General features: G+C 57.4%; 222 protein-coding genes and 12 pseudogenes (2 of these 234 cut by a window edge). 106 read left to right on the forward strand and 128 right to left on the reverse strand.

Annotated features, from left to right (window positions below; all coding sequences use genetic code 11):
* Positions 1–1,182: the 5' portion of an ammonium transporter gene (locus RVM26_RS14780; protein ID WP_498939446.1), read on the reverse strand. 66 nt of this gene lie to the left of the window's left edge; the window shows 1,182 of its 1,248 coding nt (coding positions 1–1,182); the start codon lies at positions 1,180–1,182; its stop codon lies off the left edge, out of view.
* A gap of 61 nt (positions 1,183–1,243) precedes the next feature.
* Complete coding sequence (locus RVM26_RS14785; RefSeq protein ID WP_007112359.1) at positions 1,244–1,582, reverse strand: P-II family nitrogen regulator; 339 nt, start codon at positions 1,580–1,582, stop codon at positions 1,244–1,246.
* A 350-nt stretch (positions 1,583–1,932) separates the two neighbouring features.
* Between RVM26_RS14785 and RVM26_RS14790 the strand changes: the two genes are divergently transcribed.
* The 3 genes and pseudogenes from RVM26_RS14790 to RVM26_RS14800 all read left to right on the forward strand — a co-directional run.
* Entirely contained in the window at positions 1,933–2,274 is a 342-nt protein-coding gene (locus RVM26_RS14790; protein ID WP_039178731.1) for an accessory factor UbiK family protein, read from the forward strand.
* Positions 2,275–2,514: 240 nt separating this feature from the next.
* A complete protein-coding gene (locus RVM26_RS14795) occupies positions 2,515–3,384 on the forward strand; it encodes an ABC transporter substrate-binding protein (RefSeq protein WP_039178734.1) in 870 nt (289 codons plus the stop codon).
* Between the two features lie 115 nt (positions 3,385–3,499).
* Positions 3,500–4,273 (forward strand): annotated as a pseudogene (locus RVM26_RS14800) (YifB family Mg chelatase-like AAA ATPase); the annotation flags it as partial.
* Between the two features lie 95 nt (positions 4,274–4,368).
* On the opposite strand, the pseudogene RVM26_RS14805 reads toward RVM26_RS14800, so the two are convergent.
* The 3 genes and pseudogenes from RVM26_RS14805 to RVM26_RS14815 form a co-directional block, all read right to left on the reverse strand.
* Positions 4,369–5,392, reverse strand: a pseudogene (locus RVM26_RS14805) (IS3 family transposase); the annotation flags it as partial.
* Between the two features lie 138 nt (positions 5,393–5,530).
* Positions 5,531–6,787, reverse strand: coding sequence for an efflux RND transporter periplasmic adaptor subunit (locus tag RVM26_RS14810; protein ID WP_498939448.1), 1,257 nt, complete (start codon positions 6,785–6,787; stop codon positions 5,531–5,533).
* Complete coding sequence (locus RVM26_RS14815; RefSeq protein ID WP_498939450.1) at positions 6,780–8,372, reverse strand: TolC family protein; 1,593 nt, start codon at positions 8,370–8,372, stop codon at positions 6,780–6,782. The genes RVM26_RS14810 and RVM26_RS14815 overlap by 8 nt, the downstream gene beginning before the upstream one ends.
* Between RVM26_RS14815 and RVM26_RS14820 the strand changes: the two are divergent.
* Positions 8,359–9,282 (forward strand): annotated as a pseudogene (locus RVM26_RS14820) (IS1380 family transposase); the annotation flags it as partial. The gene RVM26_RS14815 and the pseudogene RVM26_RS14820 sit on opposite strands and share 14 nt — an antisense overlap.
* 28 nt (positions 9,283–9,310) lie before the next feature.
* Here the strand turns inward: RVM26_RS14820 and RVM26_RS14825 are convergent.
* Positions 9,311–10,866, reverse strand: a protein-coding gene (locus RVM26_RS14825; RefSeq protein WP_498939451.1) for an IS3 family transposase whose coding sequence is annotated in 2 segments (ribosomal slippage) — positions 9,311–10,404 and positions 10,404–10,866 — 1,557 coding nt in all. Because the reading frame shifts where the segments join, the coding sequence is not laid out codon by codon here.
* 65 nt (positions 10,867–10,931) lie between these two features.
* On the opposite strand from RVM26_RS14825, the pseudogene RVM26_RS14830 reads away from it, so the two are divergent.
* Positions 10,932–11,396 (forward strand): annotated as a pseudogene (locus RVM26_RS14830) (transposase); the annotation flags it as partial.
* Positions 11,397–12,035: 639 nt separating this feature from the next.
* Here RVM26_RS14830 and RVM26_RS14835 read toward each other — a convergent pair.
* Positions 12,036–12,956, reverse strand: a complete 921-nt coding sequence (locus tag RVM26_RS14835; protein WP_498939453.1) for a hypothetical protein — start codon at positions 12,954–12,956, stop codon at positions 12,036–12,038.
* A gap of 11 nt (positions 12,957–12,967) precedes the next feature.
* Positions 12,968–13,453 (reverse strand): hypothetical protein, encoded by a 486-nt coding sequence (locus tag RVM26_RS14840; protein WP_498939455.1) that lies wholly within the window; start codon positions 13,451–13,453, stop codon positions 12,968–12,970.
* A gap of 137 nt (positions 13,454–13,590) precedes the next feature.
* Here RVM26_RS14840 and RVM26_RS14845 point away from each other — a divergent pair, with 137 nt between their 5' ends.
* From RVM26_RS14845 to RVM26_RS14855, 3 genes and pseudogenes are all read left to right on the forward strand, one after another.
* Positions 13,591–14,937, forward strand: a complete 1,347-nt coding sequence (locus RVM26_RS14845; protein ID WP_498939457.1) for an IS1380 family transposase — start codon at positions 13,591–13,593, stop codon at positions 14,935–14,937.
* Positions 14,938–15,451: 514 nt separating this feature from the next.
* A pseudogene (locus RVM26_RS14850) lies at positions 15,452–15,559 on the forward strand (integrase core domain-containing protein); the annotation flags it as partial.
* Positions 15,560–15,758: 199 nt separating this feature from the next.
* Positions 15,759–17,267 carry a YifB family Mg chelatase-like AAA ATPase gene (locus RVM26_RS14855; RefSeq protein ID WP_287807084.1) on the forward strand — a complete coding sequence of 503 codons (1,509 nt, stop codon included), beginning with the start codon at positions 15,759–15,761 and terminating at the stop codon, positions 17,265–17,267.
* On the opposite strand, the gene RVM26_RS14860 is transcribed toward RVM26_RS14855, so the two are convergent.
* Positions 17,264–18,232 carry an alpha/beta hydrolase gene (locus RVM26_RS14860; RefSeq protein WP_498939459.1) on the reverse strand — a complete coding sequence of 323 codons (969 nt, stop codon included), beginning with the start codon at positions 18,230–18,232 and terminating at the stop codon, positions 17,264–17,266. The genes RVM26_RS14855 and RVM26_RS14860 overlap by 4 nt on opposite strands.
* 219 nt (positions 18,233–18,451) lie before the next feature.
* Between RVM26_RS14860 and RVM26_RS14865 the strand changes: the two genes are divergently transcribed.
* The 3 genes from RVM26_RS14865 (at position 18,452) to RVM26_RS14875 (ending at position 21,483) form a co-directional block, all read left to right on the forward strand.
* Entirely contained in the window at positions 18,452–20,626 is a 2,175-nt protein-coding gene (locus tag RVM26_RS14865; RefSeq protein ID WP_498939461.1) for a malate synthase G, read from the forward strand.
* 94 nt (positions 20,627–20,720) lie between these two features.
* The gene (locus tag RVM26_RS14870) at positions 20,721–21,137 is read left to right on the forward strand and encodes a PaaI family thioesterase (protein ID WP_498939462.1); all 417 of its coding nucleotides are present in this window, start codon (positions 20,721–20,723) and stop codon (positions 21,135–21,137) included.
* Between the two features lie 184 nt (positions 21,138–21,321).
* Entirely contained in the window at positions 21,322–21,483 is a 162-nt protein-coding gene (locus RVM26_RS14875; RefSeq protein ID WP_498941776.1) for an EAL domain-containing protein, read from the forward strand.
* Here RVM26_RS14875 and RVM26_RS14880 read toward each other — a convergent pair.
* Entirely contained in the window at positions 21,470–21,910 is a 441-nt protein-coding gene (locus tag RVM26_RS14880; protein WP_498939464.1) for a DUF411 domain-containing protein, read from the reverse strand. The two genes, RVM26_RS14875 and RVM26_RS14880, sit on opposite strands and share 14 nt — an antisense overlap.
* Positions 21,911–22,072: 162 nt before the next feature.
* Between RVM26_RS14880 and RVM26_RS14885 the strand changes: the two genes are divergently transcribed.
* Positions 22,073–22,828: a glutaredoxin gene (locus tag RVM26_RS14885; RefSeq protein WP_498939466.1), complete on the forward strand. Its 756-nt coding sequence runs from the start codon at positions 22,073–22,075 to the stop codon at positions 22,826–22,828.
* A 6-nt stretch (positions 22,829–22,834) separates the two neighbouring features.
* Here the strand turns inward: RVM26_RS14885 and RVM26_RS14890 are convergent, their stop codons facing one another.
* Entirely contained in the window at positions 22,835–23,215 is a 381-nt protein-coding gene (locus RVM26_RS14890) for a DUF423 domain-containing protein (protein WP_193461324.1), read from the reverse strand.
* Between the two features lie 142 nt (positions 23,216–23,357).
* Here RVM26_RS14890 and thiS point away from each other — a divergent pair, with 142 nt between their 5' ends.
* From thiS to trmB, 3 genes are read left to right on the forward strand one after another with little or no spacing between them, the layout of a single operon-like run.
* On the forward strand, positions 23,358–23,579 hold the full coding sequence (thiS, locus tag RVM26_RS14895; RefSeq protein ID WP_193461325.1) for a sulfur carrier protein ThiS: 222 nt from the start codon (positions 23,358–23,360) through the stop codon (positions 23,577–23,579).
* Positions 23,580–23,606: 27 nt separating this feature from the next.
* Positions 23,607–24,401: a thiazole synthase gene (locus RVM26_RS14900; protein WP_287807074.1), complete on the forward strand. Its 795-nt coding sequence runs from the start codon at positions 23,607–23,609 to the stop codon at positions 24,399–24,401.
* Between the two features lie 12 nt (positions 24,402–24,413).
* The gene (gene trmB / locus RVM26_RS14905; RefSeq protein WP_144981413.1) at positions 24,414–25,163 is read left to right on the forward strand and encodes a tRNA (guanosine(46)-N7)-methyltransferase TrmB; all 750 of its coding nucleotides are present in this window, start codon (positions 24,414–24,416) and stop codon (positions 25,161–25,163) included.
* A 210-nt stretch (positions 25,164–25,373) separates the two neighbouring features.
* Here the strand turns inward: trmB and RVM26_RS14910 are convergent, their stop codons facing one another.
* The gene (locus RVM26_RS14910) at positions 25,374–26,291 is read right to left on the reverse strand and encodes an AEC family transporter (RefSeq protein ID WP_287807071.1); all 918 of its coding nucleotides are present in this window, start codon (positions 26,289–26,291) and stop codon (positions 25,374–25,376) included.
* A gap of 60 nt (positions 26,292–26,351) precedes the next feature.
* Here RVM26_RS14910 and RVM26_RS14915 point away from each other — a divergent pair, with 60 nt between their 5' ends.
* Positions 26,352–26,903 carry a hypothetical protein gene (locus tag RVM26_RS14915; RefSeq protein WP_240525289.1) on the forward strand — a complete coding sequence of 184 codons (552 nt, stop codon included), beginning with the start codon at positions 26,352–26,354 and terminating at the stop codon, positions 26,901–26,903.
* 4 nt (positions 26,904–26,907) lie between these two features.
* Positions 26,908–27,513: an SCO family protein gene (locus RVM26_RS14920; protein WP_016915439.1), complete on the forward strand. Its 606-nt coding sequence runs from the start codon at positions 26,908–26,910 to the stop codon at positions 27,511–27,513.
* Here RVM26_RS14920 and RVM26_RS14925 read toward each other — a convergent pair.
* From RVM26_RS14925 to RVM26_RS14955, 7 genes are all read right to left on the reverse strand, one after another.
* The gene (locus tag RVM26_RS14925) at positions 27,510–28,592 is read right to left on the reverse strand and encodes an alpha/beta hydrolase family protein (RefSeq protein ID WP_498939469.1); all 1,083 of its coding nucleotides are present in this window, start codon (positions 28,590–28,592) and stop codon (positions 27,510–27,512) included. The genes RVM26_RS14920 and RVM26_RS14925 overlap by 4 nt on opposite strands.
* A 3-nt stretch (positions 28,593–28,595) precedes the next feature.
* The gene (gene bamJ, locus RVM26_RS14930; protein ID WP_498274608.1) at positions 28,596–29,276 is read right to left on the reverse strand and encodes a peptidylprolyl isomerase; all 681 of its coding nucleotides are present in this window, start codon (positions 29,274–29,276) and stop codon (positions 28,596–28,598) included.
* Between the two features lie 141 nt (positions 29,277–29,417).
* A complete protein-coding gene (locus RVM26_RS14935) occupies positions 29,418–29,861 on the reverse strand; it encodes a universal stress protein (protein WP_016915442.1) in 444 nt (147 codons plus the stop codon).
* A 15-nt stretch (positions 29,862–29,876) separates the two neighbouring features.
* Positions 29,877–31,160 carry a TRAP transporter large permease gene (locus tag RVM26_RS14940; protein ID WP_039178791.1) on the reverse strand — a complete coding sequence of 428 codons (1,284 nt, stop codon included), beginning with the start codon at positions 31,158–31,160 and terminating at the stop codon, positions 29,877–29,879.
* A gap of 17 nt (positions 31,161–31,177) precedes the next feature.
* The gene (locus RVM26_RS14945; protein ID WP_096921809.1) at positions 31,178–31,765 is read right to left on the reverse strand and encodes a TRAP transporter small permease; all 588 of its coding nucleotides are present in this window, start codon (positions 31,763–31,765) and stop codon (positions 31,178–31,180) included.
* A gap of 228 nt (positions 31,766–31,993) precedes the next feature.
* Complete coding sequence (locus RVM26_RS14950) at positions 31,994–33,040, reverse strand: TRAP transporter substrate-binding protein (protein ID WP_287807061.1); 1,047 nt, start codon at positions 33,038–33,040, stop codon at positions 31,994–31,996.
* Between the two features lie 185 nt (positions 33,041–33,225).
* Complete coding sequence (locus RVM26_RS14955; RefSeq protein ID WP_287807058.1) at positions 33,226–33,807, reverse strand: TIGR02444 family protein; 582 nt, start codon at positions 33,805–33,807, stop codon at positions 33,226–33,228.
* Between the two features lie 29 nt (positions 33,808–33,836).
* Between RVM26_RS14955 and RVM26_RS14960 the strand changes: the two genes are divergently transcribed.
* Entirely contained in the window at positions 33,837–35,783 is a 1,947-nt protein-coding gene (locus tag RVM26_RS14960) for an ABC-F family ATP-binding cassette domain-containing protein (protein WP_498939473.1), read from the forward strand.
* Between the two features lie 10 nt (positions 35,784–35,793).
* Here RVM26_RS14960 and dtd read toward each other — a convergent pair whose 3' ends face one another.
* The 10 genes from dtd to RVM26_RS15010 all read right to left on the reverse strand — a co-directional run bounded on the left by dtd (position 35,794) and on the right by RVM26_RS15010 (position 42,944).
* Entirely contained in the window at positions 35,794–36,231 is a 438-nt protein-coding gene (dtd, locus tag RVM26_RS14965; protein ID WP_039178806.1) for a D-aminoacyl-tRNA deacylase, read from the reverse strand.
* A gap of 55 nt (positions 36,232–36,286) precedes the next feature.
* The gene (locus RVM26_RS14970) at positions 36,287–36,619 is read right to left on the reverse strand and encodes a chalcone isomerase family protein (protein ID WP_287807054.1); all 333 of its coding nucleotides are present in this window, start codon (positions 36,617–36,619) and stop codon (positions 36,287–36,289) included.
* Positions 36,570–36,716 (reverse strand): hypothetical protein, encoded by a 147-nt coding sequence (locus tag RVM26_RS14975; protein WP_498939475.1) that lies wholly within the window; start codon positions 36,714–36,716, stop codon positions 36,570–36,572. Before RVM26_RS14975 ends, RVM26_RS14970 begins: the two co-directional genes overlap by 50 nt.
* 95 nt (positions 36,717–36,811) lie before the next feature.
* Positions 36,812–37,657, reverse strand: coding sequence for a universal stress protein (locus RVM26_RS14980; protein WP_189463835.1), 846 nt, complete (start codon positions 37,655–37,657; stop codon positions 36,812–36,814).
* Between the two features lie 133 nt (positions 37,658–37,790).
* Positions 37,791–38,606 carry a bifunctional hydroxymethylpyrimidine kinase/phosphomethylpyrimidine kinase gene (gene thiD, locus RVM26_RS14985; protein ID WP_498939478.1) on the reverse strand — a complete coding sequence of 272 codons (816 nt, stop codon included), beginning with the start codon at positions 38,604–38,606 and terminating at the stop codon, positions 37,791–37,793.
* Between the two features lie 15 nt (positions 38,607–38,621).
* Positions 38,622–40,037 (reverse strand): TRAP transporter large permease, encoded by a 1,416-nt coding sequence (locus tag RVM26_RS14990; RefSeq protein ID WP_287807049.1) that lies wholly within the window; start codon positions 40,035–40,037, stop codon positions 38,622–38,624.
* A complete protein-coding gene (locus RVM26_RS14995; protein ID WP_039178819.1) occupies positions 40,037–40,585 on the reverse strand; it encodes a TRAP transporter small permease subunit in 549 nt (182 codons plus the stop codon). The genes RVM26_RS14990 and RVM26_RS14995 overlap by 1 nt, the downstream gene beginning before the upstream one ends.
* Positions 40,586–40,700: 115 nt before the next feature.
* Positions 40,701–41,564, reverse strand: a complete 864-nt coding sequence (locus tag RVM26_RS15000) for an endonuclease/exonuclease/phosphatase family protein (protein WP_287807046.1) — start codon at positions 41,562–41,564, stop codon at positions 40,701–40,703.
* A 2-nt stretch (positions 41,565–41,566) separates the two neighbouring features.
* A complete protein-coding gene (locus RVM26_RS15005; protein ID WP_287807045.1) occupies positions 41,567–42,199 on the reverse strand; it encodes a thiol:disulfide interchange protein DsbA/DsbL in 633 nt (210 codons plus the stop codon).
* 115 nt (positions 42,200–42,314) lie between these two features.
* On the reverse strand, positions 42,315–42,944 hold the full coding sequence (locus RVM26_RS15010; protein WP_039178828.1) for a c-type cytochrome: 630 nt from the start codon (positions 42,942–42,944) through the stop codon (positions 42,315–42,317).
* 305 nt (positions 42,945–43,249) lie between these two features.
* On the opposite strand from RVM26_RS15010, the gene yihA reads away from it, so the two are divergent.
* Complete coding sequence (gene yihA, locus RVM26_RS15015) at positions 43,250–43,894, forward strand: ribosome biogenesis GTP-binding protein YihA/YsxC (RefSeq protein ID WP_287807043.1); 645 nt, start codon at positions 43,250–43,252, stop codon at positions 43,892–43,894.
* A 10-nt stretch (positions 43,895–43,904) separates the two neighbouring features.
* On the opposite strand, the gene RVM26_RS15020 is transcribed toward yihA, so the two are convergent.
* The 8 genes from RVM26_RS15020 to RVM26_RS15055 all read right to left on the reverse strand — a co-directional run bounded on the left by RVM26_RS15020 (position 43,905) and on the right by RVM26_RS15055 (position 52,484).
* Entirely contained in the window at positions 43,905–44,642 is a 738-nt protein-coding gene (locus RVM26_RS15020; protein WP_054644908.1) for an HAD family hydrolase, read from the reverse strand.
* Between the two features lie 2 nt (positions 44,643–44,644).
* Positions 44,645–45,553: a tyrosine recombinase XerC gene (locus RVM26_RS15025; RefSeq protein ID WP_287807040.1), complete on the reverse strand. Its 909-nt coding sequence runs from the start codon at positions 45,551–45,553 to the stop codon at positions 44,645–44,647.
* On the reverse strand, positions 45,543–46,271 hold the full coding sequence (locus tag RVM26_RS15030; RefSeq protein ID WP_287807038.1) for a DUF484 family protein: 729 nt from the start codon (positions 46,269–46,271) through the stop codon (positions 45,543–45,545). Before RVM26_RS15030 ends, RVM26_RS15025 begins: the two co-directional genes overlap by 11 nt.
* Positions 46,272–46,287: 16 nt before the next feature.
* Positions 46,288–47,121, reverse strand: a complete 834-nt coding sequence (gene dapF, locus RVM26_RS15035; protein ID WP_089675438.1) for a diaminopimelate epimerase — start codon at positions 47,119–47,121, stop codon at positions 46,288–46,290.
* Entirely contained in the window at positions 47,121–48,392 is a 1,272-nt protein-coding gene (gene lysA / locus RVM26_RS15040) for a diaminopimelate decarboxylase (RefSeq protein WP_144981446.1), read from the reverse strand. The genes dapF and lysA overlap by 1 nt, the downstream gene beginning before the upstream one ends.
* Positions 48,392–48,517, reverse strand: a complete 126-nt coding sequence (lptM, locus tag RVM26_RS15045; RefSeq protein ID WP_016915462.1) for an LPS translocon maturation chaperone LptM — start codon at positions 48,515–48,517, stop codon at positions 48,392–48,394. The genes lysA and lptM overlap by 1 nt, the downstream gene beginning before the upstream one ends.
* The gene (gene argH, locus RVM26_RS15050) at positions 48,517–49,920 is read right to left on the reverse strand and encodes an argininosuccinate lyase (RefSeq protein ID WP_498939483.1); all 1,404 of its coding nucleotides are present in this window, start codon (positions 49,918–49,920) and stop codon (positions 48,517–48,519) included. Before argH ends, lptM begins: the two co-directional genes overlap by 1 nt.
* 119 nt (positions 49,921–50,039) lie before the next feature.
* Positions 50,040–52,484, reverse strand: coding sequence for a sensor domain-containing protein (locus RVM26_RS15055; RefSeq protein WP_498939485.1), 2,445 nt, complete (start codon positions 52,482–52,484; stop codon positions 50,040–50,042).
* A gap of 135 nt (positions 52,485–52,619) precedes the next feature.
* On the opposite strand from RVM26_RS15055, the gene hemC reads away from it, so the two are divergent.
* Genes hemC through RVM26_RS15075 form a run of 4 tightly spaced genes read left to right on the forward strand, consistent with a single transcriptional unit; the run spans position 52,620 to position 57,004 of the window.
* Complete coding sequence (hemC, locus tag RVM26_RS15060; RefSeq protein ID WP_498939487.1) at positions 52,620–53,564, forward strand: hydroxymethylbilane synthase; 945 nt, start codon at positions 52,620–52,622, stop codon at positions 53,562–53,564.
* A complete protein-coding gene (locus tag RVM26_RS15065; RefSeq protein WP_498939489.1) occupies positions 53,561–54,313 on the forward strand; it encodes a uroporphyrinogen-III synthase in 753 nt (250 codons plus the stop codon). Before hemC ends, RVM26_RS15065 begins: the two co-directional genes overlap by 4 nt.
* Before the next feature lie 43 nt (positions 54,314–54,356).
* Positions 54,357–55,745 (forward strand): uroporphyrinogen-III C-methyltransferase, encoded by a 1,389-nt coding sequence (locus tag RVM26_RS15070; protein WP_498939491.1) that lies wholly within the window; start codon positions 54,357–54,359, stop codon positions 55,743–55,745.
* A complete protein-coding gene (locus tag RVM26_RS15075; RefSeq protein WP_498939493.1) occupies positions 55,742–57,004 on the forward strand; it encodes a heme biosynthesis HemY N-terminal domain-containing protein in 1,263 nt (420 codons plus the stop codon). Before RVM26_RS15070 ends, RVM26_RS15075 begins: the two co-directional genes overlap by 4 nt.
* A gap of 82 nt (positions 57,005–57,086) precedes the next feature.
* On the opposite strand, the gene aroQ is transcribed toward RVM26_RS15075, so the two are convergent.
* The gene (gene aroQ, locus RVM26_RS15080) at positions 57,087–57,524 is read right to left on the reverse strand and encodes a type II 3-dehydroquinate dehydratase (RefSeq protein ID WP_227407339.1); all 438 of its coding nucleotides are present in this window, start codon (positions 57,522–57,524) and stop codon (positions 57,087–57,089) included.
* A gap of 126 nt (positions 57,525–57,650) precedes the next feature.
* Here aroQ and RVM26_RS15085 point away from each other — a divergent pair, with 126 nt between their 5' ends.
* Together RVM26_RS15085 and RVM26_RS15090 are read left to right on the forward strand one after the other, a co-directional pair.
* Positions 57,651–58,520, forward strand: coding sequence for a DUF72 domain-containing protein (locus RVM26_RS15085; RefSeq protein ID WP_498939495.1), 870 nt, complete (start codon positions 57,651–57,653; stop codon positions 58,518–58,520).
* A 153-nt stretch (positions 58,521–58,673) separates the two neighbouring features.
* On the forward strand, positions 58,674–60,017 hold the full coding sequence (locus tag RVM26_RS15090) for a sodium-dependent transporter (protein ID WP_039178859.1): 1,344 nt from the start codon (positions 58,674–58,676) through the stop codon (positions 60,015–60,017).
* 94 nt (positions 60,018–60,111) lie between these two features.
* Here RVM26_RS15090 and RVM26_RS15095 read toward each other — a convergent pair whose 3' ends face one another.
* Entirely contained in the window at positions 60,112–60,330 is a 219-nt protein-coding gene (locus RVM26_RS15095; protein ID WP_016915471.1) for a PA3496 family putative envelope integrity protein, read from the reverse strand.
* A gap of 311 nt (positions 60,331–60,641) precedes the next feature.
* On the opposite strand from RVM26_RS15095, the gene hexR reads away from it, so the two are divergent.
* From hexR to RVM26_RS15110, 3 genes are all read left to right on the forward strand, one after another.
* Positions 60,642–61,496, forward strand: a complete 855-nt coding sequence (hexR, locus tag RVM26_RS15100; protein WP_287807016.1) for a transcriptional regulator HexR — start codon at positions 60,642–60,644, stop codon at positions 61,494–61,496.
* A 115-nt stretch (positions 61,497–61,611) separates the two neighbouring features.
* Positions 61,612–63,810, forward strand: coding sequence for a DNA helicase II (gene uvrD / locus RVM26_RS15105; protein ID WP_227407341.1), 2,199 nt, complete (start codon positions 61,612–61,614; stop codon positions 63,808–63,810).
* Positions 63,811–63,935: 125 nt separating this feature from the next.
* Complete coding sequence (locus tag RVM26_RS15110; RefSeq protein WP_498939497.1) at positions 63,936–65,024, forward strand: TRAP transporter substrate-binding protein; 1,089 nt, start codon at positions 63,936–63,938, stop codon at positions 65,022–65,024.
* A 78-nt stretch (positions 65,025–65,102) separates the two neighbouring features.
* Here RVM26_RS15110 and RVM26_RS15115 read toward each other — a convergent pair whose 3' ends face one another.
* Positions 65,103–65,516 (reverse strand): acyl-CoA thioesterase, encoded by a 414-nt coding sequence (locus tag RVM26_RS15115; RefSeq protein ID WP_039178866.1) that lies wholly within the window; start codon positions 65,514–65,516, stop codon positions 65,103–65,105.
* A gap of 101 nt (positions 65,517–65,617) precedes the next feature.
* Here RVM26_RS15115 and RVM26_RS15120 point away from each other — a divergent pair, with 101 nt between their 5' ends.
* The 6 genes from RVM26_RS15120 to cysZ all read left to right on the forward strand — a co-directional run bounded on the left by RVM26_RS15120 (position 65,618) and on the right by cysZ (position 71,566).
* Positions 65,618–66,565 (forward strand): PstS family phosphate ABC transporter substrate-binding protein, encoded by a 948-nt coding sequence (locus RVM26_RS15120; RefSeq protein WP_498939499.1) that lies wholly within the window; start codon positions 65,618–65,620, stop codon positions 66,563–66,565.
* Positions 66,566–66,660: 95 nt separating this feature from the next.
* Complete coding sequence (locus RVM26_RS15125) at positions 66,661–67,779, forward strand: ABC transporter permease family protein (protein WP_498939501.1); 1,119 nt, start codon at positions 66,661–66,663, stop codon at positions 67,777–67,779.
* Positions 67,779–69,188, forward strand: coding sequence for a PstA family ABC transporter permease (gene pstA / locus RVM26_RS15130; protein ID WP_498939503.1), 1,410 nt, complete (start codon positions 67,779–67,781; stop codon positions 69,186–69,188). Before RVM26_RS15125 ends, pstA begins: the two co-directional genes overlap by 1 nt.
* Entirely contained in the window at positions 69,182–69,994 is an 813-nt protein-coding gene (gene pstB / locus RVM26_RS15135; protein ID WP_016915479.1) for a phosphate ABC transporter ATP-binding protein PstB, read from the forward strand. Before pstA ends, pstB begins: the two co-directional genes overlap by 7 nt.
* 30 nt (positions 69,995–70,024) lie before the next feature.
* Positions 70,025–70,750 carry a phosphate signaling complex protein PhoU gene (phoU, locus tag RVM26_RS15140; protein WP_039178877.1) on the forward strand — a complete coding sequence of 242 codons (726 nt, stop codon included), beginning with the start codon at positions 70,025–70,027 and terminating at the stop codon, positions 70,748–70,750.
* 69 nt (positions 70,751–70,819) lie between these two features.
* Entirely contained in the window at positions 70,820–71,566 is a 747-nt protein-coding gene (cysZ, locus tag RVM26_RS15145) for a sulfate transporter CysZ (protein ID WP_498939506.1), read from the forward strand.
* Positions 71,567–71,843: 277 nt separating this feature from the next.
* On the opposite strand, the gene RVM26_RS15150 is transcribed toward cysZ, so the two are convergent.
* The 5 genes from RVM26_RS15150 to RVM26_RS15170 all read right to left on the reverse strand — a co-directional run bounded on the left by RVM26_RS15150 (position 71,844) and on the right by RVM26_RS15170 (position 76,067).
* Positions 71,844–72,155 carry a hypothetical protein gene (locus tag RVM26_RS15150; RefSeq protein WP_039178882.1) on the reverse strand — a complete coding sequence of 104 codons (312 nt, stop codon included), beginning with the start codon at positions 72,153–72,155 and terminating at the stop codon, positions 71,844–71,846.
* Positions 72,156–72,482: 327 nt separating this feature from the next.
* A complete protein-coding gene (gene phoR / locus RVM26_RS15155) occupies positions 72,483–73,778 on the reverse strand; it encodes a phosphate regulon sensor histidine kinase PhoR (protein ID WP_218314052.1) in 1,296 nt (431 codons plus the stop codon).
* Between the two features lie 2 nt (positions 73,779–73,780).
* Positions 73,781–74,470, reverse strand: coding sequence for a phosphate regulon transcriptional regulator PhoB (phoB, locus tag RVM26_RS15160; RefSeq protein ID WP_016915484.1), 690 nt, complete (start codon positions 74,468–74,470; stop codon positions 73,781–73,783).
* Positions 74,471–74,566: 96 nt separating this feature from the next.
* On the reverse strand, positions 74,567–75,457 hold the full coding sequence (gene ubiA / locus RVM26_RS15165; RefSeq protein WP_081138642.1) for a 4-hydroxybenzoate octaprenyltransferase: 891 nt from the start codon (positions 75,455–75,457) through the stop codon (positions 74,567–74,569).
* Between the two features lie 37 nt (positions 75,458–75,494).
* Entirely contained in the window at positions 75,495–76,067 is a 573-nt protein-coding gene (locus RVM26_RS15170) for a chorismate--pyruvate lyase family protein (RefSeq protein ID WP_218314053.1), read from the reverse strand.
* A gap of 87 nt (positions 76,068–76,154) precedes the next feature.
* On the opposite strand from RVM26_RS15170, the gene RVM26_RS15175 reads away from it, so the two are divergent.
* The 4 genes from RVM26_RS15175 (at position 76,155) to RVM26_RS15190 (ending at position 79,045) form a co-directional block, all read left to right on the forward strand.
* Complete coding sequence (locus tag RVM26_RS15175; protein ID WP_498939509.1) at positions 76,155–77,339, forward strand: NAD(P)/FAD-dependent oxidoreductase; 1,185 nt, start codon at positions 76,155–76,157, stop codon at positions 77,337–77,339.
* 92 nt (positions 77,340–77,431) lie between these two features.
* Complete coding sequence (locus tag RVM26_RS15180; RefSeq protein WP_016915488.1) at positions 77,432–77,704, forward strand: HU family DNA-binding protein; 273 nt, start codon at positions 77,432–77,434, stop codon at positions 77,702–77,704.
* Positions 77,704–78,060 carry a hypothetical protein gene (locus tag RVM26_RS15185; RefSeq protein ID WP_081194959.1) on the forward strand — a complete coding sequence of 119 codons (357 nt, stop codon included), beginning with the start codon at positions 77,704–77,706 and terminating at the stop codon, positions 78,058–78,060. The genes RVM26_RS15180 and RVM26_RS15185 overlap by 1 nt, the downstream gene beginning before the upstream one ends.
* Before the next feature lie 46 nt (positions 78,061–78,106).
* The gene (locus tag RVM26_RS15190; protein ID WP_193461344.1) at positions 78,107–79,045 is read left to right on the forward strand and encodes a LysR family transcriptional regulator; all 939 of its coding nucleotides are present in this window, start codon (positions 78,107–78,109) and stop codon (positions 79,043–79,045) included.
* On the opposite strand, the gene RVM26_RS15195 is transcribed toward RVM26_RS15190, so the two are convergent.
* Positions 79,024–79,404 carry an aldehyde dehydrogenase family protein gene (locus RVM26_RS15195; protein WP_498939512.1) on the reverse strand — a complete coding sequence of 127 codons (381 nt, stop codon included), beginning with the start codon at positions 79,402–79,404 and terminating at the stop codon, positions 79,024–79,026. The genes RVM26_RS15190 and RVM26_RS15195 overlap by 22 nt on opposite strands.
* 394 nt (positions 79,405–79,798) lie before the next feature.
* Here RVM26_RS15195 and RVM26_RS15200 point away from each other — a divergent pair, with 394 nt between their 5' ends.
* Genes RVM26_RS15200 through RVM26_RS15220 form a run of 5 tightly spaced genes read left to right on the forward strand, consistent with a single transcriptional unit; the run spans position 79,799 to position 83,891 of the window.
* Positions 79,799–80,890: an alpha-hydroxy acid oxidase gene (locus RVM26_RS15200; protein WP_096921788.1), complete on the forward strand. Its 1,092-nt coding sequence runs from the start codon at positions 79,799–79,801 to the stop codon at positions 80,888–80,890.
* A gap of 23 nt (positions 80,891–80,913) precedes the next feature.
* Entirely contained in the window at positions 80,914–81,234 is a 321-nt protein-coding gene (locus RVM26_RS15205; protein WP_498939514.1) for a VOC family protein, read from the forward strand.
* 29 nt (positions 81,235–81,263) lie between these two features.
* On the forward strand, positions 81,264–82,625 hold the full coding sequence (locus RVM26_RS15210; RefSeq protein WP_498939516.1) for an IS1380 family transposase: 1,362 nt from the start codon (positions 81,264–81,266) through the stop codon (positions 82,623–82,625).
* Positions 82,619–83,113 carry a hypothetical protein gene (locus RVM26_RS15215; protein ID WP_498939518.1) on the forward strand — a complete coding sequence of 165 codons (495 nt, stop codon included), beginning with the start codon at positions 82,619–82,621 and terminating at the stop codon, positions 83,111–83,113. The genes RVM26_RS15210 and RVM26_RS15215 overlap by 7 nt, the downstream gene beginning before the upstream one ends.
* Positions 83,040–83,891 carry a phytanoyl-CoA dioxygenase family protein gene (locus RVM26_RS15220; RefSeq protein WP_498939520.1) on the forward strand — a complete coding sequence of 284 codons (852 nt, stop codon included), beginning with the start codon at positions 83,040–83,042 and terminating at the stop codon, positions 83,889–83,891. Before RVM26_RS15215 ends, RVM26_RS15220 begins: the two co-directional genes overlap by 74 nt.
* 171 nt (positions 83,892–84,062) lie before the next feature.
* Here RVM26_RS15220 and RVM26_RS15225 read toward each other — a convergent pair whose 3' ends face one another.
* Positions 84,063–85,424, reverse strand: coding sequence for an IS1380 family transposase (locus RVM26_RS15225; RefSeq protein WP_498939522.1), 1,362 nt, complete (start codon positions 85,422–85,424; stop codon positions 84,063–84,065).
* A gap of 100 nt (positions 85,425–85,524) precedes the next feature.
* On the opposite strand from RVM26_RS15225, the gene RVM26_RS15230 reads away from it, so the two are divergent.
* The 4 genes from RVM26_RS15230 to RVM26_RS15245 are packed head-to-tail and all read left to right on the forward strand — an operon-like array spanning position 85,525 to position 88,257.
* Positions 85,525–85,776: a hypothetical protein gene (locus tag RVM26_RS15230; protein ID WP_498939524.1), complete on the forward strand. Its 252-nt coding sequence runs from the start codon at positions 85,525–85,527 to the stop codon at positions 85,774–85,776.
* Positions 85,777–85,779: 3 nt separating this feature from the next.
* Positions 85,780–87,117: an aminotransferase-like domain-containing protein gene (locus RVM26_RS15235; protein WP_189464222.1), complete on the forward strand. Its 1,338-nt coding sequence runs from the start codon at positions 85,780–85,782 to the stop codon at positions 87,115–87,117.
* The gene (locus tag RVM26_RS15240; protein WP_096921784.1) at positions 87,114–88,016 is read left to right on the forward strand and encodes a DMT family transporter; all 903 of its coding nucleotides are present in this window, start codon (positions 87,114–87,116) and stop codon (positions 88,014–88,016) included. Before RVM26_RS15235 ends, RVM26_RS15240 begins: the two co-directional genes overlap by 4 nt.
* A 40-nt stretch (positions 88,017–88,056) precedes the next feature.
* Positions 88,057–88,257: a tautomerase family protein gene (locus tag RVM26_RS15245; protein WP_096921783.1), complete on the forward strand. Its 201-nt coding sequence runs from the start codon at positions 88,057–88,059 to the stop codon at positions 88,255–88,257.
* A 90-nt stretch (positions 88,258–88,347) separates the two neighbouring features.
* Here RVM26_RS15245 and RVM26_RS15250 read toward each other — a convergent pair.
* A pseudogene (locus tag RVM26_RS15250) lies at positions 88,348–88,596 on the reverse strand (IS30 family transposase); the annotation flags it as partial.
* A gap of 100 nt (positions 88,597–88,696) precedes the next feature.
* Between RVM26_RS15250 and RVM26_RS15255 the strand changes: the two are divergent.
* Positions 88,697–89,950: an IS256 family transposase gene (locus RVM26_RS15255; RefSeq protein WP_498939527.1), complete on the forward strand. Its 1,254-nt coding sequence runs from the start codon at positions 88,697–88,699 to the stop codon at positions 89,948–89,950.
* 29 nt (positions 89,951–89,979) lie between these two features.
* Here the strand turns inward: RVM26_RS15255 and RVM26_RS15260 are convergent.
* Positions 89,980–90,732 (reverse strand): annotated as a pseudogene (locus RVM26_RS15260) (IS30 family transposase); the annotation flags it as partial.
* A gap of 253 nt (positions 90,733–90,985) precedes the next feature.
* Here RVM26_RS15260 and RVM26_RS15265 point away from each other — a divergent pair.
* On the forward strand, positions 90,986–91,777 hold the full coding sequence (locus RVM26_RS15265) for a LysR substrate-binding domain-containing protein (RefSeq protein WP_227407346.1): 792 nt from the start codon (positions 90,986–90,988) through the stop codon (positions 91,775–91,777).
* On the opposite strand, the gene RVM26_RS15270 is transcribed toward RVM26_RS15265, so the two are convergent.
* The 5 genes from RVM26_RS15270 to RVM26_RS15290 all read right to left on the reverse strand — a co-directional run bounded on the left by RVM26_RS15270 (position 91,756) and on the right by RVM26_RS15290 (position 96,773).
* Entirely contained in the window at positions 91,756–93,306 is a 1,551-nt protein-coding gene (locus RVM26_RS15270; RefSeq protein WP_287806999.1) for an aldehyde dehydrogenase family protein, read from the reverse strand. The two genes, RVM26_RS15265 and RVM26_RS15270, sit on opposite strands and share 22 nt — an antisense overlap.
* Entirely contained in the window at positions 93,303–94,208 is a 906-nt protein-coding gene (locus RVM26_RS15275; protein WP_016915492.1) for an NAD(P)-dependent oxidoreductase, read from the reverse strand. Before RVM26_RS15275 ends, RVM26_RS15270 begins: the two co-directional genes overlap by 4 nt.
* 97 nt (positions 94,209–94,305) lie before the next feature.
* Positions 94,306–95,463, reverse strand: a complete 1,158-nt coding sequence (locus RVM26_RS15280; protein ID WP_058577671.1) for a M20 aminoacylase family protein — start codon at positions 95,461–95,463, stop codon at positions 94,306–94,308.
* Positions 95,464–95,473: 10 nt separating this feature from the next.
* Positions 95,474–95,968, reverse strand: a complete 495-nt coding sequence (locus RVM26_RS15285; RefSeq protein WP_084123778.1) for a hypothetical protein — start codon at positions 95,966–95,968, stop codon at positions 95,474–95,476.
* On the reverse strand, positions 95,958–96,773 hold the full coding sequence (locus RVM26_RS15290; RefSeq protein WP_039178913.1) for a DUF3100 domain-containing protein: 816 nt from the start codon (positions 96,771–96,773) through the stop codon (positions 95,958–95,960). Before RVM26_RS15290 ends, RVM26_RS15285 begins: the two co-directional genes overlap by 11 nt.
* Positions 96,774–97,011: 238 nt before the next feature.
* Here RVM26_RS15290 and yccS point away from each other — a divergent pair, with 238 nt between their 5' ends.
* A complete protein-coding gene (gene yccS / locus RVM26_RS15295; RefSeq protein WP_498939531.1) occupies positions 97,012–99,219 on the forward strand; it encodes a YccS family putative transporter in 2,208 nt (735 codons plus the stop codon).
* Between the two features lie 44 nt (positions 99,220–99,263).
* Here the strand turns inward: yccS and recG are convergent, their stop codons facing one another.
* Positions 99,264–101,342 carry an ATP-dependent DNA helicase RecG gene (gene recG / locus RVM26_RS15300; protein ID WP_498939533.1) on the reverse strand — a complete coding sequence of 693 codons (2,079 nt, stop codon included), beginning with the start codon at positions 101,340–101,342 and terminating at the stop codon, positions 99,264–99,266.
* Positions 101,339–102,268 carry a hydrogen peroxide-inducible genes activator gene (locus RVM26_RS15305; protein ID WP_498939535.1) on the reverse strand — a complete coding sequence of 310 codons (930 nt, stop codon included), beginning with the start codon at positions 102,266–102,268 and terminating at the stop codon, positions 101,339–101,341. The genes recG and RVM26_RS15305 overlap by 4 nt, the downstream gene beginning before the upstream one ends.
* Positions 102,269–102,418: 150 nt before the next feature.
* On the opposite strand from RVM26_RS15305, the gene RVM26_RS15310 reads away from it, so the two are divergent.
* A complete protein-coding gene (locus RVM26_RS15310; protein ID WP_463004104.1) occupies positions 102,419–103,300 on the forward strand; it encodes an SDR family oxidoreductase in 882 nt (293 codons plus the stop codon).
* A 100-nt stretch (positions 103,301–103,400) separates the two neighbouring features.
* On the opposite strand, the gene RVM26_RS15315 is transcribed toward RVM26_RS15310, so the two are convergent.
* The 4 genes from RVM26_RS15315 to gmk all read right to left on the reverse strand — a co-directional run bounded on the left by RVM26_RS15315 (position 103,401) and on the right by gmk (position 107,025).
* Entirely contained in the window at positions 103,401–103,790 is a 390-nt protein-coding gene (locus RVM26_RS15315; RefSeq protein WP_016915500.1) for a RidA family protein, read from the reverse strand.
* 95 nt (positions 103,791–103,885) lie between these two features.
* The gene (locus RVM26_RS15320; protein ID WP_100732170.1) at positions 103,886–106,018 is read right to left on the reverse strand and encodes a RelA/SpoT family protein; all 2,133 of its coding nucleotides are present in this window, start codon (positions 106,016–106,018) and stop codon (positions 103,886–103,888) included.
* A gap of 26 nt (positions 106,019–106,044) precedes the next feature.
* A complete protein-coding gene (rpoZ, locus tag RVM26_RS15325) occupies positions 106,045–106,305 on the reverse strand; it encodes a DNA-directed RNA polymerase subunit omega (RefSeq protein WP_016915502.1) in 261 nt (86 codons plus the stop codon).
* Between the two features lie 87 nt (positions 106,306–106,392).
* The gene (gene gmk / locus RVM26_RS15330) at positions 106,393–107,025 is read right to left on the reverse strand and encodes a guanylate kinase (RefSeq protein ID WP_096921775.1); all 633 of its coding nucleotides are present in this window, start codon (positions 107,023–107,025) and stop codon (positions 106,393–106,395) included.
* A gap of 105 nt (positions 107,026–107,130) precedes the next feature.
* Between gmk and RVM26_RS15335 the strand changes: the two are divergent.
* A pseudogene (locus tag RVM26_RS15335) lies at positions 107,131–107,310 on the forward strand (extensin family protein); the annotation flags it as partial.
* A 15-nt stretch (positions 107,311–107,325) separates the two neighbouring features.
* On the opposite strand, the gene RVM26_RS15340 reads toward RVM26_RS15335, so the two are convergent.
* The 4 genes from RVM26_RS15340 to RVM26_RS15355 form a co-directional block, all read right to left on the reverse strand.
* Positions 107,326–107,577, reverse strand: a complete 252-nt coding sequence (locus RVM26_RS15340) for a YMGG-like glycine zipper-containing protein (protein ID WP_463004105.1) — start codon at positions 107,575–107,577, stop codon at positions 107,326–107,328.
* Positions 107,578–107,669: 92 nt separating this feature from the next.
* Positions 107,670–108,881 carry an MFS transporter gene (locus tag RVM26_RS15345; protein ID WP_039178944.1) on the reverse strand — a complete coding sequence of 404 codons (1,212 nt, stop codon included), beginning with the start codon at positions 108,879–108,881 and terminating at the stop codon, positions 107,670–107,672.
* A gap of 150 nt (positions 108,882–109,031) precedes the next feature.
* Positions 109,032–109,352 carry a helix-turn-helix transcriptional regulator gene (locus RVM26_RS15350; protein ID WP_039178947.1) on the reverse strand — a complete coding sequence of 107 codons (321 nt, stop codon included), beginning with the start codon at positions 109,350–109,352 and terminating at the stop codon, positions 109,032–109,034.
* A complete protein-coding gene (locus RVM26_RS15355; protein ID WP_498941778.1) occupies positions 109,349–110,692 on the reverse strand; it encodes a type II toxin-antitoxin system HipA family toxin in 1,344 nt (447 codons plus the stop codon). The genes RVM26_RS15350 and RVM26_RS15355 overlap by 4 nt, the downstream gene beginning before the upstream one ends.
* Positions 110,693–110,839: 147 nt before the next feature.
* Here RVM26_RS15355 and RVM26_RS15360 point away from each other — a divergent pair, with 147 nt between their 5' ends.
* The gene (locus RVM26_RS15360; protein WP_498939539.1) at positions 110,840–111,466 is read left to right on the forward strand and encodes a DNA-3-methyladenine glycosylase family protein; all 627 of its coding nucleotides are present in this window, start codon (positions 110,840–110,842) and stop codon (positions 111,464–111,466) included.
* Between the two features lie 8 nt (positions 111,467–111,474).
* Here RVM26_RS15360 and RVM26_RS15365 read toward each other — a convergent pair whose 3' ends face one another.
* Both RVM26_RS15365 and RVM26_RS15370 read right to left on the reverse strand, forming a co-directional pair.
* Positions 111,475–112,350, reverse strand: coding sequence for a pirin family protein (locus tag RVM26_RS15365; RefSeq protein ID WP_498939541.1), 876 nt, complete (start codon positions 112,348–112,350; stop codon positions 111,475–111,477).
* 233 nt (positions 112,351–112,583) lie between these two features.
* Positions 112,584–113,261: an FMN-dependent NADH-azoreductase gene (locus RVM26_RS15370; protein WP_226249065.1), complete on the reverse strand. Its 678-nt coding sequence runs from the start codon at positions 113,259–113,261 to the stop codon at positions 112,584–112,586.
* Between the two features lie 144 nt (positions 113,262–113,405).
* Here RVM26_RS15370 and RVM26_RS15375 point away from each other — a divergent pair, with 144 nt between their 5' ends.
* Positions 113,406–114,329, forward strand: a complete 924-nt coding sequence (locus RVM26_RS15375; protein WP_498939543.1) for a LysR family transcriptional regulator — start codon at positions 113,406–113,408, stop codon at positions 114,327–114,329.
* 201 nt (positions 114,330–114,530) lie between these two features.
* Here the strand turns inward: RVM26_RS15375 and RVM26_RS15380 are convergent, their stop codons facing one another.
* Positions 114,531–115,571 (reverse strand): zinc-dependent alcohol dehydrogenase family protein, encoded by a 1,041-nt coding sequence (locus RVM26_RS15380; RefSeq protein ID WP_498939545.1) that lies wholly within the window; start codon positions 115,569–115,571, stop codon positions 114,531–114,533.
* Between the two features lie 135 nt (positions 115,572–115,706).
* Here RVM26_RS15380 and RVM26_RS15385 point away from each other — a divergent pair, with 135 nt between their 5' ends.
* On the forward strand, positions 115,707–116,186 hold the full coding sequence (locus RVM26_RS15385; RefSeq protein WP_498939547.1) for an Lrp/AsnC family transcriptional regulator: 480 nt from the start codon (positions 115,707–115,709) through the stop codon (positions 116,184–116,186).
* A 69-nt stretch (positions 116,187–116,255) separates the two neighbouring features.
* On the opposite strand, the gene RVM26_RS15390 is transcribed toward RVM26_RS15385, so the two are convergent.
* On the reverse strand, positions 116,256–117,134 hold the full coding sequence (locus RVM26_RS15390; RefSeq protein WP_498939549.1) for a YicC family protein: 879 nt from the start codon (positions 117,132–117,134) through the stop codon (positions 116,256–116,258).
* A 150-nt stretch (positions 117,135–117,284) separates the two neighbouring features.
* Between RVM26_RS15390 and rph the strand changes: the two genes are divergently transcribed.
* Positions 117,285–118,022, forward strand: a complete 738-nt coding sequence (gene rph / locus RVM26_RS15395; RefSeq protein WP_498939551.1) for a ribonuclease PH — start codon at positions 117,285–117,287, stop codon at positions 118,020–118,022.
* A 71-nt stretch (positions 118,023–118,093) separates the two neighbouring features.
* Here rph and RVM26_RS15400 read toward each other — a convergent pair whose 3' ends face one another.
* Entirely contained in the window at positions 118,094–118,861 is a 768-nt protein-coding gene (locus RVM26_RS15400) for an exodeoxyribonuclease III (RefSeq protein WP_016915559.1), read from the reverse strand.
* Positions 118,862–119,012: 151 nt separating this feature from the next.
* Here RVM26_RS15400 and pyrE point away from each other — a divergent pair, with 151 nt between their 5' ends.
* Positions 119,013–119,678, forward strand: a complete 666-nt coding sequence (gene pyrE, locus RVM26_RS15405) for an orotate phosphoribosyltransferase (protein WP_498941780.1) — start codon at positions 119,013–119,015, stop codon at positions 119,676–119,678.
* Here pyrE and RVM26_RS15410 read toward each other — a convergent pair.
* Positions 119,675–120,157: a tRNA (cytidine(34)-2'-O)-methyltransferase gene (locus RVM26_RS15410; protein WP_287804643.1), complete on the reverse strand. Its 483-nt coding sequence runs from the start codon at positions 120,155–120,157 to the stop codon at positions 119,675–119,677. The two genes, pyrE and RVM26_RS15410, sit on opposite strands and share 4 nt — an antisense overlap.
* A gap of 94 nt (positions 120,158–120,251) precedes the next feature.
* Here RVM26_RS15410 and rep point away from each other — a divergent pair, with 94 nt between their 5' ends.
* Positions 120,252–122,321 (forward strand): DNA helicase Rep, encoded by a 2,070-nt coding sequence (gene rep / locus RVM26_RS15415; RefSeq protein WP_287804641.1) that lies wholly within the window; start codon positions 120,252–120,254, stop codon positions 122,319–122,321.
* Positions 122,322–122,421: 100 nt separating this feature from the next.
* Here the strand turns inward: rep and RVM26_RS15420 are convergent, their stop codons facing one another.
* Positions 122,422–123,234, reverse strand: a complete 813-nt coding sequence (locus RVM26_RS15420) for a c-type cytochrome (protein ID WP_498939554.1) — start codon at positions 123,232–123,234, stop codon at positions 122,422–122,424.
* Positions 123,235–123,444: 210 nt separating this feature from the next.
* On the reverse strand, positions 123,445–124,374 hold the full coding sequence (locus RVM26_RS15425) for a GNAT family N-acetyltransferase (RefSeq protein ID WP_498939556.1): 930 nt from the start codon (positions 124,372–124,374) through the stop codon (positions 123,445–123,447).
* A gap of 56 nt (positions 124,375–124,430) precedes the next feature.
* Here RVM26_RS15425 and RVM26_RS15430 point away from each other — a divergent pair, with 56 nt between their 5' ends.
* The 3 genes from RVM26_RS15430 (at position 124,431) to RVM26_RS15440 (ending at position 127,240) form a co-directional block, all read left to right on the forward strand.
* Positions 124,431–125,102 carry a response regulator transcription factor gene (locus RVM26_RS15430; RefSeq protein ID WP_016915565.1) on the forward strand — a complete coding sequence of 224 codons (672 nt, stop codon included), beginning with the start codon at positions 124,431–124,433 and terminating at the stop codon, positions 125,100–125,102.
* Positions 125,102–126,505, forward strand: coding sequence for a sensor histidine kinase family protein (locus tag RVM26_RS15435; protein ID WP_498939558.1), 1,404 nt, complete (start codon positions 125,102–125,104; stop codon positions 126,503–126,505). Before RVM26_RS15430 ends, RVM26_RS15435 begins: the two co-directional genes overlap by 1 nt.
* 117 nt (positions 126,506–126,622) lie before the next feature.
* Positions 126,623–127,240, forward strand: a complete 618-nt coding sequence (locus RVM26_RS15440) for a CBS domain-containing protein (RefSeq protein ID WP_287804634.1) — start codon at positions 126,623–126,625, stop codon at positions 127,238–127,240.
* Positions 127,241–127,336: 96 nt separating this feature from the next.
* Here the strand turns inward: RVM26_RS15440 and nhaD are convergent, their stop codons facing one another.
* A complete protein-coding gene (nhaD, locus tag RVM26_RS15445) occupies positions 127,337–128,800 on the reverse strand; it encodes a sodium:proton antiporter NhaD (protein ID WP_498939560.1) in 1,464 nt (487 codons plus the stop codon).
* Positions 128,801–128,988: 188 nt separating this feature from the next.
* Positions 128,989–129,405 carry an IS200/IS605 family transposase gene (gene tnpA, locus RVM26_RS15450; protein ID WP_498939562.1) on the reverse strand — a complete coding sequence of 139 codons (417 nt, stop codon included), beginning with the start codon at positions 129,403–129,405 and terminating at the stop codon, positions 128,989–128,991.
* 21 nt (positions 129,406–129,426) lie between these two features.
* Between tnpA and RVM26_RS15455 the strand changes: the two genes are divergently transcribed.
* Positions 129,427–130,488, forward strand: a complete 1,062-nt coding sequence (locus RVM26_RS15455) for an RNA-guided endonuclease InsQ/TnpB family protein (RefSeq protein WP_016914375.1) — start codon at positions 129,427–129,429, stop codon at positions 130,486–130,488.
* A 127-nt stretch (positions 130,489–130,615) separates the two neighbouring features.
* Here the strand turns inward: RVM26_RS15455 and RVM26_RS15460 are convergent, their stop codons facing one another.
* The 5 genes from RVM26_RS15460 to RVM26_RS15480 form a co-directional block, all read right to left on the reverse strand.
* Positions 130,616–132,559 carry an RNA/DNA-binding domain-containing protein gene (locus RVM26_RS15460; protein ID WP_193462075.1) on the reverse strand — a complete coding sequence of 648 codons (1,944 nt, stop codon included), beginning with the start codon at positions 132,557–132,559 and terminating at the stop codon, positions 130,616–130,618.
* 130 nt (positions 132,560–132,689) lie between these two features.
* Positions 132,690–134,516, reverse strand: a complete 1,827-nt coding sequence (glmS, locus tag RVM26_RS15465; RefSeq protein WP_498939564.1) for a glutamine--fructose-6-phosphate aminotransferase — start codon at positions 134,514–134,516, stop codon at positions 132,690–132,692.
* Between the two features lie 43 nt (positions 134,517–134,559).
* The gene (gene glmU / locus RVM26_RS15470) at positions 134,560–135,927 is read right to left on the reverse strand and encodes a bifunctional UDP-N-acetylglucosamine diphosphorylase/glucosamine-1-phosphate N-acetyltransferase GlmU (protein ID WP_498939566.1); all 1,368 of its coding nucleotides are present in this window, start codon (positions 135,925–135,927) and stop codon (positions 134,560–134,562) included.
* 15 nt (positions 135,928–135,942) lie between these two features.
* Positions 135,943–137,040 carry an FAD:protein FMN transferase gene (locus tag RVM26_RS15475; RefSeq protein ID WP_498939568.1) on the reverse strand — a complete coding sequence of 366 codons (1,098 nt, stop codon included), beginning with the start codon at positions 137,038–137,040 and terminating at the stop codon, positions 135,943–135,945.
* A 27-nt stretch (positions 137,041–137,067) separates the two neighbouring features.
* The gene (locus RVM26_RS15480) at positions 137,068–137,868 is read right to left on the reverse strand and encodes an undecaprenyl-diphosphate phosphatase (RefSeq protein WP_039179009.1); all 801 of its coding nucleotides are present in this window, start codon (positions 137,866–137,868) and stop codon (positions 137,068–137,070) included.
* Between the two features lie 180 nt (positions 137,869–138,048).
* Between RVM26_RS15480 and RVM26_RS15485 the strand changes: the two genes are divergently transcribed.
* The gene (locus RVM26_RS15485; protein ID WP_498939570.1) at positions 138,049–139,242 is read left to right on the forward strand and encodes a cation diffusion facilitator family transporter; all 1,194 of its coding nucleotides are present in this window, start codon (positions 138,049–138,051) and stop codon (positions 139,240–139,242) included.
* On the opposite strand, the gene mgtE is transcribed toward RVM26_RS15485, so the two are convergent.
* From mgtE to argC, 19 genes are all read right to left on the reverse strand, one after another.
* Entirely contained in the window at positions 139,239–140,621 is a 1,383-nt protein-coding gene (gene mgtE / locus RVM26_RS15490; RefSeq protein WP_498939572.1) for a magnesium transporter, read from the reverse strand. The genes RVM26_RS15485 and mgtE overlap by 4 nt on opposite strands.
* A 118-nt stretch (positions 140,622–140,739) precedes the next feature.
* A complete protein-coding gene (locus RVM26_RS15495; RefSeq protein WP_498939574.1) occupies positions 140,740–141,168 on the reverse strand; it encodes a F0F1 ATP synthase subunit epsilon in 429 nt (142 codons plus the stop codon).
* A 24-nt stretch (positions 141,169–141,192) separates the two neighbouring features.
* On the reverse strand, positions 141,193–142,572 hold the full coding sequence (gene atpD, locus RVM26_RS15500; RefSeq protein WP_016915577.1) for a F0F1 ATP synthase subunit beta: 1,380 nt from the start codon (positions 142,570–142,572) through the stop codon (positions 141,193–141,195).
* Between the two features lie 76 nt (positions 142,573–142,648).
* Entirely contained in the window at positions 142,649–143,539 is an 891-nt protein-coding gene (gene atpG, locus RVM26_RS15505; protein ID WP_016915578.1) for a F0F1 ATP synthase subunit gamma, read from the reverse strand.
* Positions 143,540–143,604: 65 nt separating this feature from the next.
* Positions 143,605–145,149, reverse strand: a complete 1,545-nt coding sequence (gene atpA / locus RVM26_RS15510; protein WP_498939576.1) for a F0F1 ATP synthase subunit alpha — start codon at positions 145,147–145,149, stop codon at positions 143,605–143,607.
* 16 nt (positions 145,150–145,165) lie between these two features.
* Positions 145,166–145,702 (reverse strand): F0F1 ATP synthase subunit delta, encoded by a 537-nt coding sequence (locus RVM26_RS15515; protein WP_016915580.1) that lies wholly within the window; start codon positions 145,700–145,702, stop codon positions 145,166–145,168.
* A gap of 11 nt (positions 145,703–145,713) precedes the next feature.
* Positions 145,714–146,184, reverse strand: coding sequence for a F0F1 ATP synthase subunit B (locus RVM26_RS15520; protein WP_016915581.1), 471 nt, complete (start codon positions 146,182–146,184; stop codon positions 145,714–145,716).
* A 76-nt stretch (positions 146,185–146,260) separates the two neighbouring features.
* A complete protein-coding gene (atpE, locus tag RVM26_RS15525) occupies positions 146,261–146,488 on the reverse strand; it encodes a F0F1 ATP synthase subunit C (protein WP_016915582.1) in 228 nt (75 codons plus the stop codon).
* 71 nt (positions 146,489–146,559) lie between these two features.
* The gene (gene atpB, locus RVM26_RS15530) at positions 146,560–147,387 is read right to left on the reverse strand and encodes a F0F1 ATP synthase subunit A (RefSeq protein ID WP_081195030.1); all 828 of its coding nucleotides are present in this window, start codon (positions 147,385–147,387) and stop codon (positions 146,560–146,562) included.
* Positions 147,388–147,402: 15 nt separating this feature from the next.
* Positions 147,403–147,810, reverse strand: a complete 408-nt coding sequence (locus RVM26_RS15535; protein ID WP_287804615.1) for an ATP synthase subunit I — start codon at positions 147,808–147,810, stop codon at positions 147,403–147,405.
* A 192-nt stretch (positions 147,811–148,002) separates the two neighbouring features.
* Positions 148,003–148,947, reverse strand: a complete 945-nt coding sequence (locus tag RVM26_RS15540) for a ParB/RepB/Spo0J family partition protein (protein ID WP_287804613.1) — start codon at positions 148,945–148,947, stop codon at positions 148,003–148,005.
* A 66-nt stretch (positions 148,948–149,013) separates the two neighbouring features.
* Positions 149,014–149,781 carry a ParA family protein gene (locus RVM26_RS15545; RefSeq protein WP_039179044.1) on the reverse strand — a complete coding sequence of 256 codons (768 nt, stop codon included), beginning with the start codon at positions 149,779–149,781 and terminating at the stop codon, positions 149,014–149,016.
* A complete protein-coding gene (gene rsmG / locus RVM26_RS15550) occupies positions 149,781–150,446 on the reverse strand; it encodes a 16S rRNA (guanine(527)-N(7))-methyltransferase RsmG (protein WP_498939580.1) in 666 nt (221 codons plus the stop codon). The genes RVM26_RS15545 and rsmG overlap by 1 nt, the downstream gene beginning before the upstream one ends.
* On the reverse strand, positions 150,443–152,347 hold the full coding sequence (mnmG, locus tag RVM26_RS15555) for a tRNA uridine-5-carboxymethylaminomethyl modification enzyme MnmG/GidA (protein ID WP_498939582.1): 1,905 nt from the start codon (positions 152,345–152,347) through the stop codon (positions 150,443–150,445). Before mnmG ends, rsmG begins: the two co-directional genes overlap by 4 nt.
* Before the next feature lie 542 nt (positions 152,348–152,889).
* Positions 152,890–153,648, reverse strand: coding sequence for an amino acid ABC transporter ATP-binding protein (locus tag RVM26_RS15560; RefSeq protein ID WP_016915589.1), 759 nt, complete (start codon positions 153,646–153,648; stop codon positions 152,890–152,892).
* Positions 153,649–153,658: 10 nt separating this feature from the next.
* A complete protein-coding gene (locus RVM26_RS15565) occupies positions 153,659–154,330 on the reverse strand; it encodes an amino acid ABC transporter permease (protein ID WP_016915590.1) in 672 nt (223 codons plus the stop codon).
* A gap of 98 nt (positions 154,331–154,428) precedes the next feature.
* Positions 154,429–155,196 (reverse strand): type 2 periplasmic-binding domain-containing protein, encoded by a 768-nt coding sequence (locus RVM26_RS15570; protein WP_498939585.1) that lies wholly within the window; start codon positions 155,194–155,196, stop codon positions 154,429–154,431.
* A 149-nt stretch (positions 155,197–155,345) separates the two neighbouring features.
* Positions 155,346–155,699 (reverse strand): iron-sulfur cluster insertion protein ErpA, encoded by a 354-nt coding sequence (gene erpA, locus RVM26_RS15575; RefSeq protein ID WP_026001913.1) that lies wholly within the window; start codon positions 155,697–155,699, stop codon positions 155,346–155,348.
* Between the two features lie 98 nt (positions 155,700–155,797).
* Positions 155,798–156,832 carry an N-acetyl-gamma-glutamyl-phosphate reductase gene (gene argC / locus RVM26_RS15580; protein WP_081138476.1) on the reverse strand — a complete coding sequence of 345 codons (1,035 nt, stop codon included), beginning with the start codon at positions 156,830–156,832 and terminating at the stop codon, positions 155,798–155,800.
* A gap of 163 nt (positions 156,833–156,995) precedes the next feature.
* On the opposite strand from argC, the pseudogene RVM26_RS15585 reads away from it, so the two are divergent.
* Positions 156,996–157,871, forward strand: a pseudogene (locus RVM26_RS15585) (chloride channel protein); the annotation flags it as partial.
* A 58-nt stretch (positions 157,872–157,929) separates the two neighbouring features.
* Here the strand turns inward: RVM26_RS15585 and RVM26_RS15590 are convergent.
* Both RVM26_RS15590 and RVM26_RS15595 read right to left on the reverse strand, forming a co-directional pair.
* Positions 157,930–159,207, reverse strand: coding sequence for an ISL3 family transposase (locus tag RVM26_RS15590; RefSeq protein WP_498939587.1), 1,278 nt, complete (start codon positions 159,205–159,207; stop codon positions 157,930–157,932).
* A 12-nt stretch (positions 159,208–159,219) separates the two neighbouring features.
* Positions 159,220–160,254, reverse strand: coding sequence for a permease (locus RVM26_RS15595; protein ID WP_498939589.1), 1,035 nt, complete (start codon positions 160,252–160,254; stop codon positions 159,220–159,222).
* A gap of 111 nt (positions 160,255–160,365) precedes the next feature.
* Here RVM26_RS15595 and RVM26_RS15600 point away from each other — a divergent pair, with 111 nt between their 5' ends.
* The 6 genes from RVM26_RS15600 to RVM26_RS15625 all read left to right on the forward strand — a co-directional run bounded on the left by RVM26_RS15600 (position 160,366) and on the right by RVM26_RS15625 (position 164,829).
* Positions 160,366–160,680, forward strand: coding sequence for an ArsR/SmtB family transcription factor (locus RVM26_RS15600; protein ID WP_020742476.1), 315 nt, complete (start codon positions 160,366–160,368; stop codon positions 160,678–160,680).
* 115 nt (positions 160,681–160,795) lie between these two features.
* The gene (locus RVM26_RS15605; RefSeq protein ID WP_498941783.1) at positions 160,796–161,794 is read left to right on the forward strand and encodes a chloride channel protein; all 999 of its coding nucleotides are present in this window, start codon (positions 160,796–160,798) and stop codon (positions 161,792–161,794) included.
* Positions 161,795–161,816: 22 nt separating this feature from the next.
* Positions 161,817–162,248: a protoporphyrinogen oxidase HemJ gene (hemJ, locus tag RVM26_RS15610; RefSeq protein ID WP_016915595.1), complete on the forward strand. Its 432-nt coding sequence runs from the start codon at positions 161,817–161,819 to the stop codon at positions 162,246–162,248.
* On the forward strand, positions 162,248–163,057 hold the full coding sequence (thiD, locus tag RVM26_RS15615; protein WP_463004594.1) for a bifunctional hydroxymethylpyrimidine kinase/phosphomethylpyrimidine kinase: 810 nt from the start codon (positions 162,248–162,250) through the stop codon (positions 163,055–163,057). Before hemJ ends, thiD (RVM26_RS15615) begins: the two co-directional genes overlap by 1 nt.
* 37 nt (positions 163,058–163,094) lie before the next feature.
* Positions 163,095–164,375 carry a glutamate-1-semialdehyde 2,1-aminomutase gene (hemL, locus tag RVM26_RS15620; RefSeq protein ID WP_498939592.1) on the forward strand — a complete coding sequence of 427 codons (1,281 nt, stop codon included), beginning with the start codon at positions 163,095–163,097 and terminating at the stop codon, positions 164,373–164,375.
* A gap of 184 nt (positions 164,376–164,559) precedes the next feature.
* Positions 164,560–164,829, forward strand: a complete 270-nt coding sequence (locus RVM26_RS15625; protein WP_287804595.1) for a hypothetical protein — start codon at positions 164,560–164,562, stop codon at positions 164,827–164,829.
* 52 nt (positions 164,830–164,881) lie between these two features.
* Here the strand turns inward: RVM26_RS15625 and RVM26_RS15630 are convergent, their stop codons facing one another.
* The 6 genes from RVM26_RS15630 to RVM26_RS15655 form a co-directional block, all read right to left on the reverse strand.
* A complete protein-coding gene (locus RVM26_RS15630) occupies positions 164,882–166,147 on the reverse strand; it encodes a hypothetical protein (RefSeq protein WP_498939594.1) in 1,266 nt (421 codons plus the stop codon).
* Positions 166,148–166,208: 61 nt separating this feature from the next.
* Entirely contained in the window at positions 166,209–166,751 is a 543-nt protein-coding gene (locus tag RVM26_RS15635; protein ID WP_287804591.1) for a hypothetical protein, read from the reverse strand.
* 254 nt (positions 166,752–167,005) lie between these two features.
* Complete coding sequence (locus tag RVM26_RS15640) at positions 167,006–167,836, reverse strand: CsgG/HfaB family protein (RefSeq protein ID WP_062372266.1); 831 nt, start codon at positions 167,834–167,836, stop codon at positions 167,006–167,008.
* 55 nt (positions 167,837–167,891) lie between these two features.
* Positions 167,892–168,308 carry a curli production assembly/transport component CsgF gene (locus RVM26_RS15645; RefSeq protein ID WP_498939596.1) on the reverse strand — a complete coding sequence of 139 codons (417 nt, stop codon included), beginning with the start codon at positions 168,306–168,308 and terminating at the stop codon, positions 167,892–167,894.
* On the reverse strand, positions 168,308–168,823 hold the full coding sequence (locus tag RVM26_RS15650; protein WP_498939598.1) for a CsgE family curli-type amyloid fiber assembly protein: 516 nt from the start codon (positions 168,821–168,823) through the stop codon (positions 168,308–168,310). The genes RVM26_RS15645 and RVM26_RS15650 overlap by 1 nt, the downstream gene beginning before the upstream one ends.
* Positions 168,824–168,840: 17 nt before the next feature.
* On the reverse strand, positions 168,841–169,533 hold the full coding sequence (locus tag RVM26_RS15655; RefSeq protein ID WP_039179084.1) for a LuxR C-terminal-related transcriptional regulator: 693 nt from the start codon (positions 169,531–169,533) through the stop codon (positions 168,841–168,843).
* Between the two features lie 282 nt (positions 169,534–169,815).
* On the opposite strand from RVM26_RS15655, the gene rdgB reads away from it, so the two are divergent.
* The 7 genes from rdgB (at position 169,816) to RVM26_RS15690 (ending at position 174,731) form a co-directional block, all read left to right on the forward strand.
* A complete protein-coding gene (gene rdgB, locus RVM26_RS15660; RefSeq protein WP_287804581.1) occupies positions 169,816–170,424 on the forward strand; it encodes an RdgB/HAM1 family non-canonical purine NTP pyrophosphatase in 609 nt (202 codons plus the stop codon).
* Positions 170,417–171,586, forward strand: coding sequence for a coproporphyrinogen-III oxidase family protein (hemW, locus tag RVM26_RS15665; protein ID WP_498939600.1), 1,170 nt, complete (start codon positions 170,417–170,419; stop codon positions 171,584–171,586). Before rdgB ends, hemW begins: the two co-directional genes overlap by 8 nt.
* 44 nt (positions 171,587–171,630) lie before the next feature.
* Positions 171,631–172,302 (forward strand): OmpA family protein, encoded by a 672-nt coding sequence (locus RVM26_RS15670; protein ID WP_287804578.1) that lies wholly within the window; start codon positions 171,631–171,633, stop codon positions 172,300–172,302.
* Between the two features lie 76 nt (positions 172,303–172,378).
* Positions 172,379–173,224 carry a 23S rRNA (adenine(2030)-N(6))-methyltransferase RlmJ gene (locus RVM26_RS15675; RefSeq protein WP_498939602.1) on the forward strand — a complete coding sequence of 282 codons (846 nt, stop codon included), beginning with the start codon at positions 172,379–172,381 and terminating at the stop codon, positions 173,222–173,224.
* Positions 173,225–173,587: 363 nt separating this feature from the next.
* Positions 173,588–173,881 carry a type II toxin-antitoxin system RelE/ParE family toxin gene (locus RVM26_RS15680; protein WP_287804575.1) on the forward strand — a complete coding sequence of 98 codons (294 nt, stop codon included), beginning with the start codon at positions 173,588–173,590 and terminating at the stop codon, positions 173,879–173,881.
* A 14-nt stretch (positions 173,882–173,895) separates the two neighbouring features.
* Positions 173,896–174,219: a HigA family addiction module antitoxin gene (locus RVM26_RS15685; protein ID WP_081195053.1), complete on the forward strand. Its 324-nt coding sequence runs from the start codon at positions 173,896–173,898 to the stop codon at positions 174,217–174,219.
* 194 nt (positions 174,220–174,413) lie between these two features.
* Positions 174,414–174,731: a transposase gene (locus tag RVM26_RS15690; protein WP_287804571.1), complete on the forward strand. Its 318-nt coding sequence runs from the start codon at positions 174,414–174,416 to the stop codon at positions 174,729–174,731.
* A 17-nt stretch (positions 174,732–174,748) separates the two neighbouring features.
* On the opposite strand, the gene RVM26_RS15695 is transcribed toward RVM26_RS15690, so the two are convergent.
* A protein-coding gene (locus RVM26_RS15695; protein WP_498939451.1) for an IS3 family transposase occupies positions 174,749–176,304 on the reverse strand; the annotation gives its coding sequence in 2 pieces (ribosomal slippage) (positions 174,749–175,842 and positions 175,842–176,304; 1,557 coding nt in all).
* Between the two features lie 10 nt (positions 176,305–176,314).
* Here RVM26_RS15695 and RVM26_RS15700 point away from each other — a divergent pair.
* The 8 genes and pseudogenes from RVM26_RS15700 to RVM26_RS15735 all read left to right on the forward strand — a co-directional run.
* The gene (locus tag RVM26_RS15700) at positions 176,315–176,569 is read left to right on the forward strand and encodes a hypothetical protein (RefSeq protein ID WP_498939605.1); all 255 of its coding nucleotides are present in this window, start codon (positions 176,315–176,317) and stop codon (positions 176,567–176,569) included.
* Positions 176,566–177,081 (forward strand): transposase family protein, encoded by a 516-nt coding sequence (locus RVM26_RS15705; RefSeq protein ID WP_498941807.1) that lies wholly within the window; start codon positions 176,566–176,568, stop codon positions 177,079–177,081. Before RVM26_RS15700 ends, RVM26_RS15705 begins: the two co-directional genes overlap by 4 nt.
* Positions 176,969–177,217: pseudogene (locus tag RVM26_RS15710) on the forward strand (DDE-type integrase/transposase/recombinase); the annotation flags it as partial. The gene RVM26_RS15705 and the pseudogene RVM26_RS15710, both read left to right, overlap by 113 nt.
* 6 nt (positions 177,218–177,223) lie before the next feature.
* Entirely contained in the window at positions 177,224–177,631 is a 408-nt protein-coding gene (locus RVM26_RS15715) for an integrase core domain-containing protein (RefSeq protein ID WP_498941785.1), read from the forward strand.
* Positions 177,632–177,655: 24 nt separating this feature from the next.
* Positions 177,656–178,785, forward strand: a protein-coding gene (locus RVM26_RS15720) for an IS3 family transposase (protein ID WP_498939607.1) whose coding sequence is annotated in 2 segments (ribosomal slippage) — positions 177,656–177,878 and positions 177,878–178,785 — 1,131 coding nt in all. Because the reading frame shifts where the segments join, the coding sequence is not laid out codon by codon here.
* 329 nt (positions 178,786–179,114) lie between these two features.
* The gene (istA, locus tag RVM26_RS15725) at positions 179,115–180,659 is read left to right on the forward strand and encodes an IS21 family transposase (RefSeq protein ID WP_498939609.1); all 1,545 of its coding nucleotides are present in this window, start codon (positions 179,115–179,117) and stop codon (positions 180,657–180,659) included.
* 14 nt (positions 180,660–180,673) lie between these two features.
* Positions 180,674–181,429, forward strand: a complete 756-nt coding sequence (istB, locus tag RVM26_RS15730) for an IS21-like element helper ATPase IstB (protein WP_427390083.1) — start codon at positions 180,674–180,676, stop codon at positions 181,427–181,429.
* A 98-nt stretch (positions 181,430–181,527) separates the two neighbouring features.
* Positions 181,528–182,001, forward strand: a pseudogene (locus RVM26_RS15735) (TRAP transporter large permease subunit); the annotation flags it as partial.
* A 261-nt stretch (positions 182,002–182,262) separates the two neighbouring features.
* Here RVM26_RS15735 and RVM26_RS15740 read toward each other — a convergent pair.
* From RVM26_RS15740 to RVM26_RS15790, 11 genes are all read right to left on the reverse strand, one after another.
* Positions 182,263–183,225, reverse strand: coding sequence for a porin (locus RVM26_RS15740; protein ID WP_498939612.1), 963 nt, complete (start codon positions 183,223–183,225; stop codon positions 182,263–182,265).
* A gap of 246 nt (positions 183,226–183,471) precedes the next feature.
* Positions 183,472–184,086, reverse strand: coding sequence for an ATP-binding cassette domain-containing protein (locus RVM26_RS15745; protein WP_016239123.1), 615 nt, complete (start codon positions 184,084–184,086; stop codon positions 183,472–183,474).
* A complete protein-coding gene (locus RVM26_RS15750; protein WP_016239122.1) occupies positions 184,086–184,850 on the reverse strand; it encodes an ATP-binding cassette domain-containing protein in 765 nt (254 codons plus the stop codon). Before RVM26_RS15750 ends, RVM26_RS15745 begins: the two co-directional genes overlap by 1 nt.
* On the reverse strand, positions 184,843–185,655 hold the full coding sequence (locus RVM26_RS15755; protein ID WP_048766754.1) for an alpha-D-ribose 1-methylphosphonate 5-phosphate C-P-lyase PhnJ: 813 nt from the start codon (positions 185,653–185,655) through the stop codon (positions 184,843–184,845). The genes RVM26_RS15750 and RVM26_RS15755 overlap by 8 nt, the downstream gene beginning before the upstream one ends.
* Complete coding sequence (locus RVM26_RS15760; protein ID WP_498939614.1) at positions 185,652–186,665, reverse strand: carbon-phosphorus lyase complex subunit PhnI; 1,014 nt, start codon at positions 186,663–186,665, stop codon at positions 185,652–185,654. Before RVM26_RS15760 ends, RVM26_RS15755 begins: the two co-directional genes overlap by 4 nt.
* The gene (phnH, locus tag RVM26_RS15765; protein ID WP_048766753.1) at positions 186,665–187,222 is read right to left on the reverse strand and encodes a phosphonate C-P lyase system protein PhnH; all 558 of its coding nucleotides are present in this window, start codon (positions 187,220–187,222) and stop codon (positions 186,665–186,667) included. Before phnH ends, RVM26_RS15760 begins: the two co-directional genes overlap by 1 nt.
* A 4-nt stretch (positions 187,223–187,226) precedes the next feature.
* Positions 187,227–187,652, reverse strand: a complete 426-nt coding sequence (gene phnG, locus RVM26_RS15770; RefSeq protein ID WP_081194694.1) for a phosphonate C-P lyase system protein PhnG — start codon at positions 187,650–187,652, stop codon at positions 187,227–187,229.
* 12 nt (positions 187,653–187,664) lie between these two features.
* The gene (locus RVM26_RS15775) at positions 187,665–188,180 is read right to left on the reverse strand and encodes a hypothetical protein (protein ID WP_019282989.1); all 516 of its coding nucleotides are present in this window, start codon (positions 188,178–188,180) and stop codon (positions 187,665–187,667) included.
* On the reverse strand, positions 188,173–188,997 hold the full coding sequence (locus RVM26_RS15780) for an ABC transporter ATP-binding protein (RefSeq protein WP_016239116.1): 825 nt from the start codon (positions 188,995–188,997) through the stop codon (positions 188,173–188,175). The genes RVM26_RS15775 and RVM26_RS15780 overlap by 8 nt, the downstream gene beginning before the upstream one ends.
* A gap of 2 nt (positions 188,998–188,999) precedes the next feature.
* The gene (locus tag RVM26_RS15785) at positions 189,000–190,061 is read right to left on the reverse strand and encodes a FecCD family ABC transporter permease (RefSeq protein WP_498939618.1); all 1,062 of its coding nucleotides are present in this window, start codon (positions 190,059–190,061) and stop codon (positions 189,000–189,002) included.
* Entirely contained in the window at positions 190,058–191,152 is a 1,095-nt protein-coding gene (locus RVM26_RS15790; protein ID WP_498939620.1) for a TroA family protein, read from the reverse strand. Before RVM26_RS15790 ends, RVM26_RS15785 begins: the two co-directional genes overlap by 4 nt.
* Before the next feature lie 615 nt (positions 191,153–191,767).
* Between RVM26_RS15790 and ltrA the strand changes: the two genes are divergently transcribed.
* The gene (gene ltrA, locus RVM26_RS15795) at positions 191,768–193,033 is read left to right on the forward strand and encodes a group II intron reverse transcriptase/maturase (protein WP_498939622.1); all 1,266 of its coding nucleotides are present in this window, start codon (positions 191,768–191,770) and stop codon (positions 193,031–193,033) included.
* Between the two features lie 90 nt (positions 193,034–193,123).
* On the opposite strand, the gene RVM26_RS15800 is transcribed toward ltrA, so the two are convergent.
* Positions 193,124–193,849, reverse strand: coding sequence for a transposase (locus tag RVM26_RS15800; protein ID WP_498939624.1), 726 nt, complete (start codon positions 193,847–193,849; stop codon positions 193,124–193,126).
* A 226-nt stretch (positions 193,850–194,075) separates the two neighbouring features.
* Between RVM26_RS15800 and RVM26_RS15805 the strand changes: the two genes are divergently transcribed.
* Positions 194,076–194,654: a PIN domain-containing protein gene (locus tag RVM26_RS15805; RefSeq protein ID WP_498939626.1), complete on the forward strand. Its 579-nt coding sequence runs from the start codon at positions 194,076–194,078 to the stop codon at positions 194,652–194,654.
* 34 nt (positions 194,655–194,688) lie between these two features.
* A complete protein-coding gene (locus RVM26_RS15810) occupies positions 194,689–195,726 on the forward strand; it encodes an IS630 family transposase (protein ID WP_287804249.1) in 1,038 nt (345 codons plus the stop codon).
* 393 nt (positions 195,727–196,119) lie between these two features.
* Here RVM26_RS15810 and RVM26_RS15815 read toward each other — a convergent pair whose 3' ends face one another.
* Complete coding sequence (locus RVM26_RS15815) at positions 196,120–197,088, reverse strand: chromate resistance protein ChrB domain-containing protein (protein ID WP_498939628.1); 969 nt, start codon at positions 197,086–197,088, stop codon at positions 196,120–196,122.
* A gap of 80 nt (positions 197,089–197,168) precedes the next feature.
* Between RVM26_RS15815 and chrA the strand changes: the two genes are divergently transcribed.
* Complete coding sequence (chrA, locus tag RVM26_RS15820) at positions 197,169–198,545, forward strand: chromate efflux transporter (protein WP_081137407.1); 1,377 nt, start codon at positions 197,169–197,171, stop codon at positions 198,543–198,545.
* Between the two features lie 67 nt (positions 198,546–198,612).
* On the opposite strand, the gene RVM26_RS15825 is transcribed toward chrA, so the two are convergent.
* On the reverse strand, positions 198,613–199,983 hold the full coding sequence (locus tag RVM26_RS15825) for an MFS transporter (RefSeq protein WP_081195076.1): 1,371 nt from the start codon (positions 199,981–199,983) through the stop codon (positions 198,613–198,615).
* Positions 199,984–200,018: 35 nt separating this feature from the next.
* Entirely contained in the window at positions 200,019–200,294 is a 276-nt protein-coding gene (locus tag RVM26_RS15830) for a metal-sensing transcriptional repressor (RefSeq protein WP_081195078.1), read from the reverse strand.
* A gap of 128 nt (positions 200,295–200,422) precedes the next feature.
* On the opposite strand from RVM26_RS15830, the gene RVM26_RS15835 reads away from it, so the two are divergent.
* Genes RVM26_RS15835 through RVM26_RS15845 form a run of 3 tightly spaced genes read left to right on the forward strand, consistent with a single transcriptional unit; the run spans position 200,423 to position 202,409 of the window.
* Positions 200,423–200,788, forward strand: a complete 366-nt coding sequence (locus tag RVM26_RS15835; protein WP_498939631.1) for a hypothetical protein — start codon at positions 200,423–200,425, stop codon at positions 200,786–200,788.
* 55 nt (positions 200,789–200,843) lie between these two features.
* The gene (locus tag RVM26_RS15840) at positions 200,844–201,578 is read left to right on the forward strand and encodes a HupE/UreJ family protein (protein ID WP_218314074.1); all 735 of its coding nucleotides are present in this window, start codon (positions 200,844–200,846) and stop codon (positions 201,576–201,578) included.
* 15 nt (positions 201,579–201,593) lie between these two features.
* Complete coding sequence (locus RVM26_RS15845; RefSeq protein ID WP_218314073.1) at positions 201,594–202,409, forward strand: hypothetical protein; 816 nt, start codon at positions 201,594–201,596, stop codon at positions 202,407–202,409.
* A gap of 34 nt (positions 202,410–202,443) precedes the next feature.
* On the opposite strand, the gene RVM26_RS15850 is transcribed toward RVM26_RS15845, so the two are convergent.
* The 3 genes and pseudogenes from RVM26_RS15850 to RVM26_RS15860 all read right to left on the reverse strand — a co-directional run bounded on the left by RVM26_RS15850 (position 202,444) and on the right by RVM26_RS15860 (position 205,628).
* The gene (locus RVM26_RS15850) at positions 202,444–203,697 is read right to left on the reverse strand and encodes an IS256 family transposase (protein ID WP_498939527.1); all 1,254 of its coding nucleotides are present in this window, start codon (positions 203,695–203,697) and stop codon (positions 202,444–202,446) included.
* Between the two features lie 282 nt (positions 203,698–203,979).
* Positions 203,980–204,249 (reverse strand): annotated as a pseudogene (locus tag RVM26_RS15855) (JAB domain-containing protein); the annotation flags it as partial.
* Positions 204,250–204,482: 233 nt separating this feature from the next.
* Entirely contained in the window at positions 204,483–205,628 is a 1,146-nt protein-coding gene (locus RVM26_RS15860; RefSeq protein ID WP_498939633.1) for a transposase, read from the reverse strand.
* Between the two features lie 190 nt (positions 205,629–205,818).
* Between RVM26_RS15860 and RVM26_RS15865 the strand changes: the two genes are divergently transcribed.
* From RVM26_RS15865 to RVM26_RS15880, 4 genes are all read left to right on the forward strand, one after another.
* The gene (locus RVM26_RS15865; protein WP_287805875.1) at positions 205,819–206,304 is read left to right on the forward strand and encodes a hypothetical protein; all 486 of its coding nucleotides are present in this window, start codon (positions 205,819–205,821) and stop codon (positions 206,302–206,304) included.
* Between the two features lie 10 nt (positions 206,305–206,314).
* Positions 206,315–207,661: a PDDEXK-like family protein gene (locus RVM26_RS15870; protein ID WP_498939635.1), complete on the forward strand. Its 1,347-nt coding sequence runs from the start codon at positions 206,315–206,317 to the stop codon at positions 207,659–207,661.
* Complete coding sequence (locus tag RVM26_RS15875) at positions 207,658–207,993, forward strand: hypothetical protein (protein ID WP_287805872.1); 336 nt, start codon at positions 207,658–207,660, stop codon at positions 207,991–207,993. The genes RVM26_RS15870 and RVM26_RS15875 overlap by 4 nt, the downstream gene beginning before the upstream one ends.
* 75 nt (positions 207,994–208,068) lie before the next feature.
* Positions 208,069–208,218 carry an ATP-binding protein gene (locus tag RVM26_RS15880; protein WP_287805878.1) on the forward strand — a complete coding sequence of 50 codons (150 nt, stop codon included), beginning with the start codon at positions 208,069–208,071 and terminating at the stop codon, positions 208,216–208,218.
* 217 nt (positions 208,219–208,435) lie between these two features.
* Here RVM26_RS15880 and RVM26_RS15885 read toward each other — a convergent pair whose 3' ends face one another.
* Complete coding sequence (locus RVM26_RS15885) at positions 208,436–210,637, reverse strand: AAA family ATPase (RefSeq protein ID WP_490391051.1); 2,202 nt, start codon at positions 210,635–210,637, stop codon at positions 208,436–208,438.
* Positions 210,638–210,956: 319 nt separating this feature from the next.
* On the opposite strand from RVM26_RS15885, the gene RVM26_RS15890 reads away from it, so the two are divergent.
* From RVM26_RS15890 to RVM26_RS15925, 8 genes are all read left to right on the forward strand, one after another.
* On the forward strand, positions 210,957–211,541 hold the full coding sequence (locus RVM26_RS15890; protein WP_068811905.1) for a recombinase family protein: 585 nt from the start codon (positions 210,957–210,959) through the stop codon (positions 211,539–211,541).
* Complete coding sequence (locus RVM26_RS15895) at positions 211,538–213,367, forward strand: HsdM family class I SAM-dependent methyltransferase (protein ID WP_490391052.1); 1,830 nt, start codon at positions 211,538–211,540, stop codon at positions 213,365–213,367. Before RVM26_RS15890 ends, RVM26_RS15895 begins: the two co-directional genes overlap by 4 nt.
* Positions 213,327–214,409: a BsuBI/PstI family type II restriction endonuclease gene (locus tag RVM26_RS15900; RefSeq protein ID WP_490391053.1), complete on the forward strand. Its 1,083-nt coding sequence runs from the start codon at positions 213,327–213,329 to the stop codon at positions 214,407–214,409. The genes RVM26_RS15895 and RVM26_RS15900 overlap by 41 nt, the downstream gene beginning before the upstream one ends.
* A gap of 196 nt (positions 214,410–214,605) precedes the next feature.
* Positions 214,606–215,871: a hypothetical protein gene (locus tag RVM26_RS15905; RefSeq protein ID WP_490391054.1), complete on the forward strand. Its 1,266-nt coding sequence runs from the start codon at positions 214,606–214,608 to the stop codon at positions 215,869–215,871.
* Positions 215,872–216,931: 1,060 nt separating this feature from the next.
* Positions 216,932–217,897 carry a site-specific integrase gene (locus RVM26_RS15910; protein ID WP_498939638.1) on the forward strand — a complete coding sequence of 322 codons (966 nt, stop codon included), beginning with the start codon at positions 216,932–216,934 and terminating at the stop codon, positions 217,895–217,897.
* A 1,170-nt stretch (positions 217,898–219,067) separates the two neighbouring features.
* Complete coding sequence (locus RVM26_RS15915) at positions 219,068–219,334, forward strand: hypothetical protein (protein ID WP_068811900.1); 267 nt, start codon at positions 219,068–219,070, stop codon at positions 219,332–219,334.
* A 54-nt stretch (positions 219,335–219,388) separates the two neighbouring features.
* Positions 219,389–219,580 (forward strand): DUF7706 family protein, encoded by a 192-nt coding sequence (locus tag RVM26_RS15920; RefSeq protein ID WP_076723594.1) that lies wholly within the window; start codon positions 219,389–219,391, stop codon positions 219,578–219,580.
* Between the two features lie 107 nt (positions 219,581–219,687).
* Positions 219,688–220,041 (forward strand): hypothetical protein, encoded by a 354-nt coding sequence (locus RVM26_RS15925; protein WP_126841010.1) that lies wholly within the window; start codon positions 219,688–219,690, stop codon positions 220,039–220,041.
* Between the two features lie 34 nt (positions 220,042–220,075).
* On the opposite strand, the gene RVM26_RS15930 is transcribed toward RVM26_RS15925, so the two are convergent.
* Together RVM26_RS15930 and RVM26_RS15935 are read right to left on the reverse strand one after the other, a co-directional pair.
* A complete protein-coding gene (locus RVM26_RS15930; RefSeq protein WP_490391126.1) occupies positions 220,076–220,234 on the reverse strand; it encodes a hypothetical protein in 159 nt (52 codons plus the stop codon).
* Positions 220,235–220,314: 80 nt separating this feature from the next.
* Positions 220,315–221,199 carry a hypothetical protein gene (locus RVM26_RS15935; protein ID WP_292048502.1) on the reverse strand — a complete coding sequence of 295 codons (885 nt, stop codon included), beginning with the start codon at positions 221,197–221,199 and terminating at the stop codon, positions 220,315–220,317.
* A gap of 213 nt (positions 221,200–221,412) precedes the next feature.
* Between RVM26_RS15935 and RVM26_RS15940 the strand changes: the two genes are divergently transcribed.
* Both RVM26_RS15940 and RVM26_RS15945 read left to right on the forward strand, forming a co-directional pair.
* Positions 221,413–224,826, forward strand: coding sequence for a conjugal transfer protein TraG N-terminal domain-containing protein (locus RVM26_RS15940; protein WP_490391125.1), 3,414 nt, complete (start codon positions 221,413–221,415; stop codon positions 224,824–224,826).
* An 11-nt stretch (positions 224,827–224,837) separates the two neighbouring features.
* Positions 224,838–225,048, forward strand: partial view of a hypothetical protein gene (locus RVM26_RS15945; protein WP_490391124.1) — the 5' portion only. 77 nt of this gene lie beyond the right edge of the window; only the first 211 of its 288 coding nucleotides appear in the window; it begins with the start codon at positions 224,838–224,840; the stop codon falls past the right edge of the window.

Here is a 225,048-nt window from a genome sequence, read left to right on the forward strand (position 1 = left end):
CTCTTCTTCTTCGCTAACGCGGATACCCATGACCGCTTTCAGCACCAGCCATACCACTAAGCTTGCGATGAAGACCCAGCCAAAGATGCCGACGATACCGATCAGCTGTGCACCGAAGGACGCATCGCCATTGTTCAGCGGCACGGCCAGCACACCCCAGATACCCACGACACCGTGAACCGAGATAGCACCCACAGGGTCATCCAGCTTCAGCTTGTCCAGCGTGATGATGGCAGCGACCACGATCAGGCCACCGATGGCACCAATCAAGGCGGCGCCCAGCGCAGAAGGTGACAGCGGGTCTGCGGTAATGGCGACCAGGCCTGCCAGCGCACCGTTCAGCGCCATGGTCAGGTCCGCCTTGCGGAACCACAGTTTGGCCAGCACCAGGGCTGCAATCACGCCACCCGCCGCCGCCGCATTGGTATTCACGAACACTTGAGCAACGTTGTTGGCCGACACGGCATCCGACAGTTTCAGCTCGGAACCACCGTTGAAACCGAACCAGCCCATCCACAGGATGAAGGTACCCAGCGTGGCCAGTGGCATGTTGGCGCCCGGAATCGCGTGGATAGAACCGTCCTTGCCATACTTGCCCTTACGGGGGCCCAGTACCAGCACACCCGCCAACGCTGCTGCTGCACCGGCCATGTGGACGATACCCGAGCCCGCATAGTCAGAGTAGCCAACACCATCCAGCCAGCCACCGCCCCAGGTCCAGTAGCCAGACACCGGGTAGATGAAGGCGGTCATGACCACCGCGAAGGCCAGGAAGGCCCACAGCTTCATACGCTCGGCCACGGCACCCGACACGATCGACATCGCCGTTGCGACGAACACGACCTGGAAGAAGAAGTCCGAACGCATGGAGTAGTAAGGCGCATCTTCACCACCGGCCAGCACCGCATCGACGCTGTTCTCGGTACCGATCAGGAACCCAAGGCTAGGCAGGAAACCGCCTTCGCCGCTGGAGTACATGATGTAGTAGCCCACCAGCAGGTACATGGTGCAGGCAATGGCAAACAGCGCAATGTTCTTGGTCAGAATTTCAGCGGTGTTCTTGGAACGTACCATCCCGGCCTCGAGCATCGAGAAGCCGGCGGCCATCCACATGACCAGTACGCCGCAAATCAGGAAGTAAAACGTATCGAGCGCATAGCTCAATTCTGTAAGCTCGTTCATCAGGTGTTCCCCGTGATCCAAGAGAAGTTATACGTAGTGGGTCGTCGTTGTGTGGGCAGGCCTATACCGCGTCGGCGCCACGCTCTCCGGTACGAATACGAATGACATCTTCCAGCGGCGTCACGAACACTTTGCCGTCACCGATCTTGCCGCTGTTGGCAGCGCTGCAGATGGCATCCAGCACGCTCTCCAGACGCGCATCGTCCACGGCCACTTCCACTTTCACCTTGGGCAGAAAGTCCACTACGTACTCGGCACCGCGATACAGCTCGGTGTGGCCTTTCTGGCGACCAAATCCCTTGACCTCAGTAACCGTAATCCCCTGCACGCCGTTGTCGGCGAGTGCTTCACGAACGTCGTCAAGCTTGAAAGGCTTGATGATAGCGGTGATGAGTTTCATCCCGGATCTCCCCTGCTGGTTCAGTCCCACTCGGTGGAGAGCGGCGTGGCCGCCCGAATTTAGTGCTTGCCCTGCTAATGCTCATACCGTGCCACTGGATTTTTTATCATTGAAATTCATACCCTTAAGGTTTCAAAAGTGCGCTTTACAGCCACTGGCAAGGCGACTACGCATCCATTCACACCCACCCATGCACTAAAAACGATCACCAATAAAAGCGGCACGCTCTTTTTTGATGCATGCGCACACTGCAGGAGAAAACGCACGCGGGGCATGCGGTTTGGCAAAGGGTTGCGTATCCTTACAGGTAAGCAATCCACATTTATGCGCCACCGTTTGAGGAGAGAGCCATGACGCCCCAGGATCGCATCAGCCGTTTAGCCCAGCAGATAGGCGACCGTTTACAGAATGCTTCCCAGGCCCCGGAAGACATTCAGAAAGGCGTGCAGCAAGTGGTACGAGGCGCCTTCGACCGCCTGGAGCTGGTATCACGAGAAGACTTTGATATCTTGATGGATGTGCTTCAGCGCACGCGCGCGCGTGTCGAAGCGCTGGAGCGTCAGGTGGCCAGCCTGGAAGCCACGGTGGAAGCGGCCAGCGCCGCGCAGTCCACCCCCATGGAAGCCGAAGTACCGCCAGCCCCCGTAGAGCCTGCCGAGCAAGGCAAGCCCACCCCCGGCAACCCAAGCTGAGGCAACGCTGGGTGGCCTTGGATAGGCACCCAGCGCGCTTATCCGCCTGACCCCTTACGGCTCACTTTGTGACGCATCAAACGAGCGAAAGCATGGCGAAAGCCACCTCATGCACCATGTTGGAGCAGTTACGCCCCTGGGGGGTCTCGCGCTGACGACTTGTGCGACCTCCGCTGTTTCCATTTGCAATTGATAAACAGAATCGTTTAAATAAAGCGCTTATTGTCAGGTGCCCACTTCATGCGCTGCATCCCCCGACTCCCGACCCTGGCCCGCAGCTGCTTGCTCGCGGCAGCCTTGCTGTTCAGCACTGCCAGCCACGCCCAGTGGGCCACCATCGACTGGACCATCGCCGAAACGCTGCTGGCGATTGGCGCTCCGGTCAGCGGTATCGCGCAACAGCCGGGATATCACGATTGGGTAGGCGAGCCGCGTATCCCGGAGCACGTCAGCGACCTTGGCCTACGCACCCAGCCCAACTTCGAGCTGCTGGCCCAATCGCCCCCTGAGCAAACCCTGCTCTCGCCCATGTTTACCGGGCTGATTCCTCGGTTGGAGCGCATCGCGCCGGTGGGCACTTTCGCCCTTTACTCGCCAGGCACCGATACGTGGCAGGAAATGCAGACACTCACCCGCCAGTTGGGCGAGTTGACCGGACGCAACGCAGAAGCCGACGCGCTGATCGAGAACACCCAGCAGCTGATGCGCGAGCTGCGCTACCCGCCCGGCAACGCATCTCCATTGCTGATGGTGCAGTTCATGGATGCTCGGCATGTGCGGGTATTTGGCGAGAACAGCCTCTACAACGCCGTATTGGAACAGCTGGCGCTGCCCAACGCCTGGGATGAGCCCACCAACGCCTGGGGCTTCGCCTTGGTCGGTATCGAAGCGCTGGCACGCTACCCCGACGCCACCCTGGTCATCGTTGACCCGCTCCCCGCAGGGGTGGAAGCGCAGTTGGAAAAGAGCGGCCTGTGGCAGCAATTGCCGAGCGTTCAACATGGCCATCTGCTGCGCCTGCCGCCAGTCTGGAGCTTTGGCGCCCTGCCCTCCGCCCAGCGCTTTGCCCGCGAACTGACCAGCGCATTGAACGCCCAGGGGGCACATTAACGCTTTACTCGCTGGCCGCTCAGTAGCGCTCAACGCTTGAAATAAAGTAGGCTTAGCCAACGAGCAGGCTCATTAAACTGAGTGAGCCGATTGAGAGACGTTGCGAGGGAGCGCCATGACATTAGCGATTGTGGCCACGCGGGCGGGCGTGGGGTTGGAAGCACCTGCGGTGCATGTCGAGGTACACCTGGCAAATGGCTTGCCGGGCCTGACACTGGTGGGCCTGCCGGAAACCGCCGTAAAGGAGAGCCGCGAACGGGTGCGCAGCGCCTTGATCAACGCGGGCTTCGATTTCCCCAACACCAAGCGCATTACCCTCAACCTCGCCCCGGCGGACCTGCCCAAAGAGGGTGGCCGTTTCGATTTGCCGATTGCGCTGGGTATTCTCGCGGCGTCGGGCCAAATCCCGGTGGATGCGCTGGAAGGCATGGAGTGCGCAGGCGAGCTGGCCCTGGATGGCAAGCTGCGGGCGGTACCCGGCGTGCTGCCCTTTGCCCTGGCCACTCGCCGTACCAACAAGGCGTTGATCGTGCCCCGCGCCTGCGCCGATGAAGCTGCCCTGGCGGGCGATCTACCGGTGCTGCCCGCCGACTCTCTCTGGCAAGTCGTCGCCCACCTGCTAGGCCAGGAAAAGATCCCACCCCACCAGCTCTCGGCATCGGCCAAATCGACCACACCCATGGCCGACCTGGCCGATGTGCGCGGCCAGCACCAGGCCCGCCGGGCGCTGGAAGTGGCCGCTGCCGGGGGCCACAACCTGCTGTTTGCAGGCCCGCCCGGCACCGGCAAGACCATGCTGGCCAGCCGCTTGCCCGGCATTCTGCCGCCGCTTTCCGAGGACGACGCCCTGGAGGTGGCGGCGGTGCGCTCGGTATGCGGCTTGGCGCTGGTTGGCGGCGGCTGTCATTTTCAGTAAATGTTGCGACATTTTAGTAATAGCTGCGATAATGCCCCATTTTCAGAGGTCTGCAAAAGTAGACTTCTGGCCATCATGGCCAACTTCTGTTGAAGAGTGTTTCCTCCGATTCCCATATTGGGTCGTTCATGATTGTAGTGCCAGAGCCAGCGGGTAGCATAATCCTGGATTTCTTCGATGCTGTCGAACAGATAATGTGAAGATCATCGTAACGCACCGTGCGGTTGTAGCATTCGATATAGGCGTTCTGCTAGGGTTTGCCGAGCTGGATACACGCCAGCACAATGTCTTGGTTTTTCGCCCAGTTCGCCAGCTTGCCGCTGATATATTCAAGGCCGTTGTCACATCGAATAGAGCGCGGTTTGCCCGCCACTCAATAATCTGCTCCAATGATCGGATAACACGCTCTGCCGGAAATGCGAAGTCCACTTCGATACCAATGCCTTCGCGGTTAAAGTCATCTATCACATTCAGCAGCCAGTAACTGCGACCATCGTTGAGCTGGTCGTGCATGAAGTCCATCGACCAACTGTCATTGATCATTTCCGGCACGGCCAATGGCTCCGGCTTTTCACGAACCAGGCGTTTCTTGGGCTTTATACGCAGGTTCAGTTCCAGCTCCAGATAAATTCGGTAAACCCGTTTATGATTCCAGCCACAACCTTTGACGTTTCTCAGGTGCAAAGCACAGACCGAAGCCCCAATTGCGCTGATTATGGGTCAACAGGATTAGTCAGTCGGCGATCTCGGCCTTCTCGATGCTGAGCTTGGCCCGATAGCGATAGCAGGTCTCGCTGATGCTGAACATTCAGCAACATTGACGGCTTTTTGCGCCATCTCACGGCATCGAGACGGCTACACCTCTTTTTCGATGGCTTCCTTTAGGATGCCCGCTTTCAATCGTTACTCAGCGTACATCTTCTTGATCCGCCGGTTCTCATTCTCTAGCACTTTCAGCCGGTCCATCATGGACGCATCCATGCCACCGAATTTAGCTAGCCACCGGGAGAAAGTCTCCCTGCTCATGCCATGCTAAAGACACACTTATGGAACCGGTGCGCCGCCTCCGGCTTGTTTGAGAGTTGACAGCATTTGGCTATCGGAAAACGTGGTTTTTTCATGCAGAATCTCCTTGCGCTTAGCTTACAGAAACTTTACTTTTGGGCACTCTGGTTTTTCGGGGGGGTACCATTGAACTACACCTGGAGCGCCTATAACTAAAGATAACTATCACAGTCTAACAAAGCCTGGCGGTAGTCCGAATACCTCAATGCCTGTTGGTGTAATTTGGCCGATACTAATATTGATGCGTCGAGGCTTCTCCTGTATTGAGGCTCGATGCATCACATAGGTGGAGTTCTCATCATTAAGGATTGCCTCAGGAGGTACCACCATTGCATTCTCATTACTGTAGGTAGTGATGTGTAAATGGGCACTCATGCCAAGACGTATATACCGCTGCTCCTCAGGTGAGAGGGGAGGCATGATCACCGTAAGAGGATAACTGGCACCACTAATATTGTTTCGTGACTCCATGCTATGTGCGCCAATAGAAGCTAGAGTCCCTACTAACTCAATTTCCGCAAAGGCATCTCCTGTAACAGTAACTGTCTGGCCAGTATCAAGCATATTGATATCCACTTCTTCCACCTTTGCATCAACATGTATTCGATCAGTGCTGGCCAGGGTAAACAGCGGCTGTCCCTCGGCGACACGAGCACCATTCTGTACTGGTTCGCTCTCAATCTCACCACTGATGCTGACCGGAGGCATAATTATCCCGGAGAAGGGCGCCTTCAGAATTCGTCCTTCGCGTTGTAATAACAATTCTTCATATCGAGCCGTAGCATTTTCAAGTTCTATCTCAGCGATTTGTCTGTGATCCCAACTTCCTTGATCAAGAGTAGAGACCAGCTCTGCTTCGGCAGCTTCAAGATCAAACCGCTGCATAGTGACTTGCTGCTGAATAGCCTCTAACTCCATTCTGGGTACAATGCCTTTCTCATGGAGCGTACGGATCTCAATTAATCGTCGCTCAGTATCATTAAGATTAAGGCGTGCTGTAGATAACATTCGCCGAGCCCGCGCCACTTCATGCCCACTATCCCAGGACTGCAATTTGCTAAATGCGTTCTGCGCTTTTAAACGCTGGGCTAGCGCCTCTCTCAATTGAATATCTATATGAGATGTGGTAAGACGCAACAAAGGATCACCTTCTTCTACTTTACTTCCCTCTGATACCAAAAATTCATCAACATTGCCTTCGAAGGGCGAATTCACTAGGCGAAGTTCAGCAGGAGCAATGCGACCTACTATTCCGACTTGCTGTACGAGCGATTGCGGTTCAATCAATATCCAAGAGCTTTCCTCGTCTAGCACGGGCTGAATATTTTGCTGAGATAAAAACCATATTGTTCCGAATGAAACAATCATTATGGCTGGCAATAACCATAACCACAGTTTTTTATTAAAAATACGGTTACTCATCGTTGAGGACAATATTCCAGCTCTCCAAAGTCATACCCAACCGTAGATCAAGCTGTGCTTGGGAGTTGAGATAAGAAATAATTGAATTTAGCCTGGCGTACTCAGCATTGCGTAGGTCCGCTTCTTGATTCAATATCTGAAAATTACTGGAGCGACCTACCGAGAGCTTATCACGCTCGACATCTAGGGCTCGTTGAGAAATTTCAATAGAGCGCTGAGCGAGCTGATACTGACGCCATTGAGCTTCCATGCTACGCACAGCATTCTCAATATCTCTGACTAAATTTTGTTCAGTTTCTACTAGACCTAAAGCTTGCTCATAGACGTTAACTCGTGCTTGAACTTCATCACGTCGCTGCCCTGAATTACTGATAGGAATATTCACCTGCACACCAGCATATACATCCCAGCTTCTACTATTAATATACTCGTTATTGCCAAATCGGTTTTGTAACTGGCTGGTACCGCCCACCAGTGAAACATCCCATAGGCGCTGGTTATAAGCTACATTTCTTAGAATGTTCGCTTGTTCTTGTGCGATGAGTTGAGTTAAATATTCGGGCTGATTAGACAAAGCGATTTGCTTCGCTTTTTCAACATCAAGTCTGACTGGTCGCGCTTCTAATGGATCAATTGCCCGCAAAGTAATATCAAGATCAAGAGCTAAGAGGTGCAATAACTCTAGCCGTTGTGCTTCACGCTGATTATATACTTCTTCTATATCTAGCTCTCGTCTAGCTATATCCGCCTGAGTTTGCAAAATATCGAATTCTGCCATTCGTCCAGCCGATATAAGCGACTCATTTACCTCTGCTAGTTGAAGTGATCGCGTAAGCCCCTCTTCTGCAATTCTCACCTGCTCTTGAGTCCTAAGTAACTCCCTGTATGACAGTACAATTCTGGTCACCACCTGAGCGACCGTTGATTGAAGCTCTAATTGGTTTACTTTCTCTCTGAGTCTTGCTAATCGAAGAGGTGCCGTCGCCGCCTCCTGTCCAGCATCGCGCAATAGCGGCTGTACCACGGTCAAGCTAACGCCACTATTATGTCGACTGCCTATCTCACCAGTATGATTAAGTCCTTCTGTCCAAGAAAGGCTGAAGTTGGTCCCAAGGGCGCCTTCCAGGGTTAAAGTAGGGGAAATTTCACCAATTTGTTCGTGACCATCATCTCGCTGAGTGGCGAGATAACGGCCCTGTACACTTAATTGTGGTTCAAACTGACCCTCGGATACTTTCAGGTCATAACGCTGAGAAAGCCGCTGCCAGTAGGCCCTACGGATTGTACGATTACGCTGCAATCCCACGGCTACTGCTTCGGCCAACGTCATTTCTATAACTTCTCCTGCGGATGGTTCGTCTACCTGTATTTGAGGAATCATTATCGGTTCTGAAGGTTGAAGAATCTCTGCCGTCCAAGGCCAAGCTGGTGTACTAAACAACACCAGCATAGCTATAACTGTTAATCCCGGCTTATTCATGAGGCAGGCCTGAAAACGAAGATAGCGGATGGTATTCTCTATAAAAATCAGTGCATTTCGCCAAGAATCTGATTCAAGAGGACCATCCGCTATGGGTGAAAGCATATCTCCCTGGATTCCGACCTGCAACGGATCTATACGCGTTGAGCTCGACGGCCAACGCACCACCAGCGACAGCGGCGCTTTGCTGCTGCGTGAAGCCCTCGACAACAGCGGCCTGATCGACGCGCTGGAGGATAACTTGGTCGATAGACGCAACCCACTACGTATCCGTCACTCCCTGGCCAGTCAGCTGCGAACGCTGGTGCTGCAGCGCGCGATGGGCTGGATCGACCTCAGCGATACCGACACGCTGCGCCGTGACCCGCTCTGGCAACTGGCCTGCAGCGATGCGCGCGGCATGACGCCATTGGCTCAAGATCGGCCCTCTCAAGCCACATTATCGCGGCTGCTGGCATGTCTCGGGCGTAGCGACAACATCGATGCCGTACACGAAGGCCTGCTGCGACTGGTAGTCTGGCGTCTGACCTCGCTGGAAAAGGGCAAACGCCCTCATCAGCTGACACTGGACATCGATGGTCTGCCGATTGAGGCTCACGGTCACCAGGGCGGCTCGGCCTATCATGGCCTTTACGGGGCCCGCATCTACTCGCCGCTGGTCGCATCGTTGGCGGAGACCGGCGACATGGTGGGCGGCTTGCTGCGGGAGGGCAATGCCGGCCCAGCCGAGGATGCCGACACCTGGATCCCGCATCTAGTACGGCGACTCAACGAGAGCACCGGTGCCCAGGTGCGAGTGCGCATCGACGCTGGCTTCACTGACAATGCGACATTGGAGGCCTTGGAAGAGCGCGACATCGAGTACCTGGGTCGGCTGCGTAGCCATACAGGTCTGCAGAAGCTGGCAGCGCCCTATCTCAAGCGACCGAGTGGCCGACCACCTGAGCAGCCTCGTGAATGGTGCCACGATCTGGAGTATCAAGCGGGCTCCTGGTCGGCACCGCGTCGCGGTGTTTTTCAAGATAGTTGTCACTGTTTTCATGCTATGCTGCTTGCTGCATAGTCGGCTCTTTTTCCGGGTTCAGTGTCGTCGGCCCAACAGGCTCACAGTTTCTCACGGAGCGTTGACCCCAGCGTGATGGTGCGCTTTGCCTGGCTTTCTCCAGTACCCGTCTGCGCTGCTCCAGCAGCACAGCGTCTTCGCCATTGTGGCGTTGCTCCGGTGTCACGAAGCGCAGTTTGCTGTGACGGTGCTCAGTGTTATACCAGCGAACGAACCGGTCTACCCATAGCCGGGCTTCATCCAGCGATTTAAACCCACGGGAAGGCCAATGGGGGCGGTACTTCAGCACCCGGAACAACGACTCAGCGAAGGCGTTGTCGTTGCTCACACGTGGGCGACTGTATGAGGGCAGCACGCCCAACTCTTCCAGTTTCGCTTTCATGGTTTGCGCTTTCATTGGCGCACCGTTGTCCGAGTGCAGTACCAGCGGCTTGTGCAGGCACTGTTCTCGCAGCTGGCTACGTTGCAGAAGCTGGGCGGCATACTCGCCACTCTCGGCTTCATGAACCTCATAACCGACGATCTTGCGGCTGTAGAGATCTTCAAACATGTACAGGTAGTAGAACTGCCCGCGGACAACACTCGGGCAGTAGGTAATATCCCAGCACCAGACCTCGCAGGGGCCGCTAGCTTTGTGAGTTGTTGGCGCTGGGCTGCGTTTAGGTGCCAGTGACCGTCCGCGATGATGCAGTTGGCCTACCGCCTTGAGTACGCGGTAGAAGGTCGACTCCGACGCGACATACACACCCTTATCCAACAGGTCAGGTACGATCTGGCTTGGTGGCAGCTGGCTGTAGGCCGGACTATTGCACAGCTCGATAATCTGCTCCTGCTCCGCTATCGTCAGCTTGTTGGCTGGAGCCGTTCTAACGGCGGTGGGGCGCTTGTCGGTTTGCACAGCACCGTTGCGATACCAGCGACGGTAGGTGCGCAAACAGATACCGGCTTCAGCACAGGCCTTGACCAGACGGGCACCGTCACGGTTCGCTTGCTGGATCAGACTAACGATGATCTGGCGCTCCGGGTTTGAGGTCATTCGTCCTCGTTGCTGTCCTGATCCCAGAGCGCATTGAGCTTTTTTCTCAGCACCAATAAGGCAGCGGCTTCAGCCAGAGCTTTCTCCTTGTGCCGTAGCTCCCGGCGTAACTGCTTGATTTCCTGCTTGTCGCTACGGGCTTGCTGGCGGATGGCCTTTTCCTGTTCGGCACTGCGCTGGAAGCCCTGCAAGGACTCCGCTTTCCACTGCTTTACCTGGTCAGGGTACAGGCCCTTCTCCCGGCAATACTGGCTGAGCTCCGCCTCAGAAAAGGCTGCGGTTTCGATGACGGTTGCGAGCTTGGCTTCAGCTGACCATTGTTCTGATGTGGCTTTGCGACCGGGCACGGGACGTCCTTCTGATTTGGCTTTGTTGCGCCAAGTATAAAGGGTCGGCTCGGAGATGCCTTCCTGCCGGGCCAGCTCAGCCACAGTCATATTGTAGGGAGGCAAGAGCTTGCTCAGTACAGCTTCTTTGCGTTCTTCGGAATAACGGGCCACGATACTTTCCTTGCCGCCTATCTGGTTGAAATCAGAGGGTGACAACTATCCTGCCAGAGGGGGGTCGCGTGGTGCTGGTGGTGCAGGAACGCCCCGATGACCTGCTGCTGCATGCCTTCTTCCTGGTCACCAACCTCGGCAAGTTCGACTGGCCGCCGGAGAAGGTTCTGGCGCTCTACCGTAAGCGCGGCAGTGCCGAGGCGCACATGGGCGAGGTGAAATCAGCACTCGACGTGCATCTCTCCTCGACCGACCGCGGCGCTTCCACCGTTCAAGAGGTGATGGCCCGCAACGAAGTGAGCCTGCTACTGAGTCTCTACGCCTACCAGGTCTTGCATGGACTGCGCTGCCTCCTGGAGCGGCAAACCCACCAGGGCTGGAGCCTGAGCCGGATGCGCGAGCAAGTCCTCAAGATCGCGTCCACTATCTCGCTACACGCCCGGCGCATCACTGTTCACCTTGGCGATGCCGCTGACAAATGGTGGCCCACCTTGCTTAAGGGGCTACCGAAGCTGACCGCACTGAGCTGATACACGGTTGATATCACAACCGATCCAAGCGCAAGGCGGCCATCACGATGGCTGGCGATCACGGCTGCCCTGATGGCCGGAATCGATTACTGAAGGTTATATAGCAACAAAGAAACCGTACTGTTTGGGTATATATCGGCAGGTATTCACACCGCAAATACGGCTGCTGGGAGTCGGTGCCAGCAACCTGGGGCTTCGCGATGCTCAATCAGCATACTCATGAATAAGCCGGGATTAATGGAGTCTCGTCACACATCGTGCTTTCCAGCATTACACTTAAAGCACACGAATATTTTTACACTTTGGTTAGACAGAAAACTAAAGTGAGTATATTTTCTCAAACGATGCGCCCTTAGCTTTTTAGAGAATAAGTATTTTATTTTAATCCGCGATGGGAACGACGATATTTTCATAGATTTATGGCAGTCATTTACTTATAGCAAAAAACCATATTGTCACCACATCCCATATAATACTAGGGTTTTGAAACCCTAGGCTTTTCATCAACAAAACCTAACATTTATTTATCGCAACTCTACAGCACATGGCATATCCGAATCAAATACTTATTCTTCGCAAGGTTTTGCAATGTAGAGCCATTAAACACATCAAACCATGATAGGCAAATTATTAAAACCTCTATTTAGTAGTTTTAAAAGAGCTCTTTAGAAAGTCGAATAGGCTCATTGTGAAGTGTTGCTCTTTCTTTCCAACCTCACTTTTATTGAAAAATCCTTCTAGCAATCTTGCATTTAGATCATCTCTATAAGTATTTATTTTATCAAATACCACCTTTGCTAGGTCTTCGTCGGCTTGTAGCTCTGGAGTTATAGGCCTACGCAGCGAGATTTCATCAGCAGTGTGCATAACATAGTTATTTTCTCTCGGTGAATAAGATGTAAATTTGGCAACAAAATTTTCTTCCTCATTAACTGTGGATGAAAATTTATTTATCATATGCTCCATATAATCAAGATCACTACTTAGGTTGAAACCTTGACCAGGGTCTAACCTCCACCTTATAAACCCTTGATCAATACTTGTTGAGCTTAGTGTTTTTCCTGAAAGGATTCTTTCTGCAGTAGCAGCATCCTTTTCAGTAAAGCTCACCGTTTGTTTTCGGCCTTGTAAATCGTATGAATTTCCATTAAAACTAGATCTCATTGAGCCGTCGTCATATTTACGATAAAGGCCTAGATCCTTAGCAAACTGATCCACATATCGAAGATCTGTGCCTTCTTGATTTGCTAGCTCATACATTTTTGAAATAAGTGATCGATCACTTTCTGTTAAAAAATACTGGGAAAGCATACCATTATGTTCGCCATTCGTGCGAATGCTCGGCAGTACGGGCAAGTCTCCTTTGTCCGATGAGAATAATCGAGAAGCCAAAATAGCCTGACCGCTTAGAGTAACAGTGCTTTTTTCTTGTAAATTATTGTCGCCTTTTACATCAACTTCTGTGCTTTGAGTAAGGCTGGCATTTTTGCCAGCCTCATTTTTCACAGAAGTTAGTGTGGCGCTTGAGTTATAACCATTACCCACACCATAAATACTCATTTTCTCACCTTTTAGTATGTGAAATTGAAAGTCACACTATCATTACCAGCATTAGTTATCTGCCTAGGAAGTATTCCAGTAGCACTTTCTGCCCTATAAACAAGCTCAACTTTACTTCCGACATCAAAGCGTTGCCCACTAAAGGCAGTTGAGATGCCTGAAGAGTTCGGATTGACAGGCACACATCCTACTGGACTAGAAGTGTTGGGCCGAAAATAACACAGTTCAACAGTTAGGCCAATGGCATCAGGATACCATGTGGTTTGCCATTCGATATCTGTAAGAGTTTTTCTTGGCAAAGTAGTCCCCGCGGGGAAGTCGGATCTATTAGCATTTAGAAATGACTGTTTAATACCTCCGCCGCTACTAAGAACCAGCATTCTTCCTGGGTTGCTACTAGATGTAACAGAAGCTTCTGTTGATTGAGCGTAAGCGCCATTGCCCATGGTCAGAAGCAAACAACCAGCAGCTATGAACATTCCTACCTTTTTCATCATTTAGCATCCTTTCATTAATTTAAGCAATAAAATGTAATTCAATCACCTGAATCCGTGAGACCGGCCCCCGGAAGCACTTCTAACCCACTGACCTGCATGGCAATATAGCCATTATCGCCATTCACCCAGACAGTGCCATGCCCAACATAAAGTTCCGCGCCAGTCGCCGCACCCTCACCAGCCACGCCGGGCTGTCCATCATCGGGCAATGCTTCGAGATCGCTGGCGTCGACAGCATCGACAGCCGCTTCCCCACCACGCTGGGCATGCGCACCAGTGACGTGATCAAGAGCTACCTGGGCCTGCTGTGTCTGGGCATGAGCGACTATGACGCTGTCGAGAACTTCCGCCGCGACAAGCCCTTCCAACAACTGCTGACCCTGCAGAAGGTGCCGAGCGCGGCGACGCTGCGACAGCGGCTGGAGAAACTTGCCGCCAACGACCTGCAGGCGCGCACCGCCACCTGGTCCACGACCCTGCTGTCACTGATCGAAGCACCGATCACCGCCGAGACGACGCACGTCTGCCTGGACATCGACACCTTCGTCATGGACAACAGCAACTCGAAGAAGGAAGGCGTCTCGCGGACCTACCAGAAGGTCGATGGCTACACCCCGATCGCCGCCTATCTGGGCAACGAAGGGTGGTGCCTGGGTCTGGAACTGCGGCCTGGCAAGCAGCACACCATGAAGGAGAGCAACGCCTTCCTGGAGCGGGTACTGCCTCGCGCCCAATGCTTGACCAGGCAACCGATCCTGTTACGCGAGGACAGCGGCTTCGACAGCCAGGCGCACCTGGCGCTTCTCGAACAGCAACGCCAGGTCTTTGCCGACGAGGGGCGCCGGCTCGACTATGTCGTCAAATGGAACCCGCGCGGCTCGGCCACGGCTGATCGAGATACCTGGCTGGCGGTGGCGGCGGACTACTGGGAAGAGCTGCGTCCTGGCAAGCGCCAGGCGCTGTGGACGCAGACCGTCTCGATCCACGACGACAACAAGACCGAATACGTCGTCCAACGCGTGATGCGCCTGGTAGAGCGCACCGCCGATCGCGATGGCCAGTTGCTGCTCGAACCGGACTATGAGTTGGAAGGCTGGTGGACCAGCCTGGACGAGGCGCCGGAGGCGGTGATCAAGCGCTACCAGGCGCATGCCACCCATGAGCAGTTTCACAGCGAGATCAAGACCGATCTCGACCTGGAGCGCTTGCCGTCCGGCAAGTTCGCCACCAACGATCTGATCCTGCATCTCGCCCAGTTGGCCTACAACATCCTGCGCCTGATGGGACAGCTGGGCATGACCGGCGAGCTGAGCCCGGTTCGCCACCCGGCCAAGCGGCGCCGGCTGCGCACCGTGCTACAAGAGTTGGTGCACCGTGCGGCTCTCGTGATTCACAAGGCACGGCAGATCATCCTCGACTTCGGGCAGGATATCGGGCGCATGACGGTGCTCAAGACGCTGCGGAGCCGACTGCGTTATCCATGAGGAACGCCATGCTGACCGTCAATCGGCGACACTCTATCCACAAGCAGTTCCAGGCGACACGCGATCGCCAGATATGTCGTGCCTGGCGGGTGGAAAGGCATGACAAAACGGGCCGTCAGCACCGATCAGCACGGTGGGTTTTGGCAATAACGGGCTTGCGAAAGCCAACTTGCACGGGGCGAATGATCAAAAAGTGCTCGCTGGCGGTGATAGGGAAAGTGTCGGCGCCGGCTTCACGGATTCAGGAATCAGTTTTATGCTAGCTCTGATTGATATTGGCTGAGGATAGATGTACCCCTGTAAAAAATCAGAATACCTACTTTAGGTATCTAATTATTCATCCTCATGACTAACTGTATTTAGCATACAAACGCATCTGCGTCAACTAATATTGTTGATTTTGTGATGTCCCCCCCTTTTTCTTGAGAAGCACTACACTCTAGAGCCCGCTCCTATGCATAAGGAAATTGGACATGAAGGAGCGCTTCAGCGAAGAAAAGATCAACCTTAAAACCCCAATCAAAACGCCTATATCGAATCGTTTCATGAACGCTTTCAAGATGAGTGTCTGAATGAGCATTAGTACACGAACCTTTATCATACCAAGGTAGCCATTGAAACATAGCGGCTGAAAAACAATGAAGAAAGACCAAAGAAGCGTTCTTGAGAGCTGACCAGCGCATTGAACGCCCAGGGGGCACATTAACGCTTTACTCGCTGGCCACTCAGTAGCGCTCAACGCTTGAAATAAAGTAGGCTTAGCCAACGAGCAGGCCCATTAAACTGAGTGAGCCGATTGAGAGACGTTGCGAGGGAGCGCCATGACATTAGCGATTGTGGCCACGCGGGCGGGCGTGGGGTTGGAAGCACCTGCGGTGCATGTCGAAGTACATCTGGCAAATGGCTTGCCGGGCCTGACACTGGTGGGCCTGCCGGAAACCGCCGTGAAGGAGAGCCGCGAGCGGGTGCGCAGCGCCTTGATCAACGCGGGCTTCGATTTCCCCAACACCAAGCGCATTACCCTCAACCTCGCCCCGGCGGACCTGCCCAAAGAGGGTGGCCGTTTCGATTTGCCGATTGCGCTGGGCATTCTCGCGGCGTCGGGCCAAATCCCGGTGGATGCGCTGGAAGGCATGGAGTGCGCAGGCGAGCTGGCCCTGGATGGCAAGCTGCGGGCGGTACCCGGCGTGCTGCCCTTTGCCCTGGCCACTCGCCGTACCAACAAGGCGTTGATCGTGCCCCGCGCCTGCGCCGATGAAGCTGCCCTGGCGGGCGATCTACCGGTGCTGCCCGCCGACTCTCTCTGGCAAGTCGTCGCCCACCTGCTAGGCCAGGAAAAGATCCCACCCCACCAGCTCTCGGCATCGGCCAAATCGACCACGCCCATGGCCGACCTGGCCGATGTGCGCGGCCAGCACCAGGCCCGCCGGGCGCTGGAAGTGGCCGCCGCCGGGGGCCACAACTTGCTGTTTGCAGGCCCACCCGGCACCGGCAAAACCATGCTGGCCAGCCGCTTGCCCGGCATTCTGCCGCCGCTTTCCGAGGACGACGCCCTGGAGGTGGCGGCGGTGCGCTCGGTATGCGGCTTGGCGCTGGAAGCCGACTGGGGCCAGCGGCCCTTCCGCCAGCCCCACCACAGTGCCAGCGCCGCTGCGTTGGTTGGGGGCGGCTCGAAGCCCAAGCCGGGGGAAATCTCGCTGGCACACCACGGCGTGCTGTTTCTGGACGAGCTGCCGGAGTTCTCCCGCCACGTGCTGGAAGTGTTGCGTCAGCCGCTGGAGACAGGCGAAATTCACCTCTCCCGCGCCAGCCATGAGCGCCGCTACCCTGCTCAATTTCAGCTCGTTGCCGCCATGAATCCCTGCCCCTGCGGGCACCTGGGCGACCCGCGAAGCCGCTGCCAGTGCAGCGCCAGCCAGATTCAGCGCTACCAGGCGCGGCTTTCTGGCCCGCTGCTGGACCGCATCGACCTGCAGGTGGAAGTACCCGCGCTGCCACCGGAGCAGCTCACCGCACAAACCCAGGGCGAGCCCTCCAGCGCCGTGCGCGAGCGGGTGATGGCAGCTCGGGAGCGGCAAATGGCTCGGGGCGCGCTCAACAGCCAGCTCAACGGTAAAGCGCTGGAAGCCGCCTGCGCCCTCAACGATGAAGAGCGCGCCTGGCTCGCTGGCGTACTGGAAAAGCTCAAGCTCTCCGCCCGCGCCTACCACCGGGTACTGCGCGTGGCGCTGACGCTGGCCGATCTGCAGGGCGAACCCAAGCCCTCTCAGCCGCACTTTATCGAAGCCATCGGCTACCGGCAGTTGGATCGGCTATTGAAGGGAGCTTAATGCACGTTCTCGATAAAGCGATCCAGCGCTTCAAACAGCACTTCACGGATAGGATCTGCTTCGTTCACCAAGTGGTGGCGCGCCTCCGGGTGGCGGTGAATCTCGGCATTGGGAAACTTCTCCGCCAGAATGGCCAGATTCCACTCCCAATCGACCGTGAGGTCCTGCTCGCCTTGAAGAATCAAGGTGGGTAGCGGGCTGGGCTCCAGCGCCAGCAGCCGGGGCATCCAGCGGCGCATGGCGGTAATCCACGCCACGCTCAGCCGCTCAGGCTGCAACGGGTCCTGGTCACGCAGGAATTCGGTGAACTGCTCATCGGTGGAGTTGGGCCGATACTTGCGCGGTAGCTCCTTGACGAACGGGCTGGCAATCAAGTGAAGCCAGCTGGATTGGCTCCAGCGCCAGGGCCGTACCAGGGGTGCCAGCAGCACGATGCCTGCCCAGCCTGCCTCGTCTTGGCGCGTCAACGCATCCGTGGCCAGAATGGCCGCGCCGGTACTCTGCCCGACCCCCAGCCACGGCGTAGGCGCCATGCCATATACCTGCAGCGCCTCTTGCAGGTAAGTCAGGCAGTGCTGGTAGTCGTCGAAGTCTTCGATCTCGGCCCGGGGGCCGCTGGAAAGCCCGTGGCCGGGCAAATCCCACAGCACCACACGCCAGCCTTTGGCCAGCAAGCGGCCCAGCAAATGGCGATACAGCCCCAGGTGGTCGAAATAGCCGTGAATCACAAACGCCGTGCCTACCGGTGCAGGCGGGCTCCATACCTGGCACCAGAGCGTAAACCGGCCGGTATCGATGAAACCAGCGTGCACCTCATGGGTGTCGCTCAGTAAGGCCGCCAAACCGTAATGGCAGAAGTAGTCGTGCATGGCGTCCATGAGTGCCTCGCCCGGCCTCAAGAGAGAGAACGGCGAATCGCCGGATGCCTGGCGAAACAGGCCTTCCAAATGCTGGAAATTATGCATCAACGTCTCTCCGTGAACACGACACATCCATGGGCTGGCGAAACAGCGCTTGATCGCAGCGGCAGCGGGGCCACTCTCATCATTTGGTCGAGCATTTTACCGCTTTCGGGTCTACCCTGTTTACATGCCACCGCAGGTGTGGAAGTATTTTCCATAAATCACCCTTCACCCGAACCGTGGCACTAGAACAATCCACGGGCACCTTCACAGGAGATCCCCATGAGCGAGCGTATCACGCGTCACCGTTTACAGGTGGCAGCCGACCTGGACCGTTTCATCAACGAGCAGGCTCTGCCGGGCACCGGCGTCGACGAAAGCGCCTTCTGGACCGGTGTCGATGCCCTGTTCCACGATTTGACCCCCAAAAACCGCCAGCTGCTCGAAGAGCGCGACACGCTGCAAGAGAAGCTGGACGCCTGGCACCGTGAAAACCCCGGCCCGGTCAGCGACATGCCCGCCTACCGCAGCTTCCTGAAAGAAGCGGGTTACTTGGTAGACGCGCCGAATAGCGTGAAAGCCACCACGGCCAATGTTGACCGCGAAGTGGCCACGCAAGCAGGCCCACAGCTGGTGGTGCCGGTAAGCAACGCTCGCTACGCCCTGAACGCGGCCAACGCCCGCTGGGGCAGCCTGTACGATGCGCTGTACGGCACCGACGCCATCTCTGAAGAAGACGGCGCGGAAAAAGGCACCAGCTTCAACCCGAAGCGCGGCGAAAAAGTCATCGCTTACGCCCGTGGCGTGCTGGACCGTGCCGCCCCGCTGGCCACCGGTTCCCACCGGGATGCAGTGAAATACGTGATTCGCGATGGCCACCTGGTGGTCAGCCTGGAGGGCGGTCGTGAAACCGGCCTGCAAGATGCAGGCAAGCTGATCGGCTTCAACGGCGACGCTTCTGCCCCCGAGTCGATTCTGCTGGCCAACAACGGCCTGCACCTGGAAATCCAGATTGATGCCAGCCACCCCATCGGCAAGACCGACCCGGCACACGTCAAAGACGTCGTGGTTGAAGCCGCGCTGACCGCCATCATGGATTGCGAAGACTCCGTGGCAGCGGTAGACTCCGAAGACAAGGTCGGCGTGTACAGCAACTGGCTCGGCCTGATGAAGGGCGACCTGGAAGAGAACATCGAAAAAGGCGGCAAAACCTTCACCCGCAAGCTGCACGCCGACCGCACTTGGCAAACCACCGATGGCAACACCGTCACGCTGCCGGGCCGTTCGCTGATGTTCGTGCGCAACGTGGGCCACCTGATGACCACGCCTGCAGTGCTGGACGAAAACGGCAACGAGCTGCCGGAAGGCATTCTGGACGCGGTGGTGACTTCGCTGCTGGCCCTGCACGACCTGAAGAAAGACGCCGACCAGCCGCGCAACTCCCGCGCAGGCTCGGTGTATATCGTGAAGCCGAAGATGCACGGCCCTAAAGAAGTCGCCTTCGCTAACGAGCTATTTGGCCGCGTGGAAGACATTCTCGGCATGAGCCGTGACACCCTGAAAATGGGCATCATGGACGAAGAGCGTCGCACCACGGTCAACCTCAAGGCATGTATTGCCGAAGCCACCTCACGCGTAGTCTTCATCAACACCGGCTTCCTGGATCGTACCGGCGATGAGATGCACACCGCCATGGAAGCCGGCCCGATGGTTCGCAAAGGCGATATGAAGAGCGCCGCGTGGATCACTGCCTACGAGAAAAACAACGTGCAGGTCGGTTTGGCCTGTGGCCTGCGCGGCCGCGCCCAGATTGGTAAAGGCATGTGGGCCATGCCCGATTTGATGCACAGCATGCTGGAGCAGAAGATTGGCCACCCGAAGGCCGGTGCCAACACGGCGTGGGTCCCTTCCCCCACAGCGGCGACCCTGCACGCGCTACACTACCACCAAGTAAACGTGAACGACGTTCAGCGCGAGCTGGAAGCCCAGGGCGAGCCGGACTTCCTGGACGACCTGCTCACCGTGCCGGTAGCGGAAAACCCCAACTGGTCGGATGAAGAGATTCAGCAAGAGCTGGATAACAACTGCCAGGGCATTCTGGGTTACGTGGTGCGCTGGGTAGAGCACGGCGTAGGCTGCTCGAAGGTGCCGGACATTCACAACGTGGGCCTGATGGAAGACCGCGCCACGCTGCGTATCTCCAGCCAGCACATTGCCAACTGGCTGCACCATGGCATCGTCGATGCGCCACGTGTCGAGGAAACCCTCAAGCGCATGGCGAAAGTGGTCGATGAGCAGAACGCTGGCGACCCGACGTACACCGCCATGAGCGCCGACTTTGAAGGCTCTACCGCGTTCAAAGCTGCCTCCGACCTGATCTTCAAGGGCCGCGTACAGCCCTCTGGCTACACCGAACCGCTGCTGCACGAGTGGCGCCAGGTACACAAGGCCAAGTAAGCACCCGCTGAATGGCCTGCCAAGCCCCAAGGCTCGCGCCTTGGGGTTTTTTTATTTATGCTGGCTTACGTTAACGTCAAGGAGAACAACAACGATGACCGTCATGACCGTCGAGCAGATCGAGCACTTTCTGGATGAGGTCTTTCCCCAGCGAATGGGCAAGATAGAGAGCGTTGGAGAGATGTGCGCTACCATGCGCCTAAGCATTGGCCATGAGCACCTGCGCCCTGGCCCCCGCGTGTCAGGCCCCACCATGATGGGCTTTGCGGATGTAGCCCTGTACGTGGCGATACTCGCCCAAATTGGCCCCGAAGCGATGGCCGTGACCAGCGATCTGAACTGCCACTTTCTACGCGCGGCCTCCGGCGATCACGACATTATTGCCCACGCCAAGCTGATCAAGCTGGGCCGCCGCCTGGCGGTGGGCGAAGTGCAGATTTTTTCCGCCAGCGATGACACGCGCCCCGTGGTGCATGTCACTGCCAGCTATGCGCTGCCGGATAAACTCTAGGCAGCCGAACAGCGCGGTCGTTCACGCTTTAACGCGCTCAACTCACTTTGGGGAGCTGGTCGATCAGCCGATCCAGCGTCATCGGGTAGTCCCGTACGCGAATACCGGTGGCGTTAAGGAAACGCTGCACAAACCCCGCCACAGCTATCTGGCAGCCGCCACCATTATCGCCCTAGCAGAGAGCCTGGGATTAGACGTGATTGCCGAAGGCACGGAAACTGCCGACCAGTGCAGGGTGCTGGCTCGCTTAGGATGCCATGTGTATCAAGGCTACTATTTTGGCAAGCCAGCACCCGCAGTAGAGTTTACGCGACGTAACGGCGCTTCTTCGCCTACAGCGTCATAAACGGCTGGGCGTCTTGGTCGCTGAATAGGTAAACGTTGTAAGGCTCGCTTTGGGGCCCTGGCATGCCCGGTGTGCCAATCGGCATACCGGCTAAGCCGATGCCATCGACATCCGGTTGCTGTTCAAACAGTGCCTCAACCGCTTCCATCGGCACGTGTCCTTCAATCCAATAGTTGCCTATCTCAATGGTGTGGCAAGAGCCCATGCCGTAAGGCACGCCCGCCTGCTGTTTGATATCACCCAGCTCGACGTCATCAATAATGGTGACGTCTACGCCAAGTTCTTCAAGATGACGCGCGTACTCATCGCAGCAGCCGCATTGCTGGCTTTTATACAGCGTCGCCTCATCGGGCAGCGCAGCGTGGGCGGTCGCAACGCCGAACATCAAAGCACCAGAGACCAACAGCGCCGTGGCATGTCGTTTCATATCGCTCTCCTATGACAACGTCTTTTACAAAGCTTACCACCTTGGGGCTACCCACAGGTCAAGGACCAGACAACGGTCTTTCCCTCTCATTTGACCTATGGGTGGCACCGGGTTCTACGCTAAAAGGTGGACGTTGATCGTAAGACGACAAGGAGGCTGATGATGGCAGCAACGACCCACCACACCGCACAGGTGTATCGGATGAAAACCGCCGAGCACATGTGCCCGTTCGGCTTGAAGACCGTCGACCTGCTCAGGCGCAAAGGCTACGCAGTGGATGACCACACCCTCACCTCACGCGAGGAAATCGACACCTTCAAGGCGCGAGAAGATGTCGATACCACGCCGCAGGTGTATATCGATGGGGAGCGTATCGGCGGCTACGAAGAAGTGCGCGAACACTTGGGTATGAGCGTTCCCAATGCCAAAGAGACTACCTACCGCCCGGTGCTGGCCATTTTTGCCGTCGCGCTATTGATAGGCCTGGCGATGAGCTGGGCGACCCAGGGCACGCTGCTCACGGCGCGCATGCCAGAGTTTGCCGTAGCGACCGCGATGGTGCTGCTGGGCCTGCAGAAGCTGCAGGATATCGAAAGCTTCAGCACCATGTTTCTCAACTACGACCTGCTCGCCCAGCGCTACGTGCCCTATAGCTACGTTTACCCCTACGCCGAAACCGCCGCCGGGCTGTTGATGCTGGCTGGTACACTGATTTGGGTAGCCGCGCCGCTGGCGCTATTCGTCGGCACCGTGGGCGCAGTGTCGGTGTTTAAAGCGGTTTACATCGATAAGCGCGAACTCAAGTGCGCCTGCGTGGGTGGCAACAGCAACGTACCGCTCGGCTTTGTGTCGCTCACCGAAAACCTGGTGATGATCGGCATGGGCCTGTGGATGCCGCTGCGTATGCTACTGGGCTAGCGTCGATTAAGAGCGGCTTAGCAGCGCCGTGACGCCCAGGGCCAGCCAACCGGCCATCAGCAGCAGTCCGCCGATCGGCGTCACGATACCTACGCTCAACCCGGCCAGCGCCATCAGGTAGAGCGAACCGGCAAAGGCCAGTACACCTAACGCCCATAAGGCGAGTACGACCTGCTGACCGGGGAGCGGACGTTGGCTGCGCCAAGCAAGCACCGCCAGCATGGCCAGCGTGTGCCACGCTTGGTAGCGCACGCCGGTTTCTACGATATCCACCATGGCAGCGCTGGTGCGTGCCGCCAACCCGTGGGCGGCGTAAGCCCCCAGCATCACCATGGTTGCCCCTAAAAGCGCCACCACACACCACCACAGCTTGTCGATTCGCTGCACGCCCTACTCCTTTTCACCTATGTTGGCGGCGCATCGCCACCCCGTTAATCATTGAGATATTCACCCCGCTGCATACCTTGCACGGGTCGAAACCGCTACAATAGAGGCCGTTTTGCCTCATCCACCAGGGTGCTTACTGTTTATGTCTACCCCCAATGAGTCGATACAGCTTACGCTCAATGGCGAAGCCTACGCCATTGCCCCAGGCCTGAGCGCCGCTGACCTGGTCGCCCAACTGGGCTTGAGCGGGCGGCGGATCGCTGTCGAAATCAACGAACAGATTGTGCCCAAGAGCCAACTGGCCGCGACCCCGCTGGCCGCAGGCGACCAGATCGAAGTGGTCCACGCCATTGGCGGCGGCTAGCTGCCGGTGCTTTTTCAAGGAATCGCTATGACGCAACTGACCGACACACCGTTCACCATTGCCGGACGTGATTTTAGCTCCCGCCTGTTAGTGGGTACCGGCAAGTACAAAGACTTTACCGAAACCGGTGCTGCGATTGCCCAGAGCGGTGCCGAAATCGTCACCTTTGCCGTGCGCCGTACCAACCTTGGCCAAGATGCCGATGCGCCGAACCTGCTCGACGTCATCTCGCCCAAGCAGTACACCCTGCTGCCCAATACCGCTGGCTGCTACAACGCGAAAGATGCCGTGCGCACCTGCCGCTTGGCCCGCGAACTGCTGGATGGCCACAACCTCGTCAAGCTGGAAGTGCTCGGCGATGACCATACGCTCTACCCCAACGTGGTCGAGACGCTAAAAGCGGCCGAGACACTGCTGGCTGATGGTTTCGACGTGATGGTGTACACCAGCGATGACCCGATTGTGGCACGCGAGCTGGAAGCCATGGGCTGCTGCGCCATCATGCCGCTGGGCTCGCTGATTGGCTCGGGCCACGGCATTCAGAACCCGCACAACGTGCGCCTGATCGTCGAGCAGAGCAAGGTCCCCGTATTGGTAGATGCCGGCATCGGGACGGCCTCGGATGCCGCCATGGCCATGGAGCTAGGATGCGACGGGGTACTACTGAATACCGCGATTGCCCACGCACGCGACCCGCTGCGCATGGCCAACGCCATGAAGCTCGCCGTCGAGGCTGGCCGCGATGCGTTCTTGGCAGGCCGCATGCCGCGCCGCCAAAGCGCCGACCCCTCTTCGCCATTTGCTGGCCGAATCAACGGCTGATACAGAGACATCATGACCGACACCAACGACACTGTGCCGAACGGCAACACCACTGGCCCCGAAAGTGCCGACGCACCGCTGCACCGTCGCGGCATCAAAAGCTACGTGATCCGTGCCGGGCGCATGACCCAGGCCCAGCAGCGCGGGCTTGAAGAAGTATGGCCACGCCTGGGCTTGACCATTGCCGATGGCCGCCAGGATCTGGATGCCCTGTTTGGCCGCCAAGCCCCCCGCGTGGTGGAAATCGGCTTTGGCATGGGTAATTCGCTGATCGAGCAGGCCGAAACCCACCCGGATACCGACTTTATCGGTATCGAAGTACACGCCCCCGGGGTGGGCAAACTGCTGGACGAGGTCGACAAACGCGGCCTGACCAACCTGCGGGTTTACCGCGAAGACGCCCTGGCCGTGCTGGAGCAGTGCCTGCCCGAAGGCTCGTTGACGACCCTGCAGCTCTTCTTCCCCGACCCATGGCCGAAGAAGAAACACCACAAGCGGCGCATCGTCCAGCCAGCCTTCGTGGAGCTCATTCGCACGCGCCTCATGCCCGGCGGCACCTTCCATATGGCCACCGACTGGGAAGCCTATGCCGAATGGATGGCCGAGGTGATGGAGGCGGCCCCTGGCTATGCCAACACCGCCGATCAAGACACGGCCCCCTATGTACCGCGCCCGGAATTCCGCCCGCTCACCAAGTTCGAAGCGCGCGGCGAGAAGCTCGGTCACGGCGTATGGGACTTGATCTACCGCCGGGAAGCCTGACGTCCGGTCTCTGCCGCAACTGACCCACCAAAAAAGAAAGCCGCTCCAATGGAGCGGCAAAAGACCGTGACTAGCAATGAGAGGGAGAAACCATGACAGGAAACTGGCGGTTTCTGTCTTGGCCTGTGGCGTCTCATCAAACGCCACACCCATAATGTAATAGTTCTCATTTAATCCGTCAACTCAAATGCTAATGGTTTTTATTTATTTTTATCCCCCCACCCATTGCAGCCACATCGGCAGCGTCAGCATCGCCAATAGCGTCTGTCCAGTGATGATCGCCGCCATGAGCTCGGCATCGCCGCCCAGCTGTCGCGCCAAGATATAGGCCGATGTAGCCGTGGGCAGCGCCGCAAAGAGCAGCGCCACGTCTCGGCTGACGGGGTCCAGCCTCAACGCCCAGGCCAACACCAGCACCAATACAGGCATCAATACCAGCTTGATGGTATTGGTGGCCAGCACACCGCGGTCGAAGCGCAGCAACGCACGCGGGCGCAGCGCCACCCCGACAGCCACCAGTCCCAGCGGCAAGGCAGCGCCCCCCAGCAGCGAGACGGTGTCTTCGCTCCAGCCGGGCAGGCCGATGCCGCTCACGTTCAAGGCAATCCCCAGCAGACAGCCCAGAATCAGCGGATTCTTGATCAGCGCCAGGGCGCTTTTGCCCACGCTGGCACTGCCCAGGGTGCCCGCAGCCACAAAGCTGGCGACGCACATCACGTTGACGATAGGCACCATCAGCGCCACGGCCACGGCAGCCGTCGTGGCTCCCAGGCTGCCATGCAGCGCGGCGGCACCCGCGACACCCACGTAGGTATTGAAACGGACGGCCCCCTGGAAAACGGACGTGAACGCCGCTGGCTCCAGTGCCAACCAGCCCCGAAAATGCCAGAGCGCCATACCGAACAGGGCCATCGCGCCCAGCAGCACCAGCGCCAGCCGCCCGACAGGAACCTGACTGACGTCCGCGGTAGCCAACGTGCCCACCAGCATGGCGGGGAACAGCACAAAGTAGATCAAGCGCTCCATCTGTACCCAGAACTCACTGCTGGGCCAGTGGCGGTTGCCTAGTAGAACGCCCAGCAGAATCAGTAGAAACAGGGGGCCAAGCGCGCCCGTAATACTCTCCATTTGTTTTCCTTATCAAGTGCGACATCCCAGCACAGCGACATCCGCTGGATAGCTGTTACCATGAATCCAACTTCCCCGCCTCACGGCTTGCGTAGCGACTATTCTGCCATGAAGAAATTGCCTAAACCCGTCGAGCTGACGGGTTTTCCAGCGCTGAAAGTGTTGATACTGGTCACGGGCCTCGCGCTGGCGGCCTGCACCTGGTATGCCTTTGCCAACTGGCTGAAGGGCGACAGCGATGTGGTCTGGTTCTCGCCCAGCGGTGAGTGCAACTTGCATACTAGCCAATGTTCGGCAACGCTGGGAGACAAGGGGCACCTATCCCTCTCCATCGATGCCCATGGGCGTATCCAGGCGCTGGAAGTGCTGCCTCTGGACGTCGAAGTGGACGGCGTCAGCGCCAGTCAGGTGACCGTCGACTTCGTGGGCCGAGACATGGACATGGGCTTGCACCGTTTCACGCTCACCGAAACGGCGCCCGGACATTTCCATGGCCAGGGTCAGGTGGGCATTTGCACCCAGGAGGTCATGCCCTGGCGAGCACGGGTCATTCTCGATACGCCCGAGGGCAAACTGGGTAGCTGGTTCGATTTCGATGTCACAAGGAGCTGAAGGCATGGCCGCAGCAAATAAACGTAAACCGCTGGTGTGGGGATTGGCACTGCTGGGGGTCCTGTTGACGGTCAGCGCCGTCGGGATGTACCAGCTGGCCACCCCGTCGAACGACGGCGAGCCGCAAGGCGGTCCCATCGCCATGCCCTCCACCCACGGCGACTTTACGCTGACCCAACTGGATGACGACGAGATCGCCGTGGTCTCTTTCGGTTACACCTACTGCCCAGACGTCTGCCCCATGAACCAGGCCGTAAAGCGCCAAGTGCTGTCACAGCTGGACGAACAGCAGCGTGAGCGTGTGGTGCCGGTGATGATCACCGTGGACCCGGAACGCGATACGCTGGAGCGCATGAATGAATACATGCAGTTTTTCGGCGAGGAGTTCGTGGGGCTGGTGGGCAGCCAGGAGCAGTTGAGCGATGTTGCCGAGCGCTATGGCGTCATCTGGCGCCGTGTCGAGGCGCCGGATTCCGCCATGGCCTATACCATCGACCATAGTGCGTCACTGTTTCTGGTGAACCGCGAGGGAACCATCCTGCAGCGAGTGCTCTACTCGCCCACCCCCCATGGGTTGAAATCTGCCTTGGAGAGCGAGCTGGGCGGCTAGTCCGCCTCCTGCGTGCTTTCCTCTGCGGGAGCGTCGGGCGCCTCTTGGAGTCGCTCGACCATGGCCATCAGGGCTTTGGCCTGCGTGCCTTCACGGGTGTCATGCAAAGGGTTGATTTGCCATGTACTTTCGGCAAACCCCCACCAGTCCCAACAGGCTTGCGGGTTGGCCATGCTGCTTTCGGTCTGGGGGTAGAGGATGATCTGCCCGTGCTCCTCGGCCCAGCGGTTCAGGCCGCTGTAGCGAGCAAAGGTGTCGCCAATCGCTTCGTCATTCATCTGGCAGCCATGCAACGCCACGGTGACGGGGCAGCCTCCCGCGTCACACGTTTCGGGCACGAAGACATAGCCCGTATCGGCCAAGCCCTTGACGGCAAACTCGGACTGATCGAAGCGCCGTAACTCGCCTTCACTCTCCTGCACTGGCCGCTCGGGGTAGAGCCAGTCCAGCATATCGGCGGCCACATTGTCGCCACAGGCCAGTACGTGACTACCGCCGCCCAGGTGGCAGTCGCCCAAGGATTGCGGGTCGATGGGGGCATCCTTGGGCATGGCCACCGGCCAGCCGTGCCCGGTGTTTTCACGCTGCACATAGCGCAGCTGCTCGTCGGGCTCTGCCAGCCAACCTTGCCACTGTTTGGCTAACAGATCACCCAACGCGGGTGAAACCGTTGCATCGGCATCGCCATGCCACACGTAGGTTCTGAGCTGGCGCAGCGCCTCGCGGCTGCCTACTTGCTCCAGCGCCATATAGCGCTCATGGCGCTGTTCCAGCGTGTCCAGTGAAGGCAAGCCTCGGCGGGTCATCATGCACTGGTTGAGCGCCAGGCTCAGCGCCCCCTGGGCACAGCCCCAAGGGCCTGCGCCCAGCACCCCAACGCCGCTGAAACGCTCCGGCCAGGCAACGGCCAGCTGCGTGGCCATGTAGCCCCCCGACGAAACGCCCACCACTGAAGCAGCCTCGGGCATCGCACCCAACGCAGGCAGGTCAGTTGGCAGCGTTTCCGCCTGAGCATGGGCAGCACTGCCGCCCATGAGCATCAATAAGCTCAGCAGGCGATAGGGAGTGGCGGCAGGCATGGGTTACTCGACGCCCAGCAGTTCAACGCGGAAAGTGAGCATCTCGTTCGGACCGATCGGACCTTGACCGCGCTCGCCGTAAGCCAGCTCGGCAGGGATATAGAGCATCCAGCTGTCGCCCACGCTCATCAGTTGCAGCGCTTCCTGCCAACCTTCGATGACCTGATTCACCTGGAAACTGACCGACTGGCCACGCTCGAAGGAGCTGTCGAACACAGTGCCATCCAGCAGCATGCCTTCGTAGTTCACTTCCACGGTATCTTCAGGGCCAGGCGTGGCGCCATCGCCAGACTCCAGCACTTCATATTGAAGGCCCGACTCGGTGACTTCCACACCCCCACGCTCGGCGTTCTCTTCCAGGAAGGCCTGGCCTTCTTCCAGGTTCAGCTGGGCAATTTCAGCGGCCTGCTGCTCGCGGGCCTCCATGGAGCTTTCCTGGAAGTTCATCAGCGCTTCCATCATCTCTTCTTCGCTCATCGCCAGCTCATTACCGTCGAAAACGTCGCGCATGCCATCGGTGAAGGCATCGAGATCCAGATCTTCGATATCGGCCTGCATGCTCTCGCCCAACGTCACCCCCAGGCTGTAAGCCAGGCGTTGCTCGTCGGTCTCGGGGGCTGCGGCGGCGAACGGTGCTACCAGCAACAAACCAGTCAGGGCAGTAGAAGTCACAAGTGCTTTCATGGAAAAACCTTATCCAGCGGCGCAGCGCGCCAACGTGTTGTCGAATCTCTAAAGACTAACACCCGCCGCGTCAGGCTGCATTACCTGACGCGGCGGGTGTTGTTCAGACGTTCTCTTCAGACAACAGGATGCCGCAGAGGTTTACACCACCAGCGTAGGGCAGTGTGCCGCCCCAGCCACGCGCTGGGACACGCTGCCCAACAGCAGATTCTTCTCGCCGTTGGTGCCCTGCGCGCCGATCACGATCAAATCGCACTCCCGCTTGCGCGCAAAGCGCACGATGGTACGCGAGGGGCGCCCGCCCTTGACGAAAGCGCGCACGCGCAGGCTATCGGCACCCAGTTCGATGGCATGCGACTTGGCGTGCACCGCAATTTCGGTAGCGTACTCCTTCAAGGCATCGTCCGGCAGGTCGAGCTTGTTGGGTCTCACCATGGAGAGCGACGCTTCCAGCAGGCTGTGATGCTTGAACACGCACAGCAGGTAGAGCTCTGCCCCAGTGAGCATGTGCAGGCCAACGGCCTTCTCCAGCGCCTTGATGGCCCCCTTGGAGCCATCCACAGGAATCAAGATGCGGTTGAACATAAGCGCTCCTAGCGGCTAGCGGAAAGCAAGGTCGCGCAGGAACAGCGCAATCTGCGGGAACATGATGATCAGGGCCGCCGCGAGAATCAGCATGAAAATGAAGGGCGGCGTGCCGCGGATCACTTCCAGGTAAGGCCGCTTGAAAATCGCAATGGCGGTAAAGATGTCACACCCAAAGGGCGGCGTTGCCGAGCCAATGGCCACCTGCAGGGTGATCAGTACCCCCACCAGAACCGGATCCAGCCCCGAAGCCGCAATCGCCGGTGCAAAAATGGGGGTCAGCACCAGAATCACCACGATGGGATCGACGAACATGCAGGCCACGAAGAAGGCTATCGAAATGGCCACCAGCACGCCCACGGGCCCCGCTTCATTGATTCCGAAGGTGCCCAGAATCGTCTGCGGGATCTGGGCAAACGAGATGATCCACGAGAAGCCGTTGCCTGCTGCCACCAGGATGAACACCACGGCGGTGATCAAGCCCGTGGACTTGGCAATGGTGAACATGTCCGGCAGCTTCAGCGAGCGGAAAATCACGAATTCCAGCAGGAAGGCGTACAGTACGCAGGCCGCCGCCGCCTCGGTCGGGCTAAACACCCCGCCATAAATGCCACCGACGATCAGTACCGGAAAGCCCAGCGGCCACAGCGCCTTTTGCACGGCCACGGCTCGCTCTTTCCAGCTGGCCTTGGGCTCGGTGGGCACCTTGTTGACGATGGCGTAGATGATGCAATAGGCGGAGAACATGGCCAAAATCAGCAGGCCGGGCCCGATACCGGCAATGAACAGCTCGGCAATCGACGTTTGTGATACCACCCCGTAAATGATCATGCCGATACTGGGTGGTATCAAAAAGGCGATGTCGCTGGAGTTGATGATCAGCGCCAAGGTGAAGGGATCTTTGTAGCCTGCCTTCAGCATGCGCGGGCGCAACGGGGAGCCCACGGCCACCACGGTGGCCTGGGTAGACCCGGACACGGCACCAAACAGCGTGCAGGAGACCGCCGTACTGACGGCCAGGCCGCCTTTGATATGGCCCACGAAGGTCATCACCATGTCGATCAATCGATTGGCCGACTGCCCGCGGGTCATGATGTCGGCTGCCAGAATGAACATGGGTACCGCAATCAGCGCGGTGGGGCTGATGCCGCGCATCATCTGCTGAATGAGCGTTTCCATCTGGCCCAGGCCGCCGAAGCTCATGAAAAAGCCCACGAAGGCCGCGGTCATCAAGGGGATCATCATCGGGAAGCCGAGCAGCAGCAGCACGATCATGAGGGTAATTATCGTCGCAGTCATGCGTGTTTCCTCGCTGCCTAGACTTCGGTTTCGGTGTCCTTGTAGCCGTCCACCACATGCGTGGACAGGTACACATCCTTCGAAAGCAGGTTAGTGATCGCCGTCATGACGTACTGAATACCGGTAACGGCAAAGCCCACCGGCACCCAGACGTACATCCACCAGGCAGGAATGCCCGTGGAGGGCAAGCTACGGCCTCGGCTCATGATGGTGTCGATATAACCAATCGAGAAGTAGCACAGCACGAACATCACTAGCGCCGTAAACAGACTGATGAAGACCATCAGCGCACGGCGACCGCCCGTGGGCAGCGCATCGTAGATCGCCGACATGCGGATATGCCGACCATGCCGAGCGGCATAGCCAATCCCGGCGAAGGTCACCAGCACGATCAGCATGCGGTTGACCTCTTCGGAAAAATGCAGGCTTTCACCAAACACGAAGCGGCCAATGACGTTGGCCACGGTGTTGATGGCCATCAGAATGACACCCGAGGCCAAGATGAAGGCTTCGGCCTTGCTGATCCACGTATCAACGGTACCCAGCAGCCCAGGCAGCATAGAGCGATACTGTTTTTCAGCAATATCATCTTCGCTCATATCCATTGGAGTTGTTCCTCTCTGTTCCCGTTACACTTGTCGGTCTACCTTGCTACTGTAGCGGCTCGACTCAGCCCACCATTCAACGCTGATTAGCCGCCCCCTGCGTCACGCTTGAAGGGTGTTGCTCTTCACGGAGTGGTGAACAAAAAGGGGCAGCACTTGGCCACCCCTTTTGCTTTCACGCATTTGCGGGCATTGTGGGCGTCAGCCCTGCCAAGCCCTTGCCATGAATCAGTTGCTGGTCACCGCTTCGAGGTCTTCCTTGAACTGCTCGAGCAGTGCCGCACCGCGCTCGCCAGTCATCTCCACGAAGCGCTCTTCTACCTGAGGCGCACGCTCGCGGAAGGCTTGAATCTGCTCTTCATCGAGACGCGTCACGGTCACGTCATCCGAGGCGGCCTGGATTTTCTCCAGCGACTCGTCAGCCAAGCCCGAGATGTGTTCCATGGTGTGCTCGTAAGCCGCTTCCGTGGCATCACGCACCAGCTGCTGGTCATCTTCCGAGAGACCTTCGAAGAAGTCCTGGTTGGCCATCATGGCCGTGGTGAACCAGCCATGGCCGGTGAACACCAGGTTGGGGGAGACTTCATACAGGCCGCCCGACTCGATCCAGAAGATGGGGTTTTCCTGGCCCTGCAGAATGTTGGTTTGCAGGCCACCATAGACCTCACCCCAAGGCAGCGGCGTGGGGCTGGCACCAAAGGCGCGGTAGGTTTCCGCCAGCAGCGGGTTGGTCATGGTGCGGATGTTCTTGCCACGCAGCTCGTCTGGCGAAGTAAACGGCTCGTCGAGGGTGACGACCATCTCACCCTCTGGGTACATCTTCAGTAGCTCCAGACCCTGCTCTGCGTAGAGCTCCGGGAAGGTTTCATGGATCGCGGTGCTGGAGTTGAAGAACTCGATGACCGTTTCTTCATCGGTGGGCAGCAGGTAAGGCACGAAGAAGATTTGCGCTTCGGGGATCAGCGCCCCCGTGAAACCGGGAGACTGGTTGACGAACTGCAGAATGCCCGCCTGAGTCTGCTCCATGATGTCGTCGGACTCGCCCAACTCACCAAAGCGATACACCTGAACGGTGTGGTCGGAGTTCTCTTCCACGTACTCCTTGAACGCCATGGCAAAGACGTCCTGAACGTCGCCTTCGTACTCTTCATGGGCATAGCGCCAGTTGTCTGCCTGCGCGGCAGCGCTCAGGCCCAGCAGCAGAGCACCTACGCTCGCGGACGTGATGAGTTTCGTGGTGAGTGAACGGGTCGAAACAAACTTGTTTGGCTTCATACAGAGTTCCCTGGCAGTGGTAGCACGCTCTACGAGCGAGCATGAGTTTGGTGTTATCTGTCCAGTGCTGTCTGGTCATCCGCTAACCACGCAGAAACGCTTTTGCCGATTGACTCATTGCTGTGGGTTAGCGGGCGATCGCCGCACAATTGGCACGGGTTGCCCAAAAACAGCCTAATTTCAGGCTAGCGTGGTGATTTACAGTGGTCAAGCCGACTTGCCAGGCATTCCAGCGCAGCAGCGATGTCATCGCGCACGCGTGAATCATGCAGTGAAGCGCTGTCAACATCGGCCAAAAAAAGCCTATTTTGCAGCCAAATGCTTCCATCTTGCTGACTAGCAACGACTTCTTCCAAACGCTGCGAGGCATGCTCAGGCGCCTGAGCCCACTGCTGCCAACGTTGAAGATTTACACGCTCGGCCTGCAGCTCGGCGGTCTTGATGGTCTTGCGCAACGCATCGATGGCCTCATCCTCGGCCGCCTGACGCTTCAATTCACGGCGTAGATGACGTAATGGCTCGGTAAACTGGCCCTGCCAATGCGCTCGCTCACGGCTGATATCGGCAAGCGCCTCGCGCCTGACCTGAAGGCCGTGGCAATACAGCCATCCATGCAGCAACAGCTCGCAGACATCGACATCGGCGGCGTCCTGCAGCGTCAAGCACGCCTGCTCCACACCGGGCTGAGCATAAAAGGCCAGCGCAAAATCCCATAGCGAACGGTGCTGCAAAGCCTGCTGCAAGTCCTGCAATCGGTTAGAATCCATGAATTTACCCACTGGTTTCGGGAGAAAGCATGATCGCACTGCGCCAAGTCGCCCTGCAACGAGGTACGCAAACGCTCCTGGAAAGCGCCGACCTGACCCTGCACAACGGGGTCAAGGCAGGCATCATCGGGGCCAACGGGGCAGGCAAGTCGAGCCTGTTCAAACTGCTGCTGGGCGAGCTGGGTCCGGACCAGGGCGATGTAGAGATGAGCGGTGGCCAGCGTATCGCACACATGGCTCAGGAAGTGGAAGCGCTGGACCGCCCCATCGTCGAGTACGTGCTGGATGGCGATCATGCCCTGCGCCAGGCCGAAGCCGACCTGCTGGCCGCCCAGCAGGCGGGGGATGCCCACCGTGAAGCCGAGCTGCATGGTCTGATCGAGACGCTGGACGGCTACAGCGCCGCCTCCCGCGCCGCCCAGCTGCTGGTGGGGCTAGGCTTCATACAGGCCGACCTGCAGCGCCCGCTTTCAGATTTTTCCGGTGGCTGGCGTATGCGAGTCAATCTGGCCCGCACTCTGTTCATGCCTTCCGACCTGCTGCTGCTCGACGAGCCGACCAACCATCTGGACCTGGATGCACTGCTGTGGCTGGAGCAGTGGCTGGTACGTTACCCAGGCACGCTGCTGCTGATCTCTCACGACCGCGACTTCCTGGATGCCGTGTGCGACCACATCGTCCACATGCATCATCAGACCCTGGAGCTTTACCGGGGCAACTACTCACGCTTCGAGCGTACCCGCGCCGAGAAGCTCGCGCTCCAGCAGGCCGAAGCCGCCAAGCAGCAGGCGCGCCGTGAGGAAATAGAGCGGTTCATCGCCCGCTTCAAGGCCAAGGCGACCAAGGCTCGCCAGGCCCAGAGCCGCATGAAGATGCTCGAGCGCATGGAAGATATCGCCATGGCGCATGTGGACTCGCCCTTCCACTTCACGCTACCCGCCGCCGACAAGACCTCTCACCCCCTGCTGGTGCTGGATCAGGCAACCCTGGGATATCGCAGCGAAGCGGCCGATGTCGCGCAGCTGGAAAAGGTCAATATCACCCTGCTACCCGGTAGCCGCATTGGCTTGCTGGGCCCCAACGGCGCGGGCAAATCCACGCTGATCAAATCGCTGACCGGCGAGCTGGCCCTGCTGGAAGGCAAGCGGGTGCCCGGCGAGCATCTGGCGATTGGTTACTTTGCCCAGCATCAGTTGGAAGGGCTGGACGTGACCACCACCCCATTTGTCCACGTCCAGCGGCTCTCCCCTACTGCCAGCGATCAGGACATTCGCAACTTCCTGGGCGGCTTCGGTTTCAAGGGCGATGACGCCTTCGGCGAGGTGGCGATCTTCTCGGGGGGCGAGAAGGCGCGCCTGGCCCTGGCCCTGGTGGCCTGGCAAAAACCCAACTTGCTGCTGCTGGACGAACCGACCAACCACCTGGACCTGGAAATGCGCGAAGCGCTCACCGAAGCGCTGGCCGCCTTCGAGGGCACGGTCATCCTGGTTTCCCACGATCGTCACCTGCTGCGCGCCACGGTCGATGAGTTCTGGCGTGTGGCCGACCATCGGGTCGAGCCGTTCGATGGCGACCTGGAGGATTACCGCGCCTGGCTGAAAGCACGCCTGGAAGAGAGCCGCCGCGACGCACGCAGCGAGAAGAGCGAACGCCAGGGGCAGCAGCCCACGACCGATCGCAAGGCCGCTCGCAAGGCCGCCGCCGAGCTGCGTGAAAAGCTGCGACCCTTGAAAAAGGTTCGTGATCAGGCCGAAAAACAGATGGAGAAGGCCCAGGCGGCGCTGGAAGAAGTCGAAACCGTGCTGGCCGATGCCACGCTGTATACCGACAGCGCCCGCAAGGCGGAACTGACCCAGGCGCTGGCCCGGCAAGCCGATGCCAAGGTCGAGCTGGAGCGCACCGAGCAGGCCTGGCTGGCCGCCGAAGAGGCGCTGGAAGCCATGGAAGCCGAACTGCTGGCCAGCGAAAACGCCTGAGGTTTTTCCGCTACCCTTCCAGCATGAAGGTCACCGGGCCATCGTTGACCAGCGCCACCTGCATGTCGGCGCCAAACTGCCCAGTGGCCACCGGTGGGCCCGCTTGCTGCGCGCGCGCCACCAGGTAATCGAATAGCCGCTCGCCTTCCTCCGGCGGTGCGGCGCTGGAAAAACCCGGCCGCAGCCCCTTGCGGGTATCGGCGGCCAGCGTGAACTGGGACACCAGCAGCAAGCCCCCTTGGGCCTGCTGCAGGTTATGGTTCATCTTGCCCGCCTCGTCACTGAACACGCGGTAATGCAGCAACTTGTGCAACAGCTTGTCGGCATTGGCCTCGCTGTCGCCTTTTTCGACGCCGATCAGCGCCATGAGCCCGTGATCAATGGCGCCGATGACCTGCCCCTCCACCGTCACGCTGGCGGTGGTTACTCGTTGAATCAAAGCCTTCACGTCACGCTTACCCCTGGGTGATGTCTGCTCTTCAGGGGCAAGAGTCTAGCGCAGTTCAGCTCCGCCCTAACAGGGCATCCCGAAAGCCTTCGCCCAGCGGGCGCTCACCCAGCCAGATACCAAACATGGCCCGAGCAAACTCGGCGCTGTCATCCTCGAAGAGCGTCTCTCCATTGAGGGCCAGGCGCAGCTGCTCGCCGTCCCAGCTCAACAGGTAACGGTCACCGGGCGAGACATCCTGATAGCGCTGGTTGAGCTGCACCATGCTGTCCTGAATCTGGTTGAATTCGAATAACGTCAGGGAGTCACGCAAGGTTTTTTCGGTGGCATCGGCAAAGTCACTGGCAGAAATGGCGTGAAAATATGCCAGTTCCAGGCGGCGCGGCACGCTCGGTGACACTGCTGGCCATGGCCGCCGATACCCACAGCGATGCTGCCAGCAGTAACAGGATAGTGAACGGAGTGGATTGCTTGAGTCGCCGCACGATGTTTTCCTCTTGAAGCAGAAGGAACAGGAACCTCTACGCTATACATACCCATGCTATTCGTAAAGGTTCCGTACAACCAGTGGCGTGCGGTGCTACCAGGGCCGACAAATCATCACATCGCAGTGCGGCTCGCTCAGCAGCATCTCGGTAAGCGGGTTGGGCTGCTGGGGTCGGCTGCGGCTTCCCAGCATCACCAGGTCAGGCGAATGGCGCTTGATATAGTCGCCGAGCACATCGCAGGGGTTGCCCGGCTCCAGTACCAGCTGCGTATCAGGCACGCCCTGCAGTTCGTCCATCAGGCTATCGACTTCGTTGTCCAGCGCCGTGCGCAGCCGGTTGACCTCATGGTCCCGCCACTGGGCGTAGAAGGCCTGATTACCCAGCTCACGCTCGCCGGGCAGGCTCCAGGCATGCAGCAGAGTAATCTGCGCCTCCGGGAAGCGTATCAGGGCTTCCTTGAGCGTCTGGCGTGCAGTGAGTGAAAAATCGATGGGCACCACGATATGCCGCCAGGACTGCGTCGGCGGGGTGAACGCGACGACCACGGGGCATGGTGCGCTGCGCAGCACGCGCATCATGGTGGTGCCCTGCAGCAGTTCCTTCTGGCCTCGTTTGCGGTGCATACCCAGCACGATCAGCGATGCCTGACGCTCGTGGGCCTCGCGGACGATTTCCGCGTGGGGCTCGCCCACCACGGTCTGGATCATCAGCGGCGGCATCGCCAGGGCGTAGTCTTCGCGCAAATCCGTCAGCGTGGCGCTGATATCATCACTGACGGCCTGTTCCAGGTCATGCAGGGTACGGTGCGGCAGATAAGGGTCGAGTACGTGCAGTGCACTCAAGGCCGCCCCTTGCTCATGGGCAAGGCGCAGGGCGCGTGCAAACGCGGCGCGATTTTCCTGGGAAAGATCGGAGGCAAACAGCAGCGAGCGAGACATGGCGTGCTCCTTGGCCGAATAGCGCAGCCGGTTGGATGAAACGGGCACCCTTCAGCATGGTGCCCGTTCGCCTATCTCGCAAGCGGTCTTTTATCGGCGCAGGCCCTGAGTCATTGAGCGCTTCCAGCGACGGCTACCACCAGGCATGAAAGTGATGAACCGGCCCTCTTCCCTGGCCCACGTTCAGGCGTTCGCTGGCGGCCAGGGCCTCGTGCAACCACTGCTTGGCGGTGGTGATCGCTTCGATGGGGGCCTCGCTGCTTGCCTGCGGGGACAGCTTGGCCAGGCATGCCGTGATCGCCGATGACAACGCACAGCCGGTGCCGTGCAGGTTGTCGGTGGCAATCCGTTCGGCGGCCAGCCAGCGCCGGCCCTGAGGGGAGGCCAGCAAATCCGGGCAGGTTTCACCCCGCAGGTGCCCACCCTTGAGTACCACGTAAGGCGCGCCCAAGGCCACCAGCGCTGGCAGCAGCGCCTCCATGTCTTCCAGCGATGCGGGCCGCGAGCGGTCCAGCAGCACGGCGGCTTCGGGAAGATTGGGAGTGATCACGTCCGCCAGGGGCACCAGAATATCGCGCACGGCGCGGATGCCGGCATCGTCCACCAGGACGTCACCGCTCTTCGCGACCATGACCGGATCCAGCACGATCCAGCGTGGGCGACGCTGCCGCAGCACGTCGGCAATGGTCTGTGCCACGTCACGGCTGGCCACCATGCCGATCTTCACGGCATCGATATGCACATCGGCCAGCAGGTGCTCCAACTGCTGACGGATGGCCGCCACCGAGACGCCATGTACCCCGGCGACACCGCAAGTGTTTTGGGCGGTCAGCGCCGTGATCACGCTGGTGCCGTAGGTGCCCAGCGCGGAGAAGGTCTTCAGATCCGCTTGGATGCCCGCCCCACCAGAGGGGTCGGAGCCAGCGATGGTCAATACGTTGGCAATCATGACGCTCCTCACCTCTTAGAGAACAGAGGGTAGCCAAGTGGCGATGCCGGGGAAAATCGCCAGCGCCAACAGCATGCCCAACTGAAGAATGATGAACGGGATCACGCCCTTGTAAATGGCCGAGGTCGGCACGCTGGCCGGGGTCACGCCGCGCAGGTAGAACAGCGCAAAACCGAACGGCGGGGTCAAAAACGAGGTTTGCAGGTTGACCGCGATCATGATGCCCAGCCAGATGGGGTCTACGCCCATGGCCAGCAGGACGGGCCCGACGATGGGCACCACCACGAAGGTGATTTCGATGAAGTCGAGAATGAAGCCCAGCAGGAAGATCACCAGCATGACCACCAGCGTGGCCCCGACCACGCCGCCCGGCATGGCTTCGAACAGCTCGGTGACCAGCTCTTCACCACCGTAAGCGCGAAACACAAGTGAAAACAGCGCAGCGCCAATCAGGATCAGGAACACCATACTGGTGACCTGCGCCGTGGAGTGCAGCGTTTCCTTGAGCATCTTGATACTCAACTGGCGATTGGTCGCCGCCAGTACCAGCGCGCCAAACGCGCCCACCGCCGACGCTTCGGTAGGCGTTGCAAAGCCCCCCAGAATCGAGCCAAGCACCGCCACGATCAGCAGTACCGGAGGCAGCAAGCCTTTCAGCAGCAGCGGCCAGATGCTCCCGGTGTGTCCCAGCTCGGCCTTCAGCACTGCGCGGTCCGCCGCCGGTGCCGCCTCCGGCTTCAACCATGCCACCATCAGCAGATAGAGGATATACACCACGACCAGCAACAGGCCGGGCACCAATGCGCCAATGAACAAGTCCCCAATCGACAGGGTTTTCGGGCTCCACACGCCCATGGAGAGCTGCGCCTGCTGGTAGGCGCTGGAAAGTACGTCGCCCAGCAGCACCAGCGCAATCGAGGGAGGAATGATCTGCCCCAGCGTACCCGTGGCGCAGATCGTGCCCGTGGCCAGCGCGGGCGAGTAGCCGCGCTTCAGCATCGTGGGCAGCGACAGAAGCCCCATGGTGACGACCGTGGCCCCGACGATCCCCGTAGAAGCCGCCAGCAACATGCCGACGATGACCACCGCGATACCCAGGCCGCCGCGCAGCGCGCCGAAGGCCATGGCCATGGCGTCCAGCAGCGTTTCGGCTACCCGAGACTTCTCCAGCAGAACGCCCATGAGCACGAACAGCGGCACCGCCAGCAGCGTGGCATTGGTCATGATGCCGTAAAGCCGGTTGGGCATGGCGTTCATCATGCGCGCTTCGAAGGGAACATCCACGCCCATGGACTGCAGCAGCAGCCCGAACCCGGCAAAAGCCAACGCGGTGCCCGCCAGCGAAAGCGCCACCGGATACCCCAGCATCAGGACGATACAGACCGCAGCAAAGAGTACCAGCGGCATCATGTCTAATAAGGTCGCCAGCACTAGATGATCTCCTCGTGAGCAGGGGGCGTGGTAGGCAGTTTGCCGCGCAATATTAAGGTCTGGCGAATCAGCTGTGCCACCGCCTGCAGCAGCAGCAGCGCCACCATCACCAGCATGAGCGTCTTCAGCAGGTAGACGCCAGGAATGCCGCCATCCGATGAGCGTTCCATGATGGCCCAGCTGCTGCGTACGTAATGAAAGCTGCTGACGGCGATGAAGATCGACACCGGAATCAGCAGCAGCAGCGTGCCCATCAGGTCGATCCAGGCCCGCCCACGGTCGGACAGGCGGCGATAGAAAATATCGACGCGGACATGACCATCGCGCTTGAGGGTCCAGGCGGCGCCCAGCATGAACACTGCGGCGTGCATGTACATCACCGACTCTTGCATGACGATGCTGTTGATGCCCAGCCAGTAGCGCATGATGACAATGGCAAACTGGACCAGCATCATGATGATCACCAGCCAAGCAATGGCTCGGCCAATCCCCTCGGTTACGCAGTCCAGCCAACGCAATAAACGTGGCTCTTGAGCACTCGTCGGCATAGCAGATGTCCCAGCATGAATAAAAACGGCCCAGAATCATCGCTGATTCTGGGCCTGACGTCATCCCCATTCACAGGATTAAACGCTTATCCATACGTCTGGGCGGAACGTCTGGCTATGAACCCCCATGGGTTTGAGCATGCTCGGCCTCTGCCAGCGCACTGACGCAGGCTGCGGGCAAGGGCAGGTCGACCGCGATGGGCAAGTGATCGGAAAACAGATGATCCAGCACGCGCACTTCTGCGGCTTCCAGCGTTTGGGACAGCAGAATATGATCCAGCGCCCGACGGGGCTGCCAGGAGGGGTAGCTGAGCAGTGGTTTCACCGGATGCAGCGGCAACGATGTGCTGAAACGCTCGTGGGCATGCAGTTGATCCGGCGTGCAGTTGAGATCCCCCATCACGACCACATGGCGCAGCGGCTGAATGATGTCGCTGAGGTAGTCCAGTTGGCGTACTCGGCCACGGTGGCTCAAGGCCAAGTGGGCCACGAAGATGTGCAGGGCATCGGGGCCATCGCCATAGCGGGCATGAATCGCGCCTCGCCCTGGCAGCATCCCGGGCAGCCGATGCTCTTCGATACGGCTCGGCACCAGCCGCGACAGCAACCCGTTGCTGTGCTGGGCGAACTTGCCCAAGTTGCGATTCAGCTGCTGAAAATAGTGCGGAAATCTGGCTTGGGCGGCAAGGAACTCTACCTGATTGACACGGCTGGAGCGAAAGCTGCCACCGTCTACTTCCTGCAAGCCCACCACATCGAACTGCTCGAGCGCGCTGCCCATCATCGCCAGGCGCTTCAAGCGCTGGGGATGCGGCAAGAAGTGTTGCCAGCTGCGGGTGAGATAATGGTGATAGGCAGAGGTCTGAATACCCACCTGCAGATTGAACGTCAGCAGGCGCAGGTGCCCCCGCTCCAGCAAGGGAGCGGTGGGCGCCTGTGGTGAGCCCGCAGGCTCACCGGCAGTGCCGTGTTCGAGCACGGTTATTGAGCGCGCTCGTTACGCACTTTTTCCACCAGGGCATCGGCAATGCGCGGCATGTTCTCGAGGCTGCCTGCGGTTTGCGGCGATACCACATAGCGACCATCCACCACGATGGCCGGAACCCCCATCAGGCGCATTTCACGCATGCGGCTGTTGGCCTTGTTGACATCGCTGCGTACGCTGAAAGCGGTCAACGCCTGCTTGGCTTCTTCTTCACTGACGCCGTAGTTGGCGAAGAACTCGGCAATGTCGTCAGGGTCGGTCAGAGAGCGGCCATCCTGATGGATTGCATCGAAGAAGTCGGCATGCAGCTCTTCTTCGATACCCAGCGACTGAGCGGCGTAGAAGGCCGTGGCGTGGGTATTCCAGTCACCGCCCATGGTGGCCGGCATGTGGATCACACTGACGTCGTCTTCCAGCGTGTCGTACCAGTCGCTGACATGCTCTTGCAACCGGTAGCAGTGCGGGCAGCCAAACCAGAACGCTTCGGTCACTTCAATTTGGCCTTCTTCCACCTGCGTGGCGACCGGAGACGCCAGCAGCGTGTAGTGCTGGCCTTCCACCAACTCCTGGGCACTGACCGCAGCGGAAAGACCTAGACCAGCCAGGGCGACCATCAACGTTTTCAACATAGCGAGAACTCTCCAGAATAAGCGAGCCAACAAGGGCGAGGCTAAGACCACCGCTTGCACGGGCAGGTTCCCCATCCTGCCGGTACAACGCAGGATGAGGCACGGCATCGAGCGCCTAGTTCAGGCCCAATACGTAGTTCGCAACCGCTTCCATGTCACGATCGCTCATCTTGGAAGCGATATCGCCCATCAGGTTGTTGGGGCTGTTGGTACGCTCGCCTGATGCGAAGTCCTGCAGGGTGGAGATGGTGTACTCCACGTGCTGACCCGACAGCGCCGGATAGACGGCACTGCCGATGCCGACACCGGTGGGCGTATGGCATGCGCTGCAGGCAGGAATGCCTTTGCTCATGTCGCCTGCGCGATACAGCTCTTCACCGCGCGCGAGCAGCTCGGCGTCTTCATCGCTGGTTTGACCCAGGTTGGCGTCCTGACCGGCGAAGAAGGCCGCCACGTCCCAGGCATCCTGGTCGGAGAAGTCGTCTACTTGACCTGCCATGGTGGGGACCATGCGGTCGCCGTCACGAATGTCCATGATCTGCTTGGCCAGATAGGACATCTGCTGTCCGGCCAGGTTAGGGAAAGCGCCCGAAGGGCTGATACCCGCTTGGCCGTGACAGGCAGCGCAGGTTTGTGCCATTTCGCGACCAGCGGCCGCATCTGCGTCGGCTTGAAGGTCCGTTTGGGCGTGAGCGGTGCCAACGGCACCCATGGTAATTGCCAGGCTTGCCAGTAACTTTCTCATTGCTATTCCACTATGCCGTTTGATTATTGACTGGTACGCACCCTGGGCGCTGCCCAGGCTCTGCACACTACCAGGGTCAGCTCCGCCGAAACGAACAACATGTTGTTGGTCGCTGCTGGCTAGAGCGCGATGGTACACTAGCGCCCCAGGTCGCAGTTATGAACCTCATGCATTATAACGAATCACCCAAGCGGCGGGAATGCAAGTCCATGTCTGCTTTTGGGGTAATTCGTCGCGGTACCTTGGCGATCCCTGCAGGATGGCTCGATGAGCCCTCTTTCATGTCTGTTTTCAGGAACACCTTCATGTCTACCCTTCATGATAGCCCAGTCCCACGACTGAACTACCCTACTGCGCGATTCTTGATCAGCGCCCCCACGCTGGCCCTGTGCCCGGACGACACCGGCGCCGAAGTGGCATTTGCCGGGCGCTCCAATGCGGGCAAGTCCAGCGCCATCAACGCGCTGACCCAGCAGAACGCGCTGGCACGCACCTCGCGCACCCCCGGGCGCACCCAGCTGATCAACTTTTTCAGCGTGATGAACGATGAAAATCGCCGCCTGGTCGACCTGCCCGGCTATGGCTATGCCAAAGTGCCGGAAGCGGTCAAGATCGAGTGGCAGCAGCACCTCTCCGAGTACCTGCGCGGCCGCTTCAGCCTGCGTGGCCTGGTCCTGCTCATGGACGTGCGTCACCCGCTCACCGAATTCGACCAGATGATGCTGGAGTTCGCCGACCAGCGGGGCATGCCGGTGCATATTCTGCTGACCAAAGCCGACAAGCTGAAGCGTGGCCCAGCCAGCGCCGCCCTGCAGAAAGTGCGCTCCCGCTTAAAAGAGTGGGAAGACCTCGTATCGGTACAGCTGTTTTCATCGCTGAAACGCGACGGGGTCGATACCCTTTCCCAAAAACTAGACCAGTGGCTGCACACTCCAGAAGACGCCCGTTAATAGGCGTGGTCTAGGCGCGTTTTTCCAGCCACTCAATCAGCTCCGGTAGCTCTTTGACATGAGCAACACGGTGAACCCGCTCAGGCAGCGTTTGGTCGCCACATTCAGCCACCCAGGCGGCATGCATACCCAGTTGCTGGGCGGGAAGCACATCCTCATTCCAGGAGTCGCCCACGTGCATGGCGCGCTGCGGTACGGTATTCAGTCGCTCCAGCGCGGTGAGAAAAGGCTTGGGGTCAGGCTTGGGAGCCAGCAGCTCTCCAGCGGCAATCGCTACCGGAAAGTGGGCCGCCAATGGCTGGCGCTTAAGGTGAATATTGCCGTTGGTAATCGCTGCTAGCCGATAGCGCTCGGCAAGCGCCGATAGCAGCCCAGCAGCCTCTGGGTGCGGCGTGACCTGCACCCGCAGACGGTGGAACTCATTCATTGCCGCAGCGGCCCATAACAGCGCAGCGCTGCGTGGCAAACCGCTGGTTTCCAATTGGGCCTCCAACGCTCGTAGCCTTAGCCAGGTAAAGTCACCTCGCCGTTCAGGCACTTGGCTTGCCCACTGCTGGCGGCGCTTCAGGTAATCCGCCACGCCCTCATCATACGTTAACGGTAGCGGCGCCTCTTGACGGGCAGCACGCCATGCAGCCAGCGCTTCCAACAGCCAGCGGTAATGGCCTTCTTCGGTTTTCAGCATGACGCCCTGGTTGTCCCATAGGGTGTCGTCCAAATCAAAGGTGATGGCGTCTAACGTGACCATGATTAACTCTCACTGGGGCGGCGTTTGGCGCGTGGGTGGGCAGCATCGTAGCTCTCGGCCAGGTGCTGCCAGTCCAGCCGCGTATAGACTTGGGTAGTCGATAGATTGGCATGCCCCAGCAGCTCCTGTACGGCCCGCAGGTCCTGACTGGACTCCAGCAGATGGCTGGCAAACGAGTGGCGCAGACGGTGGGGGTGAAGATGCTCTGGCAGGCCGCGCAGTACCGACAGCTGGGCCAGTCGCTTTTGGATGCCGCGATGCCCTAGACGTCGCCCACGCAGGCCGACGAACAGTGCCTGCTCTTCACTGGCAGCCAACCCGTCACGGCAGCCCAACCAGGCTTCCAGCGCCTGCCGAGCCCGAACACCCACCGGCACCTGGCGGGGCTTGCTGCCCTTGCCCATGACCCGCACGTGTTGGCCCGCCAAGTGGGCGACATCCAGCGCAGCCAGCTCGGCCAGACGCAACCCGCTGGAGTAAAACAGCTCCAGCATGGCCTGATCCCGCAGCGCCAGCGGCGTGCCATCGTGGGGCGTATCCAGAAAGCGAGCCAGCGCATCGACATCCAGTGGCCGGGGCAAGTGGCTGGGCTGCTTGGGAGTGCGCAGCAGCGCCACGGGGTTGTCCGCCCGTACCTGGCGCTCCACCAGCGCATCGGCAAACCGAGAGAGCGCCGCTCGGCGGCGCGCCAGGCTGCGGGGCGCAAGGCCACGGCTGCGCTCGGCCCCCAGGAAGGCCCGCGCCAGCGCCGTGTCCCAGCCATGGGGCTGAGTGACGCCGCGCTGCAGGGCAAACTGGCAGAACGCGTTCAGATCCTGCCGATACGCAGCCACCGTCGCCGGGCTGGCATGGCTGGCCAGATGGGCCAGATAGCCCTCTATCGCCTGCCCCAGCGGAGAGTCACTCTCCATGGGGTACCGAACCCAACGGCCCCAGGCGCAGCAACAGCCGAGCAACGATATCACCCAGATACTCGGTAAACAGCGTATCCATGCTGGCGCGATAGCAATCGGGGTCGGGGCTGGCGAGCAGCAGATAGCCCAGGGATTCGCCTGCGGAAAGCCGCGTAATCGCACAAGAGCCCGCCTTGCGCGGGGGCTTGGCATGGGGCAGCAGGCACTTCCAGTCGCTGACGCTGAGCTTGGCGCAGCGGCTGGTGCGACCATCCAGCAACGCCGCCAGGCGGGCACCGGCGTGCTGGTCCAGCACATGCCGGGGCGCTTGCGGCGGCGCGGGCTCTGCGTCACTCAAGGAGGCCGGGCACCACAGCGCCATGGCGGGCGTCTGGAAACGCTCGCTCAATTGAGTCGCCAGCGCCTGCGCCAAGGCATCGCGGTCTTCTGCTTCTACCAGGCTGAGCAGCGTTTCGCGCAGGCGGCGGTACTGGGCCTCGTTATGGCGGGCGGTTTCCAGCAGGTGCTCCAGGCGGCCCTCCGCCGTTTCGGCCCGCTGGCGCAGGTCGATGACCAGCCGTTCGAGCAGCGACACCGCTCCCTCGATATGCGGGTGCGGGACTTTCAGCTGTTGCAGCAGCCCCTCACGACCGATGAAAAAATCGGGATGGCGGGCCAGCCAGAACGCTACTTGGTCAGGGTCGAGCGTTTTGCGCGGCTCAGGAGCTTGAGACATCGCCGTTCTCCTCGCATTAGTTGAGTGATACCCGACCATCAAACACCCGGGTAGCAGGGCCCACCATGACGAGTGACGCTTCGGGGTCAGGCCACTCGATACTGAGCTGCCCGCCGGGCAAATGCACTTTCACTGGGCTCTTCAGAAGCCCCTGACGAATCCCACTGGCCACCGCCGCACAGGCACCGGTGCCACAGGCCAGGGTTTCACCGCTGCCACGCTCGAACACCCGCAGACGAATCTCGCTGGGCGAGACCACCTGCATGAAGCCGACGTTGACCCGCTTGGGAAACCGAGGATGCGACTCCAACAGCGGCCCCAAGCGCTCCACCGGGGCGCTATCCACGCTCTCTACCTGGAGGACAGCATGGGGGTTGCCCATGGAGACCACGCCAAGCTGCAGCGTTTCACCGTCTACATCTACCTCATGCAGCGGTTGATCACCCGGCGCTTCAAACGGCAGCGTCGCCGGGTTGAAGCGCGGCCTACCCATATCTACCCGTACCATGCCATCGTGCTGAACATTGAGCACCAGCGGGCCACCGGCGGTTTCCACATGGATTTCATGCTTGTGGGTTAAACGCTGGTCGCGCACAAAGCGGGCAAAGCAGCGCGCGCCGTTGCCACAGTTCTCCACTTCGCTGCCGTCGGCGTTGTAGATACGGTAGCGAAAGTCCATGTCCGGGTCGCGGGGCGGCTCGACGATCAGCAGTTGGTCAAAGCCAATGCCAAAGCGCCGGTCCGCCAGTTGGCGGATCTGCTCGTCCCGCAGGCGCGCCCGCTGAGTGACCAAGTCCACCACCATGAAGTCGTTGCCCAGGCCGTGCATTTTGGTGAAGTGCAGCAGCATCAGCGCGCCCCTTCCGGCAGCAGCGCCTCACCGGCCCACAGGCTTTCCAGCGTTTCCCGAGCGCGCACCACGTGGTACGTGTCGCCATCCACCATCACCTCTGGCGGGCGCGGGCGGCTGTTGTAGTTCGACGCCATCACAAAACCGTAAGCTCCGGCTGAGCGCACTGCCAACAGATCGCCTTCGGCGATAGCAAGCTCACGCTCTTTACCCAGGAAGTCGCCGGTTTCACACACAGGGCCGACCACGTCGTAGGTGGCGTTCTCACGAGGCTGGCGGGTATCCACCGGCACGATGGCCTGCCACGCCTGATACAGCGCCGGGCGAATCAGGTCGTTCATGGCCGCATCGACGATGGCAAAGTTCTTGGTTTCACCAGGCTTCAGGAACTCCACCCGAGTGAGCATCAGGCCCGCGTTGGCCGCAATGGAGCGGCCCGGCTCGAACAGCAGCGTCAGGGTCTCGCCGCCTTCCCAGCGGGAGAGGCGCGCCAGCAGCTGGCTGGCGTAGTCGAAGGGCTGGGGCGGCTTCTCGTCGCGGTAAGGCACGCCCAGGCCACCTCCCAGGTCCAGGTGGTCGATCTCGATACCCTGCTCGCGCAGGCGCTCCATCAGCAGCAGCAGGCGCTCCAGGGCATCCAAGAACGGGGCGGTTTCGGTCAGCTGTGAGCCGATGTGGCAATCCAGACCGGTCACGCGCAAATGGGGCAGGCTGGCAGCCAGTTGATACACGTCCAGCGCATCATCGACGGGAATGCCGAACTTGTTGTCCTTCAAGCCGGTAGAGATGTACGGGTGGGTACCCGCATCGACATCCGGATTGACGCGCAGCGAGACCGGGGCGATTTTCCCCAGCTCACCCGCCACGGCGTTCAGGCGCTCCAGCTCCGGGCGCGACTCGACGTTGAAGCACTTGATCCCGACTTCAAGGGCCCGAGCCATTTCATGGGGCTGCTTGGCCACGCCGGAGAACACCACCTTGGCGGGGTCGCCTCCCGCCTTGAGCACCCGCTCCAGCTCACCCACCGAGACGATATCGAACCCGGCACCCAGACGTGCCAGCAAGCCCAGGACCGCCAGGTTGGAATTGGCTTTCACCGCATAGCAGATCAGGTGCGGATGGCCGCCCAGCGCTTCGGTGTAGGCCCGGAAGTGACGCTCCAGGGTGGCTTTGGAGTAGACGTAACAGGGCGTGCCCAGCTCGGCGGCCAGCGTCGTCAGCGGGACGTCTTCGGCATAGAGCACGCCATCGCGATAGTTAAAGTGATCCATTACCCCTCCTGCTCGGCGGCCGAATCGGATGTATCGTCAGGCAAGTAGAGCGGCCCTTTCTGGCCGCAGCCCACCAGCAGCAGCGCCACCAGCAGCAGCGCGCCCAAGGCACTGGCAACGCGCATCATGAGACACCCTGGAGCGCTTTCAGCGCGTCACGGGCACGGCTGGCGGCGGCACGCACCTGGTCCGGTGCCGTGCCACCAATGTGATTACGCGCCGCCACCGAGCCCTCCAGTGTCAGCACCTCGAAAACGTCCTGCTCGATGATCGCGGAGAACTGCTGCAGCTCTTCCAGCGTCATTTCCGAGAGGTCTTTCTTGCTCTTCAGGCCGTAGGCCACGGAGAGGCCGACGATTTCGTGAGCATCACGGAATGCCACGCCCTTGCGTACCAGATAGTCGGCCAGGTCGGTGGCGGTCGAGAATCCACGCCGCGCAGCCTCGTACATGCTGTCTTTCTTCGGCTCGATGGCGGGCACCATGTCGGCAAAGGCTTTCAGACAGTCGCGCACGGTATCGACGGCATCGAACAGCGGCTCCTTGTCTTCCTGATTATCCTTGTTGTAGGCCAGCGGCTGGGACTTCATCAGCGTCAACAGCGCCATCAGGTGGCCATACACGCGGCCTGTCTTGCCACGTACCAGCTCGGGCACGTCGGGGTTTTTCTTCTGCGGCATGATCGAGGAGCCGGTGCAGAAGCGGTCAGGCAGATCGATGAAATTGAACTGCGCGCTGGTCCACAGCACCAGCTCTTCGCTCATGCGCGAGAGGTGCATCAGCAGGATACTGGCGAAGCTGGTGAATTCGATGGCAAAGTCGCGATCCGACACGGCATCCAGCGAGTTTTCCGATGGGCGCTCGAAGCCCAGCAGCTCGGCGGTCACGTGGCGGTCGATGGGGTACGTGGTGCCCGCCAACGCTGCCGAACCCAGCGGCATCACGTTGACCCGCTTGCGGCAATCCAGCAGGCGCTCGTGATCGCGGGCCAGCATTTCCTGCCAGGCCAGCAGGTGGTGGCCGAAAGTGACCGGCTGTGCCGTCTGCAGGTGGGTGAAGCCAGGCATGATGGTGTCGGCTTCCCGCTCGGCCAGCGTGATCATGCCATCGCGCAGCCGTGTCAGTTCGGCCTCGATCACATCGATTTCATCACGCATGAACAGGCGAATATCGGTGGCCACCTGGTCGTTGCGCGAACGGCCAGTGTGCAGTTTCTTGCCGGTGATGCCGATCTTGTCGGTCAGCCGCGCTTCGATGTTCATGTGCACGTCTTCCAACGGCACCGACCACTGGAACTCGCCGCGCTCGATCTCGCCCTGAATCTCGGTCAGGCCATTGATGATGGCGTCACGCTCGTCCTCGGTGAGTACCCCCACCCGCGCCAGCATGGTGGCGTGGGCAATCGAGCCCTGGATATCCTGGCGCGCCAAGCGCTGGTCGAAATTCACAGACGCGGTGAAGCGTGCGACAAAGGCATCGGTAGGCTCGCTGAAGCGGCCGCCCCAGGACTGATTCGTAGCTTGGCTCATCGGTGATATATCCTGCTGACAAAACTAAAGGAGTCGTTACCGGAAAGTGTACCAGAGTCACCCCGCCGAGCGGCACGCCGTTTTAGCACTCTGCTCAGTGTGCTCGGCAGCCCTCACCTTCACGGCCGTTCGGCAGAGGCATCCATGGAGGCCAAAGGCGTGCGCAGGAAGTCTTTCAGCGCCGTCAGGCTCATCGGGCGCGCGAAGTAGTAGCCCTGAAAATGGTCGCACTGGAGCTGGCGGAGGTAGGCAAACTGCTCAGCCGTTTCCACGCCCTCGATCAGCACTTCCAGGCCAAGCTTGTCGGCCATGGTCACCACCCCCTCGACGATGGCGGCATCGCGAGTATCGTTGGCGACGTCGCGTACGAAGGAGCGATCCACCTTCAGCTTGTTGATAGGCAGGCGTTTGAGGTAGCTGAGGCTGGAGAAACCGGTGCCAAAGTCATCCAGCGCAATGTGCACGCCCAGTTGGCGCAGGGCCTGTAAAGCCTGAATGGTGTGTTCGGCGCTATCCATTAACACACCTTCGGTCAGCTCCAGCTCTAATAGCGCGGGGGGCAAGCCACTACGCGCCAGCACCTGCTTTACGGAGTCTAAAAAGCCTGGGCGCTGAAACTGCATGGGTGATACGTTAATCGCCACGGTTATGGGGGTCGTGCTTTCGGCATTGAGCACCACCGCATCGCGGCAGGCAGTTTCCATCACCCATTCACTGATGGGAATAATCTGCCCGGTATCCTCGGCCAAAGGAATAAACTGCCCTGGCGGGATGTTGCCACGCTCTGGGTGGTACCAACGGATCAGCGCTTCAACCCCAGCGACCCGCCCGCTATGGTGAATTTGCGGCTGGTAATGGAGCTCAAACTGCTCCTGCTCAATGGCCTGCAGCAGGGCATGGCGCAAATTCACCCGCTTGGTGACCTTGCGGTTAAGTTCGTCGGTATACCACTGAAAGGTGTTGCGCCCCCTGCGTTTGGCCTTGTACATGGCAAGGTCGGCCTGCTGAATGAGCTGACGCGGCGTTTGAATAGTGCCATCGTTGGTGGCAATCCCAATACTGGCAGTAATTCTTAGCTCGTTGCTGCGATACCAGTAAGGTGCCGAAACTCGTGTCAGCAGCCGCTCGACCACCTGTAAGACATCGTCTTCGTGGGCTAAATCCGGCAACAGCACGATAAACTCATCGCCGCCAAATCGGGCCACGGTGTCCCAGGGCCGCAGCTCCTCCTCCAGGCGCTTGGCCACCTCCAGGAGCATGAAGTCGCCCACTTCGTGGCCCAGGGTATCGTTGATGGGTTTGAAGTCATCGAGGTCGATGAACAGCACGGCCAGGTAACGGTGGTAGCGTTTGGCCAGCAGGCACCCCTGGGCCAGCCGCTGGTCCAGCAGCAGCCGGTTGGGCAGCCCGGTCAGCGCGTCGTGATTGGCGTTGTGGCTCAACTGGGCCTGATATTCACGCTGAGCGGTAATGTCGTTCTGAGCGCCGATGAAATGAGTCACCACGCCGTCGTCGTCACGCACGGGGGAAATGTACAGATCGTTCCAGAATGGCGCGCCGTTGCGGCGATAGTTGCGGATCACCACGTGCACGTCCCGCTGTGCCTGAATGCCCTTGCGTAACAGCGCCAGCGTTGTCGAGTCCGTCTCTTCGCCCTGCAGGAAGCGACAGTTGCGCCCCAGGGCCGCATCCCTGGAGTAACCGGTGATGCGCTCGAAGGCGGCATTCACGTAAACCATCGGCAGGTCCGGCTGCTGCGCATCGACGATCACCACGCCGTTGGTGCTGGACTCCACGCTGCGCTCCAGCAGGGTCAGTTGACGCTCGGTGGCCTTGCGCTGGGTAATGTCCTGAGTGGACCCCTGCACCTGAATGATCTGCCCCAGCTCATCGCGCACGGCGCGCCCAATCACCCTGACCCAGCGGCGCTGATGGTGCTGGGTGACGATCTCGAGCTCTTCGTCGAAACTCACGCCCTGTTCGCAGCAAGCCGTAAACGCCGCCCGGATGCGCTCCTGGGAACGCGCCTCGTAAAAACCCAAGGCTTCGACCAGGGTCGGCTGATAGCCCACCGGCATGCCGTGGAGGCGACACACCTCTTCTGACCAGATCGGCACCCCAGCGGCAATGTCCATGTACCAACCGCCGATATGGGCCGTTTCCCCAGCAATCCTGAACAGGCGCTGATTGCGCCGCAGCTGCTTCTCTACCGCCTTGCGCTGGGTGATATCTCGCGCAATCACATAGATCACCTGGTCACCGGTAGAGGCGGTCACCTCGATCCATACGCGACGACCATCGGCGGTCAATGCGCAGACCGCAAACGCCTCGATTTTCTCGCCACGGCATAGCCGCGCCAGGGCATCTTCGATGGCCGGGTGGTCTCGGGGCTCCACCACGACACCACAGGGCCTGCCCAGTAGCGCGGCAGCGTCATACCCCAGCAAGGTCTCGAAGCGTGGGTTGACGCTGAGCAGCTTGCCCGCAAAGTCGATGCAGCAGAACAAGTCCTGGGAAAGCAGGAAGAACTGGTCTAGCTTGCCTTGCGGTTCATCGGCTGACATTAGGTTTCCTGGCAGGGTTGGGCGCATCGCGCGCGGGTCTTAAATGGACCGGTTATTTTTACTGTGTGGCCGGGTGCTTTATGATGAGAATTATCACAGTTCGACGCGCCGTGTCAGCGGCAAAGGGAGAATAACGTGTTACCCATCACGAAATTGCGCATTGCCACGCGAAAAAGCCAGTTGGCCATGTGGCAAGCCGAGTATGTTCGCGACCGCCTGATGGCGGCCCACGAAGGCCTGGAGGTCGAGCTTGTTCCGCTGTCCACCAAGGGCGACAAGATCCTCGACACACCGCTTTCCAAGATTGGCGGCAAAGGGCTGTTCGTCAAGGAGCTCGAGGATGCCATGCTGGATGGCCGCGCCGATATCGCCGTGCACTCCATGAAGGACGTGCCGATGCACTTCCCTGAAGGGCTGGGGCTGTCGGTCATTCTGGAAGGTGCCGACCCGACCGACGCTTTCGTTTCGAACCATTACGCCAGCGTCGAAGCGCTGCCGGAAGGCGCTCGCATTGGTACCGCCAGCCTGCGCCGGGGCCTGCAACTCCGGGAAGCGCGCCCCGACCTGCAGATTCTCAACCTGCGCGGTAACGTGCAGACCCGGCTGGCCAAGCTGGACGACGGCGAGTTCGAGGCCATCATCCTGGCGACCTCAGGTTTGCAGCGCCTGGGGCTGGACGCCCGAATCGCCCAAGCGCTGCCGCCGGAAGTATGCTTGCCCGCCTGCGGCCAGGGCGCACTAGGCATCGAATGTCGCTTGCACGACCCCGAATTGATTGCGCTACTGGCCCCCTTGGACGATCAGGATACCGCCACCCGCGTGCGCGCCGAGCGCGCCCTGAACACGCGCCTGGAGGGTGGCTGCCAAGTGCCGATTGCCGGGCACGCCGTACTGGATAAAGCCAACGATACCCTGTGGCTGCGCGGGCTAGTGGGCAACCCAGAGGGCACCGAGGTACTGCGTGCCGAGGGCCGTGGCTCTATCCATGAGCCGGAAGCGCTCGGCATTCGTATTGCCGAAGAGCTGCTGGATCAAGGCGCCGGCGATATCTTGGCAGAGGTTTACGGCCGCAACGTATGAGCCAGCCGGTACTGATTTGCCGCCCAGGGGAGCGGGGCGAAACGCTGGCTGATGCCCTGCGGGCAAGCAAAGGCTGGGTGGAGTCGCTTGACGTGATGCATCTGGAAGCGCTGCCTGAAGATGCTACGCAGCGCCAAGTCTGGTTGGATATTGATCAGTACCATAAGATAGTAGTCGTCAGCCCCTTTGCCGCTTACTGTTTAAGCGAGGCGCTGGATCGCTACTGGCCACAGCGACCTATCGGTATTGATTACTATAGCGTTGGACGGGGCACTGCCAGCATACTGTTCGATCAGCTTGGGGTTCGGGTACGTATTCCTCCGCCCCAGCAGGGTGAAGACACCAGCGAAGCGCTGCTTTCGCTAGCGTCGCTTCGCCACCTAGCACATCAACGAGTGCTGTTGGTGGCAGGAGAAGGCGGCCGCACGCTGATCGCCGATACTCTAGCGGCACGCGGGGCCACTATTACCCGGCTGGCGGTCTATCGGCGGGTTTATCAGCCGCCTTCGCCAGCGATGCAAAAGCGCCTCGCCACAGGTGCCTACCGGGCGCTCATTGTCACCAGCGGCGAACTGCTTGAATATCTGGCAAAATGGTGTGGTCCAGCAGCGTTGAACCAACCGCTAATCGTTTCCAGTCACCGTTTAGCTACACTGGCCGGTAGACTGGGTTTTTGTGACCTCAAGGTGGCGTCGGGAGCAACGCCGGCTGCGCTGGTGGCCGCGTTGGATCGGTCCTGTAACCCCTAGGGTGCCGATGTCGATCAAGGAACTTAATAAGGGCTAGCGACAGATGAGCAAACAACCAACTGATCAGGAAGGCGTCAACCACGCGTCTACCGATGCATCCAAGGGCGGCACTCCTGCTGGTGACGCCTCAGCGACCGCGCCCCAAGACACGGGCCCCAACGGCTCTTCGTCTTATGCCGCCAAGAACAGCCGTTCACGGCGTCGGCATAAAAACACCAGCAACACGACAGCGGCCCCTGCGGCAAGCGCTGCGGTCGACCCCGCCAAAGAGAACGTTGCCGGCACCAAACCCACCACCAAGCCGGCAGATGAGAAGCCTGCCAAGCATAGCGGGCCTGCTCCAGCAGGCGGCGGCGCGAAGCCCACGCCGCCGCCCACCGTCAACGGTGGCGGAAACGGCAAAGGTGGCGGCGTAGCCATTGCCCTGGTGATTATCCTGGCACTCGCCCTGGGCCTGATCACTTGGCAAGGCTGGCAGCGCCTGGATAGTCAGCAGCAGCGCCTGGACGAATTGGCCCAGCAAGCGCAAAACAGCGCTTCCCAGCAAGCGGTCAGCGAGCTTGAGTCACGGATCGAAGAGGGCGAAGCCGAACGCAGTCAGGTGCTGGACAGCACCATGAACGAACTGCGCAGCGAGCTGGACAGCTATCGCAGCGACGTCAACAGCACGCTGGATGAGGTGCTGGCCCAACTGTCACAAGAGCAGGAAACCGACGAGCGCGACTGGCTACACGCCGAAGCCGCCTACCTGCTGCGCCTGGCGAATCAACGTCTGCAGCTCGAAGGCGATGTGGAAGGTGCCGCCGCTCTGCTGCGCACCGCCGATGCCCGTCTGGCCGATGCCGATAACCCGGCGCTAACGCCCGTGCGTCGTGAAATTGCCAACGAGCTCGCCGCGCTGGACGCCGTTCCTCAAGTGGACCGCACAGGCATTTACTTAGCTCTGAATGCCCAGCAAGAGCGCGTAGCGGGTCTGCGCCTATCTCAAGAGATCGAAGAGCGCGCCGTGACGTCGAGCATTGAGCAGCCGCCTACCGGCACTTTCCAGCGCCAGCTCGCCCGCTTCGGTGAAGAGCTAAAAGATCTCGTGGTGATTCGTCAGCACGATGAAGCACTGGAAACGTTGATCACGCCGGAGCAGGAGTCCTACCTGCGCCAGAGCCTGCGCCTGATTCTCGAGCAGTCTCAGCTAGCGCTGCTCAAAGAGGAGCCCGAGCTGTACGAAGCGAGCATCGACAAAGCCCTGGAGCTGCTGAACGGCTACTACGACACCGAGCGTGAAGAGACCCAGAGCGTCATAGCCCGCCTTCAAGAGCTGAAGCAGGCCGAAGTAAAGCCCGAGCTGCCGGATATCAGCGCCTCACAGCAAGCGCTGGCCAGCTTCATCGACAACCGTTTCGAGTCGCGTCGTCAGGATGGAGGTGATGCATGAGAAAACTCATCCTGCTGATCATCGCGGGCCTCGCGGTTGGCGCGCTCTTTGGGCACCTGATGATGTCAGTGCCCGGTTACTGGCTGATTCGAGTGGGCGACACCTCGGTTCAAACCTCGTTCTGGTTTGGTCTGGTGCTGCTACTGGGTGCCTTTATTGTGCTGCACTTCGCGCTACGCCTGCTTACCGGCATTATTCGCCCGGTTGGTCGCTTCCGTACCTGGAACAGCCGCGCCCGTAACCGTCGCGCCATGAAACGCACCGTGCGTGGTTTGGTGGCACTCACCGAAGGCCGCTGGAAAAAAGCCGAGAAAACCTTGGTGCGCGCCGCCGACGACTCCAGCACACCACTCGTTAACTACCTATCGGCCGCGCTGGCAGCCCACTATCAGGGCGACCACGAGAAGTCCCAGGAGCATCTGAACCAGGCCCAGCTGACCACCGACGGCGCGGATACCGCCGTTGGCCTGATGCAGGCCCAGCTGATGATCGACCGCCAACAGCCCGAAGAAGCGCTGGCGATCCTCAACCGACTGGACAAGCAGCTATCCAACCACCCTCAGGTGCTGAAACTGCTCAAGCAGGTGCATTTGAGCGTCAACGACTGGGAAGGGCTGCGTCGCCTCATTCCACGCCTGGCCGCGCAGAAGCTGATTACCCAGCAAGAGCGCGAGCAGCTGGAGTTCAAGGCCTACCGGGAGCTGATTCTGTTCGAAGCCAAGAACCCGTCCAATATCGAGCGTGTTCGCGGGCTATGGGCCGACATGCCCGACTATCTGCGGGCCAACACCGAGCTGATCGTGCTCTACACCGAAGCCCTGCTGCAATCCAACGAAGAACCGATTGCCGAGCGGCTGCTCAATCACTCCCTGGATCATCACTGGGATGCGCGCCTGGTCAAGCGCTATGGCCTGCTGAACGTCGACGCCGCGCGCCAGCTGGCCAAGGCGCAGAAATGGCTGCAAGAGCGCCCCAACGACCCGGAACTGCTGCTGGCCTGTGGCCGCCTGTCACTGCGGGTTGGCCAGTGGGAAAAGGCGCTTGAGTATTTCGAGGCCAGCCAGCGCCAGCGCCCGAACGGTGAGGTCTGTGCCGAGCTTGCACGCCTGTACGCCAGCCTGGGCGAGCACAACAAGAGCCAGCTCTACTACCGGCACAGCGTGGACATGCTGGCCAAGTCGCTGCCTTCACTGCCACAGCCCAGCGATGCCCATGACAGCAAGCAAGGTGGCCAGAAAGCAACGCCGCGCAAGGCATGACCCTCGCAAGGCAGGTCGCTTGAACGCAACAGGGTGCCCCGAGGGGCACCCTGTTGCGTTTCAGGCGTAGCAAACAGATCGTTCACACGGCGATGATGGCGTCCAGCGCTGCCCGGTAGCCCTGTATGCCCAGCCCGGCGATCACCCCATCGGCACGCAGCGAGACATACGAGTGGTGGCGGAAGGCCTCTCGCTTGTGGACATTGGAAAGATGTACTTCGATGACCTTTCCGTCGAATGCGTTCAAGGCATCCAGAATGGCTACCGAGGTGTGCGTATAGGCGGCGGGGTTGATGATGATGGCCTGCGTACCATCCAGTCGAGCAGCATGAATGGCATCGATCAATTCGCCTTCGTGGTTGCTTTGCAGGCAGTGGATATCCCACCCCGCCATGACGGCCCGCTCGCGCAGCAGATTATTGACATCCTCCAGGGTGTCGTAGCCATAGATCTCAGGCTGCCGGCTCCCCAGCAGGTTCAGGTTTGGCCCGTGCAACACGACCACTTTGCCTTGCCCCATGACGCTCTCCGGTGATGATTTTCGCCAGCATGCCAAGCTTTGCGGTCGTGCGCCAGCCATTCGCCGGTTACACGGCATAGCGGTTACACTGATGTTTTGATGGCATGACGAAGGCCCCCTGTTGACATGATCGGCGCAACCCCCGCCCTCCCCCTCTATCTTGGCCTGCCCATGTGGGCCAATCAGGATTGGCAAGGCAGCCTCTATCCTCGCCAGGCCAAAACCGAGCTGCTCAGCGACTATGCGGCGGTGTTTTCCAGCGTGGAGGGCAACACGACGTTTTACAGTGGCACGCCCAAATCGGATATCATCGCCGCCTGGGCGCGCCAGGCGCCGCCGCATTTTCGCTTCTGCTTCAAGCTGCCAGGCCACATTACCCACGACCAGCGCCTGACCCGACCTGGGGATGCCTGGGCGTTTCTGGACGCGCTGACGCCCCTGCACGACCGGCTAGGCCCTACCATGGTGCAGCTACCCAGAGACTTTGGCCCTGCCGAACTCCCCAAACTGGAAGCCCTGCTCGCCCAGTGGCCAGCGCACCTGCCCTGTGCGGTAGAGGTTCGCCACCCTGTTTTTTTCCACAAAGGTGAGGCAGAGAGGGCCTTGAACCGCCTGTTGATAACTTATTCGGCCAACCGAGTCATGCTGGATGTGCGCCCGGTCTTCTCTACGCCGCATGAAGGACACGCTGGGCTGGCCCACGCCCAGCAGGAGAAGCCGAAACTCCCGCTACACGTGCTTTCCACTGGTCAACAACCCATCATTCGCTTCATTGGACATATTGACAAAGCGATCAACACACGCTACTTCGCCCCTTGGATAGAACAGCTCAGCCTGTGGATAAAACAGGGGAAAACCCCTTTTTTATTTGTGCATACCGCAGACAACCGTGAGTCACCCCAGATGGCTCGCCACCTCTATCGCCTGGTGCAGGCCAAGGCCGCTTTGGCGGACCTAGCACCTTTCGCCGATGAAAAGCAGAGCCAGCTGTTTTAGGCCGCCTTTTTAGGCTGGCTCACTGGCAAGCCTACCCTTGATCGGATAAATTGCGCGTTCTTTCGGAAAAGCACGCTGGCAATCTCTTTTTTCCGAACATCGGCGCAATCTGCCGATATCGACCCATTACAATCGAACTGAAACAGGTGATTTATGGCAAAACTTGCGCATGCACAGTGGTCATCTCGCATGGGCTTTGTGCTGGCCGCGGCGGGCTCCGCCGTTGGCCTGGGCAATATCTGGCGTTTCTCGTACATGGTGGGCGACAGCGGTGGCGCCGCCTTCGTTCTGGTCTATTTGGCCTGTGTAGCACTGGTCGGCCTGCCCATTCTGGTCGCCGAGTGGATGATTGGCCGTCGCGGCCAGAAGAACCCCATCAACACCATGGCCGAACTGGCCGCCAACCACGGCCGCTCGAAAGCGTGGGCGCTGGTGGGTGTCAGCGGTGTCTTGGCTGCCTTTCTGATTCTCTCGTTCTACAGCGTCATCGGCGGCTGGTCGCTGAACTATACGCTGGGCTCGGTGCTCGGTAGCTTCAACGGTCTGGATGCCGACAGCATTGGCGACATCTTCAGCGGCATGCTGGGCAGCCCCTCGGCCCTTCTGCTGTGGCATACGGCGTTCATGGTATTGGTCGTCGGTATCGTGGCACGCGGGGTCACCAAAGGCCTGGAAAGCGCAGCGCGCACCATGATGCCTGCTCTGGTGGTGTTGATGCTGGTGCTGGTGGGATACGGCATGGCCAGCGGCTACTTTGGTGAAGCCCTGAGCTTCATGTTCAGCCCTGACTGGGATGCTCTCGATGGCGGTGTCGTACTGGCGGCCATGGGCCAGGCATTCTTCACGCTGTCGCTGGGCATGGGGATCATGATGGCCTACGGGTCGTATCTGGGCGAAGACGTCAATCTGATCAGCACCGCACGGACGGTCATCCTGCTGGATACCGCCATCGCCCTGCTGGCGGGCCTGGCCATCTTCCCCATCGTCTTTGCCAACGGCCTGAGTGCCGGCGAAGGCCCCGGCCTGATCTTTGTCACCCTGCCCCTGGCGTTTGGCAACATGACCGGCGGCACCATTCTGGGCCTGATGTTCTTCCTGCTGCTGACCTTTGCCGCCCTGACGTCGGCCATTTCACTGCTGGAACCGGTGGTGGAAACTCTCGAAGAGCGCACGTCGATGTCACGTATCGTGGCCACACTGGTCAGCGGCGTGGCGGTATGGGCACTGGGTGTCGCGGCGCTGCTGTCGTTCAACGTATGGGCAGACGTGCTGTTCTTTGGGCTGAACATCTTCGACCTGCTGGATACCTTCACCAGCAAGATCCTGCTGCCATTGACCGGCCTGGGTGCGATCGTGTTCTTCGCCTTCTGCCTGGATAAAGAAGAAGCGCGCAAGGAGCTGAGGCTGGATGTCTACGACTACAGCCTGTGGAACCTGCTGGCCAAATACGTCGCCCCCATCGGGGTCACGGTGGTTTTTCTGGCAGGCCTGTTCTAACTCGCCGCTGGGTCGGCAAGCTTACCCAATAGAGAAGGCGTTACCGTGGCGTAACGCTTTCTCGCCTTCCTTCACCAGCCTCTTCTTCGGCTGACTAGTGCAGTTCGCTCTCTTGCGGGTCGTCATCGTCTGGCAAGGGAGCGATGTCCCGTGACAGCTTCTGGAATTCACGGTGCAGCTCGATGCCCCGACGCGCTCTCAGGCTGCGTTGGGCGGCGCTGCGCCGACGTTGGGCATGCTCATCGACCTCCATACTCATGAATATGTCGAGCAATTCGCTTTTTACCGAGGTCATTCGTTCGACGTTTCTCATAATCGACGCTCCTCCAGGTGAGTTGCCTACGTCCACCTGCATCCGTGACGACTGATTTTTAAATGATGCAGTGCGGCACGTCACTTCTTACTATAACCTACTTGACAAAATGATGACGAATTCTGCTCAAATGTCTTAACGGCATTTAAACGCCTTTAGGTTAGGCTTGGCTCACTCATTGGCATGCCATCTTAAATCGCCTGCCGCAGCGCTGAGTCAAACGATGAAGCGCCATTAAAAAACGAACGTTTTAAACAGATTTATTTTGTCGTACTGTAATCCTTTGTTTTTGAGCACCCAAGGAGCTGAACGTGAGCCGCGCCCTGTTCGATGAAATGAGACGCCGCATGGAGCATTTCCGTCGCTCCGAACAAAAGGTCGCGCGGTTCGTGCTGCGCAACCCCGATGAAGTGATCCATATGCGGATCGTGGACCTTGCCACCGAGGCAAAGGTGAGTGAACCCACCGTGGTGCGCTTCTGCCGTGCCCTTGGCTGCAACGGTTTCCAGGACTTCAAGCTGCAGCTAGCCCAGATGCTGGCCAGCGGAAGTCAGTTCGCGCAGTTCTCGATGAACGACAGCGACTCGGTGGCCGAATTCTCCCACAGCATTTTCGACTCCACCGTGGGCACGCTGCTGTCGGTGCGCGACCGGCTCGATAACGAAGCGCTGGGCAAGGCCGTCAATGCACTGGCCATGGCCAATCGCGTCGAGTTCTACGGCTTTGGCGCCTCCGGCGCGGTGGCCTTCGATGCCCAACACAAGTTTTTCCGCCTGCAGATATCGACCTCCGCCTACGCCGACCCGCACATGCAGAACATGTCGGCGGTGACCCTGCAGGAGGGCGACGTGGTGGTCGCCATCTCGCAGACAGGCCGAACCCGGGCGCTGGTGGCCAGCGTTCGCCTGGCCCGCGAAGCAGGCGCCACCGTGATCGGCCTGTGTCCCAGCGAATCACCGCTGGCCCAGGAGGTGAGCCTGCCGCTGTTCATCGACGTGCACGAAGACACCGAGATTTACACCCCGCTCAGCTCGCGTATTGCCCACCTGGTGCTGATCGACGTGCTGGCGGTGGGCGTGGCCAAGACCCGGGGCCCCAAACTGGCCGAACAGTTGAAAGCGGTGAAGAAGAGCCTGACCACGCTGCGTTACCCGGAAGAGTCCTGAGCAACGGTTCTGATAAAGAGTCCTGAGCCAACGTCCTGAAGACACGCTGTATGCACAGCCAGTGTGCTGGCTGTGCTAGACTGGTCGCCCCTTTTTTGAACCGGCAGCGGCTTATATGGACGACGTCACGGCGATACTCGATCATCTCAACCCGGCCCAGCGGGAAGCCGTCAGTGCGCCCCAGGGCAACCTTCTGGTACTGGCCGGCGCCGGTTCCGGCAAAACGCGTGTGCTGGTACACCGCATTGCCTGGCTGATGCAGGCCGAAGGGCTTTCCCCTTATGCGCTGCTGGCCGTCACGTTTACCAACAAGGCCGCCCGAGAGATGCGCACGCGTCTGGAAGCCTTGCTGGGCATCTCCATGCGCCATGTCTGGGTGGGTACCTTTCACTCGATCTCGCACCGGCTGCTGCGCACCCATTGGCAGGATGCTCGACTGCCCCAGCACTTTCAGATCATCGACTCCGATGACCAGCTGCGGCTGATCAAGCGGCTGCTGAAAGACTACTCGATTGACGATGAGCGTTTCCCGCCACGCCAGGTGCAGGGGTTCATTTCTGGTTGCAAGGAAGAGGGCCTGCGACCCCATCAAGTGAACGTCAATGGCGATGCGTACCTCGCCCAGATGGTCGAGCTCTACGAGCGCTACCAGTTCACCTGCGAGCGAGGCGGGCTGGTGGATTTCGGTGAGCTGCTGCTGCGCAGCCTGGAGCTGTTGCGCGACAACCCGCCGCTGCTGAACCACTATCGCGAGCGCTTTGGCCATGTGCTGGTGGACGAGTTTCAGGATACCAACACCCTTCAGTACGCCTGGCTCAAACTGCTCACCGGCCAGCAGACCCCGATGACCGCCGTGGGCGATGACGACCAGTCCATTTACGGCTGGCGGGGCGCCAAGGTCGAGAACATTCGCCGCTTCGAAGAAGAGTTTCCCAACACCCATACCGTGCGCCTGGAGCAGAACTATCGCTCTACCAGCGCGATTCTGGAAGCGGCCAATACGCTGATCAGCCACAACAGCGAGCGCCTCGGCAAGAACCTCTGGACCGATGGCGCCGAAGGCGAGCCTATCTCGGTATATGCGGGGTTCAACGACCTCGAGGAAGCCCGCTATATCGTCGATACCATCAAGGAGAAGGTCAACGAAGGCTTCAACCGCCGGGACGTGGCCATCCTCTACCGCTCCAACGCCCAGTCGCGCCTGCTGGAAGAGACGCTGATTCGCCAAGGCATGCCCTATCGTATCTACGGCGGCCACCGCTTTTATGAGCGGCTGGAAATCAAGAACGCCCTGGCCTACCTGCGCTTGCTGCTCAACCGTGATGACGATGCCTCCCTGGAGCGCGTCATCAACGTGCCCACCCGTGGCATTGGCACGCGCACCGTGGAAATCGTCCGCCATCACGCCCGTGAGCAGAGCGTGTCGCTGTGGCAGGCGCTGCACGACACCCTTCAGGATGGCACCTTGAGAGGCCGCGCAGGCAACGCCGTGCAGGCCTTTACCAACTTGATCGAACAGCTGGACAACGACACGTCCGGGCTGCCGCTCCACGAGATCATCGACCACGTCACGGCGCGCACCGGGCTGATCGAACACCATCAAAGCGAGCGCGGTGAAAAAGGCCAGGCGCGGGTCGAGAACCTGGAAGAGCTGGTCAACGCGGCCCGGGCCTTTACCCATGGCGATGCCTTCGAGACCCCAGAAGCCGGAGAAGGCATGGCCGCGCTGGAAGCCTTCCTTTCGGAAGCCGCCCTCAACGCAGGCGACCATGAAGCCGAGGAGTTCGAAGACAGCGTGCAGCTGATGACCCTGCACTCGGCCAAGGGGCTGGAGTTCCCGGTGGTGTTCATTGCCGGGGTGGAAGAGGGGCTGTTTCCCCACAAGATGTCCGTGGAGGAGCCAGGCCGCCTGGAGGAGGAGCGCCGCCTGTGCTACGTGGGCGTGACGCGCGCCATGCAGAAGCTCTACCTGACCCACGCCGAGACTCGCCGACTGCACGGCAAAGAGGTGTTCCCACGCCCGTCCCGGTTTCTTCGTGAGCTACCGCCTCATCTGCTGGAAGAAGTGCGTCTGCGCGGCCATGTCTCGCGCCCCGTGACCGCGTCACGGCCCAGCTTTGCCCAATCCAGCATCGAAAGCGACGGCGACCTGCCCGCCCTGCATGTCGGCCAGCGGGTGGGCCACCCGGTGTTCGGCGAAGGCATCATTCTGAACGCCGAAGGCGAAGGCGCTCGGGCGCGGGTTCAGGTGAGCTTTGACGGCGAAGGCGTGAAGTGGCTGGTACTCGGATTTGCCAAGCTCACTCCCATGTAACCCGTTGACCCGCCAGCAGGACTGGGTACTTGCCCAATAAAACCTGCTTGGCGCATACTGGCAGGCGGACACTGCGCTCACTGCGCTTATAAAAAACATCCAATAATTTCGGAGTCATGCCCGCCATGCAACGCCGTCAATTCCTGAAAACCGCCGGCCTGGGTGCCGCCGGTGTCGCTGCTGCCCCCTTTGTTTCTACCGCCAGCGCTAACGAAACCTACACCTGGGATATGGTCACCTCCTGGCCGAAGAATTTCCCCGCCCTGGGTACCGGTGCTAACGACTTTGCTCGTCGTGTGGAACAGCTCTCTAACGGCCGCATGCGCATTCGCGTTCACGGTGCAGGCGAGCTGGTACCGGCACTGGAAGTCTTTGATGCCGTCGCCGCTGGCACGGCTGAAATGGGTCACTCCGCGTCTTACTACTGGCGCGGTAAAGTCGCGGCTTCTCAGTTCTTCACCGCCGTGCCATTTGGCATGACCACCACTGAAATGAACGCCTGGTTGTACCATGGCGGTGGCCAGGAGCTGTGGGACGAGATCTACGCCAACCACAACCTCAAGCCCTTTGCCGTCGGCAACACCGGCACTCAGATGGCAGGCTGGTTCAAGAAAGAGATCAATTCGCTGGCCGACATGCAGGGCATTCGCCTGCGCCTGCCAGGCCTGGCCGGTGAAGCCATGAACGGTATCGGTGTCACCACCGTGAACATGCCGGGCTCCGAAATCTTCACTTCGCTGCAAACCGGTGTTCTGGATGCCGCCGACTGGGTAGGCCCCTACAACGACATGGCCTTCGGCCTGCATCAGGTGGCCGACTACTACTACACGTCGGTATGGAACGAGCCCACAGCGGCGCTGGAAGGCACCGTCAACCTGGACGCCTGGAATGCCCTGCCGGAAGACCTGCAGGACGTGATTCGCGAAGCGGCACGTGCATCCAACCTGGCCATGATCAGCGAGTTCGCCTACCGCAACGCCCAGGCGCTCAAGACACTGGTCGACGAGCACGGCGTGCAGCTGCGCACCTTCCCGGATGACGTCATGGCCGCGCTGTACGAGTCCTCCAAAGAAGTCATTCAGCGCCAGGTCGATGGCGACGAAGAGTCGCGTCGCGTGTGGGAATCCTACTCGGCCTTCCAGAGCGTGCTGCGCCCCTTCAGTGACGTAGGCGAGTATGCCTACCTGAAGAGCCGCGACAGCGTGGGTGCCTGATCACCTTCGACTCAAAAGGGCGCCTCGGCGCCCTTTTTGTTATGACGCCTTTGTTATGACGACGGTGTCATGGCCACATCAGCTGTGAACCGCTCTGATCCGACCATTATCATCCAGCGCCACCATGACGAAACGCGCTTCGGTGACCTTCTGGCGCTCTTCGATGTGTCGGCCATGGGGAGGACGCACCCAGACCTCCACGTCGATACGGATCGAGCTATGGCCAATATCCTGTACCTGGGTGTATACACTGACCATAGAGCCCACCCGCACCGGGCTTAGAAAATCCATGGCTTCGATGGCGACCGTGGCAGTGCGCCCACCCGCCTCTCGGCCAGCGGCCAGTTCGGCGGCCTGGTCCATATGATTCACCAGCCAGCCGCCGGGAATGTCCCCGTAGAGGTTGGTATCCTGACGAGAAGCCAGTAATTTTAACGTGAGCTGCCCTTTAGGGGCGGGAGCATCGTCCACATCGGAATCCAGTGGTGTCATGAGGTCGTCGCTTTGCAAGGTTATTGTTGTGGTCGGGCCTGGCGCCTATTGCTGCACTGCAACAACAGACTGGCACCAGTTAATCACAAGAGGAACAGCGTTTGAAGAGCGACAGTGTACAGCGATGGAGACCTTACCGCCTACTGCTGGCAAGCTGGCTATGCTGCTGCAGCGCCTTTGCCTGGGCGCAGCCAGCGCCCATCAGCGGCACGCTGGGCACCGTGGGCTCGGACACCATGGCCGGGCTGATGCTGCGCTGGGGTGAAGCCTTGAATGCGCGCTACCCCGATATCACTCTGCAATTTCAGGCGGGGGGGTCGGCCAGCGCCCCCACGGCCTTGGTGGCAGGCACCACCCGCATCGGGCCCATGTCACGGGCCATGACCGAACGCGAGCGCCAGCAGTTCATCCAGCGTTATGGCTACCCGCCGCTGCAACTCAGCGTCGCCCGCGATGCCCTGGTGCTGGTGGTACATCGTCATAACCCGCTGGAAGCCCTGTCACTGGCGCAGCTAGATGCCATCTTCTCTACCACCCTCGCCTGTGGTGCCGATGCGCCCTTGCAGCGGTGGGAAGCGCTGCTGCCCTCCACGGATTGGCCTTACGGGCACATTGCCCTGCACGGCAGAACCCTGGCCTCCGGCACCCAGGGGCTGTTCCAGCAGCGCGCCTTGTGCGGCGGGCAGTTTCGCCGCGATATCAGCGAACATCCCGGTGCGGCAGCGGTGATTGCCGCCGTGGGGGAGTCGCCCAACGCCATGGGCTATGCCGGATACAACCACCTGACGCCCATGGTGCGCGCCGTGGCGCTGGCCGATGAGCAAGGCAACCCGGTAGAGCCCAGCGTGGCGAATATTCAAAAGGCCACCTATCCACTCTCCAGAACGCTGTATCTCTACGTCAACTTGCCCCCCGGCGAAGCGCTCCCGGCGGCCGAGCAAGCCTTTCTGGAGTTGGTCTTTTCAGCCGAAGGGCAGCAGATCGTGCAGGCGGCAGGCTTCGTGGCGCTTCCCGACCACCTGCGCAGCAGCCAAGCGTTGGATGAATAAACTGTCATCCAATTGTCACAAACAGGGCGTAGGGTAAGCTATTCTGGCCACAAACCCTTATTTTCATCACGGCACCTGCTTCGTATGATGTCGACATGACTCCTCCTCGGCTACCTGCTTCGCGTCAGCCGCTACGTTTGCTTCACGACCGTATTGCCACCGGACTGATTACGGCTGGCGGCATTGCTGTTTTGCTGGCGATCCTCGCCATTGGCATCTTTCTGGTGTGGGAAGCGCTGCCGCTGCTTGGTTTTGGCGAAGCGCTCTCCCTGGCCACGCTGTCGCCGCTCGCTTGGGGCACCCTCAAAGCTGCCCTGGCGGCCATGCTGTTTGCCACGCCCATTGCGCTAGGGGCCGCCATGTATTCGGCGCTGTTCATGTCGTCACGCCTGCGCAGCCGCATCAAGCCCGTGATGGAGTTGATGGAAGCAATACCCGGCGTGGTGATTGGCTTCATTGCCGGACTGCTGCTGGCCCCGTGGGTAGAGCGTCATTTGGCCAGCGCCCTGCTCGTACTGGCCTGGCTGCCGCTGAGCGCAGCGCTGGCAGGTGCCCTTTGGCATATGGCCAGCAGCCGTTGGCGCCAGCGGCTGCCGCTGTCGTCGGCGGCACTGTGGCTGATACCGTGGCTCGCCTGCATGACCGCCCTGGCCCTGTGGGCGGCATCGCTCGCCGAAACCCACTGGCTGGGGGGCGACTTGCGTCTGTGGCTGGAGCAGCGCCACGGCATCGACTACGCCACTCGCAACGCCCTGATCGTCGGCATCGCCATGGGCTTTGCGATTATTCCCAGCATCTACTCGCTGGCCGATGACGCCCTGGCCGACGTGCCATCCACCTTGATGGAGGGCGCCCAGGCGTTGGGCGCCAGCCGCTGGCAAGCGCTGTGGAAAGTCGCCCTGCCCACCGCAGGCCCTGGCGTGTTTTCGGCGGTGATGATTGGCGCAGGCCGCGCCGTGGGCGAAACCATGATCGTGCTGATGGCCAGCGGCAACACCGCACTGTTCAGCGCCAGCCCCTTTGAAGGGCTACGCTCATTGTCGGCGTCGATTGCCATCGAGCTACCGGAGGCCTCCCCCGGCGGCATGACCTATCACCTGCTGATTCTGGCGGCGCTGGCGCTGTTCATCTTCACCTTCTCGGTCAATACGCTGGCCGAAGTCGTGCGCCAGCGCCTGCGTCGGCGTTACCAGCGGCTGGGAGGCGCACGCTAATGGGCTGGCGAGCGCTGAGCTTTCGCCTGAACACGGCGGGCAACCGGCTGTGGCCCTGGCTATGTGCGGGTAGCGTGGCCCTTTCGCTGCTCATGCTCGGCGCTTTGCTGGTACTGCTGACCACCAAAGGGTTAGGTCACTTCTGGCCCGCCGAGCTGGAGGAGGTCACCCTGCACAGCGGCGAAACGGTGATCGGCCAGCCGGTGCGCGAGGTGCCGCTACCCCATGCCCAGGGCATGGAGCGGCTCTATTTTACCGGCAACCGCGACCTCACGGGTGCCAGCTGGCGCTGGCTGGCCGTCGATCAAATCGCCCAGGTCACCACACCCGCTGAGCTGATACGCCTGGAGCGCACCCCCTGGGGCGACTTTCTTGGCCGCCTGGATGCCGTCGAAAGCGAAGGCCAACGGCTTGAAGGGCAGGCGGCCATGGAGTTCGTGCGCCAAGCCCTGATGCTGCCGCCAAACCAGCGCCCCGACGCCCAGCTGTTGCTGGAAGCCAATGGCAGGGTACAGCCCCAGCCGCTGGCGGGGATCACCCGCCTGCAAACCCCCAACGCCATGGCCTGGCACCAAAAGGTGGCAGCCTGGGGCGGGCGCGTGTGGCAGTTCCTCAGTGAGGGGCCGCGTGCGGCCAATACCGGGGGCGGCGTATGGCCGGCCATTTTCGGTACGCTGCTGATGGTGATTCTCATGTCCGTGATCGTCACCCCCTTTGGCGTGCTGGCGGCCATCTACCTCAACGAAATTGCCCACCAGAACCGCCTGACCCATCTGGTGCGTATCGGGGTCCGTAACCTCGCTGGCGTGCCCTCCATCGTATATGGCGTGTTTGGGCTGGGAGTTTTCGTGTACGGCATCGGCGGTTCCATCGACAGCTGGTTCTTCGAAGACGAACTGCCATCACCGACCTTTGGTACCGGCGGGCTGCTGTGGGCATCGCTGACCCTGGCACTGCTGACCCTGCCGGTGGTGATCGTGGCTACGGAAGAGGGCCTGGCACGCATTCCCGATGCCCAACGTGAAGGGGCCGTGGCGCTGGGGGCGACCCGCCTGGAGATGCTCACGCGCATCGTGCTGCCCATGGCCATGCCCGCCATGCTGACCGGGGTGATTCTGGCCGTGGCGCGGGCCGCTGGCGAAGTGGCCCCGTTGATGCTGGTGGGCGTCGCCAAGCTGGCTCCGCAAATGCCCCTGGACGGCGAGTTTCCCTACCTGCATCTCGAACGCAAGTTCATGCACCTCGGCTATCATCTATTTGATACGGCCTTCCACGGTGAAGACGTACAGGCCTCGATCCCCCTGGTGTTTGCCACCGCACTCCTGCTGGTGCTGATTGTGCTGGTGCTTAATCTAACTGCCATATTTCTGCGTCATTATCTGAGGCGTCAACGAGGAAACGAATGCTAGCGTTATCATCCGCCAACACTGCTCAACCGCCGGTGACGCGCTTCTCAGCCGACGCCCGGTGCCTGAGCATCCACCAGTTCAACCTCGCTTATGCGGGGAAACCGGCGTTGCGTGACCTGACGCTCGACGTACCTCGTCACCGGGTGACCGCGTTCATCGGCCCCTCGGGCTGCGGAAAGTCCACGCTGCTACGGGCAATCAATCGGCTTCACGACTTGAACGAATCCGTGACCCACGACGGCCATATCTACCTGGAAGAGCAGGACATTCATGCGCCACGCATGAACGTGACCGAACTCAGACGGCGGGTAGGGATGGTGTTTCAGACGCCCAACCCGTTCCCGATGTCGATCTACGAAAACGTGGCCTTTGGCCTGCGCCTGCAAGGGCGCCTGCCCAAACGCAAACGCGACGACATCATCGAGTGGGCGCTGACATCGGCCGCTCTGTGGGATGAGGTCAAGGACCGCCTGCACCGTTCGGCCTGGCAGCTCTCCGGCGGGCAACAGCAGCGCCTGGTGATTGCCCGGACGCTGGCCGTTCAGCCGGATGTCCTGCTGCTGGACGAGCCCGCCTCGGCCCTCGACCCTATTTCGACCCTCAAGATCGAGGAGTTGATACGCAACCTGAAGTCCCAGCTCACCCTGGTGCTGGTGACTCACAATATGCAGCAGGCCGCGCGGGTTTCCGACTACACGGCCTTTTTGCAAAACGGTGAACTGATCGAATATGGGCCCACGGATCAAGTGTTCACCAACCCGCGTCTACAACGCACCGAAAACTACATTACCGGCCGCATGACCTAGGCCCCATCGACGATACGTCAGGAGTGCTCAATGGATATCACGAGCGAGACACACAGCCAACACATCTCTCGCCAGTTCAACCAGGAGCTGGAAGAGCTGAAGACCCACCTGATGGCCATGGGCGGTCTGGTGGAAAAGCAGGTGCAGGATGCGGTGCACGCCCTGCTGGAGGGCGACAGCCGCCTGGCGGAAAAAGTGCGCGACAACGACCGTCAGGTCAACGACCTGCAGCTGCAAATCGACGACGAATGCACCCGGGTGCTGGCTCGCCGTCAGCCGGCGGCATCGGACCTGCGGCTGGTGCTCGCGGTCATCCGTGCCACCTCGGACCTGGAGCGAATCGGCGACGAAGCCAGCAAGATTGCCCGCAATGCGCTGTTGTTAAGTGAAAATAGCGGTGGCATTCGCGGTCTGGTAGAAGTTCGCCATATCAGCGAGCACGTGCGCAAGATGCTGCGTGACGCCTTGACCGCCTTCGCCCGCTTCGATACCGAGCTGGCCATGCAGGTCGTTCGCGAAGACGAATCGGTAGACGACGAGTACGGCAGCGCCATGCGCTCGCTGATGACCTTCATGATGGAAGACTCGCGCTCCATCAGTTCGGTGCTGAGCATCATGTGGGTACTGCGCGCCCTGGAACGGGTGGGCGACCACGCCAACAACCTGGCGGAATACGTGGTGTACCTGGTGAAAGGCCTGGATATTCGCCACAGCGATCCCAGTACCCTGGAACAGAAGGTCATGAAAAAATCTTGACCTGCCCGCCAAACCCTCCTGCAATACGCCCAGATAATCATCTGGGCGTTTTTTAGGGAGTAATGTCGCGTGAATGCACTCAACGCGTTGGGTCAAGGCACCCGCCTGGTGTATCAGCCCGGGCTAAGGCGCTATGTCTTTCTACCCATTCTGGTCAATCTGCTCGTGTATACGGGTATGGTTTACGTGGTCTTCACACGTTTTTCGGGCTGGCTGGAGAGCAGCATGGCCATGGTGCCTGGCTGGCTGGAGTGGTTGTCGTGGCTCATCTGGCCGCTATTCTTCATCAGCTTGCTGGTGGTGATCTTTTTTAGCTTCACCCTGGTGACTCACCTGATCGCAGCGCCTTTCTATGGGTTTCTGGCGGCTCAGGTAGAGCGCCAGGCCACCGGGCGTGAGCCTCTGGATGACCGAGGGCTGGTCAAAACGGCGCTGGACGCTGTGGGACGAGAGCTGGTCAAGCTGAGCTATATCCTGCCGCGCATGGCTGTGCTGTTCCTGTTCAGTTGGATTCCCGGCTTGAACGTCTTCGCGCCTCCCTTATGGGCGCTCTTTTCTGCCTGGGTCATGGCCATTACCTATCTGGATTACCCGATGGATAACAACAAAGTGTCGTTCAAGGACATGCGCAGCAGGCTTTCACGGCGCTGGTGGCCGAGCATGACATATGGCGGGCTGGTCATGCTCATCACCTGGATCCCCTTGGCCAACCTGTTCCTGATTCCAGGCGCCGTCGCAGGCGCCGTCCTCATGTGGGACCGCCACTATCGTGGCACACCGGACACACGGGATAAGGCGGCAGGCTCGGCGCTCTGAATCAGAGCCACTCATCAAAGGGCCGCCCATATAGCAGGCACAAAAAATTAGACCCCGCTAGGCGGGGTCTCGACCACTCTTACTTGTGAACGATACTGACTGCTGGCTTCCTATCCGTTTGCGGGACTCCAACCTTGGAATTTACCCTGACCAGTGTCTTGACCGTTTTCTGATTCATCCGTGAATCGATGAGCATCCTTGCTATGGGACATCCTTGCCCCTTGTTTGCTCAACCCTAAGCGTAAGAGTTTTTTCCAGCTTTGCAAAGAATTGTTACTTAACTACCGCTGTTTTCTTCAACTACGTCTTCTGGGGTGTACTCGGCACCACCACTCATGTTGGTGGAGTCCGGCTCATCCACGACGTCGGGGCCTTGAGTGCCGTGATCCGTCGTCAGGTCTTCGGTGTCATAGCTGCCGGGCTCGGCTGTGCCAGACTGTGTGTTCATGGGCTCATCTTCGACGGTTACATCCTGATTCTGGTCGATGGATGAGTGATCCGTGGTGTCTGCAAAAGCCAGTGGGCTTGCCATCAGGCCAAAAGAAACACCTAAAATACCAGCTTTCTTGAGTAGTTCCTTGGACATCATATTCCGCCTCCTCGATCGCTGTTGATACCGCATAGTTAAGGAAGAGTGACTTCATGTCTTACCAGTTCCTGCGGTAATCTTCCTTGCCTAGAATATTGCATACGTTGTGCCACGCATGCCAAAAATCAAAAAAATTATTTATTATCAATAATTTAAAAAAACAAGGATGGTATAAAGCATGGGCTCAGGGGGTCATGACCACGCCTTTGAGGTGGTTAAAAATGACACATGAGTGATGTGTGACCAGAGTTCTATGCCAATATGGCACACTTATACAGGGGTTGTGCAGGAAGCGGATAAGGAGGAGCGCAAAGCGTCATCGAGCCCTCAAGCCGAGCCGCTGACTCGCTTGGCAGGGAAGACACAGCGAAAGGATGCCCCCTCGCCAGGATGTGACTCTATGTTGAGCTGGGCCTCGTGGCGCAGCAGCACGTGCTTCACGATGGCCAGGCCCAGACCCGTCCCTCCTGTTGCCGTACTACGCCCTTTATCCACTCGATAGAAGCGCTCGGTCAGGCGGGGGATATGCACCGGATCAATGCCATCGCCATCATCCTCGACCTCGATACACCCGCTGCCGTTGGCGGCCACCGACCAGCGCAACGTGATCTGACTGCCTTCTGGGGTATAGCGCACGGCATTGAAGGCTAGATTGGAAATGGCGCTGCGCAGCTCCTGCTCGCTGCCGATCAAGCCAGCGTCGCTCTCCAGAATGACCTGCACACTGTGCTGCTGCCTGGAGAGCGCCAGGGCGTCTCGGCGAATGCTGTCGAGCATGGGGCCTACGGCCAGCGTCTGGTGATCATCGCCTCCCTGGTCGATTTCCAGCCGTGACAGCAGCAGCAGGTCGTTGACCAGATTCTGCATTCGTCGCGTCTGCTCCTCCATCTGTACGATCCCTTTACCCAGGCGGGGAGGCAGCAGCTCCTTGAGGTCGCCGTAGGTTTCCAGATAGCCCGACAGCACGGTCAGCGGAGTGCGCAGTTCATGGGAGACGTTGGCGACGAAGTCACGCCGCATCTGCTCCAGGCGATGCAAGCGCGTGATATCACGGGCCATGACCAGCCGCTCGTCATCGCCGTAGAGGGTGATCTGATACTGGAGGATGCGCCGCTCGTCGATCGGCGAGGTCAGCGTCAGCGGCTCGCTGTAGTCGCGGGCATTGAAGTAGCTGATGAAGCGAGGGTCGCGCAGCAGGTTGGTGATGTGCTGGCCACGATCGTGGGCGGTTTGCAGCCCCAGCATGTCGGTGGCCGCGCTGTTCCACCACTCCAGGTCGCCGTGGCGGTCCAGCATCACCACGCTATCGCGCATGGCTTCGGAGGACTCCTGGATTCTCGCCAGCGTCGCCCGTAAACGACTTTGGGTAATGCGCTGGCTTTTCTGGTAGCGATAGAGGCGGTCGAACAGCTCCCCCCACATGCCCTTCGCCGCCGGGGGCTCATCGTGGGGGTGAAGCGTCAGCCAAAGGAAGAGCGCTCGAAACTGGCGCAGATGATAGACCAGACAAAACAGCAGCCCCGCCGCCAGCCCGGCGCCAGGGTAATCCACCAGCCATCCCAGGCAGAGGCCCAACAGGGCCAGCCAGATGATGCGCCAGATCTCACGGCTCCACAGGCGCACGCTTACACTCGCGCAGAGAACCGGTACCCAGTACCGCGCACCGTTTGAATCAGATTTTGATGAGGCTCGCCCAGCGCTTTACGAAGACGACGAATATGCACGTCCACCGTGCGCTCTTCCACGTAGACGTTGCCACCCCATACCTGGTCAAGCAATTGGCTGCGCGTGTAGGCGCGCTCCTGATGGGTCATGAAAAACTGCAGCAGACGATACTCGGTAGGCCCCATTTCCAGCGCCTTGCCATGGGCGCTGACCCGGTGGCTCACCGGGTCCAACAGCAGACCATTGATTTCGATGGGGTCTTCCACGCCACGCGGCGTGGCACGGCGCAGCACGGCCTTCAGGCGGGCCACCAGCTCACGGGGGGAAAAGGGCTTGGTGATATAGTCGTCGGCACCCGCTTCCAGGCCCTGGATCTTGTTGTCCTCTTCGCCCTTGGCCGTCAGCATGATGATCGGCAGCTCGGCGGTGGCTTCTTCGCGCTTCAGCCGACGGGCCAGCTCGATGCCGCTGGTGCCCGGCATCATCCAGTCCAGCAGCAACAAGTCAGGCTGGTGGTCGACGACCATGGCGTGGGCATCCTGGGCGTTGTCCGCTTCAAGCACGCGATAGTCAGCCATCTCCAGCGCCACGGCGATCATTTCGCGGATCGGCGCCTCATCATCGACGATCAGTACGGTCTTGGCGGTCATTCCAGGGCCTCACGGTGCTCTATTCAGGAAGGTTCAATGACATGCGTGTGACGATAACACCATGACTTGATGACAGTTCCATGACACCCAGTCAATTTAGCCCGCTACCGGCCACCAGCTCAAGGCAATACCTGCAAAGACCAGCAGACCCGACCAGTGGTTGTTCAGGAAGGCCTGAAAACAGCGGTCTCGATCGCGCCCGACGATCAGCCACTGCTGGTACACGAACGTCGCCGCCATGCCCAGCAACCCCAGCCAGAAAAAGCCCCCTAGCCCAACGCGCAGCGCGACCCAGCTCAGCAGGGCCAGCACGCTTGCCTGCAGCACTCCGATGATCAGCCGGTCAGCACGGCCAAACAGCACGGCGGTCGACTTGATACCGATTTTCAGATCATCGTCACGGTCGACCATGGCGTACTGGGTATCGTAGGCAACGGTCCACAGCAGGTTGGCACTGAACAGCAGCCAGGCTTCCAGAGGCACGTGGCCCAATACCGCGCCAAACGCCATGGGAATGGCCCAGGAAAAGGCCGCGCCCAGCACCACCTGCGGGAAGTGGGTGTAGCGCTTCATGAACGGATACACGAAAGCCAGCAGCACGCCGCCCACCGACAGCAGCACGGTGAACCAGTTAGTCAGCAGCACCAAAATGAAGGCAGCGGCGACCAGCGCCACGAACAGCAGCTGGGCTTCGGTTTCGCTGATGCGTCCCGTGGCCATGGGGCGCTGGCGAGTACGCTTGACGTGGCCATCCACATGGCGGTCGGCATAGTCGTTCACCACGCAGCCCGCAGCCCGCATCACGTAGACACCGGCAATGAAGATGATCAGCACGGAGCGACCCGGCACCCCTTCTGCAGCCACCCACAGCGCCCAGAGCGTCGGCCACATGAGCAGCCAGGTACCAATGGGCCGATCCAGGCGCATCAGCTGAAGAAAGTCTGCCAGCCGGGCCCAACCCGTTGGCCGCAATAGAGAACGGTCCATGCTCATGCTTACCTCGTGAAAGAAACTCCAGAATAGCCTAGCGCGAGGGCAGGCTCAGCGCATCGGCCATGGTCGATAAAAAATACTCTTGAACCAGCAGCGACAGTCCCGCGTGCTGAAACACCGAGCGACGCCCCCACTGGCTACGCCCCTTGGCGGGGGCACCCCACGCCGTGAAGCGCGGGAGCGACGCCGTAGCCTGCAACGGCCCGCGCACCAGGTCCGGCTGCTGAAACAACCAGCTGCCCAGCGAACGCTCGCCCAAGGCCCCCAGGCCTTTGCCCTGCAGCTGCTCCAGCGGTGCCACCGATCGCGCCACCACCCAGGGGGTGCCGTCGATGCACAGCGCCACCTCGCGTAGCCAGGCGTGGCGACGTGGAGCGATGCCCAGCGCCATGGCTTCGTCCTGAAACGGCAGGCCAATGGTCTGACGCAGCAGGCGTACGCGGAACTGGCTCGGCGCTCCGGCCGCCATCAGGCGCGCCGTCAGGGAGTCGGTCGAGGCCACCCATTGCCACCAGGCCGCACTCATGGCAGGCCGCGCAGCGGCAACCGGCCGCCAGTGGGGGGGTAGCGAAAACGCAGGGCGTGGCAACTCAACGAGCGTCACCTGAGCCTCCAGGGCAGTCAATTGGAAAGAAGGCTAGTGTAACATGATGGCTCGGCAGGCTTTTGTTCCTTACCCCCGGATAACGATATGCCCGATTCACATTTGAGCGAATCCCCACATGCCGAGCTGGTCATTGTCGGCACTGGCATGGCCGGTATTGGCCTGGCGCGGGCACTGCGCCGCCAGGGAGATTCTCGCACCATCGCGCTGGTCAGCGCCGACCGTGGCGAAGAGTACAGCAAACCGCTGCTGTCCACGGGCTTCGCCAAGCGGTTGAGCCCCGAAAAGCTGGCGCAGCGCAGCGCAGAAGCGCTCGCCGACGAACTGGATGCCCAGGTCATGGCCCACACACAGGTCGTCGAACTGACGGTGGAACACCAGATGCTGCGCCTGGACAACGGCACCCTGCTCCGCTACGAGCACCTGGTGCTCGCCACCGGCGCGGCCCCGCGCACGCCATTCCGGATACCCGATGCGCTGAAAGGGCGCTGCTTCACGGTCAACGACCTGGATGACTACCGCCGCCTGTATGCAGCGCTCGCCCAGCCCAGCCGAGTGGCGATCATTGGCGCGGGCCTGGTGGGCTGCGAATTCGCCAACGACCTCCATGCGGGCGGCCACCACGTCACCCTGGTGGCGCCAGAGAGCACCCCGTTGCCGAGACTGCTGCCCGAGCCGCTGGGCCACGCCTTGGCCGAAACCTTTCGAACGGCAGGCATGCAACTGGCACTGGGGCGCACGCTGGACAGCCTATCCCTGAATGCCGACCGCGACCTGGTACTGCAGCTCGACGGCGGTGAGCGCCATACGGTGGACATCGTCCTGCTGGCCACGGGCCTTGCGCCCCGCACGGCGCTGGCCGAGGCCGCCGGACTCGCGGTCAGCGCCCGCGGTATCGAGGTGGACCGGCTGCTTCGCACCCGCCAGCCGAACGTGTACGCATTGGGCGACGTGGCCTGCATCGACGGCGTGAACGCCATGTACGTTCAGCCGCTGCAAGCCAGCGCCAAAGCGCTGGCGGCCACGCTGGGCGGCTCGCCTACCCCGGTAAGCTTCGGCGCCTGGCCGATCATCGTCAAAACGCCCCTGCTCCCGGTGGTGGCCTACCCGCCAGTGGGCACACCGCAGCACTGGCGAGTGGAGGGTCATGGGCAGGATTTGACGGCGCTGGCGGAAGATAAAGACGGTCGTTTGATTGGTTTTGCGTTGACAGGGGGCTGCGTGAGAAGGAAAGTGGAGCTTTCCAGAGCTGTCCCTGCCCTGCTAGGCTGATTTTCGCCGCCTTCACGACTAGGCTAAAGAAGCCCCGCTGGGGTGGGTTACCAACAACATTGACGTTTGTTTTTCACAAGGGAGATTCCTTCATGCGCAAACCTGAACTCGCCGCTGCCATCGCCGAGAGTGCTGACCTGTCCAAGGACAAGGCAGGCCAGGTCCTGAATGTCATTCTGGACGAAATCACCAACAGCGTGGCCAAAGGCGAAGACGTCACACTGATTGGCTTTGGCACCTTCACCGTACGTGAACGCGCCGCCCGTACCGGCAAGAACCCGCAGACCGGCGCACCGCTACAGATTCCGGCCAGCAAGAACGTGGCGTTCAAGCCAGGCAAAGCGCTCAAGGACGCCGTTTCCTAATGAAGCTTTCGCTGATGCTGTGGCTGTTGAGTTTCATGCTCAAGCGCGCCCTGCGCCGCAAGCCGCGCTTTCGTGAGCAGCTGGAACGCATGCGAGGGCTGGACTGGGGCATTGCCACAGAAGATTTGAGCACGGCACGCCACTACCGGATGACCCCCAAACGCATCACGTCCGGTAAAGGCCTGCCCGTCGACCTGGACCTGGAGCTGCGCTTTCGCGACCAGGAAGCCGCCCTGCGCATCCTCAGAAAGCCGACGCAACAGGCATTTCTGGATGGCATGGTGGCGGGTGACGTGCGCCTCGTCGGCGACTCTGCCGACATGAACAAGCTGCAAAAGCTGCTCAGATACTTGTAGCCCTTCAAGCTGGGCGCATTTTCGTCACGCGAGGTAGTACCAGGCGATGGATATCCCTCATCAGCGATTGGCCTACTTTCGCGTGACGCTCGAATCAGGCTCGGTGCGCCGGGCTGCGTCGCGGCTCAACATTGCCCCTTCCGCCGTCAGCCGACAGATTGCCCTGCTGGAAGAAGCCCTGGGGGCAACGCTGATGGAACGCCAGCGCGGCGGCATACGCCCCACGCCCGTCGGCGAGATGCTGCTGGAGTACTGCGAGCGGCGCAGCGCCCTCGACGAGAGCTTTATCACGTCCCTCGAAGCCTACCAGCGGCTGGAAACCGGAACGATTTCCCTCACCGTGGGCGAAGGCTTCGTCAGCGACCTGGTGGCTTCTCCCCTGCATGAATTCACCCAGCGCTATGCGGGCATCCAGCTGGATATCCATATCGCGGGCACCTCCGGCATCATCGATGCGATTGTCGAGGATCAAAGCCATATCGGGCTGATGTTTCACGAGCGTACCCATCCGCAGCTGCGCTTCTGGGCCTCCAGCCCGCAGCCGTTGATGGCCATTCTGGCGCCGCATCACCCCTTGGCCGACCAGCCCCACCCGCTCACCCTGGCACAGCTCAGCACCCAGCCCATGGCCATGTGGGACACCACCCATGGCGTGCGCCAGATGGTTGACCAGGCGTTTCAACAGGCACGCCTCGCCCCGCGTATGACCATGAACACCAACTCGATGGTGATCCTGGCGCAATACGTGCGCAGCGGCATGGGGGTGACGCTGCTACCGGCGTTTGCGGTCGCCCACGACCTGGACACCGGCAGCCTTGTCGCACGCCCGGTAGACGACCCGCTGTTTCAGCGCTCCCAGGCCCACATGGTCACCCGGGTGGGCCGCCAGCAGCCCAAGGCCAGCATCCTGCTGCTGCGCCACCTGCAGCGCTGGATGCAGGCCTTCAGGGACCCGGCATCGAATCAGCCGACACCGCTGCCGTAGCCAAACGCCACGCTGGCCTCCGGTGCGGTTTCCACCCAGACGCTTTGCGGCACCGTGTATTCGCGCAGGCCGTCCAGACCGCTGGAGCGGCCAAAGCCGCTGTCGCCAAAGCCCCCGAACGGCGACATCACGCTGATCGCCTTGTAGCTATTGATCCATACCGTGCCCACCCGCAGCTGCCCCGCCACGCGATGCGCTCGGGCCACGTCCTGGCTCCACACGGCACCGGCCAACCCAAACCGGGTGTCGTTGGCAAGCCGAACGGCCTGGGCCTCGTCATCGAATGCCATGGCGATCAATACCGGGCCAAACACCTCCTGCTGGGCAATCTCCATGTCGGGGGTGACATCCACCAGCACCGTGGGGGTGATTCATCTAGATCCAAACCGAGGGTCAAAATCAAGCACCTATCCATGCCGTACCTCTTACCATTACTGAGGCTCTATCGGAGGGGGAGTACACTAATCACAATGAGCATAAAACTTCTCTATTTAATCTAAATTAGCCGCATGGAATATTAAAGCAACATGAATATAAAACAGTTATAAATCAATCGTACTTTGCAAGTATGTAAGAAATAACTTACATGCTTTAAGAAATAACTTACATTTTTTTAAGAAATAACTTACATCACAGCTCAGCTAGCGCACCTATTCTCAGTTCGTAGCCCCCTTCAAAGCGGTAACGCCACATAACACACATTATTATAACTATCCAATCTAATTAACAGCTAAATTAGACGAGGGAACGAGTATGGTTCCAGTGTGTATTGAAGATTGGCAATCGATTGCAAAACGCCACTTACCTCCAGAAGTTTATGACTTTATTGACGGTGGGGCTGGAAGTGAGCAATCATTGCAAGAAAATATTTGCGCACTGGAACGTGTAAAGCTTCTTTCCAGAGTTCTGCGAGGAATAGAAAAAGTAGACCCATTCACCACTCGTTTGGCTCGCATCCTTGGAAACCAATGCCCAACACCTCCCATACTTGTGGCTCCGAGTGCGCATCATAAACTCGTTCACCCTGAAGGAGAACTCGCAACAATTAAAGCTGCGAACCAGAATGGAGTCCCCTTCATCCTAAGCACTATGTCAGATTTTCCTGTGGAAACAGTATGCGAAAAGTCAGACGCACCAGTTATGTTTCAACTCTATCTGTATAAAGATCGTCAAATTAACAGGGATCTTATTCAGCGAGCACAAGATTCTGGTTGCAGCGCTTTAGTTCTCACTGTAGACGTTCCTCTCATGGGTGCACGACTGCGTGACCGCCGCAATGAATTTAGCGTTAACAGATATAGAAATGAAAGTTATTTGCAAGGGCAAATAAAGCATCAGTGTATCCCTGTCTCAGGAAATTCAGGAGTCGCGGCTTTCGTTGCTGATCAATTAGAGCCCGCTATTTCTTGGGCAGATGTAGAATGGGTTAAATACCATACTAATATGCCACTGATTTTGAAAGGCATACTGCACCCACTAGATGCGGAAATTGCTCTGCAGCATGAAGTAGATGCCCTCTACCTTTCTAACCACGGCGGGCGTCAACTCGACCACCATGTTTCCGCCATTAGTATGTTACCACATATTCGTCAACGGCTAGGCAATGTGATACCGATTATCGTAGATGGCGGCATTCGCAGTGGCGCAGATATCCTTAAGGCTCTTGCTTTAGGTGCCGATGCTGTGGGCGTAGGTCGTCCAGTTCTTTGGGGGCTTGCTGCTGAAGGTGCGCAAGGAGTAGCCAGAGTATTGGAACAGCTGAGTGAAGATTTACATCTTTGCATGCATCTCTGCGGATGCGCCTCCCTTGCGGAAGTCAATAATGAAATCATTTGGATCGAGTGAACCACACGCCAAGGAGAACACTCATGACTAATAGCTGCGAAACCACTTCAAAGCTAATGCTCAAACATAAAGCCCAAAAAATCGATCATGTTGCAATTGCAGTACTAGATCTTGAGCAGGCCATTGGCTATTACAGCATGATCGGATTCAGCCTCATAGACCGTATGACTACCACTGGTGCCCGCAGCGCAATGAATTCCGCAGTAATGGAAGCTGGCCCGATTAAATTCGTCTTGCTCGAAGGAGCAGATGAAAACTCTCAAATAACCCGTTTTATTAATCCTGAATCCGTGAGACCGGCCCCCAGGAATGCTTCTAACCTACTGAACTGCATGGCAATATAGCCATTATCGCCATTCACCCAGACAGTGCCATGCCCAACATAAAGTTCCGCGCCAGTCGCCGCACCCTCACCAGCCACGCCGGGCTGTCCATCATCGGGCAATGCTTCGAGATCGCTGGCGTCGACAGCATCGACAGCCGCTTCCCCACCACGCTGGGCATGCGCACCAGTGACGTGATCAAGAGCTACCTGGGCCTGCTGTGTCTGGGCATGAGCGACTATGACGCCATCGAGAACTTCCGCCGCGACAAGCCCTTCCAACAACTGCTGACCCTGCAGAAGGTGCCGAGCGCGGCGACGCTGCGACAGCGGCTGGAGAAACTTGCCGCCAACGACCTGCAGGCGCGCACCGCCACCTGGTCCACGACCCTGCTGTCACTGATCGAAGCACCGATCACCGCCGAGACGACGCACGTCTGCCTGGACATCGACACCTTCGTCATGGACAACAGCAACTCGAAGAAGGAAGGCGTCTCGCGGACCTACCAGAAGGTCGACGGCTACACCCCGATCGCCGCGTATCTGGGCAACGAAGGGTGGTGCCTGGGCCTGGAACTGCGTCCCGGCAAGCAGCACACCATGAAGGAGAGCAACGCCTTCCTGGAGCGGGTGCTGCCCCGCGCCCAAGGCCTGACCGAGCGACCGATCCTGCTGCGTGAGGACAGCGGCTTCGACAGCCAGGCGCACCTGGCGCTTCTCGAACAGCAGCGGCAGGCCTTTGCCGAGGAGGGCCGCCGGCTGGACTACCTCGTCAAATGGAACCCGCGTGGCTCGGCCACGGCCGATCAGGACACCTGGCTGGCCGTGGCGGCGGACTACTGGGAAGAGCTGCGCCCTGGCAAACGCCAGGCGCTGTGGACGCAGACGGTCTCGATCCACGACGACAACAAGATCGAATACGTCGTCAAGCGCGTGATGCGCCTGGTGGAGCGCACCGCCGATCACGATGGCCAGTTGCTGCTCGAACCAGAGGTTGAGTTGGAAGGCTGGTGGACCAGCCTGGACGAGGCGCCGGAGGCGGTGATCAAGCGCTATCAGGCGCATGCCACCCACGAGCAGTTCCATAGCGAGATCAAGACCGATCTTGACCTGGAGCGGCTACCGTCGGGCAAGTTCGCCACCAACGATCTGATCCTGCATATCGCCCAACTGGCCTACAACATCCTGCGATTGATGGGGCAACTGGGCATGACCGGCGAGCTAAGCCCGGTCCGCCATCCCGCCAAACGGCGCCGGCTGCGGACGGTGTTGCAGGAATTGGTGCATCGTGCGGCTCTCGTGATTCACAAGGCGCGGCAGATCATCCTCGACTTCGGGCAGGACATCGGGCGCATGACGGTGTTGAACACCTTGCGAAGCCGCCTGCGCTATCCCCGAGGCACGCCATGCTGATCGTCTGTCGGACAAAGGCACCACGCAGAGAGCTGACGGTCACCGGCAGCCAGTATCACCGTGTCCGGCGGGTAGAAATGCCTGTCAAAATGGGCTGCTCTCGTCGGTCAGCGTCGCCATGGTTGGTCCTCCCCGGTATGCGTTCAGCGGTTGAGACGGAATCGGCGGTCAGAAAATGCTCGCTGGCGGTGATAGGGGAAGTGTCGGCGCTGGCTTCACGGAATCAGGTTAATGAATACGGTCCAGGCCCACAGCACATTGCCATTGAGGTGGATAATGTGGAGGGAGTATGCAAAGAACTAGAAAGCGAAGGCTTGACATTTAGCACCCAAATCATTAAAGGCTCCGATCTGATCCAGCGTTTTACCGTTCGCTGCCCTAACTCTGGCGTTATGATTGAGTTTATCGAAAGGAATGAAGAAGAAGGCTTCTCTGAAAAAAATGTTGAAGACCTTTTCCGACAGCTTGAAGCAAGTGACTCTTATTAATAAAAATGCAGCAATGGCTCTGTCCAATAAAGCACATATAAAGGATTGCAACATGTGTGCAGATAAATTTAAATTAAGCACGCAAGAAAAAACTCTCTTGCCTAGTAATGAAGACGTACGTTTTTATCAAAAGCACGGCTGGTTCATGACCGAGAAAATTTTTACCGATGATGAACTTAATGCTTTCGTAAAGGAAAGTCACGATTACTATGAGGGGAAAAGGGATAGGCATTTGCCAACAATCCCTCCTACCCTAGCTTATTGGGTTCCAGAAGATGGAGACGTTGCCCGCAATAATGACTATGTTCACTATGAAAGCTACACCTTTCGAAAACTATTAACAAAACCAATCATTGGAGCCATCGCTGCACGTCTCGCACAAACCGATGAAATAAGAATATGGAATAGCGCTCTCATTACCAAGCCTGCTCGGGGAGAGTTTGAGGCAGAGGGAATGTTCCGCCCAGTGGTTCCATGGCATAAAGATGCGCACTACTGGTCGACCTGCTCGTCAAACAAGCTTCTCACGGCTTTTATCAATTTTTATGACTGCTATGAAAATATGGGCGCTTTGGAAATGATTGACGGCAGCAACCGGTGGCGGGAGATTGATGCCGATGACAGTATTACTCAGCATTTTGGGAATCGCAGCGTAGATGAACTACAAACTATGCTGGAAGAAACAGCCAAACTCAACGACGACACGGTCAGAAAAATCCCTGAATCCGTGAAGCCGGCGCCGACACTTTCCCTATCACCGCCAGCGAGCACTTTTTGATCATTCGCCCCGTGCAAGTTGGCTTTCGCAAGCCCGTTATTGCCAAAACCCACCGTGCTGATCGGTGCTGACGGCCCGTTTTGTCATGCCTTTCCACCCGCCAGGCACGACATATCTGGCGATCGCGTGTCGCTTGGAACTGCTTGTGGATAGAGTGTCGCCGATTGACGGTCAGCATGGCGTTCCTCGTGGATAACGCAGTCGGCTCCGCAGCGTCTTGAGCACCGTCATGCGCCCGATGTCCTGCCCGAAGTCGAGGATGATCTGCCGTGCCTTGTGAATCACGAGAGCCGCACGGTGCACCAGCTCTTGTAGCACGGTGCGCAGCCGGCGCCGCTTGGCCGGGTGGCGAACCGGGCTCAGCTCGCCGGTCATGCCCAGCTGTCCCATCAGGCGCAGGATGTTGTAGGCCAACTGGGCGAGATGCAGGATCAGATCGTTGGTGGCGAACTTGCCGGACGGCAAGCGCTCCAGGTCGAGATCGGTCTTGATCTCGCTGTGAAACTGCTCATGGGTGGCATGCGCCTGGTAGCGTTTGATCACCGCCTCCGGCGCCTCGTCCAGGCTGGTCCACCAGCCTTCCAACTCATAGTCCGGTTCGAGCAGCAACTGGCCATCGCGATCGGCGGTGCGCTCTACCAGGCGCATCACGCGTTGGACGACGTATTCGGTCTTGTTGTCGTCGTGGATCGAGACGGTCTGCGACCACAGCGCCTGGCGCTTGCCAGGACGCAGCTCTTCCCAGTAGTCCGCCGCCACCGCCAGCCAGGTATCTCGATCAGCCGTGGCCGAGCCACGCGGGTTCCATTTGACGACATAGTCGAGCCGGCGCCCCTCGTCGGCAAAGACCTGGCGCTGCTGTTCGAGAAGCGCCAGGTGCGCCTGGCTGTCGAAGCCGCTGTCCTCGCGTAACAGGATCGGTTGCTTGGTCAGGCCTTGGGCGCGAGGCAGTACCCGCTCCAGGAAGGCGTTGCTCTCCTTCATGGTGTGCTGCTTGCCAGGCCGCAGTTCCAGACCCAGGCACCACCCTTCGTTGCCCAGATAGGCGGCGATCGGGGTGTAGCCATCGACCTTCTGGTAGGTCCGCGAGACGCCTTCCTTCTTCGAGTTGCTGTTGTCCATGACGAAGGTGTCGATGTCCAGGCAGACGTGCGTCGTCTCGGCGGTGATCGGTGCTTCGATCAGTGACAGCAGGGTCGTGGACCAGGTGGCGGTGCGCGCCTGCAGGTCGTTGGCGGCAAGTTTCTCCAGCCGCTGTCGCAGCGTCGCCGTGCTCGGCACCTTTTGCAGGGTCAGCAGCTGTTGGAAGGGCTTGTCGCGGCGGAAGTTTTCGATGGCGTCATAGTCGCTCATGCCCAGACACAGCAGGCCCAGGTAGCTCTTGATCACGTCACTGGTGCGCATGCCCAGCGTGGTGGGGAAGCGGCTGTCGATGCTGTCGACGCCAGCGATCTCGAAGCATTGCCCGATGATGGACAGCCCGGCGTGGCTGGTGAGGGTGCGGCGACTGGCGCGGAACTTGACGTTGGGCATGGCACTGTCTGGGTGAATGGCGATATTCGCTATATTGCCATGCAGTTCAGTAGGTTAGAAGCATTCCTGGGGGCCGGTCTCACGGATTCAGGAAATCGCCATGGTTGGAAAACGTGGTCATATCAGCTTTCATAACTGTAATACCTTCCATGGCAGCCCTCCTAACTACAGCAAAGTTGATAGAGTCTCAATTTCTCTGCACTTACAAGATGGAGCTAATAGTTACAAGCAGCATATTTTAGCCGACGGCTCAAAGTTAAAATATAATAATGATTACTTCTGCCGTTTAGACCATGCAGGCAATCCGGATTACACTGATCCAGACTTCTGCCCAAAAATCTGGAAGGAATAAGTTATGGGTGCGTCGACTCATCAGGCAAACCGAGATGAACTTATACTTCACTCATCTTTAACTGACCCATGCTTAAACACTATGACGTTCCTTAATGATATTGCCAGCCAATATCCTGAAGCAATATCGTTCGCCCCTGGTCGTCCTATAGAAAAGGACTTTAAATTCGGCGACATCAGCTTTTATATAAATATTTATATCGATCATCTTATGAAAAATGAGCATCGCTTAGAGAGCGGCGTGATAACTCAATTATTTCAATACGGCCCCTCAGAAGGATATATTCGCGCACTCATTGCTGACATGCTGAATATAACAGACGGTATTACTTGCTCCCCAGAGGATATTGTAGTCACGTCTGGTGCACAGGAGGGAATGCTACTAATTTTACGTGCTCTTTTTTCTGATAGTGACGATGTTTTACTAGTTCCTCAACCTGTTTATGTAGGCATTATTGGCGCAGCAAGATTGTTGGACATCCGTATTGAGACATTCGATATCCATGAACACGGTGTGGAAATTAGTGAAATTAAGGAAAAAATTCAAGCCACAGAAGCAGAGGGGGGAAAAGTCAAAGCCCTTTACATCAATGCGGATTTCTGCAACCCCATCGGTATATCCCTACCGCTTAATCAGCGCAAAGAGTTGGTCAAACTTGCCCGCAATTACAATCTAACCTTGTTAGAAGACAACCCTTATGGCATTTTCGGATCAGAGAGGAGTATTAATCCTACCTTGATCTCACTCGACCTGCATAATAACCACGTTGCATACCTCGGTTCGTTCTCTAAAACATTATTTCCCGGTGTACGGGTGGGGTTTATTGTTTCCAGACGATTATCCTTAGCATTAACAAAGATAAAAAGTATGCTTACACTCAACACTTCACCTATTGGTCAAGCAATTGTAGGCGGCGTACTACTGGAGTGCCAAGGGGACCTTCGACACCACTGTAAAACAAAAATAAATTTTTATCTAAATAATCTAGACGATTTACTAAATCAATTAGACGCAAGCTTTCCCGAGGGATCCCACTTACGGTCACAAATATCATGGAATCGACCTAAAGGTGGTTTTTTCCTAGTGCTCAGGCTTCCTTTCCCAGTTAATTTGTCGCTGCTAAAAATCTCTGCTGAGCAGCATGGTGTTCTTTGGACACCCATGGAAATATTTTACTCACCGCCTAGAGAGTCCAATGAAATCAGGCTCTCGTTCAGCTATCTAACCCCTGAGGAACTCAAAGAAGGAGTCATCCGGCTGAGTGACTTTATAAAAGAATGTATGGCTATAAACACGCCTAAAGCTTTTAATAAGCAAAGTAAAGGAGACGAGTATAAATGACCGCTTTTCTGTACTTCGCTTGCATTATGGTATGGGGGTCGTCATGGATTGCCATTCAAATGCAGTTGGGGGACGTACCGATACTGGCCTCTATTTTCTACCGCTTCGTAATCGCGGCCCTACTGCTTCTCCCATGCCTAATTATTATTAAAAAATTACAAAAAACAAAACCTATTGACCATCTTTGGTTTGTTGGACAAGGAGTGTGTTTCTTTTCTTTAAATTTCTTATGCTTTTATCATGCTACGCAATATATCCCCAGCGGAATTGTCGCTATCATTTTTTCCACAGTGCTGCTTTTTAATAGTATAAACCGTTGGCTATTCTTACATCAGAACACCTCACTGAGTGAATTCGCAGGAATGTTTTTTGGCGTAGCAGGCATTATTCTTTTATTCTGGCGTGAGCTGACACAGCAAATTTTCGGCGCAGATCTGTTCACTGGCATACTATTCGCGTTACTGGGAACATTGATTTTTTCATTTGGCAATATGATATCTATTCGTAACAGTTCCAAAGGCATCACTCCACTAACCAGCAATGGTTATTCTATGGGGTACGGAGCTCTGATCTTATTGTTAGCTGTTATCCTCACAGGAACGCCCTTTAAGTTCAGTTTTACTTACCAATATATTCTCAGCTTACTTTACCTTTCAGCTTTTGCATCCGTACTAGGGTTCACTATTTATTTGACTCTGGTGAATAAGATCGGCATCAATAAGGCTGCATATTGCATGGTGGCCTTCCCAGTCGTAGCGATACTGATTTCCACATTATTTGAAGACTTCCACTGGGATCCAACTACTTTTTCAGGTGTTGGCGTTATCATCTTCGGTAATTTTTTGATGGTCTCTAAGTTAGAGTGGCGCATCAAAAAACCGTCAAGAGAGCAGAGCTAACAACATTTTCAAAATTTCATACACGAATAAGGAACTATCTATGCCCGTCGTTACTATCGCCCAGTCTCCAGGCCGGACGTTGGAGCAAAAACGTGAGCTCATCAAGAAAATTACCGAAGCATTTGTCGACAGCTATAATGTCAAACCGGAATCTGTCACAATATTCCTCCAAGATTATGACGACCAAAACTGGGGCAAAGCGGGTCTATTGCATATAGACACAAAGCATACCAAGGGTTAATTTGGATATCATCCAATGCCGTTGCCTTGTTTCTTCATCAAGTATTATAGGACATACTTAATTCTCAATTGCGGGTTTTCGGCCCTAGATTCAAGCAATAAGTGCAGCACCTGCTGTGTCCAGGGCTCCTGAGTACTCTCCCAGGAACACCTGTGCCGGTATCCGGTAACCGAGTCGCTTTCGAGGGCGGTCATTGAGCTTCCTGACCACCCTGCGCAGCTCGGCATCGGTGACCTGACGGAAGTCTGTCCCCTTGGGGAAGTACTGCCTGATCAGGCCATTGGTATTCTCGTTGCTCCCACGCTGGCCGGAGCAGTAAGGGTCACGAAAGTAGATATCTGAGTTAAGCTCAAGTCTGGTGTATGGGAGGAGATAGGAAGGGTGGCGTATCCTGTTGATTGATCACGACCAAGATCTCAACCAACAGAGTGGATACGCCATGACCGATTCTACCCTCCGGGCTCTTTCACAACCAGAACCCCAGGTCGCTGACCCGCTGCACGAGCTGCTGCGCCAAGGCGCCCGTGACTTGATTGCCAAGGCTGTCGAGGCCGAACTGGCTACCTTCTTGGCGCAGTATGCCGATCATCGGCTCGACGATGGCCGCCAGGCCGTGGTCCGCAACGGGTACCTGCCCGAGCGTACGGTCCAGACTGGCATCGGGGATGTCAGCGTGCAGGTGCCCAAGGTGCGAGACCGCAGCGGTGGAGGCGCTCGCTTTAATAGCAGCCTGCTGCCCCCCTACCTGAAGCGGGCCCGCAGCATCGAGGAGCTGATCCCCTGGCTCTACCTGAAGGGAATCTCCACCGGCGACTACCAGGAAGCCCTGGCGGCGCTGCTGGGCGACCAGGCCAAGGGGCTGTCAGCCAACACGGTGTCGCGGCTCAAGAAGCAGTGGGAAGACGAGCATGCCGAGTGGCGGCAGCGAGACCTGGTCGACCAGCGCTACGTCTACTGGTGGGCCGACGGAATCTACAGCAACGTGCGCATGGATGACCGCCTGTGCCTGTTGGTGATCATCGGCGTCACCGAGCAGGGTCGCAAGGAACTGGTCGTCGTCGAAGATGGCCAGCGTGAGTCAGAAGCCAGCTGGAAAGAGCTGCTCACGGGGCTGCGTGGGCGCGGGCTGACCACCGCCCCCAAGCTCGCGGTCGGCGACGGCGCCATGGGCTTCTGGGCGGCCTTGAGCAAGGTTTACCCAGAGACCGACCATCAGCGCTGCTGGGTACATAAGACTGCCAACATACTGAATAAGCTGCCAAAATCGGTGCAGCTCAAGGTCAAGGCCGACCTTCACGAGATCTGGATGGCCGAGACCCGCGATGAGGCACACAAGGCCTTCGATCGCACCGTGAAACGCTTCGAGGCCAAGTACCCCAGAGCCATGGAGTGCCTGGCCAAGGATCGGGAGGAGTTGCTGGCGTTCTACGACTACCCGGCAGAGCACTGGGTGCATATCCGCACCACCAACCCGATCGAGTCGACCTTCGCCACGGTCCGCCTGAGGACCAAGCGGAGCCGGAACTGCGGCTCCCGAGCGACGACCCTGGCGATGGTCTTCAAGCTGCTCCAGAGCGCCGAGAAGCGCTGGAAGCGCATCAAGGGGTTCAGCAAGCTGGAACTGGTCGTGAACAACGTCCGGTTTCAGGATGGAGAGCAGGTAACCGATCAGTCAGACAGGACTGTCGCCTGACCGCCATCCACCAGATTTGACTATAACTCGTAGATATCTGCGCTGACCGCCTGGCCAACGGCGACGTGACTGGCAAACTCGGAGCCATTGTCCAGAGTGATGGTCTTCACAGCTCCCCGGCGTGGCTTCAACAGCCGGATCATGGCCGCTTGCGTCAGGTCTGCTGAGACCCTGGGCAACCGTGCTGCCAGGAGATAACCACTACGCCGCTCTACCAGGGTGACCAGGCCCGATTGCTTGTGCCCCTGAACCACGGTGTCACCCTCCCAATGCCCGATGAAGCGGCGTTCCTCGACCTCCGCCGGGCGATGCTCGATGCCCACGCGATGGGGGATCCTGCCAAGTCCTGCGCTTTTGGCCCGGGCACGGCGTTTGCTGTGCCGCCGGGGCTGACGAAGGTGCCGCCACAGGCCGCCACCCCGGGCCTTGTCATCCCGGACCAGGGAGTAGATCCACTGGTGGCTAACGCCCACGCCAATCAAGGGGGCCATGAAGCCGCTGATCTGCTCGGGACTCCACTCCTCGCGGAGCCGTCTGGCGACGAAGTCCATCAGGCTGGGTAGGCGCTTCGTCCACTTCCAGGCGGTGCGGCGTCGATGGTCGCTACGTTGCTGGGCCTGCTCAGGGTCATACCCCTCGGGCGTCGTGTGACGACGCAGCTCCCGACTCACCGTGCTGTCATGAACACCAATAGCTCTGGCGATCTGTCGCTGGCTCATGCCTGCACACCTGTAAGCGTGAATCTGGTATCGTTGGGTCTGGGTCAGCTGTCGGTATGCCATGCTCTGCTTCACTTTGGTTGGTAAAGCAGAGAGGGCACCGGCGCTGGCCCTCCTGCTTCTACCTTGTGATCCAAAGTGCTGCGGTTATTCTATGAATCTAGGGGCCAAGGTTAACTATTGCGTCTCCAGGACAGGGAACTATGTAGTAGTTAGATGAAAAAACCATCAGGAAGCTTCGCTTGGAGATAGCTCCCTCGGCGGTGAGTCAGCAGATAGGATAGTGCTGCTGGAAGCAGCCTTGGGAGCAACCCTCATGGAACGCCAGCGCGGCGGCATACGCCCCACGCCCGTCGGCGAGATGCTGCTGGAGTACTGCGAGCGGCGCAGCGCCCTCGACGAAAGCTTCATCACGTCCCTCGAAGCCTACCAGCGCCTGGAAACCGGAACGATTTCCCTCACCGTGGGCGAAGGCTTCGTCAGCGACCTGGTGGCTTCTCCCTTGCATGAATTCACCCAGCGCTATGCGGGCATCCAGCTGGATATCCATATCGCGGGCACGTCCGGCATCATCGATGCGATTGTCGAGGATCAAAGCCATATCGGGCTGATGTTTCACGAGCGTACCCATCCGCAGCTGCGCTTCTGGGCCTCTAGCCCGCAGCCGTTGATGGCCATTCTGGCGCCGCATCACCCCTTGGCCGAGCAGCCCCACCCGCTCACCCTGGCACAGCTCAGCACCCAGCCCATGGCCATGTGGGACACCACCCATGGCGTGCGCCAGATGGTCGATCAGGCGTTCCAACAGGCACGCCTCGCCCCGCGTATGACCATGAACACCAACTCGATGGTGATACTGGCGCAATACGTGCGCAGCGGCATGGGGGTAACGCTGCTACCGGCGTTTGCGGTCGCCCACGACCTGGACATCGGCAGCCTTGTCGCACGCCCGGTAGACGACCCGCTGTTTCAGCGCTCCCAGGCCCACATGGTCACCCGGGTGGGCCGCCAGCAACCCAAGGCCAGCATCCTGCTGCTTCGCCACCTGCAGCGCTGGATGCAGGCCTTTCGGGACCCGGCATCGAATCAGCCGACACCGCTGCCGTAGCCAAACGCCACGCTGGCCTCCGGTGCGGTTTCCACCCAGACGCTTTGCGGCACCGTGTATTCGCGCAGGCCGTCCAGACCGCTGGAGCGGCCAAAGCCGCTGTCGCCAAAGCCCCCGAACGGCGACATCACGCTGATCGCCTTGTAGCTATTGATCCATACCGTGCCCGCCCGCAGCTGCCCCGCCACGCGATGCGCTCGGGCCACGTCCTGGCTCCACACGGCACCGGCCAACCCAAACCGGGTGTCGTTGGCAAGCCGAACGGCCTGGGCCTCGTCATCGAATGCCATGGCGATCAGCACCGGGCCAAATACCTCCTGCTGGGCAATCTCCATGTCGGGGGTGACATTCACCAGCACCGTGGGCGCGATAAAGTAGCCCTGGGCGTCATCAGGCAAGCCTTCCGGGCGTTTGCCCCCCGTCAGCACGCTTGCCCCTTCCGCTTCAGCGGCCTCGATCATGCGCGTCACCTGCTCGAATTGACGGCGATTCTGCAGCGGCCCCATGCGGGTGGCTTCATCGCTGGGCAGGCCCACGTGAATCTGCTCCGCCGCTCGGGCCAGGCGGGTGGTGACCTCTTGGAAGACCGAGCGCTCGATCAGCAGCCGCGAGCCCGCCACACAGCTTTGGCCCGCCGCCGCAAAGATGGCCGCCTGGGCGCCAGCCACCGCTTCATCGAGCTTGGCGTCGGCGAACACGATATTGGCGGATTTGCCGCCCAGCTCCAGCACACTGGGCACCAGGCGCCGTGCCCCCGCCTCGGCGATCAGGCGACCACTCTGGGGCGAGCCGACAAACACCAGCTTGCTGATGGCGGGATGGTCGGTCAGCGCCGCACCGGTGGTTCTGCCCAGCCCGTTGACGATGTTGATCAGCCCTTTGGGCAGGCCGCCGCTTTCCAGCCGCTGGGCAATCACCACCGAGGTGAAAGGGGTCAGCTCGGAAGGTTTCAGCACCACCCCATTGCCCGCCGCCATGGCCGGTGCCAGCTGCCAGGCACAGGTGAACATCGGCGCGTTCCAGGGCGTGATCTGCCCCACCACCCCATAAGGCACGTGGCGCACGTAGTTAAGATGCGTGGTGGGTACCGGAATCACTTCGCCGTGCTGCTTGTCGCACCAGCCAGCGTAGTATTCGAACATCTCGCGTACTTTGCCCACTTCGGCCCGGCAGTCGCGAATCGGTTTCCCCGCCACCACGCTTTCCAGCTGTGCCAGCGCCTCTTCATGGCCTTTCAGGCCCCGTATTGCCGCGTTCATTCGCCGCCCGCGCTCGCTGGCCGTCAACGCCATCCACTCGCGCTGGCCCCGCTGCGCGGCTTGCGTGGCGCGCTCGATGAGCGCCGCACCCGCATCGCGGTAGCTGACCAGCGCCTCCCCCGTCGCCGGGTTGATCAGCGTGATCTCTTCGCCTTCTCCGGCCACCAGATCACCATCGATCCAGTTGCTCAACGGCGTTTTTGCCGCTAACCCAAAGCCGTTCAGGAGGGCGGCAAGCTGGTCGCTGGCGTGTTGGCTGAGTGGGCTCATGAGTGGCTCTCCGTTTGGCGGGCACAGGCAAGAATCGGCGTGGTGATATGGTTGAAGTCGTCGCTATCGGCGGGCTGCTCCGGGCTTGCGTGCCAGGCATTCACCACCGCCTGCAGCAAGGCCAGAGGAATACCCAACTGCTCCGCGGCGTCCCGCGCCAGGCGCAGGTCCTTGCGCATCAAGCCGGTGGTAAACCCAGAATCGAAGCGTTCGCTCAGCACCCACTCGGGGAAGTTCACCTCGCTGATGGCGCTGCGCCCCGAGCCACTGTTGATACCCGCCAGGCAGGCGGCAGGCTCGACGCCTGCCTTGGCGGCCATGGCGACGGCTTCGGCGGTCGTGAGCAGGTGCGCCGCACACAGGTAGTTGTTGGCGAGCTTCACCACGTGGCCGCTGCCCGGGCCGCCCACATGGGTGCGCTTGGCCGACATGGCTTCCAGCATCGGCATCACTCGCTCCAGGGTGGCATCATCGCCGCCCAGCAGCATGCCCAGCGTGCCGTTGGCGGCGCCCTTGGGGCCGCCGCTGACCGGGGCATCCAGCCAGTGAAGGCCCGCTGCGGTAACTTTTTCGGCCAGCTCGCGGCTGACGGCGGGGTCACTGGTGGAGGTATCGACGATCACACTGCCCTTGGGGGCCAGGGCGAGCAGGCCAGGAGAGGTTTCGATCACCTCGCGCACGTGGGCAGAAGTAGGCAGCGAGAGCAGGTAGACATCGCTGGCAGGCAGGGCATCCGGTGCCACCACGGCCAGGCCCAAGCCTGCGAGCCTTTCCCGCGCGGCCTCAAACAGGTCACTGCCCGTGACCTCGAAGCCGGCGGCCTGCAAGGTCAGCGCCATATTGCCGCCCATCTGGCCCAGGCCTATCACGGTAATCGATAAAGCGTGTTCGGTTTGCGACATCATCAAACTCCTTGGCATGCCATGAAACACTGAATGCGGGGTAGACGCTCCCCTACCCAGTGGGCATCAGAGAGCGAATGGATGTATTACGTCATTTTCAGACGAGCAGTGCGTTGACCAGCGCTACCCAGTAGCGCGTTCCGAGCGGTAACAGCGCATCGTTGAAGTCGTAGTGGGGGTTGTGCAGCGACGGCGAATCTTCGCCGTTGCCCATCCAGATATACGCACCTGGGCACTCGGCCAGCAGGAACGAGAAATCCTCGGAGGCCATGCTGGGCGGCGGGTTGCGCAGCACCTTGCCTTGGCCAAGCAGCCCCTCCAGCACCGTGGCGCAGTGCTGGGCATGCGCTGGGGTATTGATCGTGGCGGGGTAGCAGCGCTGGTAATCCAGTTCCACCGTCAAGCCATGGAACTCGGCCAGGCTGGCAATGGCCTGCTTGAAACGTGCTTCCAGGCGCTCTTTCAGCGCCATGTCGAAGCAGCGCAGCGTGCCGCGCAGCGCCACCTGCTCGGGAATCACGTTGAACGTGTCTCCGGCATTGATGCTGGTGATGCTCAGCACCGCCGACTTGTCCGGCGGCGTTTCACGGCTCACCAGCCCCTGCAGCTGGCTGATCAGCTGGCAGCTCGCCAGCACCGTATCGGTGCCCAGGTGGGGCATCGCCGCATGGCAGCCTTTACCGGTCAGCGTCAGGCTGAAGATGTCGAACGCGGCCATGACGTCGGTATCGTGCACCGCAGCGACCCCCACCGGCAGCCCGGGCCAGTTGTGCAGCCCGTACACGGCGTCCATGGGGAAGCGTTCGAACAGACCGTCCTCCACCATGGCACGGCCACCGCCTTCGTTCTCTTCGGCGGGTTGGAAGATGAATACCACCCGCCCCTTGAAATCGGGCTGCTGCTTCAGCGCCCAGGCCGCTCCCAGCAACATCGTGGTATGGCCATCGTGTCCGCAGGCGTGCATCTTGCCCGGCGTCTGCGAGGCGTAGGCCAGCCCGGTCTCTTCACGGATGTCCAGGGCGTCGATATCGGCCCGCAGGCCGATGGTCTTGCCTTCCCCCTGCTGGCCATCCAGGGTGGCCACCACGCCCGTGCCCGCCAAGCCCGTGGTGACATCGAAGCCCCACTGGGTGAGCAGCGACGCGATACGCGCACTGGTACGGTGCTCCTCGAAGGCGGTTTCAGGGTGCTGGTGGAAATCCTGCCGCCAGGCGGCGAGTTCAGCGCTGTCGGGTATGGTCACTGACGCAGCCATGGTTCACTCCTTAAAGCATGATGTGCGCGACGACGGCGGAGCCGATGAACGTGCCGGTGAACACCAGCAGCGCCACGATGACCAGCTTCCAGCCGGTCTGGCGGAACATGGCGAACTCACGGCCGGTCAGCGCCAGCCCGGCGTAGGCCAATACCGGCGTCACGACCGCCAGGAAATTCACCGCCGCCAATTGCGATACGATCCAGGCGCTCCCCGGAAACGAGGGCAGTGTGACCAGAATGCTCACCAGGGACACCCAGGCCACGCTGGGCAGGTAGAAGGGGCACAGACGCCCCATGACCAGGCCAATGATCACCAGCCCATAAAGAATCAGCATGCCCGGCAGCGCTTCCAGCAGCGGTGCACCGTTGACGGTATTGCTGAACCAGGCCGCCACGCAGACCGCTGCCAGCACCAGTGCGGTCTTGCCCAGCTGGTTTTCCGGGCGCAGCTCTTCCAGCGCACTCTTGTCCAGGGGTTCTGTGGTCATCTCGTTAGCCTTCATGTTGCGTCTCCTGGCGGTTACCGGTCAGGCGCTTGTACATCCACTCGGTGACGGGCAGCGCGATAAAGAGGGAGATATACAGCCCGGTGGCATAGGTCAGCAGGTTACTGGCCCCGGCAAAGGCCAGCAGCTCGTCCCGCGAGGCTGGCACTGCTTCGGCGAGGGCGGCCGAACACGCCGCGACCATGCTGCCGCTGCCCACCCCACAGGCCATGGCCAGGGCGCGGATATCCAGAATGTCCAGCGAAGCGATATAGCCCGCCATCAGCGCAAAGTAGAGCGTGCCAAACATGGTGCCCACCACGTAGACGCCCATGATGCCGATCCCTTCCGGGCTGCGCAGGCCATAACGATCCGAAATGATGGCAATATTGGGCTCACGGGCAATCGAATAGGTGGCACCGACCGCTTCACGGCCCATCTTCAGCACCAGCACCGCAAACGGCAGCGCCAGCAGCATGGTGCCCAGGTTGCCCAGCTCCTGAAGGATCAGTGCAGGCCCGGCGGCGATGATCTGCTCGATGGCAGGACCAATGGTAGAGCCAAATTTGGCGATGAACGGCAGAATAGCGATCAGGATGATGGGCCCGGCCGCATGGCTGACCGGCTTGGGAATGACCTTGCCCATCGCCGAAAACAGATGCGGATTGAGCAGCACGCCGATCACGAAGGCGTAAAGCAGAGGGAGTAACAAGAGCGTTCCTGGCCCCAGCGGCATGCGTACGATGCCTATCCATTCCGACAACATCGACGTCACGATCACCGTGAGGTGCAGACGCCAGTCCAGCAGCAGTTTGAGATCCATGGGAGTGATCCTGTTTTTTTTAGAGTCACTCCGAGTATCGAAAGGTTACTGTTCCAATCATAGCGATTTTGTGCGCTACTTTTTAGAACACCCCAGCGAATAAACGCTTGGCCAACGTCCAGCGTTCGCTGGCCTGCGCCAGATAGCGACAGCGGCGCCGAGTTGGCTCTATACTCGAACACGACTAAAGTCTAACAACTTAACAACACCACACTTTCGAGGTCCGCTTAGACACACCATGCCCATTTCACTGCCCTTACGCCGCCTCTGGACACTGGATAAGTTCGCCTACAGCCTGAGGGTCTTCATCGCCTTCAGCGGCGCCTTGTTGCTGAGCGGGCTGATGGGCGACGTGGCCCTGGTGATCCCGCTGTTTCTCGGCATCATCGCCTGCGCGCTCTCGGAAACCGACGACAGCTGGCAAGGGCGGGCACAAGCCCTGGCGGTCACCCTGCTGTGCTTTGCCTCGGCCTCGTTCGTGGTGCAGTGGCTATTCCCCTGGCCGTGGCTCTTTGCCGTGGGGCTGGCAGTCTCCACCTTTACGCTGATCATGCTGGGCGCCATTGGCCAGCGCTACGCCACCATTGCCTCGGGCACGCTGATTCTGTCGATCTACTCCATGATCAACATCGAGCAGCACGGCGGAGTGGATGAGGACGTGGCGGCACGCCAGCTGCTGCTGCTGGGCGGCGCGGCCTGGTACGGGGCAATTTCCGTGGTGTGGTGCGCGCTGTTCTCGCGCCAGCCGGTCAAGCAGAGCATGGCACGGGTGTACAAGGCGCTGGGGGAGTTCTTGATCCTGAAATCGGCGCTTTTCGAGCCCGTGCGCGGGGTCGATGTGGAAGCCCGACGCGTGGCGCTGGCCCGCCAGAACGGCCAGGTGGTGGATGCCCTGAACCAGGCCAAGGAGATGATCTTTCGCCGCCTCGAAGGCCAGCGCGGCAGCCGCAAGCTCAACCGCTACCTGCAGATCTACTTCATTGCCCAGGATATCCACGAGCGGGCCAGCTCCACCCACTACCCTTACAGCGCGCTCACCGATGCGTTTTTCCACCACGACGTGCTGTTTCGCTGCCAGCGCCTGCTGGACCAGCAGGGCCGTGCCTGCCGTCAGCTGGCCAAATCGCTGCTGCTCAATCGCCCGTTCAGTCACGAGCAGAGCGAGCAGGCGCTAGCCGACCTGCGCGCCTCCATCGAGAACCTCCGCGAACGCGGCAAGCCCGAGTGGCGGCCGCTGATTCGCCCGCTGACCGCCCTGGCCGATAACCTCACTACCCTGGAAGCCCAAATTGCCAGCGCCCATAACCCTGCCGCCGATGAAGAGCGCCGCGACAGCGCCCTCTACGACCGCTCGCCTTCCAGCCTGCTGGAAGCCTGGAAGCGCGTGCGGCTCAATTTCACGCTGGGCTCGCCCACCTTTCGCCATGCGGTACGCCTGACTACCGCCCTGGTGGTCGGTTATGGGCTGCTGCAGTGGCTGGACCCCAAGCAGGGTTTCTGGATACTGCTGACCACGCTGTTCGTGTGCCGCCCGAATTTTGCCACCACGCGGCGCTTTTTATCTCAGCGTATCCTCGGCACGGTGCTGGGCCTGACCGCGGGCTGGATGTCGATCAGCCTGTTTCCCCAGCCGCTGGTCCAGAGCATGATCGCCGTGGCGGCGGGGGTGTCCTTCTTCGCCAATCGGGAAAAACACTACGTAATTGCCACTGCCTCCATCACCCTGCTGGTGCTGTGCAGCTTCAATCAGGTGGGGGATGGCTTCGATCTGATCTGGCCCAGGCTGTTCGATACCCTGATTGGCTCGCTGATTGCCGGGCTGGCGGTGTTCTTTATCCTGCCGGATTGGCAAGGGCGGCGGCTCTACCGTGAGGCGGGCAAGGTGCTGACCAACCATCGTCACTACCTGGACGAGATCGTGCACCAGTACGAAGAGGGCAAACAGGACGACCTGGCCTACCGCCTGGCCCGGCGGAATGCCCACAACGCCGATGCGGCGCTCTCGACCCTGCTGACCAACATGCTTCACGAGCCAGGCCACTACCGCAAACAGGACGCCGACAACGGCCTGCGCTTCCTGGTGCTCTCCAACACGCTGCTCAGCCACCTTTCGGCGTTAGGCGCGCACCGTCATCGGCTGGCCGACGACGAAGACGACGCCACCCTGGTGCCGCTGGCCAAACGCATCAGCGCCCTGCTGGAACAGCTGGCCACACAGCTGGACAGACGCCTGCCGGTGGAGCCGCTGGCCGCCCAGGCCCAGGAGCTGCTGACGCTGCTGGAAGAGCAGAGCAATACGCTGGATGAGAAGGCCATGACCCACTACCGCCCCATCCAGAGCCAGCTGCGCCTGATCGCCGAGCAACTGGGGCCGCTCAGCGAGGCAGCCGGGCGACTGGTGGCGCCCGACTGCCTTCAAACCGACGCGGCTGAAGCGCTACGCTAACTCCCGCACACCGGTCTCTTACACCTGCAGCCTCACACCGCTCCTCACACCTGCCCGTAGCGCCCGGCGGCTTCGCCCAGCCAGCGGCGCACCAGTACCGCGGTGACTTCGGCGTTGCCCTGGAGCGCCTGGGCCAGGGCGGTGACCCGCTCCAGCTGGTCGGCATCGCGCTCCAGGTCGGCGATTTTCATCTGGGCGAGACCAGTCTGGCGGGTGCCGAGCACTTCACCGGGGCCGCGAATTTCCAGGTCTTTTTCGGCAATGCGGAAGCCGTCGGTGGTTTCGCGCATCACGCTGAGCCGCTCTCGGGAGCTTTTGGACAGCGGCGCATGGTAAAGCAGCACGCAAAAACTTTCGGTGCTGCCCCGCCCAACACGCCCGCGTAGCTGGTGGAGCTGAGAAAGCCCCAGGCGCTCCGGGTTTTCGATGATCATCAGGCTGGCATTCGGGACATCCACGCCGACCTCGATCACCGTAGTGGCGACCAAAAGATCCAGCTCGCCGGTCTTGAAAGCCTCCATCACCTCGGCTTTTTCGGCGGCCTTCATGCGCCCGTGTATCAGCCCAATGGCCAGCTCCGGCAGCGCCTGGGTAAGCTCGTCCCGCGTGACTTCCGCCGCCTGACACTGGAGCACTTCGGACTCCTCGATCAGCGTGCAGACCCAATAGGCCTGGCGGCCATCGCGGCAGGCATTGCGGATACGCTCGACCACTTCCGGGCGGCGCTCGTCCGAGACCACCACGGTCTTCACCGGCGTGCGCCCCGGCGGCAGCTCGTCGATCACCGACACGTCCAGGTCGGCGTAGGCGCTCATGGCCAGGGTGCGGGGAATCGGCGTGGCGGTCATGATCAGCTGGTGAGGCGTCAGCCCACCGGCCTCCCCCTTTTCACGCAGGGCGAGGCGCTGGTGCACGCCAAAGCGGTGCTGTTCGTCGATGATCGCCAGCCCCAGGCATTGAAAATGCACATCGTCCTGAAACAGCGCGTGGGTGCCCACCACCATCCGCGCTCGGCCATCGGCGATGGCGGCCTTGGCATCCAGCCGCGCCTTGCCTTTCAGCTTGCCCGCCAGCCAGGCGACGTCGATACCCAGTGGCTCGAACCATGCCTTGAACGAACGATAGTGCTGCTCGGCGAGAATTTCCGTGGGCGCCATCATGGCCGCCTGGCAGTTGCCCGCCAGCGCCGAGAGCGCGGCCATGGCCGCCACCACCGTCTTGCCCGATCCCACATCCCCCTGCACCAACCGCAGCATGGGTGCCGGGCGTGCCAGGTCGAGGGCGATCTCCTCCAGCACGCGGCGCTGGGCACCGGTGAGGGCAAACGGCAGCTGCGCCAGAAAGCGGGTTTGCAGGCTACGCCCAGAGGGCAGCGTCGGCGCGCCATCGGCCTGAATACGCAGGCGCACTTCCCGCAGGCTGAGCTGGTGGGCCAGCAGCTCCTCCAGGGCGAGCCGCCGGGTGGCGGGGTGAAGCCCCTGAGCAAGCTGCTCCAGGTCCACGTCCGGCGGCGGCTGGTGCAGTAGCTGCAAGCTCGCGTGAAGCCCCGGCAGTTGGAAGCGCTGACGCAGCGCATCGGGAATCACATCGGGCAGAGTTTCGGGGGCTTGCTCTAGCAGGCGCAACGCTTGCTGGGTCAGCGCTCGCAGACGGGTTTGGTGAAGCCCCTCGGTGGTGGGATAAATCGGCGTGTAGTACTCCTCGACCGGCGTTTCGCTACCGCCGCTAAGCCGATACTCGGGATGATAAATCTCCAGCCCCGTGGCGCCCGCCCGCGCTTCGCCAAACGCCCGAACGATGACGCCGGGGCGCAGCTGTTGCTGCTGAGCCGGAGAGAAGTGAAAGAACCGCAGGCTCAGGATGCCGCTCCCGTCGCGCAGCCGCACCAGCAGGCTGCGCCGCCGCCCCTTGACCACGTCGCTGGCGGTCACTTCCCCTTCCACCACCGCCTCCTGGCCCGCCCGAAGGTGGCCTATCGGCGTCAGCCGCGTACGGTCCTGGTAGCGCAGCGGCAGGTGAAACAGCAGGTCGCTGACGCGCTCGACCCCCAGCCGCGCCAGCTTGATGGCCAGCGCGTCGCCTACGCCCTTCAGCGCCGTGACCGGAGCAGCCAGTTCACTCATGAGTCCGTGTGGGCCTTGTGGTCCGGTTGCTGGCACTGGCCAATCGCCTGGGCCAGGGCATCGATGGCCTTGGGCCTGGGGAAGCTTGCGCGCCAGGCAATCGCCACCGTGCGCGAAGGCGCAGGCTCCACGAAGGGACGGCTGACCAGCATGGCGTTTTCGTACTGGTCGGTGCCCAGCGCCGACTGGGGCAGTACGGTAATGCCCAGCTTGGAGGCCACCATGTGGCGAATCGTTTCCAACGAGCCGCCTTCGGCAATCAGGGTGTTGTTGGGGCTGTTCAGCTTTTGGGTAATGGCCGGGCAGGCTTCCAGAATCTGGTCACGGAAACAGTGGCCTTCCCCCAGCAGCAGCAGGCGCTCTTCCAGCAGGTCTTCCTTGTGGATGGCTTCACGCGCTGCCCACGGATGGCTGGCGGGCATCAGCACTTCGAAATGCTCGTCATAGATCGGCTTGGTGACTACATCGGTTTCGGTGAAGGGCAGCGCCACGATGATCACGTCCAGCTCGCCATTGCGCAGCTTGGCGCGCAGCGTGCCGGTCATGCCCTCTTCGATGTACAGCGGCATCTGTGGCGCAGCGTTGGCCAGCGCTGGCACCAGATGGGGAAACAGGTAGGGCCCAATGGTGTAGATGGCGCCAATGCGCAGGGGGTTGGCCAGCTGGTCCTTGCCTGCCTTGGCCAGTTCGAAAATCAGCCCACTCTGTTCCAGAACGCGCTGCGCCTGCGCAACGACCTTTTCACCCAGCGGCGTTACCTGTACGGTGGACTTGGAGCGCTCGAACAGCGCCACTTCCAGTTCGTCTTCCAGTTTTTTCACCGCCACTGACAAGGTGGGCTGTGAAACGTGGCAACGTTCAGCGGCACGGCCAAAATGGCGCTCTTGTGCAAGGGTTACGATGTAGCGTAGTTCTGTTAAAGTCATGGTGGTGCCAGTGGCATCCTCTCGTTGCAGCTCGTGACTGGTAATCGTCATTAGCGAGATGGAAAAGGACAGACAAGCCCTATTGAAGATGGCACATCTCATAGGGACTTTGTATCTAATAGGGAATATTTATCAAGAGGGGTGAGCAAGGTGAAGCTAACGGTACTGATTATCGGCTGTGGAGATATCGGCGTCACGCTTGGCAAGGAGCTGCTGGACGAAGGGCACCGCGTGATCGGCGTGCGCCGCCAGGCCGATGCACTGGCCAACACGGGCATCGAGCCGCTGGCCCTGGACCTTAACGACCTGGAAGGGGCACCTGCCAACGCCTTGCCCAGCGCGGACTACGTCATTTACACCGTCAGCGCCGACCGTTTCGAAGAGAGCGCCTATCAAAGCGCTTACCCGGACGGCCTGAAACGTGTGCTGAGCGTGCTGGAGCAACACGACACGCCGCCCAAGCGAATCTTCTTCGTCTCTTCCACCAGCGTTTACGGCCAGCAGGAAGGCGAAGTGGTCAATGAAGAGAGCCCCACTGAATCCACTAGCTTCTCCGGCACCCTGATGCGCGAAGCCGAGCAGTCACTGCTCAACCACCCGCTGCCTGGCACCGTGGTGCGTTTCTCGGGCATTTATGGCCCGGGGCGTGACCGCCTGATCCACCAGGTGGCAGAAGGCCGCATTGCCGCCGTGACGCCGGTGATCTACTCCAACCGGATTCACCGCGATGACTGCACCGGCATCCTGGCGCACCTGATTCGCTGTCAGGAGAGCGGTACGCCGCTGGCAGACCTGTACCTGGGCAGCGACTGCGAGCCGGTGACCATGCACAACGTGATGGCATGGCTGGCGAAACAGCTGAAGGTGGAGTCCACCGAGACCATGCAGTCCCCCCTGCGCCGCCGGGCCAGCAAGCGCTGCGACAACCGCCGTATTCGTGAAACCGGCTACACCTTCCGCTACCCCAGCTACAAGGAGGGGTATCTGCAGGTGCTCAAGGAAGGCGGGTTTCTGGCACTGCAAAAAGCCTGACGCTACCGCGCGAGCTTTCGTGAACCACTAGCCTCTTGACCACTACCCAAAAAGCGAGCCCCACGGCTCGCTTTTTGCTGTGCCGTACCAGGCCTTGGCGTTAGTCGCCAATCACCATGACCGCTTCGGCTTCTACCTGGCTGCCCTTGGGCAGCGCCTTCACGCCCACCGCCGCACGGGCCGGGAACGGCGTGGAGAAAAACTCCTCCATGACCTTGTTGACGATGGCGAAGTTGTCCAGGTCCACCAGGTAGAGGTTGAGCTTGACGATATCGCTCAGCGAACCCGCCGCCTCTTCGCACACTGCCTGCAGGTTGGCAAACACCTGACGCGCCTGGGCTTCGAAATCATCGGAGACCAGCGCCATGGTGTCCGGGTCGAGGGGAATCTGGCCCGACAGATACACCGTGTTGCCCGCCTTGATGGCTTGTGAATAGGGGCCAATGGCCGCCGGGGCTTTCTCGGTGTTGATAACCGCTTTATTGCTCATTGCGTCTCTTGCTCCTGTAAGAATGCATCGATGGATGATGATCGCCATGGCTGACGCCGCCAGCCTGACAGGCCAGCGGCGGGTACCAGGTCGTTTTAATTGGCCATACGGGTAATCTTGCCGACGTTGGGCAGGTTGCGGATCCGCTTGATGATCCGCGCCAGATGGACTCGCCCTTTCACCGACAGAGTCAGGTTGACCGTCGAGAGCCGTGCGTCACGCTCTTCGATGCCGATCCGCTCGATGTTGGCGTCCGCATCGGTCACCAGCCCGGCCAGCTCGGCGACCAGGCCACGGCGGCTTTCGATCTCGATGCGCAGGGCCACCGGGAAGTCTTCGTCGATATTTTCCGACCACTCCAGGGCAAACAGCTTTTCCGGGTCGTTCTTGCGCTCGGAGAGGTTCTTGCACTCACTGCGGTGCACCACCAACCCCTTGCCGACAGAGAGGTGCCCCACCACCGGGTCGCCCGGCAGCGGGTGGCAGCAGCGCGCAAAGTTGATCACCATGCCTTCGCTGCCGCTGATGACCACCGCCTTGTCGCTGTTGTCGGCCAGCGTCTTGTCGAAGCTCTCGCCGTGGGCCACGTCCACCAGCCGCCGAGCCACCACGTGGGCCATGCGATTGCCCAGCCCCATCGACTCCAGCAGCGCATCCATGGAGCTGGCGTCCAGCTCTTTCAACGCCTGTTCGAACACGCTCTCGTCCAGCTCTTCCAGGCTGGTCTCGAAGGGGGCCAGCGCCTTGTTGAGCAAACGGCGTCCCAGCATGATGGCTTCTGCCTGCTGCTGGTGCTTGAGCGCGTGACGGATGGCCGAGCGCGCCTTGGCGGTGGTGACGAAATTCAGCCAGGCCAGGTTGGGGCGCGCGCCGGGCGCGGTGATGATTTCCAGCGTCTGGCCGCTTTCCAGCCGTGTCGAGAGCGGCGCCAGGTGGCGGTCGATGCGACAGGCAATGCAGTTGTTGCCGATATCGGTGTGCACGCTATAGGCAAAATCGATCACCGTGGCCCCCTGGGGAAGCTCCATGATGTCGCCCTTGGGCGTGAACACGTAGATATCATCCGGGAACAGGTCGTTCTTGACGTGCTCGATGAACTCCAGCGAGTCCCCCGCGTGGCGCTGCATCTCCAGCAGCCCCTTCACCCAGGCGCGGGCGCGGGCGTGGCTGCCTTCGGCAATCGGATGCGCGGTCTGGCCAGCCTTGTACAGCCAGTGGGCGGCAATGCCGTTGTTGGCCATGGCTTCCATTTCGCGGGTGCGGATCTGTACTTCAATCGGCATGCCGCGCTGGCCAAACAGCGTCGTGTGCAGGCTCTGGTAGCCGTTGGCCTTGGGAATCGCGATGTAGTCCTTGAAGCGCCCCGGTACCGGCTTGTAGAGGTTGTGCACCACGCCCAGAATCCGGTAACAGCTGGCCACGTCTTCGGTAATGATACGGAATCCGAAGACGTCCATGATCTCGGCAAACGGCTTGCGCTGGTCGCGCATCTTCTTGTAGATCGACAGCAGATGCTTCTGGCGGCCAATCACCGTGCCCTGCAGCGCTTCGTCGTCCAGGCTCTGCTGTAGCGAGGCCTGGATTTCACGCATGGCGCTGCGGCGGTTGCCTCTGGCGCTGGCCACCGCACGCTTGATGCGCTCGGCCCGCATGGGGTGAATCGCCTGGAACGAGAGGTCTTCCAGCTCCACACGGATGGTGTTGATCCCCAGTCGCCCTGCAATACGGGCGTAGATTTCCAGGGTTTCCCGGGCAATGCGGCGCTTCTTGTCGGGCCTTAGAGCCCCCAGAGTGCGCATGTTGTGCAGCCGGTCGGCCAGCTTGACGATGATGACACGAATGTCCCGCGACATCGCCAGCACCATCTTCTGGAAATTCTCCGCCTGGGCAACGGCCTTGTCTTCGAAGGTGATCTGCGTCAGCTTGGAGACACCATCCACCAGCTCGGCCACCGGCTTGCCAAACTGGGCCGCCAGGGCTTTCTTGGACACACCGGTGTCTTCGATGACATCGTGCAGCATGGCGGCCATCAGGCTCTGATGGTCCATGTGCATGTTGGCGAGAATGTTGGCCACCGCCAGCGGGTGGGTCACGTAGGGCTCGCCCGAGCGACGGCGCTGGCCGTCGTGGGCCTGCTCGGCGTAATAGAAGGCGCGCTTGACCTGCTGGATCTCGTCCGGGGGTAAGTAGCCGCCGAGTCGGTCGGCCAGGTCATCAATGGTGAACATGTACCGCGCCCCTGATCGGTGCTAGCTTAGTCGTCGATTTGAGCGCTGGGCGTCATGGCAGGACGCGCCCGCACCGGCGCTTCGACCGGCTCATCCAGAACCGTATGGTCGACCAGCCCTGCGGCGATTTCACGCAGCGCCATGACGGTGGGCTTGTCGTTTTCCCAGGGCAGTTGGGCATCACGGGAGCCACGCGCCAGCTGACGGGCACGCTGGGTAGAAATCATCACCAGTTTGAAGCGGTTTTCTACGTTTTCGAGACAATCTTCGACGGTTACGCGAGCCATGGGGCCATCCTGTAATAACGACGCCGGGCCGGCAGGGCTGAAAACGCCGCCGACCCAGCGAGAAAAGTAGTCATACGACCTGCTAGATTACTCGACGCCAGGCGCCTGTGACAAGAGCGCAGACAGCAGGGGCGCATGACGCTGCTGCATGGTGGCCAGGGTCAGGCGGTGGCTGATCACCAGCGACTGCAGTTCCTGCAGTGCCGTGGTGAAGTCATCATTGATCACCAGGTAGTCGTATTCATCGTAATGGGACATCTCGCTGACGGCATCGCGCATGCGCCGAGCAATCACCGCGTGCTCGTCGGTACCCCGGCTCGACAGGCGGCGCTCCAGCTCACTGCGCGACGGCGGCAGGATGAAGATCGACACGGCGGCAGGCATCTGTTCGCGGACCTGGCGCGCGCCCTGCCAGTCGATTTCCAGAATCACGTCTTGCCCGGCATCCAGCAGCGTTTGCACGGCCTGACGTGACGTACCGTAGTAATTGTCGAAGACTTTGGCATACTCAAAGAAATCGCCGCGGGCAATCATGGCTTCGAACTCGGGAATCTGCGTGAAGTGGTAGTTCACGCCATTCACTTCGCCTTCGCGCTTGGCACGGGTGGTATGAGACACCGATACCTGAATGCCATCCAGGCTCTCTATCAGCTCGCGAACCAGGCTGGTTTTACCCGCCCCAGAGGGGGCAGAAACGATATAAAGCGTACCCTGGGACATGCAGCGCTTCCCTTGTTGATCAGAAATGGGCGCGGGTGACGGCCCACGCCAATAGCGCGCAGTATCGCATACCCCTGGCAGGGACTGTAGGGGTTCAAGAAACCACACGGAGGTCAGATTACGCTGATTCGCGACTGGGATGACGAGGGAGAAGTGGGAGAGTTCTTGCGGGCAGCGAGGGATGGCGCCTGCGATACCTTCGGCAACGTGCTGGGGCCGGATTACAATGCCGCGCATGCCGATCATCTCCATCTGGGCATGCGCGGTTTCAGGCTGTGCCGCTAGTGGCCTGTGCCAACGTCAGTCGAGGCTGATGTCCTCTTCATCGGTCAGGGCACCGGTCGCAGCACCTACGCCTGCACCAATCACCGCGCCACGGCCAATACTTCCGCCAGTGGCCGCTGCTGCGCCAGCACCGACGGCGGCACCTACGCCTGCGCCGCTGGTGGCGCGCTCTCCAGTGGTTGCGCCACAGCCCGCCAAGGCCAGGGTCAGCGCCGCGATGGCACTCAGGGTCAAGCTACGCGAGACGTTCAATGATGGGCTTTGCATGGGTCACCTCCTTATGGGTTGCATCTTACACCCTAGGAACACTCCAGCTTTTTTGCCACCTTTAATGCCCCTTGTCTTGCTTGAGAAAACGCTTATTTATAGCCTTGCGCCACGGTTTGGCCAGGGGCTTCAGCGCGCTTTTCAAGCCAGCGCCCCCAGGCAAAAATGACCAGCCCGCACAGCGCCAGCCCCGTTCCCACCAGCCCGGTGCTCGACCAGCTGAACCCGGCACTGATCACCAGGCCCGCCAGCCACGCCCCCAGCGCATTGGCCCCGTTGAACGCCGCATGATTCATGGAAGCCGCCATGGTCTGGGCATCTTCCGCCACGTCCATCAAGCGTGTTTGCAGTGAAGGCGCCAGGGCCATGCTGGTGCCGACCAGGCCAACGAACAGCAGCCCGCTCCACACCTGATTGGCGGCAAAGTAGAACAGCCCCTGCACCACCGCGCACCATACCAGGATGGCGGGGATTGCCCGCATCAGGTTTTTATCGGCCATGCGCCCACCGATCAGGTTGCCCACGATGGAGCCGAGGCCAAAGATGACCAGCACCAAGGGGCCCAGGGCTTCACGCATGCCCGCCTGCTGGGTCAAGGTGGGCATGACGTAGCTGAAAATCGAGAACATGCCGCCACAGCCGATGCAGGCAATGGCAATGGTCACCAGCACACGCTGCTTGACCAGCGCCGAAAGCTCACGCAGCGGGCTGGCCTGGGCATCGAAGGGCTGCACGGGCACACAGAGGCGAATCAACAGCGCCGTCAGCAGAGCAATCACGCCCACCCCGGCAAAGGCAATTTGCCAACCAAACAGGTTGCCTGCCCAGGTGCCCAGCGGCGCCCCGATCAGAATGGCCACCGTCAGCCCCATCATCACCCGGGCAATGGCCCGCGCCCGTTGATCGACCGGCACGGCGCCTGCTGCCACCAGCGCCGCCACGCCAAAGTAGGCCCCGTGGGGCAGCCCGGCCAGAAAGCGTAGCCCCACGAACGACCAGAACCCTGGCGCCATGGCGCTGGCAATATTGCCCACGGCAAACACCAGCATCAGCGCAATCAGCAGCGCTCGCTTGGGCACCCGCGCGGCCAGCGCCGAAATCAGCGGCGCCCCCACCACGACCCCCAGGGCATAGCTGCTGATGGAATAGCCTACCTGCGGCACGCTCACGGCCAGGTCTTCCGCCACGCGGTTCATCAACCCCATGATGACGAACTCGCTGGTGCCGATACCGAACCCGCCCAGCGCCAGCACGAACTCCGCCCACCGCGGATGCCGCGCCAGCCCCGTTGATGATGCTTGCATACCTCACTCCCCAGGCGCGGGATAACGCGCCTGTTCACTGAAACGATCCTGGATAACCGCAAATGATGGCAGGATTAGACGAAAGTAGAAATACAAGGCATGAAAAAAGTTAGCGTGCGAACTCAATCATCCAACGATAAACCAAGAGGATTAGTCCCTCGTGGCATTGGCTGACAACAAGCGCTCGCGCAGCTCGCGGTTGCGCGGCAGCAAGCCTACCTGCAGACCCAGCGGCCGGAAGACCTGATTGAGCAGCGCCACGGTAGGGCTTGCCTTATCGGCTTCCAGGTCTGACAGCGAACGACGGCTGATGCCCACCAGGTCGGCGTATTGGGTCTGCGACATGCCCAGTACCTCACGGCGGAGCTGACGCAGCACCTGACCAGAGCTGATTTCTTCGCGCACCAGTTGAGCCGCTAATGTCGTCAGCAACGCCTCCCGCTCGATGCTGGTGAGCTCTTTGCGCTTCATACCAACCCCCAGCGCTGCAGCTTGGCATCCAGATGATCCAACCCCACCGCATCCAATGCCAAAATGGTATTGGGTACACCCCGCTGCGCTAGCCGTTTCTTCAAGCCCACCAGCTGGCTACCCAAGGCTTTCAGCTCTGCCATGAGCCGCTCTGGTGGAAGATAAACGCTCAGGCGCTCTGCAATGGCGGCCCAGTTAAACTCTCGCCCTTCTTCAAACGGCGCCCCCCAGGTAATGGTTCTGACGATTCCCTCAGGATCTGCCTTCATGGGCGCAAAATCGTACACCGGTGCCCACCAGGTTCCTTGCGGTGTTTTCAGCAGCGCCGCATTGCGGCCATGATTGTCGCTATTGGCAAACGCAACATTGAGCAGGTCGCGTTTCACCCACTCACTGACAAAGCGCGCCGTATCGAAATGGTCACCCGACTCACGTACGCGGAATTGTTGGCTCAACATATCCACCAACACCCCGACCACGGCAAAATGATTCAAGAAGCTTCCCGGCTCTTTCCCCATGACGGAGTAAACAGACTCCAGGCCATACCGCGCGAGCGCTCCCTCTTGATAGCCCACATCAAAGCGGGGCAACCAGAGCGATGGATATCGCGCACCTTCGATCAGACGCATCCCTTGGGTATCGATGGTCGCGACGCCCAGGGCCGCTAACTCGTGATAGAAGTAGTACTCCGCACGCAATATGTCGTTATCGATCACCGTGCGCTGACCGCGAGGAAATTTCACCAGATAGTGCTGATCGATATTCGCCGGATCGTCCTGATAGGTATCAATCCAGACCTGATCATCTGATGAACAGCGCAACAGCAGCTTGGGCGCCTCACCACCGGCCCCAGTGGCGCCCCCTCCAGCAGCCCCCATCTGCTGCGCATAGGCCAGAAAGTCGCTATCCCGATTGACGACATCCACCATTGCAAAGCGCTGCTGCTCCAGCGTGCTGCCAGCAGGGCGCTCAGGAAGGGCCTCTTTGATACGTAAATTGCCCACTGGCGCAATCGTTCCCTTGGCCAGTAGCGCGACATCCTGCTCCGCCTCACCAAGTGCCGATATACCCAACTGCGCGACCCAGTAACGGCGGCTGGCCCCAGAGGGCATGATATCGTCTAAAAAAGTGAACCAGCGTGGCGATTGATGGGTATTCATCAACTCGATAGGCAAACGAAGGCTACAGGCGTGCTCATCGTCGTGATCCAGCCACTCAAGGGCATAATCGGTAAGGTAGCCCAAACGCGCAGGCCCTCGACGGCCCCGCTCTGGATGCTCGAACACCAGCTCGGCAGCATCGTGCCACTGCCCTTGATGGAAGGCTTGAACGGTTAGCAACACGGCTCACCCTTAACGCGTCATTTAATGAGTAGTTTAATGCTCAAAAGTGTAGTTCGAAGCAGCATAATGTGCACTTTAATACTCAAATTAAAATCAAAATATCCTAAATGAGCAATTTAATACCCATTTATCTCAGGAGATATCATGCCGTCTGATCAAACGCCCGTTGATATGATCGAGCACGCCATGCAGGCATTGGCCCATGCCGACCCCGACATTGCGCGTGCCTACCCCCTGGTGGGTGCGCCCAGCCCGCGCCAGCGCGACTCCGGGTTTGCCACTTTCTTCTCGACCATCGTCAGCCAGCAGATCTCCACCGAGGCCGCACGGGCCATCATGGGCCGGGTGAATACGCTGCTGCCGGAGCTGCACGCCAAAGCGGTGATGGAGGTGGAAGGCCAGGCGCTGCGGGATGCAGGCTTGTCGTGGCGCAAGATCGAGTATGCCAAAGGGCTGGCAGAGGCGGAGCTTGCGGGCACGTTTAGCGCCGATGGCTTGGCGCACCTCAGCGATGACGAGGCGATTGCCGCGATTACCCAGCTGCGTGGGTTTGGCCGCTGGAGCGCCGAGATCTACCTGATGTTCTCGCTCAAGCGCCCCGATATCTTCCCCGCCGACGACCTTGCGTTAAGAGTGGCGCTGGGCCGCCTGAAGGGCATGGAGGACAAACCCACGCCGAAACAGGCCCGCCAGTTGGTGGAACCCTGGGCCCCCTGGCGCAGCGTGGGGTCGCTGTTTTTATGGCACTACTATCGCGGCGAGCCGGTTTAGCGCGGCGGTTACAGCGTCAGCCCGCCAAACTTGCCGCTCTGGTAATCCTCTACCGCCTGCACGATCTCGTCGCGGGTGGTCATCACGAAGGGGCCATGGGAATAGACCGGCTCATCGATGACGTCGCCATGGCCAAACAGCAGACGCGCATCGCTGGCTGCCTCGATGGCAAGGCTTTCGCCGTCACGGTCGAGTTCGATCAAATGGTGCGCTTTGGCAGGCTCGCCGCCCACCGTCACGTCACCACTCACCACGTATAGAAACACCTGCCGCCCAGGGGCCACGGGAAGCTGCTCATGGGCACCCGCAGGCAGCGCGAGTGTGGACATGAACACGCCGGTCAGCGACTCGATCGGGCCTGACTGCCCTTGCCACTCCCCGGCAATCAGGTTGAGCGTACCGCCGCCCGCCAGGGGAACGGCGGGAATGCCTTCCTGCTGCAAGCCCACATAGCGCGGCTCACTCATTTTCAAGCGCGCAGGCAGGTTGACCCATAGCTGTAAAATTTCCAGCGGGCCACCGTCGCGCAAAAACTCAGGTGGCGAAATTTCCGCATGCACAATACCGCTGCCCGCGGTCATCCACTGCACGCCGCCCGCATTGATCACGCTTTGATGCCTGGCGCTGTCCGCGTGGGCCAGCGAGCCCTCGAGAATAAAGGTCACCGTCTCAAAGCCACGGTGAGGATGCGGGCCAAACGGCAGCCCACGGTTATTGGCCGGATAGGTCTGCGGGCCGTGGTGGTTGAGAAACAGAAACGGATCAAGCTGATCCAGCCCTGGCCCCGGCAGCGGCCGACGAGTGGTTAAATCGCCAATATCATCGCGCTTGGCCGGGTGCTGAGCGATGACACGGCGCACGGCTTGGTTAGTGTTTGCTGGCATAACTTACTCCTTATCAATATCGCCCAGCGTAAAACCTCAGCCCGATGATGAGGAGCGAATAATTTGCCTCGCTTCGTTGCAGGAAATTGATGGGTAATTGCTTTGCCAACATACATCTACTTACTAATACGTAACCGCCTCACCCGTTGAAATTCGCACCCTCTGGGCCCACCGCAACGATAAGCAGGTTCACACACGACGTGTCCTGCTTGCCTTAGCTCACTCATCGGCTTCTATGTAAGAGATCTACCTAGTTCCGCCACCAGTGCCTTTATATTCCTCTCAGCTTGAGCCAGCGACTTCTGCAGGCGTTCATCACCAAATTCGTCATACTCCACTGCAATACCGTGCACTTTATCTATGCCTAGGTAGCCGAACACGGTACGAATATGCGGTTCGACGTGGTTAGCATGGGCCATGCGTTCGCCTGGTTCGTAGCCGTAGTCACCCCGGGAACCCAGCACTACCATCTGTTTGTGCATGTCGGTCAGCATAGGCCAGTAGGGCAGCCCCTGGCGCGAGCGGTCGAAACCGAAGGTGCGCCCGACCCGCACGATATTATCGATATAAGCCTTGAATCCGGCGGGAACGCCGAAGTTATACATTGGCACACCGGCGACAATCACATCGGCTTCCAGCAGCTCATCGACCAGAGTATCGCTCTCAGACAGGGCGTCGAGCATCCAGGGCTCGCGTGCCTCCGGCTTGGTGAATGCAGCATGAATCCAGTCGCCGCTAACGGGCCGCGGCGGGTGCTGACCTAGGTCGCGATAGAGGATGCGGTCACCAGGGCGCGCCTGCTGCCATTGTTCGACGAAATGGGCACTGAGGCGCCGGGAGTGGGAACCGTGAGAATCGACACCAGAACGGCCGGGGCGCGCGCTGGCATCTAAGTGAAGTAGATTAGCCATGAAGGAGTCTCCTGTCAGTTAAATTCATCTATGGTGTTGCGTGGATAACAGGATCTTCCACATGACAGCGGTTCGACAAACGATCTATTCTTGAAAGATAGACAAGCTGAATTTGTCTATAAAACATTTACACAAAGGGCCCATATGCATCGACGCCGACTGCCACTCTCCCAACTGCGCGCCTTCGAGGCGGCGGCGCGTCATCGTAGCTTCAAGCAGGCTGCCGAAGAGCTGGCCGTTACACCGGCGGCCATCAGCCATCAGGTGCGCGAACTGGAAGCGCTGCTGGGCGTAGCCTTGTTCGAGCGCCGCATACGCAGGGTGGTGCCAACGCCAGCGGCGGAGCACCTGTTCCCGGTGTTACAACGTGGCTTCGATACCTTCAGCGACGCCCTGGAGGCACTGCGTGAGCAGGGTAATGGCGGCAGTGTCACGCTCTCCTGCACTCCGGCTTTCGCCAGCCAGTGGCTGTTGCCTCGGCTGACCGACTTCCATGCCCAGAACCCCGAGATCGACTTGCGCATTCACGCTAGCGAAGCCCCCCTGGATCTTTCACGTGGTGCTGCGCTGGCGATTCGCTACGGCATGGGCCCTTACCCGGAGCATGAGGTGGACGTATTGGCCGAAGACACTTTTGCCCTGGTAGCTAGCCCGCAGTTGAATCTAAGCGGATACGAAGATTTGAAAACGGTTCGCCATATCGTTTTCGACTGGTACTGCGCTACGCTGGGTCTACCGTCGTGGCAGCACTGGTGCCAGGCCGCGGGCGGCACTATTACTGACCTAGGGCCCAGCCTGATCTTTTCCGACGAGAGCCATGCCATCCAGGCCGCTATCGCTGGCCAGGGTGTGGCATTACTTAGCCTGACCCTGGTAAAGGCGGAACTCGAGCGCAGCGTACTGGAGGTGCCTTTCGGGCCAAACCTGCCCGGGCTGCGCTATCAGTTGGTTCGGCATGCACGTTTCAGCGACCACGCTGCCCTTGAGTCAGTGGCCAAATGGCTGCGAGGGATCTTTGCCGCAGCATCGACTAAAAAGGTATTACCACACATTCCTGTGCGCCCCTGAAAGCCCAGCATGCCAAGCAGAAGCGTAGAGGTGAGCGCCTGTTAGTGAGCCAGCAGGCCTAAACGCCTGCTCCCAGGTGTTTAGGACGTTAATAGTAGGGACTAAAGATATGCTGGTGGCTTTGCGGTTGATGGTGATCGCCCGGCCTGAGTTTGGAAAAAAACGCCGCCATCCTATAGGGCTAAACGCCAAACCATGATTTCAAAACTCGGTCACCACCGTCACACCCGCCCCTTCAAACTTATCCATATTCATCAGCGTATCAATCGACTGTTCAAGCGTAATCCGCTTGCCAATCAGCTTTTCCGGCGCCAGCTTGCCCGATTGAATCATCGCCAGCATGGCATCATAACGGTGTGCCTGCATGCCATGACTGCCGAGTATTTCAAGCTCATTGGCGATCACCTTGCTCATGGGAATAGCGGGGGTGCTGTTCTCAGCCAACATCAGCCCAACCTGAATATGTTTGCCCCGTTTACGAAGGTTGCTGATGGAGTTAAAACAGGTCGTCGGGTGGCCTAGCGCATCCAGGGATACATGAGCGCCTCCCCGGGTGATTTCGGCCACCGCTTCCACCACATTGGCGACCTTGGCGGCATTCACCGTGGCAACGGCACCTAATTGACGGGCTAGATTAAGCGCATCTTCTGAAATATCGATGGCAACCACGTTAGCGCCGATAGCATTGGCAATCATCACGGCAGAAAGACCCACACCACCGCAGCCATGAACCGCCACCCACTGCCCGGCCGATGTTTTCCCCTGATCGACCACCGCCCGAAATGAAGTAACGAAGCGACAGCCCAAGCTGGCGGCCGTTGCAAAATCGAGCGTCTCGGGTAATGCGACTAAATTAACGTCAGCGTAGTGAATACTCACATACTCTGCAAAGGAGCCCCAGTGTGTAAAACCGGGCTGAAACTGGCTATCGCACACCTGATGATTGCCGGAGTGGCACTCTGGGCAAGTGCCGCACCCACCCACGAACGGCACCGTGACGCGGTCGCCAATGCGCCATTTCTGTACGTCTTTACCCGCGGCTTCGACTACGCCTGCCAGCTCGTGCCCTGGCACATGGGGTAGCTGAATATCGCTATCGTGCCCCACCCAGCCATGCCAGTCGCTGCGGCACACTCCATTGGCCATTACCTTCACCACCACGCCATGCGACTCAGGCGTAGGGTCAGGCAGGTGTTGAATCTGGGGTGGAGCGGAAAATTGCTCAAAAACAACCGCTTTCATGAGTAACTCCTAGGTGCTTTTAGTTGATTCAATATAACCAACCACGCCTGAAATTACTTTTCTGATAAATGGACAAATAGACTGATTTTGAAGCACTCTTTCCACTAATCACATAAATATGAAAGAGTTATTCAAATGAGCCAACTGGATAAAGTAGACGCCCAAATAGTCGATAGCCTTCAAGCCGATGGTCGGCTATCCAACGCCAAACTGGCCGAGCGGCTGGGGATGAGCGAAGCCACCTGTTGGCGACGCCATAAACGTCTGGAGGAGTTGGGCGTGATCGAAGGCTACCAAGCCACGCTGAACCGGCAAAAGCTTGGCGGTAATGTGCTGGCATTTGTACAGATCACCTGCACCCAGCACAGCGAAGCGGCCACCGCGGAGTTCGAGCGCATTATCCAGGCCAGCTCCCGGGTACTCAGTTGCCATAACACCACCGGCGAAGCGGACTTCCTGCTACAGGTTATCGCCCGCGACCTCGATGATTACAGCCACTTCGTAGAGAAGGTGCTACGCCAACTGCCTGGGGTATCGAGCATCCGTTCCAATATTTCCCTGCGAGAAATGAAGGCGACAAGCCACTTGCCGGTTAGAGAGTTGCTGGGGCTGTAAGGGAGCGGGTTGGGAAAGGGTGTTAACAAACTGCTCCGCATCCTGTTACAGATACTTTGCTCAACTGTTTCACTCAATATTCTGAATCTGCTCCCGCATCTGCTCGATCAACACCTTCAGCTCAACCGCGCAGCGGGTCGTCTCAGCCACTACCGATTTTGACGAGAGCGTGTTGGCTTCGCGGTTAAGCTCCTGCATCAGGAAGTCCAGGCGGCGGCCTTTGGGGCCTTTTTGGGCGAGCTGGTGGCGTACTTCGTCGATGTGCGCGGTGAGGCGATCTAGCTCTTCGTCCACGTCGGCTTTTTGGGCCACCAGTACCAGTTCGGCTTCCAGGCGCTGGGGGTCGAGTTCGGTCTTGGCGACTTCCAATCGTTCCAGCAGTTGAGCGCGCTGGCGTTCCAGAATCTGCGGCAGCAGGCTGCGCACGGTGGCCACTTGCTCGCTGACGGCGTCCAGGCGGGTGGTGATCATCTCGGCCAGCTTTTCGCCTTCGCGGGCGCGGGCGTCGATCAGCTCATCCAAGGCTTGGTCAAACAGCGCGTTGGCGGCGGCTTTGATGGCGTCCTGGTCCAGGTGCTGGGTTTCCATCACGCCGGGCTGGTTGAGCAGCGCCAGAGTGGTAGGCGGTACGGCGCTGGGCACCTGCTGCTGAATGGCCGCCAGGGCGTCGGCAATCTCTTGCAGGCGCGCGATGTTCACCGCCGGTGCCTGGGCGGTGTCGGCGCTCTCGAAACGCACGCTGCACTCCACCTTGCCACGCGCCAGGCGGGTACGCAGCGCTTCGCGCAGCAGCGGCTCCAGGTCACGCAGGCTTTCGTGCAAACGAAAATGCGGCTCCAGGTAGCGCTGGTTCACCGAACGTATCTCGACCTGCAGGGTGCCAAACGGAGCGGCCTGCTCGGTGCGGGCGAAGGCGGTCATGCTGTGAACGTGGCGGGGGCTGGCCATGGGGGCTCCTGTGGGTCGCGTTTTGTTCAGTCTACCTGATCTTGTCGGGGCGGGGTGGCTTGAATGGGCCTGGCCTGAATAGCCCCGTGCCGAGTGGCGTTGACGTGTACAATGGTGGGCCTTTTCAACGTAATGATGATGTGAGGTGCTATGCGTCCTGATGTAGTTCGCCCCAGCGGTCGCGAGGCCAACCAGCTCCGTGAGATTCGTTTGACCCGCGACTTCACGCGCCATGCCGAAGGCTCTGTGCTGGTGGAATTTGGCGAGACCAAGGTGCTGTGCAACGCCAGCGTGGAAGCAGGCGTACCGCGCTGGCTGCGTGGCAAGAATCAGGGCTGGATTACGGCGGAGTACGGCATGCTGCCCCGCGCCACGCACTCCCGCAGCAACCGCGAAGCCACCAAAGGCAAGCAGGGTGGTCGCACGCTGGAGATTCAGCGGCTGATTGGCCGTAGCCTGCGCGCGGCGGTGAATTTGAAGAAGCTGGGAGAGTTCACCATTACCGTGGATTGCGATGTCATCCAGGCCGATGGCGGCACGCGCACGGCGGCCATTACCGGTGGCTGCGTGGCGCTGGTGGACGCCATTCGCTACCTGCAGCGGGAAAAGAAGATCAAGGGCGACCCCTTCAAGCAGTTGGTCAGCGCCATTTCCGTGGGCATTTACAAGGGCGTGCCGGTGCTGGACCTGGACTACCCGGAAGACAGCAAGGCCGATACCGACCTGAACGTGGTGATGACCGAAAACGCCGAGCTGATCGAGGTGCAGGGCACCGCTGAAGCGGGCGCGTTCAACCGCCAGGAACTGAACGCCATGCTGGACCTGGCCGAAAAAGCCGGTGAAGAGCTGCGCGAGAAGCAGCGTGAAGCGCTGGGCATTCGCGGCTAGGCGGGCCTGAAACGCAACAGGCCAGCGGTAAGCTGGCCTGTTGCCGGTGCGACGCGGGAAGTAGCTAACGCTTAGAGCGCTAAATCATACTCAACGATCAGCGGTGCGAACTCGGAGAAGGTCGCATCGTAATCAATCCACGCGTCTACCACATGGCGCCGGAAGTTGGGGCCGACCAGCTGGTAGTCGATCCGCCAGCCTTCCTGCCGGTCCCGGGGTACTTCCTGGTCCAGCTTGGGCCACCAAGTGTATTCGCCAGCATCGCGATTGATCTCGCGGAAGGTGTCGATGAAACCGGTTGGGCCCAGTACCTGGTCCATCCAGGCACGCTCTTCCGGGCGGAAGCCGGAGGTGAGCTGATTGTCCGACCAGTTGGCCAGGTCGACGGTCTTGTGGGCAATGTGCCAGGTACCGCAGATGATGTATTCGCGGCGCTTGCGCGACATCTTCGTCAGGTACTCCTGGTACTGCTCCATGAACGCCTGCTTGGCTTTCTGGTCACTTCCGTCGGGCATCAGGAAAGTGGCAATGCTGAAACGGTCGTAGTCCGCCTGCAGAAAGCGCCCTTCGTGATCGCACTGAGGAAACCCCAGGCCGTACATGATGGCCTTGGGGATTTTGCGGCAATAGAGCGCCACACCGGCGAAACCATCCTCCTCGGCATCCAGGAAGTAGCCTTCGTAGCCTTCCGGATAGAGAATATGGTCACCCAGTTCAAAACTTTTTGCCTTGATGTTCTGCACGCAGACCACGTCGGCATCCTGCTGAGCCAGCCAGTCCAGGAAGCCACGGTCGACGGCATCACGAATACCATTGACATTGATGCTGGCAATTTTCATAAATCGTCCCTTTTGCGTCGCTGCTGTATGATACCCGACGTTTAGACGTTTGGGTAAATAGACAAACCAATTCTTGCTATTTAGCCCCGTTTTATTGTTGCGTTTGACTTACATTCCTATCGACCACACCTACCGACAAGAGAACACCGCCGTGGCCACCACTCTACAACCCTACCAACGCGATTTCATTGCCTTCGCTATTGAGCAGGGCGTGCTCAAGTTTGGCGAGTTCACACTGAAGTCGGGGCGAGTAAGCCCTTACTTTTTCAACGCGGGCCTGTTCCAGACGGGTCGAGCGCTGGCCAAGCAGGGGCGTTTCTATGCCCAGGCGATTGTCGATAGCGGCCTGCAGGCCGATGTGCTGTTCGGCCCGGCCTACAAGGGCATTCCCCTGGCGGCGGTCACCGCGGCGGCCCTGGCCGACCACCACGACCGTGACATGCCTTACGCCTTCAATCGCAAGGAAGCCAAGACCCACGGTGAAGGCGGTAACATCGTGGGGGCTGAGCTGGCGGGCGATATCTTGATCATCGATGACGTGATCACGGCGGGCACGGCCATCCGCGAAGTCATGACCCTGATCGAGCAGAGCGGCGCTCGGGCGGGCGGCGTGATCATTGCACTGGACCGCCAGGAGCGTGGCCAGGGCGAGCAGAGCGCCATCCAGGAAGTGCAGTCCCAGTATGGCATGCCGGTGGTCAGCATCGTGTCGCTTGAGCAAGTGCTCACCTACCTGGAAGAGCAGTCAGGTAGCGACCTCAGCAGCCATGCCGAGGCCGTGCGTGCGTACCGCGACCGCTACGGTATCGCCGGTTAGGTTGCGTCGCCCATGGGCAGTGCGCCAGCGTAGTCTTGTTGGCGCCACGCTTCGTAACTGACCACCGCCACGGCGTTGGAGAGGTTCAGGCTGCGGTTGTTGGGCTGCATGGGAATGCGCAGTTTTTGCTCTGCGGGCAGCATGGCGTGCACCTCGGGGGAGAGCCCGGCGGTTTCCGAGCCGAACAGCAGCACATCCCCCGGTGCGAAGTTGGCATCACTGTGGGCGCGGGTGCCTTTGGTGGTAATCGCCCAGAGAGTACGCCCCTGCATGGCCGTGTAGAACGCCGCGAAATCAGCGTGACGGGTGACGTTGGCCAGGTCACGGTAATCGAGCCCCGCACGCCGCAGCTTTTTCTCTTCGAGATCGAAGCCCAGCGGTTCGATGAGATGCAGGCGGCAGCCGTTGTTCGCCACCAGGCGCATAATATTGCCCGTATTGGGAGCCATGCGTGGCTCGAAGAGCGCTACTTCAAACATCACTACCTGCCATGATTGGTCTATGGTGCCGTTGTCAGCGCGGCTGATTGTAATGGAAATCACTCGGAAACACTTGTAGAGGTCACCCTTCGCCATGATGCCCCAACCGCCAAAGACGATTCTTGAACGTATCAAAGGGCTCAATCCACGCCAGCAGGAAGCGGTGCGCTACATCGACGGCCCCTGCCTGGTACTGGCGGGCGCGGGGTCGGGCAAGACCAGCGTGATCACCACCAAGATTGCCTACCTGGTGCAAGAGTGCGGCATGAGCGCCCGCCGGATCGCCGCGGTAACCTTTACCAACAAGGCCGCCCGAGAGATGAAAGAGCGGGTGGGCCAGATGCTGAAGGGCAAGGAGGGCCACGGGCTGACGGTTTCGACCTTCCACAACCTGGGGCTCAACATCATTCGCGGCGAGCTGAAGACCCTGGGCTACAAGCCGGGGTTTTCGCTGTTCGACCCGGAAGACGCCAAGGCGCTGCTGCGGGACTTGATGAACAAGGACGCTCAGGTGGATGCCGAGCAGATCAACGCTGTTCAGGCCAAGATTTCCCAGTGGAAGAATGACCTGGTGCTGCCCGGGGATGCGCTTTCGTTCGCTGCCGATGACGACGAGCATTTCGCGGCACGGGTGTACGAAGCCTACGTTCGCCACCTGAAAGCCTACAACGCGGTGGATTTCGACGACCTGATTCTGCTGCCCGTGGTGCTCTTGCAGCGTGACCCGGAAGCACTGGCCCGCTGGCGGCGCAAAATCCACTACATGCTGGTGGATGAGTACCAGGACACCAACGTTTCCCAGTACCTGCTGGTGAAGCTGCTGATGGCCGAACGCGCCACCTTTACCGTGGTCGGCGACGACGACCAGTCGATTTACGCCTGGCGGGGCGCACGGCCGGAAAACCTGGTCACTCTGGGGGAAGATTTCCCGCGCTTGAAAGTCATCAAGCTGGAGCAGAACTACCGCTCTACCGGCACGATACTGCGCGCCGCCAACACGCTGATTGCCAACAACCCCCACGTCTACGACAAAACCCTGTGGTCGGAGATGGGCGACGGCGCGCCGATTCGCGTGGTGGTGAACCGCCATGAGGAGGCCGAAGCCGAGCGAGTGGCCAGCGAGATGCTCACTCGGCGCATCAAGGAAAAAGCCGAGTGGCGCGATTTTGCGGTGCTTTACCGAGGCAACTTTCAGGCGCGGCTGCTGGAGCTGAAGCTGCAGCACTACCAGATTCCGTACAAGCTCTCCGGCGGCACGTCGTTTTTCTCGCGTAACGAGATCAAGGACGCCATGGCGTACCTGCGGCTTTTGATCAACCCCGCCGATGACAACGCCTTTTTGCGCATCGTCAACGTGCCCCGGCGTGAAATTGGCCCCGGTACGCTGGAAAAGCTCGCCAACTACGCCACCGAGCGCTCCATTTCGCTGTTTTCCGCCTGCCACGAGCTGGGCCTGGAACAAACGCTGCCCACCCGCGCCGTGGAGCGGCTGTCGCGCTTTACGCACTTCATCGATGGCGTGCGCAAACGGATGGACCAGGGCGATGCCATTGCCGCGATACGCGACATGCTGCGGGATATGGATTACGAGGCGTGGCTGTATCAGAACGCCAGCGCCCCGACCATTGCCGAGCGCCGCATGGCCAACGTATGGATCCTGATCGACCAGCTGGAAAAATCGCTGAACCGCGACCCGGAAGACGCAGATGACTCTACCGCAACAGAAACCGACGGCGTAGAAGCGGCCATTTCACGCTTAGTGCTGCGGGATATTTTGGAGCAGCAGGCCGAAGAGGATGACTCGGATCGCGTGCAGCTTCTCACCATGCACGCTTCCAAGGGGCTGGAGTTTCCCCACGTTTACCTGATGGGCTGGGAAGAGGATCTGCTGCCCCACCGTAACGCCATCGAGATGGGCACCGTGGAGGAGGAGCGCCGCCTGGCCTACGTGGGCATTACCCGCGCCCGGCGGACGCTGACGCTGACCCTGGCGCGCCAGCGCAAGGCGTATGGCGAACTGATGGACTGCCAGCCTAGCCGCTTTCTGGACGAGCTGCCCGCCGACGACCTGGAGTGGGAGGGCCGCGCCGACAAGGAAGACCCCGACAAGAAGCAGGCTCGGGGCAAGGATGCCATTGCGGGGTTGCGTTCCTTGCTGGGCTGAGGACGTTTGACAGGAAGGCGGTTTTTCAAGGCAAAAAAATATCCACAGGGGGTAGGAAGAACCCGCCTGTGGATAGTTTGGAGCATCCGCTAATGAAGAATTACTCGGCTTCGGCGACCATGTAGTCGACGATGGCCATGATCTCTTCATCGGAAGCGCTGCTGCCACCGCGCGGCGGCATCACGCCCAGGCCGTTGAACACGCTGGCGTAGAGCTCATCCATTCCTTTGTCGATGAGCGCTGCCCAGGCATCCGCATCGCCCAGCACCGGTGCACCGGCCACACCAGCGGCGTGACAAGCAACACAGCCTGCGCTGGAGTAAAGCGCGGCGCCATCCAGATCGCTACCGCCATTGGCGGCTTCTTCTGTGCTGGCCACGGCTTCGTCTTCGCTGGTGGCTTCTTCAGCCGCGGCGACGTCCTCGCTGGCACCTTCGTCTTCGGCAGCCGCTTCTTCACCGCCGCCCAGCTCAGGCACGTCCATCACCGGCTCCAGCAGGTAGGCCGTGGCGGCTTCCATTTCGGCATCCGACAGGTTGGGGTTGCCGCCGCGGGCAGGCATCGCGCCAATGCCGTTGATCGAGTGCTCGAGCAGCGTGGCAAAGCCCTGCTCGGTACGCTCGGCCCAGGCGCTTTCATCACCACGTACCGGTGCACCGGCAGCGCCCGTCTCGTGACACGCCATGCAGATACGGTTGTAAATGCCCGCGCCGTCGATCTCGTCTCCACCACCGCTAGCCGCCGCCGGTGCCGATGCGGTACCACAGTCCTGGCCTTGGAGGCAGAGCTGGCCTACTGGTGCCAGGCGCTCAGCCATTGCGTCACGTGCGGCGTCGTCCAGAGCATAAGCACCCGATGTGCCTGCCATGACGCCGAGGGCCGCCAGCCCGCTCATGATCAGCTTAGATTTCACTCTCACCACCTCTTTGAGTTTTATATAAAACGTTGTGCTTAAGAATCGTGCTTGAAGATCGAGCTCAGGAACCGTGCTCAGGAACCGGACGCTTGAAGATGTAGCACTGAACCCCTGCGCACCAGCGCCACTACGCACTCTGCCGCCGAAACGCCAAGACATGCCTCTTGGAGTTAGTATACCGAGAACACAAAGGGTAGGAAAATGCTACTAAGCGCGGCAATTCAACTCGGTGGCGGGCAAGACACACCAGCCCAGCAGTTGATGCTCACCCGCAGGCAGCATCCCTGCCTGCCGATAGGCTCGCTGCGCGGGCAGGTTGTCACGGTCTACCGTCAGCGCCAGCTGGCTTGCGCCCGCCTGGGCCACCATGGCCTGCGCTTGCTGCACCAGTGCCTTGCCTTGCCCTTGGCCGCGCCAGCCAGGCACCAGCCCCATCAACTGAACGCTCCAGTGCTCGCGGCCTGGGCTGGCATCCAGCAGCAGCAGGCCCGCATGGCGGCCCTGCTCCCCCTGCAGGTAATACCAGTGTTCGGAAGCGCTCGATGCTTGGTGATAAAAGCCTTCCAGCAGAGCCTGCGCAGGCAATACATCGCGCAAGGCAGGGCAATCCAGCGAGCCCTCCCCCACCTGCTCGACCAGTACCTGCTGCTGAGCGGGCGTCAGCTCATCAAACGGCCGTAGCGGTGGCAGCCCCCGCACGTGAGCAACCGGCCGGCAGTGCCAAACCAGGTGATCGAGGGTGGCCAACCGCTGCATGCCCAGGTTCAGCAATGGTGCTTCCCAGCTCGCCATGGTCTTATCCAGGGCAACGTGACACAGCACAAGCTCTTGGGTCGCCACCCAGCGGTGCAGTTGACTTAGCAGGGGCTCGACAAATTGGTTATTCTGCTTGGGCAACCATAGCTGCGCGATGCGGTTTTCCTGGCACTCTACCCAGGCGGCAGCGCAGACTCGCCCTGCCTGGCAAGCCACCCACAGGCCCGACCAACCCTCGGGCCGTGTGCTGGCCTTGACCAGCGCCTGCTGTAGCGCAGCCTGCTGGGCAGGATGGTGGACGGCAGCCAACTGCAGCAGCGCCTCGCGCCGTTGCTGCGCCGGGCAGACCATGATCGACGTTGCCGGGTGGGTCGAGAACATGCCAGATAGCCTTGTCGCCAGCAGGCGCAACACAACAAGAGGAGTGGCCTGCCAGTATGCGAATTTTATTGGTGGAAGATGACCCTAGCCTGGCATCGGGCATTCGCATGGCGCTAAAGCCCGAGCATTACACGGTCGATCATCTGACCGATGGTGACACGGCCCTGGTCGCACTGCAAAACGAACCGTTCGATGCCGTGATTCTGGACCTGGGCCTGCCCACCATGGACGGCATCGAGCTGCTGCAAACCCTGCGCCGCCAAGGGCATCAGGTGCCCATCCTGGTGCTGACGGCCCGCGACGCCGTCGAGAGCCGCATTGCCGGGCTGGACGCGGGTGCCGACGACTACTTGACCAAACCCTTCGAAGTGGATGAGCTGAAAGCGCGCCTGCGGGCCTTGCTACGCCGCAGCCAAGGCCAGCCCAACGGCCTGCTCTCCTGCCGGGGGATCAGCTTGAACCCTCAAACCCTCACCGTGCACTACCAGCAGCAGACGATTCCCCTGTCGCGTCGCGAGCTGGCGCTGCTGCAGGAGTTCATGAGCCACCCGGGGCGCGTCTTCACCCGTGATACGTTGGCCCGACTGGTATACGGCTGGGAAGAGGACGTGGAAAGCAATGCCATCGAGGTCCATATCCATCACCTGCGGCGCAAGCTGTTTCCGGATGCCATCCGCACCGTGCGAGGCATTGGCTATGTGATGGAAAAAACGGGCAAGGAGAGCTGATGCGCTCCATTCGTCGCCGCACGCTGGGGCTCGTGCTGCTGGTATTCGGCGTGAGCATGTTCATCATCGGTTTCATCAGCTATCGCTTTGCGGCACAGGAAATCGAAGAGTTGCACGACCGCAGCCTGGCGCAAAACGCCCGTTTGCTGGAGGGCCTGCTGCAAGCTCCCTTGCCTGCCCAGGACCGCACGCTGCTGCTGAGAAGCCTGGAGAGCGCCTTGCTGCAGCCCGGCGCCACAGAACCACCGGATCTGAGCGATGGCTATACCCACCAGCTGGCGTTTCAGCTTTGGGAGGGCAACCAGCTGCTGCTGCGTTCCGATAACGCCCCGGCGACCCCGCTGGTGAGCCAGCCGGTCGGGTATTCGACCGCCACCCTGGGGGAGCAGACCTGGCGGGTCTACGTGCTTTCGATGGCAGATGCCAACAAGCGGGTCATCGTCAGCGAACGTCAGGATGTGCGCGCGGCGCTGACCCGAGAAGTGGCGCTGCGCACGCTACTACCCGACCTGATCGGCCTGCCGCTGCTCACCCTGCTGCTGTGGTGGTCGATTGGCTGGGGGCTGGCGCCGCTGTCACGCATGGCGGAACAGATTCGCAGCCGCGACCCTAACAACCTCCAGCCGCTGTCGTTGCAGCGCCTTCCTCAGGAGCTGGATACCATTGCCGGGGCACTCAACCGTTTGCTGGCGCGTTTGCAGCAGATGCGTATTCGCGAAAAGCGCTTCATCGCCGATGCGACCCATGAGCTGCGTACGCCGCTGGCGATTCTCGATCTGCATGCCCAAAACGCGCTGGCTGCCGATAACCGCGCGGATAGTGAAGAGTCGCTGCACCATTTGCGCAGCGGCGTGGCCCGCTCGACGCGGCTGGTGGCCCAACTGTTGACCCTGGCAAGGCTGGACCCCGAAGAGGAGCCGCTGCCCGAGATTCGCCATGCCGACGTGCGGCAAGAGACCCAGGAGACCCTGGCGAAACTCCTGCCGCTGGCCACGGAGCGCCGTCAGCAGTTGCACATGGAGGTCGAGGAGCAGCAGAGCTGGCTTATGGAAGAGGAGCCCGGGGCCATCGAGACCCTGGTACAGAACCTGGTGGGCAACGCCCTTCAGCACTCGCCCCCGGAAGGAGCTGTGACGGTGCACCTGAGCGCGTCCCGTCAACACATCACCCTGATGGTCGATGACCAGGGCAAGGGAATCCCACCCGGCGAGCGCAGCCGGGTCGTGGAGCGCTTTCAGCGTGCAGGGCCTGGAGCGGGCGCTGGCCTGGGCTTGTCGATCGTCGAACGCATCGTGAAACGCCATGGTGGCACCCTGTTACTGGAGGAGGCACCCAGCGGAGGGCTGCGGGTACACGCCACGCTGGCGAGAGATTCACTGACTCAGCGCCATGCAAAAGAATGAGGAAAAATGTAACAGATTCTGGCTGTTAAGATTTCGATAAGAATTCCGTGCAACTGTGAAGGTACAGAGCAGGCAATCAGTCAATGACCTGCTGTTCACCCCACGGAGGTACCCCCGATGAATTCACTGCTGAAATCTCATAAAGCCCTTATCCAATTTGGCGCAACACCGCTGCTGACCACCCCGGCCGCCAAGACGTTGACGCCCGATAGCCCGGCGCTGTCGGTTCTGACCGATTTCACCAAGGTGGTGCCACAATCTGTCGCTGGCGATACGCCCATCGATGAAGCCCACCTGAAGATGCGCCATGGCGGTGTTCGCCTGCTGTTCGTGATGGACAAGCAGAATCACTGCGTCGGCGTGCTGTCGGCCAAGGAAGTGATTGGCTCACGACGCATCAATATTGCCATGCAGCAGCGTAATCTGGAACGTTCCGAAGTGACGGCTGCCATGATCATGACGCCTTGGGAAAAACTCAGCGCCATGCCGCTGGAGCAGCTGACAGCGCTCACCATCGAGGATCTGGTGCGTTCCATGGAAACGTTTGCCGAGCAACACCTGCTGATTACCGAGCAGACGGCCAACCACGAACTCAGCGTACGGGGAATCGTGTCGGCCACGGACATTCAAGCCGTCATGGGCAAGCAGACCAAGGGAAAAGCCGATGCCACGGTAGTACCCATGGCCCGCAGCTTCGCCGACATTTGCCAAGTGGTCACCGGTCACGATTTGTAAGTTTCAACCCGCTTACTGACCAAAACGCCCCTTATCTTCGATAAGGGGCGTTTTGTTTGCCTGCCCAGCGGCCAGCGCTGGGCAAACGGTGGGTTTTCAAAACATGCTGGCGTTGATCATCAGGTGCGCCGCAATACTGGCCACATAACCCAGCAGGATGGCAGGCACCCAGCGCAGATGAACGGCAAAGGTGTATATGCCCCGTGCCTGCCCCATCAGCGCCACCCCAGCGGCAGACCCCATGGAAAGCAGGCTACCGCCCACCCCCGCCGTCAGGGTAATCAGCAGCCAGTTGCCTTCGCTCATGTCCGGTGCCATGGAGAGCACGGCAAACATGACGGGAATGTTATCCACCACGGCGGAAATCAGGCCCAGCACCACGTTGGCCCAGACCGGGTCCCAACCGCCATACAGGGTTTCAGACAGCAGGCTGAGATAGCCCATGAAGCCCAGGCCACCGACACACATGACGACCCCGTAGAAGAACAGCAGCGTGTCCCACTCGGAGCGCGCAATCCGGCTGAAGATATCGAACGGCACCACGCTGCCCAGTTGCTCCAGCTTTTGCCAATCGCCACGGCGAGAGTAGCGCTCGCGCTTGCGCTCCAGCGAGCGTGGCAGGCTGCGACGCAGGTAGTAGCCAAAGAACTGCAGCAGGCCCAGGCCAAACATCATGCCCATGGCAGGAGGGAGATACAGGATCGAATGGCAGAGTACCGAGATGGCCACGGTGACCAGGAACAGGAGAATGATGCGCTTCGCACCGCGCTTCATCCAGACGTTCTCGGTCAAGGCAGCGGGCTGACGGTTGACGAGGAAGAAGTTCATGATCAACGCGGGCACCATGAAGTTGACGATGGCGGGCACCAGCAACGCAAAGAAGCCTTCGAACGGCACTTGCCCGGCTTGCCATACCATCAGCGTGGTAATGTCGCCAAACGGGCTGAAGGCGCCCCCTGCGTTGGAAGCAACCACCACGTTGACACAGCACAGGCTGATGAACTTGTTGTCTCCCTCAGCCACCTTCAAGACGACGGCACACATCAACATGGCCGTGGTCATGTTGTTGGCAATCGAGGAGATGGCAAACGCGAGACAGCCGGTGATCCAGAAAAGGGTTCGGTAGCTGAACCCCTTGCGCACCAGCCAGGCACGCAGCGTATCGAAGACACGCCGCTCTTCCATGGCGTTGATGTAGGTCATCGCCACCAGCAGGAACAGCAGCAGCTCGGCGTACTCCAGCAGCGTCTCCTTGAAGGCTTCTTCCGCTTCATGAGGCATGCCGGCCTGCACGTACACCCAAGCCACCATGGCCCAGATGAGTCCCGCCGCCACCAACACCGGCTTGGACTTGCGCATGTGGATAATTTCTTCACTCATGACCAACGCATAAGCAAGAATGAAAATGATAACGGCGGCAATACCGGCCATCGAGGTGGTCAGGTCTAGCGGGCCAGCAGCAAAAGCAAAGGAGGGCAAGAGGGTCAAGCAGAGGGCGGTCAACAACCGAGCAGCGCGGCGGGAGGCGTGCCGTGCTACAAGGGCGTCTGGTGGTTTCATGGCAGTGTGGTCCTGGCAGGATAAGAGAGTACCGCCACGATAATAAGCACACTAACTATGTGCTGCAACGCAGCGATCGCGCATAAGATGCGGCCATTCGCCGCATCCTGTAAAGCATTTTATCGAACATCGCGAAAAACCTCGTACTTCTAGTGCGAGGATGGATAGCGAGGGGCGCGAGAGCGCCCCTAGTCCGGCCTCGATTGTTGCTCAATATACTGCTTGACCATGCTCAGGGGGGCGCCTCCGACACTTCCCGCAAAGTAGCTTGGACTCCATAGCGCATTTTTCAGGTACGCAGGCTTCACCAGTTCGGGGTGCAGCCGCTTCAATCTCCTGCTTGATACGCCTTTCAAGCTGTTCACCAGTTTGGATAACGCCACTTTTGGCGGGTAGTTAACCAACAGGTGAACGTGATCTGTCTCACCATTGAACTCAACTAGCTCGCTTTCAAAATCCGCGCAGACCCGTCGAAATAGCGTTTCAAGGGAGTCGAGGTGCTCAGTGTTGAAGATTCTGCCCCGATACCTGGTGACAAAGACCAAATGGGCATGGAGTTTAAAAACGCAGTGTCTTCCTGTTCTGATAGCTTGTTTGGTTTCCATAGACCAAGTATATTCGAAGCCATGAAGCAGACCAAGACCCTCAAGGTTCGAGTGAAGGACAAACACGCCGCCGAGCTTAACCGCATGGCCCGCAGCGTGAATTTTGTTTGGAACTACCTCAACGAACTGTCTTCCCGAGCCATTCGGGAGAAAGGTCTGTTTCTGTCTGCCTACGACATGCACCCCTATACCAAGGGTGCTGGCAAGGACCTCGGCCTGCACAGCCAAACGCTGCAATGCATCGCTGCTGAATACGTTGCCCGCCGCAAGCAGTTCAAAAAGCCCCGCTTGAATTGGCGCAAGTCCGGCGGTGTACGCCGCTCACTTGGCTGGATTCCGGTCAATACCGGCGCGGCCAAGTGGAAGAACGGGCAGGTATTTCACAACGGCACCTACTTCAAGGTGTGGGATAGCTACGGCCTGTCGACATACAAGTTCCGTGCCGGCAGTTTCAACGAAGATAGCCGGGGCCGGTGGTATTTCAATGTTGCGGTCGAGGTGGACGTGCAGCCGACGCTTGGGCAGGGCGCCGTTGGCATCGACCTTGGGCTCAAGGATGTGGCCACCTGTAGCGATGGAGGAAGGCTGGAAAACAGCCGCTTCTACCGCCGCATGGAAGACCAGTTGGCGACAGCCCAACGTGCCCGCAACAAGCGGCGGGTAAAAGCTATTCACGCCAAGATCAAGAACCGTCGCCAGGACGCGCAGCACAAGTTTTCCCGGAAACTCGTCAACCAGTACGGCGAAATCGTCGTGGGCGATGTTTCCTCAACCAGGCTCGCGAAGACCAGGATGGCCAAAAGCGTCTACGACGCTGGCTGGTCACAACTGAAAACGATGCTGGAATATAAATGCGCTCACGCAGGCATCGTCTTCAAGGTCGTTCGCGAAACCAACACCACCCGCGCCTGTTCGTCGTGCGGCTCGCTTAGCGGGCCGCAGGGCGTCAACGGGTTGCGAGTAAGGGTCTGGGAGTGCGTGGAGTGTGGTGTACTCCACGACCGGGACGTGAATGCGGCCCGGAATATCCTCAGCCTCGGGGCAGGACGTTGCCCTCAAGAAGTTGGAATCCCCGTCCTTTAGGGCGGGGAGGACGTCAAGCGTTCAACTGCTATGGGATGCCAAGTCCGTGTGATTAGCCATCTGTTTGATCAATAATTCAGGTTCCTTGCTCTGTTACTCGCCACCGATCGTGCAGAGAGTCAGGTCGTTATCCATGTCGGGTTTCTCCACGAGGCTCAATACCCTGCTCCCGCAACCACTGAATACCTTTTTCTGTGGTTTGATATGCCTGATCCGGATGATTCACCACTTCAGCGAAGAGGTAAGCCAGCATCTTTTCATGCTCACGCATAACGTTCAGATGAGTACTCTTGAGCGACTTGACTGAGCGCCCGCCTAGCAGGCTGGCCAGTTGTTCTGCTTTATAGGGACGTAGTGCACACAACCATAGGATCACCGGCCAAAGTTTATCCTTACGTGTTTTGGGTGTGAGCTCCTCTATCCGAAGAGCCAAAGCGTCAGGCAGGTCACCCGCATTCACACTGAGGTCACCCTTATTTGCACCGAGGTCACCCGTATTTACTCCCAAGTCACCCGTATTTACTGCCTCTTGGCTGTGGAATAAAGGTAATTCACCCAAGTCAAATGACCAATCGGCAAGCTGATAGTAGGTTGCGGGGCCTGCTCCACCTTTTACCAGCACACCATACTGATGGTGCAAACGTCCCAATACCTGACTGGCCGATAAAGTATCCAGCCCGGTCACTGCACGCAGACCAGCGTTATCAACTGCACCGGTTTCCTTCGCCAAAATCAAGGCTCTGGCTTCATCGTTGGTTAACTGCAAATCCTTGAACTGACGTAACCATGCTAGCTGATCTTCACCCAATAGCTGGTGCAGCAAATAGGTTGCCTGAAACTCGTTGGCAATCACATGGCTTGAAAAAACCGGAGCCGTTAAGCCGACCTGATGTAACAGAGAGCGCATGGTACGAATACCAGAGCCTTTGGTTTCAGCAAAGTTCAGGTCGTACAGCACTGCAGCCAATACCGGGTTGCGTAATTTCGATCCCATTTCGCCAAGCATGGTCTCTGGCTTCAACGAGTAGCCTGCATTACGTATATCAATACGATTGCTATAGCGCACCACCAGAATCGGCTGCTGTACTTGATAATCTCGATGCATCAGGGCATTCACGACCGCTTCTCGTACCACTTTTTGTGGTAAAAGCGGCTGATCGCTACGCTGGGTACTACCTTCATCCAGACGAAAATGCTTTGGTAAATCGTCCAGAATGGTAGCTTCGAGCTTTGGGATCAGACGTAACAGCGGCTCACGCATATCCAATGTGGTTCGAAAACGCTGCTCAGGGTCTTCAACCCACTGGGTGCCACTGATACGCACATAATCTACACGCACCGAAGGCAACAAACGCCGCAACGCCAGTGGCTTACCCATCAGCAACAGTCCAGCGACATTTGGTAGCCACTCACCGTTGTGTTTTTTGACAAGATTCAGTGCACGCAACATCTCCTGATCACTGACCTGCAACTCCTCGGCATAAGGGCGTACTCGTGCCCGTAGCTGGCGATACAGGTCAATGATATCCGGGTCTAGATCATCCCATTCCGCACCCGGCAACACGACCTGCTCAAAACCCAAGCCACTCTTCGCCAGCAGCAACGGCTCTATCTCGGCTTGAGTACACTCGTAGTCGCCATTCAGTCCACGACGCCATACACCTGTTTTGCGTTTATTTTTCTTATCGAATTTACCTTTGAAAGTACAAGGCTTCGCGGCCGGCTCAAGCTCCGGCACAAACACCTGAATCACCGTCTTGCCGTGCAGCTGTAAGGTTTCTGCCGACACCGGTATGCTCTGCTCAAACTGTTCTCGGCAGTTGGTTTGCAGCTCTCCCAATACCTGATCTGTCTTGTGGATACCCGATACATAAAACTGCTCATGCTCATTATCCGGCTCCGAAACACCCAGCAGCAAATAACCGCCACCTAGCCCGGGCTCGTTGGCGAAAGCACAGACCGTCTGCATCACGGAGCCACCAATATCGGTACCCCTTTTAGCTTCGATACGCGGGCATTCATCCAGCAATTGCAGTTGTTCCAGCAACTCTTCGGCAGTAAATTCGTGCATCTGCGATTAGCCTCTCGGTTGCTGAATGTTTGCACAGCGCTTGACCGTTAGTAGCTGCTTTTTCTCCCACTGATGGAAGAGTCGCCTTTCGTTACCAACTTTATTCTGATACCTCACAGTGAGGTACCGATCATTCCACCGTCACGCTTTTCGCCAGGTTACGTGGCTGGTCCACATCGGTGCCTTTCAATACGGCCACGTGGTAGCTCAGCAGCTGTAGCGGCAGGGTATATAGCAGCGGCGCCAGTGCCTCGTGCACCTCCGGTAATTCCAGCACGCGGATGTCGTCCTGAGCGCTGATGCCTACCTTGCGATCGGCAAATACGAACAGCTGACCACCGCGAGCGCGCACTTCTTGAAGATTGGACTTCAGCTTTTCCAGCAAGTCATCGTTCGGGGCCACCGAAATCACCGGCATTTCACTATCCACCAGCGCCAGCGGGCCGTGCTTCAGCTCGCCCGCAGGATAGGCTTCCGCGTGGATGTAGGAGATCTCCTTGAGCTTCAGGGCGCCTTCCAGAGCAATCGGATAGTGGGCACCACGGCCCAAGAACAGCGCATGATGCTTTTCGGCAAACGCCTGGGAAAGCGCTTCGATCTGCGCATCGAGGCCTAGCACCTGCTGGCAGAGCGATGGCAGGGCCTGAAGACCCGCCAGAATCTCCGGCTGCTCCGGCTGGCCTTTCGCTTTACTGACGGAGAGCGTCAGTAGCAGCAGTGCGATCAATTGCGTCGTAAACGCTTTGGTGGAGGCCACGCCGATTTCAGGGCCTGCACGAGTCATCAGCGACATATCCGACTCGCGCACCAGCGAACTGCCGGGCACGTTGCAGATTGCCAGCGTGCCGACATAGCCCAGGGTTTTGGCAAACCTCAGCGCTGCCAGCGTATCGGCGGTTTCCCCAGACTGAGAGAGGGTGACGAATAGCGTGCCTTCCGGCACCACCGGGTGGCGGTAGCGATATTCCGACGCCACTTCGACCTGTACCGGCACCCCAGCATAGCGCTCCAACCAGTAGCGGGCCACCAAGCCCGCATGATAGCTGGTGCCACAGGCAATGATGTGCACTTGGCGGGCTTTCTGGAACAGCGCCTGGGCGTCTGGCCCGAAGCTTTCGACCAGAACGCTGCTGGCGCTGATGCGCCCTTCCAGCGCTGCCTCGATGACCTTGGGCTGCTCGAAGATTTCCTTGAGCATGTAGTGGCGATACTCTCCCTTGCTGGCAGCGCCATCGCCATGCTCGAAGGTATGTACCGGGCGCTGGACATCGTGCCCCTGACGGTCGACGATGCGGATGACACCGTGTTCGCGCAGCTCGACCAGATCGCCCTCTTCCAGGTAGATGAAGCGGTCGGTGACCTGCAACAGCGCCAGCGGGTCGGAGGCCAGGAAGGCCTCATCGATCCCCACACCCACCACCAGCGGGCTGCCCTGGCGCGCACCCACCACCACGTTGGGCTCGTGCGTGCTCATCACGCCCAGCGCGTAGGCGCCCCCCAGCCCGCTGACGATTTCCTGGGTCGCCTCGAACAGTGTCTTGCCGGTCGCCAGTTTGTCGGCCAGCAAGTGAGCAATCACTTCGGTATCGGTGTCGGAAGTGAAGGTGTAGCCACTGCCCTGCAGCGTTTCTTTGATCTGCTCGTAGTTCTCGATGATGCCGTTATGTACCACGGCGACATTGTCACTGCTGTGGTGGGGATGGGCATTGGCCTCGGAGGGCTTGCCATGGGTGGCCCAGCGAGTATGGGCGATACCGCAATGCCCCGGCAGTGCCTCGCTGGCCAGGCGCTCTTCCAGGGCCGCCACCTTGCCCAGGGCCCGGTGGCGGATCAATGATCCGCTGCTGAGTACCGTCATGCCTGCCGAGTCATAACCGCGATACTCCAGACGCTTGAGTCCTTCCAACAATATTCCCTGCACATTGCGCTGTGCCACGGCTGCGACGATACCGCACATACTCCACTCTCCTGGAGGCGCCAAGCGCCTGTGTCACCGATAGTTAGTTTGCTTTTTTGGTGGGGCGCGGCCAGTCGGCCTTTTCCAACTGGCGGCTGCGAGTGACCGCCAAGGCATGTTCTGCCACGTCCTTGGCGATGGTGGAGCCCGCGCCCACGGTGGCTCCCTGACCAATCGAAACAGGCGCGACCAGCGCGCTGTTGGAGCCAATGAACGCATGGTCGCCAATCTGCGTGCGATGCTTGTTGGCGCCATCGTAGTTGCAGGTGATGGTACCTGCCCCAACGTTCACTTCACGCCCCAGGGTGGCATCGCCCACATAGCTCAGGTGGTTGATCTTGCTGCCTTCGCCGACCTCGGCGTTCTTGGTCTCCACGAAGTTGCCCACTTTCGCCTTGACCGCCAGACGCGTGCCGGGGCGAAGACGAGCGTAGGGCCCAATCTGATTATGGCCAGCGGCCACCGTGGAGTCGATGACGCTGTGGCTATCGATGACACTTTCAGCACCGAGTGTGCTGTTCTTGATCACGCAATAAGGGCCAACGCGCACGCCTTCGCCCAATTCCACGTCCCCTTCGAAGACGCAACCCACATCGATGAACACGTCGTGTCCACAGGTGAGCTTGCCGCGCACATCGATTCTCGCCGGGTCTGCCAGGGCAACGCCCTGGGCCATCAACGCTTCCGCCGTCTGCTGCTGGTAAGCACGCTCCAGACGGGCCATCTGCGCACGGTTGTTGACCCCTTCCACCTCGGTAGCATCGTGGGGCTGCGCCGTGGCCACCTTGATACCTTCGCTGGCAGCCATGGCAATGACGTCGGTCAGATAGTACTCACCCTGGGCATTCTCTGCCGAGAGCTGGGGCAACCAGCGCTTCAACTGGGCACTGGTCATGGCCATGATGCCGGTGTTGCACTCGTTAATCGCCAGCTGCTCGTCGTTGGCATCCTTTTGCTCGACAATCGCCACGGCCTGCCCGTCACTATCGCGCACGATGCGCCCGTAGCCGCCAGGGTCGTCCAGCGTGACCGTCAACAGGCCCATATGCTGCTCATCCACCTGAGTCAGCAGGTTGGCCAACGTGTCACGGCGAATTAGCGGCACATCGCCGTAAAGCACCAGCACGACGCCGTTGCCCAGACGAGCCTGGACCTGAGCCACGGCATGGCCCGTCCCCTTTTGCTCTTCCTGCAGAGCAAACAGAACGTCATGCTCTGCCAGCGCTTCTCGCAGTTGGTCAGCGCCGTGACCGATCACCACGTGGGTCCGTGTCGGATTCAGCGCCTGAGCGGTTTCAAGCACGTGCTGCACCATGGGTTTGCCTGCCAGGGTATGCAGCACTTTCGGCAAGGGAGAGCGCATCCGCGTCCCTTTGCCAGCGGCCAGAATGACGATGTCGAGATCATGCATGTTCAGTACCTACCGTTATTGGGCCACCGCCGGTGTCCAGGCATCGATGCCCAGCTCTTCCAGCAGCGCATCACCAAAATAGTTCGTAAACGCAGGGCTGGCGATGCTGCGCCAGCGGTCGCCGTCGCGCACCAGCAGCAGTACGCTCAGGTCGTGTTCAAGGGCCAGTGCCATTCCCTCTTCCGTGCCGACGACCAGCAGTGCCGTGGCCCAGGCATCCGCCCATGCATTGGAAGGGTGGAAGACCGATACCGATACCAGGTCATGGGTAATCGGTTTGCCGTCACGAGGATTGATGGTATGCGAGTAGCGCTGCCCGTCGACTTCGAAGTAATTGCGGTAGTCACCGGAGGTCGCCACCGACAAGTTGCTGAGCGGCACGATATGCTGAGCCGTCTGCTCACCGTCTTCCGGCACTTCGATACCTACACGCCAAGCCAGTTCCTCGTCGGGCTCCCGGTAACCACGGGCGATCATATCTCCCCCCAGGTTCACCAGATAGTGCTCGATCCCCTGCTGGTCCAGATACGCACCCACTCGATCGACGGCATGACCTTTCGCCACGCCAGAAAGATCGACAAAGATATCCCGCGTGCGTCGCGCCTGCATCTGCTGGGTATCCACTTCCAAGGCGTCATACCCGACGGTCGAAAGACGTTCGGCAAGGGCTTCATCGCTGGGCACTTCTTCTGGCCTCGCCTCTGGCCCGAAACTCCACAGATTCACCAGGCCGCCCAACGTCACGTCGAAGGCACCATCGCTATCTGTCGCAATGGCTTGGCTGACGGCCAATACCTCGATCAGCTCATTGGACAATGGCTGCCATTCGTCCAGCGGCGCATGATTGAACGTTACCAGCTCGGCGTCATCCCGATAGGTCGACATGGAGCGGTCCACGCTCTCGAGCTCGGCCAGAAAGCCCTCCTCCAACGCCTGTGCCTGGCCTTGGGTCAGCGGATCCATCACCGTCACCTGGTAGAAAGAGCCAAATACCCCTCCTTCAAACCGGGTGGGCGGCTCCAGGGGGCGATCACTCTCGGAACAGCCTGCCATCAGGGGCAACAGGGTCAGTAAGCCAATGCCAGCCAAAAAAGGGCGATAGCCGATGTTCATCGCATTTTCCTTGAAATGTGCGCGGGGTCAGAAGTGGAAGAACCACAGCAGCCAGAGACCAAATACCACGCGGTAAACCACGAACGGCTGCATGCCCAGTTTCTTGATGACGACCAGAAAATAGTGAATACACAAGTAAGCGCTAATACCAGAGAGAAGCGTACCGACGATCATGGCTGGCCAATCGATGGCCTGTGGGTCGCGGAGCAAGCCAACGGCCTCCAACCCTCCAGCCAGCACAATCACGGGAATCGACAGCAGAAACGAGAAGCGTGCCGCGCCCTCTCGGCTCATGCCTACCAGCAGGGCTGCCGTGATGGTGATACCGGAACGGGACGTGCCTGGAATCAGCGCCAACACCTGGGCACCACCGATGATGAGCACGTCTTTGAGCGACATCTGATACTCACTACGTGTCCCACGCTTGCGCCAATCGGCAAAGCCTAGCAGCAGGCCGAAAACGATAAGGCTCGCCCCGATGATCAGGGTTGAACGCATATAGCCTGAAATCACATCGTGGAGCAGAAACCCCACCAGACAGACGGGTATCGTCGCAATGACGACCCAAATGCCCAAGCGAGCATCTTCATCCACCCCGCGCCCTACCAACGCCTTCGAGGTGCTGGTGATCATCTGAATGATTTCATGACGAAAGTAGATGACGACCGCGCTCAGGCTTCCCAAATGCAGTGCCACGTCAAAGGCTAACCCTTGATCTTCCCAAGAGGTCAGTTCAGGCACCAGAATCAGGTGTGCAGAGCTTGAAATAGGCAAGAATTCCGTTAGTCCTTGCACTAACGCCAGAATAATGACTTGAAGCCAATCCATGGTGCATCCTGTAAACAGTGAGTCAAAGGGCGATGGCTGGGAGTACCAGAGCGCCAAGGATACACATCCCCGCTTTCATTGTCCGCTCTGGCCAAGGACTCCTGGCAAGAAGGTATAGAGCTTGCGCCGTGGTGCGCTACAATAAGCGCCTATCGAAAGAGCGAGTCTTCAAGGTATCCCATGACTCAGACCCCAGAAACATCAGTGGTACCCAGCAACGCCATAGACAGCCAGGAAGCCAAGCGTGTCACGTACATTGGTGCCTGGCTGGATGGGCTGCTGAGTGTCGTCAAGGTAGCGGTGGGATTTCTGGTCGGCTCGGCAGCCTTGATTGCCGATGGCATTCACTCCCTGTCTGACCTTGTCACCGATGGTTTTGTCCTGGCCGCCATTCATTATGGCCGTCAGGAACCGGATAACGACCACCATTACGGCCATGGCCGTATCGAAACGCTGACCACGCTACTGCTGGGCAGCGTGCTGATCTTCGTGGCCGGCGGTATTGCCTGGTCGAGCATCGACCGTCTGTTGAGCGGTACCGAAGTAGGCGCGCCCGGCGCTTTTGCCATCACGGTGACGGTGTTGGCCCTGATCAGCAAGGAGTGGATCTTCCGCTACACCATGCGGGTCGCCAAACGGGTCAAGTCCAAGCTGCTGGAAGCCAATGCCTGGCACTCCCGCAGCGATGCGCTCTCCACGGCCGTGGTGCTGGTAGCGCTGGTGGGTGCCCAGTATGGGCTGGGGTGGCTGGACGCCGTGGCCGCGATCATCGTGGGGCTGCTGGTAGGTAAGGTCGGCATCGACCTGCTGTGGGAGTCCGCCAGAGAGCTGGTGGATACCGCCTTGCCTGAAGAGGTGCAGCAGCAGATGCACGACGTCGCCTGCAGCGTGCCGGGGGTGGATAGTGTCCACGACCTGCGCACTCGCCAGTCTGCTGGGTGGGTGATGGTGGACCTACACGTGGTGGTAGGCCCGCGTATCACCGTTTCCGAAGCCCATGAAATTGGCAACGAGGTGAGCCGCCGCCTGCGCCACGAGTTTCCGCTGCTGACCGATGTCATTTTTCACGTGGACCCGGAAGACGATGCTGGTGAAGGCGACCCGAGCCGCCTGCCCGGCCTGCCCTTGCGCCCAGAAGTGGAAGCCGCCCTCGACGAGCGCTGGTACATGCACCCGGTATGGCGCACGTTGAACGATCTGCAGCTTCACTACCTGGACGACAAGGTATCGGTCACGCTGATCATCGGTGACGCAGTCCACCAGCCGCCCCAGTGCCTGGCCAGCCAGCTCAAGGCGCTGGCCAGCGACATCGAATGGCTGGGCCACGTAGAAGTGATGTTCATCACTCGGGCGGCCAGCAGCGCCATGCGCTAGACGTTGGTCAGAATGGCGGTGGCGATGGTGAAGTAGATCACTACCCCCGAGGCATCGATCAAGGTCGTTACCAGCGGTGCCGAGGCCGTGGCAGGGTCCACCTTGAAGCGCTCCAGCACGAACGGCAGACACATGCCCATCATGCTACCGAACAGCACGATGGTGACCATGCTCAACGCGACCACCATGGCGACGTCCTCACCGCCACGCATGACCCCGATGGGCGCGACGGCCAACGCCATGGTCAGCCCCAGTGCACCGGCCACCAGCAGCTCCCTGCCCAGCATCTTGCTCCAGTCCTTGACCCCTACGTCCCCGGTGGCCATACCCCGCACCATCAACGTGGCCGCCTGGGCGCCCGCATTACCGCCACTGCCAATCAACAGCGGCAGGAAGAATACCAGAGCGACCTGGGCGGCAATGGTATCTTCGAAGTACGCAATACCAGCCCCCGAAAACAGGTTGGCAAACACCAGCAGTACCAGCCAGGTCACCCGCTTGCGGTAAAGACTGGCCAAGGGCACCCGACTGACACCGTCTTCCAGTTGGCCAATCGACATCCCCTTGTGGATATCTTCGGTGGCCTCGGATTCAGCCACGTCCATGGCATCATCGTGGGTCACGATCCCCACCATGCGCCCATCCTGATCGAGTACCGGCAGCGCCAGCAGGTCATAGCGCGCCACGATACGCGCCACTTCTTCCTGCTCTTCGTCTACGTGGGTGCTGATGACATCCTTGATCATGATGTCATCGACGATGGCACCCGGACGGGCGACCATCAGCTGCCGTAGAGACATGGTTCCCACCAGCTCACCTTCCTTGTCGAGGATGTAGAGCTGGTAGACCGTTTCCGCATCCGGCGCTGTCTGTCGTACCCGCATCATCGCCTGTGACACCGTCATGCCACTGGCTATCGCTACATAGTCAGAGGTCATGATGGCGCCGGCCGTGCCTTCTTCATAGCTGGCAAGACGCTTGAGATCTTCCCGCTCCTGATGCGCCATGCGGCGCAACAACGCTTCGCGGCGATCTTCATCGAGCAGGTTGAACAGATCCGCCCGCTCATCCGAGCCCATCTCCTCTAGCAGCTTGAGCACTTGGGTATCGCTCAGCTCACCGACGACTTCGAGCTGACTCTCGCCTGGCAGATAGCCCAACACATTGGCGGCTCGCTCGGTGGAGAGTATGTCCAGCACCGTCAGGGCCGCACGTAGCTCCTCATCCTCTTCGATCAGCTCTTCCAGCACTTCGCCAATGTCGGCCGAGCGAATTTCGGCGAGACGTTCCGCCAACTGCGCCTTGCGGGGCTCTTCCTTGACCAGCTCCTCGAGCAGCTCGGTTTTCAATTCCTGTAAGGCTTCTTCGTTCAGCGCCATCGCTCTCTCCTGATGCCATTCAAATCCGGGACGACTGACCACCATACTAACAGACAAAAAAAACGCCCCTTAAACCCTGCTCGGGTTTAAGGGGCGTGTGGGTACACAGTGCGTGTAACTAGCCTTTACCCGCCTTCTTGCGCAGCTGCTGGATCGTTCGCAGCTGAGCAACGGCTTCGGCAAGTTCAGCAGCAGCACGGGTATAATCCAGCTCTGCTGATTTTTCGTTAAAGGCTTTCAGCGCTTGCTGACGCGCTTCCTCGGCGGCGGCCTCGTTGAGGTCACCGGCACGAGCAGCGGCATCTGCCAGGATCGTCACGACATCTGGTTGGACTTCCATGAAGCCGCCAGAGACAAAGAAGTTTTCTTCCTTGCCGCCATCGTGGATCACGCGGATCGGGCCCGGCTGAAGCTCGGTCAGCAGCGGGGCGTGCCCCGGCAAGATGCCAAGGTCACCCATGATCCCGGAAGCCACCACCTGCTCGACCTTGCCTGAGAAGATGGATGCTTCTGCGCTGACGATATTGCAAGTGAAGCTATTCGCCATAGCGAATCCCCCTAATGGACGGGATTACTTCTTCATCTGGTTGGCTTTGTCGACAGCTTCGTCGATGGAGCCGACCATGTAGAAGGCCTGTTCCGGCAGATCGTCATACTCGCCAGCCAGAATGCCCTGGAAGCCACGGATGGTGTCTTTCAGAGAAACATACTTACCGGGTGAGCCTGTGAATACCTCAGCCACGAAGAACGGCTGAGACAGGAAGCGCTGGATTTTACGCGCACGAGATACGGCCAGCTTGTCTTCGTCAGACAGCTCGTCCATACCCAGGATCGCGATGATGTCCTTCAGCTCCTTGTAACGCTGCAGAACGTTCTGCACGCCACGCGCCACTTCGTAGTGCTCTTCACCGACGACCAGCGGGTCCAGCTGACGTGACGTGGAGTCCAGCGGATCGATGGCGGGGTAGATACCCAGCTCAGCGATGGAACGCGCCAGTACCACGGTAGCGTCAAGGTGGGAGAAGGTGGTCGCAGGAGACGGGTCAGTCAAGTCATCCGCAGGAACGTAAACGGCCTGCACCGACGTGATAGAGCCTGTCTTGGTGGAAGTGATACGCTCCTGAAGAACGCCCATCTCTTCCGCCAGCGTCGGCTGGTAACCTACCGCTGAAGGCATACGGCCCAGCAGGGCGGATACTTCGGTACCGGCCAGGGTGTAACGATAGATGTTGTCGACGAACAGCAGAACGTCGCGGCCTTCATCACGGAATTTCTCAGCGATGGTCAGGCCAGTCAGCGCTACGCGCAGACGGTTGCCGGGCGGCTCGTTCATCTGACCGTAGACCAGCGCTACCTTGTCGATAACGTTGGATTCGGTCATTTCATGATAGAAGTCGTTACCCTCACGAGTACGCTCACCCACACCGGCGAATACGGAGTAGCCGCTGTGTTCGGTGGCGATGTTGCGGATAAGCTCCATCATGTTGACGGTTTTACCGACACCCGCGCCGCCGAACAGACCAACCTTACCGCCTTTCGCGAAGGGGCATACCAGGTCGATGACCTTGATGCCGGTCTCGAGCAGCTCGTTGGAAGCTGCCTGGTCGGCATAGCTGGGGGCTTTACGGTGGATCGGCATGCGCTCTTGCTCGCCAATCGGGCCCGCTTCATCGATCGGCTCACCGAGCACGTTCATGATGCGGCCCAGCGTTTCCTTACCCACCGGTACGGAAATCGCGGCACCTGTGTTGACCACGTCCAGGCCACGCTTCAGACCCTCGGTGGAGCCCATGGCAATGGCGCGTACTACGCCGTCGCCCAGCTGCTGCTGGACTTCGAGGATGGTCTCAACATTGGAGACCTTCAGCGCGTCGTAGACCTTGGGCACAGAGTCCCGCGGAAACTCTACGTCAATCACCGCGCCGATGATTTGTACGATACGTCCGCTCATCTTGGTTCCTCTCAAAAACCTGCAAATGAAACCTGTCTGCCGGGAATGACCTGTCAGTCAGACCACTCCCTCGGCGTTAAACGGCAGAAGCGCCGCCGACGATCTCGGAAATTTCCTGGGTGATGGCGGCCTGACGGGCCTTGTTGTAAACCATCTCCAGATCGTCAATCAGGTTGCCCGCGTTATCAGTGGCACTCTTCATAGCGATCATACGGGCGGCCTGTTCGCACGCACCGTTTTCGACTACCGCCTGATACACCTGCGATTCGATGAATCGAACCAACAGGCTGTCCAGCAACGCCTTGGCATCCGGTTCATACAGGTAGTCCCAGCTTCCGGGACGGGCGTTTTCTTCGTCATGCTTCTCTTCGCTGCCCATGTCAGGGGACAGCGGAAGGATCTGATGCACGACCGGGCGCTGCGTCATGGTGTTCACGAACTCGTTGTACACCACGTACAGGCGATCCAGCCGACCTTCATCGTATGCTTCCAGCATGACCTTCACACTACCGATCAGACCCTCGACGGTCGGTGCTTCACCTAATCCGCTCTTGGCAGCAACCAGGTTGCCACCATAATTGCGGAAGAAGGCACCGGCCTTGGAGCCAAGGGCACAAAAGTCCAGCTCGGCGCCTTGCTGTTTCCAGGCCATCGCATCTTTCAGAACGGCCTTGAACAGGTTGACGTTCAAGCCGCCACACAGGCCGCGGTCTGTCGACACCACGATATAACCCACGCGGTTGACAGGGCGCTCGACCATGTAGCGGTGCTTGTCTTCCTGCTCTACGTCTGCATCCGCAATATGGGCTACCACATTACGGATCTGCTTGGCGTAGGGCTGACTGGACTTCATCAGATCTTGCGCTTTACGCATTTTCGATGCAGCCACCATTTCCATGGCGCTGGTGATCTTCTGCGTATTTTTGATGCTCCCGATCTGGGTGCGTATCTCTTTTGCAGCTGCCATAGCGATCTACCCTTCGTTCGTGGCTCTCAGAAAGCATGCAAGCCCGCCCGCAGGCGGGCCAGACATTACCAGCTCTGAGTCGCCTTGAACTTCTCGAGACCCGACTTCAAACCGTCCTGAATCTCGCCGTTGTAGTCGCCGGTCTGGTTGATCTTGTCGAGCAGTTCGCCGTGCTCGGACTTCATGTAGTCGTGCAGAGCACGTTCGAAGCCCAGCACCTTCTCGACGCTCACATCGTCCAGGTAACCTTCGTTGGCAGCGTACAGAGACAGGGCCATTTCCGCCACGGACATCGGCGAGTACTGTTTCTGCTTCATCAGCTCGGTAACACGCTGTCCGTGCTCGAGCTGCTTACGCGTGGCTTCATCCAGGTCAGAGGCAAACTGCGAGAACGCCGCCAGTTCGCGGTACTGAGCCAGCGCCAGACGTACACCACCACCCAACTTCTTGATGATCTTGGTCTGTGCGGCACCACCAACACGAGAAACCGACAGACCTGCGTTGATCGCCGGACGAATACCGGAGTTGAACAGGTTGGTTTCCAGGAAGATCTGACCATCGGTGATGGAGATGACGTTGGTCGGAACGAAGGCCGATACGTCACCGCCTTGGGTTTCGATGATCGGCAGCGCGGTCAAGGAACCGGTCTTGCCTTTCACTTCGCCGTTGGTGAACTTCTCGACGTAGTCGGCGTTGACGCGCGCGGCGCGCTCCAGCAGACGGGAGTGGAGATAGAACACGTCACCCGGGTAAGCTTCACGACCCGGCGGACGACGCAGCAGCAGCGATACCTGACGGTAGGCAACGGCCTGCTTGGAGAGATCGTCATACACGATCAGTGCGTCTTCGCCACGGTCACGGAAGTACTCGCCCATGGTGCAGCCAGAGTAGGCCGCCAGGAACTGCATGGGTGCCGGGTCGGCAGCGCCAGCCGCCACCACGATGGTGTGCTCCATCGCGCCGTGCTCTTCGAGCTTGCGCACCACGTTGGCAATGGTCGACTGCTTCTGACCAATGGCCACGTAGACACAGGTCACGCCCTTGCCTTTCTGGTTGATGATCGCATCGATGGCAATGGCGGATTTACCGATCTGACGGTCGCCGATGATCAGCTCACGCTGACCACGACCGATCGGCACCATGGCGTCGATGGACTTCAGACCCGTCTGGATGGGCTCGTCAACGGACTGACGGGTGATAACGCCAGGCGCTACCTTTTCTACCGCGTCGGTCAGTTTTGCGTTGATCTCGCCTTTGCCGTCGATGGGGTTACCCAGCGCGTCGACAACGCGACCCACCAGCTCGGGGCCTACCGGAACTTCAAGAATACGACCGGTACACTGAGCGGTCATGCCTTCTTCAAGCTGCAGGTAGTCACCCAGGACAACGGCACCCACGGAGTCACGCTCCAGGTTGAGTACCATGCCGAAGATGCTGTTGGGGAATTCGATCATTTCACCGAACATCGCGTCTTCGAGGCCGTGAATTTTCACGATACCGTCGGAAACGCTGACGATGGTGCCCTGATTACGGGCTTCGGATGCGACGTCAAGCTTCTCAATTCGCTGCTTGATGATGTCGCTGATCTCGGAAGGATTCAGTTGCTGCATGCCATGTCCCTCAGACTCAAGCGGTCAGCGCTTCGGAAAGACGGTTCAATCGACCACGCACCGAACCGTCAATGACGGTATCACCGGCACGCAGGATGACACCGCCGATGAGCGACTTGTCGACCTGAGTAGTAATGGAGATTTCGCGATTCAGACGTTTCTTGAGCGCGTTTGCCAGCTTGGTCTGCTGCTTGCTATCCAGCTTGTAGGCTGAAACCACAGTGACGTCGATACGCTTTTCATGTTCTGCGCGAAGGTGTTCAAACTGTTCAGCGATTGCACTCAACGCCATCAGCCGACGCTGGTCGGCCAGGGTGGTGAGAAACCGCTGGAAAGCGTCATCGGCACCGTCGCCCAGCATGTCAGCCAGCAACGCCACTTTCTGTTCGCTACCCAATTTGGGACTACCTAACAGGTTGGCGACCTGATGATCCTTGACAATGAGACCTGCCATTGCCAGTGACTGAGACCAGGTATCCAGTGCCTGATGATCGCGCGCGTATTCAAACGCCGCTTTGGCGTAAGGACGAGCGACGGTCGTTTGTTCCGCCATGGATCACCTCCTTACAGTTCAGCGGCAAGCTTATCAAGCAAGTCGCGGTGCGCTTTCTCGTCAACAGAGGCTTCAAGAACACGCTCGGCGCCTATGATCGCAAGGTGAGAAACCTGCGCACGCAACTCGTCTTTCGCGCGATTGATTTCTTGCTCAATTTCAGCCCGAGCACTGGCCACCAGACGCTCGCCTTCGGCACGTGCTTGTTCACGTGCTTCTTCGATCATCTGCGCAGAGCGCTTGTTGGCTTGCTCGAGGATTTGAGATGCCTGCTCCTTGCTTTCACGCAGCGTCTGCTCGGCACGCTCTTGAGCGAGCTCAAGGTCACGCGTCGCACGGCTGGCTGCGTCCAAGCCATCAGCAATCTTTTTCTGACGCTCGTGAAGCGCGTTGCTGATCGGAGGCCACACATACTTTATGCAAAACCAGACAAAGATCGCGAAGGCGATCGTTTGCCCGATAAGCGTCATGTTGATATTCACAGGGATGTACCTCTGACAAATTCGTGGCGACCGGAGTGAAACAAAACCGAGCGGTTGCCCGCTCGGTCAAGCTGCATTAACCGGCAACAACGAAGATCAGGTACATCGCGATACCCACACCGATCATGGGAACGGCGTCAAGCAGACCGGCCATGATGAAGGTACGAGTTTGCAGCTGGTCGCTCAGTTCAGGCTGACGAGCGGTGTTGTCCAGCAGCTTGCCACCCAGCATGGCGAAACCAAAGCCAGTGGTCAGGGCGCTAACACTGATGATGATGGCGGCAGCAATGTAGACGATTTCCATGATGAAGCTCCTGATAGTGCGTTAATTTCAAGGGTTTAGGTTAAGGGTTTAATGCAAAGCGTTGCTCGGGTTCAGTGATGCTCGTGCGCGGCGCTCAAATAGACGACAGACAGTGTCGTAAAGATGAAGGCCTGCAGCGAAACCACCAGAATATGGAAGATGGCCCACGGCACATCCAGCATCCAGATCGCCCAGAACGGTAGCAGGGCAATCAGGATAAAGATAACTTCACCGGCAAACATGGCGCCGAACAGACGGAAACCAAGGCTGATCGGTTTGACCAGCAGGCCGACGATTTCGAGAATCAGGTTGAACGGCGCCAACAGCCAGGTATTGAACGGCGTCAACGCCAGCTCCTTGCCGAACCCAGCAACACCTTTCACCTTGCAGCTGTAGTAGATGATCATCAGGAAGACACCGATGGCCATACCCAGCGTAGCGTTGATGTCGGTGGTGGGAACGATTTTCATGTAGCCCACGCCCAGCTTGCCGAACAGCTCCGGGAAGTAGTCCAGCGGGATCAGCTTGAGGCTGTTCATCAGCAGAATCCACATGAACAGCGTCAAGGCGATCGGGCCGATGTTCTTGTTGTTGCCGTGGAAGGTAGAGCGGGTCAGGTTATCGATGAACTCGATGACCATTTCAACGGCGTTCTGCAGACCGCCCGGGACGCCGGTGGTCGCTGCTTTGCCCGCTTTATGGAACAGCCACAGGAACAGAGCCCCCATGCCGATGGACCAGCCCATCGTGTCCAGGTGAATGGCCCAAAAACCCATTTCGGTCGCTTCGGCAGAGGTGGACGCAAGCGACCAACCATTTTCCGGGTGCTTTCCGAACGTCAGGTTCTGGAGGTGGTGCTGTATGTAATAGATGGCCGATATTTCGTTATCCGCTGCCATACTGCTTCCTCAAGTTTAAAGGGTTGACCGCTCACGCACGAGCCAGGGGGCTAGCCAGTGCATCAGTTGGGCCACCACATAGGCGACAAAGAAAAAAGCTGGGTTTGAAGGGGGCGCTGTCGTCAGCACTATGGCGAATAACGCCACCGTCAAACCAAACTTGCCTGCTGCAGCCTGATATAAGTTGAGCACATTACGCTGTGGTTGGCGGCTGCGCTGCTGCCTTTGGCCACGCCACACGAAATAGATGGTCGGTAGAAGGCTGATCATCCCCCCCGACAGGGCAGATCCTGCTGCCTCGATGCCGACCATGACGCTTGCCAACATGGCCACCAGCAAGATCACCACCAGTTGAGCAAGAAACAGCCGCCGAAAATCCAATAGACGCCGACGTGCAGGCGCTGCACTTTTCACTTTGACCACGACTCCGTGCAGGCTGGGCTGCTGCTCAATGGGATACCGAGTACGCCCGTTCGTCCAAGCAAGCTTTCGACAAACACGGCGGATTATAGGGAAGCGCTATCACACCTTCAACCGAAGTTGCACGGATTTCGTACGTTTTGGCGTTTACTTGCGACCAAAGGGTTAAAAAAAGCCGCATATTTCATTAGCCTGCTACTTTATGTGCGCAAGAATGCCATCCAGCTCTTCAAGGCTTGTATAACGTATGGTGACTTTGCCTTTGCCCTTCTGACCGTGATCGATGGAGACAGGCGCGCCCAACAGCTCGCCAAGGTGCGTTTCGAGACGCGCCACATCGGCGGTCTTGGCCACTTTTTTGGCCGATGCCACCGGCGCCTGCTGGGTGTCGTGCACTTTTTTTACCAGCGCTTCGGTGTCTCTCACCGTCAGATCCTGGTTGACCACTTCATGGGCCACCTGGCGTTGCTGGGCGCTGTTCAGCGACAGCAGGGCACGGGCATGCCCCATGTCCAGATCGCCACGCTCCAGCAGGGTCTGTACTTCCGGGTCCAGGGCAAGCAAGCGCAGGAGGTTGGCCACCTGCGTGCGGGATTTGCCCACGGCATCGGCCACCTGCTGCTGGGTAAGCTCGAACTCTTCAGCCAGACGTTTCAATGCCAGCGCTTCTTCGATGGCATTGAGATTTTCACGTTGAATGTTCTCGATCAGTGCCAGCGCCAGCGCCACGTCGTCGCTGACATGGCGAATGACCGCCGGAATGACATCCAGCTCGGCCAGTTGGGCAGCGCGCCAGCGCCGTTCGCCGGCAATGATTTCATAGCGGTCCGGGCCAATCGGGCGAACGACGATTGGCTGCATGACTCCCTGGGCGCGAATGGAGTCGGCAAGTTCCTCCAGAGCCTCGGGCTGAATGTCGCGGCGAGGCTGGTACTTGCCCCGGGTCAGTTGCCCCAGCGGCAGCCGCTCCAGGCGTTCGGCATGGGCATCGTCCTGCGCTGCCTCTGCGGAAGCACCTTCCGGCAGCAGCGCCTCTGTGCCTTGTGAGGCGCTATTGGTCAGGTCCAAACTGTCACGACGACGGGCGCCCGCACCAATCAGGGCATCCAGGCCACGTCCTAGCGCGCGTTTACGCGTCATTCGCTTTCCCTCGTTGAACGTTACGTACTTCGAACCTTACAGCGACAGCCGCCGTAACGACAGGCGTTACAGTGACAACCGTCGAATCATCTCTTTGGCCAGCACGCGGTAGGCCTGGCTGCCCCGCGAAAAACGGGCGTACTGGGTCACGGGCAGGCCATGGCTTGGCGCTTCTGCCACTTTCACGTTGCGCGGAATGGTGGTTTTCAGCAGCGCATCGCCGAAAAAGTCGCGTAGCTGCTTGTCCACTTCCCGCGTGAGGCTGGTGCGCTTGTCGTACATGGTGCGCAGGATACCGGAGACGGCAAGCTCGGGATTCACGCTCTGCTTGATCTGTTCCACGGTATCCAGCAGCGCCGAGAGTCCTTCCAGAGCGTAAAATTCACACTGCAGCGGGATCAGTACGCCATGGGCTGCAGTAAGCGCATTCACCGTGAGCATGTTCAGCGACGGCGGGCAGTCGATCAGCACCACATCGTATTCGTCGGCCACGCTGGCCAACGCCTGAGAAAGGCGACTCTGCCGCTGTTCGGCGTCCAGCAGCTCGACTTCCGCCGCCGTCAAATCGCCATTGCCCGGCAAGACATCGTAACGAACCGACAAACCGCGCACGATAGCGTCGCTGGCCGAGGTTTCCCCCAGCAGCACGTCCAGCACGCTCTTTTCCAGATCGTACTTGTCGATCCCACTGCCCATGCTGGCATGCCCCTGGGGGTCGAGGTCGACCAACAGTACGCGCCGGTCCAGGGCGGCCAGGCTGGCGGCCAGATTGACGGCTGAGGTGGTCTTGCCCACGCCGCCTTTTTGGTTGGTCAGGGCAATGATCTGGCTCACTACTCAACTCCTTTTGGGGTCAGGATCAACAGCTGCCGCTCGGCCGTCTCGAAGGGTATATTCAACAGGTGCCGAGCGTTCAGTTCAACACCTGCTGGCAGGTCGCGCAGCTCGTCATCGGCACCGGGGCCCTTCATGGCCAGCCACTGGCCGTCGGCGGTCGGTAGCGGGCGCGTCAAGGTCACAAAGTCCACCAGGCTGGCGAAGGCCCGCGAGATCACCTGATCGAAGTGCTGGCCCGCAAACTGTTCGACCCTTGCCTGAGTGGGCGTCACGTTGCTCAGCGCCAGCTCCATGACGGCCTGCCGTTGGAAGCGAACCTTCTTGCCGTTGCTGTCCAGCAGCGTCACCTGAAGCTCGGGCTTCAAAATCGCCAGCACCAGCCCAGGCAAGCCTGGCCCGGCGCCTACGTCCAGAAGTCGGGGCCCCCGTATGAAGGGCGCCACCGCCGCGCTGTCCAGCACGTGGCGAGACACCATTTCATCGACGTCGCGTACGGCGGTGAGGTTATAAGCCCGGTTCCACTTGTGCAATAGCGCCAGCAGCCCCAGCAGCTGCTCACGCTGGGTGGGCGTAATGGCGATATCCAGTTGGGCCAGCCCTTGCTCCAGTCTGGGGGCCACACTAGCGGGCAGGCTTTCAATCAGCGGCGGCAAGAAACTCATCCGTTGGCGACCTCGGTATGGCTGATCAGGCGGCGCTTTTTCAGGTGAATCAGCAGTATCGAGACGGCAGCAGGCGTCACTCCCGAGATACGGGCAGCCTGGGCAAGGGTTTCCGGCCGCGCGGCGCTGAGCTTCTGGCGAATCTCGTGGGAAAGCCCCTCCACGTTGTGATAATCCAGCTCAGCGGGGAGCGCAGTGGCTTCGTGGCGCTTGAGCTTGTCGATTTCGTCCTGCTGACGATCGATGTACCCCTGATACTTGGCCTGAATCTGCACCTGTTCGGCGACAGCTTCATCCTCCACGCCGCCGCTTTCCATGCCCGGCAGGGCGGCAATATCGGCGTAGGTCAGTTCAGGGCGCTTCAGCAAATCGCTCAGGCAGTACTCCCGCGACAGCGGCTTGCCGGTTTTCTCGGCGATGCTGGCAGCAGCCGGGCTGTTGGGATGCACCCAGGCGCTGGACAAGCGCGTGGCTTCACGCTCGATGGCATCACGTTTCTGGCTGAAAGCCGCCCAGCGGGTGTCATCGACCAACCCCAGCTGGCGGCCCTGCTCGGTCAGGCGGAGGTCGGCATTGTCTTCACGCAGCAGCAGCCGATACTCGGCGCGTGACGTGAACATGCGATAGGGTTCCTTGGTGCCCATGGTGATCAGGTCATCCACCAGAACGCCTAGATACGCCTCGTCACGACGTGGGTACCACGCCTCCAGCTGCTTGGCTCGCCGTGCCGCGTTGAGCCCCGCCAGCAACCCTTGAGCACCCGCTTCTTCGTAGCCAGTGGTGCCGTTGATCTGCCCGGCAAAAAACAGGTTGTGGATAAATTTGGTTTCCAGCGAGTGCTTCAAATCCCGCGGGTCGAAGAAGTCATACTCGATGGCATAACCCGGGCGCGTGATATGGGCGTTTTCCAACCCTTTGATGGAGCGCACGACCTGCAGCTGCACATCGAAGGGCAGTGAGGTGGAGATCCCGTTGGGGTAGAGCTCGTGGGTATCCAGACCTTCCGGTTCGATGAACACCTGATGGCTCGATTTGTCGGCGAAGCGATGCACCTTGTCTTCGATCGACGGGCAGTAGCGGGGGCCGATGCCTTCGATTACCCCAGAGTACATGGGGGAACGATCGAGGTTGTTCAGGATGATCTCGTGGGTGCGCTCGTTGGTGTGCGCAATATGGCAGCTCACTTGCTGAGGATGCATGCCCCTATGCCCCAGGTAGGACATGATCGGCGTGGGCGTGTCGCCTGGCTGCTCTTCTAGCTGTGAAAAGTCGACGGATTTGGCATCGATACGCGGAGGGGTACCGGTCTTCAACCTGTCGACGTGAAAAGGCAGTGCCCGCAGTCGCTCGGCCAGCGCATTGGAAGGCGGGTCGCCTGCGCGGCCACCACGGCTTTGATCCAACCCGATGTGGATAACCCCGCCAAGGAACGTGCCCGTGCTCAGCACTACCGACTCGGCATGAAAACGAATGCCTGTCTCGGTCACTACACCGCGTACGGTGTCGTTATCCACAATGAGGTCGCCAGCCGCCTGCTGAAAAATCGTCAGGTTCGGCTGGTTTTCCAGCATGCCGCGAATGGCGGCCTTGTAGCGGATCCTGTCTGCCTGGGCGCGGGTCGCGCGTACGGCAGGCCCCTTACGTGCGTTGAGTACTCGAAACTGGATGCCGCCCAAATCCGTGGCTAGCCCCATGGCACCACCCAACGCATCGATCTCCTTGACCAGATGGCTCTTGCCGATCCCACCAATGGCGGGATTGCAGGACATTTGGCCCAGCGTCTCGATGTTGTGTGTCAGCAATAGGGTTTGACAGCCCATGCGAGCAGAGGCCAATGCGGCTTCGGTTCCCGCATGGCCACCGCCGATGACAATCACGTCAAAGCGGTCGGGGTAGTTCAAGAGACACCTCGTCTTGTGCCCAAGGCACGGATGATGTGGTCAGCGGATCACCGCTGTTGGAATAAGCCCGCCAGTATAAACCTCCTGTGGGTAACCGTCAGGTTTTTCCACACCCCTTCTATCAGCGGTTTTATAAATTAATAACAAAATAAAAATATATAAGAGAAGTTCTGTAAATGTAGTTACTAATGGTGTGGACAAAATCTGTTGATAAATGATTTTTTCCTATATGAATCATTATTTTGTATTGTTGACCAAGCAGTGGCGAACCGGCGGAGTGCCTGCGTAGAAGCGGTGACAGAGCTGTGGATGAAAAGCTTACTTACCCACAGGCCAGGTTAACGACGGCTTATCCACCGCTGGCTACCGCGCTTGTTACCGCACCTGTGAACAAGTGATCTGGTGACCATCATATGCGTTGAAAGATGCCCATGGCGCGGGTGTTAGCCAGATAGTGACCGCCGAGGAAAAAATATTATCCACAGGCAAAAAAAAGGCCTGTCGCAAGGACAGGCCGGTCGCGGAGGTACTCTGATGGGCTGCTAGTGCTTCAATACGCGCGCCAAGAAGGACTGGGTGCGTTCATGCTGAGGTGCATCGAACAGCTGTTCCGGTGGCCCTTGCTCGGTGATTTCCCCTTTGTGAATGAAGATGACGCGGTCGGCTACTTCCCGCGCAAAGCCCATTTCATGGGTCACGATGACCATGGTCATGCCTTCCTTGGCCAGCTCACGCATGGCGTCCAGCACTTCACCGATCATCTCCGGGTCTAGCGCCGAGGTGGGCTCGTCGAAGAGCATGAGCCGGGGTTCCATGGCCAGCGCGCGGGCCAGGGCGACCCGCTGCTGCTGCCCTCCAGAGAGCTGGCTGGGGTACTTCTGTGCCTGATCGGCAATGCCGACGCGTTCCAACAGCCGCTGAGCCGTCTCTTCGGCATCCTTACGGCTCCAGCCACGCACTTTCATGGGGGCCAGGGTAATGTTGTCGATGACGCTCAGATGGGGGAAGAGGTTGAACTGCTGGAACACCATGCCGACTTCGGTGCGGATGGTTTGCAGGGCCTTGCTGCTTTTGCCATCGGGCAGCAGCGTATTGCCATCGACATCGAGGCTGCCGGACTGAAACTCTTCCAGCCCGTTGATGCAGCGGATCAGCGTGGATTTGCCAGAACCGCTGGCGCCGATCACGACGACGACTTCTCCAGGGACGATTTCCAGATCGATGTTCTTGAGCACATGCAGGCTGCCAAAGTGCTTGTTGAGCTTCTGCATTTGCACAATGGGCGATGAGGTCGAAGTCATTGTGCGCTCCTTATTGGCCAACGACGCCGCGCCGTTCCAACTGGCGCAGGATGATAGAGAGGGTCCAGGTAATGGCCAGGTACATCAGGGCGACCATGAAATAGACTTCCAGCGCCGTGAAGGTGGTGGCAATGTAGATCTGTCCTTGGCGCACCAGCTCACCCACCCCGATGACGGAAAACAGCGAGGTGTCCTTGATGCTGATGATGCCCTGGTTGCCCAGCGGAGGGATCATGCGGCGGAAGGCTTGAGGCCAGATGACGTAACGAAACGACTGCGCTCGGGAGAGCCCCAGCGACAGCGATGCTTCGCGTTGCCCGCGTTCGATCGACTGCACGCCTCCGCGTACGATTTCGGAGATATAGGCCCCTGAATTGACGGCAATGGCGGCAATGCCGGCCACCAGCGCATTGATGGGGCCACCCAGTAGTTGGGGCAGGCCGTAGAAAATGAACAGCACCTGCACCAGGATGGGCGTACCGCGAAAGACTTCGACATACAGGATGGCTGGCCAGCGCAGCCAGCGCGTGCGGCTGATGCGCAGCAGGCCAAAGAAGATGCCGATGAAAAAGCCAATGGCCAGGCCGCCGAAAGAGATCAGCAGTGTCCACGGAATACCGGGTAACAAGTAGGGAATCGAGCGGAAAGCGGCCGCCCAGTCGAATTGAAAAGTGACTTCCACGTGACGTCTCCAGAACAGCACCACACAATGATTCAGGGCCGGGGGCTAGGCCGCCCGGCCCTGTAAACGTGAGATAACGCACTTACCTCAGACAGTGCTTACTCTTCGACGGAGGGCTTACCAAACCACTTCTGATAAATCTCGTCGTAGGTGCCGTCTTCACGCATGGCCGCGAGTGCTTCATTGGCGGGTTCTACCCACTGGCTACCCTTGTGGAAGACGATGCCGTACTGCTGGCCTTCGTACAGGGGGCCGACGACCTTGGTGCGACCTTCACCGCGTGTTTGCGAGAAGTAGGCAACGTTGGGGGCATCGTAGAACGCGGCATCGACGTTACGCCCCAGCAGGGCCATGTACATGTCGCTATTGCCTGGATAGGGAGTGATATCGGCGTCGTCGCCCAGCTGTTCTTGCAGGAAGTCGTAGCTGGTGGAGCCGATGCGCGTGGCGATGGAGAGCCCGGCCAGGTCTTCGATGGACTCTACGTCATCGTTGTCGGCACGCACGATGATCTGCAGGCCCGAGTCGTAGTAGGGGTCAGAGAAGTCGACGATCTGCGCACGCTCTTCGGTGATGGTCACACCGGCAATGGCAATTTCCTGGCTGCCGGTCTGGACGGCCGGAATGATGCCCGCGAACTCCATGGTGGTGAGATTGACTTCGAAGCCAGCCCGTTCGGCGATTTCGTTGATGATGTCCATGTCGAAGCCGATCATTTCACCGGTTTCGGGGTCGAGCATCTCGAAGGGCACAAAGCTTGGGTCAGTCACCACATTGACCGTGGGTGTGTCAGCAAACGCAGTAGTACTGCCCAAGCCCAGTGCAACGGCAGTGGCGATAGCGGAGGTGGTAAAAAAGTGTTTCATTAGTTTCCCCGAGTTTTATGTGGTTTCCGTCACCGTTTATAGCGTGTTTCTTCTTATAAACCGGTCGATGAACCGTTATTGACCTTTTTACCTTGGCGAGAAACCGCCAAGGCGTCAAGTCATGGGGAAGTCGTTGCGACCAACGCTGGTCATACCATGAACGAGGCACCACAGCCGCAGGTGGTGGTGGCATTGGGGTTTTGCACGCGAAAACGCGCCCCTGCCAAGCCCTCTTCGTAGTCCACGGTAGAGCCGACCAGGTATTGGTAGGAGAGGGGGTCTACCACCAGCGTGGCATCTCCAAATTCGATCAGGGTGTCGTCCTCTGCCACGTTGTCGGCAAAGTCAAAACCATACTGAAAGCCGGAACAGCCACCACCGGTGACATAGACACGCAGCTTGAGGGCTGGATTGTGCTCTTCGGCCATGAGTGCCTTGATGCGCTGGCGCGCACTGTCGGACAGCATTAAAGGGGTTGGAACAAAAGCTTCTGCACCGCTCATGGGTACCTCCCGCGAGCTTTAGGAACGAATAGATGGCATGGGGGGATTATGGGTAATTCCCAGCAAAATGGTCAACTATTGCCGGGAATTACTGTGGCTCAAGGCATCAGAGCGGGGGCGTTGAGGCCCATCTGCTCATCGAAGCCAAACATCAGGTTCAGGTTCTGGATGGCCTGGCCGGAGGCGCCCTTGACCAGGTTGTCGATGACGGAAAGTACCACCACCGTATTGCCGTTGCCCGGACGATGCACGGCGATGCGGCAGGTATTGTTGCCTTTTACGCTGCGGGTTTCCGGGTGGCTGCCGGCGGGCATGACGTCCACGAACGGCTCATTGGCAAAGCGTTTTTCGAACAGCGCCTGCAAGTCGCCTGGCTCGGTGCTGAGGGTGCTGTAGAGCGTGGCGTGGATGCCGCGGATCATGGGTGTCAGGTGGGGGACGAAGGTCAATCCCACGGTGTCTGGCTGCATGTCGCCCAGGCCCTGACGGATTTCCGGCAGATGGCGATGGCCGCCTGCACCGTAGGCTTTCATGGACTCGCTGGCTTCGGCCAGCAGCGAGGCGACCTTGGCACCACGCCCAGCGCCAGTGACCCCGGACTTGCAGTCGGCAATCAGCTGATTCGGGTCGATCAGGCCCGCTTCCAGCAGCGGCAGGTAACCCAGTTGAACCGCCGTGGGGTAGCAGCCGGGCACCGCGATCAGACGTGCGGTCTTGATCTTTTCACGATGCATTTCCGGCAGGCCGTAGACTGCCTCTTTCAACAGTTCAGGGGCGCCATGGGGCTGGTCGTACCAGCGGCTCCACTCGTCGGCATCGCGCAGGCGAAAGTCGGCCGACAGGTCGATGACGCGGGTTCCGTTGGCCAATAGCTCGCCTGCCAGCGCGTGGGCCACGCCATGAGGGGTGGCAAAAAAGACGGCGTCCATGGCCCCCAGGGCCTTGGCATCGGGCTCACTGAAGGTCAGGGTATCGTAGTGGCCTCGCAGGTTGGGGTACATGTCACAGACCTTGACGCCTGCTTCCGAGCGCGACGTTATCGCTTGAACATTTACCTCGGGGTGCTGGGCCAGCAGCCTCAGAAGTTCAACACCGGTGTAGCCAGTGCCGCCTACAATGCCAACGTTTATCACAGATCACTCCTTGCGCCTTCTGCACAGTCCTGGCAGCGGTAATTAGCAGCCTGGCAAGTTTTGCGAGGCTGTTGATGTGTCTCCAGCTATGATACACAAGAGAGCAGGCGCAGAAGAGCACTGCGTGTCGTAGACCCACTCTACCCAACCAAGGACGAGCGTTGTGGCAGGTTTTTCGCGGTCAGATTTCACCTTAGAGGGTTTTCGTCGCCAGCTGGCCAATGTGGATGCCTTGCCGCAACTGTGTGTGCTGGGGCTGGTGTCTGGTGTCATGACCGGGGCTGTCATGGTGGCATTCAGGCTGCTGCTGGAGGCGGGAGCCGCGCTGTACATGCCGGACGGTAACCCGGAAGGCTTCGAAGCGCTGCCCCCGTGGGTCAGAGCGCTGCTGCCCCTGCTGGCCGTGAGCGTCATCGGTGTGCTGCTGTATCGTCAGAAGGCCACCGCACGCAAGCTGGGCGTCGGCCATGTCATCGAGCGCCTGACCTACCATCAGGGCCGTTTTCCACTGCGTAACTGGCTCAACCAGTGGTGGGTCGGGGTGGTATCGGTGTTGGGCGGTCTCTCTGCTGGCCGTGAAGGACCGGCGATTCATCTGGGGGCGGCGGCTTCCAGTGGCCTGGGGATGCGGCTGCGACTGCCTCACAACAGCCTGCGTGTGCTGGTGGCCTGTGGAACGGCGGCAGGTATTTCTGCCTCTTTCAATACGCCCATCGCGGGGGTCATCTTTGCCATGGAAGTGGTCATGATGGAGTACACCCTGATGAGCTTCATGCCCGTGATTCTGGCGTCTACCATGGGTGCGCTGGTGGCCCAGCTGGCGTATGGCAACGAGCCAGCCTTCCGCATCCCTGAAGTAGCACTTGGCTCGCTGATGAACCTGCCCTGGATAGTGGTGACGGGGCTGGTGATTGGCCTGATGGCTGGCGTATTCATTCATCTGGCACGCCATGCCTTCCTGCAAGGGCTGCCGTTATGGCTGAGGCTGGGCAGCGTTGGAGTGGCCACGGGAGTACTGGCGTGGTGGTTTCCTGAAATAGGGTATACGGATTTAATGGTTGATGGGGCACCTTCACCCCATCAATCTGATACCACCCTCAGATGGTTGATAGATCGACTCCGTAGTTGAGTTCCTCTGCGAAGTCCGGCAGTCCGTAACCGATGGTTTTCTTGTAGAAAGGAGAGACCTTCGCAGTCGGTGCCTTCTTCTTGTGCTTCGTGGTGTAGAGCATTCGTGCCCGCATCACCTCGAAGGAGTAACCGCGCCCTTCACGGTTCTTGTCCTTGGCCAGTCGGTTGATGGACTCCGTGTAAGCGTTGGTGACGGGCATGTCCGTCTCGAAGTAGGTCATGGTCTCTTCGCGCCAGTTTCCCACTGCCCTGACCAGATCGCTCCAGACTTCCTTTTGGCCCTTCGGGATGGTGGCTATCCACTCGTCCAGGGCGGCTTCTGCCTGGAGCCGTGTGGTGGCGTCCCAGATGCCGTAGAAGCGCTCCTTGTGCTCGTAGGCGGCCAGCAGTTGCGGGAACGCGCCTGTCCAGGTCTCCATGATGAGGCGCTCCCGGTCTGAGACTTCGTGAGCGCGTTTCAGCAGGATTTTCCGGTCTCCCTTGAGAGTCCGGCTCTGGGACGGTTTCAGCTCCTTTCTGAGGCCCTTGCGCACTCTCTCTAGGGCATCGTTGGCCATGCGCACCACATGGAACTTATCGACCACGATACGGGCCTGGGGCAGCACAGCCTTGACCGCTGCCCGGTAGGGGTTCCACATGTCCATGCTGACGATCTCGACCTTCTGCCGGTCTTTCAGCTTCATCAGGTCGTTGGTCACCACGTCCTGGCGGCGGGTGGCCAGCAGGTCGAGCAGGGTTCGCTCCTCAATGTTGGTCAGAATGCAGCGGTAGCGCTTGTTCAGGTATAGCTCGTCAATGCCCAGGATGCGGGGCGTCTCGAAGCGGTGCCAGCGCCCCAGGAACTCGGCGCGGGCGTTGAAGATGTCGCGCACCGTCTTCTCGTCCAGGCCGGTCTGTGCCGCCACAAAGGTGTAGGGGTGGTTGAAGGATTCCTTCTCCACGTACTCATGCAGCCGCAGTGTCATACGGAATCCGTCCACCATCTCCGGTAGCTGGGGCCTGAATGTTGTCTTGCAGGCCCGGCAGGTGTATCGGCGGCGGACCACCCAGAGAGTGACCCGCTTGCCGTGGATGGGCAGATCACGATAGGGAACGTCACGCTTGCCGAACCGCACGAACTCACCCTGCACGCCGCACCCCTCGCAGGCTACTGGTGTAGGTGCTTCAAGCCGAAAATGTATGTCTTCATTCTGCTCATCAGAATCCACCAACTGGTACCCAGGAAGGCTTAACGAATTAATCATCTCCCGCCTTGATCAGAAAAACAGGTAGGTGGCGTAACCGGCAATCATCGCCATAGCAAAAATGACTGCTAAAAACGCCGCTAAAAGCTTCAGCGTGAACAAAGAGCGCAACAGAATGAGCTCAGTCAGGCTGGCTCCGGCACTGCCGATGATCAACGCTAGCACCGTCCCGGCACCCACGCCTTTGGCCATCAGAGCCGCTGCCAGAGGTATGACGGCTTCAGCGCGAATATACAACGGCACGCCGATGACAGCGGCAACTGGAATGGCAAAGGGATTATCTGGGCCTGCATACTGCTCCAATAAGTCAGTGGGCATGAAACCATAGATCACGCTGCCAATCGCAATACCGATGAGCAGGTAAGGCAACACATCGATAAAGTCCGACCAAGCTTCCCGCCACACACCACTGTACTTCCCTTCTTTCTTAACCGTGACAGTGGGTTGACTGTCACAGCATTCGCTAGACGTAGAGACTGTTGTCTTCCTATCAGCCCCGCAAGAAGCCGTCTTCGGAGTGGTGTCGCAGCTGTTGGTGCCGCAACTCGATGCGGTCGATGTAGCACTGCACGGGCTTGCTGATGAACTACATCCACTGCTCTCTTGTGTCGCCGTCCGGCGCACATAACGCTCGAAGCCAAGCGTGTGAAGCAGCCATCCGGCACCTACCGCGACCACCAAAGCGGCGAGCACATAGATAGCAGTAAGTGTCCATCCAAACGTGGCAACCAGCAGGCCGACGACGATAGGATTCAGCAACGGAGATGAGAAAAGAAACACCATCATCGGCCCAAAACCGGCCCGTGCCCGAATCAACCCTTTCAACATGGGGATAGTCGAGCAACTACAGAAGGGCGTTATAGCTCCTAAACCAGCAGCAAGAAAATAGCCTCGCTTCCCACTGGAAGTCAGTAACGCTTCCACCTTGGATGGTGGGATGTGACGTTGAAGAACTCCGACCAGCAAGCTAATGCCAATGAATAAAACCGATAGCACGATAGCGAGAAAGGCGAACATGCCTAGAGCGTCTTGGAGTTGAGATGACATTCAATATTACTCCTATATTTCTAGTATTGTCGAAATGATGTACGCAGCCTACTTGCGTTTATCCGACCTGTCAACTATAATTCTAGAAACATCGAATTATTGGGGCGTGCTATGGATCACGAAAAGGTTGCAGCCAGCTTAGCTGAGCTAGGGAATAGTCACCGACTGTCCGTGTTCCGCTTTCTGGTCAAAGCTGGCCATGATGGGGCTTCGGCCGGAGATATCCAGAAGGGGCTGGGTATTCCTGCTTCGACGCTATCACATCACCTTGCGCGCATGGCCAAGGTAGGGCTGATCCGGCAGGAGAAACATAGCCGCACGATTGTCTGTATACCCGAGTATGGGCACCTAGAGAATTTGATCGGTTTCTTACAAGAGGAATGTTGTGCAGGTGTCCGGATTGCGCATGAACCAGAACCGCTTTGACGCTTGCCCAGCTCTCGCTGTCCTCCCTAGTCAGCATCGCTATGAAGACTCAGGCGAAGGTGGAAACAGAAAATTGGCAGTAGAGTAGGCTGAAGAGGATCAATCAGATAATCCGCTGAGAAAGATTTTCTTCTTTACATCTTTGGCATTTTATCAACCAGAAATTCCGGATACCCCTGAAATACAGGGCATTGGCTACGATAGCCTGGCCGCGGCGCTGAATAACCAACTGACCGTTAGCGTATTGCTGGCGCTGATGATCGGCAAACTGCTGATCACGGCCCTGACCGTGGCGGGCGGGGTGCCGATCGGTATCATCGGCCCCGTGCTGGTGTCGGGCGCAGCCACCGGCGCACTGGCAGGCATGCTGGGTGGCTGGCTATGGCCCGACAAGGCGGCAGATCCCGGGATTTATGCCATGCTGGGGATGGCCGCCATGATGGGCGCTGTGCTGCAGGCTCCGCTGGCGGCCTTGATGGCACTGCTGGAGTTGACCCACACTCCCCACATGATGTTGCCTGGCATGCTGGCGGTGGTGGTGGCTTGCCTGACCTCGCGACAGTTGACGGGCTGTGAAGGGTTTTTCGTCAGTTCGGTGCGGTATGGCATGCACCCCTTGCAGCAGCCGTTGATGCAGGCGCTTTCCAGAGTGTCGGTGCCGGCGGTCATGGAACGCTCTCTGGTGCGTACCGAGCGCATGATCACCCTCGAGCAGGCCCGTCAGCGGCTGGAGACCAACCCTACCTGGCTGGTGATCGAACGATCCAGCGACGACAAGCCGGTATTGGGCTTGAAAGCGGCAGAGCTGGCCCGCTGGTTGCTGGAGCATGACGAAGCCTTGAAAGAGGGAGCCGCGCAAGAGGAAGAGTTGATCGACCTGCTGGAAATTCCCGGGCAGCGGCTGGAAATGGCCCCCATCGGTTTGCAGGCCACCCTGTCGGAAGCCTTCCTCAAGCTGCAGGACAATACGCTGGATGCGCTCTACGTGATTCATGGCTACCGGCCAAAGCAGCAGCGAATTTCAGGTATCATTACTCGCGGCGCCATCGAGCGCTATTACCACTATACCGATACACGTCATTCTGACCCCCGTGACCCCACTGTTTCGCAATGAGCGCACCTATTAAGGAGAGACCATGTACGAGTGGATAAAGGCCATTCACCTGATGGCCGTTGTGACCTGGTTTGCTGCACTGTTCTATCTGCCACGGCTATACGTGTACCACGCGATGGCGCGCGACAAGGGGGATGTCCAGGCCATCGACTACTTCAAGACCATGGAGCGCAAGCTTTATCGCGGCATCATGACGCCTTCCATGATCGTCGTGCTGCTGTTTGGCGGCTGGCTGCTTTACCTGGTACCTGCCTGGTTCACTCAGGGCTGGATGCACGTGAAGCTGACGCTGGTGGTATTGCTGGTGGCCTATCACCACGTATGTCTGATCTATTTGAAGCAGTTGGCCCAGGATCGCTGCACCAAGAGCCACGTGTTCTTCCGCTGGTTCAATGAGGCCCCTGTCGTGGCCCTGATCGCCATCATTCTTCTGGCGGTAGTGAAACCCTTTTGATGCGCCAACCACTTCCTCCCGTTGTACTGGTATTGGCAGGCCATGATCCTACCGGCGGCGCTGGACTGGTCGCCGATAGCGAAGCCATCGCCGCGTGTGGTGGCTGGGCAGTGACCATTCCCACCGCCCTGACCGTGCAGAACTGCCATAATGTCACCACGGTATTGCCAGCCGATGCAGCTGCCATGCGGCAAATGGCAGAAGCGCTGGTCGACATGCAGATTGCCGCCATCAAGCTAGGCTTGCTGGCGGACGAAGCAACCTTGCGTGCGGCCGAGCAGATCGTGCGGCGTTTTCCGGGTGTACCGGTGGTGGCAGACCCTGTCTTGAAAGCGGGCGGCGGCACTGAGTTATCCACACCCCGTTTGCAGAAGCTTTATAGTGACCGTCTGCTTCCCCTTGTGGATATCCTGACGCCCAACCGCCATGAACTGATCGCGCTCACGCCTGAGATCGACGCACCGTTCGATGATACGGCCCGCGCTGTTTCGTTGTTATCGCGCGGGTGCCAGGCGGTGCTGGTCACCGCCACGGATGAGCCTCTGCCCGGCAGCGGGCAGCAGGTGGTCAACACACTGCATTCGCCCGATACCACTCGCCAGTGGCAGTGGCCCAGACTGCCGGAAGTGTTTCACGGGTCCGGATGTACGTTGGCTTCCGCCCTGGCCGCTCGTTTGGCGGTAGGTGAGCGCTTACCTACGGCTTGCGAACAGGCACAGCACTTTACCTGGGAGAGTTTGTCACACGGCTATCAGCCGCCCAGCGGGCAGTGTTTGCCTCAACGTCTATCATGCCCTGCACGCTTTTGATTTTTATTGTCCGTCAGCTATTGCTATAGAGGATGCCATGACCACATCTGCAGAATTATTTGATCTGGCCAGTCGCCATATTCCCGGTGGCGTGAACTCGCCGGTGCGCGCCTTCAAAGGCTTGCATCGTCCCCCGGTGTTCATGGAGCGCGCCCAGGGGGCCTACCTGTTCGACGTCGAGGGCAATCGTTACATCGACTATATCGGTTCCTGGGGGCCGATGATTACCGGTCATGCCGACCAGGACGTGCTCGCCGCCGTGCGGGCGCGCCTGGATAATGGGCTCTCCTTTGGCACGCCTACGGCAGTAGAGACCACCATGGCGGACCTGATCTGCGAGATGATTCCGTCCATGGAGATGGTCCGCATGACCAGTTCCGGTACCGAGGCGACCATGTCAGCCATCCGGCTGGCGCGGGGCACCACGGGAAGAGACAAGATCGTCAAGTTCGAAGGCAACTACCATGGCCACTCTGATTCGTTGCTGGTCAAGGCGGGCTCTGGCGCGCTGACCCACGGTGAGCCCAGCTCGCCCGGTGTGCCTGCCGCGCTTGCCGAGCACACCATCACGCTCTCTTATAATGACCCGGAAGGCGTGGAAGCGTGCTTTGCCGAGATCGGCGAGCAAATTGCCTGCATCATCGTCGAGCCGGTGGCGGGCAATATGAACTGCATTCCACCCCAGCCTGGTTTCCTGGAAACCCTGCGCCACGTCTGTAACGAGTACGGTAGTATTCTGATTTTTGATGAAGTGATGACCGGATTCCGGGTTGCCCTTGGTGGTGCCCAGGCCTACTACGGTGTCACGCCGGATTTGACCTGCTTGGGTAAGATCGTTGGTGGCGGTATGCCGGTGGGCGCATTTGGCGGCAAGCGCGACATCATGCAGAACATCTCTCCGCTGGGGCCGGTATATCAGGCGGGCACGCTGTCGGGGAACCCGCTGGCCATGGCTGCCGGGGTGGCGCTGCTGACCAAGCTGCAGGTACCGGGCTTCCACGATGCGCTGAGTCAGCGCGTGCAAACGCTGTGTAACGGCCTGCAAGAGCGTGCCAATGCGGCGCGGGTACCGATGATGACCCAATCCGCAGGCGGCATGTTCGGCGTGTTCTTCACCTCGCAGTCCCGTGTGGATAACTTTGCCCAAGCCACGGCGTGTAATCCCGATGCCTTCCGCCGCTTCTTTGGCGCAATGCTGGATCATGGTGTTTATCTCGCACCTTCCGCTTATGAAGCTGGCTTTATGTCTAGCGCACACACGCCCGAGGATATCCAGCTCACGCTGGATGCCGCGGAAAAAGCCTTTGCGGTTATGTAACATCAAGTAAAGCGCCTGCTACACTTTAAGAGCCGCTCCTACCGAGCGGCTCTGTAGTTAGTGAGGTAAGCACATTATGAAACGACAACCAGCTTGGCACTCTTCACGTTTTAACAACCTATTGTTAACCGCTGTTCTTACCCTTGGCCTACCGTTAACAGGGACGGCCGCACAGGAGCAAGATATGACTCAGATTCATATCACTATGGGCGGCACACCCGGCGCGGAATTCTCAGCCCAGTGGCGCATTACTCATGACGATGAAACCATTGAACACCCCGAAACACGCGGCACAGTGCCCGCTGAATTTACCTTTGAAGGCACCACATTAGAGGGGACGGTAAAACTACTCAGCGAAGATGATCGTTTAGAAGTCGATATTCTTAAAGGTAGTAACCGCTCGCGTTCTGCTACCCAAGGAAAAGGCAGCACGTTAACGGTAATGGTGCGTTAAATAAAAAACCGCCCCAAAGAGGGGCGGCTTGAGAGCATTGGTCAACCAAGAATTAGTACTGGATGGTAGAGGCTCGGTTGCCGCTGCCATTTTGAGTTACAGTAGCATTGGCGTTTACTGCACTTACCTGAGTAATGGTAGAGATGTTGTTCCACCCATCTGCTGGGCTATGAGTTTGGCTTACAGTAGCATTATGCATGCCGCTGCCAGTTTGCAGGATGAAGGACTCGTTAAACTCTGCCCCTGCAATACCAACGCCATCTTGGGTAACGGTAGCTGTTTTACCATCACCATTTTGGATAATGAAAGAAACGTCACCTTTACTGAACTGACCAACTAACGCAGTGTTACCAGTACCATTTTGGAAGATGTCAGACTCACCATCTGTACCTAGCTGGATCACTCCAGCAAAGTTATTGTCGCCATTTAACTGCGAGACATAAGAATCATTGTCCATTCCGCTCTGTCCAACTAAGGCGATATTGGTATCTCCCGTACCTGCTGCGCCCTGCAGAATGTAAGAGCTGTTGAACGAGCCATCATCAGCTAAAACTGCTAAGTTGCTGCTGCCTGCTTGTTTGATATGACTAATACCGTCATTTCCCACTTGAACCGCTAAGGCTTGGTTGGTATCCCATTGCTGGCGAATATAGCTTTGGTTAGCTGAGCCAAGCTGAATGGCAACGGCGTCGTTATTATCCGCACCACCGTCTACGACCCCTTGATGCACAATAGATTTGTGACCAACACCCACTTGGGTGACACTAGCACCGTTGGCATCGCCACCGAACTGATCAACGCGAGATTGGTTTTCGTTGCCGACCTGAACAACGTTGGCAACACCGCCAGTGCTAAGATCCTGAGTAATATCGGAACGGTTAAGCGTACCATCTTGTATTACATCAGCTTTCAAAGCATCGCCTGTACCGCTTTGGTTTTGTGTGATGTTGGATTCGTTTTGATCTCCACCACCCTGTAACACACTGGCCGAGTTGCCTGTGGTGCCAGTCGCAGTTTGGGTGATAGTACTGTCGTTGTCACCTACTGCTGCCGTACTGCCAGGCATATTATCAAGGCCATTTGGACCAGTCTGGAAGTTGGTAAAAGCAGGATCTGGTTGGAAAGCCGTTGGAAAACCTGCAGTGTCCCAAGCATCAGTATCGATAGGTGTATTATCGTTATCAACGCCATAACCGCCCCCTTGTCCGCCACCAGCGCTGGTATAGGTTAGGTTATTGGTAGAGACAATTGTTGTTGCCATGGCCATGCTGCTGGAAAGTGCTAGAGCGGCAGCAATTGCGGTTAGTTGCAGTTTCATGGTGTTTCCCCTTTGTTTCGATCAACTTGCTTTGGTGGTGAACTGAGAAGCCAGGTGCGACTCAGTTGATATCGATAGTGACCGGTCGTGAAGTGCCCGAGTAGTTTTGTTGGTGGACATTTACATCGCGTAGGCCACTGCCCGATTGTGAAATCATTAAGCTGCTGTTGAAGCCAATTTGGATGGCATTCAACGCAACACCAACACTGTTTCCTTCTTGAGTAGCCGTAACGCTATGGTTACGGCCTTGCTGAACAATCACGCCAATATTGTTACCGTTGTGCTGGGTCAAACTGGCCTGATTGTCGTATCCGGATTGTTTGATGTAGGCAAAGTTTTTAAATTGGTAATTCGCTGAACGAGATTGAACGACGCTCGCGCTGTTATTGATGCCTTGCTGTTGAATGATACTCACATTACCTTTTAAATGGCTAACACCTTGAGACTCTACGTATTGCGTGACTCTAGACATGCTGCCAACGAATTGGTCATTTGCTGAAGCGTCTAGGTTTAAGCTGGTTAGTAAGACACCCATCACCAATGCCGTACAGGAAGCTACGGATCCTGTCTTTTGGAGGGCTGGCAATTGGTTGAACGGTTTCATTGGGTGTTCCTTTTGAAACGTTATGTGTCTTTTTGTTTCCTGTATTGAGTTTGGACGATTTCAAAGAAGGCGCTATCGGAAATTTTTCTAGTCATTAACTTATAAAGTTGGTGTTTATTATTTTAATAGACACTATTATTTTGATCGGTTTTGATGAGATTTCTAATACTAATAACTATAAATTTAAAAGCATAAGAGTTGTAAATAAAAAGCCGCTTGAAAAAGCGGCTAAAATCAATAGGGGGAATGCATACTCAAAGCATAGGTATAGGTTCATTGAGGTAGTCGCCTAGAACCGTTTCTTGCAGATTGGTCCCTGGTGATAGGTTCCAAAGACGGTTTTCTACCCCACGGGCAATCAAGTGAATCACTGCAGATTCGATAGCGGACATTACCGCTAACTGCACGGGCTCATTCGTGGTGATACCCGCTTCTGCTTCTAGCAAACGCCTAAAGTCGATGAAGCGATACACGCCAGCTCTGAGCTCTTTAGAGTAAATGGTTTTGGTGGTAGTGACGTTGGCAAGTATTTCACCGGTGGATATTTCTACCGCGCGCAAATTCACCGTGACTTGATCGACTTGATACTGACCCGATGCGCCGATACCAAAGTACTCCGCCCCCGCACCTCCCGTGCGGACATTGGATTCATAAGCGATAATGCCGCCTTCGAGCATCACCGAGGCAGCACGAAGTGAAGGCAAGGTATCGGGCTGGCCAAAACGCTCGAATTCAGCGCGAATGATGCGTCGTTCGGTCAACAGGTTCTGTAATCCCACCCTTTCTAAAGGTATGAACCAGCCTGAATCAGCCAGCGCACCTGTAAGCATGGCGGCGGCCCCTTGGGTGACAGCGGTTGAAAAAGTGCTGGCTGGGGCGGGTCGATATTGTCCGGTTTGATCTCTAAAGTCATACACGGAGACGAATATTTTTCCCGCAGGAGGCGGTAAAGAGACCAAGTCTTGATAAGTGGCGCCCCTCGGCGTTAACGTTGCCTGGGCTCCTTCTAAATTTTCCGACGTGGCTACCATTCCAGCGCACCCGCTGAGTAGCCCAGCAATGACGATCGAGGCAATTATTTTCATGGTGTTCCCCTGAATACCTTAAGCCGTACTTTGTTGTAACGTGTACTTTTGATCATTAAGGGTTGAATAAACCGCCTACGCTAATTTCAGTCACGTCGCCGGTTATTTTATCGACGACACGAACCACTAACTGTCCGCTACTATCACTGACGACAACGCCAAACTCGTCGCTATCAAAACTACCTTCACTCACTTCCCCCCGACTCACATCAGAGATCAGCTGTGATATCAATCGGCTCTCCAGGTTTTGTAGCAAACGTTGAGTAGATGAAAGTGATTGCAAACTTCGTGTATTAGGATCCGAATTCGTATCTTGTGCTTGAGCTTTGCCTAGCAAATAGCTTCCAACAAAGGGGTCGCCGCCAAAAGAGGGGTTGAGTGGTCGGTAAATCAGCTCTCCTGCCTCTGAGCCGTGGGGGATTGACAGCATGAAAATTGCTGATGCTGCACTAATATTTCTTATGATCTTCATCAGAATAACTCCTCTTTTCCCAGGTCTTTATCTGACGTCAGGGCGGCCGATAATTGTTGTTGAAGTAGCGCTTCTTCCACGATATTTACAGCTTCTCCGGCAACACGGTCCGCTTCGTTGATTCGGGGAGAGAGCTGTGTTCGGAAATACATGCGGTTGCCTTCCATGACCCAGATCTGGCTTCCCCACCGAGCATCTGGGCGCTCTTGAATGGTCAGGGTGGCGTTGCCGATGATCAGGTTATCCATCGCCCGCTGACTGAAGGCGCGATAGAACGTTTTTCCGGCCATGGTGATCGTTCGGTCTACCATGATGCCGGTCAGCTCACTGCCCCTGTTCACTTGGCCTTGAACTTCCGGGCCATCTGGGCTCGACAGCTGATTGATGGCCTCTATTTCCTCTTGCTCATTGACGGGCAAGGTGCTGGCGGGGTTTGCAGGTTCATTGGCGTGACTGTAAAGCCCTGATCCTGAGCTCAGCAGTACCGTCATGATCAAGAAATGACGAAGGTTCATGGCGTTTACCCCTGTGCCTAGCGATGCCGTTGCAGGCTTCGCGCGGCCTCCATGTTGGGGAGGATGGGGCCCAGGTTCTGGTGGATCCAGTTGAGCGCCTGAATACGATTGTGTACGTTGATTTTTCTGAAGATATTGTAAAGATGTGACTTCACCGTGTGCTCACTGACGAACAGCTTGTCGGCAATTTGCTGGTTGGACGACCCATTGCTCAGCAGTGAAATGATCTCCATCTCTCGATTGGTCAGGCCACAAGCTGGGCGAAAGGCGTTGCTCTGATACTTGCGGTAAAAAAGGATAAGCCGCGCCATCAAGTCGCGTGACATCCACAACTCCCCCTCCAGCAATGAGAGGATGCCCTTGCAGATCACTTCCAGGCTTTCATCTCGGTAAAAAACGCCTTTCAAATGAGCGCAGGAGAGTGCTTCCAAGGCGTGATCCATATCTCGCACATTGAAGGCTGCCAGCGGTGATTTCGCGAGCGAATCCGACAGTTTGTCCTGCCATTCTGGCAGTGCATCCACGCCGATATGGTCGCTGTCGATGAGTATCAGCAGTCGATCGGTGATCGTGGCAGGCAGTTGAGCAGCAGGTGAGTGAACGCTCACACTACAACCTGTGTGCTCATGCAGGTAATCAGCAAATAGCTGTGCTTGAGGGCTTTTTTCGGTGACGATGTACACCAAGCCGGGGGTCTTTTGCTGGGACATTGGGGGAGCCTCATTCAAGGAGAACATCAGCAGGCGACCCTAACAGTGTTGCCTATAAGATAATTTTCGTAAAGAAATGTTATCAAAATAATGAGTAAAGTAATTTTCATATCGTTATTCTTTTTTTTATCTAAAAGCCAAGTTGTTGATTTATATTCTATAAATGAGTCATCTTCGAACGATTGGGCGGTAACGATAAAAATACGCTGGGTACACATTCCATGTGCTTTAGCTGTGTTTCTGTTCAGCGTAAACTGAGGCTCCCTGTTTGGAGGTTTCGATATGTCGACGGGTACGACGCTTGTCCTGGCCAGTGGAAACGCAGGAAAACTTAAAGAGTTCAATCAGTTACTTTCCCCGCTTGGGCTCGATGTAAGAGCACAGGCAGAGTTTGGCGTGCAAGACGTGGAAGAAACTGGACTGACCTTCGTTGAAAATGCGCTGTTAAAAGCTCGTGAAGCCAGCCGAGTCAGCGGGTTACCTGCCCTGGCAGACGATTCGGGGCTGGAGGTGGATGCACTGCAAGGAGCACCGGGTATCTATTCTGCGCGTTATGCCGGTGAGCCGAAGAGTGACGAACGCAACAATCAGAAACTGCTGGCGGCGCTTGCCGACTGTGCGGAAGGCCAGCGCAGTGGCCGCTACTGGTGTGTGCTGGTCTATTTGCGTCATGCCGAAGACCCTGTCCCCGTCATTGTACAGCGCAGCTGGGAAGGCGAAATTCTGGCGCATCCCCGTGGGGATGGTGGGTTTGGTTACGATCCTCTGTTCTGGTTACCGGATCAAGGCATGAGCGTGGCTGAGCTGGCGTCAGAGTCCAAGAACCGGTTGAGCCACCGCGGGCGTGCGCTGCACGATCTCGTGGATATCCTGAAGGTGGCGCATGGCTGAGGCACTGCCGCCCCTGTCGCTGTACATCCACACCCCGTGGTGTGTTCGCAAGTGCCCTTATTGCGATTTCAACTCTCACGAGCCAGGCGCCCAGGGGCTCCCTGAAGAGGCGTATCTGGCTGCGCTATTGGCTGATCTGGAGCACGATCTTCCACTGGCAGCCGAACGTCCTCTGCAAACGATCTTCATTGGCGGCGGGACGCCTAGCCTGCTCTCGCCGGACTTCTATCAGCGGCTGTTTCAGGGTATTCAGCAGCGTTTGGCGTTTGCACCAACCATCGAGATCACTCTGGAAGCCAATCCAGGTACGACCGAACAGCAGCGTTTCGTAGGTTACCGAGAGGCGGGTATCAACCGGCTGTCGCTGGGGGTACAGAGTTTTCGTCCGGTGCAGCTAGAGGCCCTGGGGCGGATCCATAGTGGGCAAGAGGCATTGACGGCCGTGGGGCAGGCCCGGTCGGCGGGCTTCGATAATATCAACATCGACTTGATGCATGGGCTTCCCCAACAAACGCCCGAACAGGCCATGGAAGACATCGACCAGGCCTTGGCACTGTCGCCAGAGCATCTCTCCTGGTACCAGCTGACCCTGGAACCCAATACGGCTTTCTTTTCACACCCTCCATCGTTACCGGAAGAGGAAGCGCTGTGGGACATCCAGGAGGCGGGGCATGTGCGCCTTGAACGGGCAGGGCTGCAGCGTTATGAAATATCGGCCTATGCGCGCCTCGGCTTACAAAGCCAGCACAATCTGAACTATTGGCGCTTCGGCGACTATCTGGGCATTGGAGCGGGTGCCCACGGCAAGTTGACGTGTATCGACGAGAATGGCCAATGGCAGATCGAACGCCGCTGGAAAACCCGCCAGCCTCATTCTTATTTGAGGCGTCTCGACGATCCACGTGGTTTCGTGGCCGGCAAACAGCCGATCGAAGCCGATGAGCTGCCGCTGGAATTTGCCATGAATGCACTGCGATTGACGGAAGGGGCAGGCCTGAAGACATGGCAAGCGCATACGGGTCAGCCTGTTGAACTGTTACTTGACCGTTTACAAATCGCTCACGAAAAAGGACTTTTGGTGGAAATGCCCGAAAAGCTGCGTGCTTCTCCTCAAGGTCTATTATTCTTGAACGAACTGCTGGCACTGATCAGTGATGAGTGAGCAGTGATAACAAAGGCAAAACCTAATCGTAAAAGGAGTGAGTGATGCGTATGTTCCGACTACTGACCCCGTTGGCGGCGGCTATTCTGGTGGCGGGCTGTGCCACCACCGACCCTTATGGTGGCCAAACACAACGCTCCAGTACAGCGGTGGGTACGGGCATTGGGGCAGCCATTGGTGCCGCAGCGGGTGCCTTGTCTGGTGATGGAAGCACTAGCCGTCGTGACCGAGCGTTGATCGGGGCAGCGGTTGGCGCTGCCGCCGGTGCTGGGGTCGGCGCCTACATGGACCGCCAGGAACAGCAGCTGCGCGAAAACCTGCAGGGGTCTCGTATCGAGATCGACCGTCGCGGCGACGACATCGTCTTGAACATGCCCAGCAGCGTGACCTTTGGTTTCGACTCTGCTGACCTGACCAGCGACGCACGCAGTGCACTCAATGAAGTCGCCAATGTGTTGACCCAGTACACGGATACCCGCGTCAACATTGCTGGGCACACCGACAGCACGGGCAACGCGGATTACAACCAGCGGCTTTCCGAGCGCCGTGCCGAATCGGTAGGTCGTTACCTGAGCCAGAATGGCGTTTCCTCCATGCGTCTGAACACCTTGGGCTACGGTGCTACCCGGCCGGTTGCCAGCAATGACTCCGAACAGGGGCGTGCACAAAACCGTCGTGTCGAAATCACGCTGACGCCGACAGGCAATGGCCAATAAGCCGTAAAAACTCTGCATTGCTCTAGAACGCCCGCTATGCTCCCATAGCGGGCGTTCTGTTTATATAGGCATCCTCATGCTGTCATACCAACACGCCTACCATGCCGGTAACTTCGCCGATGTTCAGAAGCATCTGACGCTCTATGCCGTCATCGATCATTTGTTACGTAAAAAATCAGCAATTACATATGTGGATACCCATGCGGGCAGAGGCTTCTATCCGCTGGCTACCGAAGAGACACAGCGGTTGCTGGAGTATCGCGAGGGAGTTTTACCGCTCTGGCAGGTTCGGCAGCAGTTGGCAGATCCGCTGCTTGGCGCCTGGCTCGAGGCTGTGGCCAGTGCCCAACCAGACGCTGATACACTGTCCTGCTATCCGGGTTCTCCCTGGTGGCTCGCCCAGCGTCTGCGCTCGGAGGATCGGCTGACGCTGTTCGAACTGCACCCCGGTGAGCACGAACATCTCGCCAGCCAGTCGCTGCCCAAGCGGGCGACGCGTATCTTCGGCGATGGGTTGGTCGGCCTGCGCCATCAGGTACCGGCATCGACCCCCAGGGTGTGTGTGTTGATGGATCCCAGCTACGAGCGCAAGATCGAGTACCACGAAGTGGTGGAGAGCACGGCCTACGTGCTTGAGAAAGCCAGGCATGCCGTGGTGATGATCTGGTATCCGTTATTACCTGCCGAACACCATCAAGCGCTGCTGGCAGGCCTGCGTGACAGCGGAATTCGCAAGATCTGGCAAAGCGAACTGTTACTACGTTCCCCTGAAGCGGGTGCCCGCGGCATGTACGGAAGCGGCATGCTGGTCGTCAACCCCCCCTGGGGGCTGGAGGAGCGTCTGATCAATGCCATGGCTCAGGTAACGCCAAAGCTAAGCGTTCACAGCCGCTTCCGAACGTCCTGGTTGGTCCCGGAGTAAAGGTGGAGGAGTAGTCGAGTCTACTTGCCAATACAGAATATATAAAATCGTTTAAAAACAATGGATTGTAAATTTTCGGAGCACAATCGGAGTGCAGAAATTTGCGAAAAAAGTGTAACTATTGGCAAATTTCCTCTTCATCGGCTCCTGACGACCCATTTTAAACTGGGATAAGTGAGAAACTGGGAGCCTTGTATACGCTTTTATCTCTATTAAATCAGCGCCTTGAGATCGCTATTTCAGCCCCTTCTGCCAAACAAAATTATAGTAACATCGTTTTCTAAACGGATCCGTTCTCATTTTGAACGGACTTGACGCACAACGTTGTTGTGCATAAAATGACTAAAAAGCGATCAGGTAACTATGGCGGTTGAATTCAGGGATATATGGCTGGAGGCTTTCTACGACGAAGACCAAAGCCACAAGAAAATACCCAGCACTATTGAAGGCGCTCTGTTCAGAAAAATTCAGATTCTGGATGCCGCAACGCAGGAGTCAGACTTGAGGATTCCACCGGGTAACCATTTTGAACATCTGCAAGGAAACCTTTCTGGATGGTGTTCCATCCGGGTAAACAAACAGTATCGCCTGATCTTTCGCTGGGTAGATGGCACCGCCCAAGATACATATCTAGACCCGCATGTTTACAAGGGCTAGAGGAGGTTATGGTAATGAGGAATACAAAACGTCGACCAGTGACTGTTGGCGAAATGCTCGTCACCGAGTTTCTGGAGCCGATGAACATAGAAATCAGTGAACTTGCCGAAGCAATGGGTGTGCACAGAAATACACTCAGCCGGATTGCGCATGACAAAGGCACGCTGACAGCACCCATGGCCATCAAACTCGCAGCGGCTTTGGGGAATACGCCGGAGTTCTGGCTGAATATTCAGCACGCGGTTGAGTTATGGGATGTTCGTCATCGTGCCTATGAACAAGAAGCTAAGAACGTGAGACGCGTAAAGCCCCACGAGTTACCTCTGAAGCAGGCCTGAAGCACATTTCGTTTCAGCCATGTTTCTCCTTTCTTTGGAAAGTTTACAGTAGCCGTGTTTGCGGCTCGGATTGGGCAAACTGGTATCCCATCGCCTTGTAACCTTTCTCGCGCTTTCGGAACTCCCACTGTCAGGATTGATGTCGTGTCCCTTGTTACACTCTCTTAAATATTCAGGGGCGTTTGGAGATCTGTATGCCTCGCTATTCCGATGAGCGACGTCAGGCCGTTGTGGCCAAGCTGTTACCGCCCTACAACCAGAGCGTCGAAGACGTTGCCCGCGAGGAAGGCATTTCCTCAGCCACTGTTTATAAATGGCGCAAAGAAGCGCGTGCTGAAGGGCGCTGCCTGCCCGATGCCAGTGACCAAGGCGCAGAAGGCTGGTCGTCCCGAGACAAGTTTGCAGCGGTGGTTGAGACCGCAGCGATGAACACCGAAGACGTTGCTGCCTATTGTCGTCAACGGGGACTGTATCCCGAGCAGCTGCAACGCTGGCGGTGTTTTTCAAGATAGTTGTCACTGTTTTCATGCTATGCTGCTTGCTGCATAGTCGGCTCTTTTTCCGGGTTCAGTGTCGTCGGCCCAACAGGCTCACAGTTTCTCACGGAGCGTTGACCCCAGCGTGATGGTGCGCTTTGCCTGGCTTTCTCCAGTACCCGTCTGCGCTGCTCCAGCAGCACAGCGTCTTCGCCATTGTGGCGTTGCTCCGGTGTCACGAAGCGCAGTTTGCTGTGACGGTGCTCAGTGTTATACCAGCGAACGAACCGGTCTACCCATAGCCGGGCTTCATCCAGCGATTTAAACCCACGGGAAGGCCAATGGGGGCGGTACTTCAGCACCCGGAACAACGACTCAGCGAAGGCGTTGTCGTTGCTCACACGTGGGCGACTGTATGAGGGCAGCACGCCCAACTCTTCCAGTTTCGCTTTCATGGTTTGCGCTTTCATTGGCGCACCGTTGTCCGAGTGCAGTACCAGCGGCTTGTGCAGGCACTGTTCTCGCAGCTGGCTACGTTGCAGAAGCTGGGCGGCATACTCGCCACTCTCGGCTTCATGAACCTCATAACCGACGATCTTGCGGCTGTAGAGATCTTCAAACATGTACAGGTAGTAGAACTGCCCGCGGACAACACTCGGGCAGTAGGTAATATCCCAGCACCAGACCTCGCAGGGGCCGCTAGCTTTGTGAGTTGTTGGCGCTGGGCTGCGTTTAGGTGCCAGTGACCGTCCGCGATGATGCAGTTGGCCTACCGCCTTGAGTACGCGGTAGAAGGTCGACTCCGACGCGACATACACACCCTTATCCAACAGGTCAGGTACGATCTGGCTTGGTGGCAGCTGGCTGTAGGCCGGACTATTGCACAGCTCGATAATCTGCTCCTGCTCCGCTATCGTCAGCTTGTTGGCTGGAGCCGTTCTAACGGCGGTGGGGCGCTTGTCGGTTTGCACAGCACCGTTGCGATACCAGCGACGGTAGGTGCGCAAACAGATACCGGCTTCAGCACAGGCCTTGACCAGACGGGCACCGTCACGGTTCGCTTGCTGGATCAGACTAACGATGATCTGGCGCTCCGGGTTTGAGGTCATTCGTCCTCGTTGCTGTCCTGATCCCAGAGCGCATTGAGCTTTTTTCTCAGCACCAATAAGGCAGCGGCTTCAGCCAGAGCTTTCTCCTTGTGCCGTAGCTCCCGGCGTAACTGCTTGATTTCCTGCTTGTCGCTACGGGCTTGCTGGCGGATGGCCTTTTCCTGTTCGGCACTGCGCTGGAAGCCCTGCAAGGACTCCGCTTTCCACTGCTTTACCTGGTCAGGGTACAGGCCCTTCTCCCGGCAATACTGGCTGAGCTCCGCCTCAGAAAAGGCTGCGGTTTCGATGACGGTTGCGAGCTTGGCTTCAGCTGACCATTGTTCTGATGTGGCTTTGCGACCGGGCACGGGACGTCCTTCTGATTTGGCTTTGTTGCGCCAAGTATAAAGGGTCGGCTCGGAGATGCCTTCCTGCCGGGCCAGCTCAGCCACAGTCATATTGTAGGGAGGCAAGAGCTTGCTCAGTACAGCTTCTTTGCGTTCTTCGGAATAACGGGCCACGATACTTTCCTTGCCGCCTATCTGGTTGAAATCAGAGGGTGACAACTATCCTGCCAGAGGGGGCTGGCGTCATGACTGCGAACAAGCCGCCAGCCTGTCCTATGAGGACCGCCGTCGAGAAGCGGATGAAGCCAAGCAGCAGCGCAAGCGGATCAAAGAGCTGGAACGAGAGCTACATCGCAAGAACACAGCACTCGCGGAGACAGCAGCACTGCTGACGCTGTCAAAAAAAGCACGGGCGATCTGGGGGGACGAGGAGTCATGATCAGCATCGAGGATCGCCAACGTGCCGTAGAGCTGATTGCTGTCGCCTGCAACGAGGGCGCCACCTTGACGGCTGCCTGTGAAGTCGTCGGGATTTCTATCCGGACTCACCAACGCTGGATGCAGGCGGGAAAGCTAACAGGCGATAAACGCCCTGTAGCCGAACGCCCAGCCCCTGCTAATGCGCTGACCCCAGAAGAAGAGGCTGAGATCTTGAGGCAATGCCACCGTGACGAGTTTGCTGCTTTACCGCCGGATCAGATTGTTATTCGGCTGATGGATCAAGAGCAGCGTTACATTGCCTCCGTATCGAGCTTTTATCGAGTGCTGCGTAAACATGGCCAGCTGGCACACCGGGGACGCGCCAAAGCCCGCAAATCACAGCCAGCGCCGACTACACATACAGCAACCGCCCCCCAACCAAGTATGGTCCTGGGACTGCACCTGGCTTCCTGGGCCAGCCAAGGGTACCTACTACTATCTGGTGATGATCCTCGACATCTTCAGCCGTAAAGTCGTGGGCTGGGAAGCCTTTCTGGGGGAGTCTGCAGCTAACTCACGCCGTGTCATTGAGCGAGCCGTGCTGGCCGAAAACATGGTAGGCCAGCCTCTGGTGCTGCACGCAGATAACGGCAGCCCCTTCAAAGGCATTACCTTGCTTGAGAAGCTGAGAGATCTGCAGATCCAGCCTTCGTTCAGTCGACCGCGTGTGAGCAACGATAACGCCTTCTCCGAGGCTCTGTTCCGCACCTGCAAGTATGTGCCGAACTACCCCGTCAGTGGCTTCGCTGACCTATCAGCTGCCCAGCGTTGGGTGCACGGCTTCGTCCAGTGGTACAACTATGAGCACCGCCACAGTGCTATCCGCTTCGTGACGCCGATGCAGCGCCACACAGGAGAAGACAAAGCCATATTAGCCAAGAGACATGCGCTCAACCTTGCAGCCAGAGCTGCGCATCCTGAGCGCTGGAGTGGTGACACCCGCAACTGGCATCCTGTGACATTAGTATCGCTAAACCCAGAGCGCCGAGTAGTTAGGGAGGTAGAGAAAATAGCTGCATAAAAATCAAACAGGGCGACAGATACCTTGACAGTTACCGCAGCCAGCCTGGTGCTTGATCAGGGCTACAGCATTGCCCAGGCCTGCACATCCATGGGCGTTGGTGAATCAGCATTGCGCCGCTGGGTTCAGCAGCTCAGCGATGAACGGCAAGGTGTCACTCCCAAAGGCAAAGCTATAACGCCGGAGCAGCAGCGAATTCAGGAGCTGGAAGAACGGTGCCGACGGCTTGAAATGGAGAAATCCATATTAAAAAAGGCTACCGCTCTCTTGATGTCGGACGACTGGAAACGTACACGCTGATTGACCAGTTGAGAGAGCAGGCCCCGGTCGACATGGTTTGCGCAGCTTTTGGCATCAACCGTTCGTGCTACTACGAACATCGTCAGAGGATACAGCGTGTGGATGCTGAGCGTGTGGCCCTGAGAGCCCGGGTTAACGAGATGTTCAACAAAAGCCGCAGCTCCGCAGGCAGTCGCACCATACAGGGCTTGCTGAACGACCAAGGCGTTGAGATCGGTCGCTTCAAGGTGCGCCGGCTGATGGGCGAGTTAGGCTTGGTTTGCAAGCAGCCAGGACCTCACGCCTATAAACGCGCCACAGTGGAGCGGCTGGACATTCCCAACCGGCTGGATCGTGAGTTTGATGTGTCACAGCCTGATCAGGTTTGGTGTGGTGACATTACCTATATCTGGACTGGCCAGCGCTGGAGCTATCTGGCTGCGGTGCTGGACCTGTGTGCCCGTCGCGTGGTCGGCTGGGCGATGTCTGATACGGCAGATGCGGACTTGGTTGTTCAGGCCTTGGATCATGCCTGGGAGCAGCGAGGACGTCCGGAGAAGCTCATGTTCCATTCTGATCAGGGGTCTCAGTATGTCAGCCGCAAGTTCCGGCAAAGGCTTTGGCGCTACCGCATGGTGCAGAGCATGAGTCGCCGAGGCAATTGCTGGGACAACGCGCCAATGGAGCGCCTGTTCCGGAGTCTGAAAACAGAGTGGGTGCCGGCGATGGGCTATCAAAGTCTGGCGGCAGCCAGGAAGGATATCAGCAGCTATTTGATGGGGTATTACAACACTGAGCGGCCACATGCCTTCAATGGTGGAATCGCTCCGGTGCTGGCGGAAGAAAAACTTAAATCCGTGTCCGGAATCAGTTGACCACTACACTTTACGCCGACGGAAGGCGCTAGCGTTGGGGCATTCGCTACGCTGCTCTACGCCTTAGCGAAAGGCATGCGCGGCGCGCAGCTATGGCATTGCGTATTCCGCCCTATCGTGACCGCCCATTCCGTTTGAACGTGACCGTCTGTTCTGGATGATGGTGACCGCGCATTCCGTTTTATCGTGACCGATTTTGGGCAATTTTCCGGAATCGCCGGTCACGTTGCCGGAATCATCGGTCACGTTCCCCCGGAATCACATCCAACACGCTGGAATTCTTTAACTTTATTCGGCATACCCTTCTTTTTCATCACGAGGAAGTGCGGATGCCGGCTGCGAGGATTTCCATGCGACAGATCATCGAGGTCTTGCGCCTCAAGCACGAAGTAGGCCTGAGCCACGACCGCATTGCCCGCGCCTGTGGTCTCTCCAAAGGCGTGGTCGGCAAGTACGTCAGCCAGGCCCAGGCGAAGGGCATCACTTGGCCGTTGCCCGAGGATGCTGATGAGGCCTGGCTGGAAGTACGGCTGTTCCCCGTCAAGGCACCGCCCTCACGCTTTGCCGAGCCGGATTACTTCCAGGTCCACCAGGAACTCAAGACCAAGGGCGTTACCTTGCAATTGCTCTGGGCCGAGTACACGGAACGCCACGGCGACAAGGCCTACCGCTACAGCCAATTCTGCCACCACTACCGGCTCTGGCGGGGGCGGCAACGGCGCAGCATGCGCCAGGTCCACCGGGCCGGCGAGAAGGTCTTTATCGATTACTGCGGACCGACCGTGTCGGTGGTGGACCGGAGCACCGGAGAGATGCGTCAGGCCCAGGTCTTTGTCGCCGTGCTTGGCGCCTCCAGCTACACCTTCGCCGAGGCCACCGGGAGCCAGAGCCTGCCGGACTGGATCGCCTCCCACCAACGGATGCTGACGTTCTTCGGCGGGGTGCCGGCACTGCTGGTTCCGGACAACCTCAAGGCAGCGGTCACCAAGGCGGACCGTTACACCCCGAAGATCAACGAGACCTACGCTGAACTGGCTGCTCACTATCAGACGGCGGTGCTGCCCGCGCGTCCCTACAAGCCCAAGGACAAGGCAAAGGCTGAAGCCGCCGTGCTGTTGGTCGAGCGCTGGATCCTGGCCCGGTTACGGCACCAGACGTTCTTCTCTCTGGCCGAGTTGAACGCCGCCATCGCCGCGTTGTTACCAGCGCTGAACCAGCGCCCGTTCCAAGGACGGACAGAGAGTCGTCAAAGCCTGTTCGATGCCCTCGACCGACCGGCACTACGACCACTCCCCGCCACGCCCTACACCTACGCCGAGTGGCGTAAGGCACGGCCGGGTATCGACTATCACATCGAGATCGAGAAGCGGCTATACAGCGTGCCCCACGCCCTGGTGGGGGTGAAGCTGGACGTTCGGGTGACCGACACCTCCGTGGAGGTCATGCACAAAGGGCAGCGAGTGGCGCTACATCCTCGTCATGGTAAGGGCCGCTTCGCCACCCTGACTGAACACATGCCTAAATCGCACCAGGCCCATCAGAACTGGTCACCGGGACGGTTCCTGAACTGGGCCAATGACATCGGCCCCGGCACGCTGGGCGTGGTGCAGAAGCAGCTCAAGGATCGGCCTCATCCGGAACATGGTTACCGCGCCTGCCTGGGACTTCTGAACCTTAGTCGGCGCTACAGTCGTGATCGCCTGGAGCAGGCCTGTGCCCGGGCGCTGGCCATCCACTCCGCCAGTTACCAGAGCATCACCTCGATCCTGAAGCAGGGGCTGGATCAGTTACCGCTGCCGTTGGTCGAGGAGCCACCGGAACTGACCGAGCTGCCGGTTCACACCAACGTTCGCGGCCCCCACTACTACCACTGATCCCGGAGAAACGTATGCTAACGCACAACACCCTCGATACCTTGCGCCACCTCAAGCTGACGGGCATGGGCGATGCCCTGGAACAACAACGCGCCCAACCCGAAACCCACGACCTGGCGTTCGAGGAACGCCTGGCCCTGTTAGTGGATCGGGAGGTGCTGCACCGGGAAAACCGTCGGCTGGACCGGCTGCTCAAGGCCGCCCGCCTGCGCGTGCCGGCGTGCATCGAAGACATCGATTACCGTCATCCCCGGGGACTGGAACGCTCGCGTATGGCGGGCCTGGCGAGCAGCGACTGGATCCGCCAGTCCCTGAACCTGTGCATCACCGGGCCTACCGGTTGCGGCAAGACCTGGCTGGCCTGTGCCCTGGGCAATCAGGCCTGCCGGCAAGGCCTCTCGGTGCGCTACCTGCGAGTGCCGCGCCTGTTCGAGCAGGTGCGCATCGCGCACGGTGATGGTAGCTACGGTCGGCTGATGAACCAGTTGCTGAAGACCAACCTGCTGATCCTGGATGACTGGGGCATGCAGAAGATCACGGCGCAGCAGCGGCAGGACCTGATGGAAGTAATCGAAGACCGACACGGGCGGGGCTCCACCCTCATCGCCAGCCAGTTACCCACGGAGCACTGGCATGACTACATCGGCTCCGCCACGCTGGCAGACGCCATCATGGATCGGCTCCTGCACGGCGCTCACCGACTCAATCTGAAAGGGGAATCACTGAGAAAAACCAACGCACAAAAAACGGAATCGGTTGACCCATCGTGACCGCTCAGCGTACAAAACTCTCTCCAGCGTGAAGGCCGTGTGCAAATCGGTCACGATCACCGGAATGACCGGTCACGTTCGCCGGAATACGCAGGCATAGCGTACAAGAGACATTGGCGCTCTCCGCGGTAGTGTTCTTTATGCTGGTAGGGGCCGAAACGCTGGGTTACTTCATTTCGGTGTCGCGCATTTCGTTCTCCATCACTGACCTACTCTACGGTATGGATCTAACGCCCATCGTCGTCGTGCTGTGCATCCTGGCGCTCTACTTCGTGCTGGGCATGTTCATGGACTCCATCGCGATGCTGGTGATCACCGTGCCGGTGGTTTACCCGATTATTCAGGCGATGGGCATCGACCCGGTGTGGTTCGGTATTTTGACCGTACTGACCGTTGAGCTGGGACTAATGACCCCGCCGGTGGGGATGAACGTGTTTGTGATTAAAGCGATGGCGCCACATGTCGGGCTAGGGGAGATATTTAAAGGGGTGGCGCCTTTTGTGGTTTCTGACTTAATACGACTAGCGCTATTAATCGCCTTCCCCATTTTGAGCACGCTGTTTCTGCTCTAGTTGGTGAGTACGCTTGCCTGTACCCAAGCCAGCGCTATGTCTCTGTGGTGTGCGGTAATACCTTCATCATGAAGGTTTCCGGGCAGTACCCGGCTGTGCACCATCTAATTGCCCACCCCGACATGCGGCGGATCAATTTCACCAGCTCCACCGGCGTTGCGCTTGATTTTTGAGGCTATCGAGATTTAAACCCCGAAGGTCGAACTGGGAGTTCAACTTTCGGGGTGCTGTGTAGACCTGTATTAATGGGCTCTGTGAAACTTAGAAATCGTATCGAACCCCTAAAGCCCACCAATCCTTATCAATCGCATTGATCTCCCTATCTGTACTGCTAGCATATTCTAAATATACAAACATTGGATCACTAAGCCGGTAGCTGCCACCCGCAACGTATTGGACGTCACTCAAATTCATGTCACTATTTTCCATATAGCTGACGTTCCCGTATATTTTGCCTTTTGAGTAACTAAAAACGGGTGCTATACCATAATGACGAATATCTCCCTGCTCTTCAAATAACGCACCGACACTTAGCTGTGGAGATATTTTGTAGGTTACGCTTGCCCCGAGTAGAGCATCATCATCACCTTCTGCTTCATCATAGCCAGCGGCAAAACGTACCGGGCCTGTTTCATAGGCTACATATCCCATTAGGTTAAGTGTTTCTTCTTCACCTGCATCTTCATCTTCTGGATCGAGCTTTCCAGCGACACCCAGGCTGAAGCCATCGAAACTTTGGGATTCAAAAGAGATAGAGTTTCCACGGGCGCGGGCACCACCTTTTGCCAAGGCTCGCCAATCCACAGTATTTCTTACATTGATAACCTTGGATATGTTCTGATAATAGATGGAGTCAAAGTTACCAACCTTTACGGCTCCGACGTCTTCAAATCGTAGCCCTACATATGTGTTCCTTATATCATCAATGACGTTAGGCCGTGCCTCGTCACGATCATTAGCGGTGAATCTAAACTCGGCTCTTATAAAACCCTCTAGCTTAGGATTTATCCTATGTCCAGCTTTAAAGCCAAGGCGTGAACCTTCTTCACTAATATAGTCGTTACCGTCATCGTTGTTTAACGTCAAGTGTATACGGCCATATAGGTCAAAGTAAGTTTCTCCGTCTTCATACACATTGAATGCCTGTGTGGTTCCTGAAAACCCTAAACCTGCTACTAGTGCCAATGTAGAAATGCCATGGCATTTTTTGTTGTTCAACAACATGTTTACTCCCTGATTTATCTTTTTGAGTTTGTTTTTACACTGCCGTGAGATTTTTTTTCTTTTTGGCCCTCCTCTTTTTTATTAAATGTTGTATGGCGTAGGCATTAATAAGCCGCTCACTCAGCCAAAGCGGGATGACTGAGGTATCGGCATGAACGAAGTTTAGGCAACCTACACTCAACGCAGATCCCAATAAAATTTTTTTCATTATGAGTACTTTTCCAGGTTAAATTAAATGTAGACGGTTTAACCGTCTAAAGAGATTGACTGATCCACCCAACTGGCACTCGTATGACTGGTGTAAATAACCAGTTTCTGAGCGGCTTTAGCCTGTAATAAAAGCGTGCTCACCTGATGACTACGCTCTGGATCCAATCCTGTACAGGGCTCATCTAAAAGTAAGATTGGAGGAGAAGAAAAATAAGCGTGAAGCAACATAAAACGCTGTAGTTCACCACCAGAGACATCACAGGCATAGCGAGAGAGTAAGCTAGGAGAGAGGTCCAGCAGTCTTAGTCCGTCGAGTACTGTCTTTGTGGGGACTAGAGCAAACCAATCCACAAGTTTTTCGCGAGGTAGTACGGTAGGATGTTGCCCTACGTACGACATTAATCGTGAGCGTAGAAATGCAAAGTGGGCGGGTGTCATTGTGCTTGGTGTGAACTGCTGATCGTGGGTTCGTATGCACAAGTGTGCCGTTCCTAAGCTTCGACTTCCCCAAATTCGTGAGAGCAAAGTCGATTTTCCTGAGCCTGACGCTCCCCAGATCTGTACGATCTGCCCTGTTTGTGCCGTTATGCGAAGTGGCCCATGATGTATGCCATTGCCTTCATACTGCAAAATCACAGTTGGTTTATTCATTAAATCATTGCCTTAACAAGAGCTTGGGCGATGAGATGCTCAGGCTCAGTAAGCAAACGATCCATAATGGATTCGCTGACGATGCGGCCTTGATCCATCACGATGGCCCGATCAGCAATGAGTCGAGCTAGACGTAAGTCATGAGTCACAAACACCATGGCAGTCTGTGTTTGGTTTCTCAAATTAGAGAGCACATCTAAAAAATCTGCTTGAGCGACTGAGTCGAGACCAGCAGTGGGTTCATCTAAAAATAAAATGCTCGGCTGATGGATCATGGCCGCAGCGATTTGTACGCGTTGGCGCATCCCTCCCGAAAAGTTCTTCACTGGCTCATGTAATCGTTCTGGACATAAACCAAGTCGCTGGCCCCATTTTTGTGCTTGTTTGAGTGCATCAACCGCACGGTTGTCACCTAAATCAAAAAGACGACGTACGATATTAGTAGCGGCACTTTGTCTCAGGTTTAGGGTTGTGCTGGCATCCTGAGCCACATAGCCACACGCCCGCCGACGTAAAAGGTTAGTTTGATAAAGACTGGTACGTAGTAAATCCTGGCCTAAAAGGGAAAGAGCCTGACAGTTGTTAGATAGCTGTCGTCCAGCAAGTATATTCAGAAGACTTGATTTTCCAGCACCTGAGGGGCCGACTAAAGCGAGAACCTCGGAAGGATAAAGCTTGAGGTGACAATCCGACAAAATACGGTGCCCAGCTATTTCAAGTGAGATAGCCTGTGCTGTCAGCACGGGATCTGGCAAGCTAAACATGAGCGCGCTCCTTGCATGCTTCGGAGTCGGAACATACCCAATGGGGGGTGTTTGACGTACCAATATTATCCAAATAATGAATAGATGAGCCGCAGATACAACATGCTGTATCGACTTTTTTCAGGCTAGCAGGCAGGTCAACAAAAGCTAAGTTTGCTAAGGGTGTATAGGCAGGCAATGCATAAATTCGTCGCTCGCGTGCGGCGCCAAAAATCTGAATAGCAGGCATCATCGCCATGCGGGGGTTATCCATAGCAGGAATAGGCGACGGTGACATTAAGACCCCATCATTAACAATCACAGGGTGGTCGTATCCTAAGCACGCCTCATCTTGTTGCAACCATGTTTCAAATAGAGCGCTTAACACGACACCGTAATCATGATGTGCGTGCCGTGTCAGTGCTTCGGCCGCATCATTAATAAATCCACGTAGAGGGTCAGGTCGAGGAACTTGGTACACCACAATTTGCTCTTCCCGCAACGGGCTTTCAGGGACTCGCTGACGCGTTTGAATGAGAGTAGCCTTTGAGCTTGTTGTCGTAATTGATATGTTTGCCGTTTTAGTAAAAAAATCCGCGATATTCAGGGCATTAACGGTATCATCCGAACCATGATCGACTACCTTTAACGTGTCATTCGGTTCTAATAAGGCAGCGGTAATAGCCATGCCTCCTACCCCCCAACCATAGGCAATGGGTAGCTCAGGAGCTGAGAAAGGTATTTGACGTCCAGGTAGACAGAGTGCTTTTAGGGTTTTACGACGTATTTCTTGTTTGGACGGTAGATCAAGGTAGGCATAATTCATATTTCCTCCTTAGCCTGAACTCGGCGTAAACGCGCTAAATCAGCATCAAAGTCAGAGTAATGAGGTAATTTCAAATGGCTGACATAGCCGGATGCAGCGACTCCGTCGGTATGCATGAGTGCATCACTGGTAGCACCCTCAATTTTAAAGTGCTGATCTACGATTGCCATGGCGACGGCTTTACGCTCGTTAGCTCCAAAAGCAATACCAAAACCCGCTTCTAAATGTGGAGATGAGCTAAAATTTGGAGCCACAGTAGTGCAGGCAGTTAACTCAACCTCACCAATGGATACGGTTAAATTGAGGTCTTCCAGCTCTACGAATATTTCAACGCTCCCTCTCATTAATTGCGCTACATAGGGATGACTCGTTGAGGCTTTACGCAAACTCTCGTAAGCTAATCCAGTTAAGTAGCCTTCTTCGCCACGAGCGAGATGAGCGAGACGCTCGCAAGGATCAGGTAAAGAAGGCAAAACAGTTCGCGTAATGTCTATCGGAGCTTTAGATATTTCGGTGCGGATAAGATCTGCGTACAGTGGCTCAGAGCTAGAGGGCGATGAGGGAGCTGTTATCACTGATTTAGGTAACTCGCACTGAGGGCGAGAGTGTTCTAAATCCATATTCAGTAAGCGGTGGGTGTAGTCGTAAGTGGCGCCTAAAATTTGCCCTCCAGCCAACTCTTTTTGCGTGGCGGAAATGTGGCGACTGTAATGCATTGTTTTTATATCTATGTTTTGGCTTGAGCCAAAATTGGCTAATTGCGCGCGATGAGCACGTACGAGAAATACCGCTTCGGCAATGTCTCCCTGAGCTTGCTTAAAGGCAATAGCAGCAAAACGTCGATCGTATAAGCCCCCCTCACTCATGATCCGATCAAGAGCTAACGACATTTGTGCCATGATTTGATTAATTTCAATCTCGGGGATTGTGTCGTCGCCTCGGCGACTCCGTTCTACGGCTATACGGGAAGCAGCAATTGCTTGTTCACCACCCTTTACTGGTACGTACATTAAATGATCTCCAAAGTTAAGTGACGTGGTAATACAACCAGCTGCGTGTCAGCGCATAGTAGTAGGTCCACTCCACGCGGGTAATCGGCACGAAAAGCAATATGATCAATGACTACATTTTGATGTAACCCTGAAAAATATAAAGTGTGTGGTTTGTTGAGTCCTGCACCGGTGGCTCGTATAGCAAGCCCCCCGTTTGTAGGTGATATGGCGGCTATTTCCATGACAAGGGTTGCCCCACTTTCAGGCGCCTCACGGCTTCCTGCTGGAATATGTTGTAAGTGATGCCGTTGAGAACCTGCAAAAACCCATTCGGGAGTTTGGCTCAAGGTTGCGCCTGTATTCAAAATACGGCTTGTTAATTCCTTATTTTCCACCTCAATAGCTACCGTCGTTTGGCTGTCTAGAAGGCAGTCAACGATGCAATGAATAGCACGCTCTTCTAGTTGCTGTATGCGCATTGGGTAACCAAAGGCATGCAGTAGTCGCCGATAAGTACGCGTCTGCCGATGTAACTCATCGTCATGTCTGTGCTCAGATCGTAAAGGTATTTTCATGATTCTAAGTTTTTTGTGTGGTGTAGAAACGTACAGAAGTAGCAGCCGTCAGCTGCTCCCTCTCAGCCTTTTTTAGCTCTAACTGTTGGCGTATAGGGTGCAGCACCAGCTCACGTTGGTGGGAGGGGGCCGTTTGTAGAAAGGCGTCTAGATAGGCCGCTAACTCCGCTTTGCGTAGATCGGAGCCCAAATGTACTGCGTAACCTTGAATTTTCCCAATAGCGATTACGCAGCGAGTACAAGAAGCCTCACCAAACTGAAATGACACTGAGGCCTTACAAGCTTGTGTATTGAGCTGCACCAACCCCGTTTCAGGGCCAGCGAGTTTTTGTATAGGCACACCCGGATTGTAAGTAGCCCAGATATTTTCCAGATAATCTCGGTTAGCTCGGGCAAGTAGCCCGAGCCAAGTTTGACGTTCTTGACTCATGGCTATGACTTATTACGATAATACGGTAGCGTTGTAAATATCTTCTGCGGGCTGGACTAACAAGCGTTCTCCCATTTCGAGCTTCATTTCAGCCAAAATGATCTCTTCTTCTGGTGAGCGGTCTTTCTTGCGTGCTAACTGAATGAACTCGGGGCGTACGTGTCCGGGACGGATGGTGATTTCAACAGCGGTGCCACGGTACTCGAAACGGAAGTAATAACGACCACCGGGGGACTCTTCTTCTTCGAGCCCTACTGAGTTATCAACAATGTAGCGACCCTCAGTAAGACCGCGGGTAACAAACTCAATCGCATCTCTACCCCCTGGGCCTCCAAAGGCTGTGACACAGCGAATTTCACGTCGTTCAGGCAAACGACCATTATCTAGCAAGGGCCAGGCTCGCTGCATAACTTTTAGCCCGTGGGCTACACCACCCGGATAACCGGCACCGTGGTATTTTAATAACTCATCAAAGTGGACTGTAAATTCATGTCCATTTTCCAGATAGGAGATTGTATCGTTACTCATTGTATTTACCTTTGTTTAGAGGATAAGAAATGGGCATATCTTGATCCGGTTCACGTATTCCAAAAACCGGGCAGATTGTGCTTTGAAAATGTTCTCCCGTTTGCACCATTAGACGGCGTAGTCTGACGTTGTATAAACGGGATAACTCAGACTCGGTTAACAGCTCATCAGCTGGACCAAATTTAATCTGATCGTTGGTGTGCATCAGCAGTACTTTGTCTGCGAGATGCAGAGCGTGTTGCGGATGGTGAGTGGTAAAAACGACCGAATGGCTACGTACTCGGCGTAACTCGAATAAGACGTTAAGCAATAAGTCCTGATTAGCTAAATCTAAAGCTGAAGCCGGCTCATCAAGTATGAGTACCTCAGCACCAGTAGCTAAAGCACGAGCAAGCAACACTAATTGGCGCTCGCCGCCGGATAGAGAGCCATATAAACGATAAGCAAAATGCCCTCCGCCTACTTTTTCCAATGCTTCAAGAGCTAGCTTACGATCCCGCTGTGAAGGAAGGCTGAACATGGGAAGCAAGGCGGCTCGTGCCATGAGTACCACATCGAGGCAACAATGGTTTTCACTACCGTATTGGTATTGAGGTACATAGCCGATGAGGTGGGGTACCTGCCGTTGTCCTTGATCTAAACGTTGTGAGCCTAATAGAGCTTTTAGCAACGTAGTCTTACCGCGTCCGTTTGGGCCCAAAATGGCCAACGTTTCGCCCTTTTGTACGTTAAAACTTAAATCCTGAAAAATCACACGTTCACTAAAACGTACGCACGCTCCAGTTAAACTGAGATGAGAGGTAAAGACGGTTTGCATGATTAAGCCCTTTCACGTCGACGAGTGCGTATTAGTAAGTACACAAAGACGGGGGCGCCAACTAGAGCTGTGAGTACGCCTAAAGGAATCTCTGCAGCAGTTAAACTACGAGCCAACGTATCAGTCAAAATCATGAAAGTGGCACCCAGCATAAGACTCGTGAAATAGAGCCGGCGGTGATCTTCGCCTACTAACATACGAGCAAAGTGTGGGATTACGAGTCCTACCCACCCCACTACGCCCGATGCGGTTACGCAGGCGCCGACAATGATAGAAATCAACGCGAAGACGATCATCCGGGAGCGTGCAACATGGATGCCAAACGACTTAGCTTCGTCGTCACCCATAGCGAGTACAGCAATGCGATAGCGCATTCTATTCAGTAGGTAAATGCTGGCAATGAGTATAGGAGCAGTTTGTGCAAATTTTTCCCAACTCGCCGTTGCAAAGCTTCCCATCAGCCAAAAGACGATGGCAGGTAAACTCGTTTCTGGATCCGCGGCATATTGAACTAACGAAATACCTGCTCCAAATAAAGCATCAATAACAATTCCAGCAAGCACAATAGTCATCAAAGTACGCCCCGCCATATTTGAAATCAGCACTACTAAAAACAGAGCAGCAAATGCTGATACAAACGTAGCCCCCATCAGTAGCGGCCCCCCTACTCCAGCCAAAATTGCCAGTGATCCTCCTAATGCTGCACCTGAGGATAAACCTAGCACTTTAGGTGAAACGAGAGGGTTACGAAATAAGGTTTGTAAGGCTACCCCGCAGATGGCAAGCCCAGCCCCACATACTCCTGCCAATAATATGCGCGGCAAGCGTACATTCAAGATCACCAACGCATCCATATGCTGTGGGTTATCACCTCGTAAGGCTGCATATAGGATGGCTACAATCTCATCTAGCGCTACGCTGTATCGACCTACTGATAGCCCGATTAGCACAGTCGCTATAAGCAGTAGGGACAAAAGAGGCCAATGACTAGCACGCCAAGTGCTCAGGGTAACTGGCTCAACCATTTCTGAGGACGAGTGAATCGATCGCTTATATGTGTTCATTGCTTACGAAACACTTGATAACCGTGACTGTCGCCGTTCATATCAATACGCAGAATTCGATCTATCTGCTCTTCCGATAGGTCAAAGTTATAAAGTAATTTGAAGCCTTCTTTTAATTCGTGACGTAGGTCAAAAGAGAAAATATCGGGATGAGTAAGATTGGCCAGCCACATCCATGTGTAGGGGCTTTCATGGGAAGCACTATCCCAGATATATCCACCTTGAGGTGTCTTATAAACGCGTTTTTGTACGGCGGCATTTAAGCGAGAAAGTAATGGGTCGTCGTATATCGCTTCTAATCCAGCATCCGTCTCTGCTGCGGAAAGTAAGATAATATCTGGGTTCCATTCAAGAATCTGTTCCACGCTAACAGTGCTTTGTACGCCAACTCCTTGAGCTACATTTTTAGCGCCAACCAGCTCGATGAAGGTTTGTTGATAACTTTTCTCACCAGTAGCAGTCAACTTGGGTTTGGTAGAGCGCAAATGCAAAATGCTTGGTGTTGCATGAAAGCCTACTTGTTTTAAACCAGTAGTAATTTCACTTTGTACACGGTCACGCCAATCAATAAGCTTTGACAGTTTTTCAGTATTACCCGTGATATCAGCCACCATTTTCATATTGGCTCGGGCCAACTCTTCTGTACCCGCATTGCCACCGCCTACCATTAGAGCAACGGGCAAACCTGCATTGCGAAGTGGAGCTACGATATCATCGCCGCGCTCACCCCACTGGATGACTAAATCCGGTTTAAGTTCTGCGATGGCCTCTACGTTGGGCATCCAACCACCGTTTTCCGACAAAATGTCACTGGAGATATCAACAGCTTCAGGAAACATAACGCTCATCATACCGCTCTCAAAGGCTCGTTTAGAGCGCTCATTTATACCCACTAACAGCTCGGTAGAACCATCTATTGCGATGAAGGTAGCTGCAGCTGGATTGGGCAGAGTAATGATACGACTAGGAGGGGCTTCTAACTTAATTTCCTGTCCGGTTACATCAGTAAAGTTAAATTCTTGCGCTGACAAGTTACCTGATAACAAAGTTGTCGCTACTAGCACGGCAAAGCAACGGGGTATTGAGGTCATAACCTCTCCAATTGAGAATGAGATTGAGATTGAATGTCATTTTGATTATAGCCAGTGTTTCATCAATTGCGGTAACTGTCAAGGTATCTGTCGGTGTGCCCTGAAGGCTGAGCACGAGGAACGTGCCAGCCATGCTGTATCTGTGATGAGGGCGGGCCCCTCGGACTCGCCGATCAGGCGGTGATTCCAAACCACCCTGAGCTGCTGGCGTCAAGAGCGCTGGTGGTGAGCGTCAGTGGAAAAGGCGAGGCAAGACCTCGTCAGGTATGAATGGCGGAGACGAACGCGAGTGAACCACCGACGAAGTGTCGATAATTGCAACCGATATCAAAACCAGAGTCTCGACAATGCTCTGGGACAAGTCAGGCGGCAACCTGAACGTGGGCCTGGTGGTATCCGGCATAGAGGTGGCGTGACTGTCATTCAGGCACAGATACGGAACAGGGGAACCTGTCACGTCGATGTCAAGGGAGCGATTCAACCAGAGACCCTGGGAGAATCTGAGTACCAATGCGACGTACAGGGGCGGAGTCGTGCGTAGTAGTGATGAGGAGGCTGTAATGGCCTTGGAGCGAAGGCACGGCCCTATCCAGCCGGAGCAAGGAGACAACTGCCATGAAGCAGGATGACCTCCATGTGACGGCAAAACCGTTCGAGATACCCAAGCGGACGCTCTGGGAGGCATGGAAGCGCGTGGCCGCCAACAAAGGTGCGCCGGGCGTCGACAAGGAGAGCATTTCAGCCTTCCAGGAAAAGCTTGGTCCTAAGCTGTACAAGTTGTGGAACCGCATGAGTTCAGGAAGCTATCATCCGGCACCTGTTCGCCAAGTGCTAATACCGAAAGGTGATGGACAGTTCAGACCGCTGGGGATTCCCACGGTAGGCGACCGGGTGGCGCAGATGGCGGTAAAGATGATCCTGGAGCCAAGGCTTGAAAGGCTCTTCCACGAGTCGTCATTCGGCTATCGCCCGAGGCGTGGTGCACACCAGGCGGTGATGCAGGCACGTCGCAACTGCTGGCGATATGACTGGGTGGTAGATCTGGATATGAAGGCGTTTTTCGACACCATCGATCATGATCTACTGATGAAGGCAGTGGAAAAGCATGTGCCGGAATCCTGGATACGTCTATATATTCTCCGATGGCTGAAAGCCCCTGTGATACAGGAAGGTGGATCGAGATTAGAGAGGGATCGTGGCACTCCGCAAGGAGGTGTCATTTCACCAATCTTGGCGAACCTTTTCCTGCATTATGCCTTTGATGCCTGGATGGCACGCACGTTTCCTCATCTTCCCTTTGAAAGGTACGCCGATGATGTGGTTTGCCACTGTCGGACAAAGGAGGAAGCGGAGGCGCTGCTGACCGCCTTGAATCACAGGATGAGCGAATGCCGGCTGGACTTGCATCCTGAGAAGACCAAGGTGGTGTACTGCAAGGATGGCCGCCGAAAAGGTGACCACCCCCACACCTGCTTTGATTTTCTGGGATTTAGCTTTCGCGCAAGAACCGTGCAGGACAAGCAAGGTAATCTATTTACCGGCTTTAATCCTGGGGTAAGCCGTAAGGCACTTAAGCGGATACATGAAACGCTCCGTCGTATGAATATCAACCGAGCGACATGGGCAGACCTTCGTCAACTGGCGGATTGGCTCAACCCCATGGTGCGAGGATGGGTAACATATTATGGAAAATTCTATCCGCAGCCTCTGGAGAGGGCGCTGGTGAAGATCGATCTTCGTCTTGGCCGCTGGGCACGCAACAAGTACAAGCGATTGAGGGGGCATAAACGCCAGTCATGGGCCTGGGTAAAGAAGGTTCGTATGGCACAGCCGACACTCTTTGCGCATTGGGAGTTCGTCTACTCGAAGAAGGTTGGATAGGAAGAGCCGTATGAATCGAGAGGTTCACGTACGGTTCCGTGAGCGCCTTGGGGGGAGGTTCCCCGGGGCGACTCGACCCCTGTTTGATTTTTATGCAGCTATTTTCTCTATCTCCCTAACTACCCGGCGCTCTGGGTTTAGCGATACTAATGTCACAGGATGCCAGTTGCGGGTGTCTCCACTCCAGCGCTCAGGATGCACAGCTCTGGCTGCAAGGTTGAGCGCATGTCTCTTGGCCAATATGACTTTGTCTTCTCCTGTGTGGCGCTGCATCGGCGTCACGAAGCGGATAGCACTGTGGCGGTGCTCATAGTTGTACCACTGGACGAAGCCGTGCACCCAACGCTGGGCAGCTGATAGGTCAGCGAAGCCACTGACGGGGTAGTTCGGCACATACTTGCAGGTGCGGAACAGAGCCTCGGAGAAGGCGTTATCGTTGCTCACACGCGGTCGACTGAACGAAGGCTGGATCTGCAGATCTCTCAGCTTCTCAAGCAAGGTAATGCCTTTGAAGGGGCTGCCGTTATCTGCGTGCAGCACCAGAGGCTGGCCTACCATGTTTTCGGCCAGCACGGCTCGCTCAATGACACGGCGTGAGTTAGCTGCAGACTCCCCCAGAAAGGCTTCCCAGCCCACGACTTTACGGCTGAAGATGTCGAGGATCATCACCAGATAGTAGTAGGTACCCTTGGCTGGCCCAGGAAGCCAGGTGCAGTCCCAGGACCATACTTGGTTGGGGGGCGGTTGCTGTATGTGTAGTCGGCGCTGGCTGTGATTTGCGGGCTTTGGCGCGTCCCCGGTGTGCCAGCTGGCCATGTTTACGCAGCACTCGATAAAAGCTCGATACGGAGGCAATGTAACGCTGCTCTTGATCCATCAGCCGAATAACAATCTGATCCGGCGGTAAAGCAGCAAACTCGTCACGGTGGCATTGCCTCAAGATCTCAGCCTCTTCTTCTGGGGTCAGCGCATTAGCAGGGGCTGGGCGTTCGGCTACAGGGCGTTTATCGCCTGTTAGCTTTCCCGCCTGCATCCAGCGTTGGTGAGTCCGGATAGAAATCCCGACGACTTCACAGGCAGCCGTCAAGGTGGCGCCCTCGTTGCAGGCGACAGCAATCAGCTCTACGGCACGTTGGCGATCCTCGATGCTGATCATGACTCCTCGTCCCCCCAGATCGCCCGTGCTTTTTTTGACAGCGTCAGCAGTGCAGCTGTCTCCGTGAGTGCTGTGTTGCCGCTTGAGACAATTGATGAGATAAAAGGCGGCACAAAGGCACAGCATGCAAACTGGGCTAAAAGCCGAGAGATACGCGACCTCCTTGTTTTACAAGAAGAATTTGATGTGGACCTATTGAACAGAGTGCTAGACGAAGGATATGGATCAGACCTCGATGAGATAGAACTTGAGAAGGTTGGGAAGGATCCATTTTTAATCGCTTACGGTCTTCGGGATCCAGTCAACAGGATTGTGGTATCCAATGAGATTCCTAAACCCTCGGCACGTCGCAAGAACCGTAAAGTTCCGGATGTGTGCGATGATATGGGAGTCCGTTGTTGTACCGTTTATGCGCTATTACGCTCACTGGACTTCCGCACTAATTGGCGTGACAGTATTTATTAACCCGGCATCCAAATAGCTATGCTATAATGCCGGCATGAACAGAGAAGATGCTCGCACACTCCATCCCGCCGCTCAGGAAGAAAAGCGAAAACTTGCGGTTCGCCTTTCCAAGCGTGGGATGAAGAACAAAGAGATCGCCAAGGAGGTTGGCGTTCACCCCCTCACCGTCGGCCGGTGGCTTACGAAATACCGTGAAGGCGGTCTAAAGGCCTTGCTCGCCCAGGTTCGTGGGCGAAGAGAGGGCTCTGGCCGCCAGCTCACCCCTGATGAAGAAAGTCGACTCCAGGCCATGTTGGTCGACAAGACACCTGACCAGTTGAAGCTTCAGTATGCCCTGTGGACACGCAAGGCCGTACAGGAGTTGATCAAGCTGGAAACCGGGAAGTGGGTGCCAATTCGCACCATTGGCGAATATCTGAAACGCTGGGGGTTCACTGTTCAGAAGCCCAAGAAGCAGGCCTATGAGCAGCGTCCAGCCGAAGTAAAGCGCTGGCTGGAGGAGGACTACCCAACCATTCATGCCCGAGCCAAGGCCGAAGATGCCGAGATTTACTGGGGCGATGAGACCGGGTTGCGTAGCGATAGCCAGCATGTGCGTGGCTACTCACCTCAAGGCGTCACCCCCATCCTCCGGCTCAATGCGAGAAGAGCGACGATCAATCTCATTTCCGCCGTCACTAACCAGGGCAAGGTACGGTTCCGGTTTTTCGACGGCACCATGAATGCGCAAATTCTGATCGACTTCATGAAGCGCTTGATTCGTGATGCCAAGCGGAAGGTCTTCCTGATCCTGGACAACCTCAAGGTCCATCACGCCAAGATCGTCAAGGCCTGGCTGGCGGAGCATCGGGATGAGATTGAAGTGTTCTACCTTCCACCCTACTCGCCGGAATTGAACCCCGATGAGTATCTGAACTGCGACCTCAAAGCCGGCGTGCATAGCGGTACTCCGGCGCGCAGCAGAGACCAGCTGAAGAGGAAGGCGATGTCTCACCTTCGGAAGCTTCAGAAGCTCCCGAGGCGAGTCGCGAAATACTTCAAAGCCCCGTCAATTCGATACGCCGCATCATAGCTATTTTATTGCCGGGTTAATAATGCCAGCTTTAGTTTGACGAATCACTGCTCCAGACATCGTCGCCTGTCAATTTTCTTGTCAAAACAGTGCAAGCACATTTTCACGCCGCAGCCGCAAACTCGAAATTCCTCGGCTTCTGATAGCCTGGTTAGAAAGGAGCTGGCACCTGTCGTACTCCATCTGAATACATGACACATGCTGCTTGGCGGCTAATTATGCCGTTCAAGGAATGCGAAATACGCTAGCAACCTAAACTACCTTTCTTTCTCCTCGTGCCATTGCTGGAAATATTTAGAACGTCCGCGGGCCGACTGAACCCTTATTTCGAGCCACGAGGGTCGCTAGCAAAAGGCTGGGGTAAACCCGGCCTTTTCACTATTAGCGCATTGCTCACTCCCCGTTTGGGTCTCCCGCCAAATACGCCTGGTGAAGGTCATCAAACAACATATCGGTATGTTGCAGTAGGGCATCATCGTCTTCACAACGCTCTTTAGCCCCGGCCAGCATGAGTTTTAACCCCACGGCCTCCGGCACGGGGGTGCCCCCCACATCCAAGTAGTGGACTAGCTCCGCAATCCTGCTCAAGCCTGCCTGCATCTCAAGGCCAAAACTCGCGAGCAGCACTTCAAACGTCACCTTGTCATCAACATGGGTAAAATGGGCTCCATCAAAATCAAATCCCAGCGCGTCTGGCGGACACTGGTTTGGATGCTCAAGCCACACAAAGCGAGCCTCGGGATCAATAAAGCGCTTGATCAACCAAGCCGATGCCAGCCTATCCACCCAAGGGCGACGGCGCGTGGCCCACCATCTCCCGCGAAATGCAGAGTGATCAAGCCGTGGGATCTCGGCTTGGATCGGCTGGGGCTCGTCTGGCACAAAGCAACGATTAAAGACGGTCTCCGCCTCCGCCAAGGCCACAATGGCGCGCTCGCTTTCTGATCCTGGAAAAAAATCAATCTCCACTATGCTTTGTAAACGTCGCTGCAACTGGGTTAATTGACGCTGCGCTTCTCGCTCCTCCAATTGAGGGCAAGCCTGCTGCCAGTCAACCACTGCCGCTCGTAAGGCTTTGAAATCTGGCGTTCGATCAAAGAGCGAAGGCAACACATCGACGCTATCTATGGCAGATTCGTCAACCTCGATCAGCAGCGCGTTGCCTCCCAGTTCCCGAATAGCGCCGACTTGCAGCTCCAGCGCTTCCCTTCGCGAGGGGCTAGCTGGCAGTAAGTAGACACCATCTCTGAGTACCACGGCACCTAAACCACGAAGTGCCCGCCAGATCCGCATACGGGGTGTGCCCGCCCGTCCACTGAGACGCATGATCAGGATTAACCAGTGTTGTACGTTATCTGTCATACCACCTCTTCCGTTGCATGTATAACTTCACTGTTATACATTCTACAAAACAACACCCCTACATCGTTAAAGAGTGTGCCATGCCGCCCATCACTGAGTCGCCCCATCAAGTACCGTTCCGTGAGGCCGTTAGGGTCTGGTTACGAATCGCAATACTGAGCTTCGGTGGCCCCGCCGGTCAGATAGCGGTGATGCATCGCATCCTTGTCGAAGAAAAAAAATGGATTGGCGAGCGCCGTTTCCTGCACGCGCTTAACTACTGCATGATGCTACCGGGGCCAGAAGCGCAACAGTTGGCTATCTATATCGGTTGGTTAATGCATCGTACCAAAGGGGGCTTGGTGGCGGGCAGCCTCTTTGTGTTACCTGGTTTCATCGCCATTCTGGCTCTGAGCTACCTGTATGCCGCCTTGGGCAATGTGGGGGCCGTTGAGGGGCTCTTCTTTGGCCTAAAAGCGGCGGTTCTGGCCGTGGTGCTTAACGCTGTCGTCCGTATAGGCAAGCGGGCACTGAAAAATCAGATAATGCTTGGCATCGCCGCTGCCGCGTTTGTCGCCATCTTCTTTTTTGAGGTAGCGTTTCCGCTGATTATTCTAGGCGCGGCCCTTCTGGGGTATTGGGGAGGGAAACGTGGCATGACGGCCTTTCAGGTAGGAGGTGGCCATGGAAATGCCGACGAGTCAGTGCTTAGCGACCGAGACTCCCTACTGGGCGAAGGGCTGCCTGCCCATGCACGCCCCAATCGCCAGTGGTCGCTACGTATGTCAGGCACGTTACTCCTATTGTGGCTAACACCGGTAGTGCTGCTATTGGCCCTATTCGGCAGCGAGAATGTGTTCAGTCAGATTGCTTTCTTCTTCAGTAAGATGGCGGTGGTGACCTTTGGCGGTGCCTATGCGGTGCTGGGTTACGTCACTCAAGAGGCGGTGCAAAATTATGGATGGTTGGCACCGGGCGAGATGCTGGATGGCCTGGGCATGGCGGAGACGACACCGGGCCCGTTAATTCAAGTCGTGCAGTTTGTTGGGTTTATGGGCGCTTATCGTGAGGCCACAGGCCTTGATCCTATGTTGGCCGCAACGCTCGCCGCATTGCTGACCACGTGGGTAACGTTCGTACCTTGTTTTCTTTGGATATTTTTAGGGGCTCCCTATGTGGAGCGTTTACGTGACAACCGCGCCCTCAGCGCGGCGCTGTCCGCCATTACCGCTGCGGTCGTCGGGGTTATCCTCAACTTAGCCATTTGGTTTGGACTTCACGTTATCTTCGCTGACGTAGGCGAAAGGCACGTGATGGGAGCGCGACTTTTAGCGCCGAACTTAGCGTCCCTCGATTTACTGGCGTTGTTACTGGCGGCAGGCGCCATGATCGCGATTTTTCATTTCAAGGTTGGCATGCTCAAGGTGCTGTTTGGCTGTGCGTTACTCGGCGTTCTAGCCTCCCTGGTTAGCTTCTAATTACCTCACACTGTCAAGCTTGCTAGAGCCCACTTGAGGGCAATATCCCTCCGCCAGCTTTATCAGATCATGATGGCCATCGCGTATGGTGGTTATCAATGACAAATACATGTCGATGCGAGCCTGGGGAATGATGGTGGAAATGGCGATGAGGTTCCGGCCCCTCCCACCCTTCATGCTCGTGCTGATGATGTTCATCGTGGTAGTGCCGGTGGGTATGGCTTATGGGGATGTGCTCGTGCTCAACAATCATCGGGTCACGTCTATGCCAGATAAGAGCTGTGAGCGCCGTTGCCGCCAGGGCCACCGTTCCCAGCAAAGCAAACGTCCCCTTCAGCCCAAGGTTCACCCCCAGCCAGCCTGCCAGCGGATAGGTGACCAGCCAACAGCTGTGTGACAACGAAAACTGGGCAGCAAACAGCGCTGGACGATCCTCGGGCTGGCATGAGCGCTTGAGCAGGCGCCCGGTGGGGGTCATGACCAATGAGGCCCCTGCGCCCAGCAGTAACCATAGCCCGACAAGCCCCGCAAACGATGGGCCTAGCCAGCCCAGGTAGAGGCTGAGAGCCATCATAACGCCACCCAGCAGCATGACCGGCCGTTCGGACACCCGATCCAGCACCTTGGGCAACAGTAAGGCCACTAGCATGGAGCCCCCGCCTGCGGCGGCAAAGGCCAGGGCTACCTCTTTCTCGCCCAAACCCAACACCGAGCGCACGAGCACTACCGTGTTGACGATCTGCATGGCCCCGGCGGCTGATACCGCCAGGCTCAACGCCAGCAGCCCGCGCAGCCGGGGCGTCTTTAGGTAAATTCGCGTGCCATGGGTAACGCGACGCCAAACGCCGGGAACATCCTCTAGGGCAAGAGGCGCAGGCAGGGTCACCGATATCACCAGGGCGGCAGAAATAAAGAAGGCCAATGCGTTGAGTACGAACAGGACATCAAAACCCATCACCATCAGCAATGCCGCCGCCGCCATCGGGCTAAGAAGGTTTTCTAAGTCATAGGCGAGGCGCGACAGGGATAATGCTCGCGTGTATTGCTCTTCGTCTTCGAGAATGTCAGGGATCGTCGCCTGGAAAACGGGTGTAAAGCCTGCTGAACAAGCATTGAGCAGAAAGATCAGCACATAGATCTGCCACACCTCGGTAACAAACGGCAGCGTGCAGACCACGGCCGCACGCAGCACGTCCAGGCTAACCAACAAGGTGCGCCGAGGCAGGCGTGAGGCATAGGCGCCGACCAGTGGGGCAATGCCCACGTAAGCGACCATCTTGATCGCCAGCGCGGTGCCGAGCACGACCCCCGCCTGACCCTCAGCAAGGTGATGAGCCAGTAATGCCAGAGCAACCGTGGTCAGACCGGTACCAATCAGTGCAATGACCTGAGCAAAAAAGAGATGGCGATAGACGCGATGGGCGAGTACATCGAGCATAGAGCGTTCCTCACGTGAGGGGAGCTTAGATGCATTTACAGGTAGCGGGCAATGGCCTTGAACTCTTCAGCCCGCTCCCGCTGCGTTTGATCCTGAGAGCCCAAGGCATCCTCTAGGCAGTGATCGATATGATCTAAAACCAAGGCACGTTTGGCCTGTTGAATAGCCTTCTCAACCGCATGGAGCTGCTGGGCAATGTCCAGACAGTGGCGACCATCCTCTATCATCTGCGTCACGCTCGAAAGGTGCCCCCGAGCCCGGTTCAAGCGCTTGATGATGTCAGGATGTGACTGGTGAGTATGTATTGTCATTTTCTTTCCCTTATTCTATTCCTATCCCCCTGGAGGGGATGGTAATCTATTGCCGCTATGCGGCGCTACCGCGTAAGTAAACTGTTATTTACCTTTTTTATCGTCAATTTTTGTCCTGGTTGATTTAAATGCTCCATCGGCTGCGCCACCGCCTTGGCTATCTGAGCCTACTGCTGCTGTTTTTGCCTAGCCTGGTGCTTTCCAGTGTGGGCGAAGCGAGTGCGCATGGCGCAATGAGCATGATTGGCGTTGAGTCATCTCACCAAGAGAGTGTGCAGAAGGGCCATGGGCATGCCCATGGGCATAAGCACGATGACGGTCGACATCTCTCTCATGAGAGCGGCAGTCACTTCCACGAACAAGCGGATCGCTTGGGGGCGGGCCTTGTCATCGCTCCGAACGTCCGTCATGCCCTGCGGCTAGGCGAACGGCGCGGTTTACCCCTGCGTCGCGCCTACCGATTGGAGCGACCACCACGGCCAGTTGTCGCTTGATAACTGGGGCCATCCTTCGGGTGGCCAATACTAATGTCAGACCCGTGGAGGTTACATGTTTCCATCCCAAGTAAGGGGTGCGCTCGGCTTGCCTATGATGGCCCGACGCCACGCCTTAGCCTTTCTAACCCTGCTGTTAATGCTACTGGGAGCCAGTGGCGAAGCGCTTGCTCACGCGGTGGCTGAGGGTGACAAGGGCTATATCCAAGAGATCTATGGTGTTCATTTGATCTCGTTTATGTATCTCGGTGCCAAGCACATGGTAACGGGGTATGACCACATCCTGTTTTTGCTAGGGGTCATCTTTTTCCTCTACCGAATGCAGCATATCGCCATTTACGTCAGCCTCTTTGCCATCGGTCACTCGACGACGATGCTGTTAGGGGTGTACTTCAATATCGGCATCAATAGCTACCTAATTGACGCCATCATCGGACTCTCCGTTGTCTACAAGGCGCTCGATAACATCGGGGCGTATCAGCGCTGGTTCGGCTTTCAGCCCAACACCAAGGTCGCCACCTTGGTGTTCGGTCTGTTTCACGGCTTTGGCCTGTCGAGCAAGATCATTGAATACGATATCTCGCCTGATGGTCTCGTCCCTAACCTCCTGGCATTCAACGTAGGCGTAGAGATCGGCCAGCTACTGGCATTGAGCGCCATTCTCATTGTGATGGGCTTCTGGCGACGCACGACCGGCTTCTTACGCCACGCGTATACCGCCAACGTCGCCATGATGTGTGCTGGTTTTATGCTGGTGGGTTATCAACTGACCGGCTATTTCATTGCCTAATTGATGGAGTCCCTAATGTATAACACTGACCTTCCAACCCGTGCCGAACTACCGTCAACGGGTAAGTTACTTCGCTCTACGCTGATGGCCGCCGTTATTGCCGTCGCTTTGCTGATCACCGTCGTGCTGCCTGCCGAGTATGCCATTGACCCCACCGGTGCTGGGCGCTTGTTGGGGCTGACTGAGATGGGGGAAATCAAGACCCAGTTGGCTGAGGAAGCCGAGCTTGACCAGGCCAACGATCAAGCCATGGCCCAACAGGCGTCTCAACCCTCGGCATCTCAAGAGGCGAGTAGCGATAGCCAGCCTGCGACGGCAAGCGATGCTGGTTCTCAGACCGCCACGTCACAGGCAGAGATGGCTCCCCAAACAGCCAATTCAGCCCCAGCGAGTGATCCAGTCGCACCTTCGCCCGCTGAATCTGAAAGGATGATGACCGACGCCAGCGTCGCGCTAGCGGAGGCATTGGCTTCCGAGGAAGCCGCTTCCCAGGCGACACAAGCGGAAGAAGCGTCCCCATGGCGTGATGAGGTGAGCTTTACCCTGACGCCAGGGCAAGGCACGGAGTACAAACTCACCATGCAAGAAGGGGCGGTTGCTACCTTTGCTTGGGCATCAGAAGGTGGCCCTGTCAACTTTGATACGCACGGTGATGGCAATGGAAATTCCATCAGCTACGAGAAAGGACGTGGCGTACCCGAGGATGAGGGGGAGCTAGAAGCCGCTTTCACTGGCAATCATGGCTGGTTCTTCCGTAACCGCAATGACAACGATGTGACCATTGTCTTGCGCGTGGACGGAGATTATGGCGAGTTAGTGAAGGCCCTTTAACGGACGAGTTATAGTCAAATCTGGTGGATGGCGGTCAGGCGACAGTCCTGTCTGACTGATCGGTTACCTGCTCTCCATCCTGAAACCGGACGTTGTTCACGACCAGTTCCAGCTTGCTGAACCCCTTGATGCGCTTCCAGCGCTTCTCGGCGCTCTGGAGCAGCTTGAAGACCATCGCCAGGGTCGTCGCTCGGGAGCCGCAGTTCCGGCTCCGCTTGGTCCTCAGGCGGACCGTGGCGAAGGTCGACTCGATCGGGTTGGTGGTGCGGATATGCACCCAGTGCTCTGCCGGGTAGTCGTAGAACGCCAGCAACTCCTCCCGATCCTTGGCCAGGCACTCCATGGCTCTGGGGTACTTGGCCTCGAAGCGTTTCACGGTGCGATCGAAGGCCTTGTGTGCCTCATCGCGGGTCTCGGCCATCCAGATCTCGTGAAGGTCGGCCTTGACCTTGAGCTGCACCGATTTTGGCAGCTTATTCAGTATGTTGGCAGTCTTATGTACCCAGCAGCGCTGATGGTCGGTCTCTGGGTAAACCTTGCTCAAGGCCGCCCAGAAGCCCATGGCGCCGTCGCCGACCGCGAGCTTGGGGGCGGTGGTCAGCCCGCGCCCACGCAGCCCCGTGAGCAGCTCTTTCCAGCTGGCTTCTGACTCACGCTGGCCATCTTCGACGACGACCAGTTCCTTGCGACCCTGCTCGGTGACGCCGATGATCACCAACAGGCACAGGCGGTCATCCATGCGCACGTTGCTGTAGATTCCGTCGGCCCACCAGTAGACGTAGCGCTGGTCGACCAGGTCTCGCTGCCGCCACTCGGCATGCTCGTCTTCCCACTGCTTCTTGAGCCGCGACACCGTGTTGGCTGACAGCCCCTTGGCCTGGTCGCCCAGCAGCGCCGCCAGGGCTTCCTGGTAGTCGCCGGTGGAGATTCCCTTCAGGTAGAGCCAGGGGATCAGCTCCTCGATGCTGCGGGCCCGCTTCAGGTAGGGGGGCAGCAGGCTGCTATTAAAGCGAGCGCCTCCACCGCTGCGGTCTCGCACCTTGGGCACCTGCACGCTGACATCCCCGATGCCAGTCTGGACCGTACGCTCGGGCAGGTACCCGTTGCGGACCACGGCCTGGCGGCCATCGTCGAGCCGATGATCGGCATACTGCGCCAAGAAGGTAGCCAGTTCGGCCTCGACAGCCTTGGCAATCAAGTCACGGGCGCCTTGGCGCAGCAGCTCGTGCAGCGGGTCAGCGACCTGGGGTTCTGGTTGTGAAAGAGCCCGGAGGGTAGAATCGGTCATGGCGTATCCACTCTGTTGGTTGAGATCTTGGTCGTGATCAATCAACAGGATACGCCACCCTTCCTATCTCCTCCCATACACCAGACTTGAGCTTAACTCTTAACGGACTAGCCCCTAGTGCTCTCTAGAGTGCTAGGGGCTTCATGACTGTCATACATCGTTAAACAATTAACGCACTTTATACTCAAGAGCCTTGATACCAATAGCATCTGTTTCAGCCAAAAAAAGAAGCTTTTTTGAGAGCTACCACATTGGGCAGCTCTTGCTTTACCTCCCGTATCACTACAAATACCCCAACTCCGCAAATGACTGGCACCCTTCGCTCGCCACCACTACGTGATCAATCACCTTGATATCCATTAGCTCCAAGGCTTCCTTCAGGCGCTCTGTGATTCGCCTATCTGAATCGCTGGGTTCCGGGTCACCACTGGGATGGTTATGAACCAAAATGACGGCAGCGGCGTTGTAGGCCAGCGCGGCTTTGAGCACTTCCCGCGGATAAACGCTGGCGGTGTCGATGGTGCCCCGAAAAAGCTCCTCGAAACGGATAACCCCGCCTTATTCATGAGTATGCTGATTGAGCATCGCGAAGCCCCAGGTTGCTGGCACCGACTCCCAGCAGCCGTATTTGCGGTGTGAATACCTGCCGATATATACCCAAACAGTACGGTTTCTTTGTTGCTATATAACCTTCAGTAATCGATTCCGGCCATCAGGGCAGCCGTGATCGCCAGCCATCGTGATGGCCGCCTTGCGCTTGGATCGGTTGTGATATCAACCGTGTATCAGCTCAGTGCGGTCAGCTTCGGTAGCCCCTTAAGCAAGGTGGGCCACCATTTGTCAGCGGCATCGCCAAGGTGAACAGTGATGCGCCGGGCGTGTAGCGAGATAGTGGACGCGATCTTGAGGACTTGCTCGCGCATCCGGCTCAGGCTCCAGCCCTGGTGGGTTTGCCGCTCCAGGAGGCAGCGCAGTCCATGCAAGACCTGGTAGGCGTAGAGACTCAGTAGCAGGCTCACTTCGTTGCGGGCCATCACCTCTTGAACGGTGGAAGCGCCGCGGTCGGTCGAGGAGAGATGCACGTCGAGTGCTGATTTCACCTCGCCCATGTGCGCCTCGGCACTGCCGCGCTTACGGTAGAGCGCCAGAACCTTCTCCGGCGGCCAGTCGAACTTGCCGAGGTTGGTGACCAGGAAGAAGGCATGCAGCAGCAGGTCATCGGGGCGTTCCTGCACCACCAGCACCACGCGACGCGGTGCCGACCAGGAGCCCGCTTGATACTCCAGATCGTGGCACCATTCACGAGGCTGCTCAGGTGGTCGGCCACTCGGTCGCTTGAGATAGGGCGCTGCCAGCTTCTGCAGACCTGTATGGCTACGCAGCCGACCCAGGTACTCGATGTCGCGCTCTTCCAAGGCCTCCAATGTCGCATTGTCAGTGAAGCCAGCGTCGATGCGCACTCGCACCTGGGCACCGGTGCTCTCGTTGAGTCGCCGTACTAGATGCGGGATCCAGGTGTCGGCATCCTCGGCTGGGCCGGCATTGCCCTCCCGCAGCAGGCCTTCGTGTACGGCATCGGTGTTGTCGCTACGCCCGAGACACGCCAGCAGCCGCGATAATGTGGCTTGAGAGGGCCGATCTTGAGCCAATGGCGTCATGCCGCGTGCATCGCTGCAGGCCAACTGCCAAAGCGGGTCACGGCGCAGCGTGTCGGTATCGCTGAGATCGATCCAGCCCATCGCACGCTGCAGCACCAGCGTTCGCAGCTGACTGGCCAGGGAGTGACGGATACGTAGTGGGTTGAGTCTATCGACCAAGTTATCCTCCAGCACCTCGATCACGCCGCTGTCGCTGGTGGTGCGTTGGCCGTCGAGCTCAACGCGTATAGATCCGTTGCAGGTCGGAATCCAGGGAGATATGCTTTCACCCATAGCGGATGGTCCTCTTGAATCAGATTCTTAGCGGAATGCACTGATTTTTATAGAGAATACCATCCGCTATCTTCGTTTTCAGGCCTGCCTCATGAATAAGCCGGGATTAGTATCGCTAAACCCAGAGCGCCGAGTAGTTAGGGAGGTAGAGAAAATAGCTGCATAAAAATCAAACAGGGCGACAGATACCTTGACAGTTACCACCGATACGCGCACGGTGCAGGTTGATGACGAGGTAGAGCTGAAATACTACCGGCTCCAGAAAATCAGTGAAGGCGCCATCGACCTGAAAGTAGGCGAGCCGGAAGCCTTGTATGGCCCGACAGAGGTCGGCACCGGCCAGGCAGAGGAAGAGGTGCAGTTATCGACACTGGTCGACAAGCTCAATGAGCGATTTGGTACTGAATTTACCCCGGCGGATCAGCTGTTCTTCGATCAGGTGAAGGAAACCGCCGTTGCCAACGAACAGCTACGCCAGGCCGTCATGGCTAACAGCCTAGAGAACTTCGAACCGGTATTTAACAAGCAGCTTGAGAACTTGTTTGTAGAGCGCATGGACGGCAACGAAGACATTTTCATACGCCTGATGAACGATACGTCTTTCCGCAACATCGCTTCTCAGTACCTGATGCGGGCTGTGTATAACCAGGTCAAAACCAGCGTTGAGACGGGATAAGGCAGGCGAAATGGAATCATGGGAAGAACTCTTCGCTGCGCTGGAAGCGTTTGACGAGGAACAAGCAGAACAAAAACGAAAGGGATTGAATGACTTCAATTTGCTCAGCTCGGTTCTGTCCGTCAATGATGAAGTCCGGCTTCATACCCGGTTTATCTATGCTCTGCTGAATCCGAAGGGGAAGCATTATCAGGGAACGCGATTTCTTGAACTCTTCCTGGAGGCTATCGGACGACAGGGCTGGCTGGATCCGACATGTGTAACCGTGCTGAAAGAACATTGTCCGGATGGCCAGGGAGATCAGATTGACCTGTGGATAACTGATGGTAAACGTCAGATCGTTGTCGAAAACAAACTCAATGCGCAGGACCAGCCCCGACAGGTTGCGCGTTACCTTGAGGTGATTAATGCCACGGATCCGGCACAGGCAGACGAGACGCTGTTTATTTACCTGACTAAAAATCGACAGGCCCCCTCTGCCTTTGGTTTGGGTGGGTTAACGGTTTGTCACCGGACATCCCGTTTGCTCAACACCAGCAGCCAACCGGTCGCTCACTATCAAAATCTCAGTTACCGGAAAAATACCCAACAAGACAGTATTCATACTTGGCTTGAGTCATGCGTCAACGCTGTCGACCGGCAATCTCACATCGCTTGGGCGTTGCGGGATTATCAGGCAGTGGTAGAACGGGCAACGAAGGAGTATGTGAGCAAGGTGAAAACGCTAAAAGACATTCTCGAAGAGGGCATTGCCGAGGGAAAGCGACACCACGAGCAGGCAATCCAGTTGGTCAGAGAATTACCGACTATACACGCGAGCTGGCTTGAACAAGCATTAACAAGCAATCTCGAAGAGCTATTCGAGCCGTTTGTCAGTAAAGGTGACATGACCAGGATTGGGCCGGAAAACGTAGAGTTGCTGAGGCCCTTCGTCCATACCGCTTTTCAAAAAGATGCTTCCGGCCTCTTGTACGCGCCTAGATTTAATTTTTTCCGAGCGGGTAATGGGACGCGTAACCGTGGCGCTTTCTATCGACTGGAGACCGGGCCATGGGCCAAACAGGCGGTTCTTATGCTGTTTTACGGCTCCAAGATGCTCCATGTGGGCTGCCTGCTGACAGAGCATGCTGATCGCTCTATAGAGGGCCTGATGCCGACTCTGAAGCTTTCAGAGCCTGCTGCACTGAAAAGCAAGATATTTCCTCGGGTTATGACATACGCCGAACCCCTTGAGTATCAGGGTATTATTCACCTTGCTGACTTTTCTAACAGCCCACAACGACGAATTCTGAACCAACTTTTAACAATCTTGGGTTGTGCTGACGGCACGACCGTATCAGAAGGAAACGAGATATGAGCTACGACGCTAACTTCGATCAAACCCGACTCAACCAACTGGCGGAACAGTACCTGGCAGATAATCGAGCAGAAGGGGAAGTCTTTTTTCTGAGTGATTCCGATGATAACCGTCTCGATCATGCTCGTTGGCGATTCGAGGAGGCTGATCACGATTCATTGAAGGATTCCGGCTTCAAAATGCATTTGATGGAGCTGCTGGACACCTTGCTGGTGTATCGCGCCGAACACGATAAACCGAACGCTAGCCAGGGCGTTGTAAAAGTTTGCGGCCGTGATCTGGCAATTGAGTGGCTGCCTCGGAGTAAGTTTGAAGAGTTACGGAATGCGTAAGCCTGTACTGACGTGTCATTAGTGCCGGCATCTACGCAAGCCTGCTCCGATATGTAATGACCCAGCCAACTGCCCATTGAGCACTGGCACGACTACATCGGCGCCGCGCCGCTGGCCGATGCCATCCTGGACCGGCTACTACACAGCACCCACCGCCTGATACTCAGAGGAAAATCGATGTGCAAAAAAGCCGCCCCGCAAGCGGTAGAAGTTGACCTATCGTGACCGGTTAGCTTACAAAACCAGAGCCAGCGAGAGAGGAGTGAGCAAATCGGTCACTATCGGGGCTATTGCCGCAACGGGTGGTCACGTTCGCCGGAATACGCACCGTTTCACTTCCCGATGCAGAATGTGCAATATCGTTATAAAACAATAGGTTGTATCACTTAAGGAGTAAACATGGATCAAAATTCGTAAGATCCAGGACTCACAGTACCCAGCCTTATGCACCAGGGAACGTGAGCGCTTTAACATCTCTGAATAGGGTAATTAGATGGTCCATGGCTAAATCAATTAGGGGCTCGTACATAAACGAATTAAGGTGAATATTTTCAGGTGTCATTAATGTTACCTGAGATAGCACCCTCTCTACTTGCTCAAAATCACCGTTGCCTGACTGTTCGTTCACAATTCTATTGAACAACCGCCCGGTTTGTGAACCCTTGATGGGAGTTTTATCGTTCACGTGATTCCACATAAACTCCTCTGCTTTTAGGCGTATAGCTATGGAAAGCGCTATTTTACGCTCTAAAGCTATTGTGTCTGTAGGAATTGGAGCGTTTGCTAAATCGTCAGCAGTTCTGTAAATAAGATCTAGGACCGGCTCATCTTTATCGAAGTTTTGGCCAACATCTCTTCCTTGTACGACTTTGGCAATGATATTTTCTAAATCCTCTACTTTTAATGATCGTGTTTTATAATCAGGCTCATCATCATTGTCTTTAATATGAAGCATTGATGTTAGCTTTTTGTAATCTGGTGAAAATCCATCTCGGTACTCGATAAGATTTCTTACAAAGGGTATCATTGAAATGAACATTTCGGCATTTGAATCGTAACTCTTTTTCCAGAGATCAAATGGGCTGGATACATCCTTACTTCCCCCTTTAAGAAGTAAAATTTTCCCCTCGCTCTTTTGAGCTATGAAAGAGTTATCCCATTGAGCTGTATCGAGGACTCGTCCTTGAACTGTCCTGTAAAAATCAAAGTTATGCGTCAGTATAATTAATCTAAACAGGTCTTCTCCGGCCATCTCCCTCAGATACTCGACAATCGCATACTTATTTTTATAATCAAACGAATCTGCAATATCATCAATAATGATTACTGACCTTTGACCTGATTTTAATCTTGCTTTGAACTCGAAAATCACATAAAGCAAGTACATAGCTCTCCGCTCACCTAGTGAGAGACAATCAAGAGAATCTAGTTGACCTCTGTCGAATCTAACCGGTTCACCATTTTCCCTTGGAAAGGTGAAAACCATGTTTGGTGCTGATGTTCCTAGAATTACATTTTTATGATCTTCAATATCGACTCCAAAGGGAACGTAAAAGCGCCTTTTAAAAACTTCTTTTGATTCGTGCCACAATGTGTTTTCTAAGCTTGCCTGCCTTTCTATTTCTGCAAGCTCTGATTTTTTGCTTTGGAATAAGCTAAGTAAGCTGTCAAATCCTGACTTGTCAGTCGCATAATAAGACGACCAGAGCAATTTCTTAAGGTGCGCTAGGTCTCCTAAATACGCGGTTACTGATGGGCTACTCTCAATGATCTCTTGAAATGCTTTAACTGGTGCGACGCCAGAAATTATTTTATTTGATATGGTTTGTAGTTGACCGTCGCCAAGAATAGACTCACTTTCTTTTTTTAGCAGCTCATCGAGACTCTTCTGATCACATATAGGTTCATCATTCCCCTTCATCAAAAGTTTATGCTCGGCATTGAAGAACTTCTCTTTCTTAAGAGACTTCGAAACTGACGCGGCATTTATTGGGTTGAATTTACCCCTAGAAAATAAAGGAGATTTATCGACGAGTTCATTATAACGAGTGCTGTATTCATCTATATTATCGCGAATAGATTCATCATTTAGCAACTCAATAACTTTCGGGTCGAATATCTTTGAATATGGAATTTTTGAAAGTTCTGAGTTTCCTTGATCAAAATTTTGGACGGCTTCAATCGCTTCAAAAATATTATCAACTTCGAAATCGTCAATTAATTGCTGTTCTACTTTGTCTTGGGGGACTCTTGATAACTTGTTCAATCCTTTTGAGAGTTGATTTCGTGCGCTTAATATTTCTTTATAGATGGAATCATAAGTGGCTTTTTGCTCGCTATTAACAAGCAATGTAGATAAATTGTCTGAGTCAAACTCTGCATCAAAGGGCTTAACTACCAATATCTCATCTGGCAGTATTTCTTGGTCATCGATCTTGATGCTCCATTCAGGCTCAAGATTATAGAGAACTTCCTTTGGCTTTCCGCCGTCCACACTAAGGCAATCAAATGTTTTAGCTAAAGAAGTTTTCATTACCCCATTAGGAGCATATATTAAGTGTGCGTTTGATTTTTCAAAGCTGAACGTCTCATTAAAATCCGATATACCAAAGCAATTTTTCAACTCAATAGATAGCTTTTCCATAACCCGTTCCCCTGAACCTACAATTCGCTTTGGCGAATCCTCTTTCTATGTAATGAGCTGAGAGGATTACCTTAAATTTTTACTAATTTAATAACTTAGTCTGCCTTAGCTAGGAGCTTGCAGCAAGTACAGGAGAGTCTGCTTTCTGGCGACCAGCTCGATTTGCAATATCTATGAATATGAAACTTATCAATTAATACTGTCTATGTCCATAAAACCACCGTTTTGTGAACACCGTGAGAAGGTGCCATTTCGCATGGATTCTCGGTGTGCAATCTGTTAAAATACTCGTATATTTTTCTATGTAAATTAACTGTACATGAATCAACGTATTGGCTATGCCCGCGTTTCAACGGATGATCAAAACCTGCACCTCCAAAGGGATGCTTTGGAGAAAGCGGGCTGCCAGGTCATCTATGAAGATAAAGCCAGTGGGAAGAACACTGAAAGGCCGGAGCTTGAGGCTTGCCTGAAAGCTCTGCGTTCAGGCGACACGTTGGTGGTTTGGAGGCTGGATCGTCTGGGACGAAGCTTGGGTGATTTGGTCAAACTCGTGACGACCCTGGAAGAACAGAAAATCGGATTTGAGAGTCTTCAAGAAAAGATCGAAACGACAAGTGCCTCTGGCAAGCTGGTTTTTCACGTATTTGCTGCACTTGCCGAATTTGAGAGAAATCTAATCAGCGAGAGAACACGAGCTGGATTGAAGGCCGCGCGGGCACGTGGCCGACTTGGTGGACGTAAACCAAAGCTGAAACAGAAAGACATTCGAGAGATTAAAGCTCTACTCAAGGATCCAAATATACCCGTCTCTGATATTGCCAAGCGATTTGGAGTCTCTAGAACAACTATTTACAACAGGGTCGGGGTAGTTAAACCTGACCGCGAGGGTACGAAGGCATGAATGCGTATCACTTTCAGGATATTTTAAGCGAATCGGAAGATCCCCTTGTCAGGTATGATGCTTGTAAAAGCATGGCACGGGGGTATGCTAGCTCCATCTCCGATGATGAGTATCGTCTGGCTGTAGCTCGATCATATTGCGCCGTTCTGGTGACTTCGTATTGGAATGAGGTTAATTCGCGCCACGGCTCTAAGCTTAAAATTTTTCCAGTTCCCCGTGATACATTTCTCGCTGATGTTGCGTCAGATGCTGAAGACGTTGCAAAAAGCACAGGGCGAGTAATCGCTCAGTTTCCCGATATTGATGCGGGATTTTTGATTGGCTCAATCTACACAGCGATGTTACCAGTGGCTTTCCGCTCAAAGCTGGGAGCTTACTATACGCCGCCTCCTTTAGTTTCCCGTCTACTTGATTTATCCGAAGATGCTGGGGTTGATTTCAGCAAAGCGTCCATAATAGATCCAGCCTGTGGTGGTGGAGCATTCTTAGCACCTGTAGCAACACGAATGCTTGAAAAATCGAAAAGCACATCAGCAGAATGGAAGATTCGGCAGATAGGTAAGCGATTGAAGGGGGTGGAGATAGACCCCTTTGCCGCCTGGATGACGCATGTTCTTCTTGAATCGGTGCTCATTGATTTGTGCATTAAGGCCCGGAAGAGGTTACCAAAAGACGTAATAACTGTTGGTGACGCACTTGCATATGAGTCATCGACAAAATTTGATTTGGTGATTGGTAATCCCCCATATGGGAAAGTTACGCTTGATACAGGTTTAAGAGATAAATACGCACGTTCATTGTTCGGTCACGCCAATCTTTATGGCTTGTTTACTGACCTTGCATTGAGAACCGCTAAGGAAGATGGAGTCATCGCCTACCTCACGCCAACATCATTTCTGGGCGGTCAGTATTTCAAGGCGCTACGAGAATTGTTACTTACTGAAGCGGCACCACGAGCTTTCGACTTCATTTCTAACCGAGAAGGGGTGTTTGATGATGTGCTCCAGGAAACATTACTGACGACCTTTAAGAAGGGAGCGCGACGTGGGCCCTCTAAAGTATCACTTCTCGTCCCGCAAGGGCTTAATGAAGCTAAAGTAGAGCACATTGGTAAAGTGGGTATTGTTAAGGGCGATGGGCCTTGGCTAATTCCCAGGGTATCAAAAGACGCAGCTTTACTTAACCGTATTAAGAAGATGCAAACACGGCTTCCTGACCTTGGATATGTTGTATCCACTGGAAAGTTGGTTTGGAATCGGCATAAAACTCAGCTTAAATCAGAAAAGACGAAAAATTCGTTACCGTTGATATGGGCCGAGTCAGTTACAGCTCAAGGCTTTAAATTCTCAGCAGTGAAACGGAATCATGTCCCCTATATCGAGGTGAAGAACAACCAACAACACCTTATTACACGGGAGTCATGTGTTTTAGTCCAGAGAACTACATCAAAAGAACAGAGTCGTCGGATTTTGGGCGCAGTCATCCCCCAAGACTTTATCGACCGAAACAACGGCGTTGTAGTTGAGAATCATTTGAATATTGTTTACTCCGACGGTCTGATCAGAGAAGTGACTGTCGAAACGATTAACGCTCTCCTCAACTCAGAGGTCTTCGACCGCATATATCGCTGTATAAGCGGTAGTGTTGCAGTCTCTGCCTATGAGCTGATGTCGGTTCCTCTACCCACGATTGAAGGCTTGACAAAGCTGCAGAAGATCATTTTGGCCGGTTCTGATAGACTCACGATTGAGAAATGTGTAGCCAAACTGTATGGAGAGAACAAAGTTGAGCTGGCCGAAAGTACCAAAACTGGAGGTAATCGCTGAGCGATTGCCACAGATCTTCCCAGATGGGACAGAAAATCGTAACTACGTTACCCGCGAAATGGCGGCCCGCACGCTTTATGTAATGTTCTATGCAGGAGCGATTGACGGACAGGAGCGCTGGATTCGTCCGAGCCAAGTTACTGACATGTCGGATGAGCAGGCAGTGCTGCTGTCGGACGAGGAGCGCAACGCTTGGGTCGAACAGGCTCTCTCCAGCAAGAAGGAACGGCCAGCTAACACTTGGTACGCTCCGAACTCGCGAGAGCCCGTCAGGGATGAGACTATACGGTATGGGTTCATCGCTTTGGGGGCGGTTTTGGAGAGAGCTGGTTTGCCAGTCACTACGCCACTACCAAAATATGCGATGACTCAAAAATTTGCGGCTCTTTTTGATGAGAGCTTAGTCGGCCAGCAGTTGGAGGATGCGATTCTTGCCTGGCAGAAAGCACACCTCAATCCGGCGGCACTCAGCCGGATAAGATTGTTAGGAGCGAACGCGGCTGCGGCCAACTCAGATACCATCACAGCTACGTTACCCAACGCCGGTGTGGTAACCCTTGAGTCAGGGCCTTCTGGTGTGATTGGAAAGTGTGTTATCGAGGATTTTGCGCCTAAGTTCCTCAAGAATCCTGCTGTATTGTGGTTATCACAATCCGGTGAAAAAGTTGGAATTGATCTCGCCAGTAGGTTGAAACTGAAGATCGACCCATCAAAGACACTACCGGATGTCATATTGGTTGATTTGGGAACCAAGACAGATGGCAGCGATATGCTTTTCGTATTCATTGAGATCGTAGCCTCTGATGGCCCAGTAAATTCTGTCCGTAAAAAGAAATTAACTGAGATTGCGGTGGAAGCGGGATTTAGCCGTGAGCATTTAGCCTTTGTTACTGCCTTCCAGGATCGCTCCGCACCAGCATTCAAGAAAGCTATGTCGGAGTTGGCGTGGGGTACATATGCTTGGTTTTGTTCAGAGCCTACTAACATTATTGAACTCAAGGATGGTGAATCTCACACATTATCGGAATTCTCTTTAACATGAACAAATCTTACTTTGATTTGGGGGATATATGATTGATTTAACAGTAACAATGTATACAGCCCTTGGTTTTATAGGGTTTGTATTAACTCTGTGTGGCGTTCTTTATGTTAATGCTGATCGGTTGGAACATTGGGTTACTCGTATTTTTCATCGCAGTAATCATAATAGCTAGCAGCTACTATATGGTTACTGATTAATGAAAAAGGCCCTACTGCTCGGTGCTGGGTTTTCGTACGACTTGGGCATGCCTATTGCGTCCGAGTTGACGGAAATATTCTTGAGCGTTTTTTCAAATAAACATGCGAACAAACGCTTTGTAGAGAATTTAGCGCTTAAAGTCCCCTATGGGGAAGACAGGCCTATCAACAAAAAAGCTCTTTCTCTGGCTGTAGATATGGTTGTCGAGTACCGAGGGGAAAATTATGAAGAGTTACTTTCAACTATTCAAAATTACTCTAAACGCCATGATATAACTCAGTCTGATAGAGATACGTTTAACTATATATTCCAAGTCTTCTATACAGTAATCCACGAAATCCTAAATCTTTATCAGCTTACCTCATACCCCAAAGTTTATCTGAAAAATGCTCCATGTTTTAAATCTCTAAGGGCTCTTTTATCGGATTCTGAAACTTGGGTTTTTACCCTTAATCATGACATGTATTTCGAGTGTCTGGCACTGGATTATAAGATTCCTATTACATATGGAGATGAACACAACATTTCATTTCCTCTAGATAATAAAGATACTGAAAAGACAGTTAAACTCACATATTCCATCAGAGAAAAATTATATGAGTCGAGCGGTTTTTTCCAAGATGAGTTTGGCGTAAACCTTGTAAAACTACATGGTGGGTTGTCTGAGCTTGAGTATCGTGATGGATCTATGCTTTGTAACCAATCACTATCGTTGTCGAACGGCTCACCAGAGTTAATGCACGATTTTATTCAAGTTCAGAGTATGGCGCATTATATTGACGGTCAAAAAGTGCATTCCGGCAGAGATAGAGTGATAACTAATGCCGACGGGGAGTTGGATATTATTTGTCAATCTATGCTGACTGGCGGTAGTAAATACAGTTTAACTACAAATGAAAAATCAGGAGAAGAAAAGCTTGGACTTTTAAGTCGTAAGCTGAATGAAGTGGATGAACTTACTATTATCGGATATGGCTTCGGTGATAAGCATGTCAATTACCGGTTGTCCAATGCCATGGTTCTCAACGAACGTCTGAAAATTATTATCGTTGACGCTGTAGCTAAACCAATCCCCGAAATTCTCGAACAATTTAACTACGACTCTCGAATCATTCGATCTACTTGCGGAGCTGCCCCGTGGATGGGGTATTTAGAGAAGCACCAAAAGTGGGACAGTGAACAGATGAAAATTCTCGAAGGCAATGCGCGCCTTCGAGAGGAGGTAAAGGATCTTGTAAAAATGAAATTCGCCGCTAAAGCCTAAGTAGGCACTTTCTCACCAGGCAGTTAATCAAGTTATTCTCCGCAATTCCCATCAAAAATTGCTCCCTCAAGTAAGTTCTTCTAGTCAAATTCCTCCTCCTGCATCATCGTCAATCGTAAAGCTGCTTTTAGAGACCCGTTTTAGGGTTTTAAGCGATGAAATTGTTACTTTCCCAAGGGCGAGTCTCAAAAAGCGACTTTGTGAGGCCCAATTCCGACTTCAGTATCAGAAAGTCCAGGCATTTCGAGAGATGGGTCTCACAACAGCCTTTTACGAGACCTTCTTTTGGGGCTTGACCGATCCAAAAAACCTATTAATATTAATGACGTAAATGGTAGCTGGCCGAAAACAGCAGTTTATGTAAACAAGGCGCTTGCCTTTATCTAACCAACCCTCTGGGGGACTGTCCCCCATGGGCATTCCTCCGTCTGTAACCCTTCGGAGGAACCCCTGATGAACTTCATCCCCATTCGTGAACCCCTGACGCTAGATCGTCATCGTTGCCGCTGCTTGCAGTTGGCAAATGCCCCTCCTCGCTACTGTTCTCTTGAATTTGTGGCGTACCTGGCACTCGATCATGAGCAGCCAAATTCCAGAGGACCACCTCTGCCTCAACCATGTGAGCCTGGCGTATGCCGAGCTTGCACCATGCCCCTCCCCGTCTCTGTCGCCAACGGCGAAAACAGAGACGGGGTAGCAAACCCCGCCGAAAGCCTTGTGCCTCAATGGCTCAAGGCTTTCGCCCCGCGCACGAATGTGCGCGAACACAGCCGCGCAAGGCGGCGAGCGCTACGCGCTAACTTTCCAAGAAAAGCGACTTCACCAGCCGGAGCTGCTGGCAGTTTGTTCCAACGGAACAGACCAGCCAGTGGCGAGAGCAGCCCGCTCCATAGCAGTGTTGATCGTATGTAAATGACCGTGGGTGCTCGGTTTATCCACCCTTTGCCAGGGCAAGAACCCTGATTTGGCCTCAGCACGCGAAGCTGATTAAAAAAATCGCGTTTATCACTTACCAACGATTTTCGGGCAGGCCAGAACCAGAACAAGAAGGAATAGCACTATGCGCTCAGAACGATCCAATCCGGATGCCAGAAACTATGGCCTTAAGAGCCGTGATATGACGCGGGCGGGTCTCAACGCGCTCAAAGAGGGGATGAGAAGCTTTGCTTCAATTGCAACGATCCATGATCGTTGGAGCGTTTTTTCATCCTGGATCAAGACCGAACAGGGCATAAAGGACATGCGAGACATCGAGAAGGCCCATCTGGTGGCCTATGCGGCCCATCTGAACGATAGGTTTGAGCGTGGCGAGATTTCTCCCTCCACAGCTCAGAACTACCTGTCGGCAGTAAACCGGGTGATGGAGATTGCTCGTGGCGACCGACAAGTCAGAGTAGCGCCTGTCGCTGAGGGCGGGCTTCCCAAGCGTTCAGGGATCGCATCGAGCGACCGGAGCGTTTCGGAAGCGGCCCACCAGGCAGCTATAGGGGCTGTCTCAGAACGGCTGGGAGCGCTGCTGGAGGTGCAGCGCAACTTTGGCCTGCGATTCGAGGAGTCGGCCAAGCTTGATGCGACTCGGGCGCTGACACAGGCAGCGAAAGAAGGGGCTGTTGCCATCAAGGACGGCACCAAAGGTGGTCGCCAGCGTATGGTGCCGATTACCTCTAATGCTCAGATAACCGCTCTTCAGAGAGCAGCGGCCATCCAGGATGGCCGCAGTATGATCCCAGACAACCAGACATACAGAGAATTTCGACAAGAGGCATATCGGGAGATTGGGCGTCACCCCGTGAATTTCCATGGTGAACGTCACCACTATGCCCAGGAGCGATACAGGGTCCTTATAGGAGCCGATAGCCCTATTCGCGCTGGTGTCGCCCACGGTCGGGCTCATCATGAATACCTGTCCAAGGAGCTGGGGATTTCAGTTGCCCAGGCCAAGACACTTGATCAGGAGGTTCGAGCTGAAGTGGCGCGGGAGTTGGGACACGGGCGTATTGACGTTACAAACTCATACTTGGGGTAAGCGATGGAAAAATGGGTAAGAGAGCGAGCACATGTGTATGTTCGCCATGGTGGCAAGACAGCCAGACGGGCGATGGTGAAACGGCTGATTGCTGCACTGTCAGATATTGCGGCCCATGAGCAAGGCGTAAGCCAGCCTAATCAGGTGGGTAGAGCACATATCCACAGGTACTATGCGCGGCAGAGCCATCTGAGCAGTACAACCCTACGGGATCATTTCTATGCCTTCAGACTTCTATGGGAGCTGTTAGGCAGACCAGGCGAACCTCCCAGGCCCAAGTAGACAAAAAACCTCTTTGCGCCCAAAAAGGGAAAAAGTAGCTTCGTGCCTCACGGCCATTGTCCGATAACCTATCTTCAATTTCCGGAACCGCCGGAAATAGAGAGGTAGCTGGCCTCCTCAAACAAACAGCAAGTTTAACCATCATCCCAGACAGGGGTATCCCTGTACTGGGAGACCCCTCAAAACTATTTGAGGTGCAAGATGAAAAAACTCGAAGTCAACGGCTTGGTGCTTCCTTTGAATAATTCCCATGTGTATCAACGCAGAGGGATTGTCATGGCTCACTGTGAGTCAAAAGGAAATCTCCACTTCACGGTCCTTCGGTGCCTTGATGGCCGATTTACGAAAAGCTATTTCGGTTTGGCCCGATGTGACAACGAGGATGACTTCATCGAGATAATGAAGTCGGGCGACAAGTTTGAGCCAGTTTCAGATTGGTTTTCGCGTTCCCGATAAATCATTTAAACCCGTAACCGGGGCTTCCCGGTCACGGATGAGCCCCTTTCAATCAACTATTGTTTGGAGCTCTATATGTACTTTTCCACATTCGTTTTGGTCATGATTGTCACAGTTGGCGTTATTGCGTTTGGTGCCTCGCTGGTAGCTCGCACTCTTAACGTCATCGTTCGATCAATATTCAAAGCGCGGCCCGTACGGGTCGTCAGTCAAACCTCGTCGCCAATTTCTGGAGACGTTATTGAACCGGAGCAATCAGAGCAGAATCCCCTTGTCGGATTCATCACTGGCCGCATCATTGATGGTGAGGTCATTCGACCTGCGCTCCACTGCAACAAATCACTTGCCGGTCCTCGGTAAGCACTAAACCACCCAGCCGGGTACTAAGCCCGGTAGGGCGAAGTCCCGGCTTTTTACTCTTGGAGAAAAGACATGCTGGGACAAATTAAAAATCAACCAGAGAATCACCAGTTCGATGTGTGCGGACGTGTGTACTACACCGACGTCTGTTACGACAACGGAAAAGGTGAGCTGGTCGCTGAGACGGTTAACGCAACGTCGCATGACGACGCCGAATCAGTGTTCCGGTCTAATCTGCTGGAACACGCCCGTAAGTTCGATCTCGTCGTGGACCGGATTGAGATTACATTTACGCTCGATCTTGCTTACGCGAAATCTCACTACGGTGCGGTGAATTAATGAAGCCCCTGGGGAAGCCCTTGGGGGCTTCCCTCCTTCTCATAGGAGGTCCTTATGGATAATACAGTATCCGTCCTTACTGAGCTGTCCGATGCGCAGGCTTTGGCTTTAGCGCAGCTTGTAAAGCGAGTTGGTTGGCAAGAAGTGAGGATTAATGCTGTTGACGATGACGAGGCGTATTTGATGAGAGAGGCTTTATCTGCGTTGCAGAAGGGTCTTGCTGAATCGGGATATGCACCACGGTAAACACTCTATGAAACGGTCGAAATTGCTCTTATTGGGCAATTTCGGCTTCTTTATAGAGCCACTTAGATTGGTATTATTTAACAACCTATCGTAAGGAGAAAGTAATTATGATTTCAGAGATATTTTATCGCAATGGTGGAGTAGACCCTTTTCCAATACCGGAAAGTGAAGACTTTATCCACGTTCATGGTAAAGACCCAGTTGCCCTTTACAGTCCATTTTGTTCTAGTGAGGCGTCTGGGTACTACTATTGGAAATCAAAAGATCGGGCGTTCCGTGTGGAGCTATGTATTGACAGAACACGAGTGTTCGAAATTGATGTCTACGATCAGAGGCCGCCTGCTTCAGAACTTGAGCCGAGCGTAGATACCGATCTCACTTCAATGACGTATTACCAAGCGATCAAGATTTATGATGATCCCGAGCGGTATATTGTTATTGAAGATGAAGGTTGTAGTTAAACACCAACAAAGGGCCAGCTTGTCTGGCCCTTTGCTATTTCTGAGGAGGGGCGTTTACGGAATTGTCTTCACGCTCCCGTTCTTTTGTAGATTGTTGATCCAAAGTGGCGAGAATTTCCAATGCCTTTCGTTTGGCCTCGGCCACAACTTCGGGCTTCTCCTGCTCTAGGAGCTGATCTAGTGTTCTTGCCATGACTGCAAACCTCGCTTTCTTGCTATCGGATGCCTTCAGAAACTTTCACATGTAAAAGTTTCTGAAGGTCATCGTTCCAATCAGTCGCTTTGTGTGTTGGGCGAATTCTTACCATCATTACTAACCGGCTCCACAAAGTACAAGGGTTTCCCCTTGTTTACGACCATGGGAGGAGTGTCATCGGTTTGAGGGGTAAACATGTAGGCCCAATCGGGCAGATTCTCGCTGATTGCGCCGATGATGGACACTCTGTCCACGGTCACCCCTGCCGGGAAATTCAGTTTCACAGATGAGGCCTTCACGCCGTCAGTTTTGAACGACCAGGCCTGACTACCTCCCAGGAACGCAGGTTCAAAGCCTTGACTTGGCTCTATGATCTGAGAGGAGACATAGCATGTCTTTGAGTAGTGATCGACAGAATCTGGTGCTGGGCATCCCTTATCCTGGTCGATAATAGTTATCTGACTGAACAGAAAAGCGCTTCCGCCCCCAAACACTGCTTTTTGGTCGTAGTTCTCTAGCGTGGCTTCAAACGTATAGCCAAGGCTACCGAGGGCCTTTTTCATTGCGGAGGTAGTCACTTCTGACATCTTCGCACGGGCCTGCACGGCATCTGTCGCCATGCTGGAAGGCATCCAGCCGAACAAAGAGTCTTTCGCGAAGTTCGACGTTGGCTCCAGGGCTGCAAACAAGAGGCTGGCTCCCAGTGCTTCTCCCCCGCTCCAATTTGCTCCTCGATCCCACATGAGGATGTCGGCATTGGAAGCGACCTTGTAAAGCTCGTTTTCTGAAAGGTGCTTTCTCTCCGTATCCCGCGCTTCCGTGATACCCCCGGCCTGAGCGAGGTTGTACGCACGGGATTTAGCCGGTTCATAGGTTGCGGGGTCGGATGACCCGGTGGTTGCACAACCTGCCAATGACAGAACTACAGCAGCAGAAGCTGCAATCTCGATGTATCGTTTCATGGGTTTATCCTCCGTTATCTTTAAAAAGTGTCTCACGACGTTAAGAAAACGCAACCCAAAAACTTTGGTTAATTCATAAAAAACAATGGTTTGTACTGACGGTACAAACTTACCCTAAATTTGGCTTTGCGCCCAAAATGGGCAAGAACACGTGCGTGGTCTAGTGATAGGAGTATTTAGTATGAGGGGGAGTTTTTAACAGGAGATTTCCCAATGTGGACCATACACTCTGTCGGTGATTCGGCATTCTTGGAGCAGGTCTTGATAGCTGTTTCCATGATCACCGGAACTGGCGATTTCACACAGATGGCATCGGTAGGGCTGCTTATCGGTGTCTTAATAGTTTTCTTCCAATCGATTATGAATGGAGCCAAGGAAATACAGATTGGCACTATTTTGGTGGCATGGATTTTCTATGCTATGGCATTTGGACCATCCACGACGGTCCTTATTGAAGATGCGTACTCTGGCGAAGTTCGGGTCGTTGATAATGTCCCAGTGGGGCCAGCAGCGGTTGGTTCGGTTGTCTCAAATGTCGGATATTCAGTTACAAGCCTGTTTGAGCAGGGGTATTCATTTATTTCACCGGGATCGACACAGAATCGATTTGCCGACTCCCTTCACCTGATAAATCAGCTTCAAGATGCTGCCGTTAACCCGGTTGTATTTAAAGCAATGGATAACGCTGTTGGTGGAGAGGGTGTCAACGTCGAGCTTTCAATTCACAACTACATACGAGAATGCACGCTAACAAAAATTGATTTGCATCAAGCGTCAATCCAAGACTTATTTACCGCCCCTGCAATGCAGGCACTTCGTTTTGAATCAGACTTATATGGAACTCGGCTTTATCTTGGTGGCTCTCCCCAGGATTACACTTGTTCTGATGGGTTTGTTGCGCTTAGCAACGCACTCAATGAAGTTAAAGGCAACTATTTGGTTCATGAAGCCATCGAGCGGGGAATGAGAGACGCTAGTGGCGATGTCGCTGGAGTCGGTGTGTCAAATCGCCTTTATGATGCATTAGCGAGTCTTGGTATGACGGGATCTAATGCTCAGGACTACATACTAACAACCGTGCTTAAGCCGATATATGAAGATGCTGCTCAGGGAAAGTATCAGGATATGCGGGATTACTCGTCGGCAATTATGCTTAACCAAGCTATCCAGCAAAGGAATACTCAATGGGCTGCTGAACAATCAATGTTTATGACCATCGTTCGCCCGATGATGACGTTTTTTGAGGGTTTCGTTTATGCCGTAACACCTCTGGCTGCATTCTTTATGTTGATGGGCCGGTTCGGTATCGGCTTGGTCGGAAAGTATTTGGTGACACTCGCATGGATTCAGCTCTGGATGCCGGTTTTGTCAATTATTAACCTCTATATTCATATGTCCGCTACAGGTGCGTTGAGTGCCCTGGAGAACGATCCGTTTTCCACTTTCCACGGGATAAGCGAGGCATACCAGATAACATCTAATTGGCTTGCAACGGGAGGCATGTTGGCTGCGGCCACTCCAGTGATTACTCTGTTCGTTGTAACCGGCTCCACTTACGCAATGACTTCTCTCGCAGGCCGTTTGAATGGCGGTGACCATATCAACGAGAAAATTTCTACTCCCGACGCCATTAAGCCCTCAGCGGCGTTGGACATGATGCCGAAATCTCAATTTGACGACTTCCGAGGGCTTCAACTTACCGGTTCTGAGAGCATGGTAGACAAAGTTAATGTCGGGAACATGCTCAGTAGTGCGGTTAGTTCCTCCCAGGCATCGTCAGCCCAGGCAACACAGTCATTTGCATCCCAGCTTTCTAATTCGGTTTTCTCTGGGGCCTCTGCTGAACAAAGCTACGCTCGTTTACAAGGGCTTGGGCAATCCCTTCGTGCATCTGACTCTTCACAGGCACAGGCGATTTACGGCCAAGCTCAGGATTACGCTCGACAATATGGTTTGAATGAGAGCCATACAGATGCCATTGCTGGGGCGATTGGTATGCAAGCCAGTGCGAACGTTGATGCCGGGCAGGTTGCGGGAGCCCTGTTGGCTGGCCCTGCTGGAATGGCAATAGCGAAGGCAGCACCAGTCGATGTCAAAGGAGGAATTTCTGGTTCGGCAACTTCTACCTCCACCGATCAACGTCAGCAGCTTACAGGCGATATGGACCGGCTTGCCAAGAATGTTGGTTTCACTGACAGCGATTCAGCAGCTTTGACTAGGGATATAGCTCGTCAGGTCAATACGCAGAGTGGTCAGCGCTTTACGAACTCTCTTGGAGAGGAGCAGCGTGAGCAGTTTTCTGAATCCGCGACCCAAGCCATAACAGCACAAAATACTTATCAGCGTCTCGCCAGCGCTCAATCGAGTATTGGAACGACGAGTGCAATGGATATGAGGGCCCTGGCGGAGACAGTAACCAGCAGTCCTGAAGCTCATTCACAGCTAAGAGATGGGATGCGGATGGCTTCACCCGAAACACGCCAACTTGCGGCTGAGAAATCCCAGTTTTATGAAGCGTTGGGAGTGGATTCAGCAAGAGCAACCGCAGGCGGTCAGCTCTATGCGCTTCTTAACTCTGGTAAAGCATCGGAACAGGCTATTGCTGCCGAAACTATCGCAAGTGCTACGGGCAGCGCGACAACCGTGAAAGATTCCAATGCACAGCAAGATCTTTTGGAAAGCTCTCCAGCGATAACGCATGGTATAGGTGCGCGAGAGCTTCAAGAACCTCAGAGCATGTCGAACGAACAAAGAAATCAGGCAAGGGCAGGCGTGCCTGGGGAGAGCGCAGTGCTTCAGCGTCATAACCAAAACCTAAGCAACGTAGAAGCGGCAGACTCTGAAAACAGAGACGACTACCGGGGAGAGCGGCTCGGTGCTCTGAGAAGTCAAATTATGGCGTCTGAAGTCGAGCCATCTACCTCGGCGAGTATCTTCTCTACTACCGAGGGTATTGGCCGGTTCTTCGACCAGGTAGTTGGTGGGGTCAGTGCTGGAGCAGGCGGTTTCTCGGATGATTTTGCAGGTTCGATGGAGCACCTCGCGGCCATGACTCCCCAAGAACGCGACCAGTTTATCGCTGATTCAAACCGTGGCGATCAGTACATCCAGGATGAGTACGGCGTAGCGGGTCATATCGCGACTGGAGCCGCAGACCTGGGGCGTTCGATTATCGGTGCCGGGGTCAGCGGATACACAGCGGCCAAAGAGTGGATTACTGGAGAAAGTGATCTGTCGGAAGCTGCTAAAGACATGTCCATTAGGGAACGTGGGATGTTCTTTGCGGCAGCGTTTGCCAGTGCATCAGAGGAAGGTGCGGAGCACGCACAGCGTTTTGTTGAGCAATATGGTGACGAGTTCCGTGAGATGGCAGCCCAAACGGCTGTTAATGAGCATGGCCTTCAGTCTGAAGCCGGTGCGCAACTGTTTGCGTCGTCGCTACTGGGAGCAAGTGACGGGCGTGAAGCTGAATACAGGCAGCAACTTCAAAGTGAGTTGGGCGGTGACGCCGATCTGGCAAACAAAGCAGCAGACATTATTGAGGCTTCTGCGGGTGCCGGGCGCGAGCAGGCCGGTGGTTATCTGATGCCAGTAAGCCGCTATATGGCTGTACAGAATGGAGAGTAAAGGAGCGTTTCATGAAAAGAGAAGCTGTGGCAGTGATTGATAAGATTATTGGACACGCGGAAGAGGGCGAATTCTTGGCACCCTGCGGGGAGAAGATGAGGATGCGAATATACGCTCATAGAGAAAATATGCGCTCGATCATTCTGACTAATGCTCTGCTTGAAAAGCTGGCGAAGAAAGCGGGTGTAAGGGCGTTCGAAATGAAGATTGCAGCTCTAAGCG

Source organism: Halomonas sp. KM072, assembly GCF_050710315.1.
Taxonomy (GTDB): domain Bacteria; phylum Pseudomonadota; class Gammaproteobacteria; order Pseudomonadales; family Halomonadaceae; genus Vreelandella; species Vreelandella hamiltonii.

What these genes read in the sequence shown, in the direction of transcription:
- RVM26_RS14785 (WP_007112359.1), bottom strand. Translation starts at nt 1,582, where the DNA reads ATGAAACTCATCACCGCTATCATCAAGCCTTTCAAGCTTGACGACGTT.
- RVM26_RS14790 (WP_039178731.1), top strand. Translation starts at nt 1,933, where the DNA reads ATGACGCCCCAGGATCGCATCAGCCGTTTAGCCCAGCAGATAGGCGAC.
- RVM26_RS14795 (WP_039178734.1), top strand. Translation starts at nt 2,515, where the DNA reads ATGCGCTGCATCCCCCGACTCCCGACCCTGGCCCGCAGCTGCTTGCTC.
- RVM26_RS14810 (WP_498939448.1), bottom strand. Translation starts at nt 6,787, where the DNA reads ATGAGTAACCGTATTTTTAATAAAAAACTGTGGTTATGGTTATTGCCA.
- RVM26_RS14815 (WP_498939450.1), bottom strand. Translation starts at nt 8,372, where the DNA reads ATGCTTTCACCCATAGCGGATGGTCCTCTTGAATCAGATTCTTGGCGA.
- RVM26_RS14835 (WP_498939453.1), bottom strand. Translation starts at nt 12,956, where the DNA reads ATGAGTATTTATGGTGTGGGTAATGGTTATAACTCAAGCGCCACACTA.
- RVM26_RS14840 (WP_498939455.1), bottom strand. Translation starts at nt 13,453, where the DNA reads ATGATGAAAAAGGTAGGAATGTTCATAGCTGCTGGTTGTTTGCTTCTG.
- RVM26_RS14845 (WP_498939457.1), top strand. Translation starts at nt 13,591, where the DNA reads ATGCCCAACATAAAGTTCCGCGCCAGTCGCCGCACCCTCACCAGCCAC.
- RVM26_RS14855 (WP_287807084.1), top strand. Translation starts at nt 15,759, where the DNA reads ATGACATTAGCGATTGTGGCCACGCGGGCGGGCGTGGGGTTGGAAGCA.
- RVM26_RS14860 (WP_498939459.1), bottom strand. Translation starts at nt 18,232, where the DNA reads ATGCATAATTTCCAGCATTTGGAAGGCCTGTTTCGCCAGGCATCCGGC.
- RVM26_RS14865 (WP_498939461.1), top strand. Translation starts at nt 18,452, where the DNA reads ATGAGCGAGCGTATCACGCGTCACCGTTTACAGGTGGCAGCCGACCTG.
- RVM26_RS14870 (WP_498939462.1), top strand. Translation starts at nt 20,721, where the DNA reads ATGACCGTCATGACCGTCGAGCAGATCGAGCACTTTCTGGATGAGGTC.
- RVM26_RS14880 (WP_498939464.1), bottom strand. Translation starts at nt 21,910, where the DNA reads ATGAAACGACATGCCACGGCGCTGTTGGTCTCTGGTGCTTTGATGTTC.
- RVM26_RS14885 (WP_498939466.1), top strand. Translation starts at nt 22,073, where the DNA reads ATGGCAGCAACGACCCACCACACCGCACAGGTGTATCGGATGAAAACC.
- thiS (WP_193461325.1), top strand. Translation starts at nt 23,358, where the DNA reads ATGTCTACCCCCAATGAGTCGATACAGCTTACGCTCAATGGCGAAGCC.
- RVM26_RS14900 (WP_287807074.1), top strand. Translation starts at nt 23,607, where the DNA reads ATGACGCAACTGACCGACACACCGTTCACCATTGCCGGACGTGATTTT.
- trmB (WP_144981413.1), top strand. Translation starts at nt 24,414, where the DNA reads ATGACCGACACCAACGACACTGTGCCGAACGGCAACACCACTGGCCCC.
- RVM26_RS14910 (WP_287807071.1), bottom strand. Translation starts at nt 26,291, where the DNA reads ATGGAGAGTATTACGGGCGCGCTTGGCCCCCTGTTTCTACTGATTCTG.
- RVM26_RS14915 (WP_240525289.1), top strand. Translation starts at nt 26,352, where the DNA reads ATGAATCCAACTTCCCCGCCTCACGGCTTGCGTAGCGACTATTCTGCC.
- RVM26_RS14920 (WP_016915439.1), top strand. Translation starts at nt 26,908, where the DNA reads ATGGCCGCAGCAAATAAACGTAAACCGCTGGTGTGGGGATTGGCACTG.
- RVM26_RS14925 (WP_498939469.1), bottom strand. Translation starts at nt 28,592, where the DNA reads ATGCCTGCCGCCACTCCCTATCGCCTGCTGAGCTTATTGATGCTCATG.
- bamJ (WP_498274608.1), bottom strand. Translation starts at nt 29,276, where the DNA reads ATGAAAGCACTTGTGACTTCTACTGCCCTGACTGGTTTGTTGCTGGTA.
- RVM26_RS14935 (WP_016915442.1), bottom strand. Translation starts at nt 29,861, where the DNA reads ATGTTCAACCGCATCTTGATTCCTGTGGATGGCTCCAAGGGGGCCATC.
- RVM26_RS14940 (WP_039178791.1), bottom strand. Translation starts at nt 31,160, where the DNA reads ATGACTGCGACGATAATTACCCTCATGATCGTGCTGCTGCTGCTCGGC.
- RVM26_RS14945 (WP_096921809.1), bottom strand. Translation starts at nt 31,765, where the DNA reads ATGGATATGAGCGAAGATGATATTGCTGAAAAACAGTATCGCTCTATG.
- RVM26_RS14950 (WP_287807061.1), bottom strand. Translation starts at nt 33,040, where the DNA reads ATGAAGCCAAACAAGTTTGTTTCGACCCGTTCACTCACCACGAAACTC.
- RVM26_RS14955 (WP_287807058.1), bottom strand. Translation starts at nt 33,807, where the DNA reads ATGGATTCTAACCGATTGCAGGACTTGCAGCAGGCTTTGCAGCACCGT.
- RVM26_RS14960 (WP_498939473.1), top strand. Translation starts at nt 33,837, where the DNA reads ATGATCGCACTGCGCCAAGTCGCCCTGCAACGAGGTACGCAAACGCTC.
- RVM26_RS14980 (WP_189463835.1), bottom strand. Translation starts at nt 37,657, where the DNA reads ATGTCTCGCTCGCTGCTGTTTGCCTCCGATCTTTCCCAGGAAAATCGC.
- thiD (WP_498939478.1), bottom strand. Translation starts at nt 38,606, where the DNA reads ATGATTGCCAACGTATTGACCATCGCTGGCTCCGACCCCTCTGGTGGG.
- RVM26_RS14995 (WP_039178819.1), bottom strand. Translation starts at nt 40,585, where the DNA reads ATGCCGACGAGTGCTCAAGAGCCACGTTTATTGCGTTGGCTGGACTGC.
- RVM26_RS15005 (WP_287807045.1), bottom strand. Translation starts at nt 42,199, where the DNA reads ATGTTGAAAACGTTGATGGTCGCCCTGGCTGGTCTAGGTCTTTCCGCT.
- RVM26_RS15010 (WP_039178828.1), bottom strand. Translation starts at nt 42,944, where the DNA reads ATGAGAAAGTTACTGGCAAGCCTGGCAATTACCATGGGTGCCGTTGGC.
- yihA (WP_287807043.1), top strand. Translation starts at nt 43,250, where the DNA reads ATGTCTACCCTTCATGATAGCCCAGTCCCACGACTGAACTACCCTACT.
- RVM26_RS15020 (WP_054644908.1), bottom strand. Translation starts at nt 44,642, where the DNA reads ATGGTCACGTTAGACGCCATCACCTTTGATTTGGACGACACCCTATGG.
- RVM26_RS15025 (WP_287807040.1), bottom strand. Translation starts at nt 45,553, where the DNA reads ATGGAGAGTGACTCTCCGCTGGGGCAGGCGATAGAGGGCTATCTGGCC.
- RVM26_RS15030 (WP_287807038.1), bottom strand. Translation starts at nt 46,271, where the DNA reads ATGTCTCAAGCTCCTGAGCCGCGCAAAACGCTCGACCCTGACCAAGTA.
- dapF (WP_089675438.1), bottom strand. Translation starts at nt 47,121, where the DNA reads ATGCTGCTGCACTTCACCAAAATGCACGGCCTGGGCAACGACTTCATG.
- lysA (WP_144981446.1), bottom strand. Translation starts at nt 48,392, where the DNA reads ATGGATCACTTTAACTATCGCGATGGCGTGCTCTATGCCGAAGACGTC.
- lptM (WP_016915462.1), bottom strand. Translation starts at nt 48,517, where the DNA reads ATGCGCGTTGCCAGTGCCTTGGGCGCGCTGCTGCTGGTGGCGCTGCTG.
- argH (WP_498939483.1), bottom strand. Translation starts at nt 49,920, where the DNA reads ATGAGCCAAGCTACGAATCAGTCCTGGGGCGGCCGCTTCAGCGAGCCT.
- RVM26_RS15055 (WP_498939485.1), bottom strand. Translation starts at nt 52,484, where the DNA reads ATGTCAGCCGATGAACCGCAAGGCAAGCTAGACCAGTTCTTCCTGCTT.
- RVM26_RS15065 (WP_498939489.1), top strand. Translation starts at nt 53,561, where the DNA reads ATGAGCCAGCCGGTACTGATTTGCCGCCCAGGGGAGCGGGGCGAAACG.
- RVM26_RS15070 (WP_498939491.1), top strand. Translation starts at nt 54,357, where the DNA reads ATGAGCAAACAACCAACTGATCAGGAAGGCGTCAACCACGCGTCTACC.
- RVM26_RS15075 (WP_498939493.1), top strand. Translation starts at nt 55,742, where the DNA reads ATGAGAAAACTCATCCTGCTGATCATCGCGGGCCTCGCGGTTGGCGCG.
- aroQ (WP_227407339.1), bottom strand. Translation starts at nt 57,524, where the DNA reads ATGGGGCAAGGCAAAGTGGTCGTGTTGCACGGGCCAAACCTGAACCTG.
- RVM26_RS15085 (WP_498939495.1), top strand. Translation starts at nt 57,651, where the DNA reads ATGATCGGCGCAACCCCCGCCCTCCCCCTCTATCTTGGCCTGCCCATG.
- RVM26_RS15090 (WP_039178859.1), top strand. Translation starts at nt 58,674, where the DNA reads ATGGCAAAACTTGCGCATGCACAGTGGTCATCTCGCATGGGCTTTGTG.
- RVM26_RS15095 (WP_016915471.1), bottom strand. Translation starts at nt 60,330, where the DNA reads ATGAGAAACGTCGAACGAATGACCTCGGTAAAAAGCGAATTGCTCGAC.
- uvrD (WP_227407341.1), top strand. Translation starts at nt 61,612, where the DNA reads ATGGACGACGTCACGGCGATACTCGATCATCTCAACCCGGCCCAGCGG.
- RVM26_RS15110 (WP_498939497.1), top strand. Translation starts at nt 63,936, where the DNA reads ATGCAACGCCGTCAATTCCTGAAAACCGCCGGCCTGGGTGCCGCCGGT.
- RVM26_RS15115 (WP_039178866.1), bottom strand. Translation starts at nt 65,516, where the DNA reads ATGACACCACTGGATTCCGATGTGGACGATGCTCCCGCCCCTAAAGGG.
- RVM26_RS15125 (WP_498939501.1), top strand. Translation starts at nt 66,661, where the DNA reads ATGACTCCTCCTCGGCTACCTGCTTCGCGTCAGCCGCTACGTTTGCTT.
- pstA (WP_498939503.1), top strand. Translation starts at nt 67,779, where the DNA reads ATGGGCTGGCGAGCGCTGAGCTTTCGCCTGAACACGGCGGGCAACCGG.
- pstB (WP_016915479.1), top strand. Translation starts at nt 69,182, where the DNA reads ATGCTAGCGTTATCATCCGCCAACACTGCTCAACCGCCGGTGACGCGC.
- phoU (WP_039178877.1), top strand. Translation starts at nt 70,025, where the DNA reads ATGGATATCACGAGCGAGACACACAGCCAACACATCTCTCGCCAGTTC.
- RVM26_RS15150 (WP_039178882.1), bottom strand. Translation starts at nt 72,155, where the DNA reads ATGATGTCCAAGGAACTACTCAAGAAAGCTGGTATTTTAGGTGTTTCT.
- phoB (WP_016915484.1), bottom strand. Translation starts at nt 74,470, where the DNA reads ATGACCGCCAAGACCGTACTGATCGTCGATGATGAGGCGCCGATCCGC.
- ubiA (WP_081138642.1), bottom strand. Translation starts at nt 75,457, where the DNA reads ATGGACCGTTCTCTATTGCGGCCAACGGGTTGGGCCCGGCTGGCAGAC.
- RVM26_RS15175 (WP_498939509.1), top strand. Translation starts at nt 76,155, where the DNA reads ATGCCCGATTCACATTTGAGCGAATCCCCACATGCCGAGCTGGTCATT.
- RVM26_RS15180 (WP_016915488.1), top strand. Translation starts at nt 77,432, where the DNA reads ATGCGCAAACCTGAACTCGCCGCTGCCATCGCCGAGAGTGCTGACCTG.
- RVM26_RS15185 (WP_081194959.1), top strand. Translation starts at nt 77,704, where the DNA reads ATGAAGCTTTCGCTGATGCTGTGGCTGTTGAGTTTCATGCTCAAGCGC.
- RVM26_RS15190 (WP_193461344.1), top strand. Translation starts at nt 78,107, where the DNA reads ATGGATATCCCTCATCAGCGATTGGCCTACTTTCGCGTGACGCTCGAA.
- RVM26_RS15200 (WP_096921788.1), top strand. Translation starts at nt 79,799, where the DNA reads ATGGTTCCAGTGTGTATTGAAGATTGGCAATCGATTGCAAAACGCCAC.
- RVM26_RS15205 (WP_498939514.1), top strand. Translation starts at nt 80,914, where the DNA reads ATGACTAATAGCTGCGAAACCACTTCAAAGCTAATGCTCAAACATAAA.
- RVM26_RS15210 (WP_498939516.1), top strand. Translation starts at nt 81,264, where the DNA reads ATGCCCAACATAAAGTTCCGCGCCAGTCGCCGCACCCTCACCAGCCAC.
- RVM26_RS15215 (WP_498939518.1), top strand. Translation starts at nt 82,619, where the DNA reads ATGCTGATCGTCTGTCGGACAAAGGCACCACGCAGAGAGCTGACGGTC.
- RVM26_RS15220 (WP_498939520.1), top strand. Translation starts at nt 83,040, where the DNA reads ATGAAGAAGAAGGCTTCTCTGAAAAAAATGTTGAAGACCTTTTCCGAC.
- RVM26_RS15225 (WP_498939522.1), bottom strand. Translation starts at nt 85,424, where the DNA reads ATGCCCAACGTCAAGTTCCGCGCCAGTCGCCGCACCCTCACCAGCCAC.
- RVM26_RS15230 (WP_498939524.1), top strand. Translation starts at nt 85,525, where the DNA reads ATGGTTGGAAAACGTGGTCATATCAGCTTTCATAACTGTAATACCTTC.
- RVM26_RS15235 (WP_189464222.1), top strand. Translation starts at nt 85,780, where the DNA reads ATGGGTGCGTCGACTCATCAGGCAAACCGAGATGAACTTATACTTCAC.
- RVM26_RS15240 (WP_096921784.1), top strand. Translation starts at nt 87,114, where the DNA reads ATGACCGCTTTTCTGTACTTCGCTTGCATTATGGTATGGGGGTCGTCA.
- RVM26_RS15245 (WP_096921783.1), top strand. Translation starts at nt 88,057, where the DNA reads ATGCCCGTCGTTACTATCGCCCAGTCTCCAGGCCGGACGTTGGAGCAA.
- RVM26_RS15255 (WP_498939527.1), top strand. Translation starts at nt 88,697, where the DNA reads ATGACCGATTCTACCCTCCGGGCTCTTTCACAACCAGAACCCCAGGTC.
- RVM26_RS15265 (WP_227407346.1), top strand. Translation starts at nt 90,986, where the DNA reads ATGGAACGCCAGCGCGGCGGCATACGCCCCACGCCCGTCGGCGAGATG.
- RVM26_RS15270 (WP_287806999.1), bottom strand. Translation starts at nt 93,306, where the DNA reads ATGAGCCCACTCAGCCAACACGCCAGCGACCAGCTTGCCGCCCTCCTG.
- RVM26_RS15275 (WP_016915492.1), bottom strand. Translation starts at nt 94,208, where the DNA reads ATGTCGCAAACCGAACACGCTTTATCGATTACCGTGATAGGCCTGGGC.
- RVM26_RS15280 (WP_058577671.1), bottom strand. Translation starts at nt 95,463, where the DNA reads ATGGCTGCGTCAGTGACCATACCCGACAGCGCTGAACTCGCCGCCTGG.
- RVM26_RS15285 (WP_084123778.1), bottom strand. Translation starts at nt 95,968, where the DNA reads ATGAAGGCTAACGAGATGACCACAGAACCCCTGGACAAGAGTGCGCTG.
- RVM26_RS15290 (WP_039178913.1), bottom strand. Translation starts at nt 96,773, where the DNA reads ATGGATCTCAAACTGCTGCTGGACTGGCGTCTGCACCTCACGGTGATC.
- yccS (WP_498939531.1), top strand. Translation starts at nt 97,012, where the DNA reads ATGCCCATTTCACTGCCCTTACGCCGCCTCTGGACACTGGATAAGTTC.
- recG (WP_498939533.1), bottom strand. Translation starts at nt 101,342, where the DNA reads ATGAGTGAACTGGCTGCTCCGGTCACGGCGCTGAAGGGCGTAGGCGAC.
- RVM26_RS15305 (WP_498939535.1), bottom strand. Translation starts at nt 102,268, where the DNA reads ATGACTTTAACAGAACTACGCTACATCGTAACCCTTGCACAAGAGCGC.
- RVM26_RS15315 (WP_016915500.1), bottom strand. Translation starts at nt 103,790, where the DNA reads ATGAGCAATAAAGCGGTTATCAACACCGAGAAAGCCCCGGCGGCCATT.
- RVM26_RS15320 (WP_100732170.1), bottom strand. Translation starts at nt 106,018, where the DNA reads ATGTTCACCATTGATGACCTGGCCGACCGACTCGGCGGCTACTTACCC.
- rpoZ (WP_016915502.1), bottom strand. Translation starts at nt 106,305, where the DNA reads ATGGCTCGCGTAACCGTCGAAGATTGTCTCGAAAACGTAGAAAACCGC.
- gmk (WP_096921775.1), bottom strand. Translation starts at nt 107,025, where the DNA reads ATGTCCCAGGGTACGCTTTATATCGTTTCTGCCCCCTCTGGGGCGGGT.
- RVM26_RS15340 (WP_463004105.1), bottom strand. Translation starts at nt 107,577, where the DNA reads ATGCAAAGCCCATCATTGAACGTCTCGCGTAGCTTGACCCTGAGTGCC.
- RVM26_RS15345 (WP_039178944.1), bottom strand. Translation starts at nt 108,881, where the DNA reads ATGCAAGCATCATCAACGGGGCTGGCGCGGCATCCGCGGTGGGCGGAG.
- RVM26_RS15350 (WP_039178947.1), bottom strand. Translation starts at nt 109,352, where the DNA reads ATGAAGCGCAAAGAGCTCACCAGCATCGAGCGGGAGGCGTTGCTGACG.
- RVM26_RS15360 (WP_498939539.1), top strand. Translation starts at nt 110,840, where the DNA reads ATGCCGTCTGATCAAACGCCCGTTGATATGATCGAGCACGCCATGCAG.
- RVM26_RS15365 (WP_498939541.1), bottom strand. Translation starts at nt 112,350, where the DNA reads ATGCCAGCAAACACTAACCAAGCCGTGCGCCGTGTCATCGCTCAGCAC.
- RVM26_RS15370 (WP_226249065.1), bottom strand. Translation starts at nt 113,261, where the DNA reads ATGGCTAATCTACTTCACTTAGATGCCAGCGCGCGCCCCGGCCGTTCT.
- RVM26_RS15375 (WP_498939543.1), top strand. Translation starts at nt 113,406, where the DNA reads ATGCATCGACGCCGACTGCCACTCTCCCAACTGCGCGCCTTCGAGGCG.
- RVM26_RS15380 (WP_498939545.1), bottom strand. Translation starts at nt 115,571, where the DNA reads ATGAAAGCGGTTGTTTTTGAGCAATTTTCCGCTCCACCCCAGATTCAA.
- RVM26_RS15385 (WP_498939547.1), top strand. Translation starts at nt 115,707, where the DNA reads ATGAGCCAACTGGATAAAGTAGACGCCCAAATAGTCGATAGCCTTCAA.
- RVM26_RS15390 (WP_498939549.1), bottom strand. Translation starts at nt 117,134, where the DNA reads ATGGCCAGCCCCCGCCACGTTCACAGCATGACCGCCTTCGCCCGCACC.
- rph (WP_498939551.1), top strand. Translation starts at nt 117,285, where the DNA reads ATGCGTCCTGATGTAGTTCGCCCCAGCGGTCGCGAGGCCAACCAGCTC.
- RVM26_RS15400 (WP_016915559.1), bottom strand. Translation starts at nt 118,861, where the DNA reads ATGAAAATTGCCAGCATCAATGTCAATGGTATTCGTGATGCCGTCGAC.
- RVM26_RS15410 (WP_287804643.1), bottom strand. Translation starts at nt 120,157, where the DNA reads ATGTTTGAAGTAGCGCTCTTCGAGCCACGCATGGCTCCCAATACGGGC.
- rep (WP_287804641.1), top strand. Translation starts at nt 120,252, where the DNA reads ATGATGCCCCAACCGCCAAAGACGATTCTTGAACGTATCAAAGGGCTC.
- RVM26_RS15425 (WP_498939556.1), bottom strand. Translation starts at nt 124,374, where the DNA reads ATGTTCTCGACCCACCCGGCAACGTCGATCATGGTCTGCCCGGCGCAG.
- RVM26_RS15430 (WP_016915565.1), top strand. Translation starts at nt 124,431, where the DNA reads ATGCGAATTTTATTGGTGGAAGATGACCCTAGCCTGGCATCGGGCATT.
- RVM26_RS15435 (WP_498939558.1), top strand. Translation starts at nt 125,102, where the DNA reads ATGCGCTCCATTCGTCGCCGCACGCTGGGGCTCGTGCTGCTGGTATTC.
- RVM26_RS15440 (WP_287804634.1), top strand. Translation starts at nt 126,623, where the DNA reads ATGAATTCACTGCTGAAATCTCATAAAGCCCTTATCCAATTTGGCGCA.
- nhaD (WP_498939560.1), bottom strand. Translation starts at nt 128,800, where the DNA reads ATGAAACCACCAGACGCCCTTGTAGCACGGCACGCCTCCCGCCGCGCT.
- tnpA (WP_498939562.1), bottom strand. Translation starts at nt 129,405, where the DNA reads ATGGAAACCAAACAAGCTATCAGAACAGGAAGACACTGCGTTTTTAAA.
- RVM26_RS15455 (WP_016914375.1), top strand. Translation starts at nt 129,427, where the DNA reads ATGAAGCAGACCAAGACCCTCAAGGTTCGAGTGAAGGACAAACACGCC.
- RVM26_RS15460 (WP_193462075.1), bottom strand. Translation starts at nt 132,559, where the DNA reads ATGCACGAATTTACTGCCGAAGAGTTGCTGGAACAACTGCAATTGCTG.
- glmS (WP_498939564.1), bottom strand. Translation starts at nt 134,516, where the DNA reads ATGTGCGGTATCGTCGCAGCCGTGGCACAGCGCAATGTGCAGGGAATA.
- glmU (WP_498939566.1), bottom strand. Translation starts at nt 135,927, where the DNA reads ATGCATGATCTCGACATCGTCATTCTGGCCGCTGGCAAAGGGACGCGG.
- RVM26_RS15475 (WP_498939568.1), bottom strand. Translation starts at nt 137,040, where the DNA reads ATGAACATCGGCTATCGCCCTTTTTTGGCTGGCATTGGCTTACTGACC.
- RVM26_RS15480 (WP_039179009.1), bottom strand. Translation starts at nt 137,868, where the DNA reads ATGGATTGGCTTCAAGTCATTATTCTGGCGTTAGTGCAAGGACTAACG.
- RVM26_RS15485 (WP_498939570.1), top strand. Translation starts at nt 138,049, where the DNA reads ATGACTCAGACCCCAGAAACATCAGTGGTACCCAGCAACGCCATAGAC.
- mgtE (WP_498939572.1), bottom strand. Translation starts at nt 140,621, where the DNA reads ATGGCGCTGAACGAAGAAGCCTTACAGGAATTGAAAACCGAGCTGCTC.
- RVM26_RS15495 (WP_498939574.1), bottom strand. Translation starts at nt 141,168, where the DNA reads ATGGCGAATAGCTTCACTTGCAATATCGTCAGCGCAGAAGCATCCATC.
- atpD (WP_016915577.1), bottom strand. Translation starts at nt 142,572, where the DNA reads ATGAGCGGACGTATCGTACAAATCATCGGCGCGGTGATTGACGTAGAG.
- atpG (WP_016915578.1), bottom strand. Translation starts at nt 143,539, where the DNA reads ATGGCAGCTGCAAAAGAGATACGCACCCAGATCGGGAGCATCAAAAAT.
- atpA (WP_498939576.1), bottom strand. Translation starts at nt 145,149, where the DNA reads ATGCAGCAACTGAATCCTTCCGAGATCAGCGACATCATCAAGCAGCGA.
- RVM26_RS15515 (WP_016915580.1), bottom strand. Translation starts at nt 145,702, where the DNA reads ATGGCGGAACAAACGACCGTCGCTCGTCCTTACGCCAAAGCGGCGTTT.
- atpE (WP_016915582.1), bottom strand. Translation starts at nt 146,488, where the DNA reads ATGGAAATCGTCTACATTGCTGCCGCCATCATCATCAGTGTTAGCGCC.
- atpB (WP_081195030.1), bottom strand. Translation starts at nt 147,387, where the DNA reads ATGGCAGCGGATAACGAAATATCGGCCATCTATTACATACAGCACCAC.
- RVM26_RS15540 (WP_287804613.1), bottom strand. Translation starts at nt 148,947, where the DNA reads ATGACGCGTAAACGCGCGCTAGGACGTGGCCTGGATGCCCTGATTGGT.
- rsmG (WP_498939580.1), bottom strand. Translation starts at nt 150,446, where the DNA reads ATGAGTTTCTTGCCGCCGCTGATTGAAAGCCTGCCCGCTAGTGTGGCC.
- RVM26_RS15560 (WP_016915589.1), bottom strand. Translation starts at nt 153,648, where the DNA reads ATGACTTCGACCTCATCGCCCATTGTGCAAATGCAGAAGCTCAACAAG.
- RVM26_RS15570 (WP_498939585.1), bottom strand. Translation starts at nt 155,196, where the DNA reads ATGAAACACTTTTTTACCACCTCCGCTATCGCCACTGCCGTTGCACTG.
- erpA (WP_026001913.1), bottom strand. Translation starts at nt 155,699, where the DNA reads ATGAGCGGTGCAGAAGCTTTTGTTCCAACCCCTTTAATGCTGTCCGAC.
- RVM26_RS15590 (WP_498939587.1), bottom strand. Translation starts at nt 159,207, where the DNA reads ATGATTAATTCGTTAAGCCTTCCTGGGTACCAGTTGGTGGATTCTGAT.
- RVM26_RS15595 (WP_498939589.1), bottom strand. Translation starts at nt 160,254, where the DNA reads ATGTCATCTCAACTCCAAGACGCTCTAGGCATGTTCGCCTTTCTCGCT.
- RVM26_RS15600 (WP_020742476.1), top strand. Translation starts at nt 160,366, where the DNA reads ATGGATCACGAAAAGGTTGCAGCCAGCTTAGCTGAGCTAGGGAATAGT.
- hemJ (WP_016915595.1), top strand. Translation starts at nt 161,817, where the DNA reads ATGTACGAGTGGATAAAGGCCATTCACCTGATGGCCGTTGTGACCTGG.
- thiD (WP_463004594.1), top strand. Translation starts at nt 162,248, where the DNA reads ATGCGCCAACCACTTCCTCCCGTTGTACTGGTATTGGCAGGCCATGAT.
- hemL (WP_498939592.1), top strand. Translation starts at nt 163,095, where the DNA reads ATGACCACATCTGCAGAATTATTTGATCTGGCCAGTCGCCATATTCCC.
- RVM26_RS15625 (WP_287804595.1), top strand. Translation starts at nt 164,560, where the DNA reads ATGACTCAGATTCATATCACTATGGGCGGCACACCCGGCGCGGAATTC.
- RVM26_RS15630 (WP_498939594.1), bottom strand. Translation starts at nt 166,147, where the DNA reads ATGAAACTGCAACTAACCGCAATTGCTGCCGCTCTAGCACTTTCCAGC.
- RVM26_RS15635 (WP_287804591.1), bottom strand. Translation starts at nt 166,751, where the DNA reads ATGAAACCGTTCAACCAATTGCCAGCCCTCCAAAAGACAGGATCCGTA.
- RVM26_RS15640 (WP_062372266.1), bottom strand. Translation starts at nt 167,836, where the DNA reads ATGAAAATAATTGCCTCGATCGTCATTGCTGGGCTACTCAGCGGGTGC.
- RVM26_RS15645 (WP_498939596.1), bottom strand. Translation starts at nt 168,308, where the DNA reads ATGAAGATCATAAGAAATATTAGTGCAGCATCAGCAATTTTCATGCTG.
- RVM26_RS15650 (WP_498939598.1), bottom strand. Translation starts at nt 168,823, where the DNA reads ATGAACCTTCGTCATTTCTTGATCATGACGGTACTGCTGAGCTCAGGA.
- RVM26_RS15655 (WP_039179084.1), bottom strand. Translation starts at nt 169,533, where the DNA reads ATGTCCCAGCAAAAGACCCCCGGCTTGGTGTACATCGTCACCGAAAAA.
- rdgB (WP_287804581.1), top strand. Translation starts at nt 169,816, where the DNA reads ATGTCGACGGGTACGACGCTTGTCCTGGCCAGTGGAAACGCAGGAAAA.
- hemW (WP_498939600.1), top strand. Translation starts at nt 170,417, where the DNA reads ATGGCTGAGGCACTGCCGCCCCTGTCGCTGTACATCCACACCCCGTGG.
- RVM26_RS15670 (WP_287804578.1), top strand. Translation starts at nt 171,631, where the DNA reads ATGCGTATGTTCCGACTACTGACCCCGTTGGCGGCGGCTATTCTGGTG.
- RVM26_RS15675 (WP_498939602.1), top strand. Translation starts at nt 172,379, where the DNA reads ATGCTGTCATACCAACACGCCTACCATGCCGGTAACTTCGCCGATGTT.
- RVM26_RS15680 (WP_287804575.1), top strand. Translation starts at nt 173,588, where the DNA reads ATGGCGGTTGAATTCAGGGATATATGGCTGGAGGCTTTCTACGACGAA.
- RVM26_RS15685 (WP_081195053.1), top strand. Translation starts at nt 173,896, where the DNA reads ATGAGGAATACAAAACGTCGACCAGTGACTGTTGGCGAAATGCTCGTC.
- RVM26_RS15690 (WP_287804571.1), top strand. Translation starts at nt 174,414, where the DNA reads ATGCCTCGCTATTCCGATGAGCGACGTCAGGCCGTTGTGGCCAAGCTG.
- RVM26_RS15705 (WP_498941807.1), top strand. Translation starts at nt 176,566, where the DNA reads ATGATCAGCATCGAGGATCGCCAACGTGCCGTAGAGCTGATTGCTGTC.
- istA (WP_498939609.1), top strand. Translation starts at nt 179,115, where the DNA reads ATGCCGGCTGCGAGGATTTCCATGCGACAGATCATCGAGGTCTTGCGC.
- istB (WP_427390083.1), top strand. Translation starts at nt 180,674, where the DNA reads ATGCTAACGCACAACACCCTCGATACCTTGCGCCACCTCAAGCTGACG.
- RVM26_RS15740 (WP_498939612.1), bottom strand. Translation starts at nt 183,225, where the DNA reads ATGTTGTTGAACAACAAAAAATGCCATGGCATTTCTACATTGGCACTA.
- RVM26_RS15745 (WP_016239123.1), bottom strand. Translation starts at nt 184,086, where the DNA reads ATGAATAAACCAACTGTGATTTTGCAGTATGAAGGCAATGGCATACAT.
- RVM26_RS15750 (WP_016239122.1), bottom strand. Translation starts at nt 184,850, where the DNA reads ATGTTTAGCTTGCCAGATCCCGTGCTGACAGCACAGGCTATCTCACTT.
- RVM26_RS15755 (WP_048766754.1), bottom strand. Translation starts at nt 185,655, where the DNA reads ATGAATTATGCCTACCTTGATCTACCGTCCAAACAAGAAATACGTCGT.
- RVM26_RS15760 (WP_498939614.1), bottom strand. Translation starts at nt 186,665, where the DNA reads ATGTACGTACCAGTAAAGGGTGGTGAACAAGCAATTGCTGCTTCCCGT.
- phnH (WP_048766753.1), bottom strand. Translation starts at nt 187,222, where the DNA reads ATGAAAATACCTTTACGATCTGAGCACAGACATGACGATGAGTTACAT.
- phnG (WP_081194694.1), bottom strand. Translation starts at nt 187,652, where the DNA reads ATGAGTCAAGAACGTCAAACTTGGCTCGGGCTACTTGCCCGAGCTAAC.
- RVM26_RS15775 (WP_019282989.1), bottom strand. Translation starts at nt 188,180, where the DNA reads ATGAGTAACGATACAATCTCCTATCTGGAAAATGGACATGAATTTACA.
- RVM26_RS15780 (WP_016239116.1), bottom strand. Translation starts at nt 188,997, where the DNA reads ATGCAAACCGTCTTTACCTCTCATCTCAGTTTAACTGGAGCGTGCGTA.
- RVM26_RS15785 (WP_498939618.1), bottom strand. Translation starts at nt 190,061, where the DNA reads ATGAACACATATAAGCGATCGATTCACTCGTCCTCAGAAATGGTTGAG.
- RVM26_RS15790 (WP_498939620.1), bottom strand. Translation starts at nt 191,152, where the DNA reads ATGACCTCAATACCCCGTTGCTTTGCCGTGCTAGTAGCGACAACTTTG.
- ltrA (WP_498939622.1), top strand. Translation starts at nt 191,768, where the DNA reads ATGAAGCAGGATGACCTCCATGTGACGGCAAAACCGTTCGAGATACCC.
- RVM26_RS15800 (WP_498939624.1), bottom strand. Translation starts at nt 193,849, where the DNA reads ATGGCCAGCTGGCACACCGGGGACGCGCCAAAGCCCGCAAATCACAGC.
- RVM26_RS15810 (WP_287804249.1), top strand. Translation starts at nt 194,689, where the DNA reads ATGAACAGAGAAGATGCTCGCACACTCCATCCCGCCGCTCAGGAAGAA.
- RVM26_RS15815 (WP_498939628.1), bottom strand. Translation starts at nt 197,088, where the DNA reads ATGACAGATAACGTACAACACTGGTTAATCCTGATCATGCGTCTCAGT.
- chrA (WP_081137407.1), top strand. Translation starts at nt 197,169, where the DNA reads ATGCCGCCCATCACTGAGTCGCCCCATCAAGTACCGTTCCGTGAGGCC.
- RVM26_RS15825 (WP_081195076.1), bottom strand. Translation starts at nt 199,983, where the DNA reads ATGCTCGATGTACTCGCCCATCGCGTCTATCGCCATCTCTTTTTTGCT.
- RVM26_RS15830 (WP_081195078.1), bottom strand. Translation starts at nt 200,294, where the DNA reads ATGACAATACATACTCACCAGTCACATCCTGACATCATCAAGCGCTTG.
- RVM26_RS15835 (WP_498939631.1), top strand. Translation starts at nt 200,423, where the DNA reads ATGCTCCATCGGCTGCGCCACCGCCTTGGCTATCTGAGCCTACTGCTG.
- RVM26_RS15840 (WP_218314074.1), top strand. Translation starts at nt 200,844, where the DNA reads ATGTTTCCATCCCAAGTAAGGGGTGCGCTCGGCTTGCCTATGATGGCC.
- RVM26_RS15845 (WP_218314073.1), top strand. Translation starts at nt 201,594, where the DNA reads ATGTATAACACTGACCTTCCAACCCGTGCCGAACTACCGTCAACGGGT.
- RVM26_RS15850 (WP_498939527.1), bottom strand. Translation starts at nt 203,697, where the DNA reads ATGACCGATTCTACCCTCCGGGCTCTTTCACAACCAGAACCCCAGGTC.
- RVM26_RS15860 (WP_498939633.1), bottom strand. Translation starts at nt 205,628, where the DNA reads ATGGGTGAAAGCATATCTCCCTGGATTCCGACCTGCAACGGATCTATA.
- RVM26_RS15870 (WP_498939635.1), top strand. Translation starts at nt 206,315, where the DNA reads ATGGAATCATGGGAAGAACTCTTCGCTGCGCTGGAAGCGTTTGACGAG.
- RVM26_RS15875 (WP_287805872.1), top strand. Translation starts at nt 207,658, where the DNA reads ATGAGCTACGACGCTAACTTCGATCAAACCCGACTCAACCAACTGGCG.
- RVM26_RS15885 (WP_490391051.1), bottom strand. Translation starts at nt 210,637, where the DNA reads ATGGAAAAGCTATCTATTGAGTTGAAAAATTGCTTTGGTATATCGGAT.
- RVM26_RS15890 (WP_068811905.1), top strand. Translation starts at nt 210,957, where the DNA reads ATGAATCAACGTATTGGCTATGCCCGCGTTTCAACGGATGATCAAAAC.
- RVM26_RS15895 (WP_490391052.1), top strand. Translation starts at nt 211,538, where the DNA reads ATGAATGCGTATCACTTTCAGGATATTTTAAGCGAATCGGAAGATCCC.
- RVM26_RS15905 (WP_490391054.1), top strand. Translation starts at nt 214,606, where the DNA reads ATGAAAAAGGCCCTACTGCTCGGTGCTGGGTTTTCGTACGACTTGGGC.
- RVM26_RS15910 (WP_498939638.1), top strand. Translation starts at nt 216,932, where the DNA reads ATGCGCTCAGAACGATCCAATCCGGATGCCAGAAACTATGGCCTTAAG.
- RVM26_RS15915 (WP_068811900.1), top strand. Translation starts at nt 219,068, where the DNA reads ATGCTGGGACAAATTAAAAATCAACCAGAGAATCACCAGTTCGATGTG.
- RVM26_RS15920 (WP_076723594.1), top strand. Translation starts at nt 219,389, where the DNA reads ATGGATAATACAGTATCCGTCCTTACTGAGCTGTCCGATGCGCAGGCT.
- RVM26_RS15925 (WP_126841010.1), top strand. Translation starts at nt 219,688, where the DNA reads ATGATTTCAGAGATATTTTATCGCAATGGTGGAGTAGACCCTTTTCCA.
- RVM26_RS15930 (WP_490391126.1), bottom strand. Translation starts at nt 220,234, where the DNA reads ATGGCAAGAACACTAGATCAGCTCCTAGAGCAGGAGAAGCCCGAAGTT.
- RVM26_RS15935 (WP_292048502.1), bottom strand. Translation starts at nt 221,199, where the DNA reads ATGAAACGATACATCGAGATTGCAGCTTCTGCTGCTGTAGTTCTGTCA.
- RVM26_RS15940 (WP_490391125.1), top strand. Translation starts at nt 221,413, where the DNA reads ATGTGGACCATACACTCTGTCGGTGATTCGGCATTCTTGGAGCAGGTC.